General features: G+C 68.2%; 209 protein-coding genes, 3 tRNA genes, 8 pseudogenes and 1 riboswitch (2 of these 221 only partly in view). Of the genes and pseudogenes, 112 read left to right on the top strand and 108 right to left on the bottom strand.

The window, feature by feature from the left end:
- Window positions 1–785, bottom strand: the 5' portion of a protein-coding gene (locus AC0685_RS10930) for a long-chain fatty acid--CoA ligase (protein ID WP_478225349.1). 853 nt of this gene lie to the left of the window's left edge; only the first 785 of its 1,638 coding nucleotides appear in the window; its start codon is at window positions 783–785; its stop codon lies beyond the left edge, outside the window.
- A 451-nt stretch (window positions 786–1,236) separates the two neighbouring features.
- Here AC0685_RS10930 and mihF point away from each other — a divergent pair, with 451 nt between their 5' ends.
- Both mihF and AC0685_RS10940 read left to right on the top strand, forming a co-directional pair.
- Window positions 1,237–1,548, top strand: a complete 312-nt coding sequence (mihF, locus tag AC0685_RS10935) for an integration host factor, actinobacterial type (RefSeq protein ID WP_005155963.1) — start codon at window positions 1,237–1,239, stop codon at window positions 1,546–1,548.
- A gap of 107 nt (window positions 1,549–1,655) precedes the next feature.
- The gene (locus AC0685_RS10940) at window positions 1,656–2,795 is read left to right on the top strand and encodes an isochorismate synthase (protein ID WP_478225350.1); all 1,140 of its coding nucleotides are present in this window, start codon (window positions 1,656–1,658) and stop codon (window positions 2,793–2,795) included.
- Between the two features lie 69 nt (window positions 2,796–2,864).
- Here AC0685_RS10940 and AC0685_RS10945 read toward each other — a convergent pair whose 3' ends face one another.
- Together AC0685_RS10945 and AC0685_RS10950 are read right to left on the bottom strand one after the other, a co-directional pair.
- A complete protein-coding gene (locus tag AC0685_RS10945) occupies window positions 2,865–3,554 on the bottom strand; it encodes a 4'-phosphopantetheinyl transferase family protein (protein WP_478225351.1) in 690 nt (229 codons plus the stop codon).
- The gene (locus AC0685_RS10950) at window positions 3,551–4,891 is read right to left on the bottom strand and encodes a cation:dicarboxylate symporter family transporter (protein ID WP_478225352.1); all 1,341 of its coding nucleotides are present in this window, start codon (window positions 4,889–4,891) and stop codon (window positions 3,551–3,553) included. Before AC0685_RS10950 ends, AC0685_RS10945 begins: the two co-directional genes overlap by 4 nt.
- A gap of 127 nt (window positions 4,892–5,018) precedes the next feature.
- Between AC0685_RS10950 and AC0685_RS10955 the strand changes: the two genes are divergently transcribed.
- Window positions 5,019–6,188, top strand: a complete 1,170-nt coding sequence (locus tag AC0685_RS10955) for an acyl-CoA dehydrogenase family protein (RefSeq protein ID WP_034308631.1) — start codon at window positions 5,019–5,021, stop codon at window positions 6,186–6,188.
- A 90-nt stretch (window positions 6,189–6,278) separates the two neighbouring features.
- Here the strand turns inward: AC0685_RS10955 and AC0685_RS10960 are convergent, their stop codons facing one another.
- Genes AC0685_RS10960 through AC0685_RS10975 form a run of 4 tightly spaced genes read right to left on the bottom strand, consistent with a single transcriptional unit; the run spans window position 6,279 to window position 9,583 of the window.
- Window positions 6,279–6,608: a hypothetical protein gene (locus AC0685_RS10960; protein ID WP_016337451.1), complete on the bottom strand. Its 330-nt coding sequence runs from the start codon at window positions 6,606–6,608 to the stop codon at window positions 6,279–6,281.
- Between the two features lie 58 nt (window positions 6,609–6,666).
- Window positions 6,667–7,308 carry a TetR/AcrR family transcriptional regulator gene (locus tag AC0685_RS10965; RefSeq protein WP_478225353.1) on the bottom strand — a complete coding sequence of 214 codons (642 nt, stop codon included), beginning with the start codon at window positions 7,306–7,308 and terminating at the stop codon, window positions 6,667–6,669.
- A complete protein-coding gene (locus AC0685_RS10970) occupies window positions 7,299–8,843 on the bottom strand; it encodes an ATP-dependent acyl-CoA ligase (RefSeq protein ID WP_478225354.1) in 1,545 nt (514 codons plus the stop codon). The genes AC0685_RS10965 and AC0685_RS10970 overlap by 10 nt, the downstream gene beginning before the upstream one ends.
- Window positions 8,840–9,583 (bottom strand): enoyl-CoA hydratase/isomerase family protein, encoded by a 744-nt coding sequence (locus AC0685_RS10975; RefSeq protein WP_478225355.1) that lies wholly within the window; start codon window positions 9,581–9,583, stop codon window positions 8,840–8,842. Before AC0685_RS10975 ends, AC0685_RS10970 begins: the two co-directional genes overlap by 4 nt.
- Before the next feature lie 47 nt (window positions 9,584–9,630).
- Here AC0685_RS10975 and AC0685_RS10980 point away from each other — a divergent pair, with 47 nt between their 5' ends.
- From AC0685_RS10980 to AC0685_RS11010, 7 genes are all read left to right on the top strand, one after another.
- Entirely contained in the window at window positions 9,631–11,220 is a 1,590-nt protein-coding gene (locus AC0685_RS10980; RefSeq protein WP_478225356.1) for an amidohydrolase, read from the top strand.
- Between the two features lie 5 nt (window positions 11,221–11,225).
- Window positions 11,226–11,675: an N-acetyltransferase family protein gene (locus AC0685_RS10985; RefSeq protein ID WP_478225357.1), complete on the top strand. Its 450-nt coding sequence runs from the start codon at window positions 11,226–11,228 to the stop codon at window positions 11,673–11,675.
- Window positions 11,676–11,710: 35 nt separating this feature from the next.
- Window positions 11,711–12,394, top strand: coding sequence for a metal-dependent transcriptional regulator (locus tag AC0685_RS10990; protein WP_192743702.1), 684 nt, complete (start codon window positions 11,711–11,713; stop codon window positions 12,392–12,394).
- A gap of 175 nt (window positions 12,395–12,569) precedes the next feature.
- Window positions 12,570–12,950: a transcriptional regulator gene (locus AC0685_RS10995; protein ID WP_478225545.1), complete on the top strand. Its 381-nt coding sequence runs from the start codon at window positions 12,570–12,572 to the stop codon at window positions 12,948–12,950.
- A 9-nt stretch (window positions 12,951–12,959) separates the two neighbouring features.
- The gene (locus AC0685_RS11000) at window positions 12,960–14,018 is read left to right on the top strand and encodes a zinc-dependent alcohol dehydrogenase family protein (protein ID WP_478225358.1); all 1,059 of its coding nucleotides are present in this window, start codon (window positions 12,960–12,962) and stop codon (window positions 14,016–14,018) included.
- A 95-nt stretch (window positions 14,019–14,113) separates the two neighbouring features.
- The gene (locus tag AC0685_RS11005; protein ID WP_478225359.1) at window positions 14,114–14,242 is read left to right on the top strand and encodes a hypothetical protein; all 129 of its coding nucleotides are present in this window, start codon (window positions 14,114–14,116) and stop codon (window positions 14,240–14,242) included.
- On the top strand, window positions 14,230–14,931 hold the full coding sequence (locus AC0685_RS11010) for an alpha-ketoglutarate-dependent dioxygenase AlkB family protein (RefSeq protein ID WP_478225360.1): 702 nt from the start codon (window positions 14,230–14,232) through the stop codon (window positions 14,929–14,931). The genes AC0685_RS11005 and AC0685_RS11010 overlap by 13 nt, the downstream gene beginning before the upstream one ends.
- Before the next feature lie 32 nt (window positions 14,932–14,963).
- Here the strand turns inward: AC0685_RS11010 and AC0685_RS11015 are convergent, their stop codons facing one another.
- From AC0685_RS11015 to AC0685_RS11035, 5 genes and pseudogenes are all read right to left on the bottom strand, one after another.
- Window positions 14,964–15,821, bottom strand: coding sequence for a 5-oxoprolinase subunit C family protein (locus AC0685_RS11015; protein WP_478225361.1), 858 nt, complete (start codon window positions 15,819–15,821; stop codon window positions 14,964–14,966).
- Window positions 15,818–16,423 (bottom strand): 5-oxoprolinase subunit B family protein, encoded by a 606-nt coding sequence (locus tag AC0685_RS11020; RefSeq protein ID WP_478225362.1) that lies wholly within the window; start codon window positions 16,421–16,423, stop codon window positions 15,818–15,820. Before AC0685_RS11020 ends, AC0685_RS11015 begins: the two co-directional genes overlap by 4 nt.
- Complete coding sequence (locus AC0685_RS11025; protein ID WP_478225363.1) at window positions 16,423–17,181, bottom strand: LamB/YcsF family protein; 759 nt, start codon at window positions 17,179–17,181, stop codon at window positions 16,423–16,425. The genes AC0685_RS11020 and AC0685_RS11025 overlap by 1 nt, the downstream gene beginning before the upstream one ends.
- A pseudogene (locus AC0685_RS11030) lies at window positions 17,181–17,967 on the bottom strand (putative hydro-lyase). The gene AC0685_RS11025 and the pseudogene AC0685_RS11030 overlap by 1 nt, the downstream one beginning before the upstream one ends.
- Window positions 17,968–17,993: 26 nt before the next feature.
- On the bottom strand, window positions 17,994–19,238 hold the full coding sequence (locus AC0685_RS11035) for an MFS transporter (protein ID WP_125674250.1): 1,245 nt from the start codon (window positions 19,236–19,238) through the stop codon (window positions 17,994–17,996).
- 182 nt (window positions 19,239–19,420) lie between these two features.
- Here AC0685_RS11035 and AC0685_RS11040 point away from each other — a divergent pair, with 182 nt between their 5' ends.
- Entirely contained in the window at window positions 19,421–20,068 is a 648-nt protein-coding gene (locus AC0685_RS11040; RefSeq protein WP_125674432.1) for a GntR family transcriptional regulator, read from the top strand.
- 73 nt (window positions 20,069–20,141) lie between these two features.
- Here the strand turns inward: AC0685_RS11040 and AC0685_RS11045 are convergent, their stop codons facing one another.
- Together AC0685_RS11045 and AC0685_RS11050 are read right to left on the bottom strand one after the other, a co-directional pair.
- Window positions 20,142–21,368 carry a family 16 glycosylhydrolase gene (locus tag AC0685_RS11045; RefSeq protein WP_478225364.1) on the bottom strand — a complete coding sequence of 409 codons (1,227 nt, stop codon included), beginning with the start codon at window positions 21,366–21,368 and terminating at the stop codon, window positions 20,142–20,144.
- Window positions 21,369–21,523: 155 nt separating this feature from the next.
- Entirely contained in the window at window positions 21,524–22,768 is a 1,245-nt protein-coding gene (locus AC0685_RS11050) for an ROK family protein (protein WP_478225546.1), read from the bottom strand.
- An 85-nt stretch (window positions 22,769–22,853) separates the two neighbouring features.
- Here AC0685_RS11050 and AC0685_RS11055 point away from each other — a divergent pair, with 85 nt between their 5' ends.
- On the top strand, window positions 22,854–24,242 hold the full coding sequence (locus AC0685_RS11055; protein ID WP_478225365.1) for a GH1 family beta-glucosidase: 1,389 nt from the start codon (window positions 22,854–22,856) through the stop codon (window positions 24,240–24,242).
- Between the two features lie 225 nt (window positions 24,243–24,467).
- Window positions 24,468–24,937: pseudogene (locus tag AC0685_RS11060) on the top strand (DUF2306 domain-containing protein).
- Here AC0685_RS11060 and AC0685_RS11065 read toward each other — a convergent pair.
- Window positions 24,909–26,051, bottom strand: a complete 1,143-nt coding sequence (locus AC0685_RS11065) for an acyl-CoA dehydrogenase family protein (RefSeq protein ID WP_478225366.1) — start codon at window positions 26,049–26,051, stop codon at window positions 24,909–24,911. The pseudogene AC0685_RS11060 and the gene AC0685_RS11065 overlap by 29 nt on opposite strands.
- Complete coding sequence (locus AC0685_RS11070) at window positions 26,048–28,399, bottom strand: bifunctional salicylyl-CoA 5-hydroxylase/oxidoreductase (RefSeq protein WP_478225367.1); 2,352 nt, start codon at window positions 28,397–28,399, stop codon at window positions 26,048–26,050. The genes AC0685_RS11065 and AC0685_RS11070 overlap by 4 nt, the downstream gene beginning before the upstream one ends.
- Window positions 28,400–28,447: 48 nt before the next feature.
- Here AC0685_RS11070 and AC0685_RS11075 point away from each other — a divergent pair, with 48 nt between their 5' ends.
- Window positions 28,448–28,852 (top strand): RidA family protein, encoded by a 405-nt coding sequence (locus AC0685_RS11075; protein WP_478225368.1) that lies wholly within the window; start codon window positions 28,448–28,450, stop codon window positions 28,850–28,852.
- Window positions 28,853–28,905: 53 nt separating this feature from the next.
- On the opposite strand, the gene AC0685_RS11080 is transcribed toward AC0685_RS11075, so the two are convergent.
- Complete coding sequence (locus tag AC0685_RS11080) at window positions 28,906–29,757, bottom strand: PaaX family transcriptional regulator (RefSeq protein ID WP_478225369.1); 852 nt, start codon at window positions 29,755–29,757, stop codon at window positions 28,906–28,908.
- 73 nt (window positions 29,758–29,830) lie between these two features.
- On the opposite strand from AC0685_RS11080, the gene AC0685_RS11085 reads away from it, so the two are divergent.
- From AC0685_RS11085 to AC0685_RS11095, 3 genes are read left to right on the top strand one after another with little or no spacing between them, the layout of a single operon-like run.
- Complete coding sequence (locus tag AC0685_RS11085; protein ID WP_478225370.1) at window positions 29,831–30,502, top strand: cytochrome P450 family protein; 672 nt, start codon at window positions 29,831–29,833, stop codon at window positions 30,500–30,502.
- Window positions 30,503–30,539: 37 nt separating this feature from the next.
- The gene (locus tag AC0685_RS11090; protein ID WP_340686857.1) at window positions 30,540–30,890 is read left to right on the top strand and encodes a PLDc N-terminal domain-containing protein; all 351 of its coding nucleotides are present in this window, start codon (window positions 30,540–30,542) and stop codon (window positions 30,888–30,890) included.
- 38 nt (window positions 30,891–30,928) lie between these two features.
- A complete protein-coding gene (locus AC0685_RS11095; protein ID WP_478225371.1) occupies window positions 30,929–31,339 on the top strand; it encodes a nitroreductase family deazaflavin-dependent oxidoreductase in 411 nt (136 codons plus the stop codon).
- 75 nt (window positions 31,340–31,414) lie between these two features.
- Here the strand turns inward: AC0685_RS11095 and AC0685_RS11100 are convergent, their stop codons facing one another.
- Both AC0685_RS11100 and AC0685_RS11105 read right to left on the bottom strand, forming a co-directional pair.
- On the bottom strand, window positions 31,415–32,596 hold the full coding sequence (locus AC0685_RS11100) for an acyltransferase family protein (protein WP_478225372.1): 1,182 nt from the start codon (window positions 32,594–32,596) through the stop codon (window positions 31,415–31,417).
- A gap of 98 nt (window positions 32,597–32,694) precedes the next feature.
- The gene (locus AC0685_RS11105) at window positions 32,695–34,029 is read right to left on the bottom strand and encodes an FAD-binding oxidoreductase (RefSeq protein ID WP_478225373.1); all 1,335 of its coding nucleotides are present in this window, start codon (window positions 34,027–34,029) and stop codon (window positions 32,695–32,697) included.
- A gap of 70 nt (window positions 34,030–34,099) precedes the next feature.
- On the opposite strand from AC0685_RS11105, the gene AC0685_RS11110 reads away from it, so the two are divergent.
- Window positions 34,100–34,984, top strand: a complete 885-nt coding sequence (locus tag AC0685_RS11110) for a LysR substrate-binding domain-containing protein (RefSeq protein WP_478225374.1) — start codon at window positions 34,100–34,102, stop codon at window positions 34,982–34,984.
- Here AC0685_RS11110 and AC0685_RS11115 read toward each other — a convergent pair.
- The 3 genes and pseudogenes from AC0685_RS11115 to AC0685_RS11125 form a co-directional block, all read right to left on the bottom strand.
- A pseudogene (locus AC0685_RS11115) lies at window positions 34,953–35,915 on the bottom strand (class I SAM-dependent methyltransferase). The gene AC0685_RS11110 and the pseudogene AC0685_RS11115 overlap by 32 nt on opposite strands.
- A 125-nt stretch (window positions 35,916–36,040) precedes the next feature.
- Window positions 36,041–36,865 (bottom strand): NAD(P)H-binding protein, encoded by an 825-nt coding sequence (locus AC0685_RS11120; protein ID WP_478225375.1) that lies wholly within the window; start codon window positions 36,863–36,865, stop codon window positions 36,041–36,043.
- Window positions 36,862–37,470, bottom strand: a complete 609-nt coding sequence (locus AC0685_RS11125) for a hypothetical protein (protein ID WP_478225376.1) — start codon at window positions 37,468–37,470, stop codon at window positions 36,862–36,864. Before AC0685_RS11125 ends, AC0685_RS11120 begins: the two co-directional genes overlap by 4 nt.
- A 52-nt stretch (window positions 37,471–37,522) precedes the next feature.
- Between AC0685_RS11125 and soxR the strand changes: the two genes are divergently transcribed.
- Window positions 37,523–37,969, top strand: coding sequence for a redox-sensitive transcriptional activator SoxR (soxR, locus tag AC0685_RS11130; protein ID WP_478225377.1), 447 nt, complete (start codon window positions 37,523–37,525; stop codon window positions 37,967–37,969).
- Here soxR and AC0685_RS11135 read toward each other — a convergent pair.
- The 3 genes from AC0685_RS11135 to AC0685_RS11145 all read right to left on the bottom strand — a co-directional run bounded on the left by AC0685_RS11135 (window position 37,959) and on the right by AC0685_RS11145 (window position 41,126).
- Window positions 37,959–39,176, bottom strand: coding sequence for an RNA polymerase sigma factor (locus AC0685_RS11135; RefSeq protein WP_478225378.1), 1,218 nt, complete (start codon window positions 39,174–39,176; stop codon window positions 37,959–37,961). The two genes, soxR and AC0685_RS11135, sit on opposite strands and share 11 nt — an antisense overlap.
- Window positions 39,167–39,532 (bottom strand): YciI family protein, encoded by a 366-nt coding sequence (locus AC0685_RS11140; protein WP_478225379.1) that lies wholly within the window; start codon window positions 39,530–39,532, stop codon window positions 39,167–39,169. Before AC0685_RS11140 ends, AC0685_RS11135 begins: the two co-directional genes overlap by 10 nt.
- A 76-nt stretch (window positions 39,533–39,608) precedes the next feature.
- Window positions 39,609–41,126, bottom strand: a complete 1,518-nt coding sequence (locus AC0685_RS11145) for a trypsin-like serine protease (RefSeq protein ID WP_478225380.1) — start codon at window positions 41,124–41,126, stop codon at window positions 39,609–39,611.
- A 171-nt stretch (window positions 41,127–41,297) separates the two neighbouring features.
- Here AC0685_RS11145 and AC0685_RS11150 point away from each other — a divergent pair, with 171 nt between their 5' ends.
- The gene (locus tag AC0685_RS11150) at window positions 41,298–42,065 is read left to right on the top strand and encodes an SDR family oxidoreductase (protein WP_478225381.1); all 768 of its coding nucleotides are present in this window, start codon (window positions 41,298–41,300) and stop codon (window positions 42,063–42,065) included.
- On the opposite strand, the gene AC0685_RS11155 is transcribed toward AC0685_RS11150, so the two are convergent.
- On the bottom strand, window positions 42,066–42,602 hold the full coding sequence (locus AC0685_RS11155; RefSeq protein ID WP_478225382.1) for a TetR/AcrR family transcriptional regulator: 537 nt from the start codon (window positions 42,600–42,602) through the stop codon (window positions 42,066–42,068).
- 83 nt (window positions 42,603–42,685) lie between these two features.
- On the opposite strand from AC0685_RS11155, the gene AC0685_RS11160 reads away from it, so the two are divergent.
- On the top strand, window positions 42,686–43,174 hold the full coding sequence (locus tag AC0685_RS11160; protein ID WP_478225383.1) for a DoxX family protein: 489 nt from the start codon (window positions 42,686–42,688) through the stop codon (window positions 43,172–43,174).
- Window positions 43,175–43,225: 51 nt separating this feature from the next.
- Window positions 43,226–43,387, top strand: coding sequence for a hypothetical protein (locus tag AC0685_RS11165; RefSeq protein WP_257484144.1), 162 nt, complete (start codon window positions 43,226–43,228; stop codon window positions 43,385–43,387).
- Window positions 43,388–43,389: 2 nt separating this feature from the next.
- Here the strand turns inward: AC0685_RS11165 and AC0685_RS11170 are convergent, their stop codons facing one another.
- The 3 genes and pseudogenes from AC0685_RS11170 to AC0685_RS11180 form a co-directional block, all read right to left on the bottom strand.
- Entirely contained in the window at window positions 43,390–44,097 is a 708-nt protein-coding gene (locus AC0685_RS11170) for a hypothetical protein (protein WP_478225384.1), read from the bottom strand.
- Window positions 44,098–44,602: 505 nt separating this feature from the next.
- Window positions 44,603–45,835, bottom strand: a complete 1,233-nt coding sequence (locus AC0685_RS11175; RefSeq protein ID WP_478225547.1) for an HNH endonuclease signature motif containing protein — start codon at window positions 45,833–45,835, stop codon at window positions 44,603–44,605.
- 341 nt (window positions 45,836–46,176) lie between these two features.
- A pseudogene (locus AC0685_RS11180) lies at window positions 46,177–47,042 on the bottom strand (DUF4394 domain-containing protein).
- Between the two features lie 127 nt (window positions 47,043–47,169).
- Between AC0685_RS11180 and AC0685_RS11185 the strand changes: the two are divergent.
- A complete protein-coding gene (locus AC0685_RS11185; RefSeq protein WP_478225385.1) occupies window positions 47,170–47,592 on the top strand; it encodes a hypothetical protein in 423 nt (140 codons plus the stop codon).
- A gap of 378 nt (window positions 47,593–47,970) precedes the next feature.
- Here AC0685_RS11185 and AC0685_RS11190 read toward each other — a convergent pair.
- From AC0685_RS11190 to AC0685_RS11210, 5 genes and pseudogenes are all read right to left on the bottom strand, one after another.
- Window positions 47,971–48,384: pseudogene (locus AC0685_RS11190) on the bottom strand (tetratricopeptide repeat protein); the annotation flags it as partial.
- Between the two features lie 1,418 nt (window positions 48,385–49,802).
- The gene (locus AC0685_RS11195) at window positions 49,803–53,786 is read right to left on the bottom strand and encodes a TIGR02680 family protein (RefSeq protein ID WP_478225386.1); all 3,984 of its coding nucleotides are present in this window, start codon (window positions 53,784–53,786) and stop codon (window positions 49,803–49,805) included.
- The gene (locus AC0685_RS11200) at window positions 53,783–55,003 is read right to left on the bottom strand and encodes a TIGR02678 family protein (RefSeq protein ID WP_478225387.1); all 1,221 of its coding nucleotides are present in this window, start codon (window positions 55,001–55,003) and stop codon (window positions 53,783–53,785) included. The genes AC0685_RS11195 and AC0685_RS11200 overlap by 4 nt, the downstream gene beginning before the upstream one ends.
- Window positions 55,000–56,493: a TIGR02677 family protein gene (locus AC0685_RS11205; RefSeq protein WP_478225388.1), complete on the bottom strand. Its 1,494-nt coding sequence runs from the start codon at window positions 56,491–56,493 to the stop codon at window positions 55,000–55,002. The genes AC0685_RS11200 and AC0685_RS11205 overlap by 4 nt, the downstream gene beginning before the upstream one ends.
- A gap of 87 nt (window positions 56,494–56,580) precedes the next feature.
- Entirely contained in the window at window positions 56,581–56,910 is a 330-nt protein-coding gene (locus AC0685_RS11210; protein ID WP_478225389.1) for a hypothetical protein, read from the bottom strand.
- A 108-nt stretch (window positions 56,911–57,018) separates the two neighbouring features.
- Here AC0685_RS11210 and msrA point away from each other — a divergent pair, with 108 nt between their 5' ends.
- On the top strand, window positions 57,019–57,513 hold the full coding sequence (msrA, locus tag AC0685_RS11215) for a peptide-methionine (S)-S-oxide reductase MsrA (protein ID WP_034305803.1): 495 nt from the start codon (window positions 57,019–57,021) through the stop codon (window positions 57,511–57,513).
- A 29-nt stretch (window positions 57,514–57,542) separates the two neighbouring features.
- Here the strand turns inward: msrA and AC0685_RS11220 are convergent, their stop codons facing one another.
- Genes AC0685_RS11220 through AC0685_RS11230 form a run of 3 tightly spaced genes read right to left on the bottom strand, consistent with a single transcriptional unit; the run spans window position 57,543 to window position 59,868 of the window.
- Window positions 57,543–58,013 (bottom strand): UPF0158 family protein, encoded by a 471-nt coding sequence (locus AC0685_RS11220; RefSeq protein WP_478225390.1) that lies wholly within the window; start codon window positions 58,011–58,013, stop codon window positions 57,543–57,545.
- Between the two features lie 10 nt (window positions 58,014–58,023).
- Window positions 58,024–59,265 (bottom strand): plasmid pRiA4b ORF-3 family protein, encoded by a 1,242-nt coding sequence (locus AC0685_RS11225; protein ID WP_478225391.1) that lies wholly within the window; start codon window positions 59,263–59,265, stop codon window positions 58,024–58,026.
- Window positions 59,266–59,292: 27 nt separating this feature from the next.
- Window positions 59,293–59,868 carry a TetR/AcrR family transcriptional regulator gene (locus AC0685_RS11230; protein WP_478225392.1) on the bottom strand — a complete coding sequence of 192 codons (576 nt, stop codon included), beginning with the start codon at window positions 59,866–59,868 and terminating at the stop codon, window positions 59,293–59,295.
- Between the two features lie 78 nt (window positions 59,869–59,946).
- Here AC0685_RS11230 and AC0685_RS11235 point away from each other — a divergent pair, with 78 nt between their 5' ends.
- Window positions 59,947–60,333 (top strand): cupin, encoded by a 387-nt coding sequence (locus tag AC0685_RS11235; protein ID WP_478225393.1) that lies wholly within the window; start codon window positions 59,947–59,949, stop codon window positions 60,331–60,333.
- Here the strand turns inward: AC0685_RS11235 and AC0685_RS11240 are convergent.
- The 6 genes from AC0685_RS11240 to AC0685_RS11265 are packed head-to-tail and all read right to left on the bottom strand — an operon-like array spanning window position 60,330 to window position 69,625.
- The gene (locus AC0685_RS11240) at window positions 60,330–61,547 is read right to left on the bottom strand and encodes a TIGR02679 family protein (RefSeq protein WP_478225394.1); all 1,218 of its coding nucleotides are present in this window, start codon (window positions 61,545–61,547) and stop codon (window positions 60,330–60,332) included. The two genes, AC0685_RS11235 and AC0685_RS11240, sit on opposite strands and share 4 nt — an antisense overlap.
- A complete protein-coding gene (locus tag AC0685_RS11245) occupies window positions 61,547–65,584 on the bottom strand; it encodes a TIGR02680 family protein (RefSeq protein WP_478225395.1) in 4,038 nt (1,345 codons plus the stop codon). The genes AC0685_RS11240 and AC0685_RS11245 overlap by 1 nt, the downstream gene beginning before the upstream one ends.
- The gene (locus AC0685_RS11250; RefSeq protein ID WP_478225396.1) at window positions 65,581–66,762 is read right to left on the bottom strand and encodes a TIGR02678 family protein; all 1,182 of its coding nucleotides are present in this window, start codon (window positions 66,760–66,762) and stop codon (window positions 65,581–65,583) included. The genes AC0685_RS11245 and AC0685_RS11250 overlap by 4 nt, the downstream gene beginning before the upstream one ends.
- Window positions 66,759–68,303 (bottom strand): TIGR02677 family protein, encoded by a 1,545-nt coding sequence (locus tag AC0685_RS11255; RefSeq protein ID WP_478225397.1) that lies wholly within the window; start codon window positions 68,301–68,303, stop codon window positions 66,759–66,761. Before AC0685_RS11255 ends, AC0685_RS11250 begins: the two co-directional genes overlap by 4 nt.
- A 56-nt stretch (window positions 68,304–68,359) precedes the next feature.
- Entirely contained in the window at window positions 68,360–68,881 is a 522-nt protein-coding gene (locus tag AC0685_RS11260) for a DUF6907 domain-containing protein (protein WP_478225398.1), read from the bottom strand.
- A 48-nt stretch (window positions 68,882–68,929) separates the two neighbouring features.
- The gene (locus tag AC0685_RS11265) at window positions 68,930–69,625 is read right to left on the bottom strand and encodes a hypothetical protein (RefSeq protein WP_478225399.1); all 696 of its coding nucleotides are present in this window, start codon (window positions 69,623–69,625) and stop codon (window positions 68,930–68,932) included.
- Window positions 69,626–69,780: 155 nt separating this feature from the next.
- Between AC0685_RS11265 and AC0685_RS11270 the strand changes: the two genes are divergently transcribed.
- Both AC0685_RS11270 and AC0685_RS11275 read left to right on the top strand, forming a co-directional pair.
- Complete coding sequence (locus AC0685_RS11270) at window positions 69,781–70,113, top strand: DUF6973 domain-containing protein (RefSeq protein WP_478225400.1); 333 nt, start codon at window positions 69,781–69,783, stop codon at window positions 70,111–70,113.
- A gap of 77 nt (window positions 70,114–70,190) precedes the next feature.
- Window positions 70,191–70,559 carry a hypothetical protein gene (locus AC0685_RS11275; protein ID WP_478225401.1) on the top strand — a complete coding sequence of 123 codons (369 nt, stop codon included), beginning with the start codon at window positions 70,191–70,193 and terminating at the stop codon, window positions 70,557–70,559.
- 6 nt (window positions 70,560–70,565) lie between these two features.
- Here the strand turns inward: AC0685_RS11275 and AC0685_RS11280 are convergent, their stop codons facing one another.
- On the bottom strand, window positions 70,566–72,467 hold the full coding sequence (locus tag AC0685_RS11280; RefSeq protein WP_478225402.1) for a DNA/RNA helicase domain-containing protein: 1,902 nt from the start codon (window positions 72,465–72,467) through the stop codon (window positions 70,566–70,568).
- 284 nt (window positions 72,468–72,751) lie between these two features.
- Between AC0685_RS11280 and AC0685_RS11285 the strand changes: the two genes are divergently transcribed.
- Window positions 72,752–74,632: a DNA/RNA helicase domain-containing protein gene (locus tag AC0685_RS11285; RefSeq protein ID WP_478225403.1), complete on the top strand. Its 1,881-nt coding sequence runs from the start codon at window positions 72,752–72,754 to the stop codon at window positions 74,630–74,632.
- Between the two features lie 114 nt (window positions 74,633–74,746).
- Here the strand turns inward: AC0685_RS11285 and AC0685_RS11290 are convergent.
- Window positions 74,747–74,819: transfer RNA gene (locus AC0685_RS11290), tRNA-Arg, on the bottom strand.
- Between the two features lie 370 nt (window positions 74,820–75,189).
- Between AC0685_RS11290 and AC0685_RS11295 the strand changes: the two genes are divergently transcribed.
- From AC0685_RS11295 to AC0685_RS11325, 7 genes are all read left to right on the top strand, one after another.
- Window positions 75,190–75,843: a response regulator gene (locus AC0685_RS11295; RefSeq protein ID WP_005155565.1), complete on the top strand. Its 654-nt coding sequence runs from the start codon at window positions 75,190–75,192 to the stop codon at window positions 75,841–75,843.
- Complete coding sequence (locus AC0685_RS11300) at window positions 75,843–76,457, top strand: trimeric intracellular cation channel family protein (protein WP_478225404.1); 615 nt, start codon at window positions 75,843–75,845, stop codon at window positions 76,455–76,457. Before AC0685_RS11295 ends, AC0685_RS11300 begins: the two co-directional genes overlap by 1 nt.
- Before the next feature lie 85 nt (window positions 76,458–76,542).
- Window positions 76,543–77,235 carry a response regulator transcription factor gene (locus tag AC0685_RS11305; protein ID WP_478225405.1) on the top strand — a complete coding sequence of 231 codons (693 nt, stop codon included), beginning with the start codon at window positions 76,543–76,545 and terminating at the stop codon, window positions 77,233–77,235.
- A complete protein-coding gene (locus tag AC0685_RS11310; protein ID WP_340686904.1) occupies window positions 77,232–78,656 on the top strand; it encodes a HAMP domain-containing sensor histidine kinase in 1,425 nt (474 codons plus the stop codon). Before AC0685_RS11305 ends, AC0685_RS11310 begins: the two co-directional genes overlap by 4 nt.
- 22 nt (window positions 78,657–78,678) lie before the next feature.
- Window positions 78,679–79,185: a signal peptidase II gene (lspA, locus tag AC0685_RS11315; RefSeq protein ID WP_340686905.1), complete on the top strand. Its 507-nt coding sequence runs from the start codon at window positions 78,679–78,681 to the stop codon at window positions 79,183–79,185.
- A 365-nt stretch (window positions 79,186–79,550) separates the two neighbouring features.
- Entirely contained in the window at window positions 79,551–80,351 is an 801-nt protein-coding gene (locus AC0685_RS11320) for a DeoR/GlpR family DNA-binding transcription regulator (protein ID WP_478225406.1), read from the top strand.
- Between the two features lie 117 nt (window positions 80,352–80,468).
- Window positions 80,469–81,887, top strand: a complete 1,419-nt coding sequence (locus AC0685_RS11325) for a S1C family serine protease (RefSeq protein ID WP_478225407.1) — start codon at window positions 80,469–80,471, stop codon at window positions 81,885–81,887.
- Window positions 81,888–82,456: 569 nt separating this feature from the next.
- On the opposite strand, the gene AC0685_RS11330 is transcribed toward AC0685_RS11325, so the two are convergent.
- From AC0685_RS11330 to AC0685_RS11350, 5 genes are read right to left on the bottom strand one after another with little or no spacing between them, the layout of a single operon-like run.
- Complete coding sequence (locus AC0685_RS11330) at window positions 82,457–82,864, bottom strand: hypothetical protein (RefSeq protein WP_478225408.1); 408 nt, start codon at window positions 82,862–82,864, stop codon at window positions 82,457–82,459.
- On the bottom strand, window positions 82,861–83,928 hold the full coding sequence (locus AC0685_RS11335) for a molybdopterin-dependent oxidoreductase (protein ID WP_478225409.1): 1,068 nt from the start codon (window positions 83,926–83,928) through the stop codon (window positions 82,861–82,863). The genes AC0685_RS11330 and AC0685_RS11335 overlap by 4 nt, the downstream gene beginning before the upstream one ends.
- Window positions 83,925–84,533: a methyltransferase domain-containing protein gene (locus tag AC0685_RS11340; RefSeq protein WP_478225410.1), complete on the bottom strand. Its 609-nt coding sequence runs from the start codon at window positions 84,531–84,533 to the stop codon at window positions 83,925–83,927. Before AC0685_RS11340 ends, AC0685_RS11335 begins: the two co-directional genes overlap by 4 nt.
- A complete protein-coding gene (locus tag AC0685_RS11345; protein ID WP_478225411.1) occupies window positions 84,530–85,174 on the bottom strand; it encodes a TIGR04282 family arsenosugar biosynthesis glycosyltransferase in 645 nt (214 codons plus the stop codon). The genes AC0685_RS11340 and AC0685_RS11345 overlap by 4 nt, the downstream gene beginning before the upstream one ends.
- Window positions 85,171–85,827: a glycosyltransferase family 2 protein gene (locus AC0685_RS11350; RefSeq protein WP_478225412.1), complete on the bottom strand. Its 657-nt coding sequence runs from the start codon at window positions 85,825–85,827 to the stop codon at window positions 85,171–85,173. Before AC0685_RS11350 ends, AC0685_RS11345 begins: the two co-directional genes overlap by 4 nt.
- 131 nt (window positions 85,828–85,958) lie before the next feature.
- Between AC0685_RS11350 and AC0685_RS11355 the strand changes: the two genes are divergently transcribed.
- The 4 genes from AC0685_RS11355 to AC0685_RS11370 all read left to right on the top strand — a co-directional run bounded on the left by AC0685_RS11355 (window position 85,959) and on the right by AC0685_RS11370 (window position 90,463).
- On the top strand, window positions 85,959–87,311 hold the full coding sequence (locus tag AC0685_RS11355; RefSeq protein ID WP_478225413.1) for a hypothetical protein: 1,353 nt from the start codon (window positions 85,959–85,961) through the stop codon (window positions 87,309–87,311).
- A gap of 186 nt (window positions 87,312–87,497) precedes the next feature.
- Window positions 87,498–88,196: a response regulator transcription factor gene (locus AC0685_RS11360; RefSeq protein ID WP_478225414.1), complete on the top strand. Its 699-nt coding sequence runs from the start codon at window positions 87,498–87,500 to the stop codon at window positions 88,194–88,196.
- Entirely contained in the window at window positions 88,193–89,242 is a 1,050-nt protein-coding gene (locus tag AC0685_RS11365; protein WP_340686916.1) for a sensor histidine kinase, read from the top strand. Before AC0685_RS11360 ends, AC0685_RS11365 begins: the two co-directional genes overlap by 4 nt.
- A 54-nt stretch (window positions 89,243–89,296) precedes the next feature.
- A complete protein-coding gene (locus AC0685_RS11370) occupies window positions 89,297–90,463 on the top strand; it encodes a serine hydrolase domain-containing protein (protein ID WP_478225415.1) in 1,167 nt (388 codons plus the stop codon).
- Between the two features lies 1 nt (window position 90,464).
- On the opposite strand, the gene AC0685_RS11375 is transcribed toward AC0685_RS11370, so the two are convergent.
- Both AC0685_RS11375 and AC0685_RS11380 read right to left on the bottom strand, forming a co-directional pair.
- On the bottom strand, window positions 90,465–91,268 hold the full coding sequence (locus AC0685_RS11375; RefSeq protein WP_340686918.1) for an MBL fold metallo-hydrolase: 804 nt from the start codon (window positions 91,266–91,268) through the stop codon (window positions 90,465–90,467).
- 71 nt (window positions 91,269–91,339) lie between these two features.
- A complete protein-coding gene (locus AC0685_RS11380; RefSeq protein WP_478225416.1) occupies window positions 91,340–92,401 on the bottom strand; it encodes an NAD-dependent epimerase/dehydratase family protein in 1,062 nt (353 codons plus the stop codon).
- A gap of 122 nt (window positions 92,402–92,523) precedes the next feature.
- On the opposite strand from AC0685_RS11380, the gene AC0685_RS11385 reads away from it, so the two are divergent.
- Window positions 92,524–93,024, top strand: a complete 501-nt coding sequence (locus AC0685_RS11385) for a MogA/MoaB family molybdenum cofactor biosynthesis protein (protein ID WP_005155592.1) — start codon at window positions 92,524–92,526, stop codon at window positions 93,022–93,024.
- Here AC0685_RS11385 and AC0685_RS11390 read toward each other — a convergent pair.
- Window positions 93,021–93,299: an Rv0909 family putative TA system antitoxin gene (locus AC0685_RS11390; protein ID WP_039921525.1), complete on the bottom strand. Its 279-nt coding sequence runs from the start codon at window positions 93,297–93,299 to the stop codon at window positions 93,021–93,023. The two genes, AC0685_RS11385 and AC0685_RS11390, sit on opposite strands and share 4 nt — an antisense overlap.
- A 55-nt stretch (window positions 93,300–93,354) precedes the next feature.
- On the opposite strand from AC0685_RS11390, the gene AC0685_RS11395 reads away from it, so the two are divergent.
- Window positions 93,355–93,528 carry a hypothetical protein gene (locus AC0685_RS11395; RefSeq protein ID WP_478225417.1) on the top strand — a complete coding sequence of 58 codons (174 nt, stop codon included), beginning with the start codon at window positions 93,355–93,357 and terminating at the stop codon, window positions 93,526–93,528.
- Between the two features lie 6 nt (window positions 93,529–93,534).
- Here AC0685_RS11395 and mscL read toward each other — a convergent pair whose 3' ends face one another.
- From mscL to AC0685_RS11410, 3 genes are all read right to left on the bottom strand, one after another.
- Window positions 93,535–93,939 carry a large-conductance mechanosensitive channel protein MscL gene (gene mscL, locus AC0685_RS11400; RefSeq protein WP_478225418.1) on the bottom strand — a complete coding sequence of 135 codons (405 nt, stop codon included), beginning with the start codon at window positions 93,937–93,939 and terminating at the stop codon, window positions 93,535–93,537.
- Window positions 93,940–94,032: 93 nt separating this feature from the next.
- Window positions 94,033–94,674 carry an SAF domain-containing protein gene (locus tag AC0685_RS11405; RefSeq protein ID WP_478225419.1) on the bottom strand — a complete coding sequence of 214 codons (642 nt, stop codon included), beginning with the start codon at window positions 94,672–94,674 and terminating at the stop codon, window positions 94,033–94,035.
- A 116-nt stretch (window positions 94,675–94,790) separates the two neighbouring features.
- Window positions 94,791–95,090 (bottom strand): FmdB family zinc ribbon protein, encoded by a 300-nt coding sequence (locus AC0685_RS11410; protein WP_478225420.1) that lies wholly within the window; start codon window positions 95,088–95,090, stop codon window positions 94,791–94,793.
- Window positions 95,091–95,323: 233 nt separating this feature from the next.
- On the opposite strand from AC0685_RS11410, the gene AC0685_RS11415 reads away from it, so the two are divergent.
- The 7 genes from AC0685_RS11415 to AC0685_RS11445 all read left to right on the top strand — a co-directional run bounded on the left by AC0685_RS11415 (window position 95,324) and on the right by AC0685_RS11445 (window position 100,124).
- Window positions 95,324–95,470, top strand: coding sequence for a hypothetical protein (locus tag AC0685_RS11415; RefSeq protein ID WP_478225421.1), 147 nt, complete (start codon window positions 95,324–95,326; stop codon window positions 95,468–95,470).
- A complete protein-coding gene (locus AC0685_RS11420; protein ID WP_478225422.1) occupies window positions 95,467–95,631 on the top strand; it encodes a hypothetical protein in 165 nt (54 codons plus the stop codon). Before AC0685_RS11415 ends, AC0685_RS11420 begins: the two co-directional genes overlap by 4 nt.
- 54 nt (window positions 95,632–95,685) lie before the next feature.
- Window positions 95,686–96,918 (top strand): sensor histidine kinase, encoded by a 1,233-nt coding sequence (locus tag AC0685_RS11425; RefSeq protein ID WP_478225423.1) that lies wholly within the window; start codon window positions 95,686–95,688, stop codon window positions 96,916–96,918.
- Window positions 96,915–97,559 carry a response regulator gene (locus AC0685_RS11430; protein WP_478225424.1) on the top strand — a complete coding sequence of 215 codons (645 nt, stop codon included), beginning with the start codon at window positions 96,915–96,917 and terminating at the stop codon, window positions 97,557–97,559. The genes AC0685_RS11425 and AC0685_RS11430 overlap by 4 nt, the downstream gene beginning before the upstream one ends.
- Window positions 97,560–97,834: 275 nt before the next feature.
- Window positions 97,835–98,293, top strand: coding sequence for a DUF6463 family protein (locus tag AC0685_RS11435; RefSeq protein ID WP_478225425.1), 459 nt, complete (start codon window positions 97,835–97,837; stop codon window positions 98,291–98,293).
- Window positions 98,294–98,313: 20 nt separating this feature from the next.
- Complete coding sequence (locus AC0685_RS11440) at window positions 98,314–99,711, top strand: pyridoxal phosphate-dependent decarboxylase family protein (protein WP_478225426.1); 1,398 nt, start codon at window positions 98,314–98,316, stop codon at window positions 99,709–99,711.
- A gap of 5 nt (window positions 99,712–99,716) precedes the next feature.
- A complete protein-coding gene (locus AC0685_RS11445) occupies window positions 99,717–100,124 on the top strand; it encodes a VOC family protein (protein ID WP_478225427.1) in 408 nt (135 codons plus the stop codon).
- 2 nt (window positions 100,125–100,126) lie between these two features.
- Here the strand turns inward: AC0685_RS11445 and AC0685_RS11450 are convergent, their stop codons facing one another.
- The gene (locus tag AC0685_RS11450; protein WP_478225428.1) at window positions 100,127–100,684 is read right to left on the bottom strand and encodes a helix-turn-helix domain-containing protein; all 558 of its coding nucleotides are present in this window, start codon (window positions 100,682–100,684) and stop codon (window positions 100,127–100,129) included.
- A 77-nt stretch (window positions 100,685–100,761) separates the two neighbouring features.
- Between AC0685_RS11450 and AC0685_RS11455 the strand changes: the two genes are divergently transcribed.
- The 4 genes from AC0685_RS11455 to AC0685_RS11470 are packed head-to-tail and all read left to right on the top strand — an operon-like array spanning window position 100,762 to window position 103,693.
- Window positions 100,762–101,922, top strand: a complete 1,161-nt coding sequence (locus AC0685_RS11455; protein ID WP_478225429.1) for an MFS transporter — start codon at window positions 100,762–100,764, stop codon at window positions 101,920–101,922.
- Window positions 101,923–101,931: 9 nt separating this feature from the next.
- Window positions 101,932–102,093, top strand: coding sequence for a CopG family transcriptional regulator (locus AC0685_RS11460; RefSeq protein ID WP_340686929.1), 162 nt, complete (start codon window positions 101,932–101,934; stop codon window positions 102,091–102,093).
- Window positions 102,090–102,437 carry a VOC family protein gene (locus tag AC0685_RS11465; RefSeq protein ID WP_478225430.1) on the top strand — a complete coding sequence of 116 codons (348 nt, stop codon included), beginning with the start codon at window positions 102,090–102,092 and terminating at the stop codon, window positions 102,435–102,437. Before AC0685_RS11460 ends, AC0685_RS11465 begins: the two co-directional genes overlap by 4 nt.
- On the top strand, window positions 102,434–103,693 hold the full coding sequence (locus AC0685_RS11470) for an MFS transporter (protein ID WP_478225431.1): 1,260 nt from the start codon (window positions 102,434–102,436) through the stop codon (window positions 103,691–103,693). Before AC0685_RS11465 ends, AC0685_RS11470 begins: the two co-directional genes overlap by 4 nt.
- Window position 103,694: 1 nt before the next feature.
- Here the strand turns inward: AC0685_RS11470 and AC0685_RS11475 are convergent, their stop codons facing one another.
- The gene (locus AC0685_RS11475; protein ID WP_478225432.1) at window positions 103,695–103,916 is read right to left on the bottom strand and encodes a hypothetical protein; all 222 of its coding nucleotides are present in this window, start codon (window positions 103,914–103,916) and stop codon (window positions 103,695–103,697) included.
- 221 nt (window positions 103,917–104,137) lie between these two features.
- Between AC0685_RS11475 and AC0685_RS11480 the strand changes: the two genes are divergently transcribed.
- The 6 genes and pseudogenes from AC0685_RS11480 (at window position 104,138) to AC0685_RS11505 (ending at window position 109,725) form a co-directional block, all read left to right on the top strand.
- Window positions 104,138–105,535 carry a polysaccharide biosynthesis protein gene (locus AC0685_RS11480; protein WP_478225433.1) on the top strand — a complete coding sequence of 466 codons (1,398 nt, stop codon included), beginning with the start codon at window positions 104,138–104,140 and terminating at the stop codon, window positions 105,533–105,535.
- Window positions 105,535–106,740: an MFS transporter gene (locus AC0685_RS11485; protein WP_478225434.1), complete on the top strand. Its 1,206-nt coding sequence runs from the start codon at window positions 105,535–105,537 to the stop codon at window positions 106,738–106,740. Before AC0685_RS11480 ends, AC0685_RS11485 begins: the two co-directional genes overlap by 1 nt.
- Window positions 106,737–107,420 carry an HAD family hydrolase gene (locus tag AC0685_RS11490; RefSeq protein WP_478225435.1) on the top strand — a complete coding sequence of 228 codons (684 nt, stop codon included), beginning with the start codon at window positions 106,737–106,739 and terminating at the stop codon, window positions 107,418–107,420. Before AC0685_RS11485 ends, AC0685_RS11490 begins: the two co-directional genes overlap by 4 nt.
- Entirely contained in the window at window positions 107,417–108,937 is a 1,521-nt protein-coding gene (locus tag AC0685_RS11495; protein ID WP_478225436.1) for an alpha,alpha-trehalose-phosphate synthase (UDP-forming), read from the top strand. Before AC0685_RS11490 ends, AC0685_RS11495 begins: the two co-directional genes overlap by 4 nt.
- 5 nt (window positions 108,938–108,942) lie before the next feature.
- Window positions 108,943–109,077, top strand: a pseudogene (locus tag AC0685_RS11500) (VOC family protein); the annotation flags it as partial.
- A 213-nt stretch (window positions 109,078–109,290) separates the two neighbouring features.
- Window positions 109,291–109,725: a VOC family protein gene (locus AC0685_RS11505; RefSeq protein ID WP_340686936.1), complete on the top strand. Its 435-nt coding sequence runs from the start codon at window positions 109,291–109,293 to the stop codon at window positions 109,723–109,725.
- Between the two features lie 21 nt (window positions 109,726–109,746).
- Here AC0685_RS11505 and AC0685_RS11510 read toward each other — a convergent pair whose 3' ends face one another.
- From AC0685_RS11510 to AC0685_RS11520, 3 genes are all read right to left on the bottom strand, one after another.
- On the bottom strand, window positions 109,747–110,937 hold the full coding sequence (locus AC0685_RS11510; protein ID WP_478225437.1) for an ABC transporter substrate-binding protein: 1,191 nt from the start codon (window positions 110,935–110,937) through the stop codon (window positions 109,747–109,749).
- Entirely contained in the window at window positions 110,934–112,190 is a 1,257-nt protein-coding gene (locus tag AC0685_RS11515) for an acyltransferase family protein (RefSeq protein WP_478225438.1), read from the bottom strand. Before AC0685_RS11515 ends, AC0685_RS11510 begins: the two co-directional genes overlap by 4 nt.
- A gap of 159 nt (window positions 112,191–112,349) precedes the next feature.
- Window positions 112,350–113,114 carry a thioesterase II family protein gene (locus AC0685_RS11520; protein ID WP_478225439.1) on the bottom strand — a complete coding sequence of 255 codons (765 nt, stop codon included), beginning with the start codon at window positions 113,112–113,114 and terminating at the stop codon, window positions 112,350–112,352.
- Window positions 113,115–113,442: 328 nt separating this feature from the next.
- On the opposite strand from AC0685_RS11520, the gene AC0685_RS11525 reads away from it, so the two are divergent.
- From AC0685_RS11525 to AC0685_RS11590, 14 genes are all read left to right on the top strand, one after another.
- The gene (locus tag AC0685_RS11525; protein ID WP_478225440.1) at window positions 113,443–114,657 is read left to right on the top strand and encodes an acyltransferase family protein; all 1,215 of its coding nucleotides are present in this window, start codon (window positions 113,443–113,445) and stop codon (window positions 114,655–114,657) included.
- Window positions 114,658–114,913: 256 nt separating this feature from the next.
- Window positions 114,914–116,098 (top strand): macrolide family glycosyltransferase, encoded by a 1,185-nt coding sequence (locus AC0685_RS11530; protein ID WP_478225441.1) that lies wholly within the window; start codon window positions 114,914–114,916, stop codon window positions 116,096–116,098.
- 43 nt (window positions 116,099–116,141) lie between these two features.
- Window positions 116,142–117,458, top strand: a complete 1,317-nt coding sequence (rfbH, locus tag AC0685_RS11535; RefSeq protein ID WP_478225442.1) for a lipopolysaccharide biosynthesis protein RfbH — start codon at window positions 116,142–116,144, stop codon at window positions 117,456–117,458.
- Window positions 117,459–117,671: 213 nt separating this feature from the next.
- Window positions 117,672–119,054, top strand: coding sequence for an aminotransferase family protein (locus tag AC0685_RS11540; protein ID WP_478225443.1), 1,383 nt, complete (start codon window positions 117,672–117,674; stop codon window positions 119,052–119,054).
- A gap of 39 nt (window positions 119,055–119,093) precedes the next feature.
- Window positions 119,094–120,656, top strand: coding sequence for a GMC family oxidoreductase (locus AC0685_RS11545; RefSeq protein ID WP_478225444.1), 1,563 nt, complete (start codon window positions 119,094–119,096; stop codon window positions 120,654–120,656).
- Between the two features lie 71 nt (window positions 120,657–120,727).
- Window positions 120,728–121,447 carry a dihydrofolate reductase family protein gene (locus tag AC0685_RS11550; RefSeq protein ID WP_478225445.1) on the top strand — a complete coding sequence of 240 codons (720 nt, stop codon included), beginning with the start codon at window positions 120,728–120,730 and terminating at the stop codon, window positions 121,445–121,447.
- A 523-nt stretch (window positions 121,448–121,970) separates the two neighbouring features.
- Window positions 121,971–122,171, top strand: coding sequence for a hypothetical protein (locus AC0685_RS11555; RefSeq protein ID WP_478225446.1), 201 nt, complete (start codon window positions 121,971–121,973; stop codon window positions 122,169–122,171).
- Window positions 122,171–123,277, top strand: coding sequence for an acyl carrier protein (locus AC0685_RS11560; RefSeq protein WP_478225447.1), 1,107 nt, complete (start codon window positions 122,171–122,173; stop codon window positions 123,275–123,277). The genes AC0685_RS11555 and AC0685_RS11560 overlap by 1 nt, the downstream gene beginning before the upstream one ends.
- Window positions 123,274–124,782 carry a class I adenylate-forming enzyme family protein gene (locus AC0685_RS11565; protein ID WP_478225448.1) on the top strand — a complete coding sequence of 503 codons (1,509 nt, stop codon included), beginning with the start codon at window positions 123,274–123,276 and terminating at the stop codon, window positions 124,780–124,782. Before AC0685_RS11560 ends, AC0685_RS11565 begins: the two co-directional genes overlap by 4 nt.
- A complete protein-coding gene (locus tag AC0685_RS11570; RefSeq protein WP_478225449.1) occupies window positions 124,775–126,082 on the top strand; it encodes a type III PLP-dependent enzyme domain-containing protein in 1,308 nt (435 codons plus the stop codon). Before AC0685_RS11565 ends, AC0685_RS11570 begins: the two co-directional genes overlap by 8 nt.
- A 3-nt stretch (window positions 126,083–126,085) precedes the next feature.
- Window positions 126,086–126,340, top strand: coding sequence for an acyl carrier protein (locus AC0685_RS11575; protein WP_340686950.1), 255 nt, complete (start codon window positions 126,086–126,088; stop codon window positions 126,338–126,340).
- Window positions 126,337–127,521, top strand: coding sequence for an acyl-CoA dehydrogenase family protein (locus tag AC0685_RS11580; RefSeq protein ID WP_478225450.1), 1,185 nt, complete (start codon window positions 126,337–126,339; stop codon window positions 127,519–127,521). The genes AC0685_RS11575 and AC0685_RS11580 overlap by 4 nt, the downstream gene beginning before the upstream one ends.
- Window positions 127,514–128,635: an acyl-CoA dehydrogenase family protein gene (locus AC0685_RS11585; RefSeq protein ID WP_478225451.1), complete on the top strand. Its 1,122-nt coding sequence runs from the start codon at window positions 127,514–127,516 to the stop codon at window positions 128,633–128,635. Before AC0685_RS11580 ends, AC0685_RS11585 begins: the two co-directional genes overlap by 8 nt.
- Window positions 128,632–130,176 carry an amino acid adenylation domain-containing protein gene (locus AC0685_RS11590; protein WP_478225452.1) on the top strand — a complete coding sequence of 515 codons (1,545 nt, stop codon included), beginning with the start codon at window positions 128,632–128,634 and terminating at the stop codon, window positions 130,174–130,176. Before AC0685_RS11585 ends, AC0685_RS11590 begins: the two co-directional genes overlap by 4 nt.
- Before the next feature lie 407 nt (window positions 130,177–130,583).
- Here AC0685_RS11590 and AC0685_RS11595 read toward each other — a convergent pair whose 3' ends face one another.
- The 4 genes from AC0685_RS11595 to AC0685_RS11610 form a co-directional block, all read right to left on the bottom strand.
- Complete coding sequence (locus AC0685_RS11595; protein WP_478225453.1) at window positions 130,584–132,461, bottom strand: propionyl-CoA synthetase; 1,878 nt, start codon at window positions 132,459–132,461, stop codon at window positions 130,584–130,586.
- A 230-nt stretch (window positions 132,462–132,691) separates the two neighbouring features.
- A complete protein-coding gene (locus AC0685_RS11600; RefSeq protein WP_478225548.1) occupies window positions 132,692–134,308 on the bottom strand; it encodes a tannase/feruloyl esterase family alpha/beta hydrolase in 1,617 nt (538 codons plus the stop codon).
- A 208-nt stretch (window positions 134,309–134,516) separates the two neighbouring features.
- Entirely contained in the window at window positions 134,517–134,996 is a 480-nt protein-coding gene (locus AC0685_RS11605) for an SgcJ/EcaC family oxidoreductase (RefSeq protein WP_478225454.1), read from the bottom strand.
- A 22-nt stretch (window positions 134,997–135,018) separates the two neighbouring features.
- Window positions 135,019–135,486 carry an SgcJ/EcaC family oxidoreductase gene (locus tag AC0685_RS11610; RefSeq protein WP_478225455.1) on the bottom strand — a complete coding sequence of 156 codons (468 nt, stop codon included), beginning with the start codon at window positions 135,484–135,486 and terminating at the stop codon, window positions 135,019–135,021.
- 283 nt (window positions 135,487–135,769) lie between these two features.
- On the opposite strand from AC0685_RS11610, the gene AC0685_RS11615 reads away from it, so the two are divergent.
- From AC0685_RS11615 to AC0685_RS11635, 5 genes are all read left to right on the top strand, one after another.
- Window positions 135,770–136,225 (top strand): SgcJ/EcaC family oxidoreductase, encoded by a 456-nt coding sequence (locus tag AC0685_RS11615; protein ID WP_478225456.1) that lies wholly within the window; start codon window positions 135,770–135,772, stop codon window positions 136,223–136,225.
- Between the two features lie 261 nt (window positions 136,226–136,486).
- Window positions 136,487–137,158 (top strand): ribonuclease FAU-1 family protein, encoded by a 672-nt coding sequence (locus AC0685_RS11620; RefSeq protein ID WP_478225457.1) that lies wholly within the window; start codon window positions 136,487–136,489, stop codon window positions 137,156–137,158.
- A 353-nt stretch (window positions 137,159–137,511) separates the two neighbouring features.
- Window positions 137,512–138,864, top strand: coding sequence for a nucleotide disphospho-sugar-binding domain-containing protein (locus AC0685_RS11625; protein WP_478225458.1), 1,353 nt, complete (start codon window positions 137,512–137,514; stop codon window positions 138,862–138,864).
- A 90-nt stretch (window positions 138,865–138,954) separates the two neighbouring features.
- A complete protein-coding gene (locus AC0685_RS11630) occupies window positions 138,955–140,565 on the top strand; it encodes an MFS transporter (protein ID WP_478225459.1) in 1,611 nt (536 codons plus the stop codon).
- Window positions 140,566–140,803: 238 nt separating this feature from the next.
- On the top strand, window positions 140,804–142,048 hold the full coding sequence (locus AC0685_RS11635) for a class I SAM-dependent methyltransferase (RefSeq protein WP_478225460.1): 1,245 nt from the start codon (window positions 140,804–140,806) through the stop codon (window positions 142,046–142,048).
- A 562-nt stretch (window positions 142,049–142,610) separates the two neighbouring features.
- Here AC0685_RS11635 and AC0685_RS11640 read toward each other — a convergent pair.
- The 3 genes from AC0685_RS11640 to AC0685_RS11650 all read right to left on the bottom strand — a co-directional run bounded on the left by AC0685_RS11640 (window position 142,611) and on the right by AC0685_RS11650 (window position 146,315).
- Complete coding sequence (locus AC0685_RS11640; protein WP_478225461.1) at window positions 142,611–143,351, bottom strand: DUF899 domain-containing protein; 741 nt, start codon at window positions 143,349–143,351, stop codon at window positions 142,611–142,613.
- A 180-nt stretch (window positions 143,352–143,531) separates the two neighbouring features.
- Complete coding sequence (locus AC0685_RS11645; protein WP_478225462.1) at window positions 143,532–145,079, bottom strand: GMC family oxidoreductase; 1,548 nt, start codon at window positions 145,077–145,079, stop codon at window positions 143,532–143,534.
- A gap of 72 nt (window positions 145,080–145,151) precedes the next feature.
- Window positions 145,152–146,315 (bottom strand): epoxide hydrolase family protein, encoded by a 1,164-nt coding sequence (locus AC0685_RS11650; protein WP_478225463.1) that lies wholly within the window; start codon window positions 146,313–146,315, stop codon window positions 145,152–145,154.
- A 244-nt stretch (window positions 146,316–146,559) separates the two neighbouring features.
- On the opposite strand from AC0685_RS11650, the gene AC0685_RS11655 reads away from it, so the two are divergent.
- From AC0685_RS11655 to AC0685_RS11700, 10 genes and pseudogenes are all read left to right on the top strand, one after another.
- Complete coding sequence (locus AC0685_RS11655; RefSeq protein ID WP_478225464.1) at window positions 146,560–147,741, top strand: acyl-CoA dehydrogenase family protein; 1,182 nt, start codon at window positions 146,560–146,562, stop codon at window positions 147,739–147,741.
- Between the two features lie 210 nt (window positions 147,742–147,951).
- The gene (locus AC0685_RS11660) at window positions 147,952–148,077 is read left to right on the top strand and encodes a hypothetical protein (protein WP_478225465.1); all 126 of its coding nucleotides are present in this window, start codon (window positions 147,952–147,954) and stop codon (window positions 148,075–148,077) included.
- Window positions 148,078–148,739: 662 nt separating this feature from the next.
- Window positions 148,740–149,995 (top strand): annotated as a pseudogene (locus AC0685_RS11665) (IS701 family transposase).
- Window positions 149,996–150,176: 181 nt separating this feature from the next.
- Window positions 150,177–150,563, top strand: a pseudogene (locus tag AC0685_RS11670) (helix-turn-helix domain containing protein).
- A 539-nt stretch (window positions 150,564–151,102) separates the two neighbouring features.
- A complete protein-coding gene (locus tag AC0685_RS11675) occupies window positions 151,103–152,845 on the top strand; it encodes a hypothetical protein (RefSeq protein ID WP_478225466.1) in 1,743 nt (580 codons plus the stop codon).
- A gap of 110 nt (window positions 152,846–152,955) precedes the next feature.
- Window positions 152,956–153,531: a hypothetical protein gene (locus tag AC0685_RS11680; RefSeq protein WP_478225467.1), complete on the top strand. Its 576-nt coding sequence runs from the start codon at window positions 152,956–152,958 to the stop codon at window positions 153,529–153,531.
- Between the two features lie 304 nt (window positions 153,532–153,835).
- Window positions 153,836–157,249, top strand: coding sequence for a helicase-related protein (locus AC0685_RS11685; RefSeq protein WP_478225468.1), 3,414 nt, complete (start codon window positions 153,836–153,838; stop codon window positions 157,247–157,249).
- Complete coding sequence (locus AC0685_RS11690; protein ID WP_478225469.1) at window positions 157,249–157,842, top strand: DUF1643 domain-containing protein; 594 nt, start codon at window positions 157,249–157,251, stop codon at window positions 157,840–157,842. The genes AC0685_RS11685 and AC0685_RS11690 overlap by 1 nt, the downstream gene beginning before the upstream one ends.
- Window positions 157,820–160,585 carry a DUF1156 domain-containing protein gene (locus tag AC0685_RS11695; protein WP_478225470.1) on the top strand — a complete coding sequence of 922 codons (2,766 nt, stop codon included), beginning with the start codon at window positions 157,820–157,822 and terminating at the stop codon, window positions 160,583–160,585. The genes AC0685_RS11690 and AC0685_RS11695 overlap by 23 nt, the downstream gene beginning before the upstream one ends.
- A gap of 1 nt (window position 160,586) precedes the next feature.
- Window positions 160,587–163,925 (top strand): DUF499 domain-containing protein, encoded by a 3,339-nt coding sequence (locus AC0685_RS11700; protein ID WP_478225471.1) that lies wholly within the window; start codon window positions 160,587–160,589, stop codon window positions 163,923–163,925.
- A 688-nt stretch (window positions 163,926–164,613) separates the two neighbouring features.
- Here AC0685_RS11700 and AC0685_RS11705 read toward each other — a convergent pair.
- The 4 genes from AC0685_RS11705 to glp all read right to left on the bottom strand — a co-directional run bounded on the left by AC0685_RS11705 (window position 164,614) and on the right by glp (window position 167,671).
- A tRNA-Ala gene (locus tag AC0685_RS11705) sits at window positions 164,614–164,686 on the bottom strand.
- 71 nt (window positions 164,687–164,757) lie between these two features.
- Window positions 164,758–165,567 (bottom strand): divisome protein SepX/GlpR, encoded by an 810-nt coding sequence (sepX, locus tag AC0685_RS11710; protein ID WP_478225472.1) that lies wholly within the window; start codon window positions 165,565–165,567, stop codon window positions 164,758–164,760.
- A gap of 161 nt (window positions 165,568–165,728) precedes the next feature.
- Window positions 165,729–166,400: a GNAT family N-acetyltransferase gene (locus AC0685_RS11715; RefSeq protein WP_478225473.1), complete on the bottom strand. Its 672-nt coding sequence runs from the start codon at window positions 166,398–166,400 to the stop codon at window positions 165,729–165,731.
- Window positions 166,400–167,671 (bottom strand): molybdotransferase-like divisome protein Glp, encoded by a 1,272-nt coding sequence (glp, locus tag AC0685_RS11720; protein ID WP_478225474.1) that lies wholly within the window; start codon window positions 167,669–167,671, stop codon window positions 166,400–166,402. The genes AC0685_RS11715 and glp overlap by 1 nt, the downstream gene beginning before the upstream one ends.
- Before the next feature lie 218 nt (window positions 167,672–167,889).
- On the opposite strand from glp, the gene AC0685_RS11725 reads away from it, so the two are divergent.
- Together AC0685_RS11725 and AC0685_RS11730 are read left to right on the top strand one after the other, a co-directional pair.
- The gene (locus tag AC0685_RS11725) at window positions 167,890–168,462 is read left to right on the top strand and encodes a 5-formyltetrahydrofolate cyclo-ligase (RefSeq protein WP_478225549.1); all 573 of its coding nucleotides are present in this window, start codon (window positions 167,890–167,892) and stop codon (window positions 168,460–168,462) included.
- Between the two features lie 205 nt (window positions 168,463–168,667).
- Complete coding sequence (locus AC0685_RS11730; RefSeq protein ID WP_478225475.1) at window positions 168,668–170,041, top strand: UTP--glucose-1-phosphate uridylyltransferase; 1,374 nt, start codon at window positions 168,668–168,670, stop codon at window positions 170,039–170,041.
- On the opposite strand, the gene AC0685_RS11735 is transcribed toward AC0685_RS11730, so the two are convergent.
- The 5 genes from AC0685_RS11735 to AC0685_RS11755 all read right to left on the bottom strand — a co-directional run bounded on the left by AC0685_RS11735 (window position 170,038) and on the right by AC0685_RS11755 (window position 174,436).
- Window positions 170,038–170,760, bottom strand: coding sequence for a class I SAM-dependent methyltransferase (locus AC0685_RS11735; RefSeq protein WP_478225476.1), 723 nt, complete (start codon window positions 170,758–170,760; stop codon window positions 170,038–170,040). The genes AC0685_RS11730 and AC0685_RS11735 overlap by 4 nt on opposite strands.
- The gene (locus AC0685_RS11740) at window positions 170,753–172,933 is read right to left on the bottom strand and encodes an MMPL family transporter (RefSeq protein WP_478225477.1); all 2,181 of its coding nucleotides are present in this window, start codon (window positions 172,931–172,933) and stop codon (window positions 170,753–170,755) included. Before AC0685_RS11740 ends, AC0685_RS11735 begins: the two co-directional genes overlap by 8 nt.
- Window positions 172,934–173,044: 111 nt before the next feature.
- Complete coding sequence (locus AC0685_RS11745; RefSeq protein ID WP_478225478.1) at window positions 173,045–173,314, bottom strand: hypothetical protein; 270 nt, start codon at window positions 173,312–173,314, stop codon at window positions 173,045–173,047.
- Complete coding sequence (locus AC0685_RS11750) at window positions 173,311–173,652, bottom strand: ArsR/SmtB family transcription factor (protein WP_478225479.1); 342 nt, start codon at window positions 173,650–173,652, stop codon at window positions 173,311–173,313. Before AC0685_RS11750 ends, AC0685_RS11745 begins: the two co-directional genes overlap by 4 nt.
- A gap of 28 nt (window positions 173,653–173,680) precedes the next feature.
- A complete protein-coding gene (locus tag AC0685_RS11755) occupies window positions 173,681–174,436 on the bottom strand; it encodes a GNAT family N-acetyltransferase (protein WP_478225480.1) in 756 nt (251 codons plus the stop codon).
- Between the two features lie 50 nt (window positions 174,437–174,486).
- On the opposite strand from AC0685_RS11755, the gene AC0685_RS11760 reads away from it, so the two are divergent.
- Window positions 174,487–174,774, top strand: coding sequence for a CPCC family cysteine-rich protein (locus tag AC0685_RS11760; RefSeq protein WP_478225481.1), 288 nt, complete (start codon window positions 174,487–174,489; stop codon window positions 174,772–174,774).
- Here AC0685_RS11760 and AC0685_RS11765 read toward each other — a convergent pair.
- Complete coding sequence (locus AC0685_RS11765) at window positions 174,771–175,505, bottom strand: DUF2786 domain-containing protein (RefSeq protein WP_219148241.1); 735 nt, start codon at window positions 175,503–175,505, stop codon at window positions 174,771–174,773. The two genes, AC0685_RS11760 and AC0685_RS11765, sit on opposite strands and share 4 nt — an antisense overlap.
- Window positions 175,506–175,600: 95 nt before the next feature.
- Between AC0685_RS11765 and AC0685_RS11770 the strand changes: the two genes are divergently transcribed.
- Window positions 175,601–177,034 (top strand): phytoene desaturase family protein, encoded by a 1,434-nt coding sequence (locus tag AC0685_RS11770; protein WP_478225482.1) that lies wholly within the window; start codon window positions 175,601–175,603, stop codon window positions 177,032–177,034.
- Here AC0685_RS11770 and AC0685_RS11775 read toward each other — a convergent pair.
- Window positions 177,022–177,579, bottom strand: a complete 558-nt coding sequence (locus tag AC0685_RS11775; RefSeq protein ID WP_478225483.1) for a TetR/AcrR family transcriptional regulator — start codon at window positions 177,577–177,579, stop codon at window positions 177,022–177,024. The two genes, AC0685_RS11770 and AC0685_RS11775, sit on opposite strands and share 13 nt — an antisense overlap.
- Window positions 177,558–178,358, bottom strand: coding sequence for an SGNH/GDSL hydrolase family protein (locus AC0685_RS11780; RefSeq protein ID WP_478225550.1), 801 nt, complete (start codon window positions 178,356–178,358; stop codon window positions 177,558–177,560). Before AC0685_RS11780 ends, AC0685_RS11775 begins: the two co-directional genes overlap by 22 nt.
- A 95-nt stretch (window positions 178,359–178,453) precedes the next feature.
- Between AC0685_RS11780 and AC0685_RS11785 the strand changes: the two genes are divergently transcribed.
- Window positions 178,454–179,041, top strand: a complete 588-nt coding sequence (locus AC0685_RS11785; RefSeq protein ID WP_478225484.1) for a DinB family protein — start codon at window positions 178,454–178,456, stop codon at window positions 179,039–179,041.
- Here AC0685_RS11785 and AC0685_RS11790 read toward each other — a convergent pair.
- The gene (locus AC0685_RS11790) at window positions 179,004–180,494 is read right to left on the bottom strand and encodes a GAF domain-containing protein (protein ID WP_478225485.1); all 1,491 of its coding nucleotides are present in this window, start codon (window positions 180,492–180,494) and stop codon (window positions 179,004–179,006) included. The genes AC0685_RS11785 and AC0685_RS11790 overlap by 38 nt on opposite strands.
- A 105-nt stretch (window positions 180,495–180,599) precedes the next feature.
- On the opposite strand from AC0685_RS11790, the gene exaC reads away from it, so the two are divergent.
- Both exaC and AC0685_RS11800 read left to right on the top strand, forming a co-directional pair.
- Window positions 180,600–182,123, top strand: a complete 1,524-nt coding sequence (gene exaC / locus AC0685_RS11795) for an acetaldehyde dehydrogenase ExaC (protein ID WP_478225486.1) — start codon at window positions 180,600–180,602, stop codon at window positions 182,121–182,123.
- The gene (locus AC0685_RS11800) at window positions 182,123–182,506 is read left to right on the top strand and encodes a DUF779 domain-containing protein (protein WP_478225487.1); all 384 of its coding nucleotides are present in this window, start codon (window positions 182,123–182,125) and stop codon (window positions 182,504–182,506) included. The genes exaC and AC0685_RS11800 overlap by 1 nt, the downstream gene beginning before the upstream one ends.
- On the opposite strand, the gene AC0685_RS11805 is transcribed toward AC0685_RS11800, so the two are convergent.
- Window positions 182,460–183,032 (bottom strand): TIGR03086 family metal-binding protein, encoded by a 573-nt coding sequence (locus AC0685_RS11805; RefSeq protein WP_478225488.1) that lies wholly within the window; start codon window positions 183,030–183,032, stop codon window positions 182,460–182,462. The two genes, AC0685_RS11800 and AC0685_RS11805, sit on opposite strands and share 47 nt — an antisense overlap.
- Before the next feature lie 40 nt (window positions 183,033–183,072).
- Here AC0685_RS11805 and AC0685_RS11810 point away from each other — a divergent pair, with 40 nt between their 5' ends.
- Both AC0685_RS11810 and AC0685_RS11815 read left to right on the top strand, forming a co-directional pair.
- A complete protein-coding gene (locus AC0685_RS11810) occupies window positions 183,073–183,768 on the top strand; it encodes an MOSC domain-containing protein (protein ID WP_478225489.1) in 696 nt (231 codons plus the stop codon).
- The gene (locus AC0685_RS11815) at window positions 183,758–184,369 is read left to right on the top strand and encodes a TetR/AcrR family transcriptional regulator (RefSeq protein ID WP_478225490.1); all 612 of its coding nucleotides are present in this window, start codon (window positions 183,758–183,760) and stop codon (window positions 184,367–184,369) included. The genes AC0685_RS11810 and AC0685_RS11815 overlap by 11 nt, the downstream gene beginning before the upstream one ends.
- Before the next feature lie 49 nt (window positions 184,370–184,418).
- On the opposite strand, the gene AC0685_RS11820 is transcribed toward AC0685_RS11815, so the two are convergent.
- Together AC0685_RS11820 and AC0685_RS11825 are read right to left on the bottom strand one after the other, a co-directional pair.
- Window positions 184,419–185,999, bottom strand: coding sequence for a beta-N-acetylhexosaminidase (locus tag AC0685_RS11820; RefSeq protein ID WP_478225491.1), 1,581 nt, complete (start codon window positions 185,997–185,999; stop codon window positions 184,419–184,421).
- Between the two features lie 109 nt (window positions 186,000–186,108).
- A complete protein-coding gene (locus AC0685_RS11825; RefSeq protein ID WP_478225492.1) occupies window positions 186,109–187,980 on the bottom strand; it encodes a propionyl-CoA synthetase in 1,872 nt (623 codons plus the stop codon).
- 184 nt (window positions 187,981–188,164) lie between these two features.
- On the opposite strand from AC0685_RS11825, the gene AC0685_RS11830 reads away from it, so the two are divergent.
- Complete coding sequence (locus AC0685_RS11830; protein WP_478225493.1) at window positions 188,165–189,928, top strand: serine/threonine-protein kinase; 1,764 nt, start codon at window positions 188,165–188,167, stop codon at window positions 189,926–189,928.
- An 80-nt stretch (window positions 189,929–190,008) separates the two neighbouring features.
- Here the strand turns inward: AC0685_RS11830 and AC0685_RS11835 are convergent, their stop codons facing one another.
- The 3 genes from AC0685_RS11835 to AC0685_RS11845 form a co-directional block, all read right to left on the bottom strand.
- The gene (locus AC0685_RS11835; RefSeq protein WP_478225494.1) at window positions 190,009–190,557 is read right to left on the bottom strand and encodes a hypothetical protein; all 549 of its coding nucleotides are present in this window, start codon (window positions 190,555–190,557) and stop codon (window positions 190,009–190,011) included.
- Between the two features lie 76 nt (window positions 190,558–190,633).
- Complete coding sequence (locus AC0685_RS11840) at window positions 190,634–191,677, bottom strand: DUF3558 domain-containing protein (RefSeq protein ID WP_478225495.1); 1,044 nt, start codon at window positions 191,675–191,677, stop codon at window positions 190,634–190,636.
- Between the two features lie 84 nt (window positions 191,678–191,761).
- Window positions 191,762–193,333, bottom strand: a complete 1,572-nt coding sequence (locus AC0685_RS11845; protein WP_125674145.1) for a dolichyl-phosphate-mannose--protein mannosyltransferase — start codon at window positions 193,331–193,333, stop codon at window positions 191,762–191,764.
- Window positions 193,334–193,401: 68 nt separating this feature from the next.
- Here AC0685_RS11845 and rsmI point away from each other — a divergent pair, with 68 nt between their 5' ends.
- Window positions 193,402–194,238 carry a 16S rRNA (cytidine(1402)-2'-O)-methyltransferase gene (rsmI, locus tag AC0685_RS11850; RefSeq protein ID WP_478225496.1) on the top strand — a complete coding sequence of 279 codons (837 nt, stop codon included), beginning with the start codon at window positions 193,402–193,404 and terminating at the stop codon, window positions 194,236–194,238.
- Here rsmI and AC0685_RS11855 read toward each other — a convergent pair.
- Entirely contained in the window at window positions 194,235–194,789 is a 555-nt protein-coding gene (locus AC0685_RS11855) for a QsdR family transcriptional regulator (RefSeq protein WP_478225497.1), read from the bottom strand. The two genes, rsmI and AC0685_RS11855, sit on opposite strands and share 4 nt — an antisense overlap.
- A gap of 99 nt (window positions 194,790–194,888) precedes the next feature.
- Between AC0685_RS11855 and AC0685_RS11860 the strand changes: the two genes are divergently transcribed.
- Window positions 194,889–195,848, top strand: coding sequence for a quinone oxidoreductase family protein (locus tag AC0685_RS11860; protein WP_478225498.1), 960 nt, complete (start codon window positions 194,889–194,891; stop codon window positions 195,846–195,848).
- A 1-nt stretch (window position 195,849) separates the two neighbouring features.
- Here the strand turns inward: AC0685_RS11860 and AC0685_RS11865 are convergent, their stop codons facing one another.
- From AC0685_RS11865 to AC0685_RS11885, 5 genes are all read right to left on the bottom strand, one after another.
- Window positions 195,850–197,127, bottom strand: a complete 1,278-nt coding sequence (locus tag AC0685_RS11865; protein WP_478225499.1) for an aminodeoxychorismate synthase component I — start codon at window positions 197,125–197,127, stop codon at window positions 195,850–195,852.
- 109 nt (window positions 197,128–197,236) lie between these two features.
- Window positions 197,237–197,857, bottom strand: a complete 621-nt coding sequence (locus AC0685_RS11870; protein WP_478225500.1) for a glycoside hydrolase family 25 protein — start codon at window positions 197,855–197,857, stop codon at window positions 197,237–197,239.
- An 86-nt stretch (window positions 197,858–197,943) separates the two neighbouring features.
- A complete protein-coding gene (locus AC0685_RS11875; protein WP_478225501.1) occupies window positions 197,944–198,708 on the bottom strand; it encodes an ABC transporter permease in 765 nt (254 codons plus the stop codon).
- Window positions 198,698–199,708 carry an ATP-binding cassette domain-containing protein gene (locus AC0685_RS11880; RefSeq protein WP_478225502.1) on the bottom strand — a complete coding sequence of 337 codons (1,011 nt, stop codon included), beginning with the start codon at window positions 199,706–199,708 and terminating at the stop codon, window positions 198,698–198,700. Before AC0685_RS11880 ends, AC0685_RS11875 begins: the two co-directional genes overlap by 11 nt.
- 88 nt (window positions 199,709–199,796) lie before the next feature.
- Entirely contained in the window at window positions 199,797–200,390 is a 594-nt protein-coding gene (locus AC0685_RS11885) for a PadR family transcriptional regulator (protein WP_478225503.1), read from the bottom strand.
- Window positions 200,391–200,452: 62 nt separating this feature from the next.
- Here AC0685_RS11885 and metG point away from each other — a divergent pair, with 62 nt between their 5' ends.
- From metG to AC0685_RS11900, 3 genes are all read left to right on the top strand, one after another.
- The gene (gene metG / locus AC0685_RS11890) at window positions 200,453–202,246 is read left to right on the top strand and encodes a methionine--tRNA ligase (protein ID WP_457959804.1); all 1,794 of its coding nucleotides are present in this window, start codon (window positions 200,453–200,455) and stop codon (window positions 202,244–202,246) included.
- Between the two features lie 7 nt (window positions 202,247–202,253).
- Entirely contained in the window at window positions 202,254–203,090 is an 837-nt protein-coding gene (locus AC0685_RS11895) for a TatD family hydrolase (RefSeq protein ID WP_478225504.1), read from the top strand.
- 413 nt (window positions 203,091–203,503) lie between these two features.
- Entirely contained in the window at window positions 203,504–204,883 is a 1,380-nt protein-coding gene (locus AC0685_RS11900; protein ID WP_478225551.1) for a transglycosylase family protein, read from the top strand.
- Window positions 204,884–204,941: 58 nt separating this feature from the next.
- Here AC0685_RS11900 and AC0685_RS11905 read toward each other — a convergent pair whose 3' ends face one another.
- Together AC0685_RS11905 and AC0685_RS11910 are read right to left on the bottom strand one after the other, a co-directional pair.
- Window positions 204,942–205,949, bottom strand: a complete 1,008-nt coding sequence (locus tag AC0685_RS11905) for a DUF222 domain-containing protein (RefSeq protein ID WP_478225505.1) — start codon at window positions 205,947–205,949, stop codon at window positions 204,942–204,944.
- An 88-nt stretch (window positions 205,950–206,037) separates the two neighbouring features.
- Window positions 206,038–206,679 (bottom strand): GNAT family N-acetyltransferase, encoded by a 642-nt coding sequence (locus AC0685_RS11910; RefSeq protein WP_478225506.1) that lies wholly within the window; start codon window positions 206,677–206,679, stop codon window positions 206,038–206,040.
- A 40-nt stretch (window positions 206,680–206,719) separates the two neighbouring features.
- On the opposite strand from AC0685_RS11910, the gene rsmA reads away from it, so the two are divergent.
- The 5 genes from rsmA to AC0685_RS11935 all read left to right on the top strand — a co-directional run bounded on the left by rsmA (window position 206,720) and on the right by AC0685_RS11935 (window position 213,785).
- Window positions 206,720–207,556 (top strand): 16S rRNA (adenine(1518)-N(6)/adenine(1519)-N(6))-dimethyltransferase RsmA, encoded by an 837-nt coding sequence (rsmA, locus tag AC0685_RS11915; protein ID WP_478225507.1) that lies wholly within the window; start codon window positions 206,720–206,722, stop codon window positions 207,554–207,556.
- Window positions 207,557–207,803: 247 nt separating this feature from the next.
- Window positions 207,804–207,894, top strand: a riboswitch (SAM riboswitch).
- A 212-nt stretch (window positions 207,895–208,106) separates the two neighbouring features.
- Window positions 208,107–209,117, top strand: a complete 1,011-nt coding sequence (locus tag AC0685_RS11920) for a methionine ABC transporter ATP-binding protein (protein WP_478225508.1) — start codon at window positions 208,107–208,109, stop codon at window positions 209,115–209,117.
- 119 nt (window positions 209,118–209,236) lie between these two features.
- Window positions 209,237–210,202, top strand: a complete 966-nt coding sequence (locus tag AC0685_RS11925) for a 4-(cytidine 5'-diphospho)-2-C-methyl-D-erythritol kinase (RefSeq protein ID WP_007028772.1) — start codon at window positions 209,237–209,239, stop codon at window positions 210,200–210,202.
- A gap of 67 nt (window positions 210,203–210,269) precedes the next feature.
- Window positions 210,270–212,042 carry an ABC-F family ATP-binding cassette domain-containing protein gene (locus AC0685_RS11930; protein ID WP_478225509.1) on the top strand — a complete coding sequence of 591 codons (1,773 nt, stop codon included), beginning with the start codon at window positions 210,270–210,272 and terminating at the stop codon, window positions 212,040–212,042.
- A gap of 51 nt (window positions 212,043–212,093) precedes the next feature.
- Complete coding sequence (locus AC0685_RS11935) at window positions 212,094–213,785, top strand: fatty acyl-AMP ligase (protein WP_478225510.1); 1,692 nt, start codon at window positions 212,094–212,096, stop codon at window positions 213,783–213,785.
- Window positions 213,786–213,846: 61 nt separating this feature from the next.
- Here the strand turns inward: AC0685_RS11935 and AC0685_RS11940 are convergent, their stop codons facing one another.
- The 4 genes from AC0685_RS11940 to AC0685_RS11955 form a co-directional block, all read right to left on the bottom strand.
- The gene (locus AC0685_RS11940; RefSeq protein WP_340687007.1) at window positions 213,847–214,176 is read right to left on the bottom strand and encodes a DivIVA domain-containing protein; all 330 of its coding nucleotides are present in this window, start codon (window positions 214,174–214,176) and stop codon (window positions 213,847–213,849) included.
- On the bottom strand, window positions 214,176–214,535 hold the full coding sequence (locus AC0685_RS11945) for a DivIVA domain-containing protein (protein ID WP_478225511.1): 360 nt from the start codon (window positions 214,533–214,535) through the stop codon (window positions 214,176–214,178). Before AC0685_RS11945 ends, AC0685_RS11940 begins: the two co-directional genes overlap by 1 nt.
- 158 nt (window positions 214,536–214,693) lie before the next feature.
- The gene (pth, locus tag AC0685_RS11950; protein ID WP_340687009.1) at window positions 214,694–215,290 is read right to left on the bottom strand and encodes an aminoacyl-tRNA hydrolase; all 597 of its coding nucleotides are present in this window, start codon (window positions 215,288–215,290) and stop codon (window positions 214,694–214,696) included.
- A 10-nt stretch (window positions 215,291–215,300) separates the two neighbouring features.
- A complete protein-coding gene (locus AC0685_RS11955) occupies window positions 215,301–215,906 on the bottom strand; it encodes a 50S ribosomal protein L25/general stress protein Ctc (protein WP_340687010.1) in 606 nt (201 codons plus the stop codon).
- A 340-nt stretch (window positions 215,907–216,246) separates the two neighbouring features.
- Here AC0685_RS11955 and AC0685_RS11960 point away from each other — a divergent pair, with 340 nt between their 5' ends.
- Together AC0685_RS11960 and AC0685_RS11965 are read left to right on the top strand one after the other, a co-directional pair.
- Window positions 216,247–217,368, top strand: coding sequence for a hypothetical protein (locus tag AC0685_RS11960; RefSeq protein ID WP_478225512.1), 1,122 nt, complete (start codon window positions 216,247–216,249; stop codon window positions 217,366–217,368).
- Between the two features lie 96 nt (window positions 217,369–217,464).
- Window positions 217,465–218,082 (top strand): NAD(P)-dependent oxidoreductase, encoded by a 618-nt coding sequence (locus AC0685_RS11965; RefSeq protein ID WP_478225513.1) that lies wholly within the window; start codon window positions 217,465–217,467, stop codon window positions 218,080–218,082.
- On the opposite strand, the gene AC0685_RS11970 is transcribed toward AC0685_RS11965, so the two are convergent.
- The 5 genes from AC0685_RS11970 to AC0685_RS11990 all read right to left on the bottom strand — a co-directional run bounded on the left by AC0685_RS11970 (window position 218,076) and on the right by AC0685_RS11990 (window position 223,451).
- Window positions 218,076–218,951, bottom strand: coding sequence for a TIGR03621 family F420-dependent LLM class oxidoreductase (locus tag AC0685_RS11970; protein WP_478225514.1), 876 nt, complete (start codon window positions 218,949–218,951; stop codon window positions 218,076–218,078). The genes AC0685_RS11965 and AC0685_RS11970 overlap by 7 nt on opposite strands.
- A gap of 127 nt (window positions 218,952–219,078) precedes the next feature.
- A complete protein-coding gene (locus AC0685_RS11975; protein WP_478225515.1) occupies window positions 219,079–220,059 on the bottom strand; it encodes a ribose-phosphate diphosphokinase in 981 nt (326 codons plus the stop codon).
- A complete protein-coding gene (gene glmU / locus AC0685_RS11980; RefSeq protein WP_478225516.1) occupies window positions 220,056–221,543 on the bottom strand; it encodes a bifunctional UDP-N-acetylglucosamine diphosphorylase/glucosamine-1-phosphate N-acetyltransferase GlmU in 1,488 nt (495 codons plus the stop codon). Before glmU ends, AC0685_RS11975 begins: the two co-directional genes overlap by 4 nt.
- 44 nt (window positions 221,544–221,587) lie before the next feature.
- On the bottom strand, window positions 221,588–223,336 hold the full coding sequence (locus AC0685_RS11985) for a GGDEF domain-containing protein (RefSeq protein ID WP_478225517.1): 1,749 nt from the start codon (window positions 223,334–223,336) through the stop codon (window positions 221,588–221,590).
- 43 nt (window positions 223,337–223,379) lie between these two features.
- Window positions 223,380–223,451 (bottom strand) — tRNA-Gln (locus AC0685_RS11990).
- Between the two features lie 173 nt (window positions 223,452–223,624).
- Between AC0685_RS11990 and AC0685_RS11995 the strand changes: the two genes are divergently transcribed.
- Window positions 223,625–224,575 (top strand): acyl-CoA desaturase, encoded by a 951-nt coding sequence (locus AC0685_RS11995; protein ID WP_125674120.1) that lies wholly within the window; start codon window positions 223,625–223,627, stop codon window positions 224,573–224,575.
- 98 nt (window positions 224,576–224,673) lie between these two features.
- The gene (locus tag AC0685_RS12000; protein WP_037318732.1) at window positions 224,674–225,267 is read left to right on the top strand and encodes a TetR/AcrR family transcriptional regulator; all 594 of its coding nucleotides are present in this window, start codon (window positions 224,674–224,676) and stop codon (window positions 225,265–225,267) included.
- Here the strand turns inward: AC0685_RS12000 and AC0685_RS12005 are convergent, their stop codons facing one another.
- Window positions 225,268–225,660, bottom strand: a complete 393-nt coding sequence (locus tag AC0685_RS12005) for an NUDIX hydrolase (RefSeq protein ID WP_478225518.1) — start codon at window positions 225,658–225,660, stop codon at window positions 225,268–225,270.
- A 3-nt stretch (window positions 225,661–225,663) separates the two neighbouring features.
- On the bottom strand, window positions 225,664–226,185 hold the full coding sequence (locus AC0685_RS12010; protein WP_478225519.1) for an isochorismatase family protein: 522 nt from the start codon (window positions 226,183–226,185) through the stop codon (window positions 225,664–225,666).
- Window positions 226,186–226,239: 54 nt separating this feature from the next.
- Between AC0685_RS12010 and AC0685_RS12015 the strand changes: the two genes are divergently transcribed.
- Window positions 226,240–226,929, top strand: a complete 690-nt coding sequence (locus tag AC0685_RS12015) for an SDR family NAD(P)-dependent oxidoreductase (protein WP_478225552.1) — start codon at window positions 226,240–226,242, stop codon at window positions 226,927–226,929.
- Here AC0685_RS12015 and AC0685_RS12020 read toward each other — a convergent pair.
- Both AC0685_RS12020 and AC0685_RS12025 read right to left on the bottom strand, forming a co-directional pair.
- Entirely contained in the window at window positions 226,926–228,110 is a 1,185-nt protein-coding gene (locus AC0685_RS12020; protein ID WP_478225520.1) for a PQQ-dependent sugar dehydrogenase, read from the bottom strand. The two genes, AC0685_RS12015 and AC0685_RS12020, sit on opposite strands and share 4 nt — an antisense overlap.
- A 21-nt stretch (window positions 228,111–228,131) precedes the next feature.
- Window positions 228,132–228,331, bottom strand: the 3' end of a protein-coding gene (locus AC0685_RS12025) for a response regulator (RefSeq protein ID WP_478225521.1). Its footprint extends 463 nt past the window's final position; only the last 200 of its 663 coding nucleotides appear in the window; its start codon lies off the right edge, out of view; its stop codon occupies window positions 228,132–228,134.

The following is a 228,331-nucleotide window of genomic DNA, read 5'->3' on the forward strand; positions in this document are numbered from 1 at the left end:
TGGGCGATGGGCGCGGGCTGGAGGAAGCGATCCGGCATCAGTAGCGAGGCGCCGACCATCATCGCCGCGTACGGCATGCCCCACGCCATCGCGTGGAACATCGGGACGATCGCGAGGGCCTTGTCGTGCTGGGCCAGCCGCATGCTGTCGGACATCGTGACCTGCATGGAGTGCAGCCAGATCGACCGGTGGGAGTACGCGACGCCCTTCGGGTCACCCGTGGTGCCCGACGTGTAACACATCGCGGCGGCCGAACGCTCGTCCACCTCGGGCCAGTCGAAGGTGTCCGGCTGGCCGGCCAGCAACTCGGCGTAGGAGTGCACCTGGACGCCGTCCGGCGCCTGGAGGGTGGAGGCGTCGCCGTTGGCCACGATGACGTGACGCACGGTCTTCAGCTCGGGCAGCTGCTTGGCCAGCAGCGGGACGAGCGTGCCGTCGACGATGACGACCTGGTCCTCGGCGTGGTTGGCGACGAAGACGAGCTGTTCCGGGAACAGCCGGATGTTCAGCGTGTGCAGCACCGCGCCCATGGCCGGGATGGCCAGATAGGCGGCCATGTGCTCCGCGTTGTTCCACATGAAGGTGCCGACGCGCTGGTCGCCGATGACACCGAGGCTCCGGAGCGCGTTCGCGAGCTTCGCGGCGTGTTTGCCGAGCTCGCCATAGGTCTCGCGGCGGGCTTCTGAACCGGTCCAGGTGATGACTTCGCTCTCGGAGTGCACCGTGGTGCCGTGGCGGAGCAGCCTGCCCAGTGACAGCTGCCCGTCCTGCATCGTGCTCAACATCGCGTACTCCCGTGGTGCTCGTTCTCCGGTGAACTGGGGTTGCGCCGACTCTAATCCGGGAGGGGTGAACCGGTCAGTAACATCGCAGGCAACCGTTCGGTCACAGTGTCGCGCTAACGGGTGTTCGCCGGTTCGGGCCAAGATCCTCAATAATTCGTATTTTTCGTGCCATGAAACGAAAAATGGCCGACTGTGCGAAGTGATGACATCGCTCATAAGGGTGATGAACGCGGGCGAATCGCCGCTCGAACGGCGTGTTTCCGCAGGCTGGGGCGGGTTGCCCGCGGCGTGGTCGAGGGGTAATAAGTGCGTGTCGGTTTCACGGCCGAGGAACGGGTGGCGTTTACTGGAGCCGTGGTACAGAGACGGCTGGCCAGCGCTTGCTCTTGCAAGCATGGTTTAAAGGCCGTCGGCCGCGAAAGCGGAGACCTGAGATGAAAGGACTACTACGTTGGCTCTGCCCACGTTGACTCCGGAGCAGCGCGCCGATGCCCTCGCCAAGGCGGCTGAGGCTCGCAAAGCGCGCTCCGAGCTGCTTGCGTCGATCAAGTCCGGCAAGGAGAGCATCGACAAGGTGCTCAAGCAGGCCAAGGAGAACAAGACCATCGGCAAGACGAAGGTCACGCAGCTGCTGAAGGCCGTGCCCGGCCTGGGCGCGGTCAAGGTCGCCGCCCTGCTGGAGCAGGCCGGGATCGACCCGGACCGGCGTGCCGCCGGCCTGGGCGAGCGGCAGCGCGAGGCCCTTCTCGAGGCGCTGAAGTAACGCTTCCGCCCAGGTCACGGGCTGTCCGGGGGAAGGTGTTGCCTGAGAGGCTGTTGCCCGGGCAACACTTTCCCCTGGTCTCAGCCGGAGCCTGGGACGCTGGTGGGGTGACGACCAGTACCGCACCGGCGACCCCGGCAGACCTGGCCGCCCGCTACGAGCGGGGCGACTTCCTCCTGGCCACGGCACGGCACGCGCTCCTCGCGAGCGGGGCCGTGGCCACCGCGACCGAGACCGAGCCGTCGCGGCTGTCCCGGGTGCTCCCCGGGCTGTTCACCGACTCGGGCGCGTCGATCGCGGTCGGTGTGCTGCCGTTCGACACCACCTCGATGCCGGGGCATCTGGTCTTGCCCCGTGCGATCCATCGCGCGTCTTCCGACCACGCGACCGTCCCGCCGCGCACCGCGCTTCCCCGGCCGGTCAAGGTCTCTCCCGTGCCCGAACCCGAGGCGCATCTGGCCGCCGTCCGCGCGGCCGTCTCCGCGCTGAGCGACCGTGACCTGCGCAAAGTCGTCCTCGCCCGAGCGCTCGACCTCGACTTCGAGGAGGTAGTCCCGGTCGCCGAGGTCGTCCGGAACCTGGCGAACGGGAACCCCCGGCACACCACCTACGCCGCGCAGCTGCCCGGCGGCCGCACGCTGGTCGGCGCCACTCCCGAACTCCTGCTTTCCCGCACCGGCGGCGCCGTGGTGTCCCGCCCGCATGCCGGGTCGATGCCCCGTTCCGCGGACCCGGCGATCGACAAGGCGAACGGTGAGGCGCTGCTGGCGTCCGAAAAGGACCACGTCGAACACGCCGTCGTGGTGGAGTCCGTCGTCGAGATCCTGCGGCCGTTCTGCCGTACCCTCGACGTCCGCGGCCCGGAACTCGTCTCGACCCCGGCGATCTGGCACCTCTCGACCACCGTCACCGGCGAGCTGATCGACGAGGACGTCACCGCGCTGGACCTCGCCGCCGCGCTGCATCCGACCCCCGCGGTCTGCGGCACGCCGACCGGGGCCGCGCGCTCACTGGTCCAGGAGCTGGAGCCGTTCGATCGCGAGTACTACGCGGGTGCCGTCGGCTGGGTCGACGCGGCGGGGGACGGCGAATGGGCCGTCGGGATCCGGTGCGCGGAAATCGCCGACACCTCCATGCGGCTGTACGCCGGCGGCGGCATCGTGCCCGCCTCCGACCCCCGGACCGAGCTCGACGAGACCTCGGCGAAGTTCCGCACCCTGCTGGCCGCCATGGGCCTGGAGATCTGACGCGTTTCGTCCTCTGAATGCGGTACTTGCACGCGCAACTACCGCATTCAGAGGACGAAACGCGTGGAGTCAGAGGGGCGCGAAGTCTTCGGTTACCGCGATGTCGTCCGAGGTCAGCAGCGCGACGGCGGCCCGGTAGCCCTCGGCCGCCTTCAGGTCCGCGAGGCGGGTCCGGTCCGGGTCGAGGGCCTGATGGCTCGACCGCACCAGCCGCGCCTGCTCGCCGTGGCCGGAGAACGTGATGCTCTGCAGCGGGATCTTGAGGCCCTTCCCGGTGGCCTTCATGACGGCTTCCTTGCGCGTCCAGTAGGTGAAGAACGCCGTCGTGCGCTCGTCGTCGGGCAGCCCGGAGATCGCGGCCAGCTCCGTGGGGGTCAGCGCGTACTCCATGAGCGAGTCCTCGGCCCGCCTGGTGGCCGTCTCGACGTCGAGGCCGACCGGCGTCCCCGCGGTGGCCGCGACGCCGATGAGGTCGCCGGAATGCGAGATCGACAGCATCAGCGGCGCGCCGGGGATCCGGGGCCGTCCGTGCGGTTTGCCACAGTCGTCACAGGTCGCGTCGAAGCTCACGTCCTCGACGGCCATGCCGAGCCGCTCGGCGGCGACCGTCTTGGCCAGGACCCTGCCTGTCAGGAACCGGCGTTTGTCGATGTCCTGGCGGTAGTTTCCGTACCGGCCCTGCTCCAGCTCGTCGAGCAGGGCCAGGAACCGGGGTTCGGCGGGCAGGGGCGGGGACCAGCGGACCGCACATTCGATCACGTCTCCCTTTTTACCCGATCCCGCACCGGATCACTCGGGTGTTCGTCGAGCAGCGTCGCCTCGTCGAACGGTGATCGGCCGTTCAGGGTCCGATCCAGCTGCTCGCGGTCGATCTCGTTGGTCCAAGTGCCGATCAGCACGGTCGCGACGGCGTTGCCCGCGAAGTTCGTCAGCGCGCGGGCCTCGGACATGAACCGGTCGATGCCGACGATGAACCCGACGCCGTCCACCAGCTCCGGCCGGTGCGAGGACAGCCCGCCCGCCAGCGTCGCGAGCCCCGCGCCGGTGACCCCTGCCGCGCCCTTCGACGCGATGATCATGAACACCAGCAAGGAGATCTGCTCGCCGATGGTCAGTGGTTTGTCGAGTGCGTCCGCGATGAAGATGGACGCCATCGTCAGGTAGATGGCGGTGCCGTCGAGGTTGAACGAGTACCCGGTCGGCACGGTGATTCCGACGACCGGTTTGGAGACGCCCGCGTGCTCCATCTTCGCGATCAGCCGCGGCAGCGCCGACTCCGACGACGACGTCGACAGGATCAGCAGGAACTCGCGGCCGAGGTACTTCAGCAGCTTGAAGATGTTGACCCTGGCGAGCAGGCCGAGGATCAGCCCGAGCACCACGAACACGAACAACGCGCAGGTGATGTAGAAGCCGAGCATGATCACCGCGAGACTCTGCAGCGCCTTCCAGCCGGTCTCGCCGACGACCGCGGCGATCGCGCCGAACGCGCCGACCGGGGCAGCCCACATGATCATCGCCAGGATCCGGAACACGAGCCGCTGGATGTGCTCGATGCCGCGGCGGATCGGCTCGCCCTTCGTGCCCAGTTTCTGCAGCGCGAACCCGGCGAGCAGCGCGACCAGCAGCGTCTGCAGCACCTCGCCTTCGGTGAACGCCGAGACCAGCGTCTTCGGGATGATCCCGAGCAGGAAGTCGACGGTGCCCTCGCTCTTGGCGATCTGGTCCTGTCCCTTTTCGGCGATCTCGGGGGTCAGGTGCAGTCCGGTGCCCGGCTGGAGGAGGTTGCCGACGACCAGGCCGATGACCAGCGCGACCGTCGACATGACCAGGAAGTACCCGAGCGCGAGCCCGCCGACGCGGCCGACCTTCGCGGCCTTCGCCACCGAGCCGACGCCGAGCGCGATCGTGCAGAAGATGATCGGCGAGATCATCATCTTGATCAGGTTCACGAACCCGGTCCCGAGCGGCTTCAGTTCCTTGCCGACCTCGGGGAACAGGATGCCGACCGCGATGCCGAGCGCCACCGCCGCGATGACGGCGATGTAGAGGTAATGGGTGCGGTCACGCTTCGCCGCCGGTGCTTCCGTGCTCATTGGTGCCCTTCGACGAGATGGGGACAGGTCGCGAAAACTTATGACAACTCCTCGGCGAACGACAATCGAAGCGGTACGCTTGAGCTAAGCGAGCGCTTAGTCACTGTCGAACAGGAGCGGGCTGACCATGGATTTCTCTCTGAGCGTCGAGGAACGCGAGGTGCGCGACTGGGTCCGCACGTTCGTCCAGCGCGACCTCATGCCGCGTGAGCAGGAGGTGCTGCGCCGCGAACGCGCCGGTCAGCCCGGCCTGACCGCCGACGAGCTGCGCGAACTGCAGCTGAAGGCCAAGGAATCCGGCTTCTGGGGGGTGCAGACGCCCGAGGAGTACGGCGGCATGGGCCTGTCCGCGGTGATGACCGCGCTGCTGGAGGCCGAACTCGGCCGCACGTTCGTGCCGTTCCGCTTCGGCGGCGCCGCGGACAACATCCTCTACTACGCCAACGACGAGCAGAAGGAGCGCTACCTGCTCCCGACGATCTCGGGCGAACGCAAGTCGTGCTTCGCGATCACGGAGCCGGGCGCCGGCTCGGACGCCAAGGCCATCCGGACCTCCGCCCGCAAGGACGGCACCGACTGGGTCATCAACGGCGAGAAGACGTTCATCACCGGCGGCAACGAGGCCGACTTCGTGATGGTCTTCGCGATCACCGACCCCGAGAAGGGCGCGAACGGTGGTGTCACCTGCTTCCTCGTCGACCGCGACGCCGGCTGGAAGTCCGAATACATCGACACCATGGGTGAATGGGGCCCGGCGTCGCTGGTCTTCGAGGACGTCCGCGTGCCGGAGACGCAGATCCTCGGCGAGCTCGGCCACGGTTTCGACCTGGCCATGCAGTGGATCGGCGCCGGCCGCTACCTGCTGCCCGCCCGCGCGATCGGCTCCTGCGAGCGGCTGATCTCCATGGCCATCGAGCACGCGAACACGCGGGAGACGTTCGGGCAGAAGATCGCCGAGCGCCAGGCCATCCAGTGGATGATCGCGGACTCCGGCACCGAGCTGGAGGCCCTGCGCTGGCTGGTGCTGCACGCCGCCTGGCAGGTCGACCAGAAGCTGGACTCGCGGCACGCGCAGTCGATGGCGAAGCTGTACGGCGGCGTGAAGGCGAATGAGATCGTCGACCGCGTCCTGCAGATCCACGGCGGGATGGGTTACACGCGGGAGCTGCCGGTCGAGCGGTGGTACCGCGAACTGCGGCTGCTGCGGATCTACGAGGGCACCGACGAGATCCAGCGCCGGACCATCGCGCGCAACCTGCTCAAGGGGCACGTCAAGGTCGGCGGCACCTTAGGCTGACAGTGCCTGGCACTGCCTAACGGCCGTACATGCCGTGAAGGCCTCCTTCCCTACCTTGAGCGTAGGGAAGGAGGCCTTCACGGACTTTCTCTAGTCCTCGTCCTTCTGGTTCCGCATCGCGATCGGGACCCCGGCCAGGTCCTCTTCGTTGCAGAGAAGTTTCACGTCGTAGTACGGCGAACCCTTGCGGTCGTCGTAGTCGAGATGGACGGCCAGCACATCGACCGGTTCCCCGAGCCACTCCTGAGCCTGGCGTAGCCATGTCGCGCACCGTTCGAGCGCCGTGGGCAGGTCGTCGTCGCGGAAGCCCACCGGGCGGTAGGGGACGTCCTGCACCTGATCACGGGGGTTCGAAGGCACCGGCAACGCCGGCGAGAGACCCGAGTCGTCCAGTTCGAGTTGGATCGTTTGCTCAGTCACCCTTCGAGCGTCCCCCAGAGAAGCCGTCTGAGCAAGGCGTAGGGGGTATGAGTCGCCGCTAAACGGGCACTCGCCACACTCCCGAGACCACTTCACGGCAGTTTTGCAACGCCGTGACGTCCAGCCGGCCTTCGCAGGCGAGCGCCCGCAGCGCCAGCTCCGCGTAATGCGCGGCCAGCTGATCCAGGGTGAGCGGCCCCGACGGCGAATACCAGCGCGCGACCCCGCTGCACATCTCCACCAGCGCGAGCCGGGTCACCGAAGGCTGGTCGGTGTGGAAAGCGCCCGCCGCGACACCGTCCTCGATGGCGTCCGCCCACAGTCTTTCGTAGGCGTCGCGCAGTCCCACCACTTCGGCCCTGGCACCCGGCGTGAGCGCGTGGACCTCGTTGTCCACCACGCGGGTGTCATCCGGCTGGATGGCGTGCGCGAGCACGTGCAGCGCCACCAGGGAGCCGAGCCGCGACACGGGATCGGTGAGTCCGGCGGTCGCCCGCTCGGCCGCGTCGAGCAGGCGCCGCAGCGACTCGTTCATGATGGCGACCAGCAGATCCTCTTTGGTGCCCATGTAGTGGTACAGGCTGGCGGACGACAGCTCCGCCTCCTGCGCCAGGTCCCGGATGCCGGTGCCGTGGAACCCCTTGGCGGCGAACAGTTTCACCGCCGCCTGCCGGACTCTCTCCCGGGTGCTCACAACCATGTCCCGGTGGTCCTGTCCCACGAACCGGCGCGGAGGTCGCCCGCCTTCTTCAGCTCGCCCTTCGCGACCCGTTCGGACGGCGTCATCGGCAGCTCCGCCGCGATGGCCCAGAACCGGGGAACCTTGAAGTAGGCCAGTTTCGTCGAACAGAACTCCGCCAGCTCGGCAGGCTCGCACCGGTGCCGCTCGTTCTCGTCGAGGACGATGTACGCCTTGACCTCCTCGCCGCGGATGTCGTCCGGCACCGCGATGACGGCGGCGAGCTTGACCGCGGGATGCAGCTGCAGCGCCCGTTCGACCTCGTCCGCGGAGATGTTCTCGCCGCTGCGGCGGATCATGTCCTTGGTGCGGCCCACGTAGTACACGCGGCCTTCGGCGTCCATTGTGGCCAGGTCGCCGGTGTGGAACCAGCCGCCGTCGAAGGCGCGCCTGGTCGCTTCGGGATCGTCGTGGTAGCCGTGCATCAGGCCGACCCCGCGGATCAGCAGCTCACCGGTTTCCCCGCGCGGCAGCGGTTTCCCGTCCTCGCCGGCGATCATCACCTCGCGGGCGGGCGTCGGCCTGCCGAGGCAGCCGGTGCCGACGGTCTCCTCGTGATCCGCCGGGTACATCCGGATGTCGCCGCCGGTCTCGGTCATGCCGAAGGCCTCGTACCACGGCGCGCCCCAGCGTGCTTCGAGCGCGGCGTGCAGGTCGCGCGGGATGGCCGAAGCGCAGATCGCGCGCACCTGGTGTGCCTTGTCCAGCTCGCTTTCCGGCTGCCGCAGCAGGAGGGTGGGCATCAGGCCGAGGCAGTAGAACCAGGTGACGCCGTGTTCGCGGATCTTGTCCCAGAACGTCGACGGGTGGAAGCGGTCGAGCACCACCAGGGTCGCGCCGCCCGCGAGCCCCAGCGCGACGTTCCACTGTGGATCTATGTAGTGGAACGGTTGCGCGGTCAGGATGACGTCGTCCGTGCCGACCGACGGGTAGTCCGTGGCCAGGCCGATCGCGAGTGTCGTCCAATACCGGTTCGGCAGTACGCAGCCCTTGGGTGCGCCCGTGGTTCCCGAGGTGTACTGGATGTTGACCGGCCGTTCGGCTTCGCTCGTGAAGGCCGGGGCGGCACCGGAACCGGCGAGTTCGCCGGGTGTGAGCACGCGTTCCAGCGAGGTCTCCGGCGCGATCTTGTTCAGCAGCTCCAGGAATTCCTCGGCGGCCACGGCGAACCTGGCGCCCGAGTGCCGGAGCACGTGGGCGCCGTCGAACTCGCGGTACCCGGTGTTGACCGGGACGAGCACCCCGCCGATCCTGGCCAAGGCCAGCCACAGCAACGGGAACTCGGGCTGGTTGCGCAGCATCACCGCGACCCGGTCACCCGGTTCCACGCCGAGTTCCAGCAGCGCGCGGGCGAACTCGGTGCTGCGCGCGTCGACGTCGGCGAATGTGAAGCTTTCACCGGTGGAGTCGAAGATCCACGCCGTCTTGTCCGGCCAGAGCGCGGCTGCCCTGGTGGTCAGTCCGAGGAGGGTGTCGATTCCGGCGAACGAGGTCATGCCCGGCTCCGGAAAGCCTCGGCCGAGGCGGCGACCTCGGCGGAGTGCTCGGTGATCAGCGCGTGGCTGACTTCGAGTTCGAGGGCCGCGTCGAGGGAGCTGTCGATGCCGGAATCGAGGGCGCGTTTGGCCATCGTGGCCGCGGCCGCCGGATGCGCGGCGATCTTGGCCGCCCAGGCGAGGGCGGTGTCCATCAGATCGTCGACGGGCAGGGCGGCGTTGACCAGGCCGAGTCCGGCCGCTTCGGCGCCGCTCACGCGCTCGCCCAGCAGCAGGAGTTCCTTGGCCTTCAGCGGGCCGACCAGCAGCGGCAGCAACCGTGAGGCCGCGCCCGTGACGCTCAGGCCCAAGGAGACCTCGGGGAAGGCGAACACCGCGTCTTCGGCGGCGAGGATCAGGTCGCAGCCCATCGCGAACTCGGCGCCCGCGCCGATCGCGTAGCCGTGGACCGCGGCGATGACGGGCTGGCGCAGTCCGCGAAGACGGCGCGTCACGTCCTGTAGCCGGTCGAGTCGCGGACGTGAATCACCCGGCGGGGTGGGCTCCTTGAGGTCGTGACCGGCGCAGAACGCCCTTCCCCGGCCGGCCAGCACGACGGCGCGCGCGTCCGATTTGGCGGCCGCGTCGAGCGCCTCCAGCAGGTCGTCGACCAGTTCGGCGACCACCGCGTTGAGCCGCTCCGGGCGGTTCAGCCAGATCACGGCGATGCCGTCGTCGAGTGCGTAGTCCACGGTGCTCATGACGCCGAGCCTAGACGACCGATCGATCGATCGATAGAGTCGAATCCATGCGGGTCGACACGGTCTACGAGAACGCCCGGTTCCTCACCGGAACAGAGGAATCCGCATCGCTTGCGGTGCTGAACGGGCGGATTGTCGCGTCGGGCGACGACGCCGCCGCGCTTTCCGCGAAACGTCGCGTGGATCTCGGCGGGTCGGTGGTCGTGCCCGGATTCCACGACGCGCACAACCACATGGCCTGGTTCGGCATGGCCCTCGACGACGTCGCGCTTTCGGATTGCCGCAGTGTCGACGAGGTGTACGACGCCGTCGCGCGGCGCGCGGCCGAGACGCCGCCGGGCGGCTGGATCATCGGCAGCGGTTACGACCAGAACAAGCTCGTGGGCGGCCATCCGACGAGGCAGGGGCTCGATCGCGCCGCCCCTGGCCACCTCGTGCGGCTCAAGCACACTTCCGGGCATATGACCGTGGTCAACTCCGCGGTACTGGAGCGCCTGGACCTGGGGAACGTGCCCGTGGGCGGCGACGTCGTCCGCGACGAGGACGGTTCGCCGACCGGTCTCCTGCGGGAGCAGGCCCAGCTCATGCTGCGGCCGCTGACCTACCCGACGCCGGCGGAGCGGGTCGTCCGCGGGCTGGACAGGGCGGGCGAGCGGTATCTGGCCGAGGGGATCACGAGTGTCCAGGAGGCCGGGATCGGCGGGGGTCTCGTGGGGGAGACCCCCGCCGAACTCGCCGCGTACCAGCTGGCGCGCGAACGCGGGGTGTTGCGCGTGCGGAGCACGGTGATGGTCGCGGCGAGCGTGCTCCACGACCTCGATGCGGGTGCGGGCTTCGGTCTGGACCTGGGGATGCGCACCGGGTTCGGCGACGAATGGCTGCGGATCGGCGCGATGAAGCTGTTCGCCGACGGATCACTGATCGGCCGGACCTGCGCGATGCACGAGCCGTTCGCGGGCGAGCCGGACAACGTCGGCTACTTCCAGGTGCCCGAGGACGAGATCGCGCGGACGATCGCAGCCGCGCACAAGGCGGGCTGGCAGATCGCGACGCACGCCATCGGCGACCGCGCGATCACCGTCGTCCTCGACGCCTACGAAGCCGCGCTCAAGGCCGACCCGCGGCCCGACCACCGGCACCGCATCGAGCACTGCGCGGTGCTGCGGCCCGGGGAGCTGAAGCGGCTGGCGTCGCTGGGGCTGGTCGCGTCGCCGCAGGGCCGGTTCGTCAACGAGATCGGCGACGGCATGCGGGCCGCGCTGGGACCCGAGCGCGAACCGTGGTGCTACCGGCTCAAGAGCCTGCTCGACGCGGGCTGCGTGCTCCCGGCCAGCTCGGACCGCCCCGTCGTCGAGGGCGCGCCGCTGCTCGCGCTGGCCGACATGGTGCGGCGGAAGACCGCGTCCGGTGTCGTGCTGGGTCCCGATGAGCGGCTCACACCGGCCGAAGCCCTGCGCGCGTACACGTACGGATCCGCGTACGCGGCTTTCGCCGAGAAGGACCTGGGCACGCTGGAGGTCGGCAAGCTCGCGGACTTCGCCGTCCTCTCGGCCGACCCGACCGACGAGTCCACTTTGGATTCGATCCACGTCGTCGCCACCGCCGTCGGCGGCGACATCGTCTACGAACGGAGCTGAGACCCATGCCGGTACGGGACGCGGTCGCGGACGACATCGAGGAGATCTGCGCGCTCATCGAGGAGCACGCGGTCTACGAGGACAAACACGATCTGAAGCTCGACAGGCAGGAGATGGCCGGGTTCCTCTTCGGACCCGACCCGAAGGCCTGGGTGCTGCTGGCCACCCCTCCGGGTGAACCGGGCAAGATCGCGGGCTTCGCCTTCTGCAGCTGGAACTTCTCCACCTGGGAGGCCCGGCCGGGGATCTGGCTCGACGACCTCTTCGTGCGCCCGGAACACCGCCGCTTCGGCCTCGGGCGGGAGCTGCTCGACGAGCTGAGCGCGCGGACGCCCGGCCGGGTCGAATGGGACATGCAGGAGGGCAACGAGAAGGGCGAGGCGTTCTACGCCCAGCTCGGCGCCGAACCCGTCCCCGGCTGGATCCGGTACCGCTGGCGACCGCACGCTGGGTGAGTCGCACGGGAGCGGCAAGCCGTAAACTCGCACCCATGGGTGAAGGGGCAAGCCGCAGGTCGTCGTCCGTGGAGGACTACGTCCGGGTGATCTACGGGCTGGTGGAACGCGGCGAGGCCGTCACCAACACGTCGCTGGCCGGGCGGCTGGAGGTCAGCCCGTCGTCGGCGTCCGGCATGGTCACCAAGCTGTCCCAGCTCGGGCTGGTCGCGCACGTCCCGTACCGGGGGATCGAGCTGACCACAGACGGCAGGCTGCTCGCCCGCTCCGTGCTCCGCCGCCACCGGCTGATCGAGACCTACCTGGTGTCCGAACTCGGCTACACCTGGGACGAGGTCCACGCCGAGGCCGACGCGCTCGAACACGCGGTGTCGGACAGGCTCGTCGAGCGGATCGCCGCGAAGCTCGGCAACCCGGTGCGCGACCCGCACGGCGACCCCATCCCCGCGCCCGACGGCAGCGTCGAGGAGATGCCGATGCGCATCCTCGACGACCTCCCGCCCGGCGCGGTCGGCGAGATCGTCCGCGTCTGGGACACCGATCCGGAGCTCCTGCGCTACCTCACCGAGCACTCCATCGGCCTCGGCGAGCGGATCGAGGTCGTCGAGCGCCAGCCGTTCGGCGGCCCGATGGTGGTCAAGGTCGGCTCGCCCCCGGACGCGGCGACACACGCCATCGGCAAGGAGATCGCGCAGGCGCTGTCGGTCGCGCTGCGCTGAGCCCGTGTCCACTGTGGACGCGTATCGGCGGGGCGCATGTAGGGAATTTTCCCTACGTCTCTGCATAATTACGTCACCCGCCTGCCACGCCGATAGGTGAACCAAGACCCTTCCGATCATGTGATCCCGCGCCTAGGCTGCGCTATTCCGGGTGGCTAGCGAGCGTGCGAAGGCGATGAAGATGACCGGTCAGCGGACACACACCATCGACCGGGGGGTGGCGGAAGGACGTGAACTCAGGCGGCTGCTGGAGACGGGGCCGTTCGCGGACGCCCTCAGGGCGGCGATCAGGGCGCGGGGGCTCGGTCTCGATCGGATCCGGTACCGGCTCAGAGGGCGGGGGTGCTCGGTCAGTCTCGCGACACTGAGCCACTGGCAGTCCGGCCGCTGCCGTCCGGAACGGCCGGAATCCCTGCTGGTGCTCAAGAATCTCGAGGAGGTCCTCGGGGTGCCGCCGGAGTCCCTGTCACGGCTTCTGGGGCCGCCGCGAGGGCGGGCGGCCCGGTGTACGGTGCCCGGCGAGGGCATCGTGATGCGGCGAGGCCGGGACACGTAGGGAGTGCGGGTGCGGGCGGTCGTCTTCGAGGAGTTCGGGGTGCTGCCCGAGGTACGCGAGGTGCCGGATCCGGTCGCGCCGCCGGGCGGGGTGGTGATCGCCGTCGAGGCGACCGGGGTGTGCCGCAGCGACTGGCACTCCTGGCAGGGGCACGACACGTCGGTGAAGCTGCCGCACGTCGCCGGGCACGAACTCGCCGGCCGGATCGCGTCGCTCGGCGAGGGCGTACGCGGCTGGTCGGAGGGCGACCGGGTGACGGTGCCGTTCGTCTGCGCCTGTGGCACCTGCGCCCAGTGCGCGGCCGGTGACCAGCAGATCTGCGACCGCGAGTTCCAGCCGGGCGCGACCCACTGGGGCTCGTTCGCCGAGTACGTCGCCATCGAAAACGCCGAGGTCAACCTCGTGGCACTGCCCGACTCGCTGACGTGCGCAGAAGCGGCGGCGCTGGGCTGCCGGTTCGGGACGGCGTTCCGGGCCGTGCTGCGCCAGGGCGGGGTCCGGCCGGGTCAGCGGGTCGCGGTCTACGGCTGCGGCGGGGTCGGCGTCTCGGCGATCCTGCTGGCCGTCGCGGCCGGTGCGTCGGTCGTCGCTGTCGACCCGTCTCCGCAGGCCAGGGCGCTGGCTGTGCGGATGGGGGCTTCTTCGGCCGTCGATCCGTCCGCGTTCGAAGGCCATGAAGCCGTCGCCGCGCACGTCCGCGACCTGACCGGCGGCGGCGCGCACGTCTCCCTCGACTGCCTCGGTTCGCCGACCACCTGTGCCGCCTCGATCGGCAGCCTCCGGAAGCGGGGACGGCACGTTCAGGCAGGGCTGATGCCGCCCGCGCAGGGCGTCGCGCCGATCCCGATGCACCGGGTGATCGGCGGGGAGCTGGAGATCGTCGGCATCCACGGGCTGCAAGCGCACGAGTACCCCGAGATGCTGCGAGTCGTGGAGACGGCCGGGATCGACCTCGAGGGCATGATCGGCAATCGGGTCGGCCTCGACGACGTCCCCGCCGTGCTGGCGGAGATGAACGACCCGGTGCCCGCGCGAGCTGGGGTGACGGTGGTCGAATTCGCACGGTGACCGGGTGAACACACTGCGGTCAACCGGCCGATCGGAGTAGTCCGAAAGGTGGCTTCTCCCGGCCCTTTGTGGCAGCTTCCTTGGCCGTGACAGTCATGGGTGCTCCGTCCCTGCCGCGGTTCGGCCGATCCGTGCTGCGCCGGTTCGTCGCGGCGGGTGTCCTGGTGCGGGGCCACCGGATCGTCGGCGCGCGCCCTGGCAAACTCGACGCGTGGACGCGCTGATCCCTCGCCCGCGTACCGAAGTCGCGCCCGGTGCGGTGCATGTTCCCGACTGGCTCGACCTCGACGAGCAACGCCGCCTGGTCGAAGCGTGCCGGGGCTGGCGTGGCTACCGCCGGACGCGGCTGCCGAACGGCGGCGTCATGTCGGTGCGGACGGTCTGCCTCGGCTGGCACTGGCACCCGTACCGGTATTCGAAGGTGACCGCGGACGGCTCCCCGGTGCTGCCGTTTCCTTCGTGGCTGGGCGATCTCGGGCGGCGGGCCGTTTCGTCCGCTTATGGTCCGTCGTCGTACGAGCCGGACATCGCGCTGGTGAACTTCTACGACTCCGCCGCGAAGATGGGGCTGCACCAGGACAAGGACGAGGCGTCGTTGGAGCCCGTCGTTTCGCTGAGCCTCGGGGACGCTTGTGTCTTCCGGTTCGGGAACACGGTCGACCGTGGGCGGCCGTATACGGACGTGGATCTGCGGTCGGGGGACCTGTTCGTGTTCGGCGGGGAGTCGAGGCTGGCCTTCCACGGGGTGCCTCGGATCTTGCCGGGGACCGCTGATCCGGCGCTGGGGCTGGTGGGGCGGTTGAACATCACTTTGCGGGTTTCAGGACTCGGGAGTGGCACGGACCTTGGTGACCTCCACGCGCAGGGGCCTCAGGAGGGCGAGCGCTGGTACCGAGCCGGTCAAGCCTCGTGAGTGGTAAGGACGGTTCTAACCGTCCTTACCACTCACGAGAGCCGGAACCGCACCCGCTGCCCCGGCCGCACCTGCGCGGCCAGATCCAGATCCGCTTCCTCCACCACCGCGATCACCGGGTAGCCCCCGGTCACCGGATGGTCGGCCAGGAACAGGATCGGCTGCCCCGAAGGAGGGACCTGCAACGCGCCCGGCACAGCCGCCTCGGGCGGCAGCTCGCCACTTCGCGCCCGCGACAGCACGGGACCCTCGAGCCGTACGCCCACCCGATCGACGTCGGACGTGGCGACGTAACCGGAAGAGACCAAAGTGGACAGTGCGGCGGGGGTGAACCAGGAAACCCGAGGGCCGGCGCTGATCCGCAGAACCGGGACGTCGGGCAAGGGAGCGCGAGGGGCGAGATCCACCCCGGGATGGGCCTGTACCTCCTGGCCCACCGGCAAGGTCATCCCCGGCGAAAGCACGGGCGGGCCGAGTCTGCCCAGGGTGTCGGTCGCCCGCGCGCCCAGTACCGGAGGGACGTCGATGCCGCCACGCACCGCGACATAGCAACGCAAACCGTGAGAAGCCATGCCGAGCACGAGTTCGTCGCCGGGGCCGACCGGGATCGGCGAGTCCGAGCCGAAAGCCCGTCCGCCGACGGTGACCGAGCAGGGCGCGCCGGTGACGGCGATGGTCGCCGGAGCCGGGAACCGCAGGACGAGACCGCCCAGAACGCACTCCAGGGCCGCGTGGCTCTCGGGGTTGCCGACCAGCCGGTTCGCCAGCCGCAGCGAACCGCGGTCGGCGGCGCCGGACCGGCCGACGCCGATCGCGGCCAGGCCGGGCCGCCCGAGATCCTGCACGGTGGCGAAAACCCCGGGCCGGACCACTTCGATCTTCGCGGTCATGAAGTGAACCGGATCCTGGTTCCGGGCGCCAGCAGGTTCGGCGGCTCCCGCTCGACGTCCCACACCGGCAGCGTGGTCCGCCCGATCAGCTGCCAGCCGCCGGGCGAGGCGTTCGGGTACACCGCCGTGTATTCGCCCGCGATCGCTACCGACCCGGCGGGGACCCGCGTGCGCGGGCTCGTCCGGCGCGGCAGGTGCAGCGCGGGGTCGAGCCCGGTCAGGTAGGCGAACCCGGGAGCGAAGCCGCAGAACGCCGAGACGTACGTCCCGTCCTCGTGCCGCCGGACCACCGCTTCCGCCGACATGCCGGCGGCGGCCGCGACGTCGGCGAGGTCCGGGCCGTCGTAGCGCACCGGCACGACGATCTCGGCGGCCTCGCGCGGTTCGACGTCCACTCCTGCCCGGCCGAGGACGTCGCCGGCGAGCCGGTCGTGATGGGTCCGGCCGGGGTCGAACCGGATGAGCAGGGTCCGCGCGGCGGGGACCAGCTCGACGACGCCGTCCGGCGGGTCCTGCTCCAGAGACGCGTGCAGCCCGAGCACCTCCGACGGATCGTCGAAGTCGACCATGGCCGCACGCGCCCCATAGGGCAGCAGTCGCATCAGGCGGCCTCGATGAAGGGTCCGATGTGGACACCGGAGGCGTCGAGCCCCGCGCGGATCCGCCGCGCCAGTTCGACGGCGCCGGGCGTGTCGCCGTGCACGCACAGCGAATGCGGCTGAAGAGCCAGCTCGGTCCCGTCGGCGGCGACGACCTTGCCGGTGGTCGCCATCGCGACCGCGCGTTCGGCCACCTCGTCGGCGTCGTGGAGAACGGCGCCGGGCAGTTTCCGCGAGACCAGAAGGCCTTCGGGCGTGTACGCGCGGTCCGCGAACGCCTCGGCGTACGCGGGGGGCCCGGCCTTTTCGGCCTGCTTGGCCATTTCCGATTCAGGCGGGCACAGCAGCGCGAGCTCGGGGTGGAATCGCCGGATCCCTTCGACCACCGCGGCCGCCTGCTCCGGATCCACCGCGGCCGTGTTGTACAACGCCCCGTGCGGTTTGACGTACCGCACCCGCGAGCCCGCCGCGCGGGCGAACGCGTCCAGCGCGCCGATCTGGTAGAGCACGTCGTCAGCCAGGTCGGCGGGGGCGACGTCCATCGCCCGCCGCCCGAATCCGGCGAGATCGCGGTAGGCGACGTGGGCGCCGATGACGACACCGCGCTCCGCCGCGCGCTCGCAGACGCGCCGCATCACCGACGGGTCGCCGGCGTGGAAGCCGCAGGCGACGTTCGCGCTGGTGACGATGTCGAGCATGGCGTCGTCGTCGCCCATCTTCCAGGCGCCGAAACCTTCGCCGAGATCACTGTTGAGGTCCATCAGGCCACCCTGAACTCACTGTCGAGCTTGTCGGTCACGAACATGTAGCCCGGCGCGTGCGTGATCGCGAACGGCGGCCGCGAGGCCATCAGCGCCGCCTGCGGGGTCACACCGCACGCCCAGAACACCGGCACGTCACCGGGTTCCGCGTCGACCGGGTCGCCGAAGTCGGGCTTGCCGAGATCGGCGATACCGAGCGCGGCAGGGTCTCCGATGTGCACCGGCGCGCCGTGGACGGCGGGCATCCCGCGGGTGATCCGCACGGCGTCGTCGACGCGGTCTTCGGGGATCTGCCGCATCGAGACGACCATGGGCCCGTGCAGGCGTCCGGCCGGGACGCACTCGCGGTTCGTCACGTACATCGCCACGTTGCGGCCCTGGTCGATGTGCCGCAGCGGGATGCCCTCCGCGGCCAGCGCCGATTCGAAGGTGAAACTGCACCCGATCGAGAACGCGACCATGTCGCTGCGCCACAGCCCGCTCGCGTCGGTGAGCTCGCCGGACAGCGCGCCGTTCTGCCAGACGCGGTACCGCGGCAGGTCGGTGCGCAGATCCGCGCCGGGCGCCAGCCGGGTCGCCGGGGTCGCTGACGTCGAGTACCGGACAGGGCTGCGGGTTCCGCTGGCAGAACAGCAGGACGTCGTAGGCCCAGTCCTCGGGGACGGCGATCAGGTTGGTCTGGGTGAACCCCTTCGCCCAGCCGGTGGTCGGGCGGGCCGTGCCCGCGCGGAACAGGGCGCGGGCCTCGCCGGGGGACAAGGTCGCCGGTTCGTCGAAGGTGGTCATCGCGGTGCCTCCTCTTCCGATTCTGGTCACAGAAGTTCGCGGCCGCGAGTCTCGGGCAGGCCGAGCAGCGCCAGCACGGCGATGCCGTAGCCGACCGCGCCGAACACCATCGCGCCGCCCGCGCCGAGGAAGCCGACCACGGCGGGGAACGTGGCGCCGATGGCCCGGCCGAGGTTGTAGGTGAAGCCCTGCCCGGTCCCGCGCAGCGCCGACGGGTACAGCTCGGCGAGGAACGCGCCGAATCCGCTGAAGATCGCGGACATCGAGAACCCGAGCGGGAAACCGAGGAACAGCACGAGCGTGTTCGCGCCCGCCGGGATCTGCGTGTAGGCGACGATGAGACCCGCCGACAGCACCGAGAACAGCAGGAAGGTCTTCTTGCGGCCCAAGAGATCCGTCAGATAGCCACCGGTGACGTACCCGATGAAGGCACCGGAGATCAGGAACGCGAGATAGCCGCCGGTCCCGATGACGGTGAGGCCGCGGGTGGTCTTGAGGTAGCTCGGCAGCCAGGTCGCCAGCGTGTAGTAGCCGCCCTGGACACCGGTGGCGAGAAGCGCGGCGAAGAACGTCGTGCGCAGCAGGTCCGGCTTGAAGATGCCCGCCAGCGAACCGCGTTCCTTCTTCGTGGCGCGGGCCGCTTCGGCGACGGGCGCGTCCTGGACGTTGCGGCGGACCCACAGCACCAGCAGCGCGGGGATGACGCCGGTCCAGAACATCACGCGCCAGGCGATGTCCGGGCTGAACAGGCTGAAGACGACGGTATAGACGACGACCGAGAGCGCCCAGCCGACGGCCCACGCACTCTGCACGAAGGCGACCGTGCGGCCGCGATACTTCGCCTGCGAGTACTCCGCCACCAGTGCGGCGCCGGCGGCCCATTCGCCACCGAAGCCCAGACCTTGCAGGGCGCGGAACACCAGCAGCGTCTCGAAGTTCGGCGCGAACCCGCAGAGCACGGTGAAGATCGTGTACATCGCGATGGTGATCTGGAGGGTGCGGACCCGGCCGATGCGGTCGGCCAGGATGCCCGCGCCGATCCCGCCGATCGCCGAAACCACCAGCGTCGTGGTGCCGAGCAGACCCGCCTCGCCGCCCGAGAGGCCGTAGTAGGCGGTGATCGCGGCCAGGCCCAGCGGCAGGGTCTGGTAGTCGAACGAATCGAGCCCGTATCCGCCGAACGCGCCGACGAAGGCCCGGCGGCCTCGCGAACCGAGCGTGCGGAACCAGGCGAAGGGGCGTGTGTCTTCGGTAGTGGCTGTCGCGTTCATCGGCACCTCCAGAGGGTGAATCTCAGGGTGGCACGGGTCACATGCTTTGCCACTGTAGGTATTGTTCAACAATTCCACAAGAGGATTCTTGGCTGAGCCTCTTGTGGCTAGGTAGGATCGGTCACGTGACGATCGCGGAGGGTGGTCCTGCCTCGGTGGAAGGACTCGAGGCGGATCGCGGCATGATCAGCCGCACCAGCACGGCCGAAAGGGTCGCGGGCGTCCTCCGCACGCGTATCGCGGAAGGCTTCTTCCTGCCCGGCGTCCGGCTGTCGGAGCAGGACATCGGCTCGGCGCTCGGCGTCTCCCGCAACACACTGCGCGAAGCGTTCCGGCTGCTCACGCACGAACGCCTGCTGACCCACGAGCTCAACCGCGGTGTCTTCGTGCGGGTGCTGCCGGTCGAGGACGTCGTCGACCTCTACAAGGTCCGCAAGGTCGTCGAGTGTTCCGCGGTGCGGGCGGTGACGGAGAAGCCACCGACGTTCGGGAAGCTCGCGCGCTTGGTCGAGGACGGCAGGGTCGCCGAGCGGAGTGAGCGCTGGCAGGACCTCGGCACCGCGAACATCCGGTTCCATTCGGCGATCGCCGAGCTGAGCGGCAGCGAACGGATCGACGAGCTGATGCGCGGCATCCTCGCCGAGCTGCGGCTGGTGTTCCACATGATGGCCGACCCGCGGCGCTTCCACGAGCCGTATCTCAAGCGCAACGCGGAGATCCTCGAGCGCATCGAGGCAGGCGACGGCCTTGGCGCCGAAAAGCTCCTCGCGCAGTACCTCACCGACGCCGAAAACCAGCTCGTCGAGGCCTACGCCGAACGCTCCCCCTGACGCAATCCGTCCTCTTAACGCGGTGGTTCGGGATGCGAACCACCGCGTTCAGAGGACGAAACGCGAGATCGGGCTAGGGGGTGACCCACTTCTGGTTCGCGCCGCCTCCGCAGGTCCAGATCTGGAGTCGCGTCCCGTTCGCGGAGCTGTTCCCGGTGGCGTCGAGACACTTGTTCGCCTGCGGGTTCACGATGTCGCGCGCGCCGCTGACCGCCCATTTCTGCGCGCCGGATCCGTTGCAGTCCCACAGTTGCACGGCCGTGCCGTCCGCGGTCCCGCCGCCGGAGACGTCCATGCACTTGCCGAGCGCGCGGATCGTGCCGTCGCCGCCGATGGTCCAGTTCTGCGCCGCGTTCCCGTTGCAGTCGGTGATCTGGATCGGGGTGCCGTTGGCGGTGTTCGCGCCGGCGACGTCGACGCATTTCCCGCCGATCCCGGTGATCCGGCCGGTCCGCCCGGCCGTGTCGCTGGAAGTGACGTGCACGTAGTCGACGACGAGACGCTGCGGGAACACCGTGCCGGAGTTCGGGTCGCCAGGCCAGTAGCCGCCGACGGCGAGGTTCAGGATCAGGTAGAAGGGGTGGTCGAAGACCCAGCGGTTGCCGTTGAGGTCGGCGGGGGTGCGGGTCTGATAGAGGTTCCCGTCCACGTACCACTTGATCTGGTTCGGTGCCCAGTCGACGGCGTAGGTGTGGAAGTCGTCGGAGAAGTTCGGGCCGTTGTAGGCCGCGCCGATGCCGCCCGCGCCGGAGTAACCGGGGCCGTGGAGGGTGCCGTGCACCGTGTTCGGCTCGAAGCCGACGTTCTCCATGATGTCGATCTCGCCGCTGTTGGGCCAGCCGACGTTGCCGATGTCGGCGCCGAGCATCCAGAACGCGGGCCACATCCCCTGCCCGCGCGGCAGTTTCATCCGCGCTTCGAACCGGCCGTAGGTCTGGGTGAACTGGCCCTGCGTGGACAGACGCGCCGAGGTGTACTCGCAGCGCCCGTACCAGCAGTTGTAGTTGCCCGGATTCTCCTTCTTCGCGGTGATGACGAGATTGCCCTGGCCGTCGAGCGCGGCGTTGTTCGTCCCGGACGTGTACCACTGCCGCTCGTGGTTGTTGACGTTGTCACCGGTCTCGAAATGCCACTTCGAGGTGTCGATACCCGCGCCGGCGGGGCCGTTGAAGTCGTCGGTGAAGGTCGCGGCCATGACCGCGGCCTCGGAGGCCGGAGCCTGGGCTGTGGCCGGGAGTGAACCGAGCAGGACGCCGGCGGCGAGGAGCGCCGCCCAGCGGAACCGAGCTGAGATGGACATCGTTGTCGCCTCTCTGACCGTTGGGGACCCCGCGCGGCAGGGAACGCGCGAGAGAACGGAAAGCGCTGGCAGAACCTACTTTGTTGTGCCTGACAACAAAGTATGCATGGTCTCTACCACTGCGACAAGACGTATTTTTCGGCCTCGAATTAAGGTCAGGCGGCCGTGCCGCGCTTCGACCCGGCCGTGCGCGGGTCCGCGCCCTGCTCCAGGAGGGCGGCGACCGGGAGGGTGGCGGCTCCTATGGCGACGGCGTCCGGGCCGAGCTGCCCTAGCTCGATCTCGGTCTGGTCGAACACGTGCGCCAGCGCGTGCTCGCCCGCCACGCGCCGGATCTCGGGCAGGTAGTGCTCGCCGAGCGCCAGCCCGGCCCAGCCGCCCAGCACGATCCGCTCCGGGTTGAACAGGTTGATCAGGTCGCCGATCCCGGCGCCGAGATAGCCCGCGGTCTCTTCCAGTACCTTGGCCGCGACCTTGGACCTGCCCGCCGACTCCAGCAGGGCGGCGAACTGCGTCTGCTCGTCCTCGTCCGAGGCCTTTCCGCCGCGCGCCTTGCGATAGCGGGCGAGGACGCCCTCCGCGCCGACGTAGGACTCCAGGCAGCCGCGCGATCCGCAGCGGCATTCCTGCCCGCCGTAGACGATCGTCGTGTGGCCCCATTCTCCCGCGCTGCTGGTGGAGCCCCGGTAGGTGGTGCCATCGGTGACCACGGCCGCGCCGACGCCGGACCCGATCAGGGCGATCACCGCGTGTCGCGCGCCGCGGCCGGCGCCGAACCACATTTCGCCCTGTCCCTGGGTTTTCGCGCCGTTGTCCACGAACAGCGGCAGCTCGACGCCCTCCGCGCGCAGGAGGTCGGTGAGCGGGACCTCCTTCCAGCCGATGGTGGGCGCGTGCACGCGCAACGCCTCGCCCTGCTCGACGGTGCCCGGGACGCCGACTCCGACACCGAGCACGGTCGCTTCGTCGACCCCCGATTCCGTGATCACTTCCCGGAGCCCGGACGCCACCTGGGTGACCGCCGCGGCCGCGTCCGGCCGGGGCGAGGCGAGGGGATGTTCGACGGTGGCGAGCCGGTTCATGGTGAGGTCGAACAGTTCGACCTTCACCCCGGTCTCGCCGATGTCGACGCCAGCGACATGTCCGTACGCCGGGTCGACGCGGAGCAGGACGCGCGGCCTGCCGCCATCGGACTCGACCAGCCCGGCCTCGGTGATGAGCCGTTCTTCGCCGAGTTCGGCGGTCACGTTGCTGACGGTCGCGGCGCTCAAACCGGTCAGACCGCTCAATTCGTGGCGGCTGAGCGGGCCGTCGAAGTAGAGTTTCGACAACAGGAGGGAACGGTTGTGCCGCCGCAGGTCACGGACGGTGGTGCGCTTGGCAGGCATGCGGATACCCATCTTGTGGCGGCGGACCTTTCCAGGATGCCCCACGACCTTATCCTCCGCCATGTATCAACTGGTGAAATAAGGCGGGAAGAGGGTTATGACGGGGGACGACGAGCTCATCGGCACCTTGCCGCCGGACTTCCGGTGGGGCGTCGGCAGCTCGGCTTACCAGGTCGAAGGCGCGGTCGCCGAAGACGGACGGACACCGTCCATTTGGGACACCTACGCCCAGTCCCCGTGGTCGGTCGACAACGGTGACACCGGTGAGGTCGCCTGCGATCACTACCATCGGATGCCCGCCGACGTCGCACTGCTCAAGGAACTCGGCGTCGACACCTACCGCTTCTCCGTTTCGTGGCCCCGTGTGCAGCCGCGCGGGCGCGGCGGCGTCAACCCGGCCGGGATCGCCTTCTACGACCGGCTGGTCGACGAACTGCTCAACAACGGCATCGACCCCTGGCTGACGCTGTACCACTGGGATCTGCCGCAGCACCTCGAAGACGCGGGCGGGTGGCCCGCGCGCGACACCGCCGTCCGGTTCGCCGACTACGCGATGCTCGTGTTCGAGCGGCTGAGCGACCGGGTCCGCCACTGGACCACGCTGAGCGAACCGTGGTGCACGGCCATGCACGGGTATGTCCACGGGGTGATGGCGCCCGGCCGCCGGGACGCGAAGGCGGGGATGGCGGCGGCGCATCACCTGCTGCTCGGCCATGGCCTCGCCGTGCGGCGGATGCGGGAACTCGCGCCGCCCGGGACCGAGTTCGGCATCACGCTCAACCTGAGCACCGCCGACCCGGCCACTTCGAGCGAGGCCGACCGGGCCGCCGCCCGCTTCGAGGACGGGCTCGGGACGAGGTTCTACCTCGACGCGCTCGTCCACGGCCGGTACCCCGAGGACGTGCTCGAGACCCTCGCGCGGCAGGGCATCCGCCTGCCGTCGGAGCCGTGGGATCCGTCGATCATCGCCGCACCGCTCGATTTCCTCGGTGTCGACTACTACTTCGGGACGCGGTACTCCGGGGTGGAGGAGAACGGGGACGCGGTGGAGCATCTCGGGATTCCCGCGTTCCGCAAGGTCCCGTTCGGGGCGCCGTCGACGGTGCTGGGCTGGGAGATCCTGCCGCACAAGCTCACCGAACTGCTCGTCCGGATCGGCCGCGACTATCCGGGTCTGCCGCTCTACGTCACCGAGAACGGTGCCGCGTTCGCCGACGTCCCCGACGAGACCGGCTTCGTCCGCGACGACGACCGCGCCGAGTACCTGTCCGCGCATATCGCCGCCACGGCCGCCGCGAGGCAGGCGGGCGCGGACGTCCGCGGCTATTTCGCCTGGTCCTTTTTGGACAGTTTCGAATGGGCGTACGGCTACGCGAAACGGCTCGGCTTGGTGCGGGTCGACCGCGAGACGCAGGCGCGGACGATCAAACAGAGTGGGCTGGCGTACCGCGACATCGTCGAGCGGGTGCGCGGCGGACGGCGGTAGGGGCTGCTCCACCCTCGAACCGGCGGCCCGCTCCATTCTTCCCGGTGGCCCCGCGTCCTAGGTTCGGCTGCGGAAAGTTGTTTGCCGCTATCGGAAACGTGGGGGACAGTGATGACCGTCAGGCTCGAACAACGTGACCAGCGGGAGGCGCCACGGAAATCGTGGTGGCGAAGGCCGTGGGTGGGGCCGTTGGCCGTCGTCATCGTGATCTTCCTGGCCTTTTCGATGCCGCCGTATCTGGCGATGGACCCGGCGCGGTCGAGGGTTCCACAGCCGCCCGGGTGTACGTCTTCGCCGGGGTGCTCCCGGCCGGTCTGCCGGCGCTGGTCGTCGGCGCGACGAGCCCGTTCGGCCCGGCGACGCGGGTGGCCAACGTGCTGGCCGGGGTGCTGTGGCTGGGGTGCACGTTCGCCGGCTGGCGCGCGGCGAGGCAACGTCGGTTCGGCGATCATCGGCGCTGGATGATCCGCAGCTTCGCGCTGACCATGTCGATCATCGTCAGCCGGGTGGTCGGGCCGATCGCGCTGATCACGCTGCGGCCGCAGCTGGAGACCACGTTCGGCGGAAGCGAACTGGCCTTGACCCAGTCGGTCGCCGCGATCTCGGCCTGGGTGAGCACGACGCTGGTCCTGTTCGCCACGCAGTGGTACCTGGATCGCCGTCCGGCTAAGAAGAAACCAGCGATCGCGCGATGATCGTGCGCTGCACTTCGGACGCGCCTTCGTAGATGCGCGGCGCCCGGACCTCGCGGTAGAGGTGTTCGAGCAGATGCCCCTTCCGCAGCGCCCGCGCGCCGTGGATCTGCACGGCCGAGTCGACGACGTACTGCGCGGTCTCGGTGGCGAACAGTTTCGCCATCGCGGCGCGGCCCGCGAGGTTCCGCTCGCCCGCGTCGTAGGCTGCGGCCGCGGCGTAGACCAGCAGGCGCGACGCCTCGGTGCGGGTCGCCATTTCGGCGAGGGTGTGCGCCACGGTCTGCTGTTTCAGGAGCGGACCGCCGAACGCGACACGGGACTGGGCGTGGGCGACCGCGGCGTCGAGCGCGGCCTGCGCCATCCCGACGGCGAAGGCGCCGACACTCGGCCGGAACAGGTCCAGGGTCCGCATCGCCACGCCGAAGCCTCGGTCCTTTTCGCCGAGCAGTTCGTCCCGTTCGACGCGGACGCCGTCGAAGACCAGGGTGCCGATGGGATGCGGGCTGACGAGGTCGAGGTGCTCGCCCGACAGCCCGGCGCGGTCGGCGGGCACGACGAACGCGGAGACGCCGCGCGAGCCCGCTTCCGGTGTGGTGCGGGCGAAAACGCTGTAGAAATCGGCCTCGGGGGCGTTGGAGATCCACATCTTCTCGCCGGTGAGACGCCAGCCGTCGCCGTCGGGCTCGGCGGCGAGTTCCAGTGCCGCCGCGTCCGAACCCGCGTTCGGTTCAGTGAGCGCGAAGGCGGCGACGGCGTCACCCGCGGCCACGGCCGGGACCCACTTCGAGACCTGCGAGTCCTGTCCGGACTGGAGTACCGGATACGTGCCCAAACCCTGCAACGCCAACGCGGTCTCGGCTTCGGTGCTCTGGCTCGCGAGCGATTCCCGCAGGATACAGAGATCCGTCGCGGCGGCCTCCCGGCTCGGGCTGCCGCCGTCAACGCCGGGGAACAGCCGGGCGGGCAGGCCGAGCGCGCCCATTTCCTTGAGCAGCGGCCGGTTCACCGCGCCTTCGGTGCCGGATCCGGCCAGTGGGCGGAGCTTTTCGGCGCCCAGCCGCCGGACCTCGTCGGCGAAGGCCTGCTGTTCGGGGCTCAGTGCGAAGGCGGTCATCGATCGCTCCCAGGTTGCCAGCGGGCATGCGCGGTGCCGGTTTCACCGGAGCGCAACAGTTCGAGCCGTGGTTTCGGCCCGTCGGTGCGGCCGCCCTGCGGTTTCCGGCTGCCCGCCGCGAACTGCTTCGGCCACGGCATCGGATAGCCCTGTTCGGCGGCGGCGTGCAATGTCCACTGTGGATCGTAAAGGTGGGTCCTGCCGAGCGCGCACAGATCCGCGCGGCCCGCCAGGATCAGCGAGTTGACGTCGTCGTAGGAGGAGATCGCGCCGACGGCGATCACCGCGATCCCGTACTCGCGCCCGATCTCGTTGCGGATCCGGTCCGCGTACGGCGTCTGGTAACTGCGGCCGTACTCCGGTTTCTCCTCGCTGACGACCTGGCCGGTCGACACGTCGATGCCGTCCGCGCCGTGCTCGGCGAACGCGCGGGCGATCTCGACGGCGTCGTCGACGTCGATTCCGCCTTCGTGCCAGTCGGTCGCGGAGATGCGGACCGTCATCGGCCGCTCCGCGGGCCAGGCCGCGCGGACGGCGTCGAAGACTTCGAGCGGGAAGCGCAGCCTGTTCTCCGGCGAGCCGCCGTACTCGTCGGTTCGCCGGTTGGTCAGCGGTGACAGGAACGAAGACAGGAGATAGCCGTGCGCGCAGTGGAGTTCGAGGAGGTCGAACCCGGCGCGCGCGGCGGCGCCGGCGGAGTGCGCGAACTGGTCACGGATCTCGGTCAGCTTGGCTTTCGTGAGTTCGCGCGGGGTCTGATTCGCTTCGCTGTACGGGATCGCGGACGGGGCGCAGATCTCCCAGTTGCCCTCGGGGAGCGGCTGGTCGATACCGTCCCACATCAGTTTCGTCGAGCCCTTGCGTCCCGAATGTCCCAGCTGGACACCGATACGCGCGGGGGTGTGGCCGTGGACGAAGTCGGTGACCCGCGCCCAGGCGCGTTCCTGTTCTTCGGTGTAGAGGCCGCCGCAGCCCGGGGTGATCCGGCCGGTTTCGGAGACGCAGACCATCTCCGTCATCACCAGCCCGGCGCCGCCGAGCGCCTTGCTTCCCAGATGCACCAAGTGGAAATCGGTCGGGACGCCGTCTTCGGAGGAGTACATGTCCATCGGCGAGACGACGACGCGGTTCGGCAGGTCGAGGTTCCCGACGCGGAACGGCTGGAACATCGGCGGCCGTACGTCAGAGTCCAAAGTGGACGCGAACCAGGAGTCCAGTTCGGCGGCGAACTCGGGATCGCGCAACCGGAGGTTGTCGTAGGTGACGCGGCGGCTGCGGGTGAGGATGTTGAACGCGAACTGCGCCGGATCCTGGTGGGTGTACTGGCCCATGTTCTCGAACCACTCCAGGCTCGCCTGCGCGGCGCGCTGGGTGGAGGTGACGACGGGCCGGCGTTCGGCTTCGTACGCTTGCAGTGCACTGTCCATATCGGACTGTTCCTGCAGGCAGGCGGCGAGCGCGAGCGCGTCCTCCATGGCGAGTTTCGTGCCGGAGCCGATGGAGAAATGCGCCGTGTGCGCGGCGTCGCCGAGCAGGACGACGTTCTCGTGCCGCCAGCTCGCGCAGCGCACGGTGGCGAACGCGGTCCACTTCGAGTTGTTGGCGAACACCTGATGGCCGCCGAGGACTTCGGCGCACAGTTCTCGGATGACCTCGATCGACTTCTCGTCGCTCTCGCCCGGCGCCAGCGCGGTCGCGGCGATCTCGCCGAACGCGCGCTGCCAGACGTCCTCGTGTAGTTCCAGGATGAACGTGCTCGCGGTGTCGCTGTACGGGTAGCCGTGGATCTGCATGATCCCGTGCGGGGTCTCCAGCACGTAGAACTTGAAGGCGTCGAACACGAGATCCGTGCCGAGCCAGATGTACTTGCAGCGCCGGGTCTGGAGGCTCGGGCGGAAGCTCTCGGCGAAGGCGTCGCGGGTCGGGGAGTTGACGCCGTCCGCCGCGACGACCAGGTCGTACTCGGCGCTCGCCTCGGCCGCGCTCGGTGCTTCGGTGCGGAAACGCACGTCCACACCGAGTTCCGCGCAGCGTTCCTGGAGGATGCCGAGCAGCCGTTTGCGGCTCATCGCGGCGAACCCGTGCCCGCCCGAGGTGTGCACCGTGCCGCGGAAGTGGACGTCGATGTCGTCCCAGCGCGCGAACTCCCGGCGCATGGCGGTGTGGATCACCGGATCGGCGTGTTCGATCCCGCCGAGCGTCTCGTCGGAGAACACCACCCCGAACCCGAAGGTGTCGTCGGGCGCGTTGCGCTCCCAGACGGTGATCTCGTGATCGGGATGGAGCTGTTTCGCCAGCGTGGCGAAGTAGAGCCCCGCCGGGCCGCCGCCTAACACCGCGATACGCACGTCGCTCAGGGTATGTCGCGGTATGTACGACCGTCAACGATACGGGATATGGTGACCCGTATGGAGCGCATCAATCCGCCCGAGCTCGGTCGCCCTTCCGGCTTCTCGCACGCCGTCGCCGCGACCGGGAGATTCGTCTTCCTCGCCGGTCAGACGGCGTTGGACGAGGAGAACCGCATCGTCGGCGACGGCGTGGTCGAACAGTTCGAACGCGCGCTGTCCAACCTGCTCACCGCGTTGCGCGCGGCGGGCGGGGCGCCGTCGGACCTGTGCAGCGTGACCATCTACATCGTCGACATGGACGACTACCGCGCCCACGCGCGCGAGATCGGCGCGGTGTGGAAGCGGCTGGCCGGGAGCGAGTACCCCGCGATGGCGGGGATCGGCGTCAGCCGGCTGTGGGACGAGGAAGCGTTGGTGGAGGTGCAGGGCTTCGCGGTCGTCGCCGCGTAAGTGAGATGAAGGACGCTTTCATAGCAAATTTTGCTATGAAAGCGTCCTTCATCTCACATGGGCAGGGTGCGTGAGACGTGCGCGGCCGCGGCCTCGCCCAGCCTCGCGTGCAGCGTGAAGAACAGGTCCGCCGCCCGGATGCCCGCCCAGCCCGGGGGCAGCAGTTCGGCGGGCAGGCCGGGGTCGAGATAGGGCAGCCGCCGCCAGTCGGTCAGCACGCGGACGTAGTCGGCGAACGCTTCGGCCTCATCCGTGGTCTTGCGCCGCTGCCACCGCCGCAACGCGGCCGCGTGCTCGTCGAGGAAGGCGGTGTACAGCGACTCGAGTTGATCGAGGTCCCACCAGTCACGGATCTTCTCCCGCACGTCGCCGAACGCGAGGTGCTCGGCGTGGAAGAGATCGGCGTACCCCTCGAGTTCGAGCCGTCGCAGCATGTCGGAGGTCGCGTCACGCAGATGCGCGGGCGCGATCCAGACCCCGGACGACGCCGTCCCGAAGCCGAGCCGGGCGAGCTGCGTGCGAAGAACGTGCCTTTTGTGCCGTTCGGCTTCCGGGACGGAGAACACCGCGAGCAGCCAGCCGTCGCCGGGGGTGGCGCGTTCGCGGCGGAAGATCCGCTCGTCTCCTTCGCGCAGGATCGCCAGCGCGGTTTCGGAAAGCTCGTAACCCGCGGCGCCGTTCCGGCGTACCGCGGAGAGGATCCCGCGCCGTTTCAGCCGGGAGATCGACGACCGGACGGCCGGTTCCTCGACGTCCACGCCCGCCAGCAGGTCGATCAGGGAACGGACGGAGAGCCAGCCGCCCTCGCCGCGGGAATAGAGGCCGTACACGGTCACGATCAGCTGGCGCGGTTGCGCCGTCCGCCCCGCGCCGTCGACTTCGGTTGCCTCCGACACGGCCGTCACCCGGTCACCATAACAACGACGCTGTGCTCATGTTTCGGCCGTGACCGAAGCGTTCCGCACTTAGCGTCACGGTATGGACGATCCCCTGATCGAAGCCCCTGTCCCGCCGGTGCCCCAGGACGTCGAGCCGGGTGGTGTCCGGTGGTTGCGGGCGACCGTCGCCCGGTTCAGCCGCCCGGAGGACCACGCGCGACGGCGGGCGCTGGTGCTCGCCGAGCTCGCGTCGATGGAGTCCCTGCGGGACAAGGCTTTCGCGCTCGCCGGCGAAATGCGGGACGGGCCGGTGGAGCGGACCGTGTGGACGGTCCCGGTGGCCGTGCTGGCCGCGGAACTCGGCCTGCCGGACGTTTCCCGCGACGTCGCGACGGTTTCCGGCGCCTATCATCCGCACACGGAAATCGGGGCCGACGCCGAAGAGGCCATGCGGCGGCTGGTCGAAACCTGCGGTGACGCCGACGAGCGGACGGCCGCGCGGATCGGGCTCCTGCTGCAGGCCTGTGACGCGACGGCCAAGCTGCTCGGCAAGGCGCTGGCCGCCCACCGGCCCGGCGAGGACGTCGAAGGCCTGCTCGACCGGGTCCTGCGTGAGGATCCGCCGGTCCGCGTCACCCGGCGGTGGGTCGGCGGCGAGGTGGTCGAGGTGGACCTGACGAAACGTCCGTTCGGAGCAGGGCCCAAGCAGTGCCCAGGGGAAACGCAGGCGCGGCAAGTGGCCGCGGGAATTCTCGACGCCCTCCTGTGCTAAGACTTACCCCGGTCATCTGGAACTGGGGAGTCTTTCGATGCTGTATTTCAATGGTTTCTTCGGCGTTCTCACGCTCGGTCTGTGGATCTTCTGCATCGTCGACGTGATCACCACGGACGAGGGATCGTGCCGCAACATGCCGAAGGGGATGTGGCTGCTGCTGGTGCTGCTCGTCCCGTTGATCGGCTCGATCGTCTGGCTGGTCGCCGGTCGTCCGCAGAATGCCGCCCGCGCCCCGCGCGGCCGCTACGAACGTGAGTCGCCGGCGTTCCCGGAGTACGACCGGCCGGGCCGCTTCGCCGCCACGAGCGCCGAGGACGACGAAGAGTTCCTTCGCAAGTGTCGGGAGCGCGCCGAAGAACAGCGCCGCAAAGCCCGTGAAGGCTGAGTAGCCTCGGCATCGAGAAGATCGACACTGGAGGAAAGTTGTCCGAAGCGCTCGACTGGAACAAGAACATCATCAAGGAGTTCCGCGAGAACGAGGGGAAGGTGGGCGGCCCGTTCGAGGGTGGTTCGCTGCTGCTCCTCACCACCACCGGGGCGAAGAGCGGCGAGCCTCGCACGTCGCCGCTCGCGTTCGCGGAGGAGGACGGTAAGTACATCGTCGCCGCGTCGTTCGCCGGGTCGGACAAGAATCCGGCCTGGTACCACAACATCCTGGCGAACCCGAAGGTCACGATCGAGGTCGGCACGGAGAAGTTCGACGCGACCGCCACCGTCGTGGACCGCGCCGAGCGTGACCGTCTCTACGCGAAGATGGTCAGCTTGATGCCGGGCTTCGCCGACTACGAGAAGAAGACCGATCGGGTGATCCCGATCGTCACGATCTCCCGCTGACCCGCTCGCATTTAGTCCTCTGAATGCGGTAGTTGCAGGCGCAAGTACCGCATTCAGAGGACGAAACGCGGGAGGTCAGCGCGCGCCGCTGGGGGCTTTTACGGCTGCGGGGCGCTTGAGTTCGGCTTCGGCCGCACGCAGTGCCTTGCGCTCCTGGCGGCGCGCGATCAGCTTCTTGCCGGTGAGGATCATCGGCTGCTCGACCCAGCGGTGGATCAGGTCCGCGATCGCGAGCCCGACCGCGAACACGGTCAGCGCGCTGATCATCCGGTGCTCGCCCATCGGCGGGATCGCCTCGACCACCACGAAGTGCACCGGGCCCTGCAGCAGGTAGAGCGAGTACGAGCGCTCACCGACGAACCGCATCACCTTCGTGGCCAGCAGCCAGCGAAGCGGCCCCGGCGAGACGAGCACGACCAGCAACATCGCCGACAGCAGGCCGTAGGCGATCAGCAGGCCCAGGTTGCTGCCGGTCTCCCACCACAGGCTTTCCATGTTGACGTGCAGCACGGCGAAAGCGCCGAACACCGGGATCGCCGCGAGCGGATGGGTCAGCGGTTTGAGCACCGCGTAGGACCGGCGGTAGTGCATCGCGATCGCCAGCACGCAGCCGATCAGCAGGATCGCGTAGTGCACGGTCGAGCGGTAGATCGGCACCTGCGGCCCGTTGAGCACCCAGCCGCTGGTGACCCCCACCAGCCCGGCCATCAGCGCGAACGCGGCGAACGCCAGCGCGAGCTTGCGCCAGGCCGCGGCCAGCCCGGCCGCCCCGGCGACCACCAGCAGGAACGGCCAGACCAGGTAGAACTTCTCCTCGATGCCCAGCGTCCACGAGCCGCTGAAGAAGTTGTCCGGGCCGTCCGGGCTGCTGGCGGGGAAGAACTCGTTGAAGAAGGTCAAGTAGTACTTCAGCGCGTGCGGGAACTCGCGGACGAAGAACTCCCCGCGCAGCCACACGAACACGACGATCCCGCCGAGGATCACCAGGTACGGCGGCAGGATCCGGAACACGCGCCGCAGGTAGAAGGCCGAAAGCGAGATCCGGCCGGTCCGGTCCTGTTCACGCAGCAGCAGCGTCGTGATCAGGAAACCGGACAGCACGAAGAAGATGTAGACACCGACCCAGCCGGACAGCCAGCTCCACTTCGGACCCGCGAAGTGGTAGAGGATCACGATGGTCGCCGCGATCGCGCGCAGGCCGTCGAGCGCGGGGAACCGACGCATGGCGAGGAACTCGTCATGGTCCAAAGCGCGCACGGCATGCCCCCTAATGGCGGTATCGGCCCGGAAGTATACGGGTGCCGCTCGCTGCGCTTTCGCCCCGTGTCGAGGCCTCCTACCTGCGGTTTCGAAGATCACCCAGCGTCAGGCGCGGGTTCGACGTTATGTGTCAGCCGGAACCGGTTCGCCGGGTCGACGGCCGCCTTGACCTCGGCGAGCCGCCGCAGATCGGCCGGGGAGTACACCTTGGACGCTTCCTCGCCCGCCGCGCTCTCGCCGTAGACGAAGGTCAGCAGTTTGCCGGTCGACCAGGGCTTCAGCGCGTCGAACAGCTTCGCGTGCGCGCTCCGGATCTCGGCGATCGAAGCGTCGTCCACGACGGACAGCGCGCGGACGGTGAAGCTCGCTTCACGGTCCCAGCCCACGCCGGGGTGCTCGGGCACGTCGGACAGCGCGCCGCCGAGCAGGTCCAGCAGGACGACGGTCGGCACCGGGGCGTCCGGGCCGGCGTGTTCGAGGATCGCGTCGAGCATCGCGTCGTTGAGTTCGGACACGGTGGCGTTGTCGGCGCGGTAGCCGTGCGGGAAGGGCGGCTCGTTCGCGATCTTGCCCGATTCGGTGAACGGGATCTCGGCGAGCGTGTCACCCAGGACGGGGGCGGCGGCGCGCAGCGGGGCGACGAGGCGCTCGCCCTCGGCGGCGTCACCGAGATAGGCGACCCGGATCTGCGCGACGTGCTGCCCGCGCAGCGGTTCGGGCACCATCGGCAGATCCGGCATCGGGACCATGCCCAGCGACGACGTCATCTCGCGGGGCATCCCCGTCGCCCAGTCGCGCCAGGCGTGGAGCACCGCGGACAGCGATTCGGTGCCGAATTGCAGGCTGCCGCCGTACAGCCGGGTGACCGGGACGAGCCGGAACTCCAGCGCGGTGACGATCCCGAAGTTGTCGCGGCCGCCGCGGAGCGCCCAGAACAGGTCGCTTTCGGTGTCCGGGGTGGCGCGGCGGAGCTCCCCGTCGGCGGTCACCACCTCGATCGCGGTCACCTGGTCGGCCGCCAGGCCGTACTTGCGGCCGAGCAGGCTGAACCCGCCGCCGAGGGTGTAGCCGACGACGCCGACGCCGGGGAAGGAGCCGCTCAGCGGCGCGAGCCCGTGCTCCGCGGCCGCTTCGATGACCGCACCCCAGCGCACGCCCGCTTCGACCCGTGCGATCCCCTCGTCGATCCGGATTCCGGTCATGCGGTGGGTGGTGACGAGGACGCCACCTTCGAACGGGACGCCGACGCCGTGCCCGGTCGAGTGGACGGCGATCGGGAGGTCGTGCTCGACGGCGTGACGGACGGCCTCGACGACGTCGGCGGCCGAGGCGGCGGGCACGATGACGTCGGGACGGCGGGGCACTGCGGTCTGGAAACCGGCGAGTTCGTTGTCGTAATCCGGGTCGCCGGAGCGGAGCATCGTGGTCATGCCATCAGCGTGATCCCGATTCGGCCAGAAGTCCAAGATCTGGTTTGTCTGGCAATTAGAATCATCGGTTATGGAACTGCGCCAGCTCGAATACTTCGTCGCGGTGGCCGAGGAAGCGAACTTCACCCGAGCCGCCGAGCGGCTGCACGTCGCGCAGCCCGGCGTCAGCGCCCAGATCCGCCGCCTCGAACGCGAACTCGGGCAGCCGTTGCTCGACCGGTCGGCCAGGGCGGTGCGGCTGACCGAGGTCGGCGCCGCCGCGCTCCCGCACGCGCGGGCCGCGCTCGCCGCCATCGCCGGGGTGCGGCAGGCGGTCGACGACCTGACCGGCCTGGTCCGCGGCCAGGTCGCGATGGGCATGGTGTCCTCGCGTGGCCCGGTCAACCTGCCGGATCTGCTCGCGCGTTTCCACGAGCGTCATCCGGCGGTCGACATCACGCTCGCCGAGGCGACGTCCGACGTCCTGCTCGCGGGTGTCGCCGACGGCCGGTTCGACGTCGCGCTGATCGGGGTCTCCGGCGAACCGCCGCCGGGGATCGGCCTGGAGGTCGTCCTCGACGAGCCGCTCGTCGTCATCTCCGGGCAGGAGGATCCGCTCACCGGACAGGCCACGATCACCCTGTCGGAGCTGGAAAGCCGTTCCCTGGTCAGCCTGCCGAAGGGCACCGGCATGCGCGCGATCGTCGACGCGGCGTTCCTCGCCGACAGCGCCCAGCCGAGGGTGACCCTGGAGGCGGGCGACCCGAACGTCGTCGCCGAACTGGTCGGGCGCGGGCTCGGCGTCGCCGTGGTGCCGATGTCGCTGGCGACGCACTACACGGAACTGCACGCCATGGAGATCACGCGGCCCGCCGGGCTGCGGGCGAAACTGGCGCTGGCCTGGCGGACGGAGGGGCCGGTCAGCCCCGCCGCCCGCGTGTTCATCAGTCAGGCACGGGCGCTGCTCGGGTTGTGAGCCGCCACCGCGTCGTGACCTCCTTCGCGTTGGCCCGCGGATGCCGCGGCCGGATGTCCTCCCGGCCCCGGACTTCGAGGCCGGACCGCTCGAAAGCGCCGAGGAGTTCTTCGCGTGTGCGCAGGCCCAGCAGTTCGAGGATCAGCCACGCCTCCCCGCCGGGTTCGAGATGCCGGGGGCAGCCGGTCGAGGAACGCCTTGAGCATCCTGCTTCCCGGGTCGTAGACGGCGCGTTCTAGCGAGGTGTGCGCGCGGGACGGCAACCAAGGCGGATTGCAGACGACCAGCGGCGCGCGGCTCGTTGTCCGTCGCCACCACGCGCTCGACCCCTCGACGTGCGAGGACCGCGGCGAGCACGCCGGTGCCGGTGCCGATGTCGAACACCAGTTGCTTGGCGGGCAACGGAGTTCTCGCCACCAGATCGACGTACTCGCCGCGGACGGGGGAGAAGACCCCGTGGTGCGGATGGATTTTCGCGCCGAGCGACGGGATTTCGACGCCCTTCACCCGCCATTCGTGCGCGCCGACGACGCCCAGCAGCTCACGCAAGGACACCAGCGACGCGGTCTCGGAAGGTCCGAAGACCTCGGCGCAGGCCTCGCGCACGTCCGGCCCGCGGCGCAACGGCAGGACGTGGCCGGGGTCCAGCGGGACCAGCAGCCTGCCGAGGATCCGCGCCCGGCGTGACCGATGGTCCCGCTGCTCCTGAAAAGGTTTCCCAGCCGCGATACCGCAACGGCGGGACAACGCGGCGAGGAGGTTCCGCGCCCGGGAAGTCGCCGTGCCAGGCGAGACCGGTGCCGCACGCGGCGAGCCGGAACGCCTCGTCGGCGGTGATGCGATCGTCGACGGCGACGACGGGCCGGGGCATTTTCGTGCCGACGGTGGTCAGCCAGCGCCGCCCACCGTCCTTTGTGGACAGGGGGTTCATGGTTTCCGTTCCTGGATCCGCCCGCGGCGAAGAGACCCCGCGGGCGTGGCTCGTCGGGGGACAAGGTCAGGAACGGCGGCTAGTGGACCACCGCGGCATGAACCGGTGTCGACACGGACCCGACTCTACCGGAACGCGGCGGCGTGGTCGGCCGCCCAGACCTCGAAGTCCAGCCCCGGCCTGCCGGTGACGTCCTGGACGGTCGAGGTGACCTCGCCCGGTTTCGTCACCAGTCCCTGGAACCCGGCCAGCATCGTGTCGACGATGAAGTCCGGCATTTTCGTGAGCAGGGCGGCACGCGCTTCTTCGAGCGGGATCTCCTCCCAGCGCGCCGGACGGCCCGCGGCCTCGCCGATGATCCGGACCTGTTCGGCCTGCGTCATCGGCCGTGTGCCGGTGAGCGTGTACTTCGCCCCCGTGTGCCCGTCGCCGGTCAGTGCTTCGACGGCCACCGCGGCGATGTCCTTCTCGTGGATCAGCGGCATCGACGCCTCGCCGTACGCGCCGCGGACGACGCCGTCCGCGCGGATCGACGGCGCCCAGCCGAGGGTGTTGGTCGCGAATCCGTGCGGTCGCAGGAAAGTCCATTCCAGGCCGGCGGCTTCGATCGCCTCCTCGACGGCGCGATGCCAGGCGCCGATGGCGTTGTCCTGCTCCGCCAGCGAATCGTCGACGGCGCCCGAGGAAAGGAACACCACGCGCTTCACCCGTTCCCCGAGCAGCGACACCGTGGGCGCCAGTGCCTCGGCGGGGCCGGCGAGCATAAGGAACACCGTGTCGACGCCGTCGAGCGCCGGCGCGATCGTTTCCGGTTTCGCCAGGTCACCGCGGACGCCGTCGGCGGGCGGGTTCCGGCTCAGCGCCCGGACCGGGAGGTTCCGCGCCCGCAGCTGGGCGACCACTTGCGAGCCGACGTTGCCCGTCGCGCCGGCGACCAGGATCGGCTTCATGCCGCCACCGCCGAGAAGATCGGGCGGTACCGCTTGACCGACCCGCCCGACATCCCCGGGTAGGTCTGCACCTTCTTCCACGCGTCCGTCGTCCCGATGCCGTCGGCGCCAGGGGCCGCGAGCGCGGCGCGGTGGGCGTCGGCGCTGGTCCATTCGGCGTAGTTCAGCACCCTGGTCCCGTCGGTGCTCACGTGGAAGAACCCCGAGATCCCGCCTTTGGGGTGCGCGGGTTCGGACGCCAGCGCTTCGAAGACGAGGTCGATCCAGTCGCGTTGCCGCCGCTCGTCGGGTCCTTCGAACTCGACCGAGACGATCACGAGGCAGCCTGGCGCTCCTTCGCCGCGGTGGCCGCGGTAGAGGCGGAACACGGGCGCGCCGTCCAGGTTCTGGATGGCTTCTTCGCTGGTCCACTGCTCGTAAGTGAAGGCGCCGTCGTGGTCGATGCCCTCGTATGCGGTGAAGGAAACAAGTCCTTCGCGGCTTTTGAACGCCGCGCGCGCCGCGTCGGCGTCCGGCCATTCCCGTGCCACCACGACCGTCGAATCGTCCGGTGTCGGCCAATGTCCGTTGTGGATGGTCATTTCGGAGGTCCCCTGTGCTGTCATGCCTCCAGCATGAAACTTAAACAAGGGTTTAAGTCAAGGTAGGATCGTCGCCATGTCCGAACTGCCGTCCGAACTCACCATCGGGGAGCTGTCCCGGCGCAGCGGCGTCGCCACCTCCGCCCTGCGGTTCTACGAACGTCAGGGCCTCATCAGCAGCAGGCGGACCAGCGGGAACCAGCGCCGCTACCCCCGCAGCGCGCTCCGCGTGGTCGCGTTCATCCGCGCGTCGCACCACCTCGGCATCCCGCTGGAGGTGATCGGCGGAGTGCTCGATTTCCTGCCGGAGGGCACCGCGCCGGACCAGGCGTTCTGGCAGCGGGCTTCCCAGTGCTGGAGCGCCGAACTGAACAAGCGCATCGAGCAGCTGGAGTGCATGCGGGACCGGTTCACCGAATGCATCGGCTGCGGCTGCCTGTCCTTCGACCAGTGCGTGCTGGTGAACCCCGGTGACGTCCTCGCCGCCAAGGGACCCGGCCCGGCGCGGCTGATCACGGACTGACCGTGGCCAGTTTTCGTTCCAGCAGCCGCCGTTCGGCGCTGTTCTCCGCTCGCGCGATCGCGGCTTCGTAGGCCCGCGCCGACTCCTCCGGCCGGCCGAGGCGGTGCAGCAGATCCGCGCGGATGGCGTGGTACAGGTGGTATTCGCCCAGTCCGAGGCCGTCGATCACGGCGAGGGCCGCATCGGGACCCTCCACTTCGGCGACCGCGACGGCCCGGTTGAGCGCGACGATCGGCGTCGGATTCGCCGCCAGCAGCAGGTCGTACAGCTGGACGATCTGCGACCAGTCCGTGCTCGCCGCGTCGGCGGCGTCGCTGTGGACGGCGTTGATCGCCGCCTGGATCTGGTACGGACCCGGCTGGTTCCGCCGCAGGCAGGCACGGACCAGCGCCTGCCCTTCGGTGATCAGCTCGCGGTTCCACCGTGACCGGTCCTGCTCCGCCAGCAGCACGACTTCGCCGTCCGCTCCGGTGCGGGCCGCGCGGCGCGACTCGGTGAGCAGCATCAGCGCCAGCAGCCCGGTGGCCTCCGGTTCGTCGGGCATGAGAGCGGTCAGCAGCCTGCCGAGCCGGATCGCCTCCGCGCACAGGTCCTCCCGGACCAGCCGTTCGCCCGAAGTGGCCGTGTACCCCTCGTTGAACACGAGGTAGATCACGGCGAGCACCGAACGCAGCCGGTCCGGCAGATCGGCGTCGTCCGGGACGCGGTACGGGATCTTCGCGGCGCGGATCTTGCCCTTCGCCCGGACCAGCCGTTGCGCCATCGTCGTTTCGGGGACGAAGAACGCGTGCGCGATTTCGCCGGTGGTCAGCCCGCCCAGCAGTTTCAGCGTCAGCGCGACCTGCGCGGTGATGGCCAGCGCGGGGTGGCAGCAGGTGAAGATCAGCCGCAAACGGTCGTCACGCACGGGACCCTCCTCCACCGGCTCGTCGCCCGCGCTGATCAGCGCGGCCTGGGCGTGTTTGTCGTCGCGCGCGGCTTCCCGGCGCAACCGGTCGATGGCCTTGTTGCGGGCGGTCGTGATGATCCAGCCCGCGGGGCTCGGCGGTGGACCGCTGGACGGCCAGCGGTCCACCGCTTCGGCGAAGGCGTCTTGGACGGCTTCCTCGGCGATGTCGATACTGCCGAAGACCCGGACCAGTACGGCCACGGCACGGCCGTACTCCTCGGTGAAGACGCGTCCGATGTCCTCGGTGGTCACACGCACGAAGGACCTTCGTCGCCCTGGAACGGCCGGACCTCGACCGGGAGGTAGGTGATCTCGGTGACCCGGCGGCCCCATTCGAGCGCGGCGTCCAGATCCGGCGCCTCGATGATGGTGAACCCACCGAGGTGTTCCTTGCCCTCGACGTACGGGCCGTCGGTCATCGTGATCTCGCCGTTCTCCTTGGCGCGCAGTACGGTCGCCGTGGTCGGCGGGTGCAGGCCGCCGGCGAAGACCCAGACACCCGCGGCCTTCATCTCGTCGTCGAGCGCCTGGATCTTGCGCGCGATCGGCTCCAGGAACTCCGGCGGCGGGACGGGACCGTCGGGCTGGTACAGGCTGATCAGGTACTGGGTCATGGCGTCCTCCTGAAGTCGGAGCGGCTTGTCATCACCTACACGAAGAGCGTCCCGTCGATTCGACAGCCGGTGGGAATTATTTTTCGCGGGCACATCGTCGCAGGTCGATCCGGGATCCCTTGGTCAGACAGGCCGCGATCCGATGGACTTGCTGGCCGTAACTGCGGCCCTTCAGTGCCTTCACGGTCCCGTCCCGGCCGACCTCGCAGGGGTTGCTTTCGGTGCAGCGCTCGCCGTCACGGTTGTGGGTGTTGTTGATGCCCATGACCGTGTTCCCGTCGCGGGACAGCAGCACGGAGCCGGAGTGGCCGGGCATGCTCACACAGGTGTCGCTCGGCGCGTAGCGGACCGCGTCGTCCTGCTGGTAGCCGGCTTCGCGCAGGTGCGGCACGACGGCCTCCACCGTGCAGTTCGGACGGCTGCTCGAGTAGGCCATGAGGAGCCGGTCACCGGCGCGCATCGGCTTGGTTGTCAGCCGGAAGACCTTCGCGCCCTCCCTGGCCAGCTGGGCGTAGGTCTTGTCCAGCCGGTACAGCGCGATGTCGGTGCCGGTCATCGTCGCGTAGACCAGCCGGGTGGCGCGGGCGCTGGTCTTCGGATAGCCCTCCCGGTCGGCGATCGTGACCGGACGGGGCAGGTCGGCGGGCCGGTCGACCAGGGCTTTTCCCGGGGCGGGCCGCCCGCTCGGCACGCAATGGCCGTTGGTCAGCGCCAGCGCCGGGTCTTCGGGACGCGCGGTGGCGGCGCGCACCACCGCTCCCTTGCAGTTACCCACCTCGGCCGTGCCCTCCACGTTCGGGACCGGGGAGTCCGGGGGAACGGCGGTCCCGGTCACGATGCCGTTGATCCACGCGGCATTCTTCGAGACGTCGGTGTACATGCCGGGAAAATCGGCACCCCTGATCCCGGCGCCGATCACCGTCCCGGCCAAGGCCCAGCCGTCACCCGAACGAATCAGGGCGGGCCCGCCGGAGTCCGTCGTTCCCGGCCCGACCGGAGGATCGGCGCGGCCGACGCACAACGGCAAGGTGTGCCCGTCGTCGTCCCAGCACCGATCGAGCGGCACGACCTCGGTGTCCGCTTCGCGCAGCTTGCTGGGAAAGCACTTCGGGTCCTTGAAGTCGTCGCAGCCGGTCGCGGCCGCGCCCCAGCCGAGGATGCGGACCGGGGTACCGACGGCGGGTGTGGCCCCGGCGAGCCGGACGGGTGTGGCTCGCACGGCGTTTCGCAGGTGCAGGACCGCGATGTCCTCGCCGGCCGGGTCGTAGGTGTTGTGGCGCCGATAGAACTTGTCGACGTCGGTGACCTCACCGCCGCTGGTGGTGTCGAGCGAGCCGACGCGGACCTTCCAGCCACGAGGGACCCCGACGGTCGCGCCGGTCGGGGTGTTGGCGCAGTGGCCCGCGGTGACCGCCCACTGGGGCGCGATGAGCACCGCCCCGCACCGGTGTCCGTCCGGACGGGGTGCGTCGTACCGCAGGGAGACCATGAAGTCGTAGGGCGTGGTGGACTCGGTGCCGCCGATGACGGCCGACGCGGGGGCCGCGGTGGCCGTCATCATGGCCAGCGCGAGCGCGAGGGATCGGATTCGCATACGGATCACGCTGGCCGGTCCGTGTCCGCGGAACTCGATGAGCGCGTAACAGTTCCGTGCACGCCCTGACTGGTACTGCCGGACCCAGGCTGAACAGACCGTGCCATCTCCTGGCGGGGCCCGGTTTCCTGGACTCATCACCGAGAACGAGTCCACTTAGGAGAAACACAGATGACGAACTCCCCGGCACCGCACGCGAACAGGGTCGCCGTCGTCACCGGAGCGTCCAGCGGAATCGGCGCGGCGGCCGCCCGGCGGCTGGCCGCCTCCGGCGCGGCGGTCGCGCTGATCGCCCGCCGGGCGGACCGGCTGGAGACACTGGCCGAGAAGATCGAGGCCGACGGCGGTACCGCGCTCGTGCTTGCCGTCAATGTCGCCGACGCCGCGGCGATGCGGGCCGCGGCGGCCGATATCGAGGCGAAGCTGGGCCGCGCGGACCTCCTGTTCAACAACGCCGGCGTGATGCTGGCCGCGCCGATCGACGAACTCGCCACCGGCGACTGGCAGCGCATGATCGACGTCAACATGACGGGCCTGATGAACGCGATCGGCGCGTTCGTCCCGCATCTCGTCGCTTCGGCGGCCGAGAAGGGCGTCGCGGACCTGGTGAACACCTCGTCCATCGGCGCGCAGGCCGTCTTCCCGTCCTTCGCCGTGTACGTCGCCTCGAAGGCGTACGTGACGCACTTGTCGAAGAACCTTCGCGCCGACCTCGGGCCGAAGGGTGTGCGGGTCGCGGCGATCGAGCCGGGGCTGGTCGAGACCGAACTGCAGGGCCATGTCACCGACGCCGGCGCTCTGCGGTGGCTGGACGGCGCACGCGAGTCGCTGACCTGGCTGAAGCCCGAGGACATCGCCGAGACCGTGGCGTTCCTGACCTCGCTCCCGGCTCGGGTGAACCTTCAGCAGGTCACCGTGATGCCCACCGCGCAGGTCTGATCACGGGAACAGGATCCGGGCGATCGCGCGGGCGGCGGTGTCCGGATCCTCGAGGTGCTCGGCACGAAGCGCGCCGGTGAGCCAGAGGTTCGCGAAGCCGTGCATCAGCGACCACGCGGCGACCCCAGCCATCGCGTCGTCGCTGACCGACGCCGCGCCGCTGGTCAGCAGGGCTCCGGCGCGGTCACGGGCGGCGGCCAGCGCCGCGTCGTCCTCGCGGTGGAGTTCGGGGCGGAACATCACCTCGAAATGCGCGCGATGCTCGATCGCGAAGCGCACGTAAGCCACCCCGACCTCGACGAAATCCCGATCGCTCTCGGCCGCCAGCGCGTCCGCGAGCAGGTCGAATCCCTCGGCGGCCAGCGCGGTCAGCACCCCGGCCTTGTCACCGAAATGGTGGACCGGCCCGGCGTGCGAGACGCCCGCGCGCCGGGCGAGGTCGCGGAGGCTGATCCCCGCGGGGCCGTGTTCGGTGATGGCCGCGACGGCGGCGTCGAGCACGGCCCGGCGGAGGTCGCCGTGGTGGTACGGACTCATGACCACGAATCTAGTCATTGACAAGATGGCCCGCAATCGCGCATCTTGTCAGTGGAAAGATTCACTGCTCGGAAGGCATGGTCATGGATCCCGGTCTCGCACCCGTACTGATGCTGATCGCCGTCACGGCGACGTTGGCCCTGCTGGGCGCCTTCGGCGTCCAGCGGTTCAAACCCTGGCCCGTCGCGGTGCGCGGCGGTGTCGCGGCGCTGTTCGTCACTACCGGTCTCGCGCACTTCATCGGCATGCGCGAGGAACTCGTCGCGATGGTGCCGCCCGCCCTGCCCGCGCCGGGACTGCTGGTGACCGTCACCGGCGTCCTCGAACTCGCGGGCGCCGCGGGGGTGCTGTGGTCGCGCACGGCGCCGTGGGCGTCCGCCGGGCTGACTCTCCTGCTGCTGGGGATGTTCCCGGCGAATGTGTACAAGGCACTGCACGGGCCGGTGACTTCGACGATGGACGAGCTGGTGCCGCGGAGCCTGATGCAGGTGGTGTTCCTCGCCGCGACGGTGTCACTGGTGGTGTATTACGCGCGTACTCCGGACGGACCCTTTGCCCAAAGGAGACCTTAAGTCTTTCCCAAGTTCGGGCCCCGCTCCCGGGAACGGCACTACCCTCTGAGAATGAAGATCTCATTGTGGATCGGATTCTGTGGGCTGTGCATCCTCGCCGGGCACATGCTTCTCGGGGCGGTCGGTGTCGTACTGCTGATGAGCTGTCTACCGGCGGGGCGCGAACACGAATCCGGTGACAGAAAAGGGAAAACGTCCGCGCGGCTGGCCTGAGTTCAGCCCAGTGCGCTCGCGAAGGCGAGCGCGCCCAGAACCGGAACGGCGATCGCCGTGAGCACCATCGTGCGGCGGCTCGGTTTGGGACTTTCCAGTAATGCCCGGATACCGGCCGGAACCAACGCGACACAAAGCCCGGCGGTGCCGATGATCGAAACGAATTCGGTCCCTTTCAGAACGCCGAGTGGCAGAAGCCCCATCGTCGCCAGTCCGATCGACCCGACGACGCCGAGCACTTTCGCCCGATAAGCGGCGAAGGCGAGCACGTACCAGCCGAACATGATCGTGAACGACAGAAAACTGAACAGATGCAGGTCCTGATACGACTCGCTGACCACGCTCTCGGCGAACCCGGAGCCACGGCGTTCGGTGAGTCCCAGCGCCGCCTGGTCGATCCCGGCGTGAAAGGTCCGCTCGAAGAGTCCACAAAGGACGAACAGGCCACCCCAGGCGGCCAACGCCGGCCTGGTGCGGCCGATCTTCGTGGCGAGCGCGACGATCGCGGGCCACAGCACGACATTGCCTGCCAGGAAACACGTGTACGCGGCGGTCATCAGCGCGGGATGGTCGCTCATCGCCTTGAGCTGGCTCGGGAAGAAGAAGTCGAAGCGCGACCGCAGCAGCGTCCCGGTGAGCAGCAGGACCGGTCCGAGGACCATCGAGACCGCGGCGACGCGGCGGCCGGGGAAGACGTAGTCGGTTTCCATACCCGGTGAGCCTTCCGTGTGTGGTGGTGGCGCGGATCGGATCACGGTCCGGTCTTCGGGCTCAGACCGTGGGTGGAGTTGGTCTCTTGGGCCTCTTGCAAGGGGAGGGCGTGGTCGGTTTTCGGCTATGGGCTGGGTGCGTGGCAGCTGGAGAACTCGCTGTCGCATGGGGGGCGTGCCGTTTGTCGGCAAGGCTGTGGCGGCTCGGCTGTGACTCGAGTCAGGGGCTTGGAGGGCCGTCTCCGTTTTTCGGCAACGCGGTTGCGGCTGGTGAGTGCGTACCTGGAGAACCCTCGGGGGCGTGAACGAGCCGTCGCCGTGTTTTGGCTATGTGACGAGTGTTGGCGGGTTTAAGGCGACAACTCGGTGCCTGGAGAACTCGTCATCGCGCGGGCAGGCCGTTGCCTTTTTCCGGCAACGCGACTGATGGCGGGTGTGCGGCGACCGACCTCGCGGTTGCAGAACTCGCCCCCGGGCAGGGTTGTCGCCGTTTTCCGGCGATGGCTTAGAACGGTGGTGGTTCGTCAGCAGTCGGGGCTGGTGGTCGGGGTTGGTGGAGTGGCGGTGGCGAGCTGTCGTGGGTCTGTCCGGTGGGGGTGGTGATGGTGAGGGTGCCGTCGGGGGCGAGCTGGTAGGTCCAGCCGGGTTCGTCCTTGAGGCGGTGGTCGCGGCGGCAGAGGTCGACCAGCTCGTCGGCGTTGGTGTGGCCGCCGTGCTGCCACGGCAGCGAGTGGTCGATGTCGCAGGCCTGGGCGGGGCGGTGGCAGCCGGGTCTTCGGCATTCCCGGTCCCGCACCCGCACGAACTCGTCCACACCCGCTGACGGCCGATAGCGGCCGCGGCCGAGGTCGAGGACCTGCCCGGAGAGCGGGTCGGTGATGATCCGCCGTAGCACAGTGTTCGGGCCGGTGGCGATCTGGCGGGCCAACCCGGCGGGAAGGGACCCGTGCCCGGCCATCTCCGCCGGGTCGTCGTTCAGGCCGAGATAGGTGAACAGATCCATATACAGAAACACCTCACTGCGCTCACCCGCACCACCCCGGCCGCCCAGGAGGAGATCGAGAGCGACGTCGGCACGCAGCTGATCCAGAGTGCGGGTCTCACCACCGGTTTTCAGGACTCGCGCTTCACGATCGATCCGCTGATAAGCGGCGGCCGCCTTCTCGACTGGGGCGTCTTCGACCTCGATCGACGCGACACCGGTCTCGCCGTGACGCAACGTGAGACGACGGCCCTCACGATGCCCCTCGGCCCGCTTGTCCGCGCCCTCGGGGTCGATCGTGTTCGCCGCATGATTGGCGGCTTTGCGGACCTGATCAGGGTTCTTGTCCGCGATCCGGTCCTCCAGTAGCGCGTCGACGGCACGCGCGTCCTCGTCTGAGAGCCACGAGGTGGCCGCGGCGACTTTCATCGCCCCGAACCCGCCGAGTTTCCCTTGGTCCATCAAGCCCAGAGTGCGGGGCAGGCGAGTGGTCAACGCGTCGGCCGCGGCGACCATCGCACCCGCATGATTGTCCACAACAGACAACGCGAACGCCACCTCCTGCGTGACACTACGAGCACCGGCGCGGTGCCGGTTCAGCTGCGCCACAGCCCGGAACCGGATCGCTTCCAGCCGCGCGATCCCGGCCGATGCCGCTTGCGCGACAGCAACGGCATCCTTGTCATCCAAGGAATCGACAGCAGCGTTGACCGATGCCAGCACCTCGGGGTCAGTGATGTTTTCCAGAAGCGCCACGGGCGCGGAGTGAGTGTCCACCCCACGAACATACGACCCACCACCGACAAATCCCGACCCCGCGGACACGGATGGCATTACCGATTTTCGGCAACCAAGACCGCTCTCACAGCCGCCGCACACCGTTGCCGTTTTCCGGCAACCAAGCCTCGGGTGGGCAAGTGAGAGCCAATAGATGAGTTACGTCAGCCGACAAGCACCTCGACATCCGAAAGGTCCTACGGCGTTGCCGATTTCCGGCAACCGAAACCCAGCCCCATCGCCGTTTTCCGGCAAAGCACGAACACACCGCTGTCCGGTGCCCGGCCGAAGACCGGACACCGGACAGCGGCGTTCCCCGCTCAGTTGGTATCGAGCGCGACAGCGATATCCCCGCCCGGCAACGGGAAGTCGCCGACCTTGGTCGCCGCGCCGGTCAGCAGATCGACCGTGTGGAACGTCGACGGCCCGGCGGCCGGGTTGAGGACGGCGAACGCGCTCACCGAGGTCGTCTTGCCGTTGGTGAGGTCGCTGAAGATGTCGAAGCCCGCGATCGGGCCGGTGTCGACGCCGAGCGCGCCGGTCGGGCTGAGGAACCCGGCGTTGGCGGGCGCCTGGACGAGTACCTGGTCGGTAGCCGTGCCGATGTCGAACAGCGTGGTCGCGGTGTCGGGGTTGAGGTCGTTGTTCGTGTAGGCGGCGGCCGTGACGCCTCTGGTCGGCCCTCCCGCGGCGGCGTGGTCAGGATGCTGTCTTCGATCGTGACGTGGTCGCCGAGATTGTGCCGCAGGTTCTGGCCGTAGTCGCTGATCACCCGGAGCCGGTCGGCGGCCGGATCGAAGTCAATGCCGAACTCCTTGCCGTACAACGGAACGCTCAGCTGCGAGACCTTCGTGACGATGACGTCGGGTGCCGCGGGCGGGAATTTCATCGTGTAGATACAGCCCTTGTCGCCCACGCCGTACAGCAAGCCGTTCTGGACGCGGAAATCGAGCCCGATCAGGCGCGTCTCCCCGCAGGTGAGCCCCTGTACGAGCCGGACCCAGTCGAGGACCTGGGGTGTGTGGGTGTAGAAGGTGGCCATCAGTTTGCCGTCCGACGAGATCGCGAACGCCCGCGGCCCGGCCGCTTGCGCCGAGCTGCCGGTCGCGGTCCCGACGACGAGCGCCGCCGCGAGGGTCACCGTGGTGGCCGCCGCGGTCAAGACCTTCTTGAGTCGTGCCCTCATCCGTACTCCCCTCAGCGGAAACTGTTCGAGCACAAGCTATTCGGCGGCACTGGACGGGCATTGGACGTCGGTTGGATCCGGCGTCCGGCGGCTTGCGGGCGTGGTGAACCGGCGGAACAGTGGGACGATGACGGTCAAGAAAGTCCTTGCCTGCTCGATGATCCTCTGCGCAGGCCTCACGATCGTCGCGCCGGCCGAGGCGGAAGCGGCCCGGGAATGCGCTTCCGGCGTCAAGGTCATCAAGCCGGTGGTGCTCGAAGAGGCGGGGAGGTGGACCTACACGTTCGACCTCTCGTGGTGTTCGGACGGCGGGACGATCATCTGGGCCGAGCCGTCGGTGACGGCGCGAGTCCACAGTCCGGCCTGTCGCTGGGGCGGCCGGATCGAGGAGTCGATCAAAGAACTGCCGGACAAGGCGTGGAGCGCGTTCGACATGAGTGAGTTCTCGTGCCAGGTCAGCGCGGGCGAGGAACACGGCGTCAACCCGTGGGTCGTCGTCACGTTCCATCCGGCCGGCGGGTACGACACCAGCAGCGACATCGCGGCCTAGGCGCTGTCCTGCAAGTCTTGTTCGCGGTCTTCGCGCCCAGGCGGTCCCTGACGGCACGGGTGGACGCGGCCGAGTACGACCCGGTACGAGGCCGATCCGCCTGCACCGCCAGGAACCACCTGGATCACGAAGCCCATCGAACAGACTTACAGGACACCGCCTAGGCGCGAAGGATCGACTCGACCGCGGCCGCCGCCCGTTTCCGCAACGCGCCATACCCCGCCCGTTCGGCGAGGGCGAGCGCCCGGCGGGCCTGCCCGAGGCGCCGGTCGCGGTGGCGAGCCCGATGAGCGCGTCGACCTCGGGGTACCGATCGCCGGTCTCCCGCAGCAGGGCCAGCGCCTGCCGGTGCCCCACGCGCTGATGCACGCCCGCGAGCGCGACGAGCGCCTCGCCCTCATCCCGCGGTTCTCCGGTCTCCCGCGCTAGTCGCAGCCCTTCGCGCGCGTGGTCGAGCGCGTCGGTGAGACGGCCGAGATCGCAGTACACCGAGGCGAGCCTTCCGAGCGTTTCCGCTTCCCCGGCACGGTTCCCCGCCTCTCGATGCAGCGCGAGGGCCTTGGCGAGCAAGCCGGCCGCCTCGCTGACCCTGCCGCCAGCGTGTCGCGCCTGCCCGAGGTTGGACAGGTTGATCGCCTCCCCGTAGCGGGAGCCGATCCCGCGATACCGGCGCAGCGCCCGGACGTAGTGGCCGGCCGCCCCGGAAAGATCCCCCATCTCCCAGTGGACGAGCCCCAGATTGCCCAGCACCGCGGCCTGCGCCTCCACCCACCCGGCCCGCCGGGCGAGCATGAGCGCGCCGGTGTGCTCCCGGACGGCCTCCGGCTACCGCCCTTGGCGGAAACCCAGATCCGCCAGGCTGAACCGGGCGGGCACGCGGGCTCGGAGATCGCCGCCCTCCTCGGCGGCGGCCAGCGCGGCCCCGGCGGCCGCCCGCCACTCGACCTGACGCGACGACATCCAGAATTAGCCGCGTAGCGCGTCGGCCGGCAGCCAGGCCACCCGGACGCGGCCCGGTCCGCGCCGCGTCCTCGACGACGACGACGAGGTTGCCCAGTTCGGTCTCCAGCCATTCCGCCGCGTTCTCCTTCGCCGCGGCGGGAACCGGGCCGTCCGGCACGGACAGCGGGACACGGAACATGTGCGGGTAAAAGATTTTCGCCGCTTGGCCGGCACCACGCAGATACCGCTCGTGCAGGCGGCGCCGGGCGGATCGGGTCTCCGCCGGGGAATCCCGCAGTCGATCGGCGGCATAACGGCGGAGCAGGTCGTGGAAGTGGTAGCGGCCGGGCGCGTGCTGTTCGACGAGATGCGCGCTCGCGAGCGTGTCCAGCATCGGGCCCGCCCGCTCCTCGCCGGTCAGGATCTCGACGGCTTCGACGCCGATGTCGTTGCCCGGCACCAGGCTCAGCAGCCGGAACAACCGGCGCGTTTCGGCGGGCAAGGCCGCGTAGGAAAGGTCGAAAGCGGTCCGGACGGCGATCTGCTCGTCGCCCGGCACGGTCAGCGCGGCGAGCGGATTGCCCTTGCGCAGCTCGATGGCGTAGTCCTCGATGCCGTTCCCGGGATCTTCGGCGAGGTTGGCCGCGGCGATCCTCAGTGCCGGCGGCAGATACGCGCACAACCCGGCCACCTCGGCGGCCGCTTCGAGCTCGGCCCGGACCCATTCGGAACCGAGCACACGCGCGAGCAGGTCCAGCGCCTCGCCGGGTTCGAGCATGCCCAGCGTGAGCCGCCGGGCGCTGTGGAGCGCGACCAGCCCGCCCATCCGGTCCCTGGCGGTGACCAGCACCGGACATCCCGGCCCGGCGGGCAGCGGCGGCCGGGCCTGATCGACGTCCACGGCGTTGTCCAGCACCACCAGCGCTTTCCGATCGGTCATCAGCGTCCGGTACAAGGCGGACGCGGTCTCGGTGTCCGACGGCAGGCGTTCGGCGGGGACGTCCAGCGCGGCCAGGAACCGGGTGAGCCCGTCCGGGAACCGGTCCTTGACCCGGTGACGGCCGCGAGCGCCACCGCGCCGCCGTAGCTCCCGGCGCGGGGCACCAGTTGGTCCAAAATGGACAGTTCGGTCGCCCGGCCGGTGAACCTGGACGGCTCGGCGGGCAACTGCCGGGGAACGCGTAGGGCGGATCGCGGAGCCGGGAGCGGTTCCCCGTCTTCGAACGGCGGAAAGAACCCCGCTGCGCCCGGCTTTGGGGCCGCTCAGGCTAATGGCCCGCCGGGGCGAGGTCGTGACCGTTCCAGGTGAACCGGGCCGTGGTGACCGCGTCGTCACCGTCGCCGCCGGTGATGAGCTGGTGGATCCCGACGCCGCCGAGTTCGGCGTAGGTGCACCATTCGTGGTCCGACGTCAGCATCAGGTCGAGGTCGAGTTCGGACAGCAGGCCGAACACCTGCCCCCGGTTGGTCGTGTCGACGCCGACGAACACCTCGTCGAGCAGGATCACCCTCGGTGCCTCGGGCGCGGCCTGGTAATGCGCGGCGACGGCGGCGAACAGCGGCAGGTGCAGCGCGATCGCCTTCTCCCCTCCGGAAAGCGCGCCGTGCAGCTTCTTGGTCAGCAGCTGCCAGCCCGCGCCGTTCGCGCGGTCCACCTTGACCACGAACCGGTGCCAGGACGTGTAGTCGAAGACCTGCGCGAGCTGCTGTTCCCAGCTGGTCGCCGTGTCGTCCGCCTTCGCCTGCTCGACGCGTTCCCGGAAGAACTTGTGCAGGGACACGCGATCCTCGGCGGTCAGCTGATCCGGATCCTTCAGCAGCAGATCCCGCGCGGTCTTGGTGCCGGGCGGCAGATCGGGGGAGACCTGCCAGACCAGCCGGACGGCCACCCTCGACGCGGTCCGCACGCGTTCCAGCCGCGCGTTCATGCCGTCGACGAGGTCGTTGGCCTGCCGGATACGGGCCGCGAGATGGCGGCGGGTGTCGCCGGTCAGCGTCTTGTCGAACAGGTCGCTTTCCCGGTCGGTGATCTCGTGCCTGCTCTGTTCCGCTTCCGCGTAAAGGATCTTCAGCAGTTCGGTCGCGCCGACCCGCAGCCCGTCGACGACGGCGGTGAAGATCTGGACGTCCTCGTCGGTCTCCAGATCGAGTTCCGCCCGCGAGCTGAGGGTGTTCCGGCAGGTGTGCACGGCCTCGGAGAGCCGGTGCAGCGCCTCGCCGAGGTTGCTCGGCGCGTGCGGCACGGACGGCCACGCCGCGGCCACCAGCCGCGCCGTTTCGAGCGCCGACCGCACCCCGTCGGAGGCGGACAGGGTGGCCTGGAACTTCGGCAGGTCCTCGATCCCGCCGTCGGCGGGGAAGACTCCGGTCGCGAGCTTCCGGAACCGGTGCGCGGCCGCGTCCTGTTTCTTGGCGGCGTCCTCGCGGGCCCGAGCGTCGGTCGTGCGGCGGACGCCGAGCGCGCCCAGCGACACCGCGAGTTCCTTGGCGTCGGCGTTCGCGGCGCGGAGTTCGCCCGCGAGGTCACGCAGTTTGGTGCGCAGCGCGTCGATTTCGGCGAGCACCTCGCGCTGCCCGCTGCCCGCGGTCCCTTCGATCGCTTCGAGCATCGCCGTGAGCTTGACGCGTTCGGCCTCCGCTTCGGAAGCCTCGTCCTCACGCCGGGCCGCGTTCGCCTCCGACCGGTCCGCCTGTTCGGCGCACAGCTCGGCCCGCTGGGTCGCGGTGAGCAGGTTCCCGTGCTCGTACAACCAATTCTCGCCCTGGTCGGAGTAGGTGCGCAGGGCCGTGGCGAGCGCGGCCAGGAGCGCGCGTTCGGTCGGGAGCCCGCTCTCCGAGGCCTGGGCGGTCAGCTCGTGCAGCGCCGTCTTGGCCTCGATCTCCAGCGCGGAGACGGCGGTCTCCAGATGCCGGACGGCGGCGTCGGCGGCGGTCAGCTCGGCCTCGGCCGCGTTCAGTTCTCCCGTGGCGGCAAGGAGATCTTCGTGGCTGGGGCGGGCGGCGCGTTCGATCTTGATCAGCTCGCGCCTGCCGCGCAGCGCGGCCAGTTCGCCCTCCAGCTCGGCGATGGTCTTCTCCCGGAGGGAGATCTTGTCCCGCAGTCCGGCGATCCGGCGCTCCCTGGCGCGCAGGCGCGCGGAACCGCCGATATATGCCGGGGCGTCCTTCGCCCAGCTGCCCGACAGGCCCCCCATCCGCCAGCCGCCGTCCGCGCCGATCGCGGCGGGTCCGGCGGGGAGTGTGTCGTCGAAGGCGATCACTTCCAGGATCCGGCGGATCTTCGCCGGGGAAAGCTCCGCGTCGGGTTCGGGTACGAGGACGTCGGCGAGTGAACGGCCGGTGGCCACCGGCAGCGTCCCGGTCTCCGCGAGCACGTCGTGTCCATCGACGACGCCGTGGGAGTTCACCCAGGCGTCCAGCAGGCCGGCGCCTTCGAGCGCGGCCTCGATCCCGGCCCGGGCGCTTTCCGGGACCGAGCCCGCGAAATCGACCAGGCGCCACAGCGGCGCGCCGCTCATCTCGGCGCGGTCCGTCGTGCGGGTGCGCGGCGGCTCGGGCGCGAGGACGTCCTCCGTTTCGAGCACGCCCGCCTCGACGAGGAGCCCGTCGTGCTCGGCGCGCGCGGTGGCCAGCGCGGCACCGGTCGCCGCCTCCCGCCGGATGATGTCTTCGAGCACGGTCTCGGCGACGACGCCGAGCCTGCCCAGCAGCGCGACCTCCGCCTCGGCCTCCCGGACGACCGCTTCCACGTCGGGGAACCGCAGCTCGCGGCAGCCGATCGCCCATTCGGCGAGCCGGGTGCGCAGATCGCTCAGCGCGAGTTCCCGCGTCGCCGTCGTGAGGTCCAGCCGCTCCTGCGCGGCCGAGAAATCCGACCGCGCGCGGTCGAGATCCGCCTCGGCCCGGTGCCGCCGTCCGACCGCGAGTTCGTGCTTGTCCAGCGCCCGGCCGAGCGTTTCGACCTGGTCGCGCTTGCCGCGGACGGCGGCCTGCAGCAGCGGACGGAGCCGGGCCGGTTCGTTCAGCCCGGCGACGAGTTCGTCGTGCACCCCGGCCAGGTTCGCGCGGGTCGCGGCGGCACGGACCTCGGTCTCCAGCGAGCGCACGAGGTCGGCCTGCCGTTTCGCGACCTGCTTCGCCGCCCGCGAACGCTCCTCGTCGGCGTCCGCCTCGGCACGGAGCCGGTCCGCGTCCGCGCGCAGTGCCTCCGCTTTTTCGCGCGTGGACAAGGTCCGTTGCCGCAGCTTGTCGAGCTCCTGGCCCTTGCGGTACGACTCGGATTCGGTCAGCCCGGCGAGGCGGGCTTCGGTCTCTTCGACGTCCTTTTCGAGCTTCGCCGCCCGTTCCTCGGCGGCTTCCTTCTTCGCGGCGACCTCGTCGTGCTCCTCGGCCGAACGGCGGGCGGCCGCGGCGAGCTCGTCGAGCTCGGTGGTCGCGGCGATGAGGTTCGCGGCGCCCGCGCGCAGCACACGCTGGGCGTAGGTCCTCTGCCGCGCGGCGAGTGCGCGGGTCGCGTCGACCTCGGTCTCCAGTGAGCCCAGCCGTTCGCGCTGCGCGTCGAGCCGTTCGAAACCCTCGGCGAGCTCGGCGATCTCCTGCTGCCCCAACGGCGGAAGCGCGCGGGAGAGCAGATTGGACAGCAGGCTCGGGTCGAGCCGCTGCGAGAGCTTGGGCATCCGCAGCTGGAGCAACGCGGTGATCAGCGCGTCGTACCGCTGTTCGCTCAAGGTGGGGAACAGTTTCGCGCGGATCGCCGCGCGGTACTCGGCCGCGCCGTCGTGCACGGTCCCGTGTTCGCCGAGGGCTTCCTCCAGCGCGTTCTTGGTCAGCGGCTGGCCGGCCTCGTTGACCAGCGGCAAGCCGTCGCCCACCCGAAGATCGGTGGTGAAGAAGTCGGCGTGCACCGTGCTGGTGTGCGTGCTGGCTTGAAGCCGCGCGCCGCAGGTGAACCACTTCTCGCCCGCCATGCCGAATTCGAGCCAGACGTACCCGACGCGGGTGGCGCCCGAAGCGCCTTCGCCCATCAGGTTCCAGTGCATGCTGCGTTCGCTGGTGCCGAAGGTCGACAGCCGGTTGGCGCGCAGGCTCGCGTCGAACAGGAACGGCAGCAGCAGTTCCAGCGCCTTGGACTTCCCGCTCCCGTTGGGGCCGCGCAACAGCAGGCGCCCGTCGTGGAACTCGAAGATCTCGTCGTAGTAGCGCCAGATGTTGAGAATGCCCGCACGGGAGGGAATCCACCTCGTCACGGTCACGGCGCCTCCTCGGTGCGGTCGGTGTACCTCGCGGCGGCCGGGAGCGGCCGGACGAGTTCGGCTTCGGTGCGGATCAGGCCGAAGCCGGTCAGCACGGCGAGCGCGTCGACGGTCAGCCGCCGCACACCGTCCTTGCCCCGGTACGTCTTGGCCCAGCGCGGGAAGCGTTTCAGCAGCTTGGCGGTGGCATTGCGCAGGTAATCGGTGGTCCGCGGCTCGTCCAGCGCGTCGAGCAGCAGGAGCGCGGCGACCTTGGCGTTGCTGCCGTCGTCCGGGAACCGCTCGTCGGTGGCCAGCCCGTCGACGTCGACGAGCAGCACGCCCTCCGCGCGTTCTTCGAGGACGAAACCGCCCTGCTCCGCGGCTCGCCGCAGCAGCTGGCGCCCGGTAGGCGTGCCGAGGTACGCGCGCTCTTCCGCGGTCAGCTCGGCGAAGTACAGCACCGGGTCGTCGACGAGACGGCGGAAGACCGTGTGCCGGAGCCACAGGTTCCGCTGGACGTCCGACGCGCTCGGCGTGTCCTCGTGGCGGCCCGACGAGAGGCCGTAGCGCTGCTCGTGCGACACCGCCTCCAGCAGTTCCTCGAACCGCAGCGCGACGTCGTCGGCGGGCACGGCCAGCTGCGACGGCCCGACCGGCGCGGCGAGCATCCGCAGCAACAGGGTCGCGTCCACCCGGAACAGCACCTTCGCCGCCGGATCGTCCACAAAGGACTCCGGGTCGCCGTCGGCGGCTTCGAGGACGCCGTAGGACTCCAGGAGCTTGAGGACGTCCACGAACGCGAGACGCTCCGCCCTGGTGGCGACGTCGAAGGCGGTGACGAGATCGTCGGCGGCGCTCGCCTGCGCGACGCGGCCGGCGAGCAGGCCGATGGTGGTCACCGGCACGGTCAGCAGTTCGGCGGCCACCACGCACAACAGGACGTAGCGGCGGCGGTCGAACGCGGCGCGCCCGGAGCGCAGCCGTCGCGCCGGACGCGTGGGATCGGTGGCCGCGCGGACCTTGACCAGCCGGGCGTAGCCGAGCCGCGGTTCGACGGTGAGCGTCCAGCCGCAGTAGTAGTCGAACCACTGCCGGATGGGCTCGCGGCGGCGCCGGATGAGGTCGAAGGTCTCGGGGGAGCCGCGCTCGCCGATCAGCGGGGTGGCCAGCAGTGCGCGGATCCCGCGCGCGACCTCTTCGCGTTCCGCGATGACCAGTTGGTTGGTGAGGCTCACGCACCGCCTCCGGCCGTACTGATCTCGATCTCGTAGTCGGGGCCCCGGAAGACACCGCTCGTGGTGGTCAAGCGGGCGACCGCGCCGGTCTGTGGCGGCCGCAGGACGATCTCGATCTGTCCGTCGGACGTGGTGCTCCGCCGGGTGCCGTCCGCGCCGACGGCACTGCCCAGCGCTTGCCCCAGCAGGTCGAGCAGCCGCTCGAAGACGCTGTGGTCGAGCTTCTCGAACGCCGAAAGCCGCACGACGCCGCCGGTGTCGAGCATGTTCCACGCCGCTTCGAGTTCGGCGCGTTCCTGCAGGGCTTTTTCGGCTCTCGCGGCTCTGATCGCGCTGACGTCGCGCACCCGGCCGGTCCTGGTGAACCGCTCGGTGCGGCCCGCGGAGCGAAGCAGTTCCGACACCTCGACCGGCGGCGCGTCGAGCCACGACGCCGTCGTGCTGACCACTTCCGGATCCGCGTGGGCGAGGTGCGCGTGCCGAGCGGAACTCAGCCCGAACATCGTGGACCACAGGCGATGCAGGTCCTCCTGTGCCGGGACGACGGTGAACCACCGCGCCAGCTCGCGGAAATCGGCGACCGCGCTGCTCGCGCGCCGCCGCGATTCGGTGATCCGGTCAAGGACCTGGAGAAGTGTGATGATCGCGCGCCGCGCGAGGCGATGAAGGTCCTCGACCCGCGGCGTCGCCCCGTCCTCGGGCAGGAACCACGCGCGGAGGCCGTCCCACCGCGCCTTGCGTACGTCGAGCCAGCGCGGGTCGGGGTTCGGCAGCGACGCTCCGTTGAGTGCCCGCCGGTGCACCCGCTCGACGCCGTGGTCGTCGATCTCCTTGATCCGGGTGGCGATCGTGTGCGCGTGATGTTCCAGGTCGTTCAGGAACCCCTGCAGATACGTGACCGTGGCCGCCTTGACCTCGTGGAACGTCGCGAGGTCGGCTTCGGCGTGCAGGAGGCGCTGGAGGTCGCCGTTGAAGCGCTTCGTGTTGTCGCGGAACGCTTCGAGGTGGCTCTCGACTTCGGTGAGCGTGCTGAACACGCGCCGGTCCGTGCCGTCTTCGAGCTGCTTCGCGAGCTCGCCGAGCCGCTCACCCAGCGCTTCGAGCGTCGCCGTCTGGAGCGCCCCGGACGCGTTGAGCACCTCGTTCGCGCGGACCACCCCCGCGTACGCCGCTTCGCCCTGGCGGGTCAGCGAGTACTGGAGGTTGCGGCGCTCGTACTCCGACGCCGTCCGGTAGTCGCCCGCGTGGCTCTGGACGACGTCGAGGTGGCCCTGGCCCTTCAGCTGGTCCAGCGCCTTGACGAGGTCTTCGTCGTCCAGCGTCTCCAGCCAGCCGACTTCCCGCAGCCTCGTGCGGACGTCGTCGATCCCGAGCGCCGTCTCGAGCCGCTCGTTCGCCTCACCGAAGGCGTGCAGGATCGCCAGTGCGAGCCCGGATCTGCTGCCGTCGGTGAAACGGAACAGTTCGGGCGGTACACGGAACGGATCCATGCGTCCTCCGGCGGATGGTGCGTGGAGCTACACGTTAGGGGGTCACCCAGGCGAGTCCGAACGGCCCATCTTTTTCACGCTGAGTGCTCACGTCGTGAACATCTCAAGGCGCACCGTGGTCCCCTCGACGGTGACCTTGCGGACCACGCGGCGGCCGTCGACGAGCCGGTCGTCGTTCATCACTCCGGGAGCGAAGTTGGATGCCTCGAGCAACTTGGGCACGTCCTCCGCCGGAAGGGTGAGGACGACGACGTACCTCGAGTCGATGCCGCGGTCGTGCTGTGTCTCCAGCACCTTGCCGCTGGCGGGCATCGAGATCCCGCCGAACCGGAAGGCGTCCTCCGGGGTCGGGGCTGCTTGGTGTGTCGTCGCGCAGCCGGCCAGGAGGAGGACGAGGACCGCGAGCAGGGTTTTCACCTAACGTGAGACGCACGGTGGACGTAAGCGTTCCGTCACACTCGGACGGGGATGACAGGGGCGGTGCGACACGTTGTACTGGGTGTCAACGACCGAAGGAGATCTACAGTGACGGAAAAGGCTGTTCTCGCGGGCGGCTGTTTCTGGGGCATGCAGGACCTGTTCCGCCGGCACCCCGGGGTCGTCTCCACCAGGGTCGGCTACACCGGCGGCGACGTGCCGAACGCGACCTACCGCAACCACGGCTCCCACGCCGAAGGCATCGAGATCGTCTTCGACCCGGCGCAGCTGTCGTACCGGCAGATCCTGGAGTTCTTCTTCCAGATCCACGATCCGACGACCCGCAACCGCCAGGGCAACGACATCGGCACGAGCTACCGGTCGGCGATCTTCTACACCGACGACAAGCAGAAGCAGGTCGCCGAACAGACGATCGCCGACGTCGACGCCTCGGGCAAATGGCCGGGCAAGGTGGTCACCGAGGTGACCCAGGCCGGTGACTTCTGGGAGGCCGAACCGGAGCACCAGGACTACCTGGAGCGCATCCCGAACGGCTACACCTGCCACTACGTGCGGCCGGAATGGCAGCTCGGCGAGCGCTGATCGTGCCCTGACCTGCCCTGAGCCCGGCTTCAGGGCAGGTCGGGACCCGGATGCTCCGCGGCGAACCGGTCAGCGCTGCCCTCGGCGGCGAGTGCGTTGTCGGCGAGCCACTCAACCGCGCGAAGCTTTGCGCGGTTGTCGCTGAAGGAGTTCCAGACGGGAACAAGGTGGGGGTATCGGTCGTGCAACTCGTTCCTGAAACGGCGGAAGGCACCCTTGCCGCGGAGTGTCCTTGATAGCCGTTCGCCGGCTCGTTCGTCGCCGATACCCGCCGTGAAGTCGGCCATGTCCTGGAACCAGACAGAGGATGGCAAAGGCTCGATGACGATCAGATCCACGTCGTCGAGGTCGATGGGAGTCCGGCCGTCGATCCCGCCGTCTTGTGTCCACAAGCCCATCTCGCCGGTCCGCGGGTCGACCAGGTGAAAGTGCTCGTAGTCGGTCTGGTCCTGCAGGGCCATCGCGATGGCCCCGAGGTCGAACTTGTCCAAGCCGAGCATGTGGGCAAGTCTATCGGCGCGCGGCGAGGCGCTGGTTGGTCTCGTCGAGATTGAAGTGCGCAGGGTCGAATTGGTCCGGGTCGTCGAGACCGAGCCAGTCGACTACGTCTCGGTGTTCCTTGTGGCCGGGATCGCCGAGGATCTGGATCAGCCGGGCGTACCCTCCCGTTCCGCCGACGTCCTCCGGCGGGCAAGCCCCTTCGCCCGCGACACAGCGCGGATAACGCTCATCGGACGTGGCGACCGTGGCTTCCTCGATGAGAATCTCGTGGTCCCAGCTGTCGCCGAAGTCGTAGTTGTACAAGAGGCGGCCGCCGGGCTTCACCAGGTCGTCCAGCCGCACTTTCCGTTCGTCGCGGTACTGCAGTTCAGGCTCGGCCTCGCCGTAGTAGGTCTTTCCATCGAGGAAGTAGTGCAGGTGGTAGTTCTCCCAGCCCATCGCGGCCTGGATGACGATGTGCAGCCGGTCGAGCGGGATGGCCGCCGGAACCACCACCCGTCGCCACACCGGGAGACCCTCGATTTCCAGCAAAGTGATTTTCGCCTGGTAGATCGGATCTCCGGCTTCCGGCTCGCCCAAGATCCGTCGCATACCCGACCTGCCGAGTTCGGTCAGCTCAGCCGATTCACCCCGGAGGGTCACCGCTCCCAATCGCTGTAGGACCTCGAGCGTTTTCTTGGTGTCGCGGTCATTCGTGCTTCGCAACATCTCAAGCTGGAGTTCGGTGAGATCTTCCAACACGTAAGGTGCGCTCACGACATCCCAGACCGTCGCGCACAAGCTCGCGATTGCGACAGCACCGTCCGCGCCATACAACGACGCCAACACGGCGCGGGTGCCGTGCGCGAACTCCGGGCGCAGCAATGACTCGCCGAATCCCGAGTGCAGGAACGCCTCGCCCAGCTTGTCGAACCCGGTGAACAACGCGAACCACAGCTTCTGCGGGTCATCGAGAAGGACCTGATTCTTCTTCACCGGCACCAGCCGTTGTCCGGTCTTGCGGACCAGCCGCGCCGCCTTGGCGCACTCCACGACGAGCATCAGGTTGAGCAGACGCTCGCTCGACCTGGTCCGGTACACGTGGCTGCCGATGGTCTGCTCGAGAACGTCACCGGTCTTCAACAACGGCACCAGTGTTTTGGCGTCAGCCAAGGTGAGACGCCCGGTCTGGGTGAGTTTCCGTCCTGCGCCCACCCATTCGGTGAACGCGCGCACCTGCTCGACCAGCTCCGACTTCACCGCGAGATCCATGCCACCCCTTCCAGGCTTTCCAGGAGTCTAGGTGCGCTGGTACAGGTCACCCAGCCCCGCTTTGATCTGCTCCGGCGCCATGCTTCGTCGCTGGTAGACGTACTGCGCCGCCGCCAGTGGCGCGAGCAGCGCGTCGGCCCTGAAATGCGCGTCCGCTTCCGGCTCGATTTCGCTGATCAAAGCGACCAGGTGACTGTGGTGCAGCCGGTACGCGCCCGTGACGAACCGCGCCATCGGCGTCTCCGTCTCCGCGACCATCAGCAGTTCGCCGTGCGTCTCGAGCCTGTCGACGTACGCGTCCATGAACGCCTTCAGCCTTTGGGTCGCGGGTGCCCCCGGCCCGAGCGGCGGCGGCCCGCTGATGAACGCTTCCTGGAACTCGCGCTCGTTCTCGTCGAGCAATGCCTGTGCTAAGGCGCCCTTGTCCGGGAACCGTCGATACACGGTGCCGATCCCGACGCCCGCCTCCGCCGCGACCTCGTCCAACGCGAGCCCGTCGATTCCTTTGGCCGCCACAAGCCTGGCCGCCGCGTGGACGATCTTCTGCCGGTTGCGAGCCGCGTCCGCCCGCTCTGGAGTCCCGGCTCCTGCGATGGGAAGCACTCGGCCAGCCTAACCGGTGGACAAGTGGAACTTTCTCCAGTTAACTAAGTGGAGGAACTTCCACTTAAGGAGATTTGGATGTCTGTCGAACACTTCACGAGCGATGACGCTTCGACCTGGTTCCAGCGGCTCGACCAGCGGATCTTCCTGGCCGACGTCCTCGCGCAGGACAGTGGCGCGGCCATGTCCGTCGGCTTCGCCCGTTACGGGAAAGGCGAGAAGAACCCGTGGAAGATGACCTACGACGAGGCCCTCGTCATCACTTCCGGCACTTTCACCGTCGAGGGCCCTTCGGGTTCGGTGACGGCTCGGGCAGGCGAGGTGATCTATCTGCGGGCTGGAACCGAGGTGGTCTACGTAGCCGATGAGGACACGGAACTGGTCTATGTCACCTATCCGCATTGGCTGGCCGCTACGGAGTCTTCAGTCGAAGCCCATCGCCTCGAAGATTTCCACGAGGCCTAGCGAAGATCCTCCAACAAGGCGGGAAGGACGAGTTCCTCTTCGATGCGCACTCCGCGTCGCTCCAGCGCCGGCCGCAGGTCCGGATCCCAGATCGCGTCCGCCGGCCTTCCCGCCAGCGGGCCGCCTGCCGTGGTCGTCGCGGAGTACGCCGAAGCATCGAAACGCCAGGGCATCCACGGAATCCGGTCGCGCAGGGTGTTTCCGATCCGGATACCGCCCCAGTCGAAGTCGCCGTGATACCGGAAAGAGGCACCGCCTGCCACGAGCAGATCGAGGAGCCGCCACACCGCGGCAGACGGCTGGCCGTTCACACAGACGAGAGGAGGGCAGCCAGGTCCCAGCTCATCGGCTGCGGAGGCGAGGACGATCGGGTTTTCGCAGACCGACACCAGCCCGAATCCGACGCCGAGTCTCGCGGTATTCAACTGGCGTAGCGTCAGGACACACGGTTCGCCGATTTCCTTCGCCAGCGCCAGCATGCGGCCGGTCGCCGTCTCCGTGTCACCGGGTAGACCGAGGCACAGCACGGACGAGGACAGATCGTCACGGTGTACGCCCACCGCCGCCCAGGAAGTTCGCCGTTCGCCCGCTGTTCCGTCTCCGGCCGGTGGGCGGCCGCGGAGGGCTCTCGCTGCCGAGAGGACGAGCGTCGCCAGGGGGCGCCCGTCGTCCAAGCCGTGAGCGTCGCCGGTGGTCTCCGCCGCGAGCCTGCCCAGCGCGATGCCCTGCGACGGCAACTCGGCGAGAACCTCGACCACTGCAGTGATCAACGCCGAAGCGTGCTCCGGTTCGGAAGCCAACCTCCGGACCATGCCGGTGGAGTCCAACCACGCGCGCCACGTCGCCAGCATCGGACGTCGCGCGACCAGTTCGTCCAGTGGCCCGAAAGCCGCCGTCCAGGCCGCGGCTTCGGTTGCCCGGTCCGGCACAGTTCCGATCAGCAGCCTCGTCGCGTCGGCGAGCCCGTCGGGGGCCGAACCACTGCGGCGAAGCACAGCGTCGACTTCGTCGAGTGAAACGCTCAGGGAGGTACCGGTACCCGCCCGCCTGCCGAGCAACCGTTCGATGGCCCTGCGCTGGTCATGCGTCGCCGAATTGAGTGTGACTACTCCGCTCAACGGCCTGCCGGCGACCATCCGCCGGCGCAAGCGGTCGAGCAGCCACGCCGTTTCTTCGCCGCCCAGGAGCCTGCGGAGCCGATCCGGATCGGCCATCAGGCGCCCGGTACGCAGGGAAGCGGCCGTTGCCGCTGGACACGCTCGCGCCCGTCCCAGCGCCAAGGGGTCACGAGAACGGCGTCGATTCCGTCGCGCCGAGTGAGTTGTGCGATGGCCAGCCCCGGCACCTGCGGGTAGCAGCCCCATTCGCGTTCGCTGGTCATCACGACGTCGAGATCGAATGCGGCGAGCAGGCCGAGGCACTTGGCCCGTGAATCGTCGTCGACGCCTGCGAACGCTTCGTCGAGCGCGACCAGACGTGGCGTGTGGGGATTGGCCGAAGACGAGTAGAAGGAGGAGGCCGCGGCGAAAAGCGGAACCGACGCGGCGAGCACCCGTTCACCGCCGGACGCCGGTCCGGTCGCCGACCGCCACTGGCCATCCTGGTAGCGCTGAATGGCGAACTCGTGCCAAGATCGATAATCCAGCGCGCGAGTCAGTTGTTCGACCCAGCCGCCGGCCGCGTCTTCGGCGTGCTCGCGGTTGATCTGCTCCTGCAGGAACCCGCCGACGGCGGTCCGGTCCTCGGCACTCCAGGCGTCCGCGGTCTGCCGCAACAACCGGTCTCGTACTCGATCGAGCCCATCAGGCGCCGTTCGCGAAGTACGCCACTGCAACCGTAGACGCATTCCGGTCGACGTCGGCCGGGCTTCGAGGTCGGTGTTGATGGACCGGACCTGATCCTCGGCGTTCCCGATCAATTCTTGCAGCGTGCCCGCGACTTCGTTGATGAGGTGGTTCTCGAGGATCTCGCGTTCTTTCGCCGAAAGCAGGTTCGCTCGTTGCTCGTTCTCCATCTCCAAAGCGGTCACCAACGTCGGAATGTCCTGGGTGCGCCCTTGGAACAGCACATCGACGACGATGATTCCGTCTCGTAGGGTCATACCGACCGAGTGGCCGTGCCTGGACAGCGCGTCGGTCAGCAGTTTGTGCTCGGCCGACACCTTCTGCTGAACCAATTCCCACGGCCGGTCCGCGTCGTCCACGCCGTCCAGCGCGGCGTTGATCGCCCGCGCGAGAGCGACGGCCGGATTGGGAGCCCACTCCTTCTCCGGGGCGGGGAAATCCAATTCGGGAACGGCTGTTGCCAACAGCCCTGTCGCCGCGAAGGCCCGCAGCTCACTGATGGCCTGATCACGCCCGGCCACGGCGGTCGAGATCGAATCGCGAAGCTTCTCACGTCGTCCGATCGCCGTGCCTCGGTCTTGGTGCAAGACCCGTTCTTCTTCTCGCACCCGCTTCTCGCGGGCGTCCCGTTCGTCCGATTCCCTCGCGACCGCAGCCAGCTTCCGATAGAGCTCCTCGACTCCCGCGCCCGCGGTCTCCACCAGTACGCGATGGCGTTCGGCCGCGGTTTCGGCTTCAGCGCGGGCTTCGGCGGCCGACTCTCGCGCTTCGTCGTGGCGTTCGGCGGCATCCCGCTTCTCGTGTTCGGCCTTGGCCGAATCCGCTTTCGCCCGAGCCAGCGCCCGCGCCGCGGGCCAGAGCCCGGCAAGGGCCACCCGGTAGTCGCCGACTGCCTTGTGGACGCGGGCCAGATCCTCGGGGTCCGTTGGCAGACCGACATCACCGGCGAATTCGATGGCCTTGCCGCGAGACCGCTCGGCTTCGTCGGCACACTCGGCGGAAACTCCGACAGCTTCGTCGAGGCGGCCGTCGATCCGGCGCTTCTCCTTGTGCTCGCCGACGAGCACGGAGTGGGCCTCGCGGAGATCGGTGTCTTCCGGCTGGGCTCGGTGTTCCGCGGTGAGGGCGGTCCGCTGAGCGGCCAGGCCATCCGCGGCTTCCGCCAGCTCGGCAAGGTGCCGAGACATCCGGTCGCCCGCATCCCGCAGCTGCTGGATCCGTTCCCTGCGCGCGGCTTCCCGAGCACCTTCACCCAGGTAAGCCGCTGCGTCCTTGTGCCATGCCCCGGTCAGCACGCCGATGGCGAACCTGCCGTCCACCGCGACCCACGTGTCCGCGCCAGGACCGAGACCGATCGCACGCAAGACCGCGTTCACCACATCGTCGGTCAGGGCCGAGGCCTGAGGGTCGGCCCGATCCACCGCCGGCGCGAGCACAGCGGTGAGGCCTCCTGACGGCGCGGCCTCACCGGGTTCGATGATCACGTCGCCGGTCCGCGTGCTGTGCAGTTCACCTTCCGGGGATACCCAAGCGTCCAGAACGCCAGAGGCCTCCAACGCCGCTTCGAGCCCAGCACGGTGCTGCTCGTTGACGCCGGGGACGAAATCCACGACTTTCCATAGTGGAGCACCAGGACGGCCGGTTCGTGTGTCTTCGTCACGTGTATAGGGCCTTGGCGGAGCGTCGTGCCCGCCCGCTTCCAGTCGTGCGATCTCGTCGTTGATCGCTTGCCGTTCGGTTTCCGCTGCTGTTCGTTCGGCATCGAGGGTGGCTTGCCTCCGAGCGAGCTCGGCGGTCGCCAGCAGCACGGCCTCCTCGACGGCCGATGCCGCAGGATTGACGCCGATGAGCGTCTCAGTCCACGCGTCGAGGGTGTCGAGCGCTTCGTCCATATCGGACAGTACGAACTGTTCGGTGCTCGCCAGGTAGGACCGGTAACTGTCGACAAGGGCCGCACCGTGCCGGGCGACACTCTCCTCGACCGCGGTGATCCGCTCGGCGGCGCTTTGCTGCTCAGCGGTGATCCGGTCGACACTTGCCCGCGCGGAACGCAATGCTGCCTCGGCCTGCGTCGCGGCATTGAGTAACCGTTGAAGCTGATCGACCGCCTTGGTCCGCCGTTCGATGATCACCTGCCCGGCTCGCTCGTCTTCATCGGCGATGAGCGCGGAATGTTCATCGGTCAGGTAGGCGGCATCGGCGGCCTCGTACGCGATCTCTTTGGCCTGCTCCAAAATCTCCGCATCGGCGTCGGCCGTCCGCTGAGCCGTCTCGGCTTGCTCCTCACGGAGGCGCAGGTTGCCGGCGGCCGACAACAGATCGCGCTCCCGCAAGTTCGCGAACTCACGGAGCCTGGCGGCTTCCTTCCCCACTTGTTTCAGTGTTTCGGCGTCCCGCATTTCGGGGCTGCTCTGCAGTGCGTCACGGCGCGTATCCAGCTGGGCTTTCGTGGCCGCCAGTTCATCGAGAAGTCTCTGGGCCTCGTTGAGCGCCAGTGTCGCTTGCTCGTATGCGGCCTCGGCTTCACCCAACTCACGTCCGAGCTTTTCGTAAGCGCTGTGCGTATGGCGAACTGGTGCCGCACGTCGTTTGGCCGCGATTCGGGAGTAACGCCGGTAATGTGCGAGGAACTGCTCGGCCGCCGTCTTCGCCTCCGCCAGGGCGTGTAAGGTTTCCCGCTCCTCGTCCAGGCCACGGAATGCTTCCGCGACCGTGGCCACCAAGGCCGGGTCGAGCGGCGGGAGTGCCTCGGTGAGCGCCCGGGACAGCAGTTTCTCGTCCGGCTTCTTCGACAGCTGCGGTTGCCGTAGCTGGATCAGCAGATTGACGAGGGCTTCGTAGCGGTGGCTTCCCAGCCCGAAGAGCGCTTCGTCCACTGCGCGTCGGTAGTCTGACGCGGTGTCGTACACCAGGCCATGCCCGACGACGGCGTCCTTGAGCTTCTCCCTGGTCAAGGCCACCCGGGTCGGGCTCACCAGGGAAAGGTCCTGTCCGACGCGCTGGTCGGTGACAAAGAACCAGTGCTTGGCGATTCCACGCCCGGCGACGGCCTTGAGACCACAGCCGAGTGTTCGATACTCGGCGCTCCCGTCGGGAAGGGCACGACCGAATTCCAGCCAGGTATAGCCAAGGCGTTCATTATGTGGATGCTTCCCGCCGAGCAGCAGGTTCCATTCCATGCGTTTGTTGCGATCCCCGTCGGGCTCCACCCGGTGTGCCGAGAGTTCGCCGTCGAGGAGGAACGGCAGGGTCAGCGCGAGGACCTTGGATTTTCCGGTTCCGTTGTTGCCGCGTAACAGCAGACGGCCGTCGTGGAAGTGGAACTCTTCGAGGTCGTAGTAGAACAGGTCGACAAGGCCTGCCCGGAGCGGTTGCCAGCGGGCCTTGTCCGGGACGGGCAAGGTCATTTCCCGGTCTTCCTCTCGCGGATGGTGGGCGCGTCGAGCCGGTAACGCCCGATCGCGGGCAGCGCGCGCACCATCGGTGGATCCCCGACGGAATCCTCGACGAGCCGTAGGGCACGCAGCTTGTGCAACGCGATGGCGAGGAGTTCCTCGTCGGTGACTCCGCGGCGCCAATAGGAGGCATGGTCACGGGCGATCTTCCTGACGTACGCCAGCATTCGCTCGATCGGTACCGGGCCGTTCCGCGCAGCGAGGTACTCGGCGACGAGCAAGGTGGCGTGGCCATCGGTGCGCTGCTCCGGCATGCGCACATCGGTCAAGTCGTCGTCGGGATCGACCATCGCGATGCCCTCCGCGCGGACCTCGGCGACCAGCCCGGTGGCGGCCTCGATCCGGTGCGTCAACGCATGCCGCTGGCCGGTCAGGTACAACCGTTCATCGTCGGCCAGCTCGTCGTAGTAGACCACAGGATCGTCGAGGAGGCGGCGGGTCAGGCGGTGGCGCAGCGCCCGATTGCGCAGGTCATCGGTGTCGGCGACAGGCTCGTGGGCGAGCTCTTCGAGCCTGGTTTCGAAATCGGCGGCATTGATCGTCGAAGGGCCCCGGGTGCTGGTCAAGAGCGTGGCCAGCACCCGGCGCTGCACGTCGTACAAGACGTCTCCGTTGTCGCTCAAATAAGCGTCTTCCTCACCGGCGACACGTTCGAGGACACCCCAGGAGAGCAGTAATCTGACCGCGGCGACGAGATCCGAACGCTCGTCCCGCCGGCTCATCGTGAAGGACACGCCCGCGTCGACGAGTTCGGGTTCGCCCGCGGCGGTGAGTACGCCTTCAGCGAGTCGGCCGAGGGTGATCTGCGCGTCGGCTCGCTCCAAGACGGCCAACGCCAAGCAGAGCAAGACGTACCTGCGGCGGCCGAAAGGTGGTTTGCCCTTGCCGTCTCTCGCTGGATGAGTCTGGTCGGTCAACGTCGGCGCGGTCTTGAACAGGCGCGCGGATTCAGCACTGACCAGCAGCCGCCAGCCCGTCTCGGTGGCCAGCCAGTCACGCAGCTCCGGCGCGTGGCGTCGGACCAGCCGCAGTACTTCGTCGTCCGTTCCGGCTGTCAACAGCGGCTTGGCAAGGAGCGCCCGCAGGGCTTTCCGCTTCTGGGCGACGGTTTCCTCGCCAAGCACGGTCACGCGATCGCCTCCTCCCGGCCGTTCCCGATCAAGTCGATGATCTCGATCAGATGTTCCGGACCGTGGAGGATCCCATCTTCGGTGTGGATGCTCACCGTTCCTCCGCCGCGTACGAGAGTCAAGCGAACCTCCATCGTGCCGTCACTCGTGGTGGTCCGGACTTCGTGATCGCCAGGAGCGCGCGCCGACAGCGCGTCGCCGAGGAGACCGAGGAAGAGCCGGAATGCCCGCGCATCGAGCTCGCCCAGAGCCGATAGACGCGTGGGCCCTGGTGTCGCCAGCCGCTCACGTGCGGCGGCGACCTGCTCGGCTTCGAGAACCGCCTGCTCGGCCAGGATTCGACGCTGCTCCGCGCGGTCCGCGACCCGGTTGGGCTGGCCGCGTCGCTCGTAAGATCCCGTCCTGCGCAACTGCGGGCTGATGTGCACTCCGGCCGCTTCCCGCCACGGCGTACTCGGTGCGGGTTGCTCTTCCTCCCACGCGGCAACGGTTTCGTTGTCGACGGTGAGGTGTCGCGCGGAACTGAGCCCGAACGCCGTCCGCCACAAGCGATGCGCCGCATTGTCGTCCGGTGCCTCCGCGAACCAGCGAGCCAAAGTCCGGAAGTCGGCCGAGCGGTCGGAACGTCCGGAACGGCGTTCGTTGAGCGCGGCCACCGTGTCGATGAGCTGCGTGATCGCCGTGACCGCGGCTCCGCGCAGCAGGCGCGCCTGTGACTGATGCCGAGAGTCGGCCGAAACGAACCAGTCGTGCAGTCCACGCCAGCGGTTTCGCCAAATTTCGTAACGGCTTTCGACGGCGGTCGCGTTCTCGTGGTCGTCAGGTGCGACATCGGCGGCTTCGCGTTTCGCCGCCACCATGAGGATGTCCCTGACGCCGACTTGCTCGATCTTGCCCAGAAGGGTGGCGATCTCCGCACCCCGGTTGGCGAGATCCGCGATGAAGCGGTTGACGTAGTCGATCAGCCGCTGCTTGTAGGCGACGAACGCCTCCACGTCCCCGTCGGCGAAATCGATGACACGGAGTAGCGATGCCATGAACGCCTGCGCGTTGTCGGCCAGACCGGTGAACCGCTCGGCGAGCGCGAGCAACAGCAGATGCACCTTCGCCGGGTCGAGCTCCCGTACCCCGGCCAGCTCCACAAGCGCTCGCAACTGCGCGGCGATGTCCTCCAGCGCCACGGACTGCAGCGATCCGCGGCGGCCCAGGGCCTGGTCGTAGACCGCGAGCGCTTCCTCAGCGGCCTGGCCGGCGGCCGTGAGCTGGTACAGGTACCGGGCACGATGGAAGTCGGCGACACTGGTCACCCGGCTCGTATCCGGATCGGCCCGCAGGTTGTCCCAGTCGACTAGCTTGTCCAGCGCGTCCGCGACCTGCTCGACATCACCCGATCGGCCCAAGTCCGCCGCGACGTCCTCCGGCCGCATGTGAACGATGAATCGGTCCCTCGCCCGCGCGAACGTCAACAGGACGTCGCGATAGAGCGCCGCGTTCGGCGCACTGAGGTGCGCGAACGGTTGAGGCTCCAGGTCGTCGGTCACGATCCCATTATGGGGAGGGCAGCGACAGTTTCGATCGCACCCCTCATGGCGCCTGGTCAGCACGCAATTGCCGCCGACGGCGGGGCGACTTGCCGTTCGGTCATCTCGGCCGCGATGGTCAGAGTCTCGGCGAGCTCCCGGGTTTCGGCCGGAGTCATGTACCAGCCATGGTTGGTTTCACCCTTCCCAAACCAGATACGTGGCTCGATTTCGCGCACGCCCTGCAGAAGGTGCACGGTCGCGTACTCGGGTTGGTATGACAGGCCGTTCCCCATTTTGTCGCCGCCTTCCAGTACAAGAGGGACATTGCCCGTCCACTCGGACATGTGCTGGCGGTCTTGGCCGCGATCGTCATCGCTGTGCCACCCGGAGTCACACCACCAGGGGCATGGCTGGGTCAGCCAGAATACGGAATTCGTGCATATGCGCGCGTGCTCGTCCGCACATACGACGAGGTCCGCGCCATCGAGACTGTGCGGGCTCAGCGGGACACGGCCACACCGGGCGCAGGCACTCCCGCGCTTCTGCGCCTCACTCAACGTGGCGATCTCTACCGGTGGGAAATTCGAGTTGCTCATGAAGGCGGCTCCTGCGTAGCTGCTTCGGATGAATACATGAACCGCATGTCATGCTGCGGAACTACCTGTTTTCAGGTATCCGGCGAGATGCCGGGTGGCGGAGTCCAGCCGGCACGACACCTGGTAGCGGCTGATGCCAAGACGTTCCGCGGCCGCTGACCGCTCGTCATGGTCCAGAAGCACATCGGACACCAAATCCGCTTGTGCCGGTGTCACCGCGCCCTCGAGCATCGCGCCGGCGAGGACAAGATCCGGATGTCCCGGGGCCGAACTCGCGGTGGCTATGGTGTCGTTGAGCTCGGACCGGGACATCGCGAGCCGAGTCTCGCGATTGCAGGCTTCGTGCGCGCGGCGGAACGCTGCCCAGTAAAGCTGCCCGTACACCTTCTGAGCTGCAGCGTCCGCGACGTCGAGTGCTTGCAGGAACCCTTCGAGGATCTCGGAATCCAGGTCGTTTCGCTCGCCCGGATAGCGAGACCTGAGCTTGCTGCCGATGTGCTTCAGACCGGGCATCATCATGGCGGCCGCCACGACGGTCCACGGTTCAGGCGTCGCGTGCGCCCGCCCGACCAAGTCTCGCCAGACGGCGTTCTTGGTGACCCAGCTCGTCTGCCTCTTGAGCAGCAGCACTCGCACCTCGTCGATGGGTTTCACTTCGGCGGGCAGACCGCAACCGAGCGCGGCGCAGTCAAGCGTCAGCGCTCGCGGGCCGGCGGCCAACGCCAGGAACTGCCGCTCGATCACGTCCAAGTCCGACGGGGAGTAGGTCATTATGGGCCTTTCGGGTTCGGCGGAAATCTCACTCCCCAAATCGCCTCCGTGGGCACCATATGCAAATGATTCACTGGATCGGTGGCATGCCGGTTCTTGCAAAGTGAGAATCTCCGGGTCGACGCCAGGTGGCTGGCGTCAACTTCGCTGCGGCGCACGAGCGGAACCCGACCAATCAGCACATCCCGGTGGCCATGAACCAGCACGACAACGAAGTCGGCCGCGCGATCGCCCGGGCCAACCCGGACGCCAGCCCCGAGGAGATGGCGAACCTGGTCGAACAGGCGGTCAAGGACGGCAAAATGGTGGTCATCGACAAGAACGACACACTGGTATCGTCCGACGAATCGCCTCCTGGCGAGACCCGCGAAACCAAGAACAAGCCTTGGCCCACGGACAATCCGGGGCGCAACGACGACCACGACCCCGGCGAACCGTCGGCGACTCTGGACCAATACTGACCATGCGCTTGATAGTGACTCTGTTTGCCCTGCTCGCCCTCGTGGCGGGCTGCGGCACGAGCACCCCAGGAGTGGCAGTGGAATTCGACCAAGGTCTCGAAAAAACGATCGGAGATCTCGCCAGGTCAGGCGGCTCGCGACCGCTCAAGGAACTGGCGCCCGGCGATTGGACCTCGGTACAGGTCCTCACCGGCCCCGCTTCAGGCGCGCGAATCGAACGCGAGCTCGGCAGGCCCGTCACGGTCGAGGGCGATGGCACGCACAGTGGGGACTACGTCCAGGACGGCAATCTGCTGGTGTTCGACCGCGACGGCGCCACTACGCGGATGGTCAGCCTGGGCACCCTCGCCGCTCTCGGCGAGGGTAAGTACCGGGCCGATGTGGTGCTGCGGGCGCAGGGTGGCGCCATCACGATGACGGACCCGGACGGGCGCCCCGCAGGCTGATCAGGGCTATCGGGTCATCTCTTCCAAGAACGCTTGGGTCTCGGGATCGGTCGAATAGACGGCGGTGCCACGCATCCCACGGGTGAGCAGGACCTTGTAGGTGTTCTTGATCAGCGCACCGAAATGCAGTTCGTCGGCCCGTTTCACGGCACTGTCCTCCGAGTTCTGGCGCTGAGGAACCCACATGCCGTCGCGCCGAACGAGATCGGAGCCGAAGATGACTCCGGACCAGTCGTACTCGAATCCCTGCGCGGTGTAGATGCAGCCCACTTGCCCGAAGCCGCGTTCGTCAGTGGCCCAGTAGTTGGATTCCGGGACACCGGCCACGGCCTTGTTCCGCTCCGACTTCGCGTTCCACGGACGCTGCCAACCGCCGATCTTGACGTCGTCGACCAGCGCGCGGCCGTCCGGAGTCATCACCGGATCGCTCCAAGGCCAGCAGAAACCGGCGGCGAGCCGGGGCACTCCGCCGTGCAGTTCCTGTTGGTGCAGCACCCATGACTCGAGTGCTTGCGGCGATGCGGCACTCGACACCGTGATGCCCGCGTCCAGAGGGCCCGCGAGCTTGCTCCATGGGACAGGTGGTTCGACGTTCTGCCCCAGGCCCAGCAGCCGGGCGACCCAAGTGTCGTAGGAGACAGAACCACCGCAGCGCAACTGATCGTGCAGCCGGACGACCTCCACCTTGCATCCGAGTGACTCGGCAGCAGCGGAGATCTCGCGCAGAGAACCCATCTCGCCGGGCCGCACGATCTGATTCTCATCGAGCAGGAACACCGGCACGATGGCGACGTTGATCAGTTCGTCGATCTGGCGACCAGCGCGATCGCGCTGCTCCTTCTTCGTGTACTGCGTGACGCCTTTCTCGCGAATGCGGTGTGCTTCGTCGCAGATGAGGACGTCGAGTTCTCGCGGTTGACAGCCGACGTAGGTGTTGAAGTACTTGAACAAGCCCTGGACGCGTGTACTTCCACGACCGGCGTATTTCCGCATCGTCTGGGTGAAGGACTTGGAGCCGGTCGCGTGGTGGACGGCGAGGCCGCGGCGAGCCAAATCGCCGAGGAGACTCAACGCGATCACACTTTTTCCTGATCCGGGACCGCCCTCGACTATGACGACGGTACGAGTCTGGGCCGCGCGAGAACGTTCTACTGCCTGCATCACCAATTCGTAAGCGACCTTTTGTTCGTCAAGCAGGACGAACTGTTCGCGATCCCGGATCTCCGCGGCCGCCAGCGTCAGCAGAGGTTTGGTCGGGCGGTGTGCGAAGCCGAGGAGTTCGTCACCCGCGGTGAGGTTGCTTCCTCGTTCCGCCGATTTGTCGAGTACGGCGTTGAATGCCTGCCGGAGGTCGGCCTTGTCGTCCATCGTGAACAGTCGCCCGTATTCGCTGACCCTGTACTGGAGGAGGTCGTCGATATCGGCACGGCGGGCGTTGTGCAGGTACGCGATCCCGTGGACTGCCTGGGGACGCTCGGCGAGCGCCGGAGTGTGGTCCACGAAGTACTGGCAGTACCCGCGCACTTGCTCGACCGGATGGAGGTGCAGACCGGGAAGGCCGGGGATGTTGAGCACCTGGGCAAGGTGGACTTCGGCCTTCGACCATTGCTTGAGCTCGACGAATACGAACGAGCTTTGCCCGGTACGGGGGTGAGTTCCGCACAGGACGACGTCCACACGTTGCCTACTATGGGGAAGCTGGTGCTCGAGGAGGACTTCGACGTCTTCGAGTCCCGCATCGATCAGGTCACTCAGCAGGACGGGAAGGCTCTTCTGCCAGGAGACGACCTCGCTCGTGCCTGCCCTGGTGCCGAGCACGTATCCGGACTGCTCACGCAGTCTCTGGTGCAGGCTGCCTGTCCGAGCCTCGACCAGAAGATCGGCTGCTCGGCCGCGTGCAAGTGCCACCTTGTCCCCTCCCCAGGGCGTGCGTCATCGACGTACGGATGGGGACAACAACGAGGTGACTCGGTGTCCGTCGGACCGTTCCCGTCCAGGTTAGTGGATCGCTGTCCCCGCTGCGGTTCACCGGGCCGGGGAGCGTTTCAGCTACAGATGGTTCGCACGACGCGCCAGCAGGCATCTCTACCCCCTGTTCGAGGCCAGGTCGTAGCTCACTAGTGTGAGCGCGCACGCTGGACTCTGACTAAGAGTGACTACGCGACGCTGCCTCGGGGGAGGACGTTTTGCCGGTGAGGAAGACCGCTGCCGAACTGCGGGTGGCGCTGGGCGAGGAAAGTTTCATAGCGACGCTCGCGATACATGCCAGGGTTGGCTACAGCGCTTCGACGAGGAGCGGTGAAGTCGGTTCGTGGCGGCGCAGTCTCCCGGTCCTCGCGGAGACTCTTTGTGGCATCGGGCTGGAGCATGTCGAAGTGTTTCTCGAGTATCGGCTCCCGTTCAGTCCCAAGCGAGTCGACGCGATTCTGTGTGGCGTGCATCCGGAGACGGGGCAACCGTCGTACGTACTGGTGGAACTGAAGCAATGGCGTCACATGGAGTTGGTGGGCGACGGGCTGGTCAAGACGTCGGATGACGATCCGCAGCCCGTCTTGCATCCGTCTGAACAGGTTCGGCGTTACTGTCGTCAGCTCCTTGACTTCACGCCTCAATTCGCGCGTGCGCCGCGACTGGTGAAGGGCATCGCCTATCTTCACGACGCCGTCTACGATCCGACCTGGAGAATGGACAAAACCAGTGCCGATGGTTTGGGTCGGCTCTTCGCGGCTGACACGAAGAAGGACCTGGCCAACTACCTCTGTTCCCTTCTTGACACTGACGCCGGTGCGGCCGCTGGTGCGCGAGATGCGGCGAACGCCCTCCTCTCTGCTCGGCACACCCCGGCTCGGAACCTGCTGACGACCGCTGCCGGAACCCTTGAAAAACGGGACGAGTTCGTCCTTCTCGACGAACAGCAGGTTGCCTACCAGTCGGTAATGGACGCTCTTGACGAGGCGGATTCCAAGGGGTCCTCAGGGGCTGAGAAGAAGGTGGTCGTCGTCAGTGGCGGCCCGGGTTCCGGGAAGAGCGCGATAGCGATAACCCTTCTTGCCAGCCTTGCTCGTCGTAGCAGGCGGGTCCTGCATGCGACAGGCTCGAAGGCGTTTACGGAGACGCTGCGAGCGACGGTTGCCGGAATCGATGATCGTCTCGAGGAGATGTTCAAGTATTTCAACCAATTCGGTTCGGATCGCGAGAACTCATTGGATGTGCTGCTCTGTGACGAGGCGCACCGGGTCCGTGGGCTTCCCGAACGTCCTCGTGCACGAGGACGAGAACAGATCGACCAGCTCATCGACGTGGCCAAGGTTCCCGTCTTCCTGCTCGACGAGCATCAGGTCGTGCGTCCCGGCGAGGTCGGCACCAGGAAGTACATCGTCGACATCGCGAACCTCAAAGGTCACGAGGTTCTCGACATCCGCCTCGACGGGCAGTTCCGGTGTGGCGGGTCGGACAAGTTCGACGAGTGGGTCACGCGCCTCATGTTTCTGAGCCCCGAGGAGCCGATCGTCTGGTCCGACCTGGTCCAGGGAAGCGATGACGAGTATGTGGTCGATGCGGCGGAGTCGCCTCAAGAACTTGAATCATGGCTCCGTCAGCAGTCGAACATGCGTGGTGGAAGCGCGAGGATGACGGCGGGGTTCTGCTGGGACTGGAGCGACCCCATCGAAGTCGACGGTACACGTCGTCTGGTTGACGACGTGAAGATCGATGAGTGGTCGCGACCGTGGAACGCCAAGCCCAAAGCGCCCGTTCCAGGTGTTCCGTCGTCGTCATTGTGGGCCTCCGACCCACGTGGTTTCGGTCAAGTCGGCTGTATTTACAGCGCCCAGGGTTTCGAATACGACTGGGCAGGCGTGATCTTTGGCGATGACCTGGTGATTCGTGACAGGCGATGGGTCTCGAACAGGAGGCCTTTGAAAGATCAGGCGGTGAAGAACGCCAAGGAGAGGGATTTCGACCGTTTGGTGCGGAACACGTACAAGGTGCTGCTGACTCGGGGAATGCAGGGAGTGTGCCTTTATTCGAAAGACCCGGCGACGAACCGGATACTTCGTAAATACGCGCGCTGAGCGCTCGCCGTCGTCGATCCAAGAGCGACTGGCAGGTTCGAGATCCGGGTGACCATGCCACGGCGGGTCTCAAGATCCGTTCCGGCCAGTGAGATCTCCGTGGGGTACTCGAAGTGCCCCCGGCAGGATTCGAACCTGCGACACCCGCTTTAGGAGAGCGGTGCTCTATCCCCTGAGCTACGAGGGCATGTACTGCCACGCGCAGCTTACCGTGTAGCCACGCGAGGGAGCACAGGAGGGCGTCGTCACATCGGAGCGCGCCAGCGGCCAGCCCGGTGAAAGCCCCGAATGCCCCGAACGGCGGTTGCCCAACAGGCCGCGAGAGAGCATGCGGCCGGACAGCGACACTGGCCGCCTAGTGACACTCGACCTGCGGATCTGCCCAGGAGCAGCCACACTCTCCAGCAGCAAACCAGGGTCTGAATCGAGCGCTAGATCGACACAGATGACCCGCGCGGGTCACTCGTACGTGTCTGGTTTCGAAACCCTGAACAACAGTAGGTAATCTTCGTTAACGGGACGCGAGACGCCGCTCCCCCGGCTGCCGGAGGGCTTCGTTGATCAAGCTCATGTTCGCCGACGACGAGGAACTGGTCCGTTCGGGCCTGCGTGCCATGATGTCGGGCGCTGCCGATATCGAGATCGTGGGCGAGGCGAGCGACGGGAGATCAGCGGTCGAGGTCGCCCGGCGGTACCACCCTGACGTCGCGTTGCTCGACATCAAGATGCGGGCGCCTGACGACGGTATTCGCGCGCTGAGGGCCATCCTCGCCCTGCCGGATCCGCCGACCGTCGCCATGTTGACCACGTTCGACATCGACGACTACGTCAGTCTCGCGCTCAGGCTCGGGGCCAACGGCTTCCTCCTCAAGGATATCGACCCGGCGGCGCTGCTCAGGGCTGTTCGCGACCTCGCGAGGGGTGGCGCGGTGCTGGATCCGGGGGTCGCGGCGCGCATGGTCCAGTCGCATCGGGACGAGCAGCGGGCCGCGCAGCCGGCGCGCAAGCTGCTCGCGTCGCTGTCCGAGCGGGAGCGCGAGGTCGTCGGGCTGATCGGGCAGGGGCTGTCCAACGCGGAGATCGGCGGACGCCTGCACCTGTCCGAGGCCACGGTCAAGGGCTACGTCTCGGCCGTCCTGTCCAAGATCGGCGCGGCGAACCGGGTGCAGGCCGCGCTGCTGGCGTACCGCGGTGGCCTGCTCGACCAGTAATGATCCTCACCGCGCTCGAGTTCCTCGGCTTGATCGCGTTCGCCGCTTCGGGTGCGCTCGCGGCGGTGCGGTCCAGGTTGGACGTCTTCGGAGTCGTGGTCGTCGGGTTGACGACCGCGCTCGGCGGCGGGGTCATCCGTGACGTCCTGCTCGGGATCACGCCGCCCACGACCCTGCGGACCTGGCCCTATCTCGCGGTCTGCGGCGGGACGGCGCTGGTCGTGTTCGTCTTCCATCCGCAGATCGCGAAGCTGCGGCGCGCCGTGCTGCTCGCGGACGCGCTCGGGCTCGGGGTGTTCGCGACGGCGGGGACCACCATCGCGTTGAACGCGGGCGCCACTCCCTACGCGGCGTGCTTGATCGGCATGACGACGGGTATCGGAGGCGGCGCCGTGCGTGATCTTCTCCTGCGGGAAATCCCGCTCGTGCTGCGGAAGGAGATCTACGCGGTCGCGGCGCTCGCGGGGGCCGTACTCGTCGCGATCGGTCACTCTCTGCGACTGCCGCCGGGGGCGGTGACGGTGGTGGCAGCCGCCGCCGTGGTGGGGGTCCGGATGCTCGCTTTGTGGCGGAGATGGAACGCACCCGTTGCGAAAGGGCCCGAGACCGGCTGAAACGTCATCTGGACCGCCGGATTTCCTTTGTTGGTTCTGTGTGTGTTCTTAGGCGAGTCTCAGCACTCTGCGTAAGACTGTCGTCATGCGCATCCTCGTAGTGGACGACGACAGGGCCGTCCGTGAATCACTCAGGCGATCCCTTGAGTTCAACGGGTACCAGGTGGAACTGGCCGGGGACGGCGCGCAGGCCTTGGAAGCGATCATCGCCAACAGACCCGACGCGATGGTCCTCGACGTCATGATGCCGCGGCTCGACGGCCTCGAGGTCGCCCGGCGGCTGCGGAGTACCGGAGACGACCTTCCGATTCTCGTCCTCACCGCGCGGGACACCGTTTCCGACCGGGTGTCCGGCCTCGACGCCGGCGCGGACGACTACCTGCCGAAGCCCTTCGCGCTCGAAGAGCTTCTCGCGCGCCTTCGCGCGCTTCTGCGCCGGGCGATCCCGGATCCGCAGGCCGGACAGAACGCCGAGGCCCTCTCGTTCGCGGACCTCACCTTGGACCCGGGGACGCGTGAGGTGCGCCGGGCTGGGCGGGAGATCAGTCTCACGAGGACCGAATTCGCCCTGCTGGAGCTGTTCCTCTCCTACCCGAAGCACGTTCTGACCCGCAGCCGGATCCTGGAGGAAGTGTGGGGATACGACTTCCCGACGTCGGGCAACGCGCTGGAGGTCTACGTCGGTTATTTGCGCCGAAAGACCGAGGCTGGGAGCGAACCGAGGCTGATCCACACGGTGCGGGGAGTGGGCTACGTCCTGAGGGAAACCCCGCCGTGACGGAGCCGGTCCCGGTCGTCGACGTGTCCGAAAAGGATCCACGCGGCGACCGCTGGGGCACGCGGCGCTTCTCGCTCCGCGGCCGGGTGACGCTGCTCGCGGCCGCTTCGGTGGCGGGTGCGGTGGCGCTGGTGTCGCTCGGCGCGTACCTCGTCGTGCGCGACAACCTCTACCAGCAGGTGGACGACAACCTGCTCGCCCGCGCGCAGGCCGCGGTCGATTCGCCGCAGGTGCAGACCGAACTGCAGCAGGTGCCCGGCGCCTTCCTCGCCAGCGCGGACCTGCAGATCGGGCAGCTGACGGTCGGGGAGAAGGTCCGGCTGACCTATCCGCAGTCCGGGAGCCGCCCGCCGTACGGCGAGGACGAGATCGCGGTCGCCTCCGGGGACAAGGCCTTCTCCCTGCGCACCGACCCGAGGACCGACAGCCGCGTCGTCGCCCTCCCGCAGGGGGACGGCCAGGCGATGGTGCTCGCCCAGTCGCTCGGGCCGACGAAGCGCACCCTGAACGAGCTTTCGGTGGTCCTGTTCCTGATCGGCGGCGCCGGGATCCTGGTCGCCGCGGCCGCGGGAACGGCCGTCGCGAGAGCGGGCCTGCGGCCGGTCGACAGACTCACGTCGGCGGCGGAACGCGTCGCCACCACGGGTGATCTGCGGCCGATCCCGGTCAGCGGCGACGACGAACTCGCCCGCCTCACCCAGAGTTTCAACACGATGCTGGGCACGGTCGCCGAATCGCAGGAGCGGCAACGGCAACTCGTCGCCGACGCCGGCCACGAACTCCGCACCCCGCTGACGTCGCTCCGCACCAACCTGGAGCTGCTCCTGTCCGCGAGCAGGCCCGGCGCGCGGACGCTGTCCGACGAGGACCGCAGCGACATCGAGGCCGACATCCGCGGCCAGCTCGACGAGCTGACCCAGCTGATCGGCGACCTCGTCGAACTGGCGCGCCAGGACGAGCCGCGGATCGAGCACGAGCGGGTCGAGATGGTCGACGTCGTCGAGCGCGCGCTGGACAGGGCACGCCGCCGCGCGGGCGAGATCGAGTTCGACGTCTCGCTCCAGCCATGGGTGCTGACCGGCGACACGAGCGCGCTGGAGCGCGCGGTGCTGAACCTGCTGGACAACGCGGTGAAGTTCTCGCCGGAAGGATCGACGGTCGGGGTCCGGCTGTACCCGGTCGGCGACGGCACCGCGGTGCTCGAAGTCGAGGACTCGGGGCCGGGGATCGCCGACGAGGACCTGCCGAAGGTGTTCGACCGCTTCTACCGCTCGTCGGAGGCGCGGACGCTGCCCGGTTCCGGGCTCGGGCTGGCCATCGTCCAGCACGCGGCGCAGCGGCACGGCGGCGACGTCTACGCGGGGCGCGCGTCCACCGGTGGCGCTCTGATGACCTTGCGGCTCCCGGGAGCCCCGGCCTGACGGGTGATTACGCTGACGGGTGATGAGCACCGAGAACGCGCCTGAGATGCCGCCCCGCCGTCTGCTGTGGACACTGCTGGTGGCCGCGGTGCTGCTGGCCGCCGACCAGCTGACCAAATGGTGGGCCGTCGACGCCCTCACCGGCCACGCGCCGATCCCGGTGATCGGCGACTTCATCCGGTTCCGGCTGCTCTACAACCCGGGCGCGGCGTTCTCGCTGGGCGCGAACTCCACCTGGATCTTCGCGATCCTGGCCGCGGCCGCGGTGGTCGCGTTGCTGTGGATCTCCCGCAAGGTCCGCTCGGCGGGCTGGGCGATCTCGCTCGGGCTGCTGCTCGGTGGCGCGACGACGCATCTGGGCGACCGTTTGTTCCGCGAGCCCGGTTTCGCGCGTGGCCACGTCGTCGACTTCATCGACTACAACGGCTGGTTCGTCGGGAACGTCGCCGATATCGCGCTGTTCTTCGGCGCCGTCTCGCTTTTCGTGCTGAGTTTCCGCGGCGTCCCGATCGAAGGCGTCAAGGAATAACGCGACAGAACTCGTTCCCTTCCGGATCGGCGAGTACGCGCGCCCAAGGCGACGAGCCGTTCGACGTCGTCTCCTGTCAGGTCCAGGTGCACCCGGTTCTTGGCGACCTTGGATTCGGGAACCCGATTGAAGAAGAGCCGCGGTCCCGACGCTGCTTCGACCAGTACCGAAGGATCGTCTTCGGGGCCCGAAAACTCCAGTGAACGAAGGCGATCAAGCTCTTCTTCGTCATAGGGTGCGACTTCGTAGCCGTCGAGCGCGGTCGCCCGGAAACGGGCGAGCGAAGCCGGATGACGGCAGGCGGCTCCTCGTCGCGCCATGTTTGATCGTGTAGGATTTTGTGTAGTTGATCCAGGGAGGCTTTCGTGCTCGCGCGGCAACGGCAGGCGGTGATCCTCGAGGAGGCGCGCCGGACCGGGGCGGTCCGGGTCAGCGATCTCGTCGCGAGGCTCGGCGTCTCCGATATGACGGTGCGCCGCGACCTCGACGTGCTCGCCGGCCGCGGACTGGTCGAGAAGGTCTACGGCGGCGCCACCTCCGTCGCCGGCAAGAGCACCGACGAGCCCGGATTCGAGGCCAAGTCCGTGCGCCAGCGCGCGCAGAAGGAGGCCATCGCCGCCCTCGCCGCCGGGCTGGTCCGGCCGGGCACCGCGATCGGCATCTCCGCGGGCACCACCACGTGGACGCTGGCCAGGGCGCTCGACGAGATCCCGGGCCTGACGATCGTCACGAACTCCATCCAGGTCGCCGACGTGCTGCGCGGCGTGAACCGGCCGGATCGCACGGTGGTCCTCACCGGCGGCGTCCGCACCCCGTCGGACGCGCTGGTCGGTCCGGTCGCCGTGCAGAGCCTGCGGTCGCTGCACCTGGACGTCGTCTTCCTCGGCGTGCACGGGATGGCCGAGGGCCCGGGGTTCACGACGCCGAATCTCACCGAGTCCGAGACCGACCGCGCGCTGGTCGAAGCGGGCCGCAAGCTGGTCGTGCTGGCCGACCACACCAAATGGGGCATCGTCGGCATCTCCACGATCGCCGGGCTCGAAGAGGCCGACGTCGTCGTCTCGGACGACGGTTTGCCCGACAAGGCAAGGGAAACGCTCACCGAGCAGGCGGGTGAGCTGATGATCGCCGAAACGGCGGAGACGGCTGAGGCCGAAGAAGCGTGAAACGCCCGGCCGGGAGACGCGAACAGGCTGCGCGCCACCCGCTGCCGGGGCCATACTCATGTCCGATGCACAGCTTTGGCTCAGGAACTTCTCAGGACCATCCCGCAAGGTGAAGACATGACCGAGAACGACCCCAGCGGCCAGGACGCCGAGAAGGCGCGGCCCGCCGGCGCTCAGCCGGACGCGGAGCCGAGCGCGAGCTGGGCGGCCCAACCCGCGCCGCAGCAGCCTGACGCGACCGGCCTCGGCGGCCATGCCACTCCGCACACCGGAGCGCAGCAGGCCTACACCCCGGAACAGCAGCAGTACAACCCGTGGTCTCCCCAGGCGCAGTCTCAGGAACACCAGACGCAGGGTCACTACGCCCAGGGACACCAGGTGCCGGGCCAGCAGACGCCGTTCACCCAGCAGGGTCCGTCGGTGTACGCGGTCCCGCAGCAGCGGCAGGCGCAGAAGTCCACGTCGGGCAAGCTGCTCGCCGGTGTCGCGGCGATCGCGCTGGTCGTCGGCGGCGTCGCGGGCGGCACGGTCGGCTACCTGACCGGTGACGCGTCCGGCGGCTCTTCCGTGAACGCGCTCGACGCACCGAAGCCCGCCCAGCAGACGGGCAATCTGCCCGCCGGTTCGGTCGAAGCGGTGGCACAGAAGCTTTCGCCGAGCGTGGTCGAGCTCCAGGTGTCGGGGCGCTCGGGCGCGGGCGAGGGTTCCGGTTTCGTGCTCAGTACCGACGGCTACGTGCTGACCAACAACCACGTCGTCGAGGTCGCCGCCGGTGGCGGGCAGATCCAGGCGGTGTTCCAGGACGGCAAGAAGGGCACGGCGACCGTCGTCGGCCGTGACCCCACGACGGATATCGCCGTGGTGAAGGTCAGCGGTGTCAGCGGCCTGACCCCGGTGGAACTCGGCCGCTCCGACGACCTGCGCGTCGGGCAGCCGGTGGTCGCCATCGGTTCGCCGTTCGAACTGACGGGCACGGTCACCTCGGGCATCGTCAGCGCGCTGAACCGGCCGGTGAGCGCCGGCGGCAACGGCGACCAGACCACGGTGATGTCGGCGGTGCAGACCGACGCGGCGATCAACCCCGGTAACTCCGGTGGTCCGCTCGCGAACATGGCGGGCCAGGTCATCGGCATCAACTCGGCGATCTACAGCCCGAAGTCCGCGCAGGGCCAGGGCGGCGAGAGCGGCGGCAACGTCGGCATCGGCTTCGCGATCCCGATCGACCAGGCGCGCCGCACGGCCGACGACATCATCAACACCGGCCAGGCGACGCAGACCTTCATCGGCGCGCGAGTGCAGACGGCGCCGACCGGCGGAGCGCAGCTCGGTGAGATCTCGCCGGGCAGCCCGGCGGAGAAGGCGGGCCTCAAATCCGGTGACGTCGTGACGAAGCTGGACGACCGGCCGATCCCCAACGCGGACGCGCTCGTCGCCGAGATCCGCACCCGGGCGCCGAACGACAAGGTGAAGTTCACGCTCAGCGGGGACAAGGTCATCGAGGTGACCCTCGGCGGGCAGCCCGTCACCCCGAACTAGCCCATCCAGAGACGCTCGGCCGCAGTGCGCGGCCGAGACCAGCTCCGGCTCGAACCCCCAGCGGGCCGGACCCGAAGAGGCCACGCGCGACCGGCTGCCAATCCCGGTCGCGCGTGGCCCTTTTCTAGGGAGAAGAAGAGCGAACGTGTCAGGTTCGTGGGCGGGGCCGGCGGTGGGCCGAAGCGCCCTTCGCCGCGTCCGATGCAGCGAAAGAAGCCTTCGACTGAGGCAGGTGCGTGGCCAGCTGAGCCTCCGACGAGCGCAGGAGGCCTTCGTGACATGGTTCCGGACTGGCCATGGGAGCCGATCGTGGCCCGAGTGTCCACAAAGGACACTTTCGCGTGATGAAATGTCTGGTTTATGGCTAGATGTGCGGTTCTTGATGGGGGGTCGTGAGTGGCAATGACGGTTAGAACGCTCATTGCCACTCACGACCCCCGCGCAAAGTGATCAAAATGGACACTGTTACCCGACTGGAGTCCCTTGTGGACGATCAAGAGCACGCCAGGCTCCGGGCGGCCTACTTCGCCACTGACTCGATCACGCCACCTTTGACTTTCGACCCGATATCACGCCTTCCGCCGGACCAGCGCGGCCACGAGTACGCCGAGCCAGACGACCGCCAGGGTGACGAGCAGACCGGTGACGGTGTCGGCGTCATGCAGGCCCGGGTTCCGAGCGCCACCGAAAGGACGCCACAGCAATGGGAACGCGAGCAACGTCAGCACACCGGTGAGCACCGCGCCCGTCTTGACCGGGGTCTTCCAGCGTTCCGGGAGGAACCTGCTCAGCGCGAATCCCACGGCCCCGACCAGCGGCGCGATCAGCAGATCGTGCGCCAGGGGACCGCCGACGAGCCACCCGAGTGTCCCGAAGACGTCCGGGCGCAGCGGGAACGCGTACTCGGCGAACAGCACGGCGCCCCACGCGAGCGCGGCGAGGCCGGGCAAGAACAGCAGTAGCCGCAACGTCTTCACAGCGTCTCCAAGCGGGTGACCCATTTCGTCTGCAGGACGCCCGGCCGGTTCGGGGCGATGATCCGGCACGGGAAGCCGTGGTCGGCGTCGAGCACTTCACCGTTGAGTTCCAGTGCCAGCAGGGTGAGTTCGTCCGCGGTGTGCTCGCCGGGGAGATCGCTGATCCCGTACGGCCCCGCCTTCTCCAGGGAGAACACGCGGACCGGCGTGCCCGGTGTGCTTCCGGCGTGCCGCAGCAGTTCCGGCAGCGAGACCCCGCTCCAGTGCGCGGACTCACTCCATCCCTCGACGCACGCGATCGGCAGCTCGGCCGAAGTCCTCGGGAGGGCTCGGAGCTGTTCCAGCGAATAGGTCTTCGTGCCGTTCGGGGTCACCACAGAAAGCCGCCAGCCTGGGTCGTTCGCCGTGTCCAGGACGCCTGCCGCCGCGGCGGTCCGGTTCACCGGCAGCCCTTGTGGCCCCTTGTTGCTCCGCCACGACAGACCGGAAACGCCGCGCAGCAACGGAACCGTGGCCCCGGCCGTCGCGACGACGCCGACTCCCGCGGCCAGCCAGGTCGTGCGGAGGAAGGCGCGCCGTGAGGGTTCCGGCTTCCGAGTGAGTGAGCGGCGGACGATGGGGAGCTTCACCGCGATGTGCACCAGGATCGAGCCGATCGCCACCCACGCCACCGCGTAGTGCAGCTGCGGGAAGTAGAAGTTCCACGGATAGTTCTGCGCGACGTTGAACAGGCCGGTGGCGAGCTCGAAGAAGGCGGCCGCGGAAAGCACCAGGATCGACAGGCGTTCGAGCGCGTGCGGCAGCGAGCGGATCACCGGCCGCCCGAACAGTTTCGGGTAGACGCTCCAGAGTTTGGCCAGCAGCAAGGGAATCGACGCGATACCGGAGAGCACATGCGTGCCCTGCGTGACCCGGTACAGCCAGACCGGGCGGCTCGGCCAGCCGAACCACGACGGCGGATGCTGGACGAGATGGCTGAGCAGGCCGGTGACGAAGCACAGCGTGAACGTGACGGCGAGCGCGAGCCCGATCCGCGACGTCACCCGTTCCGAAGGTGTGTTCATGCTTTCTCCAGGCAGGCGAACCAGCGATGGCCGTGGCTGGTGGACCACGCGACGCGGAACGCCGTGCGGGCGGCGAGGTCCGCGATCGCCTCGACGCCGACCCACGCCCAGGTGAACCAGGCGCCGTTGTCGGGACGGAGGCGGACTCGGTCCTGGCGAAGGCCGCGGCCGGGTGGGTCGAGTTCGACGAGTACCGTCCCGCCGTCGGTGATCAGTTCCGCCATCCGCGCGAGCAGGCGGTGCGGGTCGCCGCCGATGCCGATGTTTCCGTCGGCGAGCAGGACATGCCGCCAGCGCCCTTCGCCGGGGAGCCGGTCGAACACGTCCCGGTGGAGCGCGGCGGCGCCACGGGCGTGGGTGAGCCGCACGGCGGTGGCCGAGATGTCGACGCCGAGCGAGGCGACGCCGCGTTCGGTCAGCGCGGCGGTGAGCCTGCCGGGCCCGCAGCCGACGTCGAGGGTCGGGCCGTCACAGGCGTCGAGGAGAACGTCGTCGCCTTCGCAGGGGATGGCCGTCCAGCGGTCGACCGGCAGATCGACGCGTTCGCCGGTCGCCAGTTCCAGCCAGCAGCGGTGGCCGAGCAGGCCGCGGTCGAAGGCGGTCACCGGACTTCGGCCACCGCTCGGGCGAACCGGCCGTGCGGAGCCGCCGCCGCGACCCGGCGCGCGTCCGCGAAAGTGTCCACATCGGACAGTGTGGGCAGGGCGCCGGGGCGGAGGCCGATGCCGGCCAGTGCGCGCAGGGTCTGACGTCCGGTGTCGTCACGCGACATCGGCACCCCGGCGAGAGCCTTGGCGTGCGAAGGATCCTTGAGCCCGAGCGCCCACCAGCCGCCGTCCTCGGCGGGCCCGAGGACGGAATCCCCGGGCCGGTCCGCGGCTTCGGCCAGGAGCGCCGGGGTGACCTGCGGGGTGTCCATCCCGATCTGCAGCACCGGTTCCCCGGGACGGGGCGCGTCGGCGTGGGCGTTGACGAGCCGCAGGTCGAAACCTTCCCCGCGTTGGGCGATCACCTCCGTTTTCCGGAGTATCGCGGCGATCTCCGTGCCGCGGGCGGCCTTGCCGAGTTCGCCGGTCATGGCGACGACCACGCGTGCGTCCGGCGTTCGGAGGGCGGCGTCGAGGGTGTCGAGCAGTGAGGCGGCCGCGATCTCGGCGGCCTGCTCCGGCGTCGCGGGCGGGCACAGCCGCGTCTTCGCGAAACCGGGCACGGGCGCCTTGGCGACGATCAACAGGCAGAAGGTCATCGGCTCAGCACCCGCCCGAAATCCCGCGCGGCGCGGAACGTTCCCCGCAGCGAGCCGGAGACCTTCGACTTCGTGCCCTTGGCACGTTCGCCGTAGGACACGTCGAACTCGGCGACCCGCCATCCCGCGCGCCTCGCCTTGATCAGCAGTTCGAGCGGGTAACCGAAGGCGCGATCGGTGACGCCGAGATCGAGGAGCGCCTGCCGCCGGACGGCTCGTAGCGGCGCGATGTCGCGGACCGGCAATCCCTTGTATCGCAAGAGCGACGAGATCACGGCGTTGCCCGCTCTCGCGTGCCACGGCCAGACACCGGGACCGCTGGGCATCCGCCGCCCGACCGTCAGCTCGGCGTCGGCGAGGCCACCGACCAGCATCGGCAGTTCCGCGAGGTCGAGGGAACCGTCGGCGTCGGCGAAACAGACGACGTCCGCCGTGGCCGCCTCCAGCCCGGTGTGCACAGCGGCGCCGTAACCGCGCCGGGGTTCGTGGACGACCTTCGCCCCGAGCCCGGCCGCGATTCCGGCGGAACCGTCCGTGGAACCGTTGTCGACCACGATCGCCCGATACCGCTCGGGCAGGGCCGCCAGCACGCCGGGAAGGGCACCGGCCTCGTCGAGACACGGGAGCACGACGTCAACCTGGTCATCGTTCACGCAACGCACGTTAAGTCCGGGATGGAGGGATCAGAACCCTTGTGCTGCTTACCGAATTCTGACGTCGGCGAAGTTCTTACCGAGTTCTGACGGACCGCGGCACCGGGCCGTCGGAGGCCGAAAACGCGGTTATGGTGCCGGTGATGTCCACAGTCACCGCCCCTTCCCGCACCGGCCGCCGGGCCGATCTGATCGCCGTGGGGCTGGCGATGCTCGTGGTCGCCGCCGCCATCGCGGTCGGTCTCCACTACAACCGTCCCGGTTCCGGCGTGGTGATCTACGCCTTCGCGCCGCCGTTGTTCGGGCTGTGGCTGCCGCATGTGGGGCCGGGTTCGGTGGCCGCGGTCGTGCTCGCGCTCCTGGTCGTCACCAAAGGTCCCTTGCTCGCCGCCCGGCTGCGGTGGCGTCCGCTGCTCGCGCTCGGCTACGTGACCGCGCTGGCGTGGACGTTCTCGCTGGCGATGATCGACGGGTGGACGCGCGGGTTCACCGGCAGGCTCACCACGGAACACGAGTACCTGCACGAGGTCCCGGGGATCACCGACATCCCGAAGATGCTGGACGAGTTCTCCTCGCGCATCCTGGATTTCCAGCCGGATTCGTGGACGACGCACGTCTCCGGGCATCCGCCGGGCGCCACGCTGGTCTTCGTCTGGCTCGACCGGCTCGGTCTGCAGGGCGGCGCGTGGGCCTCGACGGTCGTCGTGCTGGTCGGCTGTCTCGCGGTGGTCGCGGTGCCGGTGACGCTCTCCGCGCTGGGCAGGCAGGACGCCGCGAGGACCGTCCTGCCGTTCGCCGTCCTGACGCCGGGCGCGATCTGGATCGGCGTGTCCGCGGACGGTCTCTTCGCGGGTGTCACGGCGACCGGGATCGCGCTCCTGGCGCTCGCCACGCGACGGCGGATCCTCGCGCTCCCCGGCGGTCTGCTGCTCGGGTTCGGGCTCTTCCTCTCCTACGGTCTCGTGCTGCTCGGCCTGATCGTGCTCGCCGTCGTCGTGCTGACCCGCGAGTGGCGGATCCTGCTTCTCGCCACGGCGGGGGTCGCCGCGGTCGTCGTGGCGTTCGCGCTGGCCGGGTTCTGGTGGATCGACGGCTATCACCTGGTGGTCGAGCGCTACTACCAGGGAATCGCGACGCTGCGTCCGTACTCCTACTGGGTGTGGGCGGATATCGCGGCGGTGCTGATCGCGCTCGGCCCGGCCGTGATCGCCGGGACGCGGCGGGCGGGCGCGGAGTTCCTCGCCGAGCCGAAACGGTCGTTCCGCGAGCCGGTCACGCTGATCGTGGCGGCCGCGGCGCTGGCGATCGCTTTCGCCGACCTGTCCGGCCTGTCGAAGGCGGAGGTCGAACGCATCTGGCTACCGTTCGCGGTGTGGCTGCTGCCCGCGGTGGCGCTGCTGCCGCCGAAGGGACGGCGGTGGTGGCTCGCCGCGTCGGCGGCCACGGCGCTGGTGGTGAACCATCTGGTGCTGACGAGCTGGTGAGTACCTGTTGGCGGAGCTGCGACGAATCCGGAAAGGTGACAATACGCGTGAACCCGCCCGGCCGAAGGCCCCGCTACCGCGGTGGCAGGGCGCCCTTGCAACCCGACGTGAGTCGCTCGACCGGGCAGCGTCCTGCCGACGTCGATCGCGGCCGCGGGTTCACTGACAGACGATGAGGTGGGCTGCATGACAGAGCAAGGACGGGTGCTCGTCGTCGACGACGACGAGACCGTGCGGGACGTCGTCCGGCGATACCTGGAGGTCGCGGGCTTCGAAGTCGACGTCGCCGGGGACGGCACCGAGGGGCTCCGGCTGTTCTCCGCGACCGGGCCGGATCTCGTGGTCCTCGACGTCATGATGCCCGGGCTCAACGGGCTGGAGGTCTGCCGCCGCCTGCGGCAGGTGAGCCAGGTGCCGGTCGTGATGCTGACCGCGCTCGGCGAGGAGGAGAACCGGATCGCCGGGCTCCAGCTCGGCGCCGACGACTACGTCACGAAACCGTTCAGCCCCAAGGAACTCGCGTTGCGCGTGGCGTCGGTCCTGCGACGGGCACGGATGCCGCGGCCCGAACCGGCGGCGCGCGTGATCACCGACGGCGACCTCGCGTTGCAGATGACCGCGCGGCAGGCGGCCCTCGGTGGCGTGGAACTTCCCCTGACGAGCCGGGAATTCGATCTGCTCGCGTTCTTCCTCACCCATCCCGGCGTGGCGTTCTCCCGCGCCGATCTGCTGGAGAAGGTCTGGGGCTGGGACTTCGGCGATCAGTCCACCGTGACCGTCCACGTGAGACGGTTGCGGGAGAAGATCGAGAAGAACCCGGCGAAACCCGTCCGTGTCGCCACCGTGTGGGGCGTCGGCTACCGGTACGACCCGGTGCGGCGATGATCGGCTCCGGTGAGTCGTTCGGCGAGATGCTGGCGCACGCCTGGCATATCCTGCCGTTCGCGCTGATGTTCGCGCTGCCGGTGATGCTGCTCGGCGGGCTGGCGCTGTACCTGCTCCGGCGCGGCTCGCTGGCCAGCACGATGACGATCCTCGTGCTGATCCCGGTGCTCGCGACGCTGATCGCCGTGCTCGGGATCAGCGGGTTCATGTTCACCCCCGCGCTGACCACGATGACGCTGGTCTGTGTGCTGGTCGCGCTGGTGACCGTGCCGGCGGCGCTCGTGCTCGGCCGCGCGATCGCGCGCCGCAGCGTATGGGAGCGGGAGGCGCGGGAACGGGAGCGCGCGGCCGAGGCGTCGCGGCGCGAACTGGTCGCGTGGATCAGCCACGACCTGCGGAGCCCGCTGGCCGGGATCCAGGCGATGGCCGAGGCCGTCGCGGACGGCGTCGTCGCCGACCCGATCGAGGTCACCGGCTACGCGCGGCGGATCAGCGGTGAGACCACGCGGCTGTCCGGCATGGTCGGCGACCTGTTCGAACTGTCGCGGATCACCGCGGGCGCGCTGCGGCTGACCATGGCCGCCGTGCCGTTGCGTGACGTCGTGAGCGACGCCGTCGCCGCGCAAGCGCCGCTCGCCGAGCAGAAACGCGTGCGGATGATCGAATACGCCGAAGTGTGGCCGGTCGTCTCCGGCAGCGACCCGGAACTGGCGCGGATCGTGCGCAACCTCGTGTCCAACGCCGTACGGCACACGCCGCCGGACGGGACGGTCGCGGTCCAGATCGGCATCGACGGCGGCGAGGCGCTGCTCGCGGTCTCCGACGGCTGCGGCGGGATCCCCGAGGACGAGATCGGCCGGGTCTTCGACGTCGCGTTCCGCGGGACGACGGCGCGCACCCCCGAGCGCGGTGGGCTGGCGAGTGGCGGCGGGCTCGGGCTCGCGATCGCGAAAGGCCTCGTCGAAGCCCATCGCGGTCGCATCGGCGTCCGGAACGACGGCCCCGGCTGCCGGTTCGAGGTCCGGCTTCCGCTCGCCATGCCCTGACCGTGTCAGCGGCGTGTCACCGCGGTGTCAGCGCGGGAGGCGATCGTTGCCGCCATGACGACTTCAGCGAAGCGATTCTTCCGACGGGCCGGGATCACCGCGGTGGCGGCCGCACTGCTGGCCGGGGTGACACCCGGTGTGGCCGCCGCGGACAAAGGACGGGACCGGCCGGATCTGCGGGCGATGGCCGAGCAGATCGCCGCCTCCGGTTTCGCCGGGACACAGCTGCGGGTGCACGACGCGCGGGGCGACTGGACCGGCAGCGCCGGGGTGCGTGAGCTGGGCTCGGCCGCCAAGCCGCCGACGAACGGGCGGTTCCGGATCGGCAGCAACACCAAGACCTTCGTGTCCACGGTCGTCCTGCAGCTGGTGGGGGAGGGCAAGGTGGGCCTGGACGCGCCGGTGGCCGGGTACCTGCCCGAGTTCGGCCTCGACCGGCGGATCACGGTGCGGATGCTGTTGCAGCACACCAGCGGCCTGTTCGACTACACCGGCGCGATGCTGCCCGACGGCACGATCGTGCCGGGAATCCCCTTGACCGGTAAGGAGTTCCTGGACAACCGGTTCCACACCTACCGGCCGGAGGAACTGGTGCGCTTCGGGCTGTCCAAGCCGCCGCTGTTCGCGCCGGGCACGGACTGGACCTACACGAACATCAACTACGTCCTGGCCGGCCTGGTGATCGAGAAGGTCTCCGGCCGCCCCTACGGCGACGAAATCCAGCGGCGGATCCTGCGGCCGCTCGGACTGCGGGACACCGTGGTGCCCGGTACCTGGCCGGGCATCCCCGGGCCGCACGCGCACGGCTACTACCGCTACGAGGAGAAGCCCGGGCAGTGGAAGACGGTCGACATCACGAACCAGAACCCGTCGTGGGCGTCCAGCGCCGGTGAGCTGATCTCGACCACGAAGGACCTCCACACGTTCTTCTCCGCGCTGCTGGGCGGAAAGCTCCTGCCGGCCCCGCTGCTCGCCGAGATGCGCAAACCGCACCCGAAGGGCGGCTACGGCCTGGGCGTGTACGTCCAGGAAGCGAGCTGCGGCACCGTCCTCAAGGGCATGGGCGGCTTCCACGGTTACGGGACGGTGATGGCCAGTACCCCCGACGGCAGCAGGACCTTCGAGCTCTCCATGACCTACGGCGACTCGGACGCCGATCTGGGGCAGGCCTACAACAAGGCGGACCGGCTGCTCACCGACAAGGTGCTCTGCGGCAAGTAGGTCAGAGCCGCAGGAACCCCATGTCCGGGAAGTGGGCCGGCGCGATGATCGCGCCGGTCTCTTCCGCTTCCGCGAGGAACCGCTGCCGGGTGCGGAGCGCGAGTTCCGGGTCGACGTCGCCGAGGAAACCCACGCGCGTGTCCGTCAGCTGCGCGGGCGTGTGCAGGACGTCGCCGAGCAGCAGCAGGCGCTCGTCGTCCGCGGTGATGTCGAGGACGTAGTGGCCGGGCGTGTGACCGGGGGCGTGCCGCGCCACGATCCCGGGGGCGATCTCGACGACGTCGCCGCTGATCGCCTCGGTCAGCCCCGCGCCGCGAGCGGTCTCCATACCGACACGGCTCCATTCGCCCGTCCCGGCGGGCGCGATCAAGGCGTCCCAGTCGAGTTGGCCGAAGACGACCTGAGCGCCGGGGAAGGTCAGGTCGCCTTCGGGGGCGATCCAGCCGATGTGGTCGTTGTGCAGGTGGGTGAGGAAGACGGTGTCGATCTCGTCGACCGGGCAGCCCGCCTTGTCCAGCGCGGCAGCGAGGTCGCCGCCGGTGCCCATCGGCGGGGTGGGGTCGCCCTTGGCGGGCGTCATCCCCGGCGGGAAGGCGAACTCGCGCGGGCCGAGGCCGGTGTCGACGAGGATCGTGCGGCCGTTGCCGCGGATCAGGTACGCGCCGGTCGGGACGTGCACGGTGCCGTCCTCGTCGAAGACGTCCGGGTGGGCTTCGGGGTCGAGACCCGGGAAGAACGCGAGCGGCAGCCTGATCAGACCGTCCCCGATCGCTTCGATCTCGATGTCTCCGACGGTGATGCCCACCAAAACCCCCAAAAAAGTCGATTCCGTTGCCGGGAACGACAACCCAGCGGGGGCCGGGTCTGTTCCCGGTTTCAGAGACCGACCGGTTCCCGCAGCTCAGCGGTGGCGAACCCGGCGATGCCTTCGGCGAAACCGGTTCGCGCGGTGAAGCCGAGCAGCTGCCGGGCGCGGGCGGGGTCGGCGACGACGTGCCGGACGTCGGCGGGCCGGGCACCCCCGGCGATCTTCGGCGCCGGTCCGCCGCAGGCCTTCGCGAGTTCCTCGGCGAGTTCGCCGACGGAGTGGGGTTGCCCGGAACAGATGTTCAACGGGGTCAGGTCACCTTCGGGCCCGTCGGTGCCCAGCGCCAGGACGTTCGCCCTCGCCACGTCGTGGACGTGCACGAAGTCGCGCTGCTGTTTCCCGTCCTCCAGCACGATCGGCGCCTCACCGCGCAGGAGTGAGGACCGGAACAGCGACGCGACGCCCGCGTACGGGGTGTTCTGCGGCATCCGCGGCCCGTAGACGTTGTGGTAGCGCAGGGCCCAGACCGTTCCGCCGGTCTGCCGGGCCCACGCGGCCGCCAGATGTTCCTGCGCGAGCTTGGTGGCCGCGTAGGTGCTTCGCGGCCGTAGGGGCGCGTCCTCGGGAACCAGCCGCCAGTCGAGTTCGGCGCCGCAAGCCGCGCACGCGGGCTCGAAGCAGCCGGCGTCCACATCGGACTGTTTCCGCGGCGACGGCGGCACGATCCCATGGATGGGGCATTCGTAGCGGCCTTCGCCGTAGACGACCATCGACGAGGCGAGCACCAGCTTCCGGACTCCGGCCTGGTGCATCGCGGCGAGCAGGACCGCGGTCCCGTAGTCGTTGTTCAACGCGTACGACGGCGCGTCGGACGGATCGACGCCGTGTCCGACGACGGCCGCCTGATGACAGACCGCGTCGACGCCGTCCAGCAGCCCGGCCACCAGGTCCGTGTCGGTGACGTCGCCACGCAGGAACCGGTGGCGGCCGGTGTACCCCGGCGGGTGCCACGAACCGTGCGCGGTGCTCAGGAGGTTGTCGAGGATCACGACCTCGTCACCTCGATCGGACAGCAGATCGGCGATGTGGGAGCCGATGAACCCGGCCCCGCCGGTTACCAGTGTTCGCACCGTTCCGACGCTAAGGGCGATCCCCGGCGGCGGCGCCGGATCGCGGGCTCACGTCAGGGAATCGTCACAACTACGCGGCACCGCTCAAGCGAAGATCAGCCGAAACCGGATACGGTGTGACCATGGAACGGAGCGCACAACGGCTGGGCCGCGCACTGGTGGTCATCGTGGACGATCGGGTCGCCCACGGCGAACACGAGGACAACACGGGACCGCTGGTCACGGAGCTGCTCGAAGAGGCCGGGTTCATCGTCGACGGCGTCGTGGTGGTCGAGGCCGAGACGGCCGCGATCCGCAACGCGCTCAACACCGCCGTGATCGGCGGTGCCGACCTGGTGATCACCGTCGGCGGCACCGGGGTCTCCCCGCGCGACCGCACTCCCGACGCGACGGCCGGTGTGCTCGACCGCCCGATCCCGGGCATCGGCGAAGCGCTCCGCGCGTCCGGCCTCGCCGCCGGCGCGGTGGACGCGGGCATCTCCCGCGGGCTCGTCGGGGTCTCCGGCAGCACGCTGGTGGTCAACCTCGCGGGTTCACGCGCGGCGGTCCGCGACGGCATGGCGACGCTCTCGTCGCTGGTGCCGTACGTGATCGACGAGCTGTCCGGGCTCGAAGAGGCCTAGTTCTTCGGGGCGGGTCCGGGTTCGGTCCCGGGCTCGCCCTTCTTGTCCTGGTGCAGCACCCCTTCCACTTTTTCGGTGACTTGGCCGATCTTGTCCTCGAACCGGCCACCGGTGACCTTGTTCGCCCCGGCCGACGCGGCCGAGACACCCTTGGCCGCGACGTCGCCCGCCTTCTCGGCCAGCGGCCCGGCCTTCTCGCGGACCTCGCCCGCGACCTCTTCCGCCTTGTGGATGGCCTGCGCGGCCAGCCCCTTCGCTTTGTCGACGATGCTCATGCGCTGATGGTCCCACCGGCGGGCGGCCCCCGCGACCGGTGCGAAAATGGACGTCATGCCAGGTGAAGACGAAGACAAGCGCCGCTGGGCGGCGGAGAAACGGCGGGTCGACGAGATCTTCGGCGCCGTCCTGCCGGACACGACCTCCGACGAGCGAGAGCCGGGGCAGCGCTCCCCGGACTCCGACTCGTGGTTCCTGGAGAACCGGCCGCCTCATCACGACCGGTGATCCGGCTCAGCTCGCGCGGTTCTGCTGCGCGCGCAGCAGGTCGCGGATCTCGGTGAGCAGCTCGACATCGGTCGGCTCCGAGGGGCCCGCCTCTTCACCGCGCTTGCGCCGCTCCTGGAGGTGCTTGACCGGCAGCACGATCACGAAGTACACGACGGCCGCCACGATCACGAAGTTGATCGCCGCGTTGATCACGCCGCCGAAGTCCATGAACGTCGAGTCGTTCGCGCTCAGGATGTTGAACCCCAGCCCCTTGGCGGCGTCCGAACCGCCGATGGCGTTGATCAGCGGTTTGATCAGGCCGTTCGTGAAGGCCGTGACGATCGCCGTGAACGCGGCGCCGATGACCACCGCGACCGCCAGGTCGACGACGTTCCCGCGCATCAGGAAGTCCTTGAAGCCCTTGATCAAGACGCTCTCCTCTTTCACCTGGGACGGTTCGCCGACCGTCCCATCTCCATACCGGGGGGACGCAGGCGCCCGCCGCCACAGGGCAGGCGCGAGCTAGCGGAGGGTAACCGTTATGGAACGTTCCAGCGAGCTGGCCGCGACTCGTGTCGCGATCGCGGACGGCAGGGAAAGCAGCACCAAAGGTCCCTTGCTCCCGGCACCGGAGGTCTTCGGGTCGCGGGTGCCCTGATCGCCCACCGCCGCCACGACGGCCGCGCTGGCCAGCACAGAAGCCTCATGCCCGGCTTCGGCGGCCGCGACGACGTCGACCCGGTGGCCAGGCCTGAGCAGCTCCGTGACCCCGGCGTCGGCGAGCCGCACCGGGACAGTTGAATTCTCGGGATCACCCGATTCGGGGATACCCGCGTCCAGCAGGCGGACGTCCGTCAGCGGTTCACCCGCCCGCGCCGCACCGACGAGCATCCGTCCCTCCACCGAGGACGGCAGGCCGGTGGCGCCCTGTGGACGGACTTCGTCCGGGAGGTCGACGAGTTTGACGTCTTCGGCACGCAGCAGCGAACCTGCCGGGAGGTCGCGGGCGGAGACGACGGTCGCGGTGCCGGGCGTGCCGCGGGCGGACGCGGGCAGGAACAGCGCGATCAGGCCGCCGAGCAGCAGGGACAGGGCGAGCCAGCGGCGGAGCAGCCGGGCGGGCCTGCCGTGGAGTCTTCGCAGGACGGGCAGATGGTGGAGCACGGGATTCCCCCTCGTCGATCGGTGATGATCTCGACGCTAGGGGCGGGCGCGCTGCCCTGGAAAGTACGAAAACCCCCGGCTGTGGATAACCGGGGGCCTGTGGACAACTCGGGACGTCAGGAAGCGGCGGCGGCCGTTTTCGTCGTACCCGTGGAGGAGGATGCGGCGCTCTTGGTCTCGGTCTTCGACTCCGACTTGGTCTCGGTCTTGGCCGGGGCCGAGGTGGTGCTGGCCTTCGAGTCACGCGAGTCGGTGCGGTAGAAACCGCTGCCCTTGAAGACCACGCCGACCGAGCTGAAGACCTTGCGAAGCGGGCCCGAGCACTGCGGGCACACGGTCAAGCTCGCGTCGGAGAACGACTGCACGGCCTCGAAAGCGTGGTCGCATTCCTTGCAGGCGTATTGGTAGGTGGGCACTGCTGCTCCTTCGTGCATTGGCACTCAGCCGACAAGAGTGCTAACGCCACACGGTACCGGGGCATTCCGACGCAGGTCAAACAAGGTTTCCCAAGGTCACATGACGACCTGGTCACGCTGTTCGTTCCGCACCTGGTCCGCGCCGGTGTGCGGTGACCCGGTCGACCGGGGCGAGTCGATCTTGACCGGCGTGGGATGTGGTGGCGCGCGATCGGATGCGGTGAGATGACGTCATGACGTCACAGGATGGGCAGGGGGAAGCGGCGGAACTGGGGCAGCTGAAAGAAGCCATGCATCCGCTGCCCGTGATCGAGCAGGCGAAGGGCATGTTCATGGTGTTGCGCACCTGGGGCCTGACGAAGCCTTCGAGGCGCTCGTGAGCATCTCGCAGCACACGAACGTGAAACTGCACGACGTGGCGGCGGTGGTGGTCGCCGCGGGGAGCGGCAGCGGGGTGTCCGGGGTTGATCCGCTCGTGTACGCACGCGTTCTCGAAGAGGTTCGGCCGTTCTTCGGCGGACTGGCTGAAGACAGTGCGTAGGGCTGGCCAACGGCGGTCACCCGCGCCGCGCCGGGAGCGGTCTACGATCCGGCCGTGACGTGGACCGACCGCGTGGACCGGTGGACGCGGACACACCCGATCGTTCTGGACGTCCTCTTCGCCGTGGCCGTCGCGGCACTGCTGGGGCCGCCGTCGCTCGGCATCCTCCTGGTGGCGGACTCCCCGGCCTGGGTGCTGTGGGTGGCGGGTCTTTGCGCATTCACGGTGCTCGTCAGCGTCGCGTTGCGGCGGTTCGCCACCGTGGCCGCGTTCATCGCCGCCGGACTCGCGATGGCGGTGACCGTCGCGCTGCCGAACACGGAGGTCCGGCCCGCGCCGCTGGGGCTGGCGAGCGCGAGCGACAGCATGGAGATCCCGCTGTTCTTCCTCCCGACGTCGGCGGCCTACCTGGTGCTCCTGTACGCCGTCGCCGCGCGCCGGCCGCGGCGCGAGAGCCTGCTCGCCCTCGGGATCAGCGTGCTCGGAGCGTTGTTGTGCACCGCTCGCACGGCGACGGCCTATGGCGCGCTCCCCGCGGGGTGGCTCACGCTGCTGCTGGCCGTTCTCGCGCTGGTCGCGGCGGTGGCGGGCACCTGGGCCGTGGGATGTTTCCGGTTCGACCGGCGGCGCCGCCTCGCCGACGAGGCCGCGGAAGCCGCCGAGCGCGCCGCGGCCGGCGAACGACAGCGCATCGCCCGCGACATGCACGACATCGTCGCCCATTCACTGGCGGTCATCGTGCGTCAGGCCGAAGGCGGCTCCGCCATCGCCTCCAAGTCACCGGACCGCGCGGCGCAGGCGCTTTCCGTCATCGCCGGGACCGCCCGCGAGGCACTGGCCGACATGCGGGACACGCTGCGGGTGTTGCGGGAGACCGAGCCGCGGCCCTCGCTCGCCGGAATCCCTGCCTTGGTGGAGCGTGTCCGCGCGACGGGCGTCGTTGTCCGGCTGGCCGAACAGGGGCGGCCCGACGCGCTGACGGCGAGCGCGGCCATGGCGGCGTACCGGCTCGTCCAGGAGGGCTTGACCAACAGCGTCAAGCACGCGGGTCCGCGCACGGCTGTCACCGTCACGATCACGCACACCCCTCATACGTCGGTGTTCGTCGTCGAGGACGACGGAGCCGGTGCCGGCGAGCGGCCGTCGCTCCCCGGCACGGGCGCCGGACTGAGCGGTGTCCGGGAACGCGTGCGAGCCGCGGGCGGTACGTTCGAGGCCGGTCCGGTCGACGGCGGTTTCAGGGTGCGCGCGGAGTTCCGCGTCGGCGAACAGGGAGTTTCGAGATGACGATCGACGTCGCGCTGGTCGACGACCAGGAACTGGTCCGGACCGGCTTGGCCATGGTCGTCGACGCGACCGACGACATCCGGATCGTCGTCCAGGCCGCCGACGGGGTGGAAGCTGTCGCGAAGCTCGCCGAGACGCGGGTCGACGTCGTCCTGATGGACGTCCAAATGCCGCGTATGGGCGGGGTCGAGGCCACTCGCTTGGTCGCCGCCCGCGAGAACGCGCCCAAGGTGATTCTGCTGACGACGTTCGACCTGGACGAGTACGCCATCGCCGGCCTGCGCGCCGGCGCGAGCGGGTTCCTGCTCAAGGACGCGTCGGCAGGCGAAGTGCTGCATGCCATCCGCGCCGTCCATGCCGGGGATGCCGTGATCGCGCGCTCCACGACCCGCCGCATGCTGGACCAGCTCGCGGTCGCACGCGAGGCTTCTCCATTGCTGAAGCGGCTCACCGCGCGCGAACGCGACGTGTTGCTGGAGATCGCGCAGGGGTACTCCAACGCCGAGACCGCCCAGCGGCTCTTCCTCTCCGAAGCCACGGTGAAAACGCACGTCGGTCATCTCCTCGCCAAGCTCGGGGTCCGTGACCGGGTGCAGGCGGTGATCTTCGCGTACGAGAACGGGCTCGTGCGTCCGAGCTGAGCCGGGACAGCCCTGTTCGCCGTCTGCAGGGATTCCGGCTGTGATTGATCCTTCATGTACTCGGGCGGGCGACAAGAACACCGGTTCCGAGTCGGTCAGGTCTCGTGAGTGGTGAGGACGGTTAGAACCGTCCTCACCACTCACGAGCCCAGGGGGCAGCCGCAGTGTTCCGACGGGCTGTTTGTACGACGTCCGCCCGATCTCATCATTTCGGTGGAGAGGCCGACGACCTCAGGCCGAGGATTCCCGTCGAGCGGGCGAGCAGCCTGGTGCGCATGACGACAATCGACACGACCACCACTCGCGTCCGGTGGCGCGACCCTGCCACCTGGGGCGGGATTCTCGCGCTGTGCGGTGGCCTCTTCCACACCGTGGTCGCCGCCACGATGCGCCAGGAAGTCTGGGCGCGGATCTTCGGCGAAGGATTCTTCAACACGGTCACGCTGGAGCCTTCACCCGACCGGCTTCCCATGGCCGAGGCGTTCTGGTTCGGCCCGGGCAGTTTCGGGGTGCCGTTGCTTCTGCTCGGCGCGCTGGTGCTCCGGCAGACCCGGCGCGGCGATCGCGTGCCCGGCTGGCTGGGCTCGGGCGTTGTCGCGTGGGCGGTCCTGCTCGGACTGCTGGGTGGTTTCGACGGCGGAACGCTCATCCTGCTGCTCATCGGCGCTCTGTTCCTGGCAGGCGCCTGGTTCGGGAAGAACCCGCACGGCCGCGGTCGTGGAATCATGAACTAATGACGGAAGAGGGGCGTCGGATGACCGAGTTGCGGGATCTGCTGGCCGACGTCGCCTCCCGTGTCACCCGTTACCGCGAAAACGTCGCCGACGCCCCGGTCTTCCCCGATGACACGACGGGTGTCCGGGAGAAGCTCGGTGACCTGCCCGAGAAACCCGCCGCGCCCGCCGACGTGATCCGGCGGCTGGCGGACGCCGTCGAACCGGCCCTGGTGGCGAACACCGGCCCGAGGTACTTCGGTTTCGTCACCGGTGGGGCGTTGGACGCCGCGACGGCGGCCGACATGCTGGCGACCGGTTGGGATCAGCCCGCGTTCAACAAGATCACCTCGCCCGCCGCCGCGATCGTCGAGGAGGTGGCGGGCGAATGGCTCAAGGACGTCCTCGCCCTGCCGTCCGGTGCCTCGTTCGGTTTCGTGACCGGTGGGCAGGGCGCGAACACGGTCGGCCTCGCCGCCGCCCGGCATCACGTCCTCGCGCGGGCCGGGTGGGATGTCGAGCGCCGCGGGTTGCACGGGGCGCCACCGTTGCCGGTCGTCGCCAGTGAGGAGCGGCACGCGACGATCGACCGGTCCCTCCGCTTGCTCGGCCTGGGCACCGACGCCGTCCGGCCGGTCCGCGCGGACGGCCAGGGCGCCATCGACATCGCCGATCTCGAGCGGCAGCTCGACGGACCCGCAATCGTTTGCCTCCAGGCCGGGAACGTGAACACCGGCGCGTTCGACGACTTCGCCGCCGCGACGGAGATCGCCCACCGTCACGGAGCGTGGGTGCATGTCGACGGCGCTTTCGGGCTCTGGGCGGCCGCCGCCCCCGCGCTCAAACGGCTGACCGCGGGGCTGGAAAAGGCCGATTCCTGGGCGGTCGACGGGCACAAGTGGCTCAACGTCCCCTACGACTGCGGGTATGCCTTCTGTGCCCATCCCGAGTCGCACCGGGCCGCGATGGCGCTCACCGCCGCGTACCTGACCGGCCAGGGAGAGGGCGGGGTGAGGGCGCCGAGCGACTTCGTGCCCGAGTCCTCCCGCCGGGCACGAGGGTTCGCGACATGGGCGGCGCTCAGCGAACTCGGCCGCACGGGGATCGCCGAGATGATCGAACGGTGCTGCGCGCTGGCCAGGCGGTTCGCCGAGAAACTCGAAGCGTGCGAAGGCGTCGCCGTCGTGAACGACGTGGTGCTGAATCAGGTGCTGGTCAGCTTCGGCGACGATGCGGACAGGGTCGTCGAGGCCCTTCAGCGTTCCGGCGAGTGCTGGATGGGCGCGACCACCTGGCACGGCATGCGCCTGATGCGCGTCTCCGTGTCCAACTGGAGCACGACCGAAGCGGACGTCGATCGCAGTGTCGCCGCGATCCGGGCGGCGATGAAGAGCGATCAGGAATCGAGAAGCGTCGCGAACCGGTCTCACCTAGCGTGACCGTCATGGACATCGCCATTCACGGGAGCTTCCTCCCGCAGACCGACCCCGAAGCCGCTCTGGCCTTCTACCGCGACACCCTCGGCTTCGAGGTGCGCAACGACGTCGGCTACGACGGCATGCGCTGGATCACCGTCGGCCCGCCGGGGCAGCCGGTGTCGATCGTGCTGCACCCGCCCGCCGTCGACCCGGGTATCACCGAGGACGAACGCCGCGTCATCGGCGAGATGATGGCCAAGGGCACCTACGCGAGCATCCTGTTCTCCTCCGACGACCTCGACGGTCTCTTCAAACACCTGCGGGAGTCGGGCGCCGAGGTCATCCAGGAGCCCACCGACCAGCCGTACGGCCTGCGTGACGGCGCCGTCCGCGACCCGTCGGGGAACCTGATCCGTATCCAGCAGCGCGTCTGAACTCACCGGGTGCGAGCGCGGACGTGGACCCGTTCGCCCTGTTCGCCGAAGAGGCTCAGCACCTCGACTCGCCCGCGGCCAGTGGCGCCGAACCAGTGCGGCGTCCGGCAGTCGAACTCGGCGGCCTCGCCGGCGCCGAGCACGACGTCCTGGTCGCCGAGCACGAGCCGGAGCCTGCCCCGCAGCACGTAGAGCCACTCGCGTCCGCCGTGCGATCGCGGGCGGGGTTCGTCGTCGCTCGCCGGGATCGTCATCTTGTAGGCGCGGGGCCCGTCCTCGTGCCGGGTGAGCGGGATGAGGACCCGGCCGTCCGCGGGCGGTTCGAGCACTCTCGGTGAGGAGACGATCTCGTCGACGCGCAGGCCCAGCGCGGCGATGACCGGCAGCAGCAGTTCGAGGCTCGGTTTGCGCTGCCCGGATTCGAGGCGAGACAGGGTGCTGGTGGAGATGCCGGTGGCGCGGCTGAGTTCCACCAGCGTGGTGCCCTTCTTCTCCCGGGCGCGGCGCAGGCGGGGCGCGATCTGTTCGATCGCCGCGGTGACGGTGGGTTGGCTCTCCATGTCGCCAGCACAGCAGGTCGTCCCGGTTCCGGCAAAGTTCTTTGCCGAAACAGCCAGAAGCTTCCGATGCTGGCGGCATGATCGAGACGAAACGCCTTCCCGCCGGGGTCTACCTCCTCGCTTTCAGCCTGTTCGCGATGGGGAGCGCCGAGTTCCTGATGGCCGGGGTCCTGCCCGCGGCCGCCGCCGATCTCGGCGTCTCCCTGTCGTCCGCGGGTGCCCTCATCACCGCGTTCGCCCTCGGGGTCGTCCTCGGCGGCCCGCCGTTCGCCGTGCTGAGCCTGAAGTGGCCACGGCGCGCGGCCTTGATGACGACGCAGGCCGTCTTCGCCGCCGCCATCGCGGTCGGCCTGCTCGCCGGCGACTACTGGATCCTCCTGATCACCAGGTTCATCGCCGGTCTCGCCTACGCCGGTTTCTTCGCCGTCGCCGCCGTGACCGCGATCAGCCTGGTGACACCCGACCGCAACGCCCGCGCTTCGGGTGTCGTCGTCGCCGGGCTCAGCGTCGCCATGGTGGCCGGGGGGCCGGCAGGCACCCTGCTGAGCAACTTCACCGATTGGACCGGCGGCTTTTGGGGCGTCGTCGCGCTCACCGCCCTGGGCGTGGTCGCCTGTGCCGTCGGCCTGCCGGCCACCACCTCCGCCGCCCCGAGCCTTTCGGGTGAACTGCGCGCCATGCGGACACCGCGCCTCTGGGGCGTCTACGCGATCACCATCCTGAGCACGGCCGCGTACATGGTGTCCTTCAACTACTTGGCGGCGATGCTCGCGGACGTCCTGCCCGCGGTCTGGATCCCCGCGGTCCTCGCGCTGTTCGGGATCGGCGCCTTCGCCGGCCTGTCGCTCGGCGGCCGGATCTCGGACCGCCGGCCACACCAGGCGCTGCTGGGCGGCGGCGCCGGCATCGCGGTCTTTTCGGCGCTGCTCGCGCTGTTCGCCACTTCCGCCTGGGTGGTCGTGCCGACGGTGTTCCTGCTGGGTGTCGCGGCCTTCGTGCTCAATCCGGCGCTCTACGGCCGGGTCTTCACGATCGCCGCCTCCGCCCCGACCCTCGCCGGCGCGACCACGGTCTCGGCCTTCCAACTGGGCATCAGCCTCACCCCGGCCTTCGCCGCCGGGGCAGTGAACCTGGGAGCTTCACTGACCGCGATCCCGTGGATCGGCGCGGCGCTGGCGCTGGCCACGATCCCGCTGGTGCTCTTCGACCGCTCGCGTGACCGCATGCTCACTTGCTAGCATGCGAGCATGTCCCAGGTCGCCAAGCGGCAATTCAACGTCTATCTGCCGAACGACCTCATCAAGCGGGTGAAGCACGCGTCCGTCGACGCCGACGAGTCGCTCTCGTCGTTCGTCGAACGGGTGCTGGAGGAGTACCTGCGGCGGACCAGTGAGGAACGTGAGCGATGAAAGTCATGCCGATCCGCTACAGCGCGGACGTCGAGGCGATGACACGGTTCTACGAGACGATCGGCCTCCGCGTCGGGCCGGTGTCACGGCCCGGAGGCTGGGTCGAGATGCCCGCCGCGGGCGGGATGCTGGCCATCCACCGGTCCTCCGGCGACGACGTGGGCCGGTGTGAGCTGGCCTTCGAGGTCGAAGAACCGTTGGAGGACGTCGCGGAACGCCTGCGAGCGGCCGGATTCGAGCCGGGACCGCCGATGGACGAAGGCTTCGGTCACTCGTTGCGCGTCCAGGACCCGGACGGGGTGTGGGTGCAGCTCAACCTGTACGACCGCGACCTCTACACGTGACCGAGACCCGGCGCGCGGGTCCGCTGTTCCTCGCGGTGGGCATCGTCGCGCTCGAGTTCGCGGCGGCCGTCACCGGTTTCGTCGCTTCCAGCCTGCTGCCGATCGTCGCCGCCGATCTCGGCGCGAGGAACGACCTCGGGCTCCTGATCGCCGGCTCGACACTGGGGTTGTTCGTCGCGCTTCCCTTGGCGAGCCGGGTTCTCGGCAGGCTGGGCCCGCGCGGCACGCTCGCCGCCGGGATGGCCGCCTACCTCGGCGGGCTGCTCCTGGCCGCGACGGCACGGACGGCGTGGATGTTCGCCCTCGGCCAGTTCTCCGCCGGGCTCGCCGGCGGGCTGTTGGCGATTTTCGGTATCAGCTCGGCGATCCGGCATCTCGACGACCGGTTGCGGATCCGTGTGGTCGCGGCGTCCTCGGCGATGTGGATCGTGCCCGCGCTGGTCGGCCCGGCCGCGACCCTCGGCCTGGAACATCTCGTCGGCTGGCGGTGGACCCTGTTGCTCCCGGTGCCGTTCGTCCTTTTCGGACGGTTGCTGGTCGTGCGCGCCGCCCGCGGCAAACCGTCCACAGAGGACGGACAGCGACCGCTCGCGAAGACGCTGACCGTACCGCTGGGTGCGGCACTCGTCGTGTTCAGCGCGGGCTCCTGGCCGCTCGCGCTCGCCGGGGCGGCGATCACCGTCGCCGGGATGATCGCGATCCTGCCGCCGGGCACCGCGCGGCTCCGGCCGGGAACCCCAGCCGCGCTCGGCGCGATGGTGCTGTTCGCCATCGGTTATTTCGGCGCGGACAGCCTGATCACCGTGCTCCTGACGAGCGGGTTCCGGGTGAGCCTCGGGCAGGCGGCGATCGTCCTGAGCGCCGCCCCGCTCGGCTGGGCGGTGACCAGCCTGGTGGCCGCCCGGTTCACCTCGGCCCGCTTTCCCGTCGTGGGCTTGGGCCTGACCGCCCTCGGCACCGCCGTCCTGACCTTCGGCGGTTCGTTCGTCACGGCGCTCGCCGCCTGGACCGTCGCCGGAATCGGCGTCGGACTCGCCTATCCTGGCCTGTACATCCGAGCCACCACCGCGGGTTCGAGCGGTTTCACCGCCGCGGAACTGGCGACCGCCGTCATCACCGCGGAATGCGTCGGGCAGCTGCTGGGCCGGGCCATCGGTGGCGCCTTGAGCTCCTCCGGCACCGGTTTGCTCGCCTCGTACACGCTTTTCGCGGTCGCCCTGGCGGCCGCCACCTACGCCGCGGCGCGCCGGGAATGAATCAGCCGGCCCGAAGACGGCGCCACGGCTCGACCATCGACCGCCTGCCCATCAGCGTGCCCAGCGCGTGCGACAGTTCCTGAAGATCCTCGGTCACCAGCCCCTGCGGCCCGTCGCAGAGCGCCTCCTCCGGATGTGGGTGCACGTCCACGAGGCCGCCGGAATGCGACGGGTCGGTCATCACCGGCAGATGCGAAAGACGCTGGACCACCGGCGTCGACACCGGCGGCTGCCCGCAATCGTTGGCCTCCAGGAATGGCCGCGACGCGGCCCCGATTCTTCTCCCGTCGTGCTCTCCCTTTTCTCTTGAGCAGTCGAGGAGATGCCTCGCGTGCGAGGCGGCCGAGAATCAGGGCATTGCCTGACGGCGACCCGGGGAGGACGAACGTTTCCGCATTCGCAAGTAGCTTTCCGCCTGAAGGCCCCAAAGATCGGGGGAGAGACGTGGTCGAGAATATGTCCGGCGATTCCGCGGCCATCCTGGCGGAAATCTCGCGGATAGCCCCGCCGGGGCCGGGCCTTGACGAGGCGGTGCTGCCCAGGCTGCGAGAGCTGTCCGCGGCTCTCGTCGCCGCGTCCGGTGAAAGTGCGGCCGAGTTCCGGCGCTACCTGTCGGTGGCCGAGCGAAGTATCGAGGTGCCGGACGACGGCGTGCGGGAGTACCTCGCCGGGCGCACGGTCCTGGTCACGGGAGCGTCCGGATGCATCGGAACGGCGTTGCTCCGGCGGCTCGCGCGAGACCGGCCCGGCCGCCTTGTCGCCTTGGACCTGGTCGCGCCGAGGGCTCCGGTCGCCGCGTACCACCAGGTGGACGTGCGGGACCGGGACGCGCTGGTGAACACGGTCACCGAGATCAAGCCGGACGTGGTGTTCCACGCGGCCGCGCAGCGCGACCCGAGCCTTGCCGAGCGTGCCGTGCACCGAACGGTGACGACGAACGTGTTCGGTACGCGCAACCTGGTCGAGGCGTGCGCGCAGGCCGGGATCGACCGGCTCGTCCTCGCCTCGACCGGCAAGGCGCTGCGGCCCTACACGCCCGATGTGTACGCGGCCAGCAAGCGGGTCGCCGAGCTGATCGTGGCGGACGCCGCGACTCGGGGTGTGCTCCGGGCGTCCGCCGCCAGATTCACCCACGTGGTGGACAACGCCATCGTGCTGGATCGCTTCCGGAGCTGGTGCCGTCGCGGCGAGGTGGTTCGGCTGCACTCCGTTGACAGCATGTTCTACGCCCAGTCGGCCCGGGAGTCCGCCCAGCTCATGTTGGTCGCCGCGGTCACCTCCGCGGAGGACGGCCTCGGGCTGCACGCGATCCGGAACCTGGGCTGGCCGGTCGCGCTGCTGGACGTGGCGCTCGGGGCGATGGTCGAGCAGGGCGTGGCTCCGCTGCGCATCTCCGGCTACGACCCCGGCTACGAGGAGCAGGCCTTCCCCGGCTTGTACGATCCGACGTTCGCCGGCGACCTGAGCCCGTTGATCAACTCTTTCGAGGCGCCCGGAGCCCGGGCCAGCGCCTCGCCGGACGTCGACCTCGTGGTCAACAAGGTCACCCTGCCGGAGGATGCGCGCCGTCGCCTGGACGAACTGGACGCGTTGTGTGAGACGGAGCGCGACGCCGAGGTCGTGCGGGCCGGCTTCGATCTGCTGTCCCGGACACTGCTCGAGGTCACGCTGGCGAGCGTGCCGCAGGACGTCCTGCGGCGGGTGGTCGACCTGGCCAGACCGCATGTGCACCGGATGAACGAAACCAACATGTTCATTCACCACCGGGTCCGCATGCGCGCGGGCCAGGTCACCCGGCCGTCGTCCGCGCCGGTGGGGATTCGGAACGAAGCCGCGTCGTAGTGACCGGGATCCCTGGAACAGAACTGCGCCGTTCTCCTGCGACGAGGCCGCCGCTGTACCACCGACGGCTGGTGCTGTTGTGCGTCAGCCAGGCGGTGGGGTCGATCGGGCTGGCGGCCGGGGCCGTCGCCGGACCTTTGCTGGCCGAGACCGTCACCGGCTCGGCCGCCTATGGACCGCTTCCCTTGGGCCTGTTGGTGATCGGTGCCGCGTTGTCCGCACCGGTGGTCACCGGCGCGATGCGGTGGGTCGGCCGGGCCAGGGGCCTGGCCGCCTGTCATGTGGTTGCCGCCGCCGGGGCCGCCGTCGTCGTGCTGGCCGGCGCGCGGCACCTGGCTCCGCTGCTGTCAGGCAGCTTGCTGCTTGGAGTCGGCAACACCGGGGTGATGCTCGGCCGGTACGCGGCGGCGGATCTGGCCACCCCGGAACGCCGGGCCGAGGCGATGGGTGTGGCCATGGCCGCGGTGACCGTTGGCGCCGTGGCCGGTCCGGCGCTGCTCGGCCCGGCCGGTGTGCTGGCCGCCCAGCTGGGCTTGCCCGCTGCGCTCGGGCTGTTCGTGCTGGCGCTGGTGCTGTTCCCGGTGACCGGGGCGATCGGGCTGCTGGCCGACCGCGGTGCCGAGGACCGGTCACCGGCCGCTCGGGCGCGCACGGTGACCGCGGCGAGCCGCGCGCGGCTCGCCCCGTTGCTGGTGCTCGCGGTCACCAACCTGACGATGGTGTCGGTGATGGGGGCGATGCCCAATCACCTGCGGCACCACGACTGGGACCTGTACGGGGCCGGCCTGGTCATCGGGACGCACGTTGCCGCCATGTTCGGCCCCTCGCCGCTGACCGGGCGGTTGATCAGGCAATTCGGTTACCGCAGGGTGTCGTTGTCCGGCGCGGTGCTGATGGTGGCCGCGATGGTGGTCGGTGTCTGCTGGACCGGCGAGGGAGATGTGGTCCTGCTCCTGCTCCTCGGGCTGGGGTGGAATCTGCAGTTGCTCGGCGGCACCGCATGGCTGATCGACGTCACGCCGGATGGGCTGCGGCACCGGGCGGAGGGGCTGGGCGAGGTGGTGATGGGCATGGCGGCCGCGACCGGCACACTGCTCGTCGCCGGTCCGCTGCTCGCCATCGGCGATCTTCCCATGCTGTGCCTCGCCTTCGTGGCGCTCAACGTCGCGGCCACCGCGGCGTTCGCAAGGGGTGGGCGTCGATGAGCCGGGCCGTGCTGTTCGACTTTTCCGGCACCCTGTTCGACGACACGTCAGTGCTCACCGGAGCCCGGCTGGCCGCCCGCTGTGCCAGGCGGGACGTCCGGCTGACCATGGCCGCCGCGAACGCGTTCCTCGCCGCTATGCAGTCCACTGTGGACTCTCCGGACGGACGGTCGGCCTTGCGCGGCGCGGACGGCGACTCCGGTACCCACCGCGCGCGGTGGACCGCCCTCGCGGAGTCGGTGCCAGGGGCCGGACCGGCGATCGCCGCGGCGTACTACGACTGTGTCACCGACGTGCGCGCCTGGCTGCCATACCCCGACACGGCCGCCACGCTCGGCGCGCTGAAGAGGGCGGGGGTTCCGGTCGCGGTGGTCAGCAACACCGGCTGGGACATCAGCGGTTCGTTCAGCGAGGCAGGCCTCGCCGGGCTGGTGGACGCCTTCGTGCTCTCCTGCGACCTCGGCCTCGAGAAGCCGGATCCGCGGCTTTTCGAGACCGCCTGCCAGAAGCTGGGTGTCCAGCCTGCCGACGCGCTCATGGTCGGCGATGATCCGGTCCGTGACGGTGGGGCCGCAGCGGCCGGTGTCCCGGTCTACCTGCTGCCTCGGGACCGTGCGGGCGACCGGTCCCGAGGCCTGTCCGCTGTGCTGAGGCTGGTCGGAGTGGAAGGAGTCGCATGACCATGACACCTGGGCGGGCGCCGCTGGTCGTCGCCTCGAATCGGGGCCCGGTGGAGCTGCGCGTGGACGAAGACGGCCGGGTGGTGGAGAACCGCGGCGGCGGCGGGCTGATCGGTGTGCTCGGACCGGCGTTGGCCAGCCGGAACGGAACCTGGGTCGCCGCGGCGCTCACCGAGGAGGACCGGCGCGCGGCCCGAACGCGGGAAAGCGGGACGGTTGTCGAGCTGCCGGAAGGTGCGGTCCGGCTGCGGTCGCTTGACCTGGACCGACAGGACTACGACGGCTACTACCGCGACATTTCCAACGGGTTGTTGTGGTTCCTGCACCACCAGATGCTCGATCCGGCCCGTGAGCCGGTGATAGACGCGGGGCTGCGCGAAAGCTGGCGGGCCTTCCGTCGGATCAACGCGCGGTTCGCGAGCGCGTGCGCGAGCGAAGTCGCACCGTCCGGCCGGGTCCTGCTCCAGGACTACCACCTGTCGCTGGCCCCGCGGCAGCTCCGCACCGCGCGGCCGGATGTCGGAATCGCCCACTTCACCATGATCCCGTGGGCCGATCCGGCCACCTTCCGCGCGCTGCCGCCGGACCTGGCCACCGAGCTGCTCGACGGCATGCTCGGAGCCGACCTGCTCGCCTTCCTCGTGCCCCGCTGGGCGGAAGCGTTCGTCGCGACCTGCGAGGCCGCCGGCTACCCGGTGGATCGCGGCCGCGCCACGGTCACCGACCGCGACGGCAGGCGGGTCGGGATCTGTTGCCTTCCGGTCGGTGTCGATCCCGACCGGCTACGCCAGGCCTCCGCGGGCGCACCCGCGGAGGCGCACCGCCGAGAGCTGCGGCGGCTGGTCGGCGACCGCCGGCTGGTCGTGCGCGTCGACCGGATGGAACCCTCGAAGAACCTGCTCCGTGGGCTGGACGGGTTCGCTGAACTCATCGGCAGGGACCCGTTCCGGCGCGAACGAGTGGTGCACTACGTCCTCGCCTACTCCTCGCGCCAGGGCGTTCCGGCCTACCAGGCCTATGACCGCGAGGTCCGCCGTCGCGTCCAGCTGATCAACGAGCGGTTCGGAACGCCGGATTGGCAACCCGTGGTGCTGGAGACCCGCAACGACTTCGAGCGTGGCCTAGCCGCGCTTACGCTGGCTGACGTCCTGGTGGTCAACGCGGTCCGGGACGGCATGAACCTCGTGGCCAAGGAGGGCCCGGTGGTCAGCCGCCGTGATCTCGCGCTCGTGCTGTCCACCGAGGTGGGCGCGGCCGACGAACTCGGCGATGCCGCGATCATGGTGCACCCCTTCGACGTCAGCGCACTGGCCGACGGCATCGCGGCGGGGCTGGACATGCCGCGGGCCGAGCGGTCGGAGCGGCTGACCCGGCTGCGCAAGGCGGCGGGCGCGCTGCCGCCCCGGCAGTGGTTGGCCCAGGCCGTGCACGAACTCGACCAGCGGTTGGCCCGCACCGAAGATCCGCGGACCGATCAGGAATCGGAAAGCACCGGAAACCGGCCTCACCTCGCGTGACCGTCATGGACATCAGCATTCACGGGAGCTTTCTCCCGCAGAACGACCCTGAAGCCGCGTTGACGTTCTACCGCGACATCCCCGGTTTCGCCGTGCGCAACGACGCCGGCTATAGCGGGATGCGCTGGCGCACCATCGGCGCAGCTGACCGGGACCGTGGCCCCTTAGAGCCTGTTGGCGGAGCTGCGCCGTGCCTCGCGAAAGGGACATAACGCGTGAACCCGCCCCGGCCGAAGGCCCGCTATCGCGGTGGCAGGGCGCCCTTGTCGTCAACGTGCGAGGTTTGACCAGGTCGCGCCCTGCCGACGCGATAGCGGACGCGGGTTCACCAACAGACACTTACACTGCGTGGCATGACGATCTACCGGATGGATCACGCCGGCATTGTGGTCGAGGATCTCGCGGCCGCTATCGCGTTCTTCGTCGAACTCGGCCTGGAACTGGAGGGCGAGTCGGTGGTCGAGGGTAAATGGGTGGACCAGATCCTCGGGCTTGACGACGTCCGAGCGGACATCGCCTTCGTGCGGACCCCGGACGGCCACAGCCGGGTCGAACTGTCGGCCTTTCGCACGCCGGTGGCCACCGGTGCCGGGCCGAGGATGCAGCCGAACACCCCGGGCATCTCTCGCCTCACGTTCGCCGTCGACGCCATCGACGACCTCCTCGGCCGCCTGCGCGCCCACGGCGCCGAACTCGTTGGCGAGGTGGCGCAGTACGAGGACTACTGCCGGTTCTGCTACATCCGCGGCCCCGGAGGCATCATCATCGGGCTGGTCGAGGAGCTCTGAACAACACGCCGAGTGCCGGCGTCACCGGATGCAGGCCGCGATGGCGGCCTGCAAGTCCGCGACGCTGCCTGTCGAGGAGAAGCTGCCGACCGCGGAGATGACCGCGACCGTCTCGGCAGGTGTGCATGCCGAGCCGTGCGCACACGACGGGACAAGCCTCAGCCGCTTGAAGTCCGCGATCGCCGCCCGCTGGTATGCCGGATAGTCGGCGGGGCGTGCGTCACCGCGAGCGGGAATGGACCCCTTCCTGGTGTTGAAGGCCAGCTGACCCTCGAGGCTGGCCACGGTCTTCAGCCAGTCGTTCGCTCCCGCCGCGTTGGGGGCGTTCTCGGGCTGGACGAATGCGTCGCCGAGCCACTGGAAGGTCCCGTCGGCACCCGGGAACGGCTGGTACGAATAATCCGTGAACCCGTTGCGCTCCAACTCGCCGACGACCCAGTCGCCCATGAACAGGTAGCCGGCTCTGCCGCTGCTCAACAGCTTCGCCGCCTCGGTCCAGTGCAAGTCGTCGCGGTCCGGGTTCGAGTACGACAGCAGCCTCTTGTAGTCGTCAAGCACCCCGGTGACGTCACCTTTGGACCAGTCGGCCTTCGCGGTCCACAGCGCCTCGAACCGTTCGGGTCCGAGTTCGGCGAGCAGAAGCCCCTCGAGAAGTTCAAGCTGGGTCCAATTCGCGCCGAGCGCGAGCGGGTGATCGACGCCGGAGGCGCGGAGCACGTCCAGGTGGTGGATGAACTCGTCGAGGGTCGTGGGCTGGTCAGTGAGTCCAGCCTTTGCCAGCACCTCCAGGTTGCTCCACAGCAACAAGCGGTGGATACCCGCGGGCACACAGTAGATGCTCCCGTTCACGGTGATGGCGTCAAGCAGACCCTTTGGCAGGACATCGATCAGACCCCACTGCGCGAACTGGTCGTTGAGATCCGCGAGTTGTCCGGCGTCGATGTAGTCCATCAGTTCCCCGCCGGGATGCACTTGGAAACTGTCCGGCGGGTCGTTTTCCCGCAACCGGGACCGGAGTGCCGCTACCGGGTCCGCCTGCCCACCTCTGGCGAGGACAGGATTGACGAATTCCCGTTCGGGACACCGTTGGGCGAACACCCCTGCGAGGGAGTCGACCGCGGCCTTCTCGATGGCCCTCTCGGGATCGTCGTCGGTCGCCCATGCGAAGACCTCGACTCTGTGGTCCTCCCGGTTCGCTGGCTCGATACTCATGCCGCGCTACGTTCCTCGCTCGCGTCAAGAGACTTCAGATCGGCGCTGCGCGGCTGAACCGGCGCCTTGGGCTCGCCCGGCTTGCGGCCGAACCGGCGCATCATGGGTGTCTCCACGAACCGGAACAGGAGCCATCCACCGAGCAGGGTCATGGCGAACATGCCGAGCGAGAGCAGCAGGGCGCCCGCCAGGTCGTACTTCGGACCGCCCGTCACGGCCCGGAAGTAGAAGACCGTCACAGCCTGGCACATGTAGAAACCGAAGGAGATCTTCCCGAGGAAGACCATGCGCTTGCCGCGGACAAGGGTTCGCGTTCCCCGCAGGTCCGCGTTGGCGAAGGCGGCCACCACGATACCGATCGGGGCGAGGGTGATCAGGTTGAGTGCCAACTGCACCGGTACGAACAAGGTGGCGGCGTAGCCGACCGCCATGATCAGTGTCGCGACCAGCGGGCCGAGCCGGGCCGGCCACTGTCCCGTGATGACGATGCGAGCAAGGAACATGCCGAGCAGGAACTCGAAGATGCGCCCGACCGGGAAGAGATAGGCGAGCCAGTACTGCGTGTCGGACATGGGCACCCCGGAACCGGCGGCCGGGCCGGGGATGAAGGTGGAGACGGCCAGCTGGTACAACCCGAGGCCGACGACCATCGCCGCCGCCCCGATCCACAACCCGCGTGAGGACAGCCGGAAGAGCGGCTTCACGAGGAAGGGGAAGGACAGGTAGAAGAGCAGCTCGGCGCACAGCGACCAGGCCGGCACGTTCATGGACTGGCTGATCGTGTAGGTCGGGAACCACGACTGCACCAGGAAGAGGTTGGGCAGCCACACCTGCCAGCTGACGACGCCGCCGGCGAACAACAGCATCACCGCCGCCCACATGACCAGGTGGTTGGGGAAGACCTTCACCAGCCTGCGGCGGATGAACGCTCGCGCCGACGTACCGGGCTTTGCCGACCAGGTGATCACGAATCCACTGAGTACGAAGAAAAAGGAGAGTCCGATGTAGCCGCTGTAGCCGAAGAACCAGTAAATCGACTCCGCGAGGGCGGTGTCGGCGAACGGGCTGATCGCCGGCCAGCTGAAATCGAGCGGGTTGACCAGAACGGTGATGTGGAAGAGGAACGTCATAAGGGCGGCGACAAAACGTATCCCTGTCAACGAGTCCAGCGTCTTCGACGGCTGTGTTGTCGCACTACCGGAGCCGGGGCTGACCGGCACAAGCCTCGCCCTGTCGCCGTTGCTGTCACTCACGACCTACTCCTTCGCGCTGGTCGGCTGATTCTCTGGTGGAACCGTACGGTTCGACGATCCGGATGGACGTCTCCGTGCTTGCGGCCATCGGGGTGGTGGGGCGGGAGTCGTTGGCGGGCAAGGATTCGCGGATCCTCTTTGCCCGCGGTACCGCCTCGCTCACGCCGCCCGGTCCGCGGGGGCGGTCGTCCGCACGACGCCGGCCAGGGCGCGCAGCACCGTCTCCTTGTGCTGCCGGAAATAGAAGTGATCGCCGGGGAAACAGCGAATGCCGATCTCACCGGTCACGTGTCGTTGCCATGCGCACAGCGCATCGGCGCCGATCGCGTCTTCGCTGCCGCCGAACACGGTCAGCGGCACGGGCAACGGGGTGTCGGCGCGCCATTCGTAGGTTTCCAGGATCTGGTAGTCGGCCCGAAGGTATCGGGCGACCCTGGTCTTCCGCTCGGGATCGGCCAGAATCTCGCTGGACAGGCCGCCGTGTCGCCTGCCCACCTCGTTGAGGAGGTCGTCTTCGGGCAGGTGGTGGATGGACGGCTCGGTGCGCGGTATCGAGGGTGCCGGGAAGCCGGAGACGATCAGGTGGTCCGGCAGCCTGCGCCCGGCGCGGCGCAGTTCCCTGGTGACTTCGTAGGCCACCAGTGCGCCAAAGCTGTGTCCGAACATCGCGTACGGCGCGCCGGCAGGCATGATGCCGACCACCTCGGCGACCAGTTCGTCCATTCGCGTCAGTACGGGTTCGGAAAGGCGGGAACCGCGACCGGGCAGTTCGACGGCGCTGATCTCGACGTCGGGAAGAAGGCGTGACCAACGGACGAATTCCGCCGCGGCACCTCCGCCGTGCGGGAAACAGAACAGCCGTGGCCGGCCGGGCCGCGCTGGGCCCCGGATGAGCCATCGGCCGGTCGTGCGCGCGTTCATCATCGTTGGCCTCCTGCCCACTCGGCGGTCACAAGACGAGCTCGCGTCGCCGGTCGGTGCGCCCCGCGGGTCGACGACGTCGACGGTGAACCGGGTGACATGTCCTTGCCGGCCAGCATGGTCGGTGGTGAGACACCGGACGCCTTCCGGCGTGCTCTGTGCTGAGCATGGCGTGAGGAAGGCTGCCGGCGGGCCGATACCGCATGTGACGAGACGTGCTCGCTGTCGCGTCTGCGGGATAGTCGGCTCCGTCCACGTGAGCCGATGCCGGGTGTCCTCGAGCGACGCGCCCGCGGACGGACGTGATCCCACGACATCGGGAGTGATCTGCGTGACTCAGGAATCGATCGAGGTGCGCGGGGGCGCGCGCCCGGCGCTGACGAGCCTCCGGTTCTTCGGCGCCTTGCTGGTTTTCATCACCCACGCCGCGTACCTGGCGCCGTTCGCGAGCGTTGCCCTCGCGGGCGGCTTCATCTTCATCGGCATCAATGCCGGGCACTTCGGTGTGTCGTTGTTCTTCGTGCTCAGCGGTTTCGTTCTCACTTGGTCGACCGGGGCGGGGGTCCGGTGGCGCGACTTCTACCGCCGACGCTTCATGAGGATCATCCCGAGCCACCTCGTGGTGTTCGTCCCGGCGCTCGTCGTGACGTTGCTGGTCGCGGGGATCGGGCTCTTCCCGCTCCTGTTCAATTACCTGTTCCTGCTGCAGGCTTGGGTCTGGGACTTCGGTTTCGCGTCGCAATCCCCCAACCCCCCGACGTGGACGCTGGGGGTCGAGATCTTCTTCTACGCCCTGTTCCCGCTGTTCTACATGCTGGTGCGGCGGATCCGGCACAACCGAGTGTGGCACTGGTGGGTGGCCACCGGGCTGCTCGTCCTCGCCATCACGATCGTGGTCGGCGCGATCCTCCCGAGCGGCCCGCCCAGCCCCGCCTTCCCCAGCGGCACCTGGCTGCAGCACAAGGCGCTCCTGTTCTTTCCCATCACCCGGTTGCCCGACTTCGTGATCGGCATGCTCACCGCGCGCCTGGTGCAGGAGGGTCGGTTCTTGAAGATCGGTGTCGGGTGGGCGATGGCCTTCACCACGGTTGTCTACGTCGCCACGCTTTTCCTGCCGCCCATCTACGGGTACTCGGGAATGTGGGCCTTCCCGGCGGCGCTGCTGATCGGCGCGGCGGCCACGCGCGACCCGCGCCGGCCGGGGTTGCTGGAGAGCCGCCCCGCCCTTTGGGCAGGCGAGACCACCTACGCGTTCTACCTGGTGCACCTGCCGTTGCTGTTGTTCGCGCTCTACGTGGCCGGGAACGGGTCACTGGCCGGCGCGAAGATGGGCACGGTGCCGGGGATCCTCTTCCTGCTTGGCATGTTCGTCGTCTCGCTGCTCGTGGCCCGGCTGTTGTTCGTCACCGTCGAGCGGCCCGCGATGCGGCGCTGGGGGCGCTCGCGGCGCACCGGCCCCGGCCTGCGGCCCGTCACGGTGGGCGGCGAGGACACCGTGCGGTCCGACGACGGCGAGCCCGAACGCCCTGGGCGTGCCGCGGCCTGACAGACCGCTGCCCGGCGGGCGAAGAGGCCCGCCGGGCAGCGGTACCGGCACCGTGACATGGCGACACCGAGCCACCTCGATCCGTTCTCCGGCCCGGAGGCGGCAGTTCCGGGGCCGCAGTTCAGGAGACGAGCGAGAGCGGTAGCGGGCCGGACAATGGACAGGCTCCGATCCGGCGGTCCGGATCGGAGCCGTCAGCCCACATCGACCATCGCGAGATTCCGCGTCGGCACTCCTAGCACGGGGGTCTATACCCATGCATGTCGCCATTGTCGTCCAACCAGCTCATGGTCACGTCAACCCGATGCTTCCGCTGGTCCCGGAGTTACTTTCTCGTGGCCACCGCGTCACTTACGCGACGGGCCCGGAGTGCGTACCCGCGGTCACGGCCGCCGGTGCGAAGGTCATCACCATCCCGGCCCGGGTGCCCCCCATGTACTGGCCGGAGGGGGCGAACGACGAACGTGTCGACGGGATGCTGAGCGCGCTGTCCACTGGCGTCGGGGAGAGCCTTCCGATCCTTTTGCGCGAGTTCACGCAGGACCCGCCCGATGTGCTGTGCTACGACCTGACCACCGAGGTCGGGCGGATCCTGGCGAAGATTCTCGACGTGCCGTCGGCGGCGTTGGTGCCCCATTTCGCGTTCAACGAGGACCTCGGGATGCGTGACGCCATCGCGATCGAGGAGGATTGGAGTTCGCAGGACCCTGGGTGGCCGTGGCACCGCTACCTCGCGGCGATGGAGGAGATCGCGGCGAGGTATGGCGTGACGTGGAAGGACGACGCCCTCGACGGAACCGCGCCCGCTGATCTGAATCTTGTGCTGATTCCCAAGGATTTCCAGTACAAGGCCGAGACGTTCGACGAGCGGTTCCAGTTCATCGGGCCGCTGGACAACAGCCGGGTCCAGATCGGGCAGTGGGCGCCGAGGAACCCCGCCGCGGAATTGTTGTTCATTTCGTTCGGCACGTTGTTCAACAACAATCCTCAGTTCTACCGCACTTGTTTCGAAGCGTTCGGTGATCTCGATTGGGAGGTCGCGATGGCCGCGCACAAGCTGGATGTCGCCGAACTCGGTCCCATTCCATCGAACTTCGAGGTGCGTCCGCATTTCCCGCAGCTCGACGTCTTGCGAAATGCCTCGGCGGTCGTGTCGCACACGGGGATCAAGACCCTTATGGATGCCACGACATGCGGCGTCCCGATGGTGATCGTGCCACCGGTGCCGATGTGCAAGCTGATCGCGCGGCGTGCCGAGGCTGTGGGCCTGGCCCGATGCCTCGACCCCGTCACCCTGGACGCCGAGACGCTGCGGAACGCCGTCGAACAGATCCCGCACGACGAGGAGATCCGTCTCGGCGTCAAGCGATACCAGCAGCTCATCGCCGACTGCGGTGGGGCGAAGGCGGGGGCGGACGCACTCGAGGCGTACCGAGGCTGAACCGCGCTGCCAGCTGGCTACCTGCCCGACCGGGAGGACGTTCATGAGCGACCGCAAGGAAAAACTATTAGACGACGTGGCCAAATACCACGCCGATGTCAGCACGTCCCGACCGTTCGTTCCGGGGCATACCGAGATCTGGCCCGCGGGCGCGGTGCTGGATGCCGCCGACCGCACCGCGCTGGTCGAGGCGGCTCTCGACCTGCGGATCGCGCATGGGCGCTCGGCGCGGGAGTTCGAGTCGGCGTTCGCGCGCCGCATCGGGGTCCGCAAGGCGCTGCTGACCAACTCGGGGTCTTCGGCCAACCTGCTGGGGATCACGGCCCTTACCTCGCCGTTGCTCGGAAAGCGTCGCCTGCGGCCGGGGGACGAGGTCATCACCGTCGCCGCCGGCTTCCCGACCACGGTGAACCCAGTGGTGCAGAACGGCTTGGTTCCGGTGTTCGTCGACGTCGACCTGGAGACTTACAACGCGACGGTGGAACAGGTGGCGGCGGCCATCGGCCCGCGGACGCGGGGGATCGCGCTGGCACATACGCTGGGCAACCCCTTCCCGGCCGCCGAGATCGCGTCGCTGGCCCGTGAGCACGACCTGTTCCTGCTCGAGGACAACTGCGACGCCGTCGGCTCGCTCTATGACGGCAGGCCGACGGGGACTTTCGGCGACCTCGCGACTACGAGCTTCTACCCCGCGCACCATCTCACGATGGGCGAGGGTGGCTGTGTGCTGACGTCCAGGCCCCTGCTCGCCAAGATCGTAGAGTCGCTGCGGGACTGGGGCCGTGACTGCTGGTGCGCGCCGGGCGCGAGCGACACCTGCTGCAAGCGATTTGTGCAGCAGAAGGGCACGTTGCCCGCCGGCTATGACCACAAGTACGTCTACTCCCACGTCGGTTTCAACCTCAAGTCCACCGATATCCAGGCCTCGCTCGGTCTCTCCCAGCTCGACAAGCTCGACTGGTTCACCTCGGTCCGGCGGGAGAATTGGGCCCGGTTGCGGGCGGCGTTGGAGGGAACGCCCTACCTGCTGCTGCCCTCGGCGACCCCGGGCAGCACCCCGAGTTGGTTCGGCTTCGTGCTCACCCTCACCGCGGACGCCCCCTTCGGCAGGCCGGAGCTGATCCGGTTCCTCGAGGAACGCAAGATCGGCACCCGTCACCTGTTCGCGGGCAACCTCACCCGGCACCCCGCCTACCAGGATGTGCACTATCGCGTCGTCGGGGAGCTCACCAACAGTGACATCATCACCGAGCGCTCCTTCTGGGTCGGGGTCTACCCAGGGCTGACCGCCGAGATGATCGACTACATCGCCGCGTCGATCCGATCCTTCGCCGAGAACAGGGGCCGAGACGTTGCCTGACGTCCCCGTTCCCTCCGGCTGGTCCGCAACCTCGAAGTGGTGCGCGGGCTCGGCGCTGGAACACCATGAGTTCGGAACAAGGACAGCTCGATCCAGCGCTGGCCGGAGCATCGGGGTCTGCGCCAGGGGCCTCTGAAGCAGGATGACTGGCCGGAAACGATCACTTACCGCTCGAGATCTTTCATCGAAGCCATTCGTATTAGGAGAACACTCGTGACGACAACCGGACCGCTTCCGTCCTGCTTGACCCCTGCCGAGCTCGAAGCACTTGACCGGCGCCACCTGATTCGCTCGATGCACCGCGGCGACATCGCCGACCGCGTCATCATCGTGCGTGGCAAGGGCTGCACGGTCTGGGACTCCGAAGGCAACGAACTGCTCGACGCGGCAGGTGGCGGCGTGTGGCACTCGCCGATCGGTCACGGCCGCGAAGACCTCGCCGAGGTCGCCGCGAAGCAGATGACCGAGCTGGAGTTCTTCACCAGCCTGCTCGAGTTCTCCAACGACAAGGCCATCATGCTCGCCGCGCGCCTCGCCGAGCTCGCCCCCGAGGGGATCAACCGGGTCGCCTTCTCCAGCGGTGGCTCCGAAGCCGTCGAGACGGCGATCAAGTCCGCGCGCCTGTTCCACTTCCGCAGTGGCCGTCCCGAAAAGACGTGGATCCTTTCGCGACAGTACGCGTTCCACGGCGCGACCTACGGTGCGGGCACCGCGACCGGCTTTCCCCCGATGCAGTACGGCGTCGGGCCGAACCTGCCGAACTTCGAGCACCTCTCGCCCGCCACGACGTACCGCGGCCAGTTCCTGTATGGCGGCGAGAACGCGACTGACTTCCTCGTGCGCGAACTGGAGCAGACGATCGAGCGCATCGGCGCCGACAACATCTCCGCCTTCATCGGTGAACCCATCATGGCGGGCGGCGGTGTGCTCGCGCCGCCGGAGGGCTACTGGCCGCGCGTGCGCGAAGTCCTTTCCAAGAACGGGATCCTGCTGATCGCCGACGAGGTCGTGACCGCGTTCGGCCGCACCGGCGCCTGGTTCGAGTCGGACCGGCTCGGGATGAAGCCGGACATGATCACCGCGGCGAAGGGAATCGCCGGCGGGTACGCCCCGCTCGGCGCGACCCTGATGACCGACGAGATCGCTGACGTCGTGATCGGCGAGAGCGGCTTCTTCCACGGCTACACGTTCCAGGGTCACCCGGTCGCCTGCGCGCTGGGCCTGGCGACGCTGGAAATCATCGAGAAGGAGGGCCTGATCCTCAAGGCCGGCCTGATCGCGGACTGGCTGAAGGCCGGGCTGGCGCCGGTGAAGGACGTGCCGCTGGTCGGCGACCTCCGTGTCGAAGGTTCGCTCGCCTGCCTCGAACTCATCGCCGACCCGCAGACCACGCAGCCGGTCGAGTGGCAAGTCTGCGAGAAGGCGGCGTTCGAAATCCGCAAGCAGCATGGCGTGATCGCGCGGCCTTACGGTCACAACCTCGTGCTCGCCCCGCCGCTCGTCATCAGCCAGGAGGAGACGGCCCGTGCGACGGCAGCGGTCGTCGACGTGGTGTCGCGGCTGTCCGCGGACGGCACCCTCGCACCCCGCCAGTAGCCCGCTGTCCTTCGGCTGCCTGAATCAGGAGAACGAAGAATGTATGACTATGTGATCGTCGGCGCGGGCTCGGCGGGCAGTGCGCTCGCGGCCCGGCTGAGCGAGGACCCCGACGTCAAGGTGTGCGTGGTCGAGGCGGGCGGCCAGGACACGGTCGAGAACATCCACATCCCGGCGATGTTCGGCGACCTGTTCCGGACCAAGGTCGACTGGGACTACGACTCGGCGGAGGAGCCCGAACTGGGCAACCGCCGGATCTTCCTGCCGCGCGGCAAGGTGGTCGGCGGGACCAGTTCGATCAACGCGATGCTTTACATTCGAGGCCACAAGAGTGACTACGACGGCTGGAACCAGCCGGGCTGGAGTTACGACGAGCTCCTGCCGTACTTCAAGCGGTCCGAGGACAACGAGCGCGGCGCGTCCGAGTTCCACGGCGCCGGCGGCCCGATGAGCGTCTCGGATGGCCGGTCGAACAATCCGATGTCGAAGGCGCTCGTCGAGGCCGCGATCGAGGCAGGCCATCCGTTCAACGACGACTTCAACGCCGGTGACCTGGACGGCTTCGGCTATTTCCAGTTGACCCAGCGGAACGGCAGGCGCTGGAGCACCGCGCAGGGCTACCTGCACCCCTCCTCGGATCGGCCGAACCTGACGGTGAAGACCAACGTCGAGGTGCACAAGGTCCTGATCGAGAACGGCCGTGCCGTCGGCATCGTCGGGGAGCGCTTCGACGAGCCGGTGACCATCCGCGCCGAGCGGGAGGTCATTCTCAGCGCCGGCGCGTACAACTCGCCGAAGCTGCTGATGCTGTCGGGGATCGGCCCGGCCGACGAGCTGAGCATGCTCGGCCTCGACGTCATCCTCGACCAGCCGCACGTCGGGCAGAACCTGCAGGACCACGCGTTCGTGCCGATGATCTTCTCGCACTCGCAGCCGGTCAGCCTGCTGATCGCGCACACGCCGGAGGCGCATCGGCAGTTCGAGGAGGATGGCGTCGGACCACTGACGTCGAACGGCCCGGAGTGCGGCGGTTTCGTCCGGACGCGTCCCGGTCTCGACGCCCCCGATGTGGTGTTCTTCGCCGGTCCGCTGATGTTTCCCGACAGCGGCTTGAGCATGCCCACCGCACACGCGATCACGTACGGCCCGATCATGCTCACCCCGCGCAGCCGCGGCCACGTCTCGCTGATCGCGGCCGACCCGACCACCAAGCCGAAGATCGAGCACAACTACTACGCCGACCCCGATGACCTGCAGACCGCGGTCGACGGTGTCAAGATCGGCATGGAGATCGCAAGGCAGGCACCGATGGCGCCGTACACGGAGACGTACTACCAGGCGCCCGAGTCGGACTCCGACGCCGACGTGCGCGCCTTCGTCCGCCGTCGGACGCACGCGATCTTCCACGCGTCCGGGACGTGCGCGCTCGGCACGGTCGTCGACGAGCAACTGCGTGTCAAGGGGATCGACGGCCTGCGGGTCGCCGACGTCTCGATCATGCCGAAGGTCGGGCGTGGTGCCCCGAACGCCACGGCGATCATGATCGGTGAGCGCGCGGCCGACATCATCGCGGGCGCGGTCAGCCGAGCGAAGGCGGCGTAAGCCCGGGCGGGCCGTGAGTGGCGATTCGGTTATTTCATGGAATACGAATCGCCACTCACGGCCCTCCTTGCGTGGCTGCGAAGACCGCACGACAGGAGATGCGCTCGGTGATCGCCAGGCCTGACAATGCCGGATTGCCGCCGCTGAACCGGTTTCCCGGTATCGCGAGAAATCGGATTCAATCCCGATTTGTAGGAGAAATGAGCGCTGCTATAGTCGGAGCTATGCGAAAACTCATAGTTCAGCAGTGGGTTACCGTCGACAACATCGCCGCCGAAGAAGACGGCGGTCTGAGCTTCGTGGCAGGCGAACCGTTCGACGACAACACCCAAAGTGCCTTCAAGGACAGCGTGATGGGTTTCATCGACTCGGTCGACACGATGATCCTCGGCGCTAACACCTACAACCAGACCAAGGGGTACTGGCCCTACGCCGAGGAGCAGGGAAAGTACGGCGAGAAACTCAACAACCTCACCAAGTTCGTCGCTTCGTCGAAGCTGGATGACGCCCCATGGGGCGACTTTTCCGCCGCGACCGTGACGCGCGACCCGGCCGCCACCATCCGGGAGCTCAAGGGGCAGAGCGGCAAGGACATCTGGCTGTGGGGGAGCTTGACACTCATGCGCTCCTTGCTGGACGACGGCCTTGTCGACGAAGTTCAGATGCGGGTCTGCCCAGCGTCACGCGGTAAGGGAACGCGCGTTTTCGAGGATCGGCAAGACCTGGAGCTGCTCGAGGGCACCTCGTTCGAAAACGGCGTGGTACTCCTGCGTTACGGGATCAAGAAATAAGCGAAGAGTCCGCACTTTCGAATAAATCGGACGCCGGGCGATACCGCTCGTTTCGGTATCGTCGGCGTCCGCTCTTCCGTCGCCGTTCACCGGTCACCAACGTATAGCTCCGGCTGCTCCGTCGCGGCGCCGAGTGCCTCGTTATCCTCGTCGCCGGAGAACTCTCCGTAGCAGGCGTCCACCGGGGCAGGACCCCCGGCCTTCGCGCGCCGATCATCTCTTCGAGATCAGACCGAATCGGCTGCATTCTCGGCACGAAATTTCTCTTGACGACCTGTCGCGCCCATGGTCGTGGCCGCGCTGCCGGATTCGGAGGCTTTCGAGGAGTAGACGCCCCCGGCGGGGGTCAGAAGAATCAGTTACAGCCGGGCAGGCTCGACTGTGCGGGTCCGGAGCTTGGAAGTCCATTGAATGACTGCGATATCCACCGCTTCGTGCGCTTGGGAGTTCTACCTTCCCCGATGCCGGTGGCCAGGTCCCGGCCGGCGCCCGCGACCTGAAACGCTGAGATTTGGGAGTGGACATGACGCTCGTGACGGAAAGCCCATCGTCGTCCTCCTGCACCGTCGGCGAGGCGCCGGTGAGGGTGCCGCTTCTTGGCGGCGTGCCCAGGCGGTGGTGCCGGCCCCTGGAGTTCCTGACCGCGCTGCCGGCGCACGGTGTCGCCGTGGTGGCAGGCCTCGCACCGGTCCACGGTGAAGTGGCCGTGGGGAGGCGGGCCTGATGGCCTCGACCGAAATCGCGGTCCACGCGCAGTTGTTGGACTGTCTTCAGGCCAATCTCGCGGTCCTTGCCGACCGGCACCACGGCTCGGGCACCCATCTGGCGCTGGGAGCCGCCCTGCGGTTCCGGCCCACCGCCGGCACGGGCGAGCTGCCGACCGTCGAGCCGAGTCTGGCAGGCCATCTCACTGACGCGGGGCGGTTCCTTGGTCTCCTGGTGAAGGCTCAATGGCAGCATGTCACCCCGGTGCGGCTCGCCGACTTGAGCTCCCAGCACGGCGAGCTTTACGTGGTGGCCGACGCTCACGATCTGCCATGGACGCCGTATTACGGGCAGCTGCACATGGAACACAGCTTCTTGGTCGGCAGCGGCCCGGACGGCGCCATGATCACCGACGCCTACCGGAACCTGACGCCGTGGGGCACTGCCGTGCCTGGCCGCTGGGAGGTGGACTGGGCCGAGCTCCCCACCGCCGACCACGTGGTGGCACTGACGCCCACCGCGACCGTGCCGTCGGCCACCCCGGTCGTCGACATAGCCGACCCCGACCACTACCTGGACGCCTACGCCCGGCACGCCGACCGGGTGGCGGCGCTGCGCCAGCTCACCCTGGAGACCTGGCTGCTGGTCCGGTCCCGCCGGCTGCACGCCGGGTTCCTGGCCCGATCGGGCACACCGGCCACCGGCGAGGTCGAGGAGCACCTGCGCGGATGGGACCTGCTGGCCGAGCAGGCGTACCTGGCGGCGCGCCGGGTGGAGCGGGGGCGCCGGGAGCCTGCCGGGTTGCTGGGCCGGTTGGGGCAGGCACTGGCCGCGGACCGGGAAGTGTTCGCCTGCGGCACCTCGCCGGTGCAGATGCGCGACACGGTGGCCGGGATCGTGGCCACGGTGCTCGGCACAAGAACCGAGCGGGTGCTGGCCGAGCCGGAACTCACCCTGTTGCCGGGGTTCGACTCCATGCGGTTGGTCGCGGTCGTGGCACGTCTCGAAGACCGGCTCGGCGTGGAGTTCGATCCGGACGACCTCCTGCCGGAGAACCTTCACCACCTCGACGGCCTATGCCGGTTGGCCGCCGGATCGATCGGTGCCATGGGAGAAGCCGCGTGAACCCTCAGCCCACTTTGCTGGCGCACCTGCTGGACGCCGCCGCCGCCCGATGGCCCGACCGGCCGGCGGTGACCAGCGGTGGGACCACCCTGACCCACGCCGAACTGGCGGGTGCGAGCCACCGGCTCGCCCGTTGGCTCGCGGACCGGGGCCTGCGGCGCGGCGACCGGATGGTCGTGGTGGCAGGCTCCACCCCGCTGACTCCCGCGCTGCTGTATGCGGCGGCGCGCGTGGGGGTGGTGTTCACCCTCTTGCACGAGCAGGTGCGCGGACGACCCCTGGCGCACGTGCTCGACGACTCCGAGCCCGCGCTGGTCGTCGGCGCCGACCGATCGGTGGTCGACGACGCACGAGCCAAGGCGATCGACGCGATCGACACCGCGGCTCTGGCCGACGTCGGGTTCACCGGCGAACCGCGGTCCTGGGCCCCGCCCGCCGGTCACGATCCGCTCCCGGTGGATCCGGTGTGCCTGATCTACACCTCGGGCACCACCTCGCTGCCCAAGGCTGTCGTCAGCACACACCAGCAAGCCGTCTTCGCGGTGCTCGCCATCCAATCGCAACTGTCCTATCGAGACGACGACGTGGTGTATTCGCCGCTGCCATTGTCCTTCGACTACGGGCTCTACCAACTGTTCCTTGGCGCGGCCAGCGGGGCGCACGTCTGGCTGGGGCAGCCGGCGGAAGTCGGGCCCGCGTTGGCGCGCAACCTCGTGCGCGCCGGCGCGACCGTCCTGCCGGCGGTGCCGGCGGTGGCGGAGGCGTTGGCCCGGCTGCTGGCCAGGGGCGGTCCCACCCCGGCCTTGCGGCTCGTCACCAACACAGGCGCGGCGATGCCGTCAGAGGCGCTTACCGCTTTGCGAGCGGCGATCCCCGGCCTGCGGGCGCAGCTGATGTTCGGGCTCACCGAGTGCAAACGGGCCACCATCATGCCCCAGGACGAAGACCTGGTCCGCCCGGGATCGTCCGGTCGTGCGCTGCCGGGAACCGAGGTGTTCGTCGTGGACGGGTCAGGTCGGCGCCTGCGGACAGGGGAGGTCGGCGAGATCGTCGTGCGCGGGCCGAACGTGATGGCCGGCTACTGGCGGCGGCCCGAACTGACCGAACAACGGTTCCCCAAGGCCAACGGGTTGTTCCCGGAACTGCGCACCGGAGACTACGGCTGGCTGGACAAGGACGGCTACCTCTACTTCGCGGGCCGCCGGGACGACATCTACAAGGAGCGTGGCTTCCGGGTCAGCGCGACCGAGGTGGAGGCCGCCGCGCGCAGGGTGCCTGGCTGCGCGTCGGCCGCGGTGTTGCCGCCGAGTGAGGGGGAGCCGGCCGCGCTGGTGGCGACCGGCACGGTGACGGCCGAGCAGGTGCTGGCCGGCATGCGGGATGAGATCGAAGAGTTCAAGATCCCTCGCCGCTGCGTGATCATCGACGAACTTCCCTTGTCCCGCAACGGAAAGGTCGACCGCGAAGGACTGGCCAACCTGCTCAGGGAGGCGCGGCATGTCTGAGGCGGTGCTGGACCAGCAGATCACCCTGTCTCCCGCGCTCCAGGAAGCGCTTCACGAGGTGGGCACCCCTGCCTACGTTTACGACTTGGCCGAAGTGCGGCGCAATGCGCGCCGGCTGCGGGCCGCGCTGCCCGAGGGTTCCGGCCTCTACTACTCGCTCAAGGCGAACCCCCACCCGGAGCTCCTGCGTGAGCTGCGGAAAGCCGGGGCGAGGCCCGAGGTGTGCTCGCCGGGTGAGCTGGACGCGACGCTCGACGCGGGCTGGCCTGCCGCGGATGCCCTGTACACCGGGCCTGGTAAGCGGGACGCCGACGTGGCGGCCGCCCTGCGGTCGGGTGTCCGGGAGTTCTCGGTGGATTCGCCGGCGGCGTTGGACCAGCTGGACAGGATCGCCGCGGGTCTCGGCGTGAAGGCGCAGTGCATCCTGCGGATCAACGACGACCAGCCGACGCCCGGCCAGCGGCTGGCGATGACCGGCGTGCCGTCCCAGTTCGGAGCGGACACCGGGTGGGTGCTCGACGAGCCCGCGCGTTTCGCGGGCCGTCCGAACGCGTCAGTGGTGGGACTGCACCTCTACATGGGCACGAACCTGGTCGCCACCGAGGACCTCGTCGCCCAGTTCGGCCACTCACTGCGTACCGCGGGGCGCCTGGTCGCGGAGCTGGAGGCGGCTGGGGCCGCGATCAAGGTGCTCGACCTCGGCGGCGGTTTCGGCGCCCCGTTCGCGCGGGCAGGCGCCGCCGTCGAGTTCGACGGGCTGCGCGAACGGCTGGAGGACCTGTTCGACGACGGCGTGCCCGGCTGGCGTGCCGGGCACCCGGCGATCGTGTTCGAGTCGGGCCGCTACCTGGTCGGCACGGCGGGCACGCTCGTTACGGCCGTGCTCGACACAAAACGGTCACACGGCAGGGAGATCGTCGTCCTCGAGTCGGGCATCAACCACCTCGGTGGCATGTCCGGCCTGCGCAGGCTGCCGCCCTTGGTGCCCCACCTGCTCACCGTCGGCCACGCGTCCGGTCCTGCCGACACAGCCGAAGCTACGGTCGTCGGCCCGTTGTGCACTCCCCTGGACACCTGGGCGCGCAGCATCCCGCTGCCAAGGCTCGCGCCGGGAGACCTGCTGGCGGTCCCCAACACCGGGGCCTACGGCCTGTACGCGAGCCTGCTGGCCTTCCTCGGCCACCCCGCCCCGGCGGAGATCGTCATCGACAGCGACCTGCCCGGCTCGCCGGTTGTCGACGCCTCCCGCCTACACCTCACGCGCGCCCCGGTTCGCCATGGTGCCACAGGAAAGGAATGATCCATGGACCAGCGATTCACCGAGCTGCTCACCCGATTCCTGAAGTTCCTGGACGGACGGGAGATCACCCCTGAGTCGAGGCTGTGGGACCTCGGGCTGGACTCAATGCAGTCCATCGAGCTTTTGTTCGCCATTGAGGACGTCTTCGACGTCTCACTTCCCGACGAAGACCTCACCGACGCCACCTTCACCACCGCCGGCAGCCTGTGGGGGGCGGTGCAGGCCGCGATCGGCACGCCCGGCGCGCGAGCGGCATGAGCGACGCGATGGCCCTGGCCGAACCGGCGCCGGAGAGCACCACTGCCTGCGCCGGCCGCGTGGCCGGGGTGGCTGCCGAGCACGCCGCGCGCCACGACCGGGAAGCGACGTTCCCGGTGGAGGCGTTGGCCGAGATGCGGGCAACCGGACTGCTGGGGCTGCTGGTTCCCAGTGAGTACGGCGGCCTCGGTGGCGGCATCACCGACCTGCTGGACGTCGCCATCCAGCTCGGGCGCGCCGACATGTCCGCGGCGATGATCTTCGCGATGCACTGCCAGCAGGTCGCCGCGGTGGCGGGGCACGCGGGCGCTCGACTGCGCGAGGAGCTGCTGCCCGAGATCGCGGCGGGCCGGGTGTACCTGGCGTCGGTGACCACTGAGGCAGGCAAGGGCGGCCACCTGCGCACCGCCCAAGCCGAGCTCGCCGTCTCCGACGGCGAGCTGGTCGTCGATCGGTTCGCGCCGATCGTGACCGGCGGGACGCACGCGGACGGCTTCCTCGTCACCATGCGCAGCCCGGGCGCCGTGTCGCCCAACCAGATCTCGCTCGTATACGCGCATCGGGATCAGCTCCAGCTGACCGCGTCCGGCGACTGGCAGCCGATGGGGATGCGCGCCAGCCACAGCGCGCCGCTGCGGCTGGACGGACGGATGCCCGGCCACCAGATCGTCGGAGAGCACGGCGGGTTCCCCCGGATCGCGTCCGAGGTCTTCGCGCCGCTGGCCCATCTCGGCTGGTCGGCGAGCTGGCTCGGCACCGCCTGCGGCGCGCTGTCGCGGGTGTTGACCCTGTTGCGTGCCAAGGAGAGCCGTCAGCGGTTCAACCTCGACTCCGAGCTGTTGCTGAGCAGGCTCGGTTCGGCACGGCAGCGGGTGGACGCCGTGCACGCCCTGCTGCGGCGGACCGCGCACATGGTGGAGGAGGCGGACGACCTGTCGCGGCCGCGCAACCAGCTCATGCTGAACACGCTGAAGATCACCGCCGCCGAGCAGTGCCACGCCGTGGTGGAGGACCTGATCGACGCGGTCGGCCTGCAGCACGGCTACTTGAAGGGCTCGCCAACCGGCCTGGAGCGGGCGTTGCGCGACCTGCGGTCCGCGGCGCTGAACTACAGCAACGACCGGCTGCGGCTCGCGGACGGCCGATTGGCCCTGCTCGACCCGGAGGTTCGCCTTGCCTGAGTCGCCCTACACGTGTGACGCGCCGACCGGCTGGCCCGAGAGCTGGGCCGCGCTGAACGGCGGCGGGCCCGAGATCTGGGCCGCGCTTGGCGCGGCCGGCGCTCTGCGCTCGGCGTATCGGGGCGGCGATCCGGCCCTTGGCGTGGATCCCGCGGGCATCGGCCACCTGCTGTCCGAAGTGGACGCCCAGGCGAGCGTGGGGGCCACTCTGTCGCTGTGCGTCCAGCTGGCCACCGCTGTGCCGCTGCTCGCCACCGGCTCAGGCCCGTCCGAAGCGGCGCTGGCGGACGCGCTCGCCGGGAACTCGGTGACCGCATTGGCCGCCACGGACACCACCGCCGGATCGGACCTGACCGCGCTCGGCACCGAGGTGACCATCGGCGACCGCGAGCTGGTGCTCAACGGCGGGAAGCGCTGGATCACCAACGCCACCCAGGCCGACCAGATCCTGGTGCTGGCCCGCCACCGCCCAGGACGGCACTTCACCAACTTCACATGGGTCCTCGTACCGGCTTCGGCCGCTGGGGTGACAGCGCGTCGCGCGGACACCGAACTGTTCGCGGGCGCCGGCGTCGGTCAGCTGACCTTCGAAAACGTGCGGTTGCCCCGCGAGCACCTGGTCGGCAGGCCAGGCCGGGGACTGGCCGCCTTCGCCCGCCAGATCGCAGTGGAACGGCTCGCCGGTGCCTTGTGGGCGGTCGCGCTGTGCCGGCGCGCGCTGGCCGCCACGAAGACAAGGCTCGAGGACCCCGCGCGGTCCGATGAGCCGCTGTGGCGACACGACAGCATTCGGCAGCGGTTTGCCACGTGCGTGGTGGCGGTGCGGCAATTGCACGCGCTGTGCCAGGAACTCGGTGACCGGGTGGCGAGCAGGCACGACACCGCGGCCGCCGCGTTGCTGAAGGCCGGCGCGGGGATGACCGTCGAACGGGTGCTGGCGGAATGCGCCCAGCTGCAAGGAGCCGACGGATTCGCGACCGGCGGCGCGCAGTGGCTTCGCGCCCAGGCCGCGGTCTTCGGGATCGGCGGCGGGGCGACCGAGGTCGTGCTGTCCGCGGTCGCGGACTCAGCGGACATGCTGCTGGCGGAGACAGCCAAGGAGGGATCTCGATGAACGACGCCCGTACTCTCGATGACTGGTTCACCGCCACCGTGGCGGAGTTCGGTGACCTGACTGCCTTGGAGGTGGCAGGCGAACGGTTCAGCTATACCGAACTCGACGCCTTGGCCAGCGGGCTGGCCGGGGTGCTGATCGCCGAGCATGGCGGTGCGCCGGCGAGGATCGGGCTGCTGGCCGCGCGCTGCCCGCTGGCCTACGCGGGATATCTCGCGGCGCTACGGCTCGGCGCCACGGTCGTTCCCTTGAACCCGGCGTTCCCGGCGGCCCGTAATGCCGCGATCACCCGAGCGGCCCGCCTTGACCTGGTGCTGGCGCAAAAGGACACGCCTGGGTATGACGATTTGCCGGTGCCCGTCGTGTGGGCCGACCCCCGGTTGGACACGTTCCGTGCGGGCGCTGACCCCGTTCTGCCCAGCTCGACGGCCGGTCCGGAGGAGCTCGCTTATATCCTCTTCACCTCGGGTTCCACTGGGACGCCGAAAGGTGTGCCGATTCAGCACCGCAACGTTTCCGCCTATCTCGACTACGTGATCCCCTTGTACGGCTTGGGCCCGGGCGCGCGGGTCTCGCAGATCTTCGACCTCACCTTCGACCCGTCCGTGCGCGACATGTTCCTCGCGTGGGGCTCGGGTGCGACGTTGGTGGTGCCCAGCGGCAACGACATTCTCGCGCCGGTGCGGTTCGTGAATCGGGCGCGCTTGACGCATTGGTGCTCGGTGCCCTCCGTGGTTTCGTTCGCGATGCGGCTGCGTGGCCTCGCTCCCGGCAGCATGCCGACCTTGCGGTGGAGCGTGTTCTGCGGCGAGGCGCTGACCACGAGCCAGGCGGAGGCGTGGCAGGCCGCGGCTCCGGACAGCGCGTTGGAGAACAGCTACGGCCCCACCGAAGTGACTATCACCTGTGCCGGATACCGCCTGCCGGAACAGGCAGGGCGATGGCCGCGCACGGCAAACGGCACCGTCCCCATCGGCACCATTTACCCGGCACTGGAGACCTTGATCGTCGGTGACGACGGGAGGCGCTCGGAGGACGGCGAACTGTGCGTGCGCGGGCCGCAACGGTTCCCGGGTTACCTGGACCCCGCCGAGAACGTCGGCCGGTTCGTCACGCTCGACGGTGAATGCGCCGGCGTTTACGACGGCTCGGCGCCCTTGACCGAACAGCACTGGTACCGCACTGGAGACAGGGTACGAGTCGAGGACGGCCAGCTCGTCCACTACGGCCGGCTCGACCACCAGATCAAAATCCGCGGCTACCGAGTGGAGCTCGGCGAGATCGAAGCAGCTCTCCGGGCGCAACCAGGCGTACGAGACGCGTTCGTCGTCGCCGTGGCCGGCTTGAACGGTGAGTTGGACCTCGAAGCCGCATACACCGGCGTCGCACAGGATGCCGAGGTACTCCTCGCCTGCCTGAGGACGAGGCTGCCCAACTACATGGTGCCGCGTGGTGTGACGGCATTCGATCGGCTGCCGCTCAACCCGAACGGCAAAGTGGATCGAGCCGCATTGGCCGCCAGCCTCGCCGCGGGCGACTGAGGCGCCTTCTGGGTATAGGTGACGGGCGAGGGTCGGGACACCGGGTCGAAACGCCACTCACGACCCGACCCTTGCGGTACCGATGCTCTTTCCGGTCGGTGAAGGGCTCTGCTTCCCTCGGCTGGTCACCATCGGAAGTCCTCCGGGGGGCCGGAGGACTTCCGATGGTGACCACTATTTGATAGGTAGGTCAACTATGGCGTGGCGGTCTCCCTTGTCACGTCGCGGCCGGCCGTGAAGGCCTCCTTGCCTACCCTGAAGGTAGGGAAGGAGCCCTTCACGGACGTACCGCCGGCACGAGACACGTTTGCCTTACCCCTCAATAAGTGACCAGATACGCCCTGATACTCCAGTCGAGGGAAGGGGCCATTACGTACCTACTCGCCACCGCCACGGGGCAGTGCGGCTCAAGATCCACAGAGGACAGCGCGCAGCGCCTCGAGAACGGCCGGATCCTCGATCGTCGGAGGCACCGGGTCGGTACGCCCATCCGCGATACCACGCATGGTTTTCCGTAAGATCTTCCCCGATCGCGTCTTCGGTAATGCCTCCACAATGGACACATCGCGGAAGGCGGCGAACGGCCCGATATCCTGTCGTACCAGTGCGACCAATTCACTGCTCAGCGTGCTGTCATCGATGTCGGCTCCGGTTTTCAGGACCACGAATCCCCGGGGCAACTGGCCTTTGAGCTGGTCTTTGATGCCGATCACGGCGCATTCCGCCACGGCCGGGTGAGAGGCGAGCACCGCTTCGATCGAGCCGGTCGACAGCCGGTGACCTGCGACGTTGATGACGTCATCCGTCCGGCCCATTACGAAGAGGTACCCGTCCTCGTCGATGTACCCGGAGTCGCCGGTGAGGTAATAACCGGGATGCTGTGAGAGGTATTCCTCACGGTACCGCTCGTCGGCGCCCCACAGCGTTGGCAGTGAGCCCGGCGGCAGCGGCAGGGTGATCACAATTGCGCCCTCTTCGCCGGCGGGGAGCTGTCCACCGGCCCGGTCCAGAATGCGCACGTCCCAGCCTGGCACGGGTTTCGTCGAAGAACCGGCCTTGACCGGCATGGGTTCGAGACCGCGCGGATTCGCCGCGATGGGCCAGCCGGTCTCGGTCTGCCACCAGTGATCGATGACCGGAACGCCCAGTTTCCCGCTGGCCCAGTGATAAGTCTCCGGATCGAGCCGTTCGCCTGCCATGAACAAGGTCCGGAATCGTGAAATATCGTATTTGGCCAGTTCGGTCGCGTCCGGATCAATTTTCTTGATGGCCCGCAATGCGGTCGGTGCGGCGAACAGCGCGTTGACCCCGTGCTCGGCGATCACCCGCCAGAAGGCGCCCGCATCGGGCGTACCGACCGGTTTCCCCTCGTACAGAACGGTCGTGGCGCCGATCAGCAGTGGCGCGTAGACGATGTAAGAATGCCCGACGACCCAGCCGACGTCCGAGGCCGCCCACCAGACGTCGCCGGGGTGGATGTCGTAGACCGCGCCCATCGACCAGGCCAGCGCGACCGCGTGGCCGCCGGTGTCGCGCACGACGCCCTTCGGCTTACCCGTCGTGCCGGAGGTGTACAGGATGTACAGCGGATCGGTCGCGGCGACCGGCACGGGATCCGCCGGCGACGCGTCCCGGATGACGTCCGTCCAGTCGAGGTCCCGTTCGCCGAGTTCGGCGCGAGCGCGCTCACGTTGAAGATAGACGACGTGATCCGGTTGATGCGAGGTGACTCCGAGAGCCGCGTCGATGATCGGCTGGTACTCGACGGTCCTGGTCGGTTCGATCCCGCACGAGGCCGCCACGATCACCTTCGGCTTGGCGTCGTCGATCCGCGCCGCCAGCTCCTTGGGCGCGAATCCGCCGAACACCACAGAGTGCACCGCGCCGAGCCGCGCGCAGGCGAGCATGGCGATGACGGCCTCGGGCACCACCGGCAGGTAGACGAGCACGCGGTCGCCCTTCGCGACCCCGAGCGAGGCGAGGGCTCCGGCGAATCGCGCGACTTCGTCCAGCAGTTCGGCGTAGGTGTACCGCCTGGTGGAGCCGGTGACGGGCGAATCCCAGATCAACGCCGTCCGGTCGCCGTGGCCCGCGTTGACATGCCGGTCGAGTGTGTTGAACGAGGTGTTCAGCTCGCCGTCGGAAAACCAGCGGTACATCGGCGCGTTCGCGTCGTCCAGTGCCTTGGTCGGGGGGCGGGTCCAGTCGATCGCTTTGGCGGCTTCGAGCCAGAAGCCATCCGCATCTTCCAGGCTGCGACGGTAGGTTTCGGTATACGTGCCCATGGTTCCGGCTCTCCTTTTGATCGGCTGGCCCTCGTAACTGGCAGGGCGCTCTACCGTCACTCACGACCTGCCCCTTCGCACCGGCCGGTCGGTTCTCCGGTGAAAACGTTACGGTTCCCCGATCCGTGCGGACGTCTCCGTGATTGCTCCGGCGAACCGGTGTGACCGCGAAAGTATGGGGCGATTCTCCCGGCGGAAACGGTCGAGTGTCCGATTAGGACTGGCCGGGATCACGGTGCGACCGGTCCGGACAGGCCATAGAGGTCGTTCCCCGCCCAGTTGACGATGTCGCGTACCGGTTTCGACGGCGGTGCCGGGACGAAGTTGGCCGCGTCGTCGATGCTTCCGGTTCCGGTGTACTTCGCGCGGAGCGGGTACGGGAACACAGGGCGGGTGCGGAACACCTTGCCGTCGGCGTCGCGGCCGGTGGCGATGGTGCGGTCGGGTGAGGCGCCGCGTTCGACCCAGGCGACGAGCTCGCGTAGTGGGTCGTACTCGGTGAGTTTGTCGCCGTGGTAACAGTGGTAGAAACCGGGGACCATGAACAACCGGGCCCAGCTCTGTGTCGCGGCGGGACCGCCGGAGGCGCGGGTCAGCCGCTGGTAGTAGTCGGTGGTGCCGGGCGCCGGGATCGCCTGGTCCGCCCAGCCTTGCCAGAGGACGAGTTTCCCGCCGGAGCGGCGGAATTCGCGCAGGTCGGTCGACATCGCGTTGGAGCGGATGCCTTCGGGGGCGAGGCGGTCGAATTCACGGGCGGTGAAGGTGAACTTCTCGACCGACGAGTGCGGTGTCCCGTTCGGGTAGGCCATGTACCTGAGGTAGTTGTCGGCGAGCGTGTACGCGTACGAGACGCCGCCGAGTTCCGGGGCCGGGATGATCCAGCCGTACCAGGCGAGTTCGGAGCCGACGGCCTGACCGGCCGGGTACAGCTTCCGGCCGCGCTCGTCGGTCGGCGGCGCGTAGAGCCTCTTGGTGGCCTCGACCTGTGCGGTGGTGAGACAGCCGGCGTTGTCCGTGCCCGGCGGGCAGGTGAGGGATGCCGGGTTGAAGCGGCAGGCGCGCGGGTCGTCGATGGCTCCGTCGGCGAGGCCGTCGGACCGGTCGCAGGAGGCGACCGCGGCGGCGTGCAGTGCGGGGAGTTTGCCGGCGGTCAGGATCGGTTTTCCGTCGGCGCCGGTGTTCACTTTGGCCAGCCAGGTCTGGTAGACGCCGAAGAGCGGCCCCCAGAGGCCTGCCGGGGCGCCGGAGACGATGCCGTCGAAGTCGTGGGGGTAGCGCTGCGCCAGCAGGAGTCCCTCACGACCGCAGCCACTGAAGTACGACTTCCTTGGCGGGGCGCCATAGAAGGCGGTGATGACCCGCTTCGAGGCGAGGGACACCACGTGGGGTGCGCGGAAGGCGAAGTCGTCACGGGCGGTTTGGTTGTTCTCCGCCCATTTCCCGTCGTCGAACACGAGCGGGGTGGTGCCGACGTGGCCGCCGTCGGTGGACGCGACCGCGACGTCACCGCCATGCGGGAGCCCGCAGTCCGTGAATGGCGGGGCGGTGACGCCGCCGCAGAAGCCGCCGCAGCCGACTTGCACGTACCGGCCGGCGTAGGTCGTGATGGGCAGCCTGAGCTGGAATCTCACGGCAGGTTCGACATAACCGCGGACGTCGCAGTTCTCGGGTTCGGTCGCCGTCGCCGGCACGACCGTGGCCGCCGTGACGTGGGTGACCGCGCCCGGCAGGTCGTAGGTGCGCACGAGTTCGGCGCAGGCCCGCACAGGGCGGAGTGTCGCTACGTCGGCTGCCGCCGCCGGTATCGGTATCAAGCCTGTCGTGATAAGCATCGCTACGCTGAGTATTGCCAACCGTCGCATGTCTCTACCCAGTTCCCTCGTGTCCTGAGTTGGAAGTCCGCGTTCATTTGAGTCCATTATGGACAGTTGTGGGTGAGGCAGGTGTGACAGGTGAGGCGTGGTGCAGGGGGTCGTGAGTGGCGTTTCGGCTCTCTTGATAACCCGAAACGCCACTCACGGCCCCCGCCCGGCAAGCGGGAGGCCCTCTCGGGAGTCAGCCCTTGATGGGGCTGCTCTGGTGCGAGAAGAGGCTCAGCTCGCCGTCTTCGCCGCGAACGACCGTCCACACCGCACGGATCTGGTTCTCCGGCGCGATCTCGGACTCGCCCGCCCGGATGATCCCGCCTTCGGTGATGACGATCGCGACGTTCGGACCGAGGAACTTGACCTCGAGCGGCCAGCCGTAGACGTGCGCTCCTTTGAGGCCGCCCTGGAAACCTGTGCGCATGAAGTCGCGGATCTGCTCCCGGCTGGTCAGCTGGTTGTCCTGCAGCAGCAGGCTGCCGTTCTCGGCGAAGACGTCGGCGAACGTGTCGGCGTCGTTCTTCAGCCAGGCGTCCTGAATGCGCTGCGGTACCGTGAGGACGGCCTTTTCGTCTTCACTGGTGAATGAACGGTAGAACGCCGTGTCCTCTTTGACCGCGTGGTCGGCGAGAATCGACGTGGCGTTGCCCCACGAATTGGTGGTCGGCACTGTGATCTCCCGTTAGTAGTCGTTACCAGCGGAGCGTTGCGCCGGCGCCGCGGGGGCTGTTCTGATAGACCGCGAGCTGCCACTCGTCGTCTTTCTTCACGACGACCCAGGTGGAGCGCACCGCGAGCTCTTCGTCGATTTCGGTCTCGCCGGGGGCGAGAATGCCGCCGTGGGTGCGCAGCAGTGCGACGGTGTCCGAGACGAACCGGACGTCGACCGGCTTGCCGGTGACGCCGCTGTCCTTGAACGGGCCGGCGTAGGCGGCGGTCATGAACGAGCCGATCGCGTCCCGGCCCTTCTTCAGCACGTCACCGGGGAGGATGAGGATGCCGTCCTCGGTGAACTGCTCGGCGACGCCGTAGCCGTCGTTCTTCGCCCATGCGGCGATAAGGCGCAACGGGACGTCAAGGGCTTCTTTTTCCTTCTCTCCGACGAAGGGGCCGTAGTAGTCGTCCAGCCTGGCCTGGTCGTCGTCAGTGGGTGCAGACACTGTGTTCTCCTTCAAAGTGATCGGCTAACCAACGGCACAAATACGATTGGCCCCATACGCCCTTTAGCTTCACACGCGCGATGGCCGGGGCTCTTCTCCTGTTTTGCCACGCCGGACGTGCTTTTCACGCGCGATTCTTTGGTGTGCGCTCGCCGGATACGCGGGTTCGGCGCACTCGAGGAGACGCACCCGAATCTTCGCTGCGGCGACCATTACGACGCGGTACGGGTCCCGTGCCTGGCGGATCATTCAGGTTATCAGGTAGTCAATCAAGGAGAGCCGGATGTCAGAGAAGGCCGCAACCCTCGTCGCGGGGGCCAAGCAATGGGCCACCTATTACGGAAAGTTCACTCAAGGCGAGGAGAGCGTCGCGCTGACCGCTCTGCTGCGCGCCAGGGCCGCGTGGGACGCGAATGACGCCGACGCCTTCGCCGATCTCTTCACCGCCAACGGCAGCATCCTGGTCGACGACACGCAGTTGACCGATCCCGAGGCGATTCGGCTGTTCTTCAAGGAAGCCTTCGCCGGGGCGCTGCGCGGCACCACCCTGGTCATGGAGCCGATCGACATCAAGATCCTCGAGCCGGGCATCGCCGTGGTGATCACGGACGGCGGCGTGCTGTACGAGGGTGAGACCACGGTCCCCGTGGAGCGCACCGTGCGCGGCACCTGGGTGACCGTCCGGGTCGACGGCGAATGGCGGCTCGTTTCGCAGCAGACCAGTCCCATCAAGGGCTGAGCTCGAAGGAGAACGAGCCGATGAACGCCATCGTCGGGGTTACGACCGTGCCCGCCGCGGCGGGCACATCGCACGACATCGGGAGTGACTTCTCATGAGCAACCGCCAACGGCGGAACCTGGTTCCGGTAAGTCTTTCTTTGCCTCCCGTCCCGCAGGAAGGCACAGAGCCCGACCTCGGGTGGGCCGGCGGCGGACGGGTCACGGGGACGACCGCGTCGCGTCGGGGGAATGGCGTGCCGGCATGACGGGGGAGGGCCTCGTGTCCGATGGCCAGAGCGGTCTGACCGCCGGCGAGGTCATCGTCCGCCGGTACTTCCGCGGGCCCCACCTGAGCATGGCCCAGGCCGCCAGGGTGGTGCGGCGGTCGGCGTACGGGCTCCTTCTGTGGGTCCCGATCGGGTCGGGCTTCGCGTCCCTTCGCTGCCCCGATGGGTCCCCCATGCGGGAGGAGCCGATCGATCGCATCGCGGAGGCGCCGCTCGTCACGACCTCATGGCGCGACCGCGACGTGCTCATGCTCGTGCCGCCGGGCCGGGCGCACTCGGTGTGGTGGTTCTTCGACCGCGGTCGCTTCGAGGGCTGGTACGTCAACCTTGAGCGGCCGGCGGTGGGCTGGGACGACGGGACCACGGCCGGCCTCGACACAGTCGACCACACCCTCGACCTGCTTGTCGCTCCCGACGGCACCAGCCGGTGGAAGGACGAGGACGAGTTCCACTGGGCGACCGGCCGTCCGGGCTACTGGTCGGCCGACGAGGCGCGTGCGGTGCGCGCGGAGGGTCGCCGCCTGCGGCGCGCCGCCGCCGCGGGCCGGTTTCCCTTCGACGGGACTTGGTGCGATGTCCGGGTGGACTCGCTCGCTCCACCCATGCTGGACGGGGAGCTTTGGCGCTGGCGGCCCGCGGCGTGGACCCTCGCCGCCGCGGCGTGAGGAAGGCCGGTGCCCGTGCGCGTTCGTACGGTCGTGAAGGGCCCCTTCACTACCCTGAAGGTAGTGAAGGGGCCCTTCATTCACGACGTCGCCGTGATGACGACCGGAATTAATCATACCTGGGGACGTGTATTCCACACTTCCAGCGTCGGGTCGCGGCTCGGTACCGTCGTCCCCAGTATCCGGAAAAGGAGAGGCGAACACCTTCGAGAGCTACTGGCGAGCACGCGCGACCGGTCGACGCCTTTATTCGTGCTCTGCTCACCGCAATTCTGAGGTGGTCCGCCCGGGTGTCTCAGGCACTCCGTGGCGTCCGACGCGATCCAGACCGAGGTAACGTTAAGGAGTTCCACATGCGCGTAGCTTTCGTTATTTGGCCGGCGTCGGCACATCTGTATCCTTTGGTCCCGCTCGCGTGGGCGCTCAAAGCGGCGGGGCACGAGGTCTGTGTCGTTTCCCATCCGGCGATCGCGGCGGAGACCGCGTCGATGGGCCTGACCCCGGTGTCGGTATGCGACGCCGACAGCATGCCCGCACTCATGGGGCCCGCGAGGCCCTATGTCACCGAGCGGGCCGATCTCGCGCGGATCACCGCCGCGTTGGACTTCGACTCTGACGACCCGGATCGTGAGCACTGGGACGTGTTGACCCAGTACTACGTGCCGTCGATGTGGGACTTCCTCCCTTACAAGGGCGACGCGAGCACTCCGCTGCCCGCCATGGACGGCTTGGTGAACTTCGCCCGCACATGGCAGCCCGACCTGGTGCTGTGGGATCCGACTGTCCCTGGCGGCGCGGTGGCGGCGCGTGTGTGCGGTGCGGCGCATGCCCGGTGGTGGACGGCGCCGGACGTCTTCAGCCGCAGCATGGACAGGATCGCCGAGGCCAACAGCAGACCGGGCGCCCCGCCGGTGGACAATCCGGTGGCCGAGACCGTGCGGCCGCTGGCCGATCGCTACGGCGTCGAGGTCGACACGGAGCTGCTGTTCGGGCAGTGGACGATGAATATGCAGCCGCGAGCGGTGGGACCGACCGTCTCCGCGCGGACGTTGTCGATGCGCTGGATTCCGCACGCGAGGCAGGAGGTCATGCCCGAGTGGATGTACCCGGTGCCGGACCGCCCACGGGTGGCCCTGTCGCTGGGTCTGTCCGAGCGGTCGTTCATGGCGGACGGATGGGCGCATATCCCGGCGCTGCTGGAAGCCGTGTCCGTGCTGGACGTTGAGGTCGTGGCAACGCTCAACGACAAGCAGTTGTCGCAGGTCGACAAGATCCCGGACAACGTGCGGGTGGTGGATTTCGTCCCGCTCAACCAGTTGATGCCAACCTGCGACCTGCTCATCCACCACGGCGGTATGGGCACGGTCATGCCCGCGATCGCCAACGGTGTGCGGCAGATCGTGGTCGACTTCGTCGGCCACGAAATCGTGGCGACCCCGTCCTCCGGCGAGGAGAAGCTGGGCCGGTCGAGGTACAGCCTTGGGCCGGCACTGGCCCGGTACGTCACCGATTCGGGGGCAGGCCTCGTCATGAACGTCAGTAAGCCCGATGCCCTGGAGATGCGGGAACAGATCACGAGGGTGCTGACCGAGCCGTCGTTCCAGGAGGGAACGGATCGGTTGCGCAGAGATCTGCTCTCCACGCCGAGCCCCAGCGAGTTCGTCCCGATCCTGGAGCGGCTGACCGACGAGCACCGGCGCCGGTAGGCGCGCTGACGGACGGGCGGCAGTAAGCCCACCGGCCGGTCGGGCGCGACGTCGCCACCGGCTTCGCGATCATCTGGATGGAGAGAGATCATGACCACAGAGCTCACGGGCGGCTCCCACCTCGGTCCGAGGAAGGCGGGTGCCCGCCAATGGATCGGCCTCGCGATACTGAGCCTGCCGACGATGGTGGTGTTCCTCGACCTCACGGTGATGTTCCTGGCGCTGCCGCACATCACCGTGGACCTCGGTGCCAGTGCCTTGCAGAGCCTGTGGACCGTCGACATCTACAGCTTCCTGATCGGCGGATCACTGGTCGCGATGGGGCGGCTGGGTGATCGGGTCGGCCGGCGCAAGCTGCTGCTGATCGGCGCCGGCGCGTTCGGCCTGTTGTCGATCGCCGCGGCGTTCTCGACGAGCCCGGCGATGCTCATCGCGATGCGGGCGGGGCTGGGGGTGGCCGGAGCCACGTTCATGCCCTGCACCCTGGCGCTGATCAGGACGATGTTCCCCGACCCCAAGCAGATGGCCAGGGCCATGGCGATCTGGTCGACGGTGGGTATGGCAGGACTCTGCCTGGGTCCGTCGGTCGGCGGGCTGCTGCTGAACTCGTTCTGGTGGGGCTCGGTCTTCCTGATCGCGGTCCCGCTCATGGCGCTGCTGGTGCTGACCGGCAAGGTGTTGCTGCCGGAGTCCCGCGACGAGAACGCCGCCCGCCTCGACTTCGCCAGCGTGGCGCTGTCGCTGGTCGCCATCCTCGCGGTCATCTACGGGCTCAAGGAACTGGCCAGGAACGGGTGGGACCCGGTCCCGGCGGTGGCCTGCGTCGTTGGTGTCCTGCTCGGCGTGCTGTTCGTCCGCCGTCAGGCTCGCCTCGCCGATCCGCTGCTCGACATGAGCCTGTTCCGGATCCCCGCGGTCGCGGGGGCTCTGACCCTGTTCATGGTCACCGGTATCGCCCTGGCCGGTAGTGGCCTGCTCGTGTCCCAGTATCTGCAGCTGGTCCAGGGACTCAGCCCGTTCGCCGCGGCGCTGTGGCTCATCGTCCCGTCGGTGGTGGCGATAGCCGGGGTCCAGTTGTCCGTCCCACTGGCCACGCGGCTGCGCCCGAGCCTGGTGCTCATGGGCGGGCTGCTGCTCAGCGCCGTTGGCATGGTCGTCATTTCGCGGGCCCCCTCGGCGGGCGGTCTGGCCGTCCTCGTCGTGGGGTTGTGCATCATCTACGCCGGTGTCAGCGCGGTCCCCGCGATCAGCAACCAGCTCACCATGATGGCGACGCCGCCGGAACGCAGCGGCTCGGCCGGGTCCCTCTCGACCACCAGCGGCGAGCTCGGCAACGCACTCGGCATCGCCGCCATCGGCAGCCTGTCCACCGTGCTCTACACCAGTTGGGTCGCCGTACCTCCCGGCGTCCCCGCCGGTGCCTCGGCGGCCGCCAAGGAGGACCTCGCGGGCGCGGTCGCCACCTCCGGGACGCTGCCTGCCCCGCTGGGCGATCAGCTGGCGGCGGCGGCTCGCGAGACGTTCACCAGCGGGCTCAGCACCATCGCGATCGGATGCGCGGTCACGCTGGCGGCACTCACCGTCGTGGTGTACGCCACGATGCGCCACGTCAAGCCCATCGGCTCCGAGGCGCCAGAACCGGAACCGGAGGACGGTCCCGCCGTGCCCCGTGAAGCGGAGGTCGCCGCGGACCGAGCGTGACCGGCCGCGCCGCGCCTGCCCGATGAGGATTCGACATCGAGACGCCCAGCCACCCCGGCGCGCGCCGGGGTGGCTGGGCGTCTCGATGTCGCCGTTCCTGGTGGACGGCTTCGCCCATCCGCACCCGTGTGACACGAAATCGCGCGCCGTCCGAGCAGTCACGGAGACGTCCGGACGGATCCGGGAATCGTACGGTTGGCTACCGGAGAACCGACCGGCCAGCGCGAAGGAGTTAGTCGTGAGTGATGGTTTGAGAGGGGCGGAGAACGTAACGCTCTGCCAGACGTGCCGGGACATCAAGGTCCGCAAGTTCTTGTCGCTCGGCATGCAGCCTTCGTTCCATTTCCCCGCGAACCAAGAGGAACTGGACAACGAACAGCTCTGGCCACTCGAGCTGGGGTTCTGTGAACAGTGCAGCCTGGTGCAGGTCATGGAATGGGTCAGTGAGCGCATCCTGTTCTCAGGCGACTACCACCACCTCGCGGGTCTGACCGCCGGCTACCACGTGCACTTGGAGGAACTCGCGGACACGCTCGCAGGACTCTATGAGTCGGGCCCTGATGGCCGATCCGTCGTCGAGTTCGGGAGCAATGACGGCAGTTTGCTCGACAAGCTGGCCGATCGCTCGTTCGACGTCCTCGGCGTCGATCCTGTCGGTTCGTCGGCAGCCGGAAACCCTGTGGTCAAGGACTATTTCAGTTCGACTGTCGCGACCGAGGTGGCGTCGGCCCGCGGGAAGTCGGACATCGTGGTCGCGCTCAACGTGTTCGCGCACGTCACCAACCTGCACGACGTGCTGGACGGCATCACGACGATCCTGAAGGACGACGGGCTGTTCGTGAACGAGTCGCACTACCTGCCGGATCTTCTCGAGACCCTGCAGTACGACTTCGCCTATCACGAGCACTCGAGGTACTACTCGCTGACGGCGCTGGACGAGGCGTTCCGGCTCCACGGTCTCGAAGTCGTCAAGGTCGAGCGGATCCCGACCCACGGCGGGTCGGTCCGGGTCTACGCCGGCTTCGCCGGTGCCCACGAGATACACGAGTCGGTCGCGGAGATCCGCGAGTACGAAGACACCCTGAAGCTGCGGGACTCGATGATCTACTCCGCTTTCGCCACCAAGGTGGAGGAGCACCGGGAGAAGTTGCGCGACCTGGTCGCGGAGCTCAAGAGCACCGGTGCCACGGTCGCGGGGGCTTCCGCTCCGGGGCGTGCGGTGACACTGTTCAACTACTGCGATCTCGGCACCGACGACATCGACGTGGTCTCCGAGATCAGCCCGCGCAAGATCGGCAGGTTCTTTCCCGGCACCCACATCCCGGTCATCAGCCAGCAGGAGCTGTGCGGGGAGGACCAGCCGGACTACGCCATCCTGCTGTCCTGGCACATCGCCGACGAGGTGATTACCAACCTGCGTAACGAAGGCTTCCGCGGAAGGCTGATCGAACCGCTGCCCGAGCCACGGATCCTCGACCGATAGTGTCCCGAGTCGTTGATTCGCGCCATAAGTCTGCGGGAGGGCTGAAGGGGACTTCCCCTCGTCTCTCGTGGTGAAGGGCGCTTTACCCGCATCGCATGCGACGAAAGTCCCCTTCAGCGCATCGACCCCACAGGAACTTATGGCGCGAGTTCGTGGCGGCGTTTGGCTACTTTGTTGTCTGGCCTGGCTAGGTGACACGCCAGGTGAAGTACATGAAGGCCTCCTTCCTTGCGCCTAGTGTCGCGTGATCCTGCTGCCTTGCGTCCGCTGTGAATCCACGTGGATCATGGCAAGACGGAGAAAAGCTGGCTGTACCAGGGGTTTTCTCCGACGCGGCCAGGGTCGCGTGGGCCGCAGCGGCGTAAGGCAAGCAGGGTCACGCGACACTAATGCAAGGAAGAAGGCCTTCATGTACTCGGGGAGGTAGTGCGCGCGGCGCATTCCGGCCCGAGTGACGCACCTCGAACGTGGCGAAAGGAGATTGGTCGATAAAAGCGGGGGTGAACGCGAAAAGACCCCCGGTCACGGAGGTCCTTCTCACCCGTTCGGCCGGGCGGCCGGCTCACTCGTCCTTGTACTGGTAGTGGCGGCGGATCGATTTCACCGGACCGGTGTAACGGTCGGCAGGCTTTTCCCATCGCTCTTGCCTGCCAAGCGCAGTCAGGTCGAGCAGGTGGAACGTACTGAGGAACACCTCGGTACCCCGCGCATACGTCGAATACGTGTGGAAGATCCGATCGCCGTCCCGTAGGAAGACGCTGGCGCCCGGCGTCTCCATGCCTTTGAACTCGGTCAGGCCGCGCCGCTCGAGGGCCGCGCGATCCTCGTAGTTGTGCTCGACGGGGGCCACCCGGTCGTCGAGGGTCACGTGGAAGTCGTAGTTGAAGTCGCTGTCCCCCGACGAATGCCAGTCGAAGTCCCATCCCATACGGTCCCGGTAGGCGAGCAGCTTCGACAGCGGCGCCCGCGACACCACCGCGAGCGAAGTGTCGCGCCGGTGCAGATGGGAGAGGCTGCCGAAGTTGTCGACCAGGAACGAGCAGCCCACGCACCCCTCGTCCCAGTCGGGGTGGAACATGAAGTGGTAGACGATGAGTTGACGACGACCCTCGAACAGGTCGATCAGGCTGCGCTTGCCCGTAGGACCCTCGAAGACATAGTCCTTCTCGACTTCGATCATCGGCAGCTCACGGCGGGCGGCGTTCAGCGCGTCCCGCATCTTCGTGGCCGCCTTCTCCTTGGCAAGGAAGTCCTTGTGAGCGGAATGCCACTCATCACGAGAAACTATCTTCGGCAGGCTCATCGTTCGCCCTCCCCTTGTCTCGTCATTCGTATCCTGATCCGCCCGGAACAAACGGAACCCGGAAAATCGCGGCCGCGCGCGTTTCCGCGCGGGTCGTCGTCCGGTTTCCCTGATATTCGGAAACCGGTTCACCGGCGGCCTCCCCGACATCGTCGGGCGAGGCGGCCGCCGGCGCATCTCCTATCGTGCGGTCTCGCGGATCAGTTCGGCCGCCCGTTCCGCGATGGCGATCACGGCGGCGTTGGGGTTGCCGCGCACGCCGGTGGGCATCACGGAGGCGTCGGCGACGCGGAGGCCGTCGATGCCGTGTACGCGCAGCTGCGGGTCGACCACCGTGCCGATCGCACAGGTGCCTGCCGGGTGATACGTCGAATGCGCGTACGCGCGGATGTGGGCCCGTAGGTCCGCGTCCGACTCGGAGGCGGGCACGGTGTGCGGCGTCGTCGTATACCGTGCCAGGGCGGGCTGGTCGGCGATCTCGAGCGCGATCCGCAGCGCGTCGACCGCGGCGGTCAGGTCTTCGGGCTCGGCGAAGTAGTTGTGCACGATCTTCGGCTTCGCCGTCGGTTGTGGCGAGGCGAGCGACACGGTGCCGCGGCTGAGCGGGGTGAGCATGCTCGGGCCGAACGACACCGCGTGCCCGGTCGGTGAGCCGAGGCCGCCGTCGGCGAACATCACCGGCGCGGCGAGGAACTCGGCGTCCGGTGCGGTCAGCGTCGACCGGGTGCGGATGAACCCGCCGGCTTCCGGGCCGTTCGAGGTGAGCGGTCCGCTCGCGGACTCCATGTACCTCGCGACGTTCTCCGGCGTGCCGGCGGCGAGCAGGCTGATCGGGTGCTCGTGGGTGTAGACGAGCGGGATCAGCGCGTGGTCCTGCAGGTTGGCGCCGACGGCAGGCAGGTCCGCGACCACCGGCACGCCGAGCGCGCCCAGCAGCGCGGCCGGCCCGATCCCGGACAGCTGTAGCAGGTGCGGGGAGTTGTAGGCCCCGGCGGAGACGATGACCTCTCGCTCGGCGCGGACGGTGACTTCCTCGCCGTGGCGCCTGCCGGCGACCCCGACCGCGCGGCCGGTTTCGACCAGCACGCGGTGTACCCGCAGGTCGGTCTCGACGGTGAGGTTCGGCCGGGCGGCGGCGGGGTGCAGGTAGGCGGTGGCGGTGCTCTCGCGACGGCCGTCGCGCTGGGTGACCTGGAACTCGCCGAAGCCGTCCTGCTCGGCACCGTTGAAGTCCTCGGTGCGCTTGTACCCCGCCTGCGTGGCCGCTTCGACGAAGGCGGCCGACATCGGGTTCTTCGAGCGGCCGTCGGAGACCCGCAGCGGGCCGCCGGTGGCGTGGAACTCCGACTCGCCTCGCTCGTTGTCCTCCGCGCGCAGGAAGCAGGGGAGAAGGTCGGCGTAGCTCCAGCCCGGCTGTCCCCAGCCGTCGAAGTCGAGGCGGTTGCCGCGGACGTAGATCATGTTGTTGGTGGCGCTGGACCCGCCGAGGACCCTGCCGTGCCCGAGGTAGACGCGCCGGCGCTGCAGGTGCGGCTCCGCGTGGGTGTCGTGGTCCCAGTCGAAGTCGGTGCGGAACAGCCGGCCGAAGCCGACCGGTACGTGGATGTCCTCGGCCGTGTCCCGGCCGCCGGCCTCGACCAGGCAGACGCGGACGTCGGGGTCTTCGCTCAGCCGGGTGGCGAGCACGGCGCCGGCCGAACCGGCGCCCACGATGACGTAGTCGTACATGCTTGTGCTCCTTGAAAGAACCCCCTGCTGACACGAAGACGGCCTCGACATGGCGGCGAGGCCGTCCTTCGGCTACCGGCTGTCCAGTGAACCCACGAAGGTCCGCAGGTCGCCGACGTACAGTTTCGGCTGCTCCAGCGCGGCGAAGTGGCCGCCCTGGTCGAACTCCGACCAGTGGGTGATGGTGGAGTAGTCACGCTCGGCGAGCGTCCGGATCGGGAGCCCCGGATCCTGCCCGAAGACCGCGACGCCGATCGGGACGGTGACCGGGTCCGGTGCCGCGCCGGGAGTGAACATCTTGCCGAGGGTCGCGGCGGACTCGTAGTAGAACTGAGCGGACGACGTGGCGGTTCCGGTCAGCCAGTAGAGGGTGGCATTGGTCAGCAGCCGGTCACGTCCGACCTCCTCCTCCGGCGTCTTGACCGCCTTGTTCCAGTCGTGGAACTTCTCGACGATCCACGCGAGCTGTCCCACCGGAGAATCCGTGAGGCCGTACCCGATGGTGAGCGGACGGGTCGTCTGCACCTTCATGTAACCCGACAGCTCGGCGTCGAACCGGCTCAGCTCGGCGAGACGGGCGAAGTCCGATTCGCCGAGCTGCGACAGCTCCTCCGGATCGCCGGAGGGCAGGGTCAGCAGCATCGACAGGTACGCACCCCGGACTCGTTCGGGTGCGAGGCGGCTGAGTTCGAGGGAGATGATCGAACCCCAGTCCCCACCCGCGGTGACGTACGAGTCGTAGTCGAGGCGCTGCATCAGCTCTGCCCATGCCCCGGCGACACGCTGGACGTCCCAACCGGGCTCGGTGACCGGACCGGAGAAACCGTGCCCGGGGATGGACGGAATGACCAGGTGGAACGCCAGGGCAGGGTCGAGGCCGTTGGCGCGGGGGTCGGTGAGCGGACCGATGACGTCCAGGAACTCGACGATCGAGCCAGGCCAGCCGTGGGTGAGCAGCAGCGGCGTCGCGCCCGGCTCCGCCGAGGTGATGTGCATGAAATGGACGTCGGCGCCGTCGATCTCCGTGATGAACTGAGGGTGCCGGTTCAGTTCCCGTTCCGCTGCTCGCCAGTCGTAGGTGGACTGCCAGTACGTGGCGAGCTCACGGAGGTAGTCACCGGGGACGCCGCGCTCCCAGCCCGGGACCGACACCGCGGTCGGCCAGCGGGTCGAGGCGATTCGCGCGCGTAGGTCCGCGATCTCGGAATCGGGTATGTCGATCCGATAGGGCCGCATCGAGGCCACCTTTCCTCAGCCGGGGGTATGGGTGGTCCCCGCGTCCCCCGTCCGGGAGCCGTTGAGACCCGAGGTACATCGTGGTCATGGATGGCAGCGCCCGCGTCTTCACGGTTGCTCGGCCTCCGGCGCCACGGACTCCCGGTGCGCAAAGGAGGAGACGATCGAGCACCGGTGGCCTGGGATCGTCGTTGCGAACGTGCGAGTGAGGCAGCGACGGCGACATACATATTTGGAGGACGCCTTGTCCGGATACGCCATACTGTCGGCGGACGAGCTTCGTAAGCGGGCCGAGGACCTGGTGCCGCTGATCGAGTCGAAGGCGCTGTCGGCGGAGCAGAACCGCACCCTGGACGACGAGGTGGTCGAGGCGCTCGCCGAAGCCGGCCTGTTCGACTTGCGCCGGCCGCAGCGCTACGGCGGCCACGAGACGAGCGCGCTCGACACGGGCGACATCGTGTCGATCATCTCGGCGGCCGACCCGTCGGCGGGCTGGAACACGGCGGCGTGGGCGATCGGTGACTGGTTGGCCGCGGCGTTCCCCGACCACGTGCAGGACGAGGTGTTCGCCACGTCCGCCACGCGGATCTGCGTCTCGCTGAGCCCGACGGGGGTCGCGACCGAGGCCGGGGACGGACTGATCGTCAACGGGCGCTGGCATTTCGTGAGCGGCGCGCGGCGCAGCCACTGGCAGGCCATCATGGCGATGGCCCCGGCCCCGGACGGCAGCCAGTGGCCAGTGGCCGCGCTGGTGCCGATGTCGGAGCTGACGATCGACGATGACTGGCACACGTCGGGCTTCGCCGCCACCGGCAGCGTCGACACGATGGCCGAGAACTTGTACGTCCCGCGAGAGCGCACGCTACCGATGGTGTCGGTGCTCCAGGAGCAGTACGCGTCCGAGCTCAACGCCGCCTCGCCCGTGTTCCGCACCCCGATGATCCCGACCGGTGCGGCGGGGTTCATCGGCGTGGCGATAGGGATGGGCCGAGCGGCGCTGGCCGAGTTCCACCGGAACCTGTCGGGCCGGCCGATCACGTTCACCGACTACAGCCTCCAGAGCGAGGCTCCGGTCACACACTTCGAGGTCGCCGAGGCGGCGTTGAAGCTCGAGGAAGCGGAGTACTACGCCTGGAAGATGGCCACTGTCCTCGACCAGAAGGGCACAGCGGGCGAGGCCTGGACACTCGAGGAGCGGATGCACAACCGCGGACGTCTCGGCCGACTCGTGCGGCTGGTCGAGGAGGCCGTCGACGTGCTGGCATCCGCGAGCGGGGGCTCCTCGATCAAGCTGTCCAAGCCGATCCAGCGGATCCGGCGCGATATACACGCGTTCAGCCTGCACGGCCTGATGCACCCGAACACCAATTTCGAACTGTACGGCCGCTCTCTCTGCGGGCTCCCGCCGAACACGCAGTACCTCTGAATCGCTGAGTTCCACGACGCCACTCCACGGCAGGCCTTCGCGCAACTCCACGCCGTCCAGCACGACCGGCAGACCACCGACGTGCCCGAGCCACGAACCGACGGCCAACCCGAAATGCCACTGGGCCGCCTCCCTAAAGAGAGGCGGCCCAGTGGTTACCAACCGAGTCCAGGTCTTGCTACGTGGCGTTGCGTGCGGAGGGTCGCCGTGGTGTCGACCCAGATCTTCGGCACTCTGCTGGGCACGGTGGTCGCCGCACCCTCGGCCGAACGCGAGCGGTGGGTGACCGAACTGAACCGGGCCCTGGTCGGCTACCTGGCCACCGTGCTGGATTGAGCAGCGCGCGTCCGCGCTCTTCCTCGCCGTCGACGGACCGCTGATCCCGATCGGCGTCGCGCGGTACCCGGTGCCGGCGCACCGGGCGACTCGAATCCGCTGCTGGCCCGCCTCCACCTGGCCGGTTGGGCGGTCCCGCGGGCGGGGATGTCCAATTGGATATGCGTCGGTGCCAGCTTCAACGGCCCACTGCACTGGTTCGACCGAGACGACCTGCGAGAACGGTGTGAGTCGCAGCTGGCCTTTGTCAGGTTGCCGAAGGAGGAGCAGGATGCACGCACCGCCGAGGCTCTCAAGCGAATGTCAGAGTTGATGTCTCCAGGCATGACCGGACAATCGCGTTAAGCAGCTCGTGCTCGCCGGCGCTTGGACGGATCGTGGGCTTTCTATTTGCATGCCACGGTTGCGTCCTGGTCGGTGTCGAGGTTGGTTACCTTCGGTCTCGCCCGAGAACAGGAGCCCAACCAGCCCGAAGCCACTACACAGAGTGGCCACAAGCCGACACCTGAGGTGAGTTAGTACTCCAGCCGGACTTCGTGATGTCGTTGGTGGGCTGCCCGTAGACAGGTGCGGCCACCAGTTGATCATGGTCGGTTGTGTGGACTAACCCTGATCGGCTGGTGGCCGCGGGTCCCAGCGTAAACCCTGACCGATGGGCGGTGATGTTTGAGGAGATGATCAGCCGGATCGCCGGCCGGTTCACCCGCGTCGAACCCCGCCGACGAGCACGAACACTGCTGCTCGGGCTGCTGTCGGACCTGCCGGACAAGAACTGCTGGACCATCTCCGAACACGCCGGCGACGACACCCCCGACGGGATACAACACCTGCTGCGCAAAGCGGTCTGGGACGCCGACAAGGTCCGCGACGACCTGCGCGACTACGTCACCGAACACCTCGGCGACACCGGCGCCGTGCTGGTCGTCGACGAAACCGGCGACCTCAAGAAAGGCGTCCACACCGTCGGAGTGCAACGCCAATACACCGGCACCGCGGGTCGCATCGAGAACGCCCAGGTCGCGGTCTACCTCACCTACGCCACCGACACCGGCCACGCATTCATCGACCGAGCCCTCTACCTCCCGAAATCCTGGACCACCGATCCCGACCGCCGCGCAGGCGCCGGAATCCCCGACGACACCGCGTTCGCGACAAAACCCGCGCTGGCGACCACCATGATCGGGCGTGCCCTCGACGCAGGGGTCCATGCCCGGTGGGTCGCCGGGGACGAGGTTTACGGAGCCGACCCCACCTGCGCAAGAACCTCGAACAACGCGGAGTCGGCTACGTTCTCGCCATCGGCCGCGACCGCCGGGTCAGCACTCCAGCAGGCGTGCTGCGCGCTGACGGTGTCGCCGCGAGGATGCCCAAGCACGTCTGGCAACGCCTCTCCGCCGGTGCCGGGGCGAAAGAACATCGCTACTACGACTGGGCTTTCGCCGACATCGACACCGCCGAGCCCGACGGGCACCGGTGGCTGCTGATCCGCCGCCACCGCACCACCGGCGAGCTGGCGTTCTACCGCTGCTACGCACCCGAGCCCGTGCCGCTACGGATCCTGGTTCAAGTCGCGGGCCGCAGATGGACGATCGAGGAATCCTTCCAGACCAGCAAAGGCCTCACCGGGCTTGATCAGCACCAGGTCCGACGGTGGACCTCCTGGCACCGCTGGACGGTCATGGCGATGCTCGCCCACGCCTTCCTCGCCGTTGTCGCATCCACCGAACGAAACCCCAAGTCCTCGACCGGCGGGTGGATCTCGTTGACCTGCAACGAAATCCACCACCTGTTCACCACACTCATCAGCCGACCCGTTCTCGATGCCGCACACCGGATCCGCCGCTCAAGCTGGCGCAGACGCCACCAATACCGAGCCCAGCAAGGCCACTACCAGCGACAATCGATCCACGAATCATGACCATCACGAACTACGACTGGAGTATTAGAACCCCTGAAATAGCATTCTGGCCTGGCATTCTGTCGAACGCCAGGCCAGAGTGCTGAAACTATGAAGAGTTTAACCGCAGCTCAACAGCGATCAGAACCCTTGAGTGGACCTTGGGGGAGCTTATTACAACCCGAAAGACCAGGTCAGGGCCCTGGAACAGCTTCGCGAGAACCGACGTCGGGCAAGCGGCACCGGCCGCGTCGGGCGCGGCAACTCGGCAGCGATCAAGTAGAGCAGCTGATCGCCGGCTACCGGTCCGGCGCGACGGTGTACGAACTCGGTGACCGGTTCGGCATTGAACGGCGGACGGTCAGCAGCATCCTCCATCGGCACGGCGTGCCGATGCGTCGCAGTGGCCTCTCGCCTGAGCAGGTCGACGACGCCATCCACCTCTACAACCTCGGCTGGTCCCCTGGCGCGAGTCGGCGACCACCTGGGCGTCAATCACACCACCGTGCTGAACAAGCTCCGTGAACGCGGCGTTCCCACCCGAGACACCCACGGGCGTCCGCGCGTCGAATCAGATGATGCTCGATGACACGGCGTACAGCTTGTTGACTCGATCAGGTTCGAACGGGGCCGCTGTGGTTCAGGTGGCCGCCGTGATCATGGCGTCGTCGCCAGCCTCACCTTCAAGTTCAACTTCGGAAACATCGTCAACCTCGCCCTCCGGCTCGGAGCCCGGGTGCAAGTCGCGCCACTCGTCGCACCTGCGGTCGTTGATTGGCACAGGTTGGGATCGAGACCTGGACTCCGGAACCTGTGGCGCGGCGCGGGCCCAGCATATAACGGACGAATGAGACGCAATGAGGTCTGACTCAGCGACGAACATCGCAGAATCGAGTCGCACCCGCGAGTGCTCGCGAGTAACTGACTTGACACCATCCAAGATCAACACGGGATCCGGGTTCGACCTCTCGTCGTCCGTATCTGCCCACGCAGGGACGCGGCACCATAGCCCCGATAGGGGCAACCGGCATCGTCCAGAATCACCGTGGCTATGACTGCCGACAGTGTTCCCGACTTGCACCTCCAAGCGCCGCAGCTCTGTCACTGGCAGTCAGTAGCATCCCGGCCATGCCTGACGAGCCGGATGCCACCAAGCGGCTGCCCAACGAGATAGCACTGGGACGTTCTCTCTGGCCTGCACGGGGTGCAGGGTTTCAGGCCTACCTGGAAGCTGCCCGCGAGAGAGGCGAGCACATCCCGGAGCTGCTGCCGACGGCGCCACCAGGCTACTCAACCACGTTCACGGCGGAAGTAGACGCGCCACGCGCCCCCATGCAACCCGGCTGGTATCAGGACGACCATTACGACGTACCCTTGTACATGTGGGTGCACGCACTCGACGAACTTATTCATGACTTCCCCGACGAAGCCGACTTCTACAGCCGGGGCATCGTCTGCTACCGAGCACACTCGGTCTGCACAAACGAGCAAGGCGAACTGGGGCATGCCGCCGCAGCAATTGTCGCATCCTGGACGCCCATCCTTGCACCCGATCCGTCCGTAGTGGCAGCCGATCGCTACGCACCAGCTGCCCCCGTCTACCGGACTCCGAACGTTGGTCCACTGCCTCCTTCGGCGCCCCACCGGATTGGTGTGATCGATGTGGACTATGCCCGCGTCGGGAGCCAGCACCTGCCGGAGAAGTGGGACATCGACGTCGTCGGAGTACTCCTCGTCGAACGCGAAAATGCTCCATCGGAACGGTGGCGGCAGGTCGCGTTCAGAACCTACACAGCCGAGACGATCGGGGAACTGGCCTCGGTCGCGAACGAGGTCGACCTGATCGTGGGCCACAACCTGCTCGATGGCGACTACCGATGCCTGCGGACCTATGCGGACCAGCTTGACCTAGCACCACTGGTGGCCAAGACCGTGGATACCCTGTTCGCCGCTCGCCAGATCGTCTCAGGTGGCCAACGACGCCCAGCCGGCCTGGACCTCACCTCGATCACCATCAACCACGGACTACGCGAGCGCGCCAAGAAACACTCCCGAACCGACGCGCACCGGGGAATCAAAACGGTCCATGACGCCGAGGATCATTGGTTCTTCCAACCCATCTCCGATGACTGCGAGCTCGCATTGGAGGTCTGGCTCAACTTCCTAACCAGCCGCAAGATTCAAGTATCCAGCAACATCGAGCACCCCATTGATGAGGACGACCTGCGCTGGTTGCTCCACCCACCGTTCACTCTCGACACCTACACCGCGCGCCTCACCCAACGCGGAACCGTCTACCAACTCCCAGGCGCGGCCAGGGAAGAATCCGCCGCACGCATCCACCGTGCGATCAACGACGGCACCTTCGTCAGCGATCGCAGAGGAACCGCTGCTACCCGACAGTGCCTGGCCCTCCTGCCCAACGGCGGGCGTTGCCCAGCCCTCACCTATGACAGCCAACCCTATTGTCGAGACCATCGGCGCACACGACTGTGCCGAGGCAACCCAGCGCTCGGCGAACAATGCACTGACACCGTCACAGGCGAGCACTCGCACTGCGACTGGCACCGCGGCACTGCACTGTACGTGGCACAGGGAACTGGCCTGGTCGAGGACTTCCGCGCCATCGTGGACCTTCCCGGCTGGGAGGACATGAGCATCTGGGGATTCGACACCGGCCTGATGAGCTTCTTCGCCCAGCTCCATCAGAATAACACTGCCCCAGGCGCTCCCCCGACAATCTGGCTCAGCGGCATGAATCCCACATATAGCGACGTAGTCAAGCTTCGGGACGCCATCGCCGTAGCTGCGCGCTGCACAACCGATGAAGCATCAAGAGCGCTCTGGAAAGTCCAACATCACCAGAGCTGACGAAGCCCGGAGGTTCCTGGAGTCAGCCGAGCACGACAACGACCCGTTGTACACGGCCCACACCCTTATGTTCGGGTTCGGCAGCGTCCTCAACCTTGCGCTCCGCCTGGGTGGCTCCCCTCGTCGCGCAGGCTGTCGAACTCTCGATCCTTGGCCTCCTCCTCGGCATTCGGTACCTCGCCCTGACCGGGGTGGCACCGGCCCAACTGCGGCCAGCCCGCCGCCTGCTGATCTTCGCCAGCGCGGTCACCCTGGCGCTGAACGTGGGCGCGCCGCTCGTTACAGGCGAGTACGGCAAAGCGGCGTTCGACGCCGTCGGACCACTGCTGCTGATCGGCTGGGCGGAGGTCGAACCGGCCCTGCTCAGGGCGCTGACCATAACAGTTCAGCCGAATGACGCAACGCCCGACGGCGTGAGGCAGATGAGCGCCCTGGCGAGTGACAAACTGAGCGCTGTCGGGCGGACACGCTTCGCAGGACGCTCCGCATCGGCGCTGCCCGCTCCGGGCTGCTCGTCTCGATCATCCGATCCGACTCGCAACGACGATCAGTTCCAGACGAGGTGGTTGAGGGTGGAGTCAGATGATCGACACCTCGAAGCCCCCGACATCGCGGAGGCGGCAGCTTGCGACTCACTTGTCCCCGGATGGTCGGCAGACGCATCGCCCGAACCGCCAGGCTGGTAGCTGGGTCCGGCGTGACCAGCAGTTCGGCGCATCTGTTTGCGGACTTGCGTCGATCTCCGAGGTCAAGGTGCTCGTCTCTGCCCGCTGGCTCCTGACCAGGCGTGACAGGCCACGTGCAGTGGTGTCCGCTGCCAGCCATCGGCCCGTGACCCTCCGGAACTGCTGCCGTCCGTCCTGGTCCATTACCCTCAAGGTCACGTCGCTGGTGCTGGGAACGCCGGCGAACCACGCTGCTGGGGGTGGTAACGCAAGGGCCGAGCCTCTCGATCGAACGTAGGTGGCTGTTTGCGAGGAGGGCAAATAGGTGCGGCTTGAGGAAGTCAAGCCGGGGTTGCGGCTCGAGGGCCTCATACCGGCCGAGGTCATCACCGTCGTCGCGGCGCAGTGGCATGGTGGCGACGCTCTGGAATTGACCTACAAGACCACCGTAGGTGGGCTCGGGCAGCAGGTCGTGTTCCGGAAGGACGAGGGCACGCTGTCGATCGCCCAGGCTGGAAGCCGCGCCTTCGACGCTCCGGCCAGCGAGTTCAAGCTCGTCGCTGAAGCCCAGCGGATCACGCTTGCCGGCCTATTCGACCCCATGCTCGCGGTAGCGACCAGCGACGTCCGGCCTCTGCCTCACCAGATCCGCGCCGTCTACGGTGAGCTACTCCCACGCACGCCGCTGCGGTTCCTCCTGGCCGATGACCCCGGGGCCGGCAAGACGATCATGGCGGGGCTCTACATCAAGGAGCTGATCCTTCGCGATGACGTCCAGCGCTGCCTCGTCGTCGCGCCGGGTGGCCTGGTGGAGCAGTGGCAGGACGAGTTGTTCTTCAAGTTCGGCCTGCGCTTCGATCTGCTGACCAACCAGCTCATCGACGCGAACGTCAACTTCAACGTCTTCGAGACCAATCCACTGTTGATCGCCAGGATGGACCAACTCAGCCGCAATGAGGAGCTGCGGGCGCGGTTGAAGGAGTCCGAGTGGGACCTGATCATTGTCGACGAGGCCCACCGGATGGGGGCGCATTACTTCGGCGGTAAGCTGGAGAAGACGAAACGTTTTCAGCTCGGCGAGCTCCTGGGCGACATCACCCGCCATCTACTGCTGATGACGGCCACCCCTCATTCGGGAAAAGAGGAGGATTTTCAGCTCTTCCTCACCCTGTTGGACCGGGACCGCTTCGAAGGCAAGCAGAAGATCAGCGCCGACACCAGCGGCATCATGCGCAGGATGGTCAAGGAAGACCTGCTCACTTTCGAGGGCAAGAAGCTGTTCCCCGAGCGGATCGCTGAGACCGTTCCCTACGAGCTCACTGCCAGCGAGTACCACCTCTATGAACAGGTCACCCAATACGTCCGTACTGGAATGAACCGGGCGGACAAGCTTGACGGCAAGCGGCGGAACACTGTCGGCTTTGCCCTCACCGTACTCCAGCGCCGTCTCGCCTCCAGCCCCGAGGCGATCTACCAGAGCCTGATCCGCCGCTCCCGGCGCCTGGAGCGCAAGAAGCACGAGATCCTCAACGGCACCTACCAGGAGTCAGAGCCCACGATCGACCTCGATGACCTCGACGCGGACGAATACAACGCCGAACAGGTCGAGGTGCTGGAGGAAGAACTCCTCGACGCGGCCACCGCGGCACGCACCGTGAAAGAGCTTGACGCGGAACTGGTCGAGCTGACCGACCTGACCGCGCTGGCCAAACAGGTCCGCGACCTCGGTAAAGACCGCAAATGGACCGAGCTGTCGACGATCCTGCAGGACAACGCCCTGACTACTGACCACGACGGCTGGCCACGCAAGTTCATCATCTTCACCGAACACCGTGACACTCTCGAGTACCTCCGGGGCCGCATCAGCTCGCTGCTCGGCCGCCCGGATGCCGTCCGCACCATCCACGGCGGCGTGCGCCGCGGCGAGCGCCGGCAGATCACCGAGGAATTCACCAAGAGCCGCGACTGCCAGATCCTCATCGCCACCGACGCCGCGGGAGAGGGACTGAACCTGCAGGCCGCCCACCTGATGGTCAACTACGACCTGCCCTGGAACCCGAACCGGATTGAACAGCGCTTCGGTCGGATCCACCGCATCGGCCAGGAAGAGGTCTGCCGACTGTGGAACCTGGTCGCTTCCAACACGCGTGAGGGCGAGGTCTTCACCCGCCTGCTCGTGAAGCTTGAGGAGATGGGCAAGGCCTACGGCGGAAAGGTCTTCGACGTGCTTGGTGAGGCCTTCACCGACACGCCGCTCCGGGACCTGCTGAAGGAGGCGATCCAGTACGGCGAGCGGCCCGATGTTCGGGCAAGGATGCACAAGGTCATTGACGCCAGCGTCGGCGAGGGCGTCAAGGATCTTCTGGAGGAACGGGCTCTAGCCGCCGAACACCTCGCGGAGGCCGACCTTGCGGCGCTACGTGCCGCGATGGACGAGGCCCGCGCCCGCCGTCTGCAGCCGCACTACATCGAATTGGCCTTCAAAGCAGCGTTCACGCGACTCGGTGGTCGGATCGCCCGGCGCGAACGCGGACGGTACGAGGTCGCCAACGTGCCGGCTCACCTCCGGGCCAGCAAGTACGGGCCGATCGCGACCCGCTACGACCGCGTCACCTTCGACCTGGCCCGAGTCTCGCCGGAAGATGGCCTCGTCCGCGCCGATCTCCTCGCCCCCGGTCACCCGCTGCACGACACGGTCATGGACGAGGCCATCAAACAGTTCGGTGGCGTCCTCAACTCGGGCACCGTGCTGGTGTCCTCGACCCTCGAGGAGCCGCACTTGCTGGTGGGCGTCATCGAGGAGGTCGCGGACGCGACCGGCGCCAGCGTGGCCCGTCGTTTCGGCTACGCCTTCGTCGACAGCCTCGGCACCGTGACCACCGCCGGTCCCGCGCCCTACCTTGACTGTGTCGCCGCCCCCGACACGCCTACCGTCGCGGCGGCTCGCGCCCTGCCGTGGCTCGCGGACGCTGAAGACAAGGCAACGAGCTGGATCATCGCCCACCAGTTGCCGGAGCACCTGGCCGAGGTTCAGCCCCGGCGCTTGGCCGAGCTGACCAGGACACGGACGTTGGTCACCAAGCGGCTCTCGTCCGAAAACGAACGCCTGCTCCTCGAAGCCGCGGTCGCCGCCGAGAAGGAGCAGAAAGGCGAGAAGCCGAGGGAGTCCTCCGACAGTCTCAGCCGTAAGGCTGCTGAGCTCGAGGTGCGACTGCGTCGTCGACTCGCCCTGCTGGACCAGCAGAGCCTCATGTCCACGAAGCCGCCGCTGATCGTCACCGCAGCGCTCGTCCTGCCGATCAGCCTGCTCGAAGACGACCTCCCGGCCAGCGCCCCCATCCACGCCAAGGAGACCAAGGAAGTCGAACGACGCGGCGTTGACCTGGTGCTGGCCCGTGAGCGAGAACTCGGTCGGCGACCGGTCGAGCAGCCGTTCAACAACAAAGGCTTCGATATCTTGTCTACGGCACCGAACGGCGACACCTACCGGGTCGAGGTCAAAGCCCGCCTGGACGGGGCCACGGATTTCTTCGTCACCCACAACGAGGTGATAACCGGCAAGAACGCCGTACCCCGATACCGCCTGGCTCTGGTGCGAGTCGACCCGCGCGGGCCCCAGCACGACGAGGTCCGCTACCTCGACAACCCCTTCGCCACCACCGACCTCGGCAATTTCGAGGCCACCGGAATTCGCGGCGACTGGGCCAAAACGTGGGCCAAGGGCACGGTGCCGTTCTGATGTCGACTGATTCGAGGAGAACTCTTGTCGCGGTTCTGGCCAACCCGCCCCTGACCGATGGCAAGAGGACCCTCCGCCGGGTGGCGATGGCGGCCGAACTGCTCGGCTTCGACGACGTCGCGGTAGCGAACCTCTTCTCGATGCCGTCATATCGGACCGGCGCCATCAACGAACTTGGGATCGACGCGGACGGATGGCTGGCGGCGCGAGCTTCCCTGGAGAACTGCCTCAAGGCCGGCGACGGCGTCCTGCTTGCTTATGGATCCACCTCGCCCTCCGGGGAGGCGCGATTGCAGTTCCGTCAGCAGATCGCATGGCTTCACGGCCGAATCGCCGCCGAAGATCTGCCAACCTGGCACGTCGGCGACGGGCCGAGACATCCTTCGCGGTGGCAACGATGGACCTACCGAGCGCACCCAGATGTGCCTTTCGCAGAGGCTCTGCGCGACAGCCTTGTCCCGGTTCAGGTCGACTACTTTTGGCCGCCCACTAGATTTGAACGAGCAAGTCGCGGTGACGAGACGCCGCTTGGTCGAGCCAGCTCACAGGCTCAGAGGGGCGAGAAGGTAGATGCACAAGCGCAAGTTGATTGAGGTGGCCCTACCGCTGGAGGCTATCAACCGGGAGTCAGCCCGCGAAAAGTCGATCCGGCACGGACACCCGTCGACCCTGCATCTGTGGTGGGCACGTCGCCCGCTTGCGGCGGCCCGAGCGGTGTTGTTCGCTCAACTCGTCGACGATCCGTCGTCGCGGCCTGACGAGTTTCCGACCGAGGAACTGCAGCGCAAAGAGCGCGAGCGGCTGCACAACATCATCGAGCGGCTCGTCGTGTGGGAGAACGTCCGCGACGAGAAACTGCTCGCTGAGGCCCACACTGAAATCCTGAAGTCCACCGACGGCAACCCGCCACCAATCCTCGACCCCTTCGCTGGCGGCGGCACGATTCCCCTTGAAGCCCAACGACTCGGTTTGGAGGTACACGCTTCCGACCTCAACCCGGTCGCTGTCCTCATCAACAAGGCGCTTATCGAGATCCCGCCGAAGTTCCGCGACCAGCCGCCGGTCTTTCCGGGCTTGGCTGATTCCCAGATCCGGCAGTGGCGAGGTGCCGAGGGCCTCGCTGCCGATGTCCGCGCTTATGGCGCGTGGATGCGCGACGAGGCTGAGAAGCGAATCAGTCACCTCTACCCCAAGGCCACTCTCCCGGACGGTACCGAGGTCACCGTAATCGCTTGGATCTGGGCTCGTACCGTTATCTGCCCCAACCCCGCCTGTGGTATTGCGATGCCGTTGGTCCGGTCGTGGTGGCTGGGCAAGAAGAAGGGCAAGGAGGCCTACGTCGTTCCCTCGGTCGTACCTGACCCCATCCACCCTTCCGGGCAGCGGGTCAAGTTCGAGATTGGCCATGACAAGGGGGGCGCGCCAAATCCAGGAAATGACGGAACGGTTGGTCGCACAGGCGCAGAATGCCTTGCATGCAAAACCGCGGTCGATCTGGCGTACGTGCGCGCCGAAGGTTTGGCTGGCAGGCTCGGACAGGAGCTAATGGCGATCGCAGCGGAGGGAGATCGAGCGCGTTGTTATGTAGCGCCGCACCGTGATCACGATGCCGCCGCGCGGATCAGCCGTCCGTCTGACTATCCTGAGGGAGAACTACCCGCTCAAGCCCTTGGGTTCCGCGTACAGGCCTACGGGATGTCGAAATGGGCCGATCTGTTTACTAATCGGCAGTTGGTTGCCTTGACGACGCTCAGCGATCTGGTCGCACAAGTGCAGCGACAGGTTCTCGAAGACTGCGGGAGCGGTGAATACGCTAATGCCGTGGCCACCTACCTTGGCTTCGTCGTGAGCCGTTTGACTGACTATCAGTCGACGATCACGACGTGGGCAAGCAACCCGCAGATGGAAATCCTGCGGAACATGTTCTCGCGCCAGGCAATCCAGATGACATGGGATTTTGCTGAAGGAAATCCGTTTGCTGCAAGTTCAGGAAGCCTCGTCAAGATGACGACGGCTGTGGCGAACGCAGTCGAGCGCCTCCCTGTTGGGCGTCCACCCGTGGTGAGACAAGCAAATGCTCAGGCGGCCGTCATCGAGCGCGCACTTATTAGTACAGATCCACCCTACTACGACAATATCGCTTACGCTGATCTTTCCGACTTCTTTTACGTATGGTTACGACGGTCGTTGCGGCCTATATATCCGGATGTTTTGGGAACAATGCTTGTCCCCAAAGCTGAAGAACTTATCGCCAATCCATATCGCCACGACGGCAGCAAAGGGGCGCGGGCTTTCTTTGAAGATGGCTTTCGTCAGGTCTTCGCAGGAGCTCGAATGGCCGCCTTCGCAGACTATCCGATCGCTGTTTATTACGCATTCAAACAGAGCGATTCGGATGAGTCTGGCGATGCATCCACTGGATGGGAAACTTTACTGGAGGGAATGGTTCGTTCAGGATGGGAGATCACCTCGACGTGGCCAGTTAGAACCGAGGGGAGCGGACGGATGCGGGACATCGGATCGAATGCGCTCGCTTCTTCGATCGTCCTGTCCCTCCGGCCGCGACCGGGGCATGCGCCGACGACAAGTCGGCGAGGGTTCATGGCAAGCCTCGAGGAGGAACTCCCCGATGCACTTCGGAAGTTGCAGCAGGGGCAGATAGCACCGGTAGACTTGCCACAGGCGGCGATCGGGCCAGGGATGGCTGTGTTCAGCCGCTACAGCGGTGTGATCGAGGACAACGGATCGAAGATGACCGTCCGTTCGGCGCTGGCGCGAATCAATGAGATTCTCGACAGGGTCCTAGCCGAACAGGAAGGAGACTTCGACTCGACAACGCGGTTCGCGATCGCTTGGTATCGGCAGCACGGTTACGATGCAGGAAAGTTCGGTGACGCCGACAGCCTCGCACGGGCACGGAACACCAGCGTAGTCGCGATGGATCGGGAAGCGATCTTGACTAGCCGGGCGGGCAAGGTTCAGCTCCTCAAGCCAGCGGATCTATCGTCGGAATACGACATCCTCAAAGACGACCACACCAGCAACTGGGAGGCGCTGCACCATCTGATCAAGGTTGTGGAGCGCGATGGCATCGCCAACGCCGGTGGCTTCCTCCAGGCTTCGTTGAGCCGTCCCGACGGGGCCGTTGACGGTGATCTCGTCAAGGAACTCGCCCACTTGCTGTTCCGCATCGCCGAGGGAAATGGCTGGACTAAAGATGCGCTGAGCTTCAACAGCCTCGTCACGAGCTGGCCCGAGATTTTCGAGGTAGCACGAGCGGTGCAGAAGCCGGTCCAGGAGCAGGGCATGTTCGACTTTATTGAGGGGGACGATTGACATGGCAGTGAGCAACCGCGACCGCATCGGCCAGATGTTCGACTTGCTGGCCCCCAAGTTGGACGCCTTCCTATCTCAAATCCTTGACTCGCAACTCGAGGCCGGTCGCACCTGGGTCGATATCATTACTGCGGTCGACAACAGCGACGGCAGGGAGGTTCACCGTGGTGACCCGTCGGTCCAGCTCAAGCTGATCACCCGGGACTACACGCACCGCTTTCGCCGTAACTGGCGTCCGTTGAACCCCCACTTGAACCGCACGCATCTGGCTTACGCCGCGGAACTCCTACAGGTGCGGCACACGTGGGCGCACATGAGGTCGTTCACTGACGACGACGCGTACCGGGCTCTCGACACTGCTCAGCGTTTCGCGGTCGCGATCGGCGCCGTCGACACCGGTGAGGAGATCGCGCGGATTCGACTCAACCTGCGTCGCGTCACCGCGAACAAGGATGACAAGAAGGTCCTCAAGTCCGCAGTCGACAACCCCGAGGCCTCCGGGCTCAAGCCGTGGCGTGAGGCGCTGCCACCGCACGATGACGTCGCAACCGGCAACTTCCACGCCTCCGAGTTCGCCGCCGACCTGTACAAGGTTGCTACAGGTGGCGAGGTGGACTTGGATTACGCCGACCCCGTGGAGTTCTTCAAGCGCACCTACCTGACCGAGGGCCTACGTGACCTCATCGGCCGCGCGGTGCGCCGGCTGTCCGGTGATGACAACGCCGCACCGGTGATCAATCTGCAGACCAACTTCGGTGGCGGCAAGACCCACTCGATGCTGTCCCTGTGGCACATCGCCGCAGGGCTCCCGGAGGGCGACTTCCCGCAAGACACCCAGGAACTGCTGAGCGCCAGCGGCTATACCGGCGCCAAGGTCAACCGTGTCGCGATCGTCGGTAACCATCTCAGCCCGTCCGGTGCCACCAAGGACGACGGCACCCAGGTCAACACGATCTGGGGCGAACTCGCGTGGCAGCTCGGTGGCGCAGAGGGCTACGCGATCGTTGCCACCGCTGACAGGAACCGGACGCACCCCGGCGACGCGCTCCACGAGTTACTGGCGAAGTACGCCCCGGCAGTGATCCTGATCGACGAGTGGGTCGCTTATGCCCGCTCGCTCGTTGGCCGTGACGATCTCGCTGGCGGTACCTTCGATGATCAATTCACCTTCGCCCAGTCACTTACCGAGACGGCCAAGGGCACCTCGGGCATCCTGCTCGCGATCTCCATTCCCGCCTCCGAGAGCGGCGACGATGACTCGGAGTTCGCGGCTGGCAGCGCCGAGGAGGTCGGTGGCGCCCACGGTCTTGAGGCGCTGAAACGGCTGCAAAACGTCGTACGCCGTGTGGCCGATCAGTGGCGGCCGGCGTCCTCGGACGAGGCGTATCACATCGTGAAACAGCGGCTGTTCAAGCAGCCCGACGCCGCCGGGCTCGCCGCGATCGGCGCGACAGCGCGGGCCTATGTGGAGATGTATCGCAAGTATATTGACGATTTTCCGCGGGAGGCGCGGGACCCGAGGTACGAGAACCGAATCAAGGAAACCTACCCCATCCACCCGGAGCTGTTCGACACCCTCTACGAGGAGTGGTCCTCGCTAGAGCGGTTTCAGCGCACCCGTGGCGTGCTGCGATTGATGAGCACGGTGATTCACGCCCTGTGGACAGGCGAGGACGCCGCGCCGCTGATCATGCCCGCGTCGATTCCACTCGCCACGGCCAACGTGAACGCCGAGCTGACGCAGTACCTCCAGGATTCCTGGAAGACGATTATTGACGCCGATGTGGATGGTCCCAACTCCGAACCTGCCCGCATCGACCGGGAGAAGCCGCTGTATGGCCAGCGAGCTCTGACCAAACGTCTCGCCCGTGCGGTGTTTTTTGGTGCCGCGCCGACTATCGCCCCCGGCTCAGTCCACAAAGGGATCGGCACTCAGCGGGTTTTCCTTGGCACCGCTGTCCCCGGCGACGTGCCCGGCAACTTTCACTCCGCGCTCACCCAACTCAGTGATCGGGCGACCTACTTCTACACCGGCTCCGGAAAATACTGGTACGACCTCCAACCCAACATCACCCGCACCGCCAAAGATCAGGCCGAGCGCCTGCACAAGGAAGATATCTGGGCTGAGATCGTCCGCCGGCTGCAAAGCCAGGCCCGCACTCGCGGCGACTTCGCGGGCGTACACGTTTGTCCAGGGACCAACTCCGACATTCCTGACACGGACGAAGCCCGGCTTGTCATCCTCCACCCGAAGGTCGCTCACAAGCGCGGTACTGAGTCAGCGGCGAAGGAATTCGCCCAAGAGGCGACCGAACAGCGCGGGAACGCCAACCGTACCCATCGCAACATGCTCGTCTACCTCGCGGCCGACGAGGCGCGGTTGGAGGAGCTCGACACGGCGACCCGTGACTACCTCGGCTGGCGCCATGTGCTCGACAACGAGGCAGACCTCGACCTGACCCAGAATCAGAAGAACCAAGCCGCGCAACGCCAGGCTCAGGCCGACCAGACGGTGACCGCGCGCCTGCTGCAAACCTTCACCTGGGCGCTCATCCCCGCTCAGCCCGACCCCGGAGCGCCTTTCGTCCTCCGGGAAACCAAAGTGGAAGGACAGTCCGACGCGTTGGCTGAGCGGGTCTCGCGACGCCTCGGCAACGACGGTGACCTGTCCACTCGACAAGCTGCCGCGACGATCCGCCTGGCTCTGGGCAAAGTGCCGCAAATCTGGAAAGACGGCCATGTCGCCCTGGGCTCGCTCTGGGTGCTTTACAGTCAGTACCCGTACCTTCCGCGTGTTCGTGATCGTCGTGTCCTTGACGAGGGCGTGGTCGATCTGCCGATGATCTGGCAGACCGATGCTTTTGCCCTGGCGACGGGCTACGACGAGGTCGCTAACCGGTACATCGACCTTTGGATCCCGGGCGATGAGCGGCCAGCTCCCCCGACCTCGGATTCACTGCTGCTCGTCCGTCCCGACGCTGCCACCCAACAGCGCGAGGCCGAAGCCTCTGCGACGCCGGGAATGCCCGCTGGGGCTACCGAAAGCACTGCTGAGAAGCACTTCGAGCAGGATCCCGACCACCCCGGCGTCTACCACCGGAAGTTCAAGACCCGCTTCTACGGCGTCAAGACGCTGAGCACTGAGAAGATCGCTATGGACTTCAAAAATATTGCCGAGGAGGTCATCGCCCCACTCCGAGCCGACCAGGGCACGAACCTGACTGTCCGCATCGAGATCGAAGCAACTGAAACCTTCGGCTTCGAGGAGGCCAAAGTGCGAACGGTCTCCGAGAACGCCCAAACCCTCAAGTTCGACCAGGCCGGGTTTGAGGAGAGTTGAGAGTTCAGCAAGATAGGAAGCAGCCCGACGTAGCGGCCACGCCCTCGTCATGAAGGCGCATGGTCCGAATTCGACCCGCATGCGGACCGGATGGCGACGGGATGGCCGCTCGCACCAGGAGGCGGACGACGGCCGCGTTGTGTGTCGTTGAAATGATCTGGCCACTGAGGGGACACCCATGCAGCTGGCGAACAGAAGCGGCTGAACACCAACATGTTCCATGAAGCACACACGATCGGGTGAGTCTTCTCCTTGTAAGGCGCAGTTACGTCCTGGTCGGTGTCGGGGTTGAGTAGCTTGCGCAGCGCAATGGGTAGCGACCGGTTCCGGAACACTCATAGCCGGTCCAGGAGCATGGCCCTCTTCTGGAAAGTGGTGGGTGTGGACGACACAAACCGGAAGCGACACGTGCGTCGTTCCGGCTCCCGACGGCTACGTGTCAGTGACGAACGTCGTGATCCCCCCCCCCCGATGTTGAGAAGCTCGCCAAGGTTCTCATCGATCTCGCGCGAAAGCAGGAGCCCAACCAGCCGCACTCTGCTACACAGAGTGGTCACATGTCGATACCTGAGGTGAGCTAGAACTGTCGAAATAGCACTCTGGCCTGACGTTCTGTCGAACGCCAGGCCAGAGTGCTGAAACTGCGAAGAGTTAAAATCGCAGGTCAAAAGCGATTAGAACCCTTGAGTGGAGCTGAGGGGAATCGAACCCCTGACCTTCTCGATGCGAACGAGACGCGCTACCAACTGCGCTACAGCCCCTGGTGAATCTTGCCCCTCATTGGGAGCTCCATGAGCCTATCAGTGGCTCATGGAGCCCCGAACAAGGGGGGTCACTCTCCGGAGGCCCGGCGGAAAGGCCTGGTCCCGGGCTCGTCGAGCTCGTGGAAGGCCGGGTCCTCGTCGTCGAGGTCGACGACGACGGCTTGGCGCCGCAGGCGGGACATCGGGGACGGCTTGCGTTCCACGACGGCCGGGCGTTCGGTGGCGACGACCTCGATGTCCTCAGGGGACTCGTGGGTTTCGTCGTCCTCGACCGCCGGGCGGCGCGGGGCGCGGGTGCTGTTGAAGCGGGCGAGGCGGCGCTGCCGGATCTCGTTCTCGATGCGGACCTGGCGGCGCAGGTACACGAGGTAGCCGATGAGGACGGCGTCGACGACACCGTTGGCCCACCAGACCGTCGGGGTCAGGAAGCCGGCGACGGCCGCGGTGGTGACCACCAGCACCAGGAGGGCGATGACGATCCGCTGCCGGAACGCGTACTTGGCGCGCGCGGCGATGTCGGCCGCCTCCGGGTCGAATCCGCCCCGGCCTGGCCGGTAGCCGGTGCTTTGGCGTTCTCTTTCGGGCCGGGCCGTGCGCGAGGGCTGGGGAAGCGGCTCGGCCTCCGGTGCCTCGTCTTCGAGGTCGGCGTCGAGTTCCGCCTCGAGTTCCGCCAGGTCGTCTTCTACCGATGGTTCCGTGTTCTCCGCCATCGCGAACTCCTCCGGTCCCTCGTGGCGTGTGCTCCCGCTCCGCACGACTCGCGCCGCCAAGGCCGAGTCCGTCGTCCGTGCGACCTGCTGGCGCTTGCGGGCGACCATGGGCACGAGAACGACGAGCCATGCCGCTGCGAGCGCGACGATGATCACCGAACTGGGCATCTCCCGTCACCTCCCCCGATCCACTGCTGTAGTCACGCTAGCCACAACAGTCACACACGCCGCGCAGACTCGCCGGTTCCGATCACGGAAAATGCATCACCAAATTAGGTGAATCTCACAGCTTGTGGTAACGCGGTCACCGGAACGACCCGGTAACGGGGTCAAACGCGCTCCGCGAGGCCCTTCGCGACGAGCCGCGAGACCAGTCCGTCACCGGTCTCCTCCTTGGTGACGGCGTAGCAGAAATGGTCCCGCCAGCCGCCCGCGACATCGAGGTAGCGCTCGAAAAGTCCCTCTCGCCGATAGCCCGCTTTGGAGAGAACCCGCAGGCTGGGGGTGTTTTCGGGGCGGACGGTCGCCTCGAGCCGGTGCAGCCCGCCGAAATCGAAGACATGGTCGGTGACGAGGGCGACGGCGCCGGTCGCGACGCCGCCGCGGACGATGTCCGACGACACCCAGTAGCCGATCCAGGCGGATCGGAGCGACGCCCGGATGACGTTACCCACAGTGATCTGTCCGGCGAAGCGTCCATCCACCGTGATGGTGAACGGGAGGCATTGCCCGCGCCGGGCGAGGCCGCGTAATGCCAGCCATTGGGACGGCCATGACCAATACGCGTTGCGCTCCGGCCACGGCCCGACGCCGGTCGGTTCCCACATTTCGAGGTGCTCGCGGTCCCGCAGCCGGACGCGGCTCCAGTCGCCGGCGTCCCGCAGCCGGACCGGCCGGACGGCGAGGATCCCGGCGGGCACCCGGAGCGGGCCCAGCTTCGCGGGCCAGCCCGGATGCCTGCTCTCGATCGGATACGCGACGCCGGAAATCGGTGCGCCCATTACGCCCGCTGGGCCAGGAAGGTCACCTTGACCTGCTCGCCCGCGGCGACCTCGGTGAGGTCTTCGTCGATGTTGATCAGGCAGTTCGCCTCGGCGAGCGACGCGAGCAGATGCGCGCCGGAGGTGCCGAGTGGCTGCACCAGGTACTCGCCGTTGCCCTCGTCGCGCAGCAGCTGGCCGCGCAGGAAACCCTTGCGTCCCTTGGTCGAGGTGATCGGGGAGAGCAGCCGCGCGCCGACGATCCGGCGGTGCGGGTTGCGGGTGCCGCGCGCGGCGCGGATCAGCGGGCGGACCAGGACCTCGAACACGACCAGCGCGCTCATCGGATTGCCGGGGATGAGGAACGTCGGCACCGAATCGGGGCCGAGCCTGCCGAAACCCTGCACGGAACCGGGGTGCATGGCGACGCGGGTCATGTCGATGTGGCCGAGGTCCGACAGCGCCGCGTGCACCTCGTCGCCCGCGCTGCCGCCGGCGCCGCCCGCGACGACCACGATCTCCGACATCAGCAGGCGGCCTTCGACGACCTCCCGCAGGCGTTTCGGGTCGCCGGGGACGATGCCGACGCGGCTCACCTCGGCGCCCGCGTCCCGCGCGGCCGCGGACAGCGCGTAGGAGTTGACGTCGTAGACCTGCCCGACCGACGGGGTGCGGTCGATGTCGACCAGTTCGTCGCCCACGGACACGATCGACACCCGGGGCCGCGGGTAGACCAGGACCTTCGCCCTGCCGACCGCGGCGAGCAGGCCGACCTGGGCCGAGCCGATGGTGTCGCCCTTGCGCACGGCGACGTCGCCGATCTGCACGTCCTCGCCGGTCCGGCGCACGTAGGCCGCCGACGGCACGGATTTGTGCACGGTGACCTTGGCCTGGTGGCCGTCGGTGTAGGCGGTCGGGACGACGGCGTCGGCGAGCGTCGGCAGCGGCGCTCCGGTGTCGACCCGCACGGCCTGGCCGGGCTGCAACCGCCGCGGCTGGCGGGAACCGGCGGCGATCTCGCCGACCACCGGCAGCTGCACCGGCTCCTGGCCCGCGGTGCGGACGTCGACGCTTCGTACCGCGTAGCCGTCGACGGCGGCCTGGTCGAAACCGGGCAGCGCGTGTTCGGCGACGACCTCTTCGGCGCACAGGAGGCCCTGGGCCTCGGAGATGGCGACCCGGACCGGGCGCGGGCGCACCGCGGAGTCCAGGGTCAGCGCGATCTGATCCTCGACGGAACGGAACTGTCCCGCGTCTTCGGTCTCGGCCGCTTCGGCGATGGGCTCCGTCATGACTGGGGGATCTCGATCCGTTCGTTCGACCAGGCACGCGATGTGGGCCCGTCGGTGAACTGAAGTTCACCACCGTTACCAGGAGTGATGCGGTCCGAAGCCGCGGAAATCGCCCGATCGGGCAAGCTCCTCGTGGTCCGTGCCGCCGGGGTGGTCGCTGCGCCTGTCATAGGCGTGAAGCCTAACCTGACCACGTGGGCGAGCCCGGCAATGAACACCTGAGCAAAGCGGAGTGGCGTTCCCGGATAACCGCCGAACGACGTTCGCAGGTGTCGGAAGTGCGGGCGCGGGAGGCGGTGGCGCTCGCCGCCGCGGCCTCCCGGCTGCCGGGCGAGGTCGTGTGCGCCTACGTACCCTTCGGTACCGAACCGGGTTCGACGGCACTGCTTGATCAACTTCTCGACCAAGGGAAACGCGTGCTGCTGCCGATCGTCCCCGACACGCCGGGGCCGCTGGAGTGGGCCGCGTTCGAGGGCCCGTCGAGTCTCGGGACCGGCAGGCTGCGGGGACTGCTCGAACCGACGGGGCGCCGCCTCGGTCCCGACACGCTGGGAACGGCCGATCTGGTGCTGATCCCCGCGCTCGCCGTCGACGACGAAGGGGTCCGGCTCGGCAGGGGCGCCGGGTATTACGACCGGTCGCTCTCCTTCGCCGCGTCGGGTGCCGCGCTGATCGCCGTCGTCCGGGACGCCGAACTCGTGCGTGAATTGCCCGCGGAACCGCATGACGTCCGCATGACCGGGGTACTGACCCCGGAGCACGGCCTGGCGCCGCGACCGGTAATAGACTGACGCCTGTTCGCGGAGCTGAGACGTAGCCGGGAAAATGACCCTGAGCGTGAACCCGCCCCGGCCGCAGGCCCCGCTATCGCGGTGGCAGGGCGCCCTGCTCGTCACCGTGACAGGTATGACGAGGCCGCGTCCTGCCGACGTCGATCGCGGACGCGGGTTCACCAACGGCACTGACGCCCCGACGCAGTGGTTCAGAAAGGGCACAATGAGCTCTGACGCGCACCTGTCCGATCAGTTCGCCGAAACGCTGTCGAAAATGCGTTCCGCGGGGGCCCACGCCATGGAGCTGGCCGCTCTGCGGCGGCGTCTCGAGCAGCTGTCCGAACCCGGCGCCGGTCAATTGCCGGGAAACGAGCTCGAACCGCTCGATGACATCAGCAGGCTCGTCGACCTGCCCGAGCCGGACGCCGAAGAAGCGCGCCGGGTGCTGGACCGCACCGCCGTGCTGAAGCTCAACGGCGGGCTGGGCACGAGCATGGGGCTCACCGGGCCGAAGTCGCTGCTGGAGATCAAGCCGGGCAAGACGTTCCTCGACGTCATCGCCATGCAGGTGCTTTCGACCCGCGAGAAGTACGGCGCGCGGCTCCCGCTGATCCTGATGAATTCGGCGGGCACCCGCGAACCTTCGCTGGAGTTGCTGAAGAAGTATCCCGATCTCGCCGACGACGTCATCCCGGCCGACTTCCTGCAGGGCCGCGAACCGAAGATCACCGCCGACGGGCGGCCCGCCGAATGGCCGTCGAACCCCGAACTCGAATGGTGCCCGCCGGGACACGGCGACATCTACATCGCGCTCGCGGTGAGCGGGATGCTCGAAACGCTGCTGACGGAGGGCATCCGCTGGTGTTTCGTGTCCAACGCCGACAACCTCGGCGCGCTGCCGGACGCGCGGATCGCCGCGTGGCTCGCGACCGAGGACATCCCGTTCGCGATGGAGACCGTGCTCGGCACCGCGGCCGACCGCAAGGGCGGGCACCTCGCGCGGCGCGCGGGCCGGATCGTCCTGCGTGAATCCGCGCAGGTCCCCGACGGCGACGACTCGTTCGGCGATGTCGGCAAATGGCGGTTCTACAACACCAACAACATCTGGATCGACCTCGAACGCCTGAAAGCCCTCCAGGACGCCGACCCGGCCGCGCCGCATCTGCCGCTGATCGTGAACCGGAAGACCGTCGATCCGGCGGACGCGGCCAGCACCCCGGTGATCCAGCTCGAAACGGCGATGGGCGCGGCGATCGGCTCCGTCGAGGGCGCGCGGGCCATCGAAATCCCGCGGACCCGGTTCGCGCCGGTCAAGACCACCGACGACCTGCTCGTCGTCCGGTCCGACGCGTACGTGCTCGACGAGAGCGGGGAGATGATCCCGGAGTTCACCACCACCCCGCCGGTCGTGTCGCTGAGCAAGGAGTTCTACAAGCTCCTGCCGGACTTCGACGCGCGTATCCCTTCCGCGCCTTCGCTCAAGGACTGCACGAGCCTCGCCGTGGACGGCGACGTCACCTTCGGGAAGGGCGTCGTCGTCCGTGGCGACGTGAAGATCACCGGGCCGAAAACCGTTCCGGACGGCGAAATCCTCTAGTCTCGCCGGGCGATGAACACGTACTCGCGTCCTGGGCGATCCGGGGCGTCCCGGACGTCCAGGACGCGAAAACCGTGCTCCGCCAGCAAGGGTTCCAGTTCTTCGCGTTCGCGGAACCACAGCGTCGAGTCCGAGGTGACGACCTCGCCGTCGGAGAACCGGTAGCTGTACCGGAACGACACGAACGGGAGGTTCACCTCGGTGACCTCACGCCATTGCTCGACCTCGCCGACGCCGGGGACGTCGACGACGTCGTGCGCGGTATCGGCGGCCCAGTCCTCCCACACGCGGCGACCGGGGCGCCGGATCTCGAAGACCAGGTGACCGCCGGGCACCAGCGCGGTGCGGATACCTTCGAGCGTCCGGCGCCATTCGCCGTCGGTCAGGAAGACCTGGGCCACGTTCCCGGTCATCACCGCGAGATCGGCGCGGGCGTCACCCACCGCTTTCGCGTCGCCGTGCATCCAGGTGATCTTCCCTTCCGGGTCTTTGGCCTTCGCGACCTCCAGTGACGCCTCCGCGGGATCGACTCCCACGACCTCCATCCCGCGTGCGGCAAGGAGAACGGCCAGGCAGCCGGTGCCGCAGCCGACGTCGAGCACTCTCTTCGCCCCGAGTTCGCCGATGATGCCGAGGTAGTGCTCCAGATCGTCGCGAGCGCCGTCGAAGGCGTCGTAGATCGGTGCGAGCCGGGCGTGGGCGAAGAGCGCGTCAGGCATTCGGCGACGATAGTTCCGGGACGCGTTCGCGGGCCACGGATTTACGGTCACGCCGCCAGGCCCGTTCGCCCAGCACCGCCAGGAAGGCGGGCAGCAGCACGCCGCGGATCAGGGTGGCGTCGATCAGGACGGCGACCGCCATCCCGACGCCCATCATCTTGTACTCGATCGCGCTCAACGTGATGAAGACGCTGAACACGCCGACCATGATCACCGCCGCCCCGCTGACCACCCCCGCGCTCGTGCCGGTGCCGCGGACGATCGCGGTGACGGCGCCTTCGGCCCGCCGTTCGCGGATCCGGCTGAGGATGAAGATGTGGTAGTCCATGCTCAGCCCGAGCAGCAGGACGAACATGAACATCGGCAGCCAGCCCACCACCCCGCCGTACGGGGTGAAGCCCAGCAGGGAAGCGAAATGGCCGTCCTGGAAGATCCAGGTGAGCAGGCCGTAGGCCGCGCCGATCGACAGCAGGTTCAGCACGATCGACACCAGCGCCACCGGCACGGACCGGAAAGCCCGCAGCAGAAACAAGAACGCCGCGAGCAGGACGAACCCGAAGACCAGCGGCATCCGCTCGATCACCCGGTCGGCGAAATCGCGGGCGCTCGCCGTGCGGCCCGACACCGCGAACTCGACACCGTCCACCTTGCCGACCGTCTCCGGGAGTACTTCGGTGCGCAGTTTCGCGAGCGCGGCGTCGGCTTCCGCGTCGCGGCCCGCGCCGGACAGCGGGACACGGACGACCACGGCCTGGTCGACGCCTCCGACGGCGATCGGCTTGTTCAGCACACCGGAGGATTCGCCGATCCGCCGTTCGAGATCCGTGATCGCCGCTCGTAGCGCCGGGCTGTCGACCGGGCCGCCGCGCTCGGCCGTCAGTACCACCGTGGCGGGGTAAACGACTCCCGGAAAGGCTTCCTGGGTGCGGACAGCGGCGTCGATCGTCGCCATCGAGCGCGGCAGGCTCTCCGCCGGCGTCGGATCCTGCAGGCGCATGCCGAGCGCGGGCAGCGTGAGCAGGAGGAGCAGCGCGGACGCGAGCCCGCCCCACAACGCCGGCCGCCGGGTGACCACGCGAGCCGTCGCGGACCAGAACCGCGAGTTCTCCGCGGCGGTGCGCCGCTCGCCCAGCCAGGGAATCCGCCCGCGATCGACCTTGTCGCCCAGCAGGGAGAGCAGCGCCGGCAGCACGGTGACCGCGCCGAGCACGGCCAGCCCGACCACGAACGCCGTGCTGATCGCGAGCCCGGTGAAGTTGTCGAGACCGGTGAACACCAGCCCGCCCACGCACAGGACGACCGTGACGCCGGAGACGACCACGACATGCCCGGAGGTCCGCGCCGCGATGAGGATCGCGCCGTCGACGGAGTGGCCCCGCGCGCGTTCTTCCCGTTGCCGCCTGAGGAAGAACAGCGAATAGTCGACGCCCACCGCCATTCCGATGAGCAGGGTGATCACCGTCGTCGCGCCGTTGATCGGGGTGAAGTCGTCGACGACGGAGAGGAAGCCGAACGTCGCCGCGACACTCGTGCCCGCCAGCAGCAGCGGGACCGACGCGGCGACCAGCGCTCCGAAGACGATCAGCAGGATCACCAGGGTCAGCGGCAGGGAAAGCAGTTCCGAACGTTTGACGTCCTCCCGGATGCCCTTGTCGACCACGGACGACAGGCTGAGATCCCCGGACAGGCCCAGCCGGACCGAGGGATGCCGGGCGGCGACCGCGTCCACCATCGCGGTCGCGGTCTCGAAGTTCGGGCGGATGTCCTTCGCTCCGCCCGCGATCGCGAAGCCGACGAGCCCGGACGCGCCGTCGGCCGAGATCCGCTCGGCGCCGTCGGCGTCCAGCGGCGAGCGGAGGTCGGTGACGGCGCCGGACCCGGTGAGCGTGGTGATCAGGTCTTCGGTCGCCCGCCGGAGTTCTTCGTTCGCGGCGAACGGCGGTGAGCCGGGCTCCTTCGCCGCGACGAGGACGTTCTCGCGTAAGGGATCGAAGGTGCTTTGCGCGTTCATCGCGGTCTGCGCGCGGCCGGACTCGCCGGGATCGGTGCTGCGGCGGCTTTCGCCGTCGAGCAGCATTCCCGACAGCAGGGCGACGACCACGAGGGCGACCCAGCCGGCGAGGGTGAACGCGCGATGCCGCAGGGACCACGCGGCGATCTTTTCGGGCAGCATGAACTACAGTCCTTTACGTGAAGGAGTGAGATGCCTCGGGCGAGGTTTTTGCTTCTTCTTTCCTGGGCCGCCGAGTTGCCGCTCGGCGGCCCAGGGTCTTTCACCGGCCGGTCAGTCGACCTCCTTGAGAATCCGCTCGACCGTGCCCACGCTCTTCCGCAGATCCGCGAGGCGTCCGTCGAGTTCGGTGAGTTTGCGTTCGGTCTCTTCCTGCGCCTGGACGGCCTTCTCGGCGAGCCTGCGGTATTCCTGTTCGCGCGCGAGCGCGCCCTTGGCCCGGATGGTCGCGCCGAACTGCCACACGACCACCGTGATCACCACGGTGAGGAACACGAAGATGCCGATCAGCCCGGCGACCTCCTGCCATTGATGCCAGTTCACGCTCGTTCCCCCTCGTCACCCGGTGCCGGTGTGCTGAGCGTCGGCGCCGCGGCGGCGATGGTGTCCGGGCTCAGCTCGACCAGGAACGGTTTCACCTCGTAGAACTTCATCGCCTTCCCGTCCTCCGACAGCTCCAATGTGGCCGAAACGAGCCCGGCCGCCTCCAGTTTGCGCAGGTGGAGCTGCAACAGTGCCCGGCTGATGCCGAGCTCTCGCGCCAGCTGGCTGACATACGCGCGTTCCGCGCGCAGCGCCGCGACGATCCGCAGCCGGTGCGGATTCGCCAGCGCCCCCAGCAGCCGCAGCAGCTCGTCGCCGGACGGTCCGGTGGCGGTCATGCCGAGCTCCTGTACATGCCAAAGAAATCTAGCAGGTGCTCGCTTCGTCTACCAGGTGCTCGAGCCAGACGTTCGGTTCGACGTAGACGCCGACGTCCAGCGCCGAGGAGGCGAGCACCGGCGCGATCCCGCCCGGCACGGTCGTGAGGCCGTCCCGGAGGTCGGCGCCGGTCCACGCCTTCCACTGGGCGAAGGTGCCAGTGACCGTCATAGCGAACGGCGCCACTTTCACGAACCGCGCGCCGAGCCGTTCATGCGTGCGCAGCCACGGATCCTCCGGCAGCCCGTCCGCGCGACGGCGGACGATGTAGTCCTCAAAGGACAGTCCTGGTTCGTTCTCCTTCCCGGCCGGGCGGACCGGTACGACGAGGTTGCGCATTCCTGTTTCCGAGGCGCGCTTTTTCAGTGCCTGCAACGCTTTCGCGGCCAGGCCGCCGCCACGGCGGCCTGGCGCGACCAGCACTTCGAGTGCGACCAGCGTCTTCGTCTCACGGGTGCTCATCAGATCTTCCGCGGCCCAGATCAGGGCGGCGTCCCAGCCGTGGTCCGGCAGTTCCGGGCGTTCGGCCGTGGGGAAACCGACCGGGACGGCGGCGGTTCTCGCCACCGGTACGCCGTCTTCCAGCAGCACGAGGAAGTATTCCGGCCAGCGGGCGGCCAGGTGGGACGACTTCGCCAGCAGGCCTGCCAGGCCGTGCCGGAGGAATTCGCCGCCGACACCGCCGAGGGCGAGCGCGGGCTCGCGCAAATCGGGCCGGGTGGCCAGGTCTTCGATCACGATCATGTCCTCAGTAGACCCGAGGACACGCGATTCTCACGAGGTGGATTTTCGCCATGCGAGCGGAGCGCGGGGCGGGCGACAGGGCGCATGCCTGTCCTTGCTGTGGCTGTCTCACGGTGGGCGAGCGCGGCGCGTACGAAATCTGCCCTGTCTGCTTCTGGAAGGACGACGGGCAGGATGATCACGACGCGGACGTCGTCCGAGGCGGCCCCAACGGGCGCCTGTCGCTCACGGTGGCTCGGTTGAACTTCGATCTTCACGGTGCCTGCGAAGAGGCGCATATTCACCATGTCCGGCCGCCGGAACCGGACGAGATCCCTCCCGGCGGGAGCGCTGACTAGCGCACGGGCAGCGCGCGGCGCCGTCCGGTGATACCGGTGGTGTTGAGGTTGGCGCGCTCGCCGGCGGAGTGCCCGTCGAGGTAGCCGCTGCCGGACAAGCGCCTCGGCGGCGCCGAGCGCAGGTCTCCGTACTGCTCGTCGTACGCCTGCTTGACCATCGCCGTCCGGTCCTGGATCACGAGTTCGGCCGAACGGTGGCCGGCCGCGGCCGGATGGGTCCGTGCGGCGGTGTCCTCGCTGTTGCGGAGCCGTTCGTAGACCGCGCCGGAGAACCCGTGCAGCCAGGTTCGCCGGTACGCCGCCAGCGATTCGCCCGCGAACACCCGGTTCTCCGGACGTACTCGGGTCAGCTGGGTGGTCGCCTGCAGCAGCAGGCTCGTGTACAGCAGTTCCGTGCGTTCCAGATCGGAGCGGAAACCGAACACCGTCACCGCGGTGACCGACTGGCCGAGCCGGTGCAGCAGGGCCCGGCAGCGCAGCGGATGCGCGATGTTCGTGAGCAGTCCCGCCTTGTCCCGGCTGTACGGGTTGTCGAGCGGGATCATGATCTGGGTGATCTCGTCCGCGGTCGCCCCGGAGGCGGCCAGGAGTGCCTGATCGATGCCGTACCGGGCGATCAGTTCGGCGGCCTTGGTGTTGTACGACTCGGCTTCGGCCTCGGTGACCGCCGGGTCCTCCGCCTTCGCGAGGAGTTTCCGGACGCGCGCGAGCAGCGTGTCATGGTCGGGCATGGCCCTCCTTCCTGATTGGGTTGGAGCGGATCAATCTAGGAGAGAGGTCCGACAATATTCGGGTGAGCTGTCGCCGATCCCGGCAAGGGGGCACTATGGCGGTCGACGTGTCGGTGGTCGGTTCCGGCCCGAACGGGCTCGCGGCCGCGGTCCTGCTGGTCAGAGCGGGGCTGACGGTCGAAGTACACGAGGCGGCGGAGGAGATCGGCGGCGGGACGCGCACGGCTTCGCTGTTCGAAGACGAAGTCCGGCACGATATCTGCGCCACCGGGCATCCGCTGGCCGCGGCGTCCCCGTTCTTCCGCTGGTTCGATCTCGCCGCGCACGGCGTCGATCTCCTGCGGCCGGAGATCGCGTACGCGCATCCTCTGGACGGTGGCCGGGCCGGGCTCGCTTACGAAGATCTCGACCGGACCTGTGACGCACTCGGCGCGGACGGCCCCCGGTGGCGCCGCCTGCTGGGGCCGCTGGCCGAACACAGCCGCGAGCTGGCCGAAATCCTGCTCGGGGACCTTCGCCGTCCTCCCCGCGATCCTCGGATCGCCGCCCTTCTCCCGGCCAGGATCGCGATGCTCGCCGCCGGTCTGGAACGCCGCCTGTTCACCGGCCCGGAAGCGCCCGCCCTCCTCGCCGGAGTCTCCGCGCACGTGATGGGCCGTCAACCTTCGCTCGCGGCGGCAGGCGCGACTCTCCTGCTCGGCCACTTGGCGCACTCGACCGGCTGGCCGATCGCCCGCGGCGGCAGCCAGGCCATCACCGAGGCGCTCGCCGCCGATATCCGCGCGCGGGGCGGGCGGATCCACACCGGCAGCCGGATCACCGATCTGCGGCAACTCGCGACGTCGCGCACGGTGATCCTCGACGTCGCCCCGCGCGGTTTCCTGGAAATCGCGCGCGATCTGCTGCCGCCGAGATACCGGAAGGCGCTGGAGTCCTACCGCTACGGACCAGGCGTGGCGAAGGTGGATTTCCTGGTTTCCGAACCGGTTCCGTGGGCGGTGCCGGAGGTCGGCAAGGCGGGCACCGTCCATCTCGGAGGCACGCGGGACGAGGTGTACGCCGCCGAAAACGCCGTCGCGCGCGGGGAAGATCCGGACGACCGGTTCGTGCTCGTGTCGGATCCGATGGCGCTCGACCCGTCCCGCGGGCTGCCGGGCAAGCGGCCGGTGTGGGCGTATTGCCATGTGCCGCAAGGGGATCCGCGAGACGCCACGGAGCTGGTCCGGCGGCGGATCGAACGGTTCGCGCCCGGATTCTCCGACACGGTCCTGGCGAGCCGCTGTCTCACCGCGCCGGAACTCGAGGCGTACAACGCGAACTATCCCGGCGGCGATGTCGCCGCCGGCGCGGTGGATCTGCGGCAGGTGCTCGGACGCCCGGTCGCCCGGTGGAATCCGCATCGGACCCCGCTCGGCGGTGTCTTCCTGTGTTCGGCGGCGACGGCGCCGGGGCCCGGTGTGCATGGGATGGGCGGCTGGCATGCCGCGAAATCCCTACTGGGCAAGGACTTCCCGGTTCAGCCCAGATAGGCGTCGAGGGTGACGGCCAGCGCCCTTTCCGGTGAGGGCGCGAAGCTCGCGCCCGCCAGCCCGCCCCAGAGCCACAGCTGGGCGAGGCCGTGCAGCGACGCCCACAGCGAGGACGCGAGCAGCCGCGGATCGGTCGCGGGATGCCAGCCGCCTTCCTGCAGTTCGGCGACCATCGCGGCGAAGAAGTCGAACACCGCGCTGCTGACCCGCGTGAGTTCGGGATCGTCCGCGTCGATGAGGTCGCGGCGGAACATCAGCTCGAACATCGCCGGGTTGGCCAGCGCGAAATCGAGGTAGCCGTGGCAGGCCGCGATGAGCCGTTCGCGCGGTGTCCCGTCCGGCAGGCCGGTGCCGCGATCGAGCAGATCGGTGTAGCCGCGAGTGGCGACCGCCGAGAGCAGTGCCGCGCGGCCGGGGAAATGCCGCAGCGGCGCACCATGCGATACGCCGGCGGCCTTGGCGATCCCGCGCAGCGTCACGGCGCCGACACCTTCTTCGGCCAGCAGGTTCGCCGCGGTGTCGATCAGGCGGGTTCGGGCGCCCACGACCGGGTCTCCTCGTGGACGGGCAGGAGCTCGGGGCGCTTCGGCAGGAAACCGTCGCCCGGCTGACGGCCGATGAGCCGGTTGCGGAACCGGCTGACCGCCGCCGGGAGGACCTCTCGCGTCAGCCACCGCAGATCCGCGCGCAGCCCGGGGCGTCCCGCCGATCCGGGCAGCGGGGCGAGCCAGGCCGGGTCGTGGGAGACGCCGAGCCTGCCGAGGACGTGCCCGGCCAGGCGTCGATGGCCTTGCTCGGACAGGTGCAGCCGATCCGGGCCGAAGTAGCGGGAATCGTGCGCGGCGTCGTCCGGCCAGAGGTCGACGAGGGTCGCGCCGTAGCTGACGGACGCCTCGCGGACGGCGTCGTTCAGCGCGGTGAGGCGGGGGCGCATGCGGTGGCCCATCGGCATGCGATGGGAGATGTCGCTGAGGGTGAAGGTGACGACCACCGGCGCGATCTCGGTGCAGGCACGGATGGCCGTGTCGACCCGGCGGGCGACCGAGCGCGCGTCCCAGCCTCGGCTCATCACGTCGTTGCCGCCGCCGAACAAGGCGATCAGATCCGGCTGGAGCCTGCTCGCCGCCGGGGTCTGTTCGGCGTAGATCTGGTCGAGCCTGCGGCCGCGGACCGCGAGATTGGCGTAGCGGAAACCGGGCTCTTCGTCGGCGAGGCGTGCCGCGACGAAGTCGGCCCAGCCGCGGTAGAAGCCGCCCGACGGATGGGGATCGGCCAGCCCTTCGGCGCAGCTGTCGCCGAGCGCGACGAAACGTTGGTAGCCCATCCAGATCTCCGTAACCACGAGTTCACCTTGTGGACACTGTCTATCAAACTGATGTAGACGCTGTCTACTCCGCCCTGGCCTGGCAGGCTCGGGTCATGATCGACGACGTCGCGAAAGAGTGCTTGCACAGCGAACTGCGAGAGGTCCGCCAGGTGTTGCTCCGGAAGCTCGACGGGCTGGGCGAGTACGAGATCCGCCGTCCCCTGACCCGGACCGGAACCAACCTCCTCGGCTTGGTGAAGCACCTGGCGCTCTGGGAGTCCCGGTACTTCGGCGAGGTCTTCGACCGGCCGTGCCCCGAGCCCCTGTCCCGCTGGGACGACCTCGGGCAACGCGGCACCGACCTGTGGGCCACCGAGCACGAGACCCGTGAGGAGATCGCCGACCGCTACCGGCGTGCCTGGGCGCACTCCGACGCGACTATCGCGGCTCTGGCCCTTGACGCGCCCGGTCACGTGCCCTGGTGGCCGCGACCAAGGGTGACGCTGTTCGCCGTCCTGGTCCACATGCTCACCGAGACCAGCCGTCACGCCGGGCACGCCGACATCCTGCGCGAACAACTGGACGGCTCGACCGAGGCGGCCACCGGGCAGCGCGACGAGGCCTTCTGGGAAGCCCGGCGCGACCGGATCGAGCAAGCAGCCGTCAAGTACGCCCGGACAGAACGCGGGCTCGATGGGTGAAGGCGACAGCGCGCCGGGGATCGCCGTCCGGGAGGACCCGGCAGAGCGCGTCGACGATCTCCAGGTCGTCGGCTCCGCTGAGGGTCTCCCAGTACGACCACAGCGCCGCCGCGTCCCCGCTGCCGAGCACGACCCGGCGGACCGACGCGGTGACCGACTCGCGCTCTTCGCGCACGGCCGGCGACTCCGATTCGGGCAGTAGCGGACCGCGGAACGCGTTCGCGGCCCCGGCGACGTCGCCCCGTTTGAGCGCCGCGCGGACACGCAGGAAGTCGGCGTCGACCTCGGCGGAAAGCCGGTACGGCCGCGTCTGCACGATGTCGGACCCGAGTTGCGTCCGCAGCCGGTGGATCTCCGCGCGAACGGTCACCGGATTGCCGCTCTCGCCGTAGAGCAGCAGGGCCAGCCGCTCCGCCGAAAGGCCGCCGGGGTACAGGGCGAGCAGCGTGAGGATCTCCGCGTGCCGCAGCGTGAACGGCACCTCGCGACCGTCCACTGTGGTCGATGGCGGCCCGTCGGTGAGGAACTCCAGCGCGAGCCGCGGACGCCTCGACGGTCCCCGGTTCCGCAAGCGCAGCAGGTAACCCTCGCTCAACGGCTCCACCGTGCCGAGCCGTCCGTCGGGCAGGGTGACCGCGCCGCCGCCGGGCCGGATGTCCACAGTGGAGGGAAGATCGCCGCAGGCTTCGGCCGCCAGCACGCGTCCCTTCGCCGAAAGCAGGGCACCTGGCGCGCCGCGCAACGCCTCCAGATGGGTCATGTTCGCGGCGCGCAACCGCTCATCGCGCATCGCGAGCCGGGCCCGCAACTGGCCCTCGGCGAGCTGCGCGGCCGCCGTGACCAGCGCGAGCATCGCGGGGTGGACCGTCCGCAGCGGGCCGCTGACGTCGATCGACCCGAGCAGCGCGCCGGTCTCCGGATCGCGCACGGGCGCGGCCGCGCAGGTCCAGCCGTGATAGGTGCGCACCAGGTGCTCGGCCGAGTAGATCTGCACCGGTTCCCCGGTGGCGAGCGTGGTGCCCATCGCGTTCGTCCCGATGACGTCTTCACTCCATCGGGTGCCCTCGGCGAGCATCACACCGTCCGCGCGCCGCAGCACGTCCGCTGCCCCCTCGCGCCACAGGATGTGCCCGGCCGCGTCGGTCACGATCATCATGTGCTCGGCGTCGTCGGCGATGCTCACCAGCGTCTGCCGCAGGATCGGCAGCACCGGCGCCAGCGGATGCTCGTCCCGCAGGCCGCTCACCTCACCGGAATCGTAGACCAGCGGCGCGACGCCCTTGTCCGGGTCGACGCGCGCGGCGAGCGAGCGATTCCACGAAGCCGACACGATCGACCTGGGGGAACGCGGCGCGGGAACACCGGAGAGGACGGCGTCGTGGACGTCCTTCAGCAGCCGCGCGTACGCCTGAGGGTCACGCGGCGACGCTTCACCTCCGGGCAGCTCCGCCACGTTTCCGAGAGTAGGTGACCGCGCTCACTTCGTTGCAACGTGCGTGCAACCTCACCCGCCCTAGCTTCGCCGTCATCCGTCACCCCTAGCGATGAGGCAGGAAAGATGGCCAAGTACGCGGCACCGAACACCGAAGGCAGCGTCGTCAGCTACGAGTCGCGCTACGACCACTACATCGGAGGCGAGTACGTACCGCCCGCGAGCGGTCAGTACTTCGAGAACCCCACCCCGGTGACCGGACAGGTGTTCACCGAGGTCGCCCGCGGCACCGCCGCCGACGTCGACCGCGCGCTCGACGCGGCCGAAGGCGCGGCCGCGGCCTGGGGCCGGACGTCGGTGGACGAGCGGTCGAACGTGCTGCTCCGGATCGCCGACCGGATGGAACAGAACCTCGAGGCGATCGCCGTCGCCGAATCGTGGGAGAACGGCAAACCGGTCCGCGAGACCCTCGCCGCCGACATCCCCCTCGCGATCGACCACTTCCGCTACTTCGCCGGCGCACTGCGCGCCCAGGAGGGCGGCATCTCCCAGCTCGACGACAACACCGTCGCCTACCACTTCCACGAGCCGCTCGGCGTCGTCGGCCAGATCATCCCGTGGAACTTCCCGCTGCTGATGGCGGTCTGGAAGCTCGCGCCCGCGCTCGCCGCGGGCAACGCGATCGTGCTCAAACCCGCCGAGCAGACCCCGGCGTCGATCCACCTGCTGATGTCGCTCATCGGCGATCTGATCCCGCCGGGCGTGCTGAACATCGTCAACGGCTTCGGCGTCGAGGCGGGCAAGCCGCTCGCGTCGAGCAACCGCGTACGGAAGGTCGCCTTCACCGGCGAGACCACCACCGGACGGCTGATCCTGCAGTACGCCAGCGAGAACATCATCCCGGTCACCGTCGAACTCGGCGGCAAGAGCCCGAACATCTTCTTCGACGACGTCGCCGCGGCCAACGACGCGTTCTACGACAAGGCGCAGGAAGGGTTCGCGCTCTTCGCGCTGAACCAGGGCGAGGTCTGCACCTGCCCGTCGCGGGCACTGATCCAGTCCGGTATCTACGACCGGTTCCTCGGCGACGCCGTCGAGCGGGTCAAGAAGATCAAACAGGGTCACCCGCTCGACACCGAGACGCAGATCGGCGCGCAGGCCTCCAATGACCAGCTGGAGAAGATCCTTTCCTACATCGACATCGGGCAGAAGGAAGGCGCGAAGATCCTCACCGGTGGCGAGCGCAGCGACCTCGGCGGCGAACTGTCCGGCGGCTACTACGTGCAGCCGACGGTCTTCGAGGGCGACAACAAGATGCGGATCTTCCAGGAGGAGATCTTCGGCCCGGTCGTCTCGGTGGCGAAGTTCGACGATTACGCCGACGCGTTGAAGATCGCCAACGACACGCTGTACGGCCTCGGCGCCGGTGTCTGGTCGCGCGACGGCAACACCGCCTACCGCGCCGGCCGCGACATCCAGGCGGGCCGGGTGTGGGTCAACAACTACCACGCGTACCCGGCGCACGCGGCCTTCGGCGGCTACAAGGCGTCCGGGATCGGGCGCGAGAACCACAAGATGATGCTCGACCACTACCAGCAGACCAAGAACATGCTGGTGTCCTATTCGGACAGTGCGCTCGGGTTCTTCTGATGGTCGAGCGGGTCGGCTTGACACCGGCCGCCGCGGATCTGCTGCGGCGGCTGGTGTCTCACCACGGGCCGGTGATGTTCCACCAGTCCGGCGGATGCTGCGACGGGAGCGCCCCGATGTGCTACCCGGCGGGCGAATTCCGCACCGGGGCGTCCGACGTCCACCTTGGCGACCTGAGCGTCGAGGGCGTCGACGACGTTCCGGTGTGGATGTCGGGCCCTCAGTTCGAGTACTGGAAGCACACGCATCTGACCATCGACGTAGTTCCGGGCCGGGGGAGCGGCTTCTCCTTGGAGGCGCCCGAAGGGGTCCGTTTCCTGGTCCGGTCCCGCTTGTTCAGCGACGAGGAGTCGGCTGGGCTGAACGGCCCAGCAACGCGATGAGCCGTGCGCCCGGTCCGGCGTCCGGCGGTGCCTCGACAGCGTGGTCGAAGGCGCCGCCGGGCCCGCGTACCGGCATCACGTCGGGGTAGCGGCTCGCCACCTTCAACGCGGCCGTCGCGAGTTCGTCGTCCCAGTGGTGTTCACGGCCCAGGGCGGTATTGAGGTCCCAGTCGTGGGTGAGGGTGTCGACGAACAGCACGGCCAAGACGTTCTTTCCCAGGAGCGGGCCGAAGTTCCCGAAGTCGAAGGTCTTCTCCAGCGCTTGGGAATCGAAGGCCGCGAGGAACTCGGCGGAACTCTCTTCGTAGGACCTGGCGAGGTCGTCGTCGGCCGACGGCCGGGTCTTCATCGGGTGGCCGGTCGCCTGCGCGGTGCGGGAATCGTGCCCCTCGATCAGGTGTTTCACGATGTCGCGGACGGTCCACTCGGCGCAGGGGGTCGAGCGGTCCCAGTCGTCCGCGCCGATTCCGGCGATCGTGGTCCCGGCGGCGCGATGCGCCCTTGTCGTGAGCGTGATGGGATCCATGGCCGCAATGTATACGAACGATCGTGCTATCTTCTAGGGTGTGAGCACTCTCGAAGTGAACGAGGTCTTCGTCGGGCGGCCGTCGGTGCTGGGGGTCAAGCGTGACGTCCCGGTGTACAGCGCCATCGCGAAGTCGCGGGCGGAAGCGCAGTCCCTGAAGCTGGACGAGATCAACCTGGCCGGCGACGACCAAGCGGATCGGACCGTCCATGGCGGTGTCGACAAAGCGGTTTACGTCTACCCGGCGACGCACTACGCGGCCTGGGCCGAGCAGGGCTTCCCGGTGGTCGCGGGCGACTTCGGGGAGAACGTGTCGGTGACGGGTGCCGATGAGTACGACGTGCGCGTCGGTGACGTCTGGGCTTGGGGAGACGCGCTGGTCCAGGTGTCGCAGCCGCGCACGCCGTGCTTCAAGCTCGCGATGAAGACCGGGCGCAAGGACGTCATCCCGGCCATGATCGATTCCGGGCGCAGCGGCTGGTACCTGCGGGTGCTCCGGACGGGCGAGGTGCCCACTTCGGGGCGCATGACGCTCGAAGAACGCGATCCGGTGAATCCGACGATCGCCGAGGTCTACGTCGCGTCGTTCACCAACGTCGCCCAGCTGGAGGGCGACCGCCGCGACGCGTACTGGTCGCTGCTGGACCGGGTGCTCGCGGCGCCGGCGCTTTCCCGGCAGTACCGTGACGGCCTGGAATCGGCGAAGAGGCGGCGAGAGGAACGGAATGCCGGTTGACGGCCGGGTGGCCCGCGGTGACGCGACGAGGCGGATCGTGCTCCGGCGCGCCGTCGACATCGCGTCCGTCGAAGGGCTCGACGGGTTGTCCCTCGGCAGGCTCGCCACCGAACTGGAATTGAGCAAATCCGGGGTGTTCGCGTTGTTCGGTTCCAAGGAGGAACTGCAGCTCGCGGCGGTCGAGACGGCGAGCGCGATCTTCGCGGAGAACGTCGTCGAGCCGACACTGCGCGTCGAGCAGGGGATCGCGCGGTTGCGCGCGCTGTGCGCGAACTGGCTTGACTACTCGGAACGCCGGGTGTTCCCGGGCGGCTGTTTCTTCTTCAACACCGGCGCCGAGTTCGACGCGCGGACCGGCAGGGTCCACGACGCGGTCGCGAACGCGAGCCGCGCCTTCGCCCAGTTCATCCGGTCCACCGTCGTCGAGGCGCGGAAGGCGGGGCACCTGCGGGAGTCCGTCGACGTGAACCGGCTGGCGTTCGAACTGAACGCGCTCGGGCGGGCCGCGAACGCCGACTCGGTGATGTTCGGGGACGCGGAGCCCTACGCGCTGGCCCGGGCCGCCATCACCGCTCGCCTCGACGCCGCGGCCATGCAATGAAAGGTCCCTTCCTCGCAAAATTTGCCAGGAAGGGACCTTTCCTGGCGCGCTACTTCCAGTCAACCTGCGTGGACCGGTAGAAGTCGATGCCCTGCTGAACCCAGCGCGGGCTCTGCTTCGCCAGCCGGAGCCGGTAGGCGTCCCAGGTCCGGGATTCCTTCGGTGACCAGCCGATCTCGGCGTAGCCCGGCAGCCTCGGGAACGCCATGAATTCGATGTGGTCACTGGTGATCAGCGTTTCCGACCACAGCGGGGCCTCGACGCCGATGACGTTCTTCTCCGGCACACCCTGCAGATACGTGGCCGGATCCCAGTCGTAACCGGTCTTGACCTCGATCAGCCCGGCCCAGCTCAGCCCGAGCGGCGTCTGCGGGTGGTACTTCATGTCCAGGTACGCCTTGTTCGCGGGCGACATCAGGATCTTGTTGCCGCGCGCCGCCGCTTCGGCCACGTGGGCGTCCGTGCCGGTCGTGCCCCAGAACTGCGGAACGGCCGAAACCGGCGGTTTCGTCTTGGCGATGTCGTGCCAGCCGGTGATCGTCTTGCCGTACTTCGCGACGATCGGATGCACCTTCGTGGCGAAGGTCTGGTAGTCCTCCGGCGTGGTCGAGTGGGCTTCGTCGCCACCGATGTTGATGTACTTGCCGGGGGTGATCGCCGACAGTTCGCGGATGACGTCGTCGACGAACTTGTAGGTGATGTCCTTGCCGATGCACAGCGAGCTGTAGCCGACCTCGATGTCCGTGCGCGGCGGCACCGCCTTGCCGTCACAGTTCAGCTCGGCGTAGGAGTGCTGCGCCGCGTTGGTGTGCCCCGGCATGTCGATCTCGGGAACGATCGTGATGTGCCGCGAAGCCGCGTAGCGCACCAGGTCCTTGTACTGCTCTTGCGTGTAGTAGCCGCCGGGAGCGCCGCCGACGGCCGTCTGGCCGCCCACGGTCGCCAGCTTCGGCCAGCTCTTGATCTCGATCCGCCAGCCCTGGTCGTCGGTCAGGTGCAGGTGGAGGGTGTTGATCTTGTACTGCGCGATCTGGTCGATGTAGAGCTTGACCTGCGCCGGCGTGAAGAAGTGGCGGGCGACGTCGAGCATCGCGCCGCGGTAGCCGAAGCGCGGGTAGTCGAGCACCGTGCCGCCCGAAACCACCCATGACCGCTTCTGGACGGTCTTCGCCTCGATAGCCGAGGGGAACAGCTGGCGCAGTGTCTGCACTCCGAGGAACAGGCCCTCGTCGGTGTTCGCCTTCAGCGTTACGCCGGACGAGGAGACCTTGAGCTGGTAGCCCTCGGTGCCCAAGCGGCTGCTCGCGTGGCCGGTCTCGAGCGAGATGGCGGGGCCGCCGCCACGGTGACCGCTGACGACGGGCAACCGGTAGCCGGTGGCGGGCCGGAGCAGGCCTGCCAGGTACTCGGCGACCTGCTTGCCTTCGCGGTCGGTGCGGATGACGGTGGCGGGATTGAGCCGGAAGTTCGCGCGAGGATCGGGCTTCGCGTCGACGGGCGCGGGGACGACGTCGGTGACGGTCCGTTCCGCTTTCGCGTGCTGCCCGGCGCTCGCCGTCGCGGGCAGGCCGAGCGTCACGAGACTCAGGACCGCCACGCCGAGCACGGTTCTGGACAGGCGTTTACTCATGGAGCACCTCCGGTCGGATAACTGGAGACTCTCTTCCCCGAGAAGGTATAGACCAATAGGGCAAACACGACAACACCCGATCGGACCAGTACGCCGTACCGATCACCGGTCACTCGCCGCGCAGAACCGCTTTCAGGGCATCGAGAACACTCGCGTCTTCGATCGTCGAAGGCACCTGCTCGTCGCGGCCGTCGGCGATCCCGCGCATGGTCTTGCGCAGGATCTTCCCGGACCGCGTCTTCGGCAACGCGTCCACAATGGACACGTCACGGAACGCCGCGACCGGGCCGATGTCACGGCGTACCAGCGCGACCAACTCGGCCTTGAGCGTTTCCGCGCCGACGTCGGTGCCCGATTTCAGCACCACGAAACCACGCGGAAGCTGCCCCTTCAGCTGGTCCCGGACCCCGATCACCGCGCATTCGGCGACGGCGGGGTGCGATGCCAGCACGGCCTCCATCGAGCCGGTCGAAAGCCGGTGGCCCGCGACGTTGATGACGTCGTCGGTGCGGCCCATGACGAACAAGTAGCCGTCTTCGTCGACGTATCCGGAGTCACCCGTCAGGTAGTGGCCTTCGTACCGCGAAAGGTACGCCTCGCGATACCGCTCGTCGTCCTGCCACAACGTGGGCAGCGATCCCGGCGGGAGCGGCAGCTTGATGGCGATGGCGCCTTCCCGCCCGGCGGGGAGTGGGTCGCCGGCCTGGTCCAGGATCCGCACGTCCCAGCCCGGCACCGGTTTCGTCGCGGAACCGGGTTTGACCGGCATCGGCTCCAGCCCGCGCGGATTCGCCGCGATCGGCCAGCCGGTCTCGGTCTGCCACCAGTGATCGATCACCGGCACGCCGAGTTTGCCGTGCGCCCAGTGATAGGTCTCCGGATCGAGCCGTTCACCGGCCATGAACAACGTCTTGAACCCGCCGAGCTGGTATTTCCCGATTTCGGTCGCGTCCGGATCGACCTTCTTGATCGCCCGCAACGCCGTCGGCGCGGTGAACAACGCCTTCACCCCGTGGTCGGCGATGACCCGCCAGAACGCGCCCGCGTCCGGGGTATTTGTCGGTTTGCCCTCGTACATGATCGTGGTCGCCCCGATGAGGAGCGGCGCGTACACGATGTAGGAATGGCCGACGACCCAGCCGACGTCGGACGCCGTCCACCAGACGTCGTCGGGCCGGATGTCGTAGATCGCGCCCATCGACCAGGCCAGCGCGACCGCATGCCCGCCCGTATCGCGCACGACGCCCTTCGGCTTACCCGTCGTGCCGGAGGTGTACAGGATGTACAGCGGGTCGGTGGCCGCGACCGGTACCGGGTCGGCGGGTGAGGCCTTCGCGACGAGTTCGGTCCAGTCGGCGTCGCGTTCGCCCAGTTCGGCTCGAGCACGCTCGCGCTGCAGCACCACGACCTTGTCCGGTTGATGGACGGTGCCCGCGAGCGCCTCGTCGATGATCGGCTTGTACTCGACGATCCGCGTCGGCTCGATTCCGCACGAGGCGGCCACGATGACCTTGGGTTTCGCGTCCTCGATCCGCGCCGCGAGCTCCTTGGGCGCGAAGCCGCCGAAAACGACCGAGTGCACCGCGCCGAGCCGGGCGCACGCCAGCATCGCGACCGCGGCCTCGGGGACCATCGGCATGTACACGATGACGCGGTCGCCCTTCCCGACGCCGAGCGAGGCGAGCGCGCCGGCGAAGCGCGCGACGTCGTCCAGCAGTTCCGAGTAGGTGAACCGGCGTACCGAATCGGTCACGGGAGAATCCCAGATCAGCGCGGTCCGCTCGCCGCGGCCGTCCCGCACGTGCCGGTCGAGCGCGTTGAACGCGGTGTTCAGCTCCCCGTCCGGGAACCAGCGATAGAAGGGCGCCTTCGACGCGTCGAGCGCCCGCGTCGGCTGACGGGTCCAGTCGATCGCCTGCGCGGCTTCGAGCCAGAAATCCTCCGGGTCTTCGAGGCTCCGCTGGTACGACTCGGCGTGCATCGAATGCTCCTTCGCGTTCGGGTACCGGACCCATCATGGACTTCCGGCCTGGTCGATGCCCGGTGGTAACGGCGTGGAGACGCCCGCGACAACCCGGCAACCCTGTGCGGGCATGGAGCGTCCTAAGCTGGACTAGGGGGAAAACCGCCGGAAACGGCCTCGACGAGCGAGGGGAGCAGGGTCCATGGGACTAGCGAGCGCGCTGCTTTCGTTCGCGCACAGCCTGTTCGGACCAGGGATCTGGCCTGGGGACTGGGTGTGGGCGACGAGCACCGCGGGAGCGCTGGTCGCGCTGCTGCCCGCACTGGGAGCGATGGTCGTCGCGATCATCCGCAAAGGCACCGGCAACCGCTACGACGTGGTGACCCTGTCCATCTTCGGCGGGATCGGCGTCGTCGCCGTCTTCCTGCTGCCGTGGCTGCTGGCCACCGGGGTTTCGCAGACGTACCAGGAGGCCGCGTCCGAATCGGGCGGTAAGTCCGGCTTCTCCAGCAGCGACCTGGCGACCTTCAACGCCGAGTACAACCCGCTGATCGGCGCGCAGAGCGAATACCTCGGTCGCGGCCAGAACGTGTACGAGGTCCTGTTCTACCCGAACGGGATGCAGCTCAGTTACATCTTCTACCTGATCCTGCTGGTCGGGCTGCCCGCGCTGTCGCTGCTGTTCGTGATGCTGCAGGCGCGCACCGCGTTCCGTCGCGGCCCGAAGTGGCCCTCGCGGTTCTTCTGGATCCCGTTCGTGCTGATGGTGCTGGCAAGTGTCGGCATGGGCGCGAACACGGCCGTGCACTTCTGGCTCGGGTTCCTGCCGTTCAGCGTGCTGGGCCTGATCCCGGTCGCGCTCGTCGGCCCGCCGCCGTGGTCGGTGATCAACCGGCCCGACCCGCAGCCCCGGCAGAAGATCGAGCCGTACCGCCCGGAGCCGCCCGCCCCGAAACCGCAGCCGCAGCTGCCGCCCCCGCCCGCCAAGCAGTACCCGGCGACCGCGCTGGCACAGGCGCCCGAACCTCCCGCGCTGGCCGCGGTCCCCGGCCCGATCCCGCCGCCCCCGGGTTCCCGCAACTCCGGTGGCAGCCGCTACAAGCGCGTCCGGCGGCTCGGCCACGGTGGGTTCGGCACCGTGTGGGAAGCGATCGACACCCAGCTCAACCGCACGGTCGCGCTGAAGATCGCGCACGCGCCGGACCGGGACACCGAAGAGCGCATGCAGCGCGAGGCCAGGGCGCTGGCCGTGGTGAACCACCCCAACTGCGTCAAGGTGTACGACCTCGTCGAGGAACCCGACGGGCTCGCGCTGGTCATGGAGTACCTCGAAGGGCGCTCGCTGGCCGAGATCGTCGACTCGCAGGGCCCGCTCGACGACATCGCCGCCGGACGGCTCTGGTCGACCATGGCCGGCGCGCTCGCCGCGGCGCACGAGAAGGGTGTGCTGCACCGGGACCTCAAGCCGTCGAACATCATCCTCGACCGCAACGGGCTCGCGCACCTCATCGACTTCGGCATCGCCCGCAGCCAGGGCGACTCGAAGATGACCGCGACCGGGATGATGATCGGCACGCCGGACTTCGTCGCCCCCGAGCAGGCGATGGGCTCACCGGCCAGCCCGGCTTCGGACGCCTGGCAGCTCGCCGCGACGGTCAGCTACGCGCTCTCGGGCCAGCCTCCGCGAGGCACCCGGGAGACCCCGATGGCCGCGCTGATGGCCGCCGCCCGCGCCGAACCGGTGTCGAAGCTGCCGAACCGCAGCGCGCACGCGCGGATCCTCATCGCGTCGCTCGACCAGGAGCCCCGCCGTCGTCCGACGCTCACCGCCGTGCGGCGCGACGTCGAAGGCTGGCTCGCTCGCGCGGGCAAGTCGCCGGACGGCCCGGTGACGCAGATCGTGCCGCGTCGCCCTCCGCAGCCGCAGTCCCACCAGCAGCCGCAACCCCAGCGCCACCCGCGCTGACCTGCGGAAAGAGAGCAAGGGACCTTTGCTGTCGTTCGTTAGCGCACTAACCAACGACAGCAAAGGTCCCTTGCTCTCCGTCAGTCGATGACGACCCAGGTCCCGCCGCGCCAGGCCATGGTGAACGTCTTGGGCTCGGCGGCCATCATGGCGATCTGCGGGCTGATCGCGCCCGGCGGCACGACGACCTTGTCCGGTCCCTTGCTCTGCAGTTTCGCTCGGTCGACGCGGGTGGCCTTCAGCTTCTTGGCGTCGTCGGCCGAGAGCATCCCGAACTGCACCGGGGTGAGGCTGCGGCATTCCTTCATCCCGCCGTCGAACGCCGGCGCGGTGATCCGGCAAACGGTGTCGAGGTCCTTGTCGCCCAAAGCGTGGTGATACTCCTCCATCACGTCGGCGGCTCCGTCCGGCGTGTGCGCCACCGCGCCGCCGGTGGCGGGTTTGGTCACCTCGGAGGCGATCGCCGAAGGCTTCGACGAACTGGGCTGTGCGGTGCCGGCCGGCGCCTCCGAGGTGCTCGGAACGGCCGAAGACTGCGGCGACGCGGCGCCCGGCGTCTGCTCCTCACACCCCGCGATCAAGAACAACGCCGCGGCCGCGCAGGCCGCTACGAGCGGTCGGATCGTCATGATGCCCCCTGTAGGACTGCTGCCGACCAGGGGAGAGTAACAACTGTCGACCAAGTGTCACACTTGAATCGGGAAATCAGGAATCGCCGGTGATCAGAGCCAGTATCGACACCGACAAGATGAGCTGAGCGGAGACGCAGGTCCGCGGCATCGCTTCCTTCTTCTTGCCGATGAAGTCGACCTGCACGACCTGGCCGTTGCCCAGCTGGACGCTCAGGGCGCAGGACTCCGCGGTCTGCTCGAACCTGGCCTTCAAGGTGCCGAACTGTCCGTTCCGTACCTCCGCGCCCGCTTTCGGAGGCACGGCTTCGAGACCGCCTGTGCCGTTCGTGTACATCCCGACGGCCTTCGCGTAGGCGACTTCGTGAGTACAGGTCGGCCCGAGCGGCCCTTCGCCCTTCTGAGCGCCTTCGCGGCCCGCGTTGATCCCGGCGTAGTTCGTATGAGTGAACTTGACGACTTCGCAGATGTCGGCGTTCTTCAGGGCGTCGGCAGCCGGCTCCTGAACGGTGCTCGGCGCCGGTTTGCCTCCGGCGAGCGGGACGAACTTCTTCAGCACCACTTCGGCGACCTTCTTCGCCAGCTCGCAGTGTTCGGCACGAGTGCCCGCTTCGTCGCTGTCGACGTCGTAGGCATCGACAGCGATCGAAGCGTAGGCGCGGACGTCCATGTTGACCGAACAGAACGTCGCCGGTTCCGGGTCGAAGGCGTACGTCCGGCCTTTGATCCCGGCGATCTCCACCGGCTCCATCACCGGGGAGTCCTGCGTGATCCAGCTGTACGGACTGTAGGCGTGCACCTGCGCGCCCTTGTTGTCCGGGAACACGAACTGGCATCCGCTGAGCACGCCCTTCGTGCTCACGAGACCGAGCGGCTGGAGGTCCGGTTTGATCGACTCCAGCCAGTCACAGCCTTCCTCGCCCTGCTGCACAGGCAGGGCCAGCGGCTGGTCGAGTACCTGATCACTGAAACCCGACCCGTCGGCGGGCGGCTCGTACCGCGGATACTTCGCGTCGCTCGCACCCGGTGCCGAGCCCTCGCGGAAAGCCTTCCCGTCGATGGCGCCGGAACACCCGGTGAGCAGCAGGGCGACGGCCACGAAAATCGGCCAACGAGACATGACTACCCCCAGAAATCCTCAATTCGGACGGGAGTCTAAGTCGCTTCCGGGCGTCTCGCTGGGTCTTCGCTCAACCGGTCGTGATCACTTCCAGGACGGTAGCCACAACTCGGCGTTCCAGTGATCGTTGGTGATCGCGTTGCCGTTGAGAATCGGCCACAACCAGGCGAAATTGGCCACGACGAGACCCACGTAGAGGGCGACGACGAGCATGCCGGTGCCCCGTCGTTCGAAACCGCGTTTCGCGCTGCCGAGGATCTGCCCGAGGATCAGCGTCAGCCCGAGTACCAGGAAGGGCGCCAGCGGCGTCGCGTAGAAGTAGTACATCTGTCGGTCGAGGTTGGTGAACCACGGCAGGAACCCGGCCAGGTAACCGACGAGCACGGCGGCGTAGCGCCAGTCCGCGCGGAAGACCGACCGCCACACGCTCCAGCCGAGCATCGGCAGGGCCAGCCACCACATGGCGGGTGTGCCGATCAGCATCGTCGCCCGCACGCAGGTCGACTCGCCGCAGCCGGTCGCGTCGGTACCGCCCGCGTACGCGTAGAGCATCGGCCGCAGGCCCATCGGCCAGGTCCACGGCTTCGACTCCCATGGATGCGGTTTGTCCTTGGGCGTCACCAGGTTCGCGTGGAAATCGAGGACGTTCATCGTGTAGTCGCCGAGCGACCGCAACGCGGGCGGCATCCAGGCCCAGAAACCGGGATCGATGTCCTTGATCGCCACGTAGTTGCGGTCGGTCGCGGTCTCGCTCGCGAACCAGGCCCAGTAGCAGGCGAGGTACACCAGGATCGGGATGACGACGATCGCCCACAGCGCCGGCAGCACGTCGCGGCGCAGCGTGCCGACCCAAGGCCGCTGCACCCCGGCGGCCCGGCGCGCGGCGACGTCGAAGAAGACGGTGAGCAGGCCGAACGCGGCGATGTAGTAGAGCGCCGACCACTTGACGCCGAAGGTCAGCCCGATCATCAGGCCGCCGGCGAACCGCCACCAGCGGAAACCCAGCTTCGGGCCGAACCGCGACTCGTCGATCCAGCCTTCGCGGACGGCAACGGCGAGCCGCTGCCGCACCTGGTCGCGGTCGCACAGCACGCAGGCGAACGCGGCGAGGACGAACAACGCGATGAAGATGTCGAGCATCCCCATGCGGGACTGCAGGTGCAGGACGCCGTCGCTGATCACCAGGATCCCCGCGACCGCGCCGAGCAGGGTCGAGCGGGTGAGGCGCCGCGCGATCCGGATGGTGAGGAACACGATCAGCGTGCCCGCCAGCGCGGGCATGATCCGCCAGCCCCAGGCGTTGTAGCCGAACAGCCATTCGCCGATCGCGATGAGATGCTTCGCCAGCGGCGGGTGGACGATCAGCTCGTAGCCGTAGTTGTCCTCGTAACCGCCGTTGCGCAGCATCTGCCACGCCTGGGGGACATAGTGCTTCTCGTCGAAGACGGGCGTGCCCTTGTCCGTGGGCGTTCCCAGGTTCTGGATCCGGACGATGCCGCCGATGAGCGTCAGCACCAGCGTGACGATCCAGCCGCGCAGGCGATCGGTCGGCATGCCGCGGCCGAGGAGGGTGGCCTCCCGGTCACTCGGTGGCCTGAGCGCGTCGACCGGATCCGGCCGCACGCTCTCGTTGTCCCGGGTCAGCAGTGCGGTCACGGGGCATGATCCTACGGGCGGAAGAGTGAACTCGGTGTCCGGATCTGCGAACCGGTTAACCTTCGGGAATGACCGAAGGACGCCTCGTGCTGGCAGCCACCCCGCTCGGAGACGTCCGCGACGCTTCGCCGCGCCTGTCCGAAGCCCTCGCGACGGCCGACGTGATCGCCGCCGAAGACACGCGGCGCCTGCGCTCCCTCACCGCGGCTCTCGACGTCTCGCCGGTCGGGCGCGTCGTCAGCTTCTACGAGGACGTCGAGACGGCTCGCCTGCCGAAACTGCTCGAATCGCTCCAGTCGGGCGAGACAGTGGTCTTGGTGACCGACGCCGGTATGCCGAGTGTTTCGGATCCCGGATTCCGCCTGGTGGCGGCCTGCGTCGAGGCGGATGTGCCGGTGACCTGCCTGCCCGGCCCGTCGGCGGTGACCACGGCACTGGCGCTGTCCGGCCTGCCTTGCGACCGTTTCTGTTTCGAAGGGTTCGCTCCGCGCAAACCCGGTGAACGCGCGAAATGGCTCGGTTCGCTGAAGGACGAGCTCCGCACGGCCGTGTTCTTCGAATCTCCGCACCGTCTCGCGAGCACGCTCGCCGACGCCGCCGAGGTCCTGGGGCCCGACCGTCGCGCCGCCGTCTGCCGCGAACTGACCAAAACCTACGAAGAGGTCAAACGCGGCAATCTGCCTGAGTTGGCGGCCTGGGCCGCCGACGGGGTCAAGGGCGAGATCACCGTCGTCCTCGCGGGCGCGCCGCCGCGTTCGGTGAGCGTCGGAGACCTGGTCTCGGAGGTCGCGTCGCGTGTCTCGGCAGGTGAACGCCTGAAGTCCGCCGCCGCCGAGGTCGCCGAGGCCGCGGGAGTGTCGAAGAAGGAGCTCTACGACGCGGTGCTCGCGTCCCGCAAGAGCTAGGACAGCAAGGCCGTCACGGCCGCGTGTGCCTTCGCGGCATCGGGCTCCGCGCCGGTGATGACGTCCGTATAGATGAAGGACTCGCCGATCCGCACCAGCAGGTAGGCCAGGTCCTCGACCGGCAGCGGCGGGGTGAGCCGCCCGGCCGTGACCTCCTCGTCGAGGAACTGGCGCATTTTCGCGATCGCGCGGCTCTGCACCACGCTGGCCTTCGTCGTCAGGATCCGCAGCGCCCGCTCGGGCTCGTTGCGCAGGAACTCCCGGAACGGTTTCGAGCCGTTCACGGTCCGGACGAAGGTGCCGACGAGGTCCGCGATCCCTTCGGCGCCGCGGCCGAGCTTGCCGGAAGCCCGCGCTTCGAAGACCTCGACGGTCATCGACCACAGGATCTCGCCCAGCAGCTGATCCCGGCCGCCGACCCACCGGTGCAGGGTGGCCCGGCTGATCCCCAGCTCACCGGCGAGTTCGCCCATGTCCACCCGGCGCCCTTCCAGAAACCGGGCGCGCGCGATCGTGAACGCGCGCAGGGCGTCCGGGCGCGGCGAGGTCAACTGGCGTTCGAATGCGGTTTCGATGAGTGAAACATATCACGACATGTCTCATACCTGAGACATATGTAAGAATGTCTCATCCCGACGAGGAGGATGCGGATGCGCGCAGTACAGGTGACCGAGTTCGGCGGACCCGAGGTGCTCAACCTCGTCGACCTCCCCGATCCCGTCCCTGGCCCAGGCCAGCGGCTGGTCGAGGTCGACCGGATCGGCATCAACTACGCCGATACGCACCAGGCCGAGAACTCGTACCTCGCTCCGAGCAAGCTCCCGCTCGTGCCCGGCGGCGAGATCGTCGGCCGCACCGCGGACGGCAAGCGTGTCGTCGCGCTGCTCAACGGTGGCGGCGGCTACGCCGAGCGAGCGGTGGCCGACGACGTCACCAGCTTCGAGGTGCCCGAGGGCGTCGATGACCTGACCGCGCTCTCCTTCATCGTCCAGGGCACCACCGCCTCGCTCCTGCTGCGCAAGAGCGCCCACCTCGAAGCCGGCGAATCCGTCGTCGTGCACGCGGCCGCGGGCGGGGTCGGTTCCATCGCCGTGCAGCTGGCGAAAGCCTGGGGAGCGGGCCGGGTCATCGCGACCGCCAGCAGCGCCGAGAAACGTGCCCTCGCCCTCGAACTCGGCGCCGATGTCGCCATCGATTCGCGCGCCGGGAACATGACGGACGCCCTTCGTGAGGCGAACGGCGGCAAGCGTGTCGACATCGTGCTCGACATGACCGGTGGCACGGTCACGGACCAGAGCATCGCGGCCCTCGCGCCGTTCGGCCGCCTCGCGTTCTACGGCATGGCCAGCCGCGAGAACCCGAAGCCGATCGAAGCCCGCAACCTTCTCGGGCACAGCACCACCGTTTCCGGGATGTGGCTGCCGCACGCCTTCAAACTCCCCGGAAACGTCTTCGGGCGCACGCTCGACGAGCTTTTCGAGCTGGCACTCGCCGGCCGGGTCCGCGCCATCGCCGGCGGTGAGTACGCGCTGTCCGACGCGCGCGCCGCCCACGAGGCCCTGCGCTCGCGCGGCACGATGGGCAAGCTTCTGCTGGATCCCACCAAGTAGTTCAGCCGAGCAGGCGCTCCAGCGGGGCGGATTTGTGCAGGCATTCCTGCCATTCCGCTTCGCTGTCGGAGTCGGCGGTGATCCCGCCGCCGACTCCCAGCTCGATCGTGTCTTCGTGGATTTCGAAGGTTCTGATCGCGACGTTCAGTTCCAGCCCGGCGATCGGCGAAGCGAGTCCGATCGCGCCTGTGTAGACGCCACGCGCGGCCGGCTCCAGAGCGGCGATCAGATCCAGCGCGCGGATCTTCGGCGCGCCCGTGACGGAGCCCGGCGGGAAGGTGGCCGCCAGTAGTGCGGCGTCGTCGATGTCGTCGGCGAGAAATCCCTCCACAGTGGACTCCAGATGCCAGACCCCCGGCGCGGGCCGGACCGCCAGCAGTTCGGGAACCCGTACGGTGCCGGTGGCGCACACCCGCCCGAGATCGTTGCGGACGAGATCGGTGATCATCACGTTCTCGGCGACGTCCTTGGTGGATTCCCGCAGCCGCTGCGCGAGATGCGCGTCGGCGGCGTTCCGCCGCGGCAGCGTGCCCTTGATCGGCGTCGACCGGACGTGCCGCCCATGCCTGGCAAGGAAAAGCTCGGGGGAGAACGACACGACCGAGCCCCAGTCGCCGCCGAGGAACGCCGCCCGGCGTGCTCCCAGACGACGTGCACCCTCGGCGAACAACGCGATCGGGTCGCCGGTGAACTTCCCGCTGAAGCGAGCGCAGATATTCGCCTGGAACAGCTCTCCGGCTTCGATCGCGTGCACACAGGCTTTGACCGCGTCGTAGTGCTCCGAGGGAAGCGGACGCGACAACGGGCCGGAACTCCAAGCCGTCGCTTCGGGAACCTCGGCAAGGGCGGATTCCACCGCGGCCACTTCGTCGACCGGATCCGGGGCGTCGTCGGGAACCAGGGCTTCGAACCACCACGTACCGTCCGCGTCCAGCCGCAGCACCCTGTCGACCCAGCCCCAGGCAGCCGGAGGAAGCGCGCCGGACCGGCCGGCGGGATCGGTCAAGTCATAACCCAGGTAACCGAACCAGCCGCCCCCGACCGCGCCGGGTATCGCGTCGCGAATGTCAGGCAGCCGGGTGGGGATCGCGAATGCTTCCGCCACGTCCCGGACAGGAGCCAGGGAAGCGTTGAGCGCGATGACCGCGCGCGATGAGAACCACTCTCCGCACAGCGCGGCGGGCGGTGCGAGTCCGAGCTTCCCGGCGCGTACCCCGAGGACCGCCAGTGCCCGTTCGGGCCCGACGTCCGTCCGCAGCCTCCCGCACATCAACCGCACGCGACATTGTCACCGTCCGGATAGCCGGAAAGGCAACCCGTGTCGGCCAGAAAGTGAGATCCGCGACCGCGCGGTGACATCGTGCACACCCGTCGTCACGCAGTGGGTACTACAAGAGCACATCCGTGAGCTTGAAGGGGTAGACCACGGTGTCCTGCGCGATCGGTCCGTCCACACCGGGCAGACCGGTACCGAAACCGTGCTGATGCAGGCCCAATCGCGAGTGGAACCATCCCGGCCTTCCCGGGATTTCGTTGTGCCTGACCAGCCACAACACCACTTCGCTGTCCGCCCACTTGTCCGGGTGCAAGCGGTTCGTCCAGCAGTCGAGCCCCGCGTACACCAGCACGCGTTCGACGCGCGCCGCATGCCTGACGTGCTTGATCCACGCCTTGATGAACCGGTCGTCGACGCTGGGCGCCTCCACCTCGAGCGCGGGCGCGAGCGAACCGGGCGCGAAGGCGCCGAGCGCGCTCGCCGTCCGCACGAAATGATCGGCCTGGTCGTGGACGGCGCCGGGACGGGCGTAGTGCCGTGCACCGGTGTGGATACCCGCGTGCTGCGCGCCGGTCAGATTGCGTTCCGCCGCGACGTCCCGCCAGTTGGTGTTTTCGGTGACGGCGACCGAAGCGAACCGGGTGTCGGCGCCACGCACCGCCGCCCAGTCCGTCACCGTCTCGCGGTGGGACAGGGTGACGCCGTGCTCACCTTCCGGATCGATCGAACTCACCTGCCTCGAATTTCGCCCCAGTGCGACCGAAAGGTCACCCTACGTCCGAGGAGCGGCCGCAAGGTGACCTTTCGGTTCAGCGTGTCTCAGGCGTTTTCGCGTTGGAACGTCCGTGAGCCCCACCAGATGGCCAGAACGGCCATGACCAGCACCACGACGCTCCCGGTGAACAGCGCGTCCATCGAGAAGTCACCGCGAAAACTGCTCCGCTCGACATCCACCACGTGCCGGAACGGATTGATGCGGGAAATCGTGTACAGCCACTCCGGCGCCGAGCGCGCGGTGATCGGGATCAGGATTCCGGAAAGCAGCAGCAGGGGCAGGAGAACCGCGTTGAGCAAAGCCGGGAAGGTGTCTTCGCTCTTGAGCGTCAACGCCAGTGCGTACGAGCACGATGCCAAGGTGATCGACATCAGGAAGACGATCACCAGGCTGAGTACGACGCCGCCGAACGGCGCGTTCAGGTCGAAGACCAGATACGCCAGCGCGATGATGAGCAAGGCCTGGACGACGGTCTGCAGCGCGTTGGCGAGCACCTTGCCCAGCAACAACGCCACCCGGCTCACCGGTGTGACCCGCATCCGTTCGACCACGCCCGAGCGGTACTCCGCGAGGAGCCCGAACCCGACGAATGAGCTACCGAACAGCGCGAGCTGCGCGATGATCGCCGGCGTGAAGATCATCCAGCCGTCCACATCGGACAGGCCTTGCGCGTTGAGGGCCTTCACCAGAAGCGGTCCGAAGAAGAACAAGTAGAGCAGCGGCTGCATGATGCCGATCGCCAGCCATGTCGGGTTGCGCAACGCCGCGAGCATGTCGCGGCGGAAGATCAACCAGGTGTCATGCAACATGCGTGGCCTCCTTCTCCGCGGCGGCGTCGACCGGCGCGCCTTCTTCGGCGTCGCGCAGGCTCCTGCCCGTCAGGGTCAGGAAGACGTCGTCGAGCGTCGGCCGGTGCACCTGCATGGACGCCATCGCGATGCCACGCGCGTCCAGTGCCCGAAGCAGTTCGGGCATCGCGGTGTCGCCGCGAGGAACCCGGAATCGCACGGTGCCGTCGGTGACGGTCAGTTCGTGTGCCCCTTCGAGGCGGCCCGCGACCTCCGCGGTCTCGGCCGCCGATTCCGGTGAGACCCCGATGACGACGCTGTCACCGGAAACCCGCGCCTTCAACGAGTCCGGTGTGCCTTCGGCGACGATCTTCCCGTCGTCGATGACGATCAGCCGGTCCGAGAGCGCGTCGGCCTCGTCGAGGTAGTGCGTGGTCAGGAAGACCGTGACACCTTGCTCGTCGCGCAACCTCCGGATGTGGTCCCAGAGGTTCGCCCGGCTCTGCGGGTCGAGACCTGTCGACGGTTCGTCGAGGAAGACGAGACCGGGCGAGTGGATCAGCCCGAGCGCGATGTCGAGACGGCGGCGCTGGCCACCCGACAGGGTCGCGGTCGTGCGCTGGTCGAGCCCGGCCAGGTCCAGCTGTTCGGCGAGGACGGCTCCGCGCGCGAACGCCTCCGTCTTGCTCATCCGGTACAGCCGGCCTTGGAATTCGATCTCTTCGATGACCTTGCTCGCCGGCGCGGTGCCGCCGCCCTGGGCGACATAGCCGATTCGCCGACGCACCCCCAGCGGGTCGGCGAGCAGGTCGCAGCCGCCGACCGTCGCCTCACCGGCGGTGGGCTTGAGCAGCGTCGTCAGCATGCGCAGGGTCGTGGTCTTCCCCGCGCCGTTCGGTCCCAGGAAACCGACCAGTTCCCCGGCCGACACGTCGAGATCGACGCCTTTGACGGCGTGGACCTCGCCCCCATTGCGGCCCTTGCGGCGGAACCGCCGCTCAAGGCCGCGTGCCTTGATCATGTCTACTCCTTTCGGGCGCCCAGCTAGTCAAGTTTGACTAGTGGCAGGACGCACTGTGCCCTAGGAGTCGTTCCGTAGTCAAATTTGATTACTTGGGCGGCGCGCCGAACACGGCTTCGTCGTCGCCTTCGCCCGCCATGACGTACTCGCCGGCTTCGAGACGGCCGATCAAATCCCGCATCCAGCTCACGTTCGCTTCCGCGTGCGCGCTCCACAGGCGGTACAGCTCGCTCACGTGGGGCGGTTTCCCCAGGTCGACCGCGTGCTCGCGGGCGTAATGAGTCGATTGTGCGTGCGCTTCCATGTTCGCCAGCTGCTGCTTCAGCAGGGCAAGTACCTGAGCGCGGGGAAGGGCCGGCATGAACGTGACCGCCGCAGACAGCGAGTACCCGGTGGCGTCGTCGCTCGACAACGCCCTGCCGAGTTGCACGAAGAACTCGGTCTCGCCGTCTTCGGTCAGCCTGTAGGCGACGCGATCGGGCCCGCCACCCGTCTCGACGTCCTCGACCTGTTCCAGCAGGCCTTCGGTGGTCATCTTCTTCAGCGCGTGATAGATCGAACCCGGCTGGACATTGCCCCACTTGTCGGCCGCCCACGAGAGAAGCTCGCGCCGGACCTGGTAGCCGTGTGCCTTCCCGTACATGCGCACGACACCCAGCACCAGCAGACGCGTGGCGGACACGGAGGCCTCCGATCCTCTCCCGGACAACAATGCCTTAGACGACGTCCGTAGGCTAAACAAGCATGAGCACCCCAGTGTTGACCGCGGTGGCCTGGCCCTACGCCAACGGCCCCCGCCACATCGGCCACGTGTCCGGATTCGGCGTCCCGTCCGACGTCTTCTCCCGCTACCAGCGAATGGCCGGCAACCGGGTGCTCATGGTGTCCGGTACCGACGAACACGGCACCCCGATCACCGTCCAGGCCGACAAAGAAGGCATGACCTCCCAGCAGACGGCCGACAAGTACACCCGCCAGATCGGTCAGGACCTGCAGGGGCTCGGCCTCACCTACGACCTGTTCACCCGCACCACCACGGGCAACCACGCCGAGGTCACGCAGCAGATCTTCCTCGCGCTGCACCGCAACGGCTATGTCGTCCCCAAGACGACTCGGGGCGCGATCAGCCCCTCCACAGGTCGCACCCTGCCCGACCGGTACATCGAAGGCACGTGCCCGATCTGCGGCTACGACGGCGCCCGCGGCGACCAGTGCGACAACTGCGGCAACCAGCTCGACGCCGCCGAACTGATCAACCCGAAGTCCCGGATCAACGGTGAAACGCCGAAGTTCGTCGAGACCGAGCACTACTTCCTCGACCTGACGGCCTTCGTCGACACGCTGGGCAAGTGGCTGTCCAGTAAGACCGACTGGCGTCCGAACGTCCTCAACTTCACGAAGAACCTGATCGACGACATGCGGCCGCGGCCGATCACCCGCGATCTCGACTGGGGCGTGAAGATCCCGCTGGACGGCTGGCGCGACCAGCCGCTCAAGCGCTTCTACGTCTGGTTCGACGCGGTCATCGGCTATTTCTCGGCGAGTGTCGAGTGGGCGCGGCGCACCGGTAACCCGGACGCCTGGCAGGAGTGGTGGAACAACCCGGACGCCCGCTCCTATTACTTCATGGGCAAGGACAACATCACCTTCCACGCCCAGATCTGGCCCGCGCTGCTCTTCGGCCACAACGGCGAAGGCGATCGAGGCGGCGTGGCGGGCAAGTACGGCAAGCTGCACCTGCCCGACGAGATCGTTTCCAGCGAGTTTCTCACCATGAGCGGCTCGAAGTTCTCGACCTCGCGCGGCACTGTCATCTACGTCCACGACTTCCTTCGCGACTTCGGCCCGGACACACTGCGGTACTTCATCTCGGTCGCGGGACCCGAGACCCAGGACACCGACTTCACCTGGGACGAATTCGTCCGCCGGACCAACTTCGAACTGGCCAACGAGTGGGGCAACCTCGTCAACCGCTCCATCTCGATGGCCCACAAGAACGTCGGTGCCATTCCTCGCCCCGACGCCCCCACGGCCGCAGACGAGGAGCTCAAGGAGCTCTCCCGCAAGGCGTTCGACACCGCCGGCGCCCACTTGCAGCGGTCACGGTTCAAAGCCGCGGCGAGCGAGGCCATGCGTGTCGTCACCGCCGCGAACCGGTACCTGTCGGACCAGGAGCCTTGGAAGCTCAAGGACGACCCCGCCCGGCGCGACAGCGTTCTGCACACCGCGCTGCAGGTCGTCTCGGACGCCAACACGCTGCTGACTCCCTTCCTGCCCCACTCGGCGCAGAAGGTGCACGAGGCACTCGGTGGCACGGGCGTCTGGGCGGCCCAGCCCGAGCTTCAGGAAGTCGAGGACCTCGACATCCCCGGCCGGATCAACCCCATCATCACCGGCGACTACAAGGCCGAGCAGGCACGCTGGAAGTCCGTGCCGATCGAGGTCGGCAAACCGCTGGAGAAGCCGACCCCGCTGTTCGCCAAACTGGACCCGGAACTCGGCGAGACCGGTCCCGAATGGGCCCCGATCTCGAAGTGATCAGCTGATGGGTGCGGAGAAGAAGGAACTGCCGCCGATCCCGGACAGATTGCCGGTATCGGTGGTGGACGCGCATACCCACCTCGACGCGTGCGGCGCGGTCACCGCGGCTGATGTGACAGCCATGGTCGACCGCGCCGAACGCGCCGGTGTTTCGCGGGTGATCACCGTCGCGGACGACCTCGCGGCCGCTCGCTGGGCCGCGCAAGCGTCCACTTGGGACCCGCGGGTCTGGGCCGCCGTCGCGATCCATCCCACGCGTACCAAGGATTTCGGCGAGCCCGAGAAATCTGAAGTGGAGAGTCTCGCCAAAGAGTCCAGAGTGGTCGCGGTCGGCGAGACCGGCCTCGACTACTACTGGGACTACTCGCCCCACGACGCCCAGCAGGACGCCTTCCGGTGGCATATCGATCTCGCCAAGCGGATCGGCAAACCGCTGATGATCCACGATCGGGACGCCCACGAGGACGTCCTCCGGATCCTCGAGGAAGAGGGAGCGCCCGAGGAGGTCGTCTTCCACTGTTTCTCCGGGGACGAACACATCGCGCGCCGGTGCGTCGACGCGGGATACGTGCTTTCGTTCGCCGGCACGGTCAGCTTCCGTAACGCCCGCGGCCTCCACGAGGCGGCACGGATCGTTCCGGCGGACCAGTACCTCGTCGAAACGGACGCTCCGTTCCTGACCCCGCATCCGTTCCGTGGGCGGCCGAACGAGCCCTACTGCGCCGCCTACACGGTCCGGCACCTCGCCTCGCTCAGGGGCGAGGCGGTACACGAGGTGGCCGAATCGGTGCGAACGACCGCTGAGCGGGTCTTCGGATTGCCGACAGTCACCACCGGTTGAACGGATTGCGACATTAGTGATCAGCAATGGTCCACTCTGATGAGTGACCAACGTCACGACACTCCAGGCGGTGTTTGCGCAACCCGGCGAGGTTCGTTACTGTCCCGTGATCGTGCCGGTCGGGACCCGCTCAAGCGGTTTCCGGCTGTTACGCCCACAGTCACGTCAGTGCACGTCGGGGAAGCGGAACCAGGAGCGGTACGGCCTGGAACCGTGACGATGGCGCTGGCTGGGGGTGTCGGACTTCTAGAGGTGTGCCGAAGCGCGCATCGAGACGAAGGACGTAGTGGAGTGGTTGTCGAGCTCCTCGACGTCTTGGGAAAGGGAACGACCCAGTGACTGGTAGCAGTAGGCAGGATGGCTCGCGCCTCGGCGCAGAGACGAACACCTTCGCTTCCTCCGGTTCGGTTGCCGTGCTCGACCGCGACACTCAGTACGGCGAGCTGGACTACTCCGACGATCCGCGCATCACGCACCAGGACGTCCTGGCCGCGCTCGGCCCCGACGCCGACACCCTGATGGCCGAGATCGACGTCGACGTCGACGAGCTGATCCGCCTCATCAGCGCCGAGACCACCATGCTCCCGCCGATCGTCATCCCGGACGAGCTGGCCGAAGACCGCACCGCGGGCGCGCCGATGAAGGCCGCGACCAAGGACGAGGTCATCTCGAGCGCGACCCGCGTCTGGAAGAAGCGTTTCCTCAAGGGAACCGTCATGGCGGTGCTGCTCACCCTCGGCGGTGGCGGCGCGGCCGCGATGGCGATGAACAAGAGCGTCACGGTCGACGTCGACGGCAAGCAGCAGACCGTCCACAGCTTCGGCGACACCGTCGGTGAGGTCCTCGAAGACGCCGGCCTCTCGGTCGGCGCGCACGACTCGCTCTCTCCCTCGCCTCAGGCCGAGGTGGGCGACGGCGGCGTCATCAAGCTGGAGCGTGGCCGCAAGCTGAACCTGATCGTCGACGGCGCACCGCAGCAGGAGTCCTGGGTCCGCGCGACCAACCTCGGCGACGCGCTGAACCAGCTCGGTCGTGCCGACCTCGCCAAGGCCGGCACTTGGACCTCGCTCCCGCAGAACGGCGAGCTGCCGCTCGAAGGTGCCACCGTCGAGGTCAAGACCCTCAAGAACGTCACCGTCTACGACGGCGCGAACGAACCGCGCAAGGTTCAGACCAACTCGGTCACCACCAAGGAATTCCTCGGTGAGCTCCGGATGACCCTCGGCCCGGACGACGAGGCCGTGGGCGGTCTCGACGTCAAGCTGGTCGACGGCGCCGAGGTCCACATCAGCCGGACCGGCGTCACCATGGTCAAGCAGGACGAGGAGATCGCGCCGCCGGAGCAGAAGGTCGACGACCCGAACCTCGAAAAGGGCAAGACCAAGGTCGAGGACCCGGGCACTCCCGGCCAGAAGACCGTGACCTACAAGGTCACCAAGCGCAACGGCAAAGAGGTCGGCCGCGAGAAGGTCTCGGAAGAGGTCCTCACCGAGGCCAAGCCCAAGATCGTCAAGGTCGGTACCAAGAAGCCCGCCGATCCGGTCATCGGAGACGCCGGCGCCTGGGACCGCATCGCGCAGTGCGAGTCGACCGGTAACTGGTCCGCCAACACCGGCAACGGCTACTACGGTGGCCTGCAGTTCAACAAGAGCACCTGGGACGCCTATGGCGGCGACCAGTACGCCGCGTACCCGCACCAGGCCAGCAAGGCCCAGCAGATCGCTGTCGCCGAGAAGGTCCGCGAGGACCGTGGCGGTTACGGCGCTTGGCCGCACTGTGGCAAGAAGGCCTGACGCCAGATCATCCTCCTTTCCTGAAGGTCACCGTGTGGGTTCGCCCGCAAGGTGGCCTTCAGGCCGTTAGGGGCTTCGGAGGATGAGCCGGGTTCCCGGCTCGCGGTCTCGAGAGTCTCGCCCACCAGCGCGCGGGCCGTATATGTGCCACGTTCCTGGACGGTTCTCGAACACCTCCACCGCCGTGAGGCGGGCTTTGGCGGCCCTGAGGCGGCGCCTGGGCGGGCTTAGGACGGTTTGCCGACTCCTCGGCGGGCTCGGCAGCCGAGGACTGCTCGGCGACCTGCTCCGAGCTCTTCCGGGGCAAAGGGATGTCCGGGCCGGTTTCCGCGAGCTCGACGATCTCTGAGAACGCGTCGCCGCGTCTTTCAGCCGGCGAACGGTCGTCGGCTTCTCCATCGGGGACCGGATAGGCCCGTGGTACCAGGAGCGCGTTCAGGCGGGCGCCTGTCTCGGCATCGAGGTCGCCGCGCATGTCCCAGCGGCCGGTTCGTTTCTGGCGCAACCAGAAGTCGCTCCGCCGCCTTTGCGGAGCGGGGTCGTCTTTGGGTCCTCCATCCGGGTCCAGTTGTGCGAGCAGCTCTGTGCCCGCCACCGTGACGTCGCGCGGTCTCGCGACGCGGGCGAGCTCGACCAAGCCCTCCTCGGCCTCGAGGCGTGCGCTCGCGGTGACGTGCTCGGGCAGCCTCTTCATGACCGTGACGATCCGGTCGATGCTGGCCTCGGCCAGCGCGCCGGTGGTGGCCGCAGTACCGGTCAGGGGCGCGACGGGGTCGATCGACGTGCCGTCGCGCGCCCGTCTCGAATTGAGCGCCAGCGCTCTGCCGGTCACTCTCTGAGCCTCTGCTCGAGGTACCCGGGCCACATGCTCGTAGAAGACGGCGATCGAGTTGTGTCCGTAGAGCTCACGGACCCCACGTGACTCGATCTCGGCCAGGATCTGGCCGACTTCGGCGACAAGACGTCGCCCTTCGCGTAGCCGCGTCTGCAACTCGTCGAGAAGCAGGTCGGCGTCACCTTCCGGCAGGTTGAGCGGGAAGGTCTTGGGAATGTTTGTACTGGTCATCCCTCGATTGTCGAGGCGGATTCGAACGAATGCACGGTATCGATCGGGTGGATGATCATCACGCTCCGGCGGTGCGAACCTGCGCCGATCACCCTTGAGTGGGATGCGTGTCGCTTCGGAAAGCCATACGGATGGTGGGGTCGGATCCGGCCGGGCCCTTGCCCTGGCGATGCATCCGGGCCCACTCCTCGCGGAGCACCCCGTAGACGACGGAATCGTGGACGCCGCCGGACCAGCGCCGTGCGCGCCGGAACCGGCCTTCTTCGACGAACCCGAGCCGTCGCCCGACGGCGATCATTCCCGGGTTACCCGAGAACGTGGCGAAGTCCAGGCGGAGCGCGTCGGTGCGGGAGAACAAGTAGGTCGTCCACATGCGCAAGGCCTCGGTGCCGAACCCGCCGCCCCAATACCGCTCGTCGTAGATGACCAGCCCCATCCGCCGCCAGTCGGTCTGCCTGCTTTCCCAGTACCAGCTGACCCGGCCGATCAGCCTTCCGTCGCTCAGATCGCACACGGCGAGGCTGGTGCGGGGATCGGGCGGATCGGACTTGATCGTGGTGAGTTCGCGCGCCGTGGATTCGGCGGCGGCTGTGGTCGGGGTGCCGAAGTAGGGCCCGTTCGTTTCGTGCCAAGGCCGCGCGGGATCGAGTAAGTCGAGGAGCGGCCCGAGGTCGGACGGGCGCCATTCGCGCAGCCGGACTTTTTCCCCATCGAGTGCGACGTCGTCCACCGGCCAATCGTGGCTTACCGGACCTGGTTACGATCGTCGGGTGACTGAACTGCTCGGTCCTGCGGAAATCAGGGCGCTGGCGGCCGAGCTGGACGTACGTCCGACCAAGAAGCTCGGTCAGAACTTCGTGCACGATCCCAACACGGTGCGCCGCATCGTCGACCTTTCGGGGATCGGCGAAGGGGACGTCGTCCTGGAGGTCGGGCCGGGCCTCGGCTCGCTGACACTCGGGCTGCTCGCGACCGGCGCCGAGGTCGTCGCGGTTGAAATCGACCCTGTCCTGGCGGGGCGGCTGCCGAGCACCGTGGCAGAACGAGGCGGGGGCGAAAGGCTGACGGTCGTCGGCGCGGACGCGTTGCGGATCACCGCGGACGATCTGCCCGCGCGGCCGACGGCGCTCGTCGCGAACCTGCCGTACAACGTCGCCGTTCCCGTCGTGCTCCACCTGCTCGCCGAACTGCCGTCGCTGACCAGCGGTCTCGTAATGGTCCAGACCGAGGTCGCGGACAGGATGGCGGCGGGTCCGGGAAGCCGGACTTACGGCGTTCCCAGCGTCAAGCTCGCCTGGTACGGGAAGACGCGCAAGGTCGCCGCGGTGCCCCGGGCGGTGTTCTGGCCCGTTCCGAACGTCGACTCCGCCTTGGTCGCGTTCGAACGGGGCGACGTGGTGTCGTCCGTGGATCGGGAACGGCTGTTCGCGGTCGTCGACGCCGCCTTCTCGCAACGGCGGAAGACCTTGCGTGCCGCGTTGGCGTCGTGGGCCGGTTCCGCCGAACGCGCGGGGGAACTGCTCGAAAAGGCGGGTATCGACCCCAAGACTCGCGGGGAGCAGCTGGACGTTCATCAGTTCGCCCGGATCGCCGCGGCCGCCGGCTGACCACGTGTCGCAGGTGTGACCGGAGCCGCGCGAACGGCGGCAGGCCAAGGCCGCGCACCTGCGTGATTCCTCCTCTCGATTCGGCGTGGGCGGACCTCGTCTTAGCAGGCAGCGCGCCTGTCGTGACGTAGATACGCCTACTGGCGTCTCATAATATGGACTTCCCATCCTGTATGATGGACGCGACCAGACGTGTGATCTGCGCCTACGCGCTTGCTTTCATCCAGTGGGATCGGTTTTACTCAATAAGCCATCCCGAGCGACTGAGAGACCTGGCTCGCCGAAGTCGCAGCAACCACCCTCCACAGGGCAGGTGCTACCGCCAGGACCGATGGAGGCTGTGCCTAATGAACAGGGTCACCCACCCGCTCCTGCTGACCAGGCGACGTGTCGTCGATGAAGGTCGCCGCACGGTAAGTGCGTGTCGACGCTCCACCGTTACTGCCTGAGTCCTTTCCCTTATCTCTGAATCCGTTCGTTTCCCGGACGGTTACTCGGTGACGGTTGGCGCGCTCGAAAGAAGCAGCGCCCCATGTGCATGGAGCCCTTCGTGATCACTGTCGAAAACCTGTCCAAGTCCTTTCCCCTCAACGGAAATCCCGTCGTCGCACTGCGCGATGTGAGCGTGGACATCCAAGCAGGCTCGCTGTTCGGGGTCGTCGGTCCGGCGGGCTCCGGCAAATCGACCCTCGCCCGGTGCATCGGTCTTCAGGAGCGTCCCGACCGCGGCGTCGTCCGTCTCGACGGCCTCAACACCGGGACACTCGACGGACGCCGGCTCCGCGAAATCCGGCGCCAGGTCGGAGTCGTGAGCACCAAGCCGGAATTGCTCGCCGAGCGCACCATCGCCGGCAACATCGCTTCGCCGCTCGAGCAGCTCGGCCTCGACGGGCCGCAGCGCCGCAACCGGGTCGGCAACCTGCTCGACCTGGTCGGGCTCACCCCCCGTGCGGGGCAGCGACCGGGCGACTTGTCCGCGGGGCAGCTGCGCCGCGTGGCCATCGCCAAGGCGCTGGCCGCCGGGCCGTCCGTGCTCCTGGCCGACGACCCGACCGCGGGCGTGCAGCCCGAGGAGTCCGGCGCGGTCCTGACCGTGCTCGACCGCGCGCGCGCCGAGCTCGGCGTCACCGTGCTGCTCACCACTCCCGACGCCGGCGTGGTCCGCCGTGTCTGCGACGACGTCGCGGTTCTGGAGGCCGGCGCGATCATCGAACGCGGAACCGTGCTCGACCTGGTCTCCGACCCGAACAGCCGGACCGCGCAGGCGCTGCTTCCCGCCATCGAAACCGGGCGGGCACAGGCCTCGAAGTACGACCGCGCGGTGGACGTCGTGCTCGTCGGCTTCGCCTCGGTCGGTGCGCTGCTGCCGGAGGCCGCCGGTCGCTTCGACGTCGAACTCGCCACCATCGGGGGCGGCCTGACCCGGATCGGCGACACGCCGGTCGGCCGGTTCCGCCTCGGGGTGCGTGGTGAGCGCGCGGACGCCGCGCTCGCCTGGATCGCCGAACGTGGCGGCCACGTGACCCACCCGGTCCGCGGGCCGCAGGGTGTCGCTGCCTGATTTCTCCGCGAACGGGCCGCTCAGGACGAATTTCGTCCGGGCGGCCCGTTCGCGTCCGACCCGTCCGTTCTCTTTCTCCTGGTGACAGCGCAAGTGGAGCGGCCACGTAGGCTTGACGCGTGCTCGCCGTCGTACCGCCCCCAGTGACCGTCAGGGTTCCCGCCAAGGTCAACCTGCACCTGTCGGTCGGTGACGTACGCCCGGACGGTTACCACGAGCTGGTGACCGTGTTCCAGGCGCTTTCCCTGACCGACGAGGTGACCGTCGCGGTCACCGAGGACCCCGGTGTCGAGGTCTACGGCGAAGGTGAAGGTTCCGTACCGACAGGAGCCAACAACCTCGCCTGGAAGGCGGCGCAGGCGTTGGCGGCTCACGTCGGCAAGGCGGACGGCGAGTCCAAGGTCAGAGTCGTGTTGCGCAAAGGCATCCCGGTCGCGGGCGGGATGGCCGGTGGCAGTGCCGACGCGGCCGCGACGCTGGTGGGGCTCGCGTCGCTTTGGAAGCTCGACATCTCCCGGGACGAACTGGCGGGTATCGCCGCGAAGCTCGGTAGCGATGTACCTTTCGCGCTCTACGGCGGGACAGCGCTGGGCACCGGCCGAGGCGAGCAGCTGGTGCCTGTCTTGTCGAGGCACACCTTCCACTGGGTCCTGGCCTTCGACCAGCGTGGGCTTTCGACTCCACGGGTGTTCGGCGAGCTGGACAAGTTGCGTGAAGAGGGCAGCCCGCCGCGAATCGGCTCGCACACTCCGGTGGTGGAGGCGCTGGCATCCGGCGACCCGCGGCAGCTGGCGCTGCTTCTTGGCAATGACCTGCAGGCGGCCGCTGTCTCGTTGCGTCCGGGGCTGCGTCGCACATTGAGGGCGGGAGTCAACGCGGGGGCGCTCGCCGGCACCGTGTCCGGATCCGGGCCGACCTGCGCGTTCCTGTGCGCGGACGCCCAGTCGGCCGTCGAGGTGGCCGCGGAGCTGTCCGGCGCGGGTGTCTGTCGCACGGTGCGCGTCGCGCACGGGCCGGTCCCCGGAGCCCGGCTGGTCGGCGGAGACGACGCGCCGCGGCCGTCGCCGCCTCGGGTGCACGCATGAGGGTGTCCGAAATGGACACCGACTAATTCGTTGTGGTGCGAGCTTTTTGGAAAGGATCGGCTGAGGCATGGCCAACTTGGTCAACCTGGAGTCGGTGAGCAAGTCCTTCGGGGTGCGCCCGCTGCTCGACGGTGTTTCGCTCGGTGTGGCGGAGGGGCAGCGTATCGGTGTCGTCGGTCTCAACGGGGGCGGGAAGACGACGCTGCTGGAGGTCCTCGCGGGGATCAGCGAGCCGGACGCGGGACGTGTCAGTCAAGTCCGGGGCCTGCGGATGGCGGTGGTCACCCAGCGGACCGAACTTCCCGACGGCAGCACGGTCGGAGACGTCGTGCTGGAGCGCTACGGCGCGGAGCACGAGTGGGCCGCTGACGCGCGTGTCCGGTCCATTATGGATGGTTTGGGCATCACCGCTCTCGGTATCGAGAAGGCGACGGCGAACCTGTCAGGTGGCGAACGGCGCCGTGTCGCGTTGGCGGCCGCCCTCACCGGTGAACTGGACCTCGTCGTCCTCGACGAGCCCACCAACCACCTCGACGTGGAAGGTGTGCGCTGGCTCGCGGATCACCTGCTCAACCGCAAGATCGCGGTCGTGGTCGTCACCCACGACCGGTGGTTCCTCGACACGGTCGCGAGTGTGACCTGGGAGGTCGCCAACGGTCGCGTCGAGCAGTACGAAGGCGGATACGCGGACTGGATCTTCGCGCGGGCCGAGCGGGCGAGGCTTGCGGCGACGGCCGAGGAAAAGCGGCAGAACCTGGCACGTAAAGAGCTCGCATGGCTGCGTCGCGGTCCGCAGGCCAGGACGTCGAAGCCGCGATACCGCGTCGAGGCGGCGGAGGCGTTGATCTCCGACGTGCCGGAGCCGCGTGATTCGGTCGAGCTGCAGGCGTTCGCCCGCCGTCGGCTGGGGAAGACCGTGCTGGAGATCGAGGACGCCACGTTGACCGTCGGCGACCGCACTCTGCTCGATCACGTCACCTGGCGGATCGGGCCCGGCGATCGGATCGGCCTGGTCGGCGTCAACGGGTCCGGCAAGACGACGCTCCTCAAGCTGCTCGGCGGCGACAGGGAACCCGAGACGGGACGACGGATCCAGGGCAAGACGGTCAGCCTCGCGCATCTGCGCCAGGAGCTCGATGACCTGCCGGGCGATCTGCGCGTGCTGCAGGCGATCGAAGAGGTCTCCGGCCGGGTCGTGTTCGGCAAGCAGGAGCTGACCGCTTCCCAGCTGGCCGAAAAGCTGGGTTTCCCCGCCGCGAGGCAGTGGACGCCGGTCGAGGACCTTTCCGGTGGTGAACGGCGCCGTCTGCAGCTGTGCCGGCTCCTGATGGCCGAGCCCAACGTGCTGCTGCTCGACGAACCGACGAACGATCTCGACATCGACACCTTGCAGCAGCTCGAAGATCTGCTGGATTCCTGGCCGGGCAGCCTCGTCGTCGTTTCGCACGACCGATACCTGGTGGAACGCGTCTGCGACACGATCGTGGCCTTGTTCGGGGACGGGCAAGTGACCCACCTGCCGGGCGGGATCGAGGAGTACCTCGACCGGCGCGCCAAGAAACTCGAGAAGGCCGGCGGAGACCGAAAGAGCGGCAACGCGCAGGCCTCCGCGCCCAGGAAGAACGCCGCGGAACAGCGGGCGGCCCAGAAGGAGCTGTCCCGCCTCGAGCGCAAGCTCGACCAGCTGCACGCGAAGGAAGAGAAGCTGCATGCGGCGCTGCTCGCCGCGGCGACCGATCCGACGAAACTCATCGAGCTGAACACCGAATTGAAAGCCGTCGAAACGGAGAAGGAGGAGGTCGAGGCCCAGTGGCTCGAGACCTCCGAAGCGATCGAATGAGTTCGCTCGACGGCGAGCGGGCCGTTCAGCGCGGACAGTAGTGTGACGCGCATGAGTCGGTTCGTGGACACGCTCGTCGCCACCGCGGCGGGGCGAGGTCAGCAGCGGGGAATGGTCACCGGGGAGCCCAAGGAGCCGGTTCGGCGTACGTGGGCCGAGATTCACGAGCAGGCCAAGCGGGTCGCCGGGGGTCTGGTGGCGGCTGGGCTGGAACCCGGCAAAGCGGTCGCGGTACTGGCGGCGGCGCCGTCGCTGATCGCGCCGACGGTTCAGGCGGTCTGGCTCGCCGGCGGCAGCGTGACGATGCTGCACCAGCCGACGCAGCGCACAGACCTCGCCGAATGGGCCGAGGACACCGTTCGCGTGCTGCGGATGATCGGGTCCGGCCTGGTTCTGCTCGGTGAGCCGTTCGATCAGCTGGCGCCGGTGCTCACGGAGCACGGCATCGCCTTCCAAGTCATCGCCGAGCTGCTCGAGGCCGAACCGCTGCCGGAGCCCGTGCCGACAGCCGAATCGGACACGGCGCTCCTGCAGCTGACCAGCGGGTCGACGGCCGACCCGAAGGCCGTTCAGATCACCTACGGGAACCTGTATTCGAACGTCAAGGCGATGGTCGACCGGGCAGAGTTCGATTTCGACGTCGACGTGATGGTCTCGTGGCTGCCCACCTTCCACGACATGGGGATGGTCGGGTTCCTGACGGTGCCGATGACGTTCGGCGTCGAGCTCGTCAAGATCACGCCGCTGGAGTTCCTGTCGGGACCGTTGATCTGGCCGCAGCTGATCAGCAAGTACAACGGCACGACCACGGCCGCGCCGAACTTCGCGTACGCGATCGTGGGCAGGCGGATGGCCCGTGTCGAGGACGACGACGCGTACGACCTCTCGAAGCTCCGGATCGCGCTGAACGGCGCCGAGCCGATCGACGAAACAGCCGTGAAGACGTTCGTCGAGGCTGGGGCACGCTTCAAGATGCCCGCCGAATGCGTGTTCCCCGCGTACGGCATGGCGGAGGCGACTCTCGCGGTTTCGTTCGCGCCGTTGTTCACCGGCTTGACGCTGGACGTGGTCGAGGCCGACGCGCTCGAGGCGGACAACCGCGCGGTGCCGGTCCCCGAGGGTGACCCGCGCCGGGGGACCGACGAAGTCCGGTCGTTCGCGGTGCTCGGGCCGCCGCTCGACGGGCTCGAGGCCGAGATCGTCGACGACAAGGGAACGGTGCTCGGAGAACGCGAGGTCGGGGAGATCCGCCTGCGCGGCGAGGCCGTGACACCGGGGTACCTGACCATGGAAGGGCCGCTCGCGACGCAGGACGAGGACGGCTGGCTGCTCACCGGTGACCTCGGCTACCTGGTCGATGGCATGATCGTCATCTGCGGCCGTCGCAAGGACGTCATCATCATGGGCGGCCGGAACCTGTACCCGACCGATATCGAACGCGCGGCGACCTCGGTCGAGGGGGTCCGAGCGGGGAACGCCGTGGCCGTGCGGCTCGACGCCGGCAGCCGCCGTGAACGGTTCGCCGTCGTGGTCGAATCGAAACTCGCCGGGGATCCGGAAGCGGAGAAGGCGCTGGCGAAGGAGGTCGCGGCCAAGGTGCGCGGCGCCGTCGACATGCGGCCCTTCGCGGTCGTGGTGCTCCCGGCGGGAAGCCTGCCCAAGACGCCCTCGGGCAAGGTGAAGCGGGCCGCGACCGCCGTCCAGTTCGCGGACAAGATCGCCAAGAACGCGGCGACCAGCTGACACGAATGGGCCGGGTCCGCGAAGATCGCGGACCCGGCCCCTTCGCTGCACCTCCCGGTGGTCAGCGGCGTCGCCAAGGTGGCTTGCGGGTATGGGTGTGCTCCAAGGCAGGCGCTATGTAGTAGCCGGCGGAATGGGACAACCCGGCCAGTGTTCCCTCGACGTCTCGCAGGAACGCGTCGACGGCTGCCGGGTCGTAGCCTCGTTTCGACAGCGGGGCTTTGGCGAAAGCCACGTTGTGGACGTCTGAAACCGACAGGTCGTCATCGCCGTCGAGGGTCGCCGCGACCCGTTCGAGGAAGGCGTCGACCGCGGGTTCGTGATAGCCGCGGGCGCCGATCGGCGCCCGGTCGAACTGCCGGGTTCTGGCCTCGAAGGCGGTGACGGGCACTAGCGCTCCCGCAGGAACTCGACGGGGCCGCGGTCCGGGACGGCGCGTTCGGCGGTCGCTTCGTCCTCTTCGCGGGCGCCGGGCACACCGAGCGCGTGCTGGCCGGTCCGGTGGGCGAGCTGTGCTTCGACCTTGTCGAGGAAATCGTCGACTTCGCGTTCGTCGTAGCCGCGCTTACCGATCAACGGACGCGAGAACATGACGTGGTGGACCTCGGCGGCCGTCAGGTCGTCCCGGTCCGAGATCGTGTCGGCGATCCGTTCCAGGAACGCGTCGACCTCGTGTTTGGCATATCCGCGTCGCCCGATCGGGGCGTTCGGGAAAGTGGCGCCGGTGATGTCTTCGGCCGTAAACGACATGAAACTCTCTCCGGTTTCGGTGGGGAATGCGATCTCCGCATTCCGTCCTAACGGGTTTGAGAGTTCCCCGGAAGAGCTCGCGCTACTCCACGACTCGATCAGGGCGTGGTGAAACGCCTTCGAGTGACGAGCTGTAACGCACTGCCATGTGAGCGGGTTCACCCAGCGTGGAAGGTATTCTGGGCCGCGGCGAGACCGGTGCTGATGAGCGCTTCAACGGCGTCGGCGCAACGATCGATCTCGAAAGCGAGTTCTTTGCGTTCGACCGTCGAGAAGTCTTTCAGCACGAAATCCGCCGGATCCTGCCGCCCCGGAGGGCGGCCGACACCGAACCGGACCCGATAGTAGTCCTTCGTGCCCAGCGATTTGGTGATCGAGCGGAGACCGTTGTGGCCGTTGTCGCCGCCGCCCAGTTTCATCTTGAGCGCGCCGAAGTCGACATCCAGCTCGTCGTGGACGACCACGACACCGGCCGGGGGGATCTTGTAGAACCGGGCCGCGCCCACGACGGGGCCGCCCGAGAGATTCATGTACGAGCGCGGCTTCGCCAGGACCACTCGCTGCCCGGCGAGCCTGCCTTCGAGGACCTCGGCGCCGCTCTTGTGGGTCTTGAACTTGCCGCCGACGCGGCCGGCGAGTTCGTCGAGCACCATGAAGCCGACGTTGTGCCTGTTGCCCGCGTATTGGGGGCCGGGATTGCCGAGGCCGACGAGCAGGATCTGCTCGCCGGCCCCGGGAAGTACTGCTTCGGTCACATCGGTGACTTTATTCGGCGTCCTCGGCGGTGGTCTCCGCAGCCTCGGCCTCGTCGCCCTCGAGCGAGGACTCGGACGGCGCCTCGTTGACGGCGACGACCAGCGCCTCGGGGTCGGTGACCAGGGTGGCGCCCTGCGGCAGGGTGACCTGCGAGGCGAGGATCTGGGTGCCGGCTTCGACGCCCTCGACCGAGAGCTCGACCTGCTCCGGGATGTGCAGCGCCTCGACCTCGATCTGGATGGTGTCGAGGTCGGTGGTGACCAGGGTGCCCGGGCCCGGGGTGCCGGTGACGACGACGGGGACGTCGACGGTGACCTTCTCGCCGCGGATGACGACCAGCAGGTCGACGTGCTCGATGTAGTTCTTCAGCGGGTGGACGACGATGGTCTTCGTCAGCGCCAGCTCGCTCTTGCCCTCGAGGTCGAGGGTGATGACGGCGTTGCTGCCGTTCTCACGCACGACGCGGGCGAACTCGATGGCGGGCAGGGCGTAGTGGCGCGGTTCCGAGCCGTGCCCGTACAGCACCGCGGGGATCTTGCCGGCGCGACGCGTGCGGCGCGCGGCACCCTTGCCGAATTCGGTGCGGGGCTCGACGGACAGGCGTACCTCGGACACGGTGTAGCACTCCTTCAATTCACCAACATGTTCAGCGAAAGCATGCTGAGGTGGGGATGGTTCGGGGCGGTTCTGGTGTTCGGCGGCGAATTCCACAGGCGTGCTCGACCGCGTGTGGCCACTCAAGCCGCCGCGTCGATCACGTCGGGCACCAGGTGCTCACGGAACCCGCCTCGCCGAGACCGGGAAAGTGTAGACCAACCGGTCGTGCGGGGGTCTCGGCGGGTGGCTCGTACAGGTGACAAGTCGGTGACAGCTGCTTCGCGAACCCGCGGATGCGGTGGTGCGCGACCCCTTTTCTAAGGTGTGATCTGCTCGCACGCGAGACTAAGGGGACGGGATGCCGGCACGACGGTCGAAGATCGGCGCGATCGCCGCCCTGTGCTGCCTCGTGGCCGGTTGCGACGTCGCGATCGACGGAGCGGCCGGGATCCCGTCCGCCGAGCAGCAGCGGGTGGATCGGCGCGCGGAGCAACGCGGCGCTGTCGAGAGCGCGCTGAAGGCGCTGGAGCAGGCTCCGGCCGTCGTGTACAAATCGACGATCAAGGACGCGTCGGGTCAGCCCGCGGAATTACAGTTCCGGATCACCCGGAACGGGAGCGCGCACGGCGCGCTGCCGGTCGACGGCCAGACCATCCAGGTCATCTCCGCCGACAAGCAGCTGTACCTCTCGGCGACGCCGGAGTACTGGAAGGCGCACGGGCTCGGCGACAGCGACCAGTACGGCACCAACTGGGTCCGTACGGACAGCTCGGATCTGCCGGTGAACGCCGTCGAGGTGCTCAGCCCGCGCAAGGCCGCGTCGACGCTCAGGACCGCGGTGTCCGGGATGAACCCGTTGACCGATCCGGTCCGTTCGAAGTTGCCCGACGGGACCGAGGTCTACGACGTCGGGAGCGGGCTCGGAGCACTGCGGGTGACCACCTCGGCGCCGCACCGTGTCGTCAGTTTCGCGCCTTCCCTCGTCGCCGCGGCGGGCGGCAAGACGCTCGGCGCCGAGATGCGGGTCGAGCCGCTCGCCGGGGATGCGCTCAAGAAACTCCAGACCGATCTGGACGGCGCGATCGGCGGGATCGGGCAGCCGTTCGACGCGCTCACCCAGGTCAGGGTCAGCGTCGTCAACGACAAGCTGGACTGCACGGACTTCGTCGGGACCTGCCGGGCGACCATCGACGTCGCCAACTCCGTCATCGGCGGCGTGAGCGGGACGCCTGTGCACCTGAAGCTGACCGTCGACTTCACCGCGCAGTCCCTCGGCGCGCAGAGCTGCACGGCGGACGCCGACGCGGCGCCGGACACCACGACGAGCATGAGCTGCGAGGTCAAGTTCAAACTGCCGAATCGGAACGCCAGCTATCAGGTGCAGGCGAAGCCGTCGGCCAAAGGTGAGGTCCGGGCTCCGGTCGACGTCAACGGTGTTCGCGAAAAGCTCAAGTCCGAGTTCGCCACGCTGGGCGGCTGACCTGCACGCTCACCTCGGGGTGCGTTGCATACGTTGAAGTAGCCGAACTCGCGTTCTTAGCATCGGCGTGGTCGCCGATGAAAAGGGAGAAACGCGATGGCGAAGTTGGTTGTGTTCGGAGGAACCGGGTACGCGGGCGGGAAGATCGCCGCGGAGGCCCGCGGCCGCGGTCACGACGTCTTGGTGGTGTCCAGGAACGCCGAAGGCGAGGGGACCAGGGCGGGCTCGCTCTACGACGAGGGCTTCTTGGCCGATGTCGCCAAGGGCGCCGATGTCCTGGTCATCGCGGTTCACGGGCAGAGTGGTCTGCTCGACGCGGTGCCCTCGATCGCTCAGGTCGCGAAGGACAACGGCGCGCGGATCGGCGTGGTCGGCGGGGCGGGCAGCCTGCACGTGGCCGAGGGCGGGCCGCGACTGATCGACACCCCCGAGTTCCCGGACGAGTACAAGGGTGAAGCGGGTGCGCACGCCGAGGTTCTCGAAGCGTTCCGGAAGCTTCCTGAGGATGTCGACTGGTTCTACGTCAGCCCGGCCGCGGAGTTCGGCGCGTGGGCCGAGGGCGAGCGGACCGGCGAGTTCCGGCTCGGCGGCGACGTGCTCCTGACCGACGAGAACGGCGGTTCGAAGATCGGCGGCGCCGACTACGCGATCGCGTTCGTCGATGAGATCGACAAGCCGGAACACCGCCGTCAGCGTTTCTGCGTCGCTTACTGACCGGACAGTTCCCGCACGACCGGCGCGAACGTTTCCAGCATCGGTTCGAACACCGTGATGTAGGAGAAGCCGTACCGTTCGCGACGCTCCTGGAGCTGCCGGACCATCTCGTCGGTGGTCCCGAACAGCAATTGGGGCGTTTCGAGCAGGGCGTCGACGTCGAGGCCGTCCTGGTCCTTGACTTCTTCACGCCAGGCCTCGGCGGCCGCGCGCCGGTCGTCCGCGACGACGACCCGCTGGACGAGTATGTTCAGTTCGGGATCGCGGCCGTTCGCGTGTGAACGGAAGAAGGCGACGCGTTCGTCCATGCGCTCGGCGTCGTCGAGCCGGAACGTGCCCGGCGGTTTCCCTGGTGCTTGACGAAGGCCCGCGAAGCCGGCGATGTCGGCTTCGCGGGCGGCGAGGGAGAGCACGCCGTCGCTGTTGCCCGCGATGAGCAGCGGGGGAGGCGTGATTCCTTCGGCGGCGAAGTGTTCACGCAGGTGGTCAAGGCTCTTGGCGAGGTACTCGATACGTTCCTTGGCCGGGGTCCACGGCAGGCCTGCTTCGTCGAATTCCGATTTCATGTGGCCGGAGCCGAGCCCGAGGTCCAGCCGGTCGCCCGTCATCTTCACCGTGGTGACGACTTCGCGTGCGAAGAGCGCGGCGTTGTAGAAGGCCATATTGGAAACAAGAGTGCCGACGCGGGGCCGCTGGGTCACCGCGGCGGCCATGGTCAGCGCCGGGAAAGGCGCGTTCCGTCCTGGGCCGAGATGATCGGGCACGGAGATGACGTCGTATCCGAGGGCCTCGACGCGGCGGCACTTCGCGACCCAGTCTTCATGATTCTCGGCGCCCCAAAGGTTCACGCCGAACTTGAATTTCCCCATGTACGGAACCTAGCCACGCAGGGCGGCCGGGTGCGCGTCGTTTCGCGAGGAGCCGAAAACGAGCAAGGGACCTTTGCTGTCACTCTCCGAAAGAGAGCGATAGCAAAGGTCCCTTGCTTCGCCTGGATCAGGCGTTGCCGTCGAAGAGGGACGTGACCGACCCGTCCTCGAAGACCTGCTGGATCGCCTGCGCCAGCAGCGGCGCGATGGACAGCACGGTCAGCCCGGGGAACCGCTTCTCCTCCGGGATCGGCAGCGTGTTGGTGATGATGACCTCGCGCGCCTTGCAGTTCGACAGCCGCTCGGTGGCGGGGTCGGACAGGATGCCGTGGGTCGAGGCGATGACGACGTCGGACGCGCCTTCGTCGAGCAGGGCCTCGGTGGCCTTCACGATCGTGCCGCCGGTGTCGATCATGTCGTCGATCAGCACGCACAGCTGACCGCGGACCTTGCCGACGACGCGGTTGGCGACGGCCTGGTTCGGCTTGTCGGGGTCGCGGGTCTTGTGGATGAAGGCGATCGGCCGGTCACCCAGCTGCGCCGCCCACTTCTCGGCGAGCCGCACGCGGCCGGAGTCCGGCGAGACGACGGTGATGTTCTCGCCGTGGTAGGTCTTGTTGATGTGCGCGGCCAGCACGTTCTGCGCGAGCAGGTGGTCGACGGGGCCGTCGAAGAAGCCCTGGATCTGCGCGGTGTGCAGGTCGACCGTCATGATCCGGTCGGCGCCCGCGGTCTTGAACAGGTCCGCGATCAGGCGCGCGGAGATCGGTTCGCGGCCCTTGTGCTTCTTGTCCTGCCGCGCGTACGGGTAGAACGGCATGATCACGGTGATCCGCTTGGCGCTCGCGCGCTTGAGGGCGTCCACCATGATCAGCTGCTCCATCACCCATTCGTTGATGGGAGCGGGGTGGCTCTGGATCACGAAAGCGTCGGTCCCGCGCACCGATTCGTTGAACCGGACGAAGATCTCCCCGTTGGCGAAGTTGTGCGCGGTCTGCGGAACGACCGACACGTTGAGGTGCTTGGCGACCTCTTCCGCGAGTTCCGGGTGGGCGCGCCCGGAGAAGAGCATCAGGTTCTTCTTCGGTGTTCCGGACTTCGAGCTCATGCTGGCGACTCCCCGTCGTTTCCCTTGTTTGAATCGGACACGGCGGTGGTGTCCTGCTTCGCGGCGGAAGCTGCTCCCGCCGCGGGTGTGCCCGGCCTGCGCCGGGACACCCAGTCTTCGATGTTGCGCTGCGGCCCGGTGGACACGGCGAGCGCGCCCGGGGGCACGTCTTGCCTGATCACGGTGCCTGCCCCACTGTAGGCGCCATCGCCGATGGTCACCGGGGCGACGAACGTGTTGTCCGCGCCGAGCCGCACATGGGAGCCGATCGTGGTGTGGTGCTTGTTCACGCCGTCGTAGTTGACGAAGACGCTGGAGCACCCGATGTTGCTGTTCTCGCCGATGCTCGCGTCGCCGACGTAGGTCAGGTGCGGGACCTTCGTGCCGGCGCCGATGTCGGCGTTCTTCGTCTCGACGAAAGCGCCGAGTTTGCCCTTGGTCCCCAGCTTGGAGCCGGGACGCAGGTAGGTGAACGGGCCGACCTTCACGCCGTCGCCCAGTTCCGAATCGGAACCGTGCGTCCGCACCACCGACGCGCCCGCACCGACGGAGACGTTCTCCAGGGTGCTGTCCGGGCCGATCTGCGCGCCCTCGCCGACCGACGTCGAACCCTTCAGCTGCACGCCGGGCTCGATGACGACGTCGCGCGACAGGGTCACACCCGCGTCGATCCAGGTGCTCGCGGGGTCGACGACGGTGACGCCCGCCCGCTGCCAGCCACGGACGATCCGGCGGTTCAGTTCGGCGCCGAGGACGGAGAGCTGAACGCGGTCGTTGACGCCTTCGGTCACCCACGGGTCGTCGATGACCAGCGCGCCGACGCCCTTGCCGTCGCCGCGGGCGATGCCGAGGACGTCGGTGAGGTAGAGCTCGCCCTGCGCGTTGTCCGTCGAAAGCCGCGAGAGCCCGTCGACGAGGACCGAAGCGTCGAAGGCGTAGACGCCGGAGTTGATTTCGGCGATTTCGTGCTGTTCGGGGGTGGCGTCCTTCTGCTCGACGATCGAGGTGACGACGTTGTTTTCGTCGCGGATGATCCGGCCGTAACCGGTCGGGTTCTCGACGACCGCGGTCAGCACGGTGACCGCGTTACCGGTGGAGGTGTGCTCGGCGACCAGGGAAGCGAGCGTTTCGGTGTCGAGCAGCGGGACGTCGCCGTAGCTGACGACGACGGTGCCGGTCAGCCCGGCGGGCAGCGCGGAGAGCGCGCACGAGACGGCGTGCCCGGTGCCCTTCTGCTCTTCCTGGACGGCCGTGACGACCTGGCGGCCGAGTGCCTCGCCGACCTTTTCCAGCCGGGCGCCGACCGAGTCGCGACCGTGGCCGACGACCACGACCAGGTGCTCCGGGTTCAGTCCCGCGGCGGCCCGCACCGCGTGCTCGACCAACGGACGGCCGGCGATCGGGTGCAGCACCTTCGGGGTGGACGAACGCATGCGGGTGCCCTCACCCGCGGCGAGGATCAACGTGCTCAGCGGGCCGGTCACGGCTCTCCCAACATTTCACCAACGGTGGTTGTCGGGCATTGATCCTACGTGGGCTGCTCGGAGTCCCACGCGGGGTCGGTCGGAGCATCCTCACCGGGCCATCCGGTCGCCGGGTCGATGGCCATCGAGTTCACCGACGAAACCTGGTTCCCGCCGCCGCGTTTCGCCTGGTACATGGCCGCGTCGGCGCGGGCGAGGACCTGCTCGGCCCGTTCCTGCGGGCGAAGCGAGACGAGGCCGACGGAGAGGGTGACGCCGTGCGAAAGATGGTGCGGCAGAGATGCGACGGCATTCACAGAACGCCCCAGCGCCTGCTTCGCCGCGGAGGCCGGAGCCCCAGGTAGAAGCACGATGAACTCGTCTCCGCCGTAGCGGGCGACCACGTCGTCTCCGCGCAGGGCGTCGCGCAGCGTGCTCGCGATGACACGGAGCACGTTGTCGCCCTCGGCGTGCGACTGCTTGTCGTTGACGTCCTTGAAACCGTCGAGGTCGACCAGCGCGACCGCGAGCGGCTGGGCGTCGGCGGACGACGCCAGCGAACGCAGCTTTTCGTCGAGCGCGCGCCGGTTCGGCAACCCGGTGAGCGGGTCCTGGAGGGCCTGCTGGGTGATCGCGCCGTGCTCGGCGGACAGGCGTTCGTGCTCCCGGCGCGCGTTGAGCGTGGCGATCTGCGATTCCCGCAGCGACCACATCTCCGTTTCCAGGATGGTCGCGTAGTCGATCAGCGACTGGCTCGCCCCCGACGCGTAGTCCGGGGTGGTGTCGAGCCTGGCGAGCTCGCGGGCGAGGTTCAACCGCATCGACGGCAGCGAGCCGTCCTCGTTGTCCTCGCGGACCTCTTTGAGCACCTGCAGGGCGTCCTCGCGTCGGCCGTCGTTGTCCAGGCAGCGGGCCAGCGCGATGGCGATGATCTCGCGTTCGTGCGGGAACACCAGTTCCGGATGCAGCAGCGAGTTCAGGCGTTCGATATGCGACGAATCGGGCGACGCCAGTGCGGCGGCCGCGGCGAGCACGCCGACCTGGTCGATCGCGGGCACCCCGGCCTTGCGCGGGAAGAGCGACTCGGTGAACGGGCCTTCGGCGGCCTGGGCCATCGACGCCGCGGTGCGGAACTTGTCCGCGCCCTCGTCGTAGCGCTCGATGCGTTCGAGCCGCAGACCCCAGCCCAGCAGCATCTTGACCCGGTTGATCAGCTGGAGCGCGATCTCATGCGGGCTCGCGCTGTCGCGGATCGCCTGCGCGGCGCGGGCGATGGCCTCCTCGGCCGCCTCGTAGACGCCCAGCTGGTTCAGCACCAGCCAGCAGTCGACCAGGGTCGTGGACAGCATCCGGTCCCAGTTGCGCCTGCCGACCTGGCGGTCCGGGACCGCGGAGTCGTCGAGGATGGCCAGCGCCCTGGCGATCTCGGTGAGGGCGGCGTCCTCCTGTTTGGCGATCACAAGACGGCGGCCGCGCATGGCGTGCGCGTCGGCCCGCATCAGCGCGAGCCCGTGCCGTCTGGTGTGCGCGAGCATCTCGTCGAGCCGGGGCTCGGCTTCGGCGGCGAGACCGCGAGTGACGAGCCTGGCCATCGCCGAGTAGCGCAGCAGCTGGGCGACCAGCAACGGTTCGCCGCGGCGCTGCGTCTCGTCGAGGAGTTCGTCGAGGCTGGTGACGATGTCCAGCTGTTCGGCGTAGCTGACCCGCTGGATGGCCGCTCCGAGTTCGCGCGCGCGACCGTAGAGCCAGGCATCGGACATCTCCGCAAGCGCCGGCCGCCTGCCACTGGTCGTCGCGTCCTCGGTCAGCCGCACACACCCCCACCGTTGAAAACGCCGCTGGTCATCTGTTCGTCTGCTCCGCCGCCAGGATTCGAACCTGAACTGTCAGAACCAAAATCTGAAGTGCTGCCGATTACACTACGGCGGATCGATCCTGGTCAGGATAGCCATGCCGGGGACCTCCGCGTGCGCCCGGGGGTTGTCTCACTGTCGCGGGCACTCCACAGGGGCCGAAACCTCCTGTACCGTAACTTACGGCATCGTAGGTAAGGTCACCCTTAGGGAAACCCTCGGGGTTGCGCATAGAAAAGAAGTGACTGCATGACGGCTACCCTGGACCGTTCCCAGAAGCCCGCGAAGGGCCCCAAGCCGGTAATCGAAGGACATCGATCGAGCGGCGTGCAGCTCTCGGTCTACCTCGGGGTCATCTTCCCGCTCGCCGCGTTGCTCGCGGCCGTCCCGTTCGCCTGGGGCTGGGGACTGACCTGGGTCGACGTCGGCTTGTTCGTGGTCTTCTACGCGATCAGCGGGCTCGGTATCACCGTTTCGTACCACCGCTACTTCACGCACGGCTCGTTCAAGGCCAAGCCGTGGCTGCGCGTCGCGATGGCGATCGCCGGCAGCATGGCCGTCCAGGGCCCCGTGATCACCTGGGTCGCCGACCACCGGCGCCACCACGCCTTCTCCGACCGCGACGGCGACCCGCATTCGCCGTGGCTGTTCGGGACGACACCCGTCGCCATCGCCAAGGGGTTCTGGCACGCGCACATGGGCTGGCTGTTCGACCGCGACCAGACCAACGCGGAGCGGTTCGCACCCGACCTGGTGAAGGATCCGGCCATCAAGAAGGTCGACGACCTGTTCTGGCTGTGGAGCCTGCTCACCCTGGTGCTGCCCGCGATCCTCGGTGGACTGATCACCTGGTCGTTCTGGGGCGCGGTGACCGCGTTCTTCTGGGCCGGGCTGGTGCGCGTCTGCGTGCTGCACCACGTGACCTGGTCGGTCAACTCGGTCTGCCACATGATCGGCGAGCGCCCGTTCGCGGCCCGCGACAAGTCGGCCAACTTCTGGCCGCTGGCGATCTTCTCCTTCGGCGAGTCGTGGCACAACCTGCACCACGCCGACCCGACTTCGGCGCGGCACGGTGTGCAGCGCGGCCAGATCGACATTTCCGCGCGGCTGATTTGGATCTTCGAGAAGTTCGGCTGGGCCTACGACGTGCGCTGGCCGACCCCGCAGCGCCTCGCGCGCATCGCCACTGAAAGCAAATAGCGAGGTCGCGTTAGTCTTCTGCGATGGCGGGGAGAAGGCGGACCAAACGTGAAGCGGTCACCGGGGCGCGTCCTGTCGCTCCGGTGGCCCGGGTGCGGATGACGGGGACCGAGCGCAGGCAGCAGCTGCTCAACGTCGCCAGGGCCCTGTTCGCGGAGAAGGGTTTCGAAGGCACGTCCATCGAGGAGATCGCGCATCGCGCGAACGTCTCCAAACCGGTGGTGTACGAGCATTTCGGCGGCAAGGAAGGCATCTACGCCGTCGTCGTCGACCGCGAGACGCAGCTGCTGCTCGACCGGATGGTGTCCACCCTCCATGGTGGACACCCGAGGGTGATGCTGGAGCAGGCGGCGATCGCGTTGCTCTCCTACGTCGAGGACTCCCACGACGGCTTCCGCATCCTGGTGCGGGATTCACCGGTCGCGAGTTCGACGGGCACGTTCTCGACGGTGCTGAACGACATCGCCAGCCAGGTCGAGCACATCCTCGCGCAGCAGTTCGCCGCGCGGGGCTACGACGAGAAGCTGGCCGCGCTGTACGCGCAGGCGCTCGTCGGGATGGTCGCGCTCACCGGGCAGTGGTGGCTCGACGCCAGGAAGCCGAAGCGCGACGAGGTCGCCGCGCATCTGGTCAACCTGGCCTGGAACGGTCTGTCCAATTTGGAGCACAAACCCAAGCTGCGGCTGTACTAGTCAGCGCAGGAGGCCGGTCTCCCGCAGGTGATCGAAGATGATCTTGTCCACCGCGGAGACCCGGTCCCTGTCCTCGTAGCCGAGCCACGCGACCTCGTCGATCTCGCTGCTGGCCGTGAGTGTCCCGCCGAATTCGGCCGTGTAGCAGGTCATCCGGACCAGTAGCCCCGTCGCGTGGCCATCGGCCTGCGCTTCGAAGACGCCGGCGGGCTCGATGCTCGCCGGAACGATCTCGACGGTCAGTTCCTCGCGGACTTCGCGGATCAGTGTCTCCGTGTCGGTTTCGCCGGGATCGCGTTTGCCGCCGGGCAGGTAGAACACGGATTTGCCGCGCGAGCGGGTGCTCAGGATCCGGCCGTCGAGCAGGTGCAGCCAAGCGATCTTGTCGATCATGGTTCAGCCCAGCGCCGCGGCGGTCTCGGCGGTCGTGAGCACTTCGCCCAGCCGCGGGAACACCTTCGTGACCGCCGACTCATGGGAGATCGCGGCGATACCCGCCATCGCGTCCGAAACGGCGATGGTCTCGTAGGCGTGGTCGATCGCGGCCCTCAGTGTCGATTCGACGCCGTATTCCGTGGCGATCCCGGCGAGCACCAGTGTCTTCACACCGAGTCCGCGCAGGAGTTCGTCGAGTCCGGTGCGGTAGAACGCGCCGATCGTGTGCTTGGTGATCAGGTGCTCGCCTTCACGAGGCGTCAGCTCGGCGACCAGTTCGCTGCCGGGCGGTTGCTCGTCGACACCCGGCCGGTGCGCGCGCACGTGGACGATCGGTGAGCCGGCCGCGCTGAAGGCCTCTCGCAACAGGACGGCGTTCGACACGACCTCGGTGCCTTCGATCGGGACGGTCTCCAGCGCGACGATCCGCGTCTGGAGGTCGATCAGGACGAGCGCCGTCGTCGCCGGGTCGATCTTCGTCATGGGGGAAGCCTAGTGTCCCTATGCCGGAGGTCATGGGGCAGAACGGGGGAAGTGGTGGTCACCGGCGGCGGCACCGGGATCGGTCACGCGGTCGCGGCGGCGTTCGCCGCGCGAGGTGATCGGGTGACGATCACCGGCCACCGCGAACAGGTCCTCACCGAGGCCGCCACGCTGCTCGGCGCGAACCCAGTCCTGTTCGACGCGGTGGACCGGGCGCCGGCCGAACCGCCGGAGCGCGTCGACGTCCTGGGCAACAACGCGGGCGGGAACACCGATTTCCGGAACGAGCCCGCCGAAGACCTGAATGCCTTCGCGGCGAACTGGCAGGCCAACATCGACGCGAACGTGTTCAGCGCCGTGCTGGTCACCCGTGCCTTGCGGGAAAGGTTCGCCGACGGCGCGCGGATCGTCACCATCGGCTCCATCGCCGCGCGGACGGGAGCGGGTTCCTCCAGTGCGGCCAAGGCCGCGCTGGAGGCGTGGAACGTCGATGTGGCAAGGGAATTCGGGCCGCGCGGGATCACCGCGAACATCGTCGCGCCCGGACTGGTCGGGGATACCGAATTCTTCCAGGGCAAGCTGTCCGACGAACGCCGGGCGTGGCTGATCTGCAACACGCTGACCAAACGCGCCGGCGAGCCCGCGGACGTCGCCGAAGTGGTGGCCTTCCTGGCGAGCCCGGAGGCGCGGCACGTCACCGGCCAGATCGTCCACGTCAACGGCGGCGCGCACCTCGGTCGTTAGGCACCAGGGGTGACCTTCAGCAGTTTGTCGTCCTCGCCTTCCGAAGTCGTGATGTAGAGCGAGCCGTCGGGCGCGCTTCGGACGGCGCGAAGCCTGCCGAACTTGTCGTCGAACTCGGGCGGCAGCGTCACTTCGGTGACCTTGCCCGCGTCGTCGAGGCGGAACAGCAGGAGCTTCTGGCCTTTCAGCGCGGTCACGGCCAGCGAGCCTTCGAGCGCTCCCCACTGCGATCCGGTGAGGAACTCCGCGCCGCAGATCGCCTCGGTGATCTCGCCGGTCGTCCACAAAGGACTGACGGCGTCCGGGAAGCGCTGCTTGTCGGTCATCGGGACGCTTTCGTCGTAGCTGGTCTCGGTGCCGCCCTTGGAGGGGTCCCAGCCGTAGTTCGCGCCCGCGGTCTCCAGGTTGACCTCGTCGTCGATGGTCGGCCCGTGCTCGGCGGTGAACACCTGCCCGGTGCCGGGACGGACCGTGACGCCCTGGACGTTGCGGTGCCCGTAGGTGAACACGCGCTGTTCGTTCGGGTTCGCGGACTTGATGAACGGGTTGTCCGGCAACGCGTTCCCGGTCTTCGCGTCGACGCGGAGCACCTTGCCGCCGAGACTCGTCCGGTCCTGCGGATGCTGCGGGCGGGCGGTGTCGCCGGTGCCGATGAGCAGCGCGCCGTCCGCGCCGAACGCGGGACGGCAGCCGGAGTGCCTGCCGCTGGGGTTCACCGGCAACCCGGTCAGGAGGTCCTTGACCTTCGTGGCGCTCGCGCCGTCGTCCGACAGCCGCCAGGTGACCAGCCGGATGTCGACGGCGGTGTCGCCCTCCTTGTGGGTCTGGCAGGTGATGAACTCGCGTGACGTCGCGAAGTCCTTGCTGATCACCATCCCCATCAGGCCGCCTTCGCCGCGGACGTGGACGTCGGAGAAGTCCGCGGCGACGTCGCGTTTCGTGCCGCCTTCGACCAGGGCCAGCTTCCCGGGGCGCTGGGTGACGAGGATCTTCCCGTCCGGCAGGAAACCGACGTCCCAGCCGTGTTCGAGCCCGGCCGTCACCTGCTCGATCTTCAGCGCCGACGCGGCGGGCTTCGAAGTGACCGGTGGTGCGCTCTGGACCGTCTCGCTCGAAGCCCCGGAACAGGCCGTGACCAGCAAGGACAGCGAAGCGAACACGACGACGGCGGAAGTGCGCATGTCTTCAGCATGCCACCGTGCTCAACCACCCGCGCGAACCAAACCGCTTTCGTAGGCGAACACGACCGCGTGCACCCGGTCGCGCAGTGAGAGTTTCGCGAGAATGCGGCCGACGTGGGTTTTCACCGTCGTCTCGCCGATGTAGAGCTTCGAGGCGATTTCGCTGTTCGCCAGGCCGCGCGCGATGAGCGCGAGGACGTCCTTCTCGCGTTCGGTCAGCT

The sequence above is a fragment of the Amycolatopsis sp. NPDC043889 genome, from assembly GCF_056435645.1.

Bases quoted from the DNA above. Each gene is read 5' to 3' on its own strand.
- AC0685_RS11155 (WP_478225382.1), bottom strand. From the start codon at position 42,602: ATGAGTCCGTACCACCACGGCGACCTCCGCCGGGCCGTGCTCGACGCC.
- AC0685_RS11690 (WP_478225469.1), top strand. From the start codon at position 157,249: ATGTCGACTGATTCGAGGAGAACTCTTGTCGCGGTTCTGGCCAACCCG.
- AC0685_RS11170 (WP_478225384.1), bottom strand. From the start codon at position 44,097: ATGGAAACCGACTACGTCTTCCCCGGCCGCCGCGTCGCCGCGGTCTCG.
- AC0685_RS10995 (WP_478225545.1), top strand. From the start codon at position 12,570: ATGAAGATGACCGGTCAGCGGACACACACCATCGACCGGGGGGTGGCG.
- AC0685_RS11055 (WP_478225365.1), top strand. From the start codon at position 22,854: ATGACGGGGGACGACGAGCTCATCGGCACCTTGCCGCCGGACTTCCGG.
- lspA (WP_340686905.1), top strand. From the start codon at position 78,679: ATGAGCACCGAGAACGCGCCTGAGATGCCGCCCCGCCGTCTGCTGTGG.
- AC0685_RS11455 (WP_478225429.1), top strand. From the start codon at position 100,762: ATGATCGAGACGAAACGCCTTCCCGCCGGGGTCTACCTCCTCGCTTTC.
- AC0685_RS11065 (WP_478225366.1), bottom strand. From the start codon at position 26,051: ATGACCGCCTTCGCACTGAGCCCCGAACAGCAGGCCTTCGCCGACGAG.
- AC0685_RS11650 (WP_478225463.1), bottom strand. From the start codon at position 146,315: ATGCGGCCCTATCGGATCGACATACCCGATTCCGAGATCGCGGACCTA.
- AC0685_RS11110 (WP_478225374.1), top strand. From the start codon at position 34,100: ATGGAACTGCGCCAGCTCGAATACTTCGTCGCGGTGGCCGAGGAAGCG.
- AC0685_RS11305 (WP_478225405.1), top strand. From the start codon at position 76,543: ATGCGCATCCTCGTAGTGGACGACGACAGGGCCGTCCGTGAATCACTC.
- AC0685_RS11370 (WP_478225415.1), top strand. From the start codon at position 89,297: ATGACGACTTCAGCGAAGCGATTCTTCCGACGGGCCGGGATCACCGCG.
- AC0685_RS11390 (WP_039921525.1), bottom strand. From the start codon at position 93,299: ATGAGCATCGTCGACAAAGCGAAGGGGCTGGCCGCGCAGGCCATCCAC.
- AC0685_RS11520 (WP_478225439.1), bottom strand. From the start codon at position 113,114: ATGATGAACGCGCGCACGACCGGCCGATGGCTCATCCGGGGCCCAGCG.
- AC0685_RS11765 (WP_219148241.1), bottom strand. From the start codon at position 175,505: ATGCCCGACCATGACACGCTGCTCGCGCGCGTCCGGAAACTCCTCGCG.
- AC0685_RS11245 (WP_478225395.1), bottom strand. From the start codon at position 65,584: ATGACCTTGCCCGTCCCGGACAAGGCCCGCTGGCAACCGCTCCGGGCA.
- AC0685_RS11835 (WP_478225494.1), bottom strand. From the start codon at position 190,557: ATGACGATCCGACCGCTCGTAGCGGCCTGCGCGGCCGCGGCGTTGTTC.
- AC0685_RS10965 (WP_478225353.1), bottom strand. From the start codon at position 7,308: ATGGTTGTGAGCACCCGGGAGAGAGTCCGGCAGGCGGCGGTGAAACTG.
- AC0685_RS11145 (WP_478225380.1), bottom strand. From the start codon at position 41,126: ATGCGAATCCGATCCCTCGCGCTCGCGCTGGCCATGATGACGGCCACC.
- AC0685_RS11510 (WP_478225437.1), bottom strand. From the start codon at position 110,937: ATGAGTATCGAGCCAGCGAACCGGGAGGACCACAGAGTCGAGGTCTTC.
- AC0685_RS11150 (WP_478225381.1), top strand. From the start codon at position 41,298: ATGACGAACTCCCCGGCACCGCACGCGAACAGGGTCGCCGTCGTCACC.
- AC0685_RS11740 (WP_478225477.1), bottom strand. From the start codon at position 172,933: ATGCTGCCCGAAAAGATCGCCGCGTGGTCCCTGCGGCATCGCGCGTTC.
- soxR (WP_478225377.1), top strand. From the start codon at position 37,523: ATGTCCGAACTGCCGTCCGAACTCACCATCGGGGAGCTGTCCCGGCGC.
- AC0685_RS11040 (WP_125674432.1), top strand. From the start codon at position 19,421: ATGATCAGCCGCACCAGCACGGCCGAAAGGGTCGCGGGCGTCCTCCGC.
- AC0685_RS12020 (WP_478225520.1), bottom strand. From the start codon at position 228,110: ATGCGCACTTCCGCCGTCGTCGTGTTCGCTTCGCTGTCCTTGCTGGTC.
- AC0685_RS10970 (WP_478225354.1), bottom strand. From the start codon at position 8,843: ATGACCTCGTTCGCCGGAATCGACACCCTCCTCGGACTGACCACCAGG.
- AC0685_RS11750 (WP_478225479.1), bottom strand. From the start codon at position 173,652: ATGACCGCCACCGGACCGTCCGGCGACGAGCTGCTGCGGCTGCTGGGG.
- sepX (WP_478225472.1), bottom strand. From the start codon at position 165,567: ATGCCCAGTTCGGTGATCATCGTCGCGCTCGCAGCGGCATGGCTCGTC.
- AC0685_RS11395 (WP_478225417.1), top strand. From the start codon at position 93,355: ATGCCAGGTGAAGACGAAGACAAGCGCCGCTGGGCGGCGGAGAAACGG.
- AC0685_RS11050 (WP_478225546.1), bottom strand. From the start codon at position 22,768: ATGGGTATCCGCATGCCTGCCAAGCGCACCACCGTCCGTGACCTGCGG.
- AC0685_RS11630 (WP_478225459.1), top strand. From the start codon at position 138,955: ATGACCACAGAGCTCACGGGCGGCTCCCACCTCGGTCCGAGGAAGGCG.
- AC0685_RS12000 (WP_037318732.1), top strand. From the start codon at position 224,674: ATGACGGGGACCGAGCGCAGGCAGCAGCTGCTCAACGTCGCCAGGGCC.
- AC0685_RS11325 (WP_478225407.1), top strand. From the start codon at position 80,469: ATGACCGAGAACGACCCCAGCGGCCAGGACGCCGAGAAGGCGCGGCCC.
- AC0685_RS10975 (WP_478225355.1), bottom strand. From the start codon at position 9,583: ATGAGCACCGTGGACTACGCACTCGACGACGGCATCGCCGTGATCTGG.
- AC0685_RS11090 (WP_340686857.1), top strand. From the start codon at position 30,540: ATGCTGTATTTCAATGGTTTCTTCGGCGTTCTCACGCTCGGTCTGTGG.
- AC0685_RS11970 (WP_478225514.1), bottom strand. From the start codon at position 218,951: ATGGGGAAATTCAAGTTCGGCGTGAACCTTTGGGGCGCCGAGAATCAT.
- AC0685_RS11995 (WP_125674120.1), top strand. From the start codon at position 223,625: ATGACGGCTACCCTGGACCGTTCCCAGAAGCCCGCGAAGGGCCCCAAG.
- AC0685_RS11105 (WP_478225373.1), bottom strand. From the start codon at position 34,029: ATGACCACGATGCTCCGCTCCGGCGACCCGGATTACGACAACGAACTC.
- rsmI (WP_478225496.1), top strand. From the start codon at position 193,402: ATGACCGAAGGACGCCTCGTGCTGGCAGCCACCCCGCTCGGAGACGTC.
- AC0685_RS11570 (WP_478225449.1), top strand. From the start codon at position 124,775: ATGTCTGAGGCGGTGCTGGACCAGCAGATCACCCTGTCTCCCGCGCTC.
- AC0685_RS11800 (WP_478225487.1), top strand. From the start codon at position 182,123: ATGGTCGAGCGGGTCGGCTTGACACCGGCCGCCGCGGATCTGCTGCGG.
- AC0685_RS11805 (WP_478225488.1), bottom strand. From the start codon at position 183,032: ATGGATCCCATCACGCTCACGACAAGGGCGCATCGCGCCGCCGGGACC.
- AC0685_RS11640 (WP_478225461.1), bottom strand. From the start codon at position 143,351: ATGAGCCTGCCGAAGATAGTTTCTCGTGATGAGTGGCATTCCGCTCAC.
- AC0685_RS11365 (WP_340686916.1), top strand. From the start codon at position 88,193: ATGATCGGCTCCGGTGAGTCGTTCGGCGAGATGCTGGCGCACGCCTGG.
- AC0685_RS11085 (WP_478225370.1), top strand. From the start codon at position 29,831: ATGGACGATCCCCTGATCGAAGCCCCTGTCCCGCCGGTGCCCCAGGAC.
- AC0685_RS11755 (WP_478225480.1), bottom strand. From the start codon at position 174,436: ATGATCGTGATCGAAGACCTGGCCACCCGGCCCGATTTGCGCGAGCCC.
- AC0685_RS11560 (WP_478225447.1), top strand. From the start codon at position 122,171: ATGGCCTCGACCGAAATCGCGGTCCACGCGCAGTTGTTGGACTGTCTT.
- AC0685_RS11160 (WP_478225383.1), top strand. From the start codon at position 42,686: ATGGATCCCGGTCTCGCACCCGTACTGATGCTGATCGCCGTCACGGCG.
- AC0685_RS11945 (WP_478225511.1), bottom strand. From the start codon at position 214,535: ATGTCGTTTACGGCCGAAGACATCACCGGCGCCACTTTCCCGAACGCC.
- AC0685_RS11225 (WP_478225391.1), bottom strand. From the start codon at position 59,265: ATGGATCTCGCGGTGAAGTCGGAGCTGGTCGAGCAGGTGCGCGCGTTC.
- AC0685_RS11495 (WP_478225436.1), top strand. From the start codon at position 107,417: ATGACCATGACACCTGGGCGGGCGCCGCTGGTCGTCGCCTCGAATCGG.
- AC0685_RS11490 (WP_478225435.1), top strand. From the start codon at position 106,737: ATGAGCCGGGCCGTGCTGTTCGACTTTTCCGGCACCCTGTTCGACGAC.
- AC0685_RS11005 (WP_478225359.1), top strand. From the start codon at position 14,114: ATGGGTGCTCCGTCCCTGCCGCGGTTCGGCCGATCCGTGCTGCGCCGG.
- rfbH (WP_478225442.1), top strand. From the start codon at position 116,142: ATGAGCGACCGCAAGGAAAAACTATTAGACGACGTGGCCAAATACCAC.
- AC0685_RS11830 (WP_478225493.1), top strand. From the start codon at position 188,165: ATGGGACTAGCGAGCGCGCTGCTTTCGTTCGCGCACAGCCTGTTCGGA.
- AC0685_RS11840 (WP_478225495.1), bottom strand. From the start codon at position 191,677: ATGTCTCGTTGGCCGATTTTCGTGGCCGTCGCCCTGCTGCTCACCGGG.
- AC0685_RS11460 (WP_340686929.1), top strand. From the start codon at position 101,932: ATGTCCCAGGTCGCCAAGCGGCAATTCAACGTCTATCTGCCGAACGAC.
- AC0685_RS11355 (WP_478225413.1), top strand. From the start codon at position 85,959: ATGGTGCCGGTGATGTCCACAGTCACCGCCCCTTCCCGCACCGGCCGC.
- AC0685_RS11700 (WP_478225471.1), top strand. From the start codon at position 160,587: ATGGCAGTGAGCAACCGCGACCGCATCGGCCAGATGTTCGACTTGCTG.
- AC0685_RS11415 (WP_478225421.1), top strand. From the start codon at position 95,324: ATGACGTCACAGGATGGGCAGGGGGAAGCGGCGGAACTGGGGCAGCTG.
- AC0685_RS11820 (WP_478225491.1), bottom strand. From the start codon at position 185,999: ATGAGTAAACGCCTGTCCAGAACCGTGCTCGGCGTGGCGGTCCTGAGT.
- AC0685_RS11435 (WP_478225425.1), top strand. From the start codon at position 97,835: ATGACGACAATCGACACGACCACCACTCGCGTCCGGTGGCGCGACCCT.
- AC0685_RS11770 (WP_478225482.1), top strand. From the start codon at position 175,601: ATGGCGGTCGACGTGTCGGTGGTCGGTTCCGGCCCGAACGGGCTCGCG.
- AC0685_RS11140 (WP_478225379.1), bottom strand. From the start codon at position 39,532: ATGACCCAGTACCTGATCAGCCTGTACCAGCCCGACGGTCCCGTCCCG.
- AC0685_RS11205 (WP_478225388.1), bottom strand. From the start codon at position 56,493: ATGGATCCGTTCCGTGTACCGCCCGAACTGTTCCGTTTCACCGACGGC.
- AC0685_RS11450 (WP_478225428.1), bottom strand. From the start codon at position 100,684: ATGGAGAGCCAACCCACCGTCACCGCGGCGATCGAACAGATCGCGCCC.
- AC0685_RS11695 (WP_478225470.1), top strand. From the start codon at position 157,820: ATGCACAAGCGCAAGTTGATTGAGGTGGCCCTACCGCTGGAGGCTATC.
- AC0685_RS11035 (WP_125674250.1), bottom strand. From the start codon at position 19,238: ATGAACGCGACAGCCACTACCGAAGACACACGCCCCTTCGCCTGGTTC.
- AC0685_RS11300 (WP_478225404.1), top strand. From the start codon at position 75,843: ATGATCCTCACCGCGCTCGAGTTCCTCGGCTTGATCGCGTTCGCCGCT.
- AC0685_RS11960 (WP_478225512.1), top strand. From the start codon at position 216,247: ATGCCGGCACGACGGTCGAAGATCGGCGCGATCGCCGCCCTGTGCTGC.
- AC0685_RS11625 (WP_478225458.1), top strand. From the start codon at position 137,512: ATGCGCGTAGCTTTCGTTATTTGGCCGGCGTCGGCACATCTGTATCCT.
- AC0685_RS11715 (WP_478225473.1), bottom strand. From the start codon at position 166,400: ATGGGCGCACCGATTTCCGGCGTCGCGTATCCGATCGAGAGCAGGCAT.
- AC0685_RS11045 (WP_478225364.1), bottom strand. From the start codon at position 21,368: ATGTCCATCTCAGCTCGGTTCCGCTGGGCGGCGCTCCTCGCCGCCGGC.
- AC0685_RS11825 (WP_478225492.1), bottom strand. From the start codon at position 187,980: ATGCACGCCGAGTCGTACCAGCGGAGCCTCGAAGACCCGGAGGATTTC.
- AC0685_RS11785 (WP_478225484.1), top strand. From the start codon at position 178,454: ATGATCGACGACGTCGCGAAAGAGTGCTTGCACAGCGAACTGCGAGAG.
- AC0685_RS11935 (WP_478225510.1), top strand. From the start codon at position 212,094: ATGAGTCGGTTCGTGGACACGCTCGTCGCCACCGCGGCGGGGCGAGGT.
- AC0685_RS11120 (WP_478225375.1), bottom strand. From the start codon at position 36,865: ATGAAGCCGATCCTGGTCGCCGGCGCGACGGGCAACGTCGGCTCGCAA.
- AC0685_RS11020 (WP_478225362.1), bottom strand. From the start codon at position 16,423: ATGCGACTGCTGCCCTATGGGGCGCGTGCGGCCATGGTCGACTTCGAC.
- AC0685_RS11505 (WP_340686936.1), top strand. From the start codon at position 109,291: ATGACGATCTACCGGATGGATCACGCCGGCATTGTGGTCGAGGATCTC.
- AC0685_RS11185 (WP_478225385.1), top strand. From the start codon at position 47,170: ATGACGGTCAAGAAAGTCCTTGCCTGCTCGATGATCCTCTGCGCAGGC.
- AC0685_RS11360 (WP_478225414.1), top strand. From the start codon at position 87,498: ATGACAGAGCAAGGACGGGTGCTCGTCGTCGACGACGACGAGACCGTG.
- AC0685_RS10985 (WP_478225357.1), top strand. From the start codon at position 11,226: ATGCCGGTACGGGACGCGGTCGCGGACGACATCGAGGAGATCTGCGCG.
- AC0685_RS11760 (WP_478225481.1), top strand. From the start codon at position 174,487: ATGCGAGCGGAGCGCGGGGCGGGCGACAGGGCGCATGCCTGTCCTTGC.
- exaC (WP_478225486.1), top strand. From the start codon at position 180,600: ATGGCCAAGTACGCGGCACCGAACACCGAAGGCAGCGTCGTCAGCTAC.
- glp (WP_478225474.1), bottom strand. From the start codon at position 167,671: ATGACGGAGCCCATCGCCGAAGCGGCCGAGACCGAAGACGCGGGACAG.
- AC0685_RS11015 (WP_478225361.1), bottom strand. From the start codon at position 15,821: ATGACCGCGAAGATCGAAGTGGTCCGGCCCGGGGTTTTCGCCACCGTG.
- AC0685_RS11595 (WP_478225453.1), bottom strand. From the start codon at position 132,461: ATGGGCACGTATACCGAAACCTACCGTCGCAGCCTGGAAGATGCGGAT.
- AC0685_RS11125 (WP_478225376.1), bottom strand. From the start codon at position 37,470: ATGACAGCACAGGGGACCTCCGAAATGACCATCCACAACGGACATTGG.
- AC0685_RS11780 (WP_478225550.1), bottom strand. From the start codon at position 178,358: ATGGGCTACCAACGTTTCGTCGCGCTCGGCGACAGCTGCGCCGAAGGG.
- AC0685_RS11575 (WP_340686950.1), top strand. From the start codon at position 126,086: ATGGACCAGCGATTCACCGAGCTGCTCACCCGATTCCTGAAGTTCCTG.
- AC0685_RS11530 (WP_478225441.1), top strand. From the start codon at position 114,914: ATGCATGTCGCCATTGTCGTCCAACCAGCTCATGGTCACGTCAACCCG.
- AC0685_RS11815 (WP_478225490.1), top strand. From the start codon at position 183,758: ATGCCGGTTGACGGCCGGGTGGCCCGCGGTGACGCGACGAGGCGGATC.
- AC0685_RS10950 (WP_478225352.1), bottom strand. From the start codon at position 4,891: ATGAGCACGGAAGCACCGGCGGCGAAGCGTGACCGCACCCATTACCTC.
- AC0685_RS11730 (WP_478225475.1), top strand. From the start codon at position 168,668: ATGAGCTCTGACGCGCACCTGTCCGATCAGTTCGCCGAAACGCTGTCG.
- AC0685_RS10980 (WP_478225356.1), top strand. From the start codon at position 9,631: ATGCGGGTCGACACGGTCTACGAGAACGCCCGGTTCCTCACCGGAACA.
- AC0685_RS11430 (WP_478225424.1), top strand. From the start codon at position 96,915: ATGACGATCGACGTCGCGCTGGTCGACGACCAGGAACTGGTCCGGACC.
- metG (WP_457959804.1), top strand. From the start codon at position 200,453: ATGAGCACCCCAGTGTTGACCGCGGTGGCCTGGCCCTACGCCAACGGC.
- AC0685_RS11465 (WP_478225430.1), top strand. From the start codon at position 102,090: ATGAAAGTCATGCCGATCCGCTACAGCGCGGACGTCGAGGCGATGACA.
- AC0685_RS11235 (WP_478225393.1), top strand. From the start codon at position 59,947: ATGTCTGTCGAACACTTCACGAGCGATGACGCTTCGACCTGGTTCCAG.
- AC0685_RS11880 (WP_478225502.1), bottom strand. From the start codon at position 199,708: ATGATCAAGGCACGCGGCCTTGAGCGGCGGTTCCGCCGCAAGGGCCGC.
- AC0685_RS12005 (WP_478225518.1), bottom strand. From the start codon at position 225,660: ATGATCGACAAGATCGCTTGGCTGCACCTGCTCGACGGCCGGATCCTG.
- AC0685_RS11445 (WP_478225427.1), top strand. From the start codon at position 99,717: ATGGACATCGCCATTCACGGGAGCTTCCTCCCGCAGACCGACCCCGAA.
- AC0685_RS11875 (WP_478225501.1), bottom strand. From the start codon at position 198,708: ATGTTGCATGACACCTGGTTGATCTTCCGCCGCGACATGCTCGCGGCG.
- AC0685_RS11905 (WP_478225505.1), bottom strand. From the start codon at position 205,949: ATGACCAGTACAAACATTCCCAAGACCTTCCCGCTCAACCTGCCGGAA.
- AC0685_RS11025 (WP_478225363.1), bottom strand. From the start codon at position 17,181: ATGGACCTCAACAGTGATCTCGGCGAAGGTTTCGGCGCCTGGAAGATG.
- AC0685_RS11590 (WP_478225452.1), top strand. From the start codon at position 128,632: ATGAACGACGCCCGTACTCTCGATGACTGGTTCACCGCCACCGTGGCG.
- AC0685_RS11555 (WP_478225446.1), top strand. From the start codon at position 121,971: ATGACGCTCGTGACGGAAAGCCCATCGTCGTCCTCCTGCACCGTCGGC.
- AC0685_RS11930 (WP_478225509.1), top strand. From the start codon at position 210,270: ATGGCCAACTTGGTCAACCTGGAGTCGGTGAGCAAGTCCTTCGGGGTG.
- AC0685_RS11075 (WP_478225368.1), top strand. From the start codon at position 28,448: ATGGTGACCCGTATGGAGCGCATCAATCCGCCCGAGCTCGGTCGCCCT.
- AC0685_RS11580 (WP_478225450.1), top strand. From the start codon at position 126,337: ATGAGCGACGCGATGGCCCTGGCCGAACCGGCGCCGGAGAGCACCACT.
- AC0685_RS10990 (WP_192743702.1), top strand. From the start codon at position 11,711: ATGGGTGAAGGGGCAAGCCGCAGGTCGTCGTCCGTGGAGGACTACGTC.
- AC0685_RS11965 (WP_478225513.1), top strand. From the start codon at position 217,465: ATGGCGAAGTTGGTTGTGTTCGGAGGAACCGGGTACGCGGGCGGGAAG.
- AC0685_RS11220 (WP_478225390.1), bottom strand. From the start codon at position 58,013: ATGCTCGGCTTGGACAAGTTCGACCTCGGGGCCATCGCGATGGCCCTG.
- AC0685_RS11895 (WP_478225504.1), top strand. From the start codon at position 202,254: ATGGGTGCGGAGAAGAAGGAACTGCCGCCGATCCCGGACAGATTGCCG.
- AC0685_RS11645 (WP_478225462.1), bottom strand. From the start codon at position 145,079: ATGTACGACTACGTCATCGTGGGCGCCGGTTCGGCCGGCGCCGTGCTC.
- AC0685_RS11385 (WP_005155592.1), top strand. From the start codon at position 92,524: ATGGAACGGAGCGCACAACGGCTGGGCCGCGCACTGGTGGTCATCGTG.
- AC0685_RS11975 (WP_478225515.1), bottom strand. From the start codon at position 220,059: ATGAGCTCGAAGTCCGGAACACCGAAGAAGAACCTGATGCTCTTCTCC.
- AC0685_RS11440 (WP_478225426.1), top strand. From the start codon at position 98,314: ATGACCGAGTTGCGGGATCTGCTGGCCGACGTCGCCTCCCGTGTCACC.
- AC0685_RS10955 (WP_034308631.1), top strand. From the start codon at position 5,019: ATGGATTTCTCTCTGAGCGTCGAGGAACGCGAGGTGCGCGACTGGGTC.
- AC0685_RS11335 (WP_478225409.1), bottom strand. From the start codon at position 83,928: ATGAACACACCTTCGGAACGGGTGACGTCGCGGATCGGGCTCGCGCTC.
- AC0685_RS11615 (WP_478225456.1), top strand. From the start codon at position 135,770: ATGTCAGAGAAGGCCGCAACCCTCGTCGCGGGGGCCAAGCAATGGGCC.
- AC0685_RS11675 (WP_478225466.1), top strand. From the start codon at position 151,103: ATGCCTGACGAGCCGGATGCCACCAAGCGGCTGCCCAACGAGATAGCA.
- AC0685_RS11240 (WP_478225394.1), bottom strand. From the start codon at position 61,547: ATGGCCGATCCGGATCGGCTCCGCAGGCTCCTGGGCGGCGAAGAAACG.
- AC0685_RS11735 (WP_478225476.1), bottom strand. From the start codon at position 170,760: ATGCCTGACGCGCTCTTCGCCCACGCCCGGCTCGCACCGATCTACGAC.
- AC0685_RS11165 (WP_257484144.1), top strand. From the start codon at position 43,226: ATGAAGATCTCATTGTGGATCGGATTCTGTGGGCTGTGCATCCTCGCC.
- AC0685_RS11345 (WP_478225411.1), bottom strand. From the start codon at position 85,174: ATGACCTTCTGCCTGTTGATCGTCGCCAAGGCGCCCGTGCCCGGTTTC.
- AC0685_RS11545 (WP_478225444.1), top strand. From the start codon at position 119,094: ATGTATGACTATGTGATCGTCGGCGCGGGCTCGGCGGGCAGTGCGCTC.
- AC0685_RS12010 (WP_478225519.1), bottom strand. From the start codon at position 226,185: ATGACGAAGATCGACCCGGCGACGACGGCGCTCGTCCTGATCGACCTC.
- AC0685_RS11260 (WP_478225398.1), bottom strand. From the start codon at position 68,881: ATGAGCAACTCGAATTTCCCACCGGTAGAGATCGCCACGTTGAGTGAG.
- AC0685_RS11860 (WP_478225498.1), top strand. From the start codon at position 194,889: ATGCGCGCAGTACAGGTGACCGAGTTCGGCGGACCCGAGGTGCTCAAC.